We start from the raw sequence: 230,686 nt of genomic DNA on the forward strand, positions 1-230,686 counted from the left end.
CTACAATCAACAGACGACATGGCAGAATGTCTTTAATCCAACGCTGAATATTTCAAGCTTTGCAGGCACAACAATGCGTTTGGTATTTGAATGGAGAAACGATTCAAGCGGTGGTACACAGCCTCCGATTGCGATTGATAATATTAATTTACGTATCTGTAACAATGCGACGCCAACCGTTACATTAGGAACGCCTACCCACAACTCAATTGTGTTAACGTGGAACCAAGATATCGGTGGTGCTACTTATACGATAAGATACAGACCGGTTAATTCTTCAACTTGGCAGACGGTAAATGTGGCAGCAGCGGCTTATCCGGCAACTACGAATACGACGACACTGACCAACCTTTTATCAGCTACTCAGTACGAAGTGGAGGTTGCAGCGATATGTAATACGAATACGGGAGTATATTCCCACAGTACATTTACAACGCGATGTGATCCGACACCTCCGAATGTAACGGTAAGTAATATTACGACTACATCGGCATTGATTACATGGTCTCCGCTTGCAGCAAGCTCTCATTATTTCTTAAGATACAGAATCGTAGGAAGCGGTAATGCGGGATGGAGTGCAAATATTGCTTTACCACTTGCTCCTGCCAATACTTATCCGCTTACAGGACTAAGTGTATTTACAAAGTATGAAGTTCAGATCGCCAATATGTGTGACAATGAGAATACATTGAACCCATGGTCTAACCCTAAAGTATTTACAACGGAAAGAACTTGTGAAATTGCTCCTCCTGGATTAACCATTACGAATCTCACCACCACTACCGCACAGGTAACATGGGATCCGTTCCCAAGTGCCACTTATATCTTACGATACAGAAAAGTAGGTATTCCGAGCTGGACAACGGTAACTTCCAATACCAATACCATTACCTTAACCGGTCTGTTGGAATTGACACAATATGAAATGCAGGTAGCAAACGTTTGTAGCGGAACTCCTGGTAACTATACACTTCCGTATCTGTTTACAACACCAACGGTAGTATATTGCCAGATGCAGGCGACAACGGCAAGCACGAATTACATTTCAAAGGTTACTGTTACTCCTAATGGTAAACCGGTAAAGACGAACCCGTCGTTAGCATCAAACTATACCGATTACACCGGAGTGACGAATACATTTATCGAATTGATCCAGGGATCTTCGGATAATAAGATCAGCATCGATAAAACTGCTTCAGGAAATGCTGGGGTAGCTGTCTGGATTGACTTCAACAGAAACGGATACTTCGATATCAACGAAAGGATCCTTGTTTCCGGACCGAATACGGACCAAACGGTAAGCGGAACATTTACAGTGCCTGCGGATGCTTTTGTCAGCCTGACAGACTATAAATATGTAGTGATGAGAGTGGCGATGTCAAAAGATGCCATCCCTGTAAACTGTACCAACTTCCCGAATGGTGAGGTTGAGGATTACACAGTAAGAATTTCGAAACTTCCGGTACCTAATCCTGTAAATCAGACGGATATCTTAATCTATCCTAATCCGGTAAGAACTGTATTAAATGTGAAAAACATCAGTCCGAGAGCCAATTATAAAATCTATAATTCTACTGGGCAGCTTGTTTCATCAGGAATCATTCTGAATAACAAGATTGATGTTCATGTATTAATCAACGGAATTTATGTAATAGATATCGAAGACGTAAAAGGTACTGTACAGAAAAAGTTTATCAAAGAATAAAAATAAATTGATAATAATAAAGGATAAGCTCTCAGAAATGAGAGCTTATTTTTTTAACATTTTTTAAATGATTGTTTAGTTTTTTACATATTTATAAATTACTGCAAATCCCTATAAGATCAGATAGTTCCGCTTCTTATCATCAGTTAAACTATTTTTAATCTATAATAAAGTTATGTTAATTGATAAAATTTATGTTATGTATAGATGTATTTAAGATGAACATTTCATACATTTGCAGTCACTCATGTTTAATTTGAGTTTTCATGGTTATTAGTTTTTTAATCCCTGTAGCAATACGGGGATTTTTTTATTGTAAAAGTTTCCTTGAAAACCAGACGGAATCTTTTATCAGTTCTTGTTTTTTGGAAAAAGAAATACTCTGAATCTCGCATTGCTGCTATAGTTTTTACAGCTGTCATCCATAAAAAGAGAGGGATTCTTTTTAAATTCCTCCATATAATTCCTGCCTTCTTCTTCCAGTGCAGGAATTATAATATAATCATAAAGAGTCTTGGTAAACTCACTGGAATTTTTCAAAATATTTTTCTTCTGTTTAATTGCTTCGTTGAACGTCATGGTATGTAATTAGTTGATGCAAATTTAATCAATATTGTGTGAAAAATAAAATTTTTAATAGAGATTGTAATCATAAAATCGGAAAATAAGAAATCAATATATTTGCAGCGATTCTCATGTTTATTGAGTTTTCATGGTTATTAGTTTTTAATCCTCATAGAAATATGGGGATTTTTTCGTTGTGATTTTGATCATAAAATCTCTATATAATGATTTATATATTTACAGTAGCAATAACACAATATTTATTCTCAGTAAGTTTGCCTCTCGTTACGAGAGGTTTTTTTTATGACTTCAGTCATATCGTAAGCAGAATGTTTCGGAGTAGCTTTACCGAAATTAATTTCCATTCGTTTTTAAACAGTTTAAACTTCTCAGAATACTGGGAAGTTTTTTGATGAATATCGCCTTGTAATCTTTTATGAGATATTAAAAATCGCTTTCTTTGTGAAAAATTAATTAACAATGAAAGATAAAATTACAGCGGCACTTTTTGCTTTATTCCTGGGAGGATTCGGTATTCATAAATTTTATCTGAACAGGCCGGTTCAGGGAATCATCTATCTTTTGTTTTTCTGGACGTTTATTCCGGCACTGATCGCTTTTGTCGAAGGGATTATTTACTTAACCATGGATGAGACAACATTTAGCATAAAATATAACGACGGCCGTGTGAAACCAGTATCCTTTAATAGCTATACGAATGTCGATGAACTTGAGAAGCTGGCCAGACTCAGAAATACGGGTGCCATTTCTGAAGCCGAATACAATACTTTAAAGGAAAGGCTGTTTAATTTGTAAAGCAGTAAATGATATTACGATATAAAATAAAGTTTCATCAGGTTTAGATCATACCCGAAAAGTTATATTAGAAGATTGACGGCTTCCGCCATTTAAATAAAAAATTAAGATATATTGGTACGTTCTTTGAATCTACAAAATCATTTAATCACCACTATATCTTTCAAATTACTCCCTGGCTTCGGCCGGGGATGTTTTTTTTATCTTACTTTTCATCTTTTATATGTGGTTCTTTGTAAGATTGTAGTGATTTAATTATTAAGAATTTAGAATGTCGTTATAATTTAGTTGTAATTATTATAAACAAAAAACCCTAAAGCACTGTAAATAAGTGGATTAGGGCTTTTTAAGAGGTACCTAGCGGATTCGAACCGCTGTAGATGGTGTTGCAGACCACTGCCTAGCCGCTCGGCCAAAGTACCATTTACCATTTTTGAGGTGTGCAAATATACTAAAATTTAGTTTTCAACAAAAGTTTTTAGGCAAATTCTTTCGTGCCTATGCTTTCTATATCGCTTTTTGTCTGTCTTTCAGCTTCATAATTTTTAATTATTTTATATTCCGTCTAAAATCAATCGCAGAGTCGCGTTCGTATCAATAACAGCGGTAATACCGTACGGGTTCATAAGGATCTGGCCAGGCTTTAAGTTAAAGACTTTTCCGGTCATTTTTAATCCTTTGTAGTATTCTTTATTAAAAGCTTCTTCGATGCTTTTTTTCGAGCTGTTTTCCAATTCCTGTGTCGGGATTCCGTATTCGTCTTCGATCATCTTTACGATACGGCCTTTGAAAAGCAGGGTTGCCGTTTTTTGCAGGAAATTGGCGGTCCGCAGATTGAATTTGGTATTCGACAGCACGATTTTCTTTTTGGTCTCATCATAAACGGGAATTCCGGAAATAAAAGCTTTCCCTTTTACATAGCCTTCCGTTTCCGCTTCGATCATTACTCTATCGTCTACGCCGTACACTTTGATGTCTTTGATTTTTACGGAAGAACCTCTGAGGTCGTATTCTTTATTTAAAAACATGTTCCGTGCAATTTCCGTTGCTTCTGAAAATGGAATATTTGCCGTTGTCTGAAGCAGGAATTTATCAGTTAAGGCAGGAACGAAATTAAAATCAGCAGCCGTTTTTACAAGCGGGGAAGAAGGCGGCTTGTTTCCGGTAAAGGTTTCGGAATAGACGTCAATTCCCAGATTGGTATTGATCTGATTGCCGTAAAATTTCAAGGGCGTGATATTCACTTTAATTGGCGTAACCTTCAGCCAGGTATTGTATTGCTCCGAAATATTGAACGGATTTGAAAACGCATTCCAGGCCAATACCGCATATTGCTGGAAATTAAGCTGAGTGGCCAGCTGCTGGTCGATCGTTTTGCTGAATTTCTGCTGCTGCTCGATCAGGCTTTTTTCCACCAGGCCCGTAATCGGAATCTTGATCCTGCCGAAATCAAGGACGGGCTTTACCACCCACCGGAATCCATTGGGTTCGGTAGTGGTCTTTACGGTCCAGTTATTTTGGAAATTAATCGTTGTACTGAAAGACATTACCGTTTCAAACTCCGTATTCTGATAGGTGTAAATGCCTAATGTGCCGATGCCCTTTTCTGCCCATATTTTTAACGGGACCTCAATCAGGAGATTCTGGCTGGTTCCGCCGACAAGACGGATCGGGCGGGTCTTCCAGACTTTCACCTTAAACTGATCATTGTTGTTATCGGTATAAGAATCGTCCTGGTAAATAAGATCTTTCACCGAGGCATTGATCAGATTGCTGATTTCCGCTAATGGAATTGTTACAGGCATCGTAATGCTCGATTTTACTTTCGGGAAATTGTAATGCACCACCGGGTTATCAGCGACGGTCTGTGCCGATGCATTGATAAAAAGGATCAGAAGGAGTAGCTTGATGATTTTCAAAAGGGATAATTTTAAAGATGAAACGGAGGAAAGCTTAATTTTGAGGTTTAAAACTCTGTTCTAGTTCGATGCTCGCCCCACGCATTTCACCTTTCATCGGAGGAGCGGTTTTGGTGATCTTTAATTTGATATAATCGATCTGCGGAAATTTTTTGTGCAGGGCAGCAATAATTCTTCCTGCCACATGTTCCAGCAGTTTGGATTTAATCTTCATTTCGTCATGAATAATATCATTGATGTCCGCATAGCTGATGGTATCATTCAGGTCATCAGATTCGGCGGCTTTCCATAAGTCTGTATGAAGTTCCGTATTCAGAATATAATAGGTGCCGATGGTATTCTCTTCCGGCAAAACCCCGTGATAGGCGTATACTTTTATATCTTCAAGATAAATCTTGCTCATTGCTGTTTCGTTTTATTAAGCAAAAATCGTTTTAATTCTTCAAAATCAGACTGCATCTCAGTACTTTTTTTGTCTTTTTTCATTAATTCTTCCAGCGATTCCGGAATGTCGGTTTTGATTTTTACTGCTTTTTCGATGGCTTCAGGAAATTTCACAGGATGGGCTGTTCCCAGGATAAAACCTTTCCTGCCCGGATTTTCTTCTAAGTATTGTTCCAGGGCGGTATAGGCGACTGCACTATGTGGTTCGAGCAGGTAATGGTATTTTTCGTAGACTTCTTTTATGGTCTCCAAAGTTTTTTTGTCATCAACAGAATACCCAGAAACGGCACCTTTTATTTTTTCAAACCGGTTTTCAAAAAGTTCGGAGACCCTTACAAAGTTGCTCGGATTTCCCACGTCCATCGCATTGGAAAGCGTTGGTACCGTTTCTTTCTGAACCAGTTCCCGGATTTCTAAATACCTCGGAATACTGTCGTTTTTATTGCAGGCCGCGATAAAATGTTTGGCAGGCAAACCTCTTAAATGGGCAAGGATTCCGGCACAGATATTCCCGAAATTTCCACTGGGAACACAGATTACAGGCGGCTCCTTTTCTGTTCTCTGCCACTGTTTCAATGCGAGCAGATAATAAATTTGCTGAGGAAGCCACCTCGCCACATTAATGGAATTGGCAGAGGTCAGAAATACATTTGAAGTAATTTCCTGATCCGAAAAGGCCTGTTTTACCAGACTTTGACAGTCGTCGAAGCTGCCGTTGATTTCCAGTGCAGAAATATTTTCACCAAGCGCTGTGAGCTGCTTTTCCTGAACCGGGCTTACCTTGTTTTTCGGGTATAAAATCACGACATTTATTCCCGGTGTTTTATAGAACCCATGTGCCACTGCGCCTCCGGTATCTCCTGAAGTGGCTACCAGAACCGTAACTTTCTTATCCTGATCTTTCAGAAAATAAGATAGGCAGCCGCTCATGAATCTTGCACCGATGTCCTTAAAGGCTAATGTCGGCCCGTGAAATAGCTCCAAGGAATAGATATGTTCATTAATTTTTTTTAAAGGAATTTCAAAGCTGACGGTTTCTGAGACAATTGCTTTTAAAATATCCGCCGGAATTTCATCTCCTACAAAATCTTTCATGCATTGGAAGGCAATTTCTTCATCGGAAAGCTGGTGCAGGTTTTCGATCAGCTGCCGGTCTAACGGTGGAATAGATTCAGGGAAAAACAATCCTTTCTCTTTTCCCTGGCCTTTAACGGTTGCGGTACGGAAATCAACGATTTCCTCTTTATCTTTTAAATTATAGTAATTCATTCTGTTCGGTTTTAATCAATGACAGTAATTCCTGAAGGATTTATTTTTGAAACATAGACCAGGCTGTCGATTCCGGTTTCATTGTACACGGTCTGCATTATTTCTGCAATGTCCTTTGAAATCTTTTCGGTTTCAGACAGCATAAACAGGGAAGGGCCTGAGCCTGAAATGCCCCCGCCCAGGGCTCCTGCTTCCATGCTTTTTTCTTTTATTTCATTAAATTTCGGAATGAGAATGCTTCTGACGGGTTCGATGATTACATCTTTCAGGCTTCTGCCGATCAGTCCGGAATCGTTTTTCTGAATTCCGGCGACCAGTCCGGCAATATTTCCCCATTGTTCGATCGCATCTTTCAGGAGAATCTTATTCTTCAGGATCTGTCTTGCGTCCGATGTTTTTACCTCAATCTGCGGATGTACGGCCGTTACGAATAAATCCGGGGCATTCAGCGGAATGATATCTACAGGATCCGAGGATTTAACCAACGTAATTCCGCCATAAATGCACGGCGCAATATTATCTGCATGCTTTACCCCGGATGCGAGCTCTTCCCCAAACATGGCAAAATAAACGAGCTCTTCCCTAGTGAAGATATTTCCTAGAAGCTCATTAGCTCCTACGGCAGCTCCGGCGGCACTGGCAGCACTCGACCCAAGCCCGCTTCCCGGTTTTATTCTTTTATTGATGATTAACTCAAATCCATTTTTAAGGTTCAGGTGTTCCATGATCTTCAGCAGGACAACGCCTGCGACATTTCCGGAAGGCTCTTCCGGCAGTCCGAAACCGTCTGTATGCCGGATAATCACTTCAGGCGTTTCAAGCAGCTTCAGTTCCATTTCATCATAAGGTTCGTGGATGGCCATTCCCAGGATATCAAATCCGCAAACCAAATTGGCAACGGTGGCCGGTACTTTTAATCTTACATTTTTCATAGATAGTATTTTAAACGGAACGTACGATATCAGCAAAAATACCACTGGCCGTAACTTCTGCGCCGGCTCCTGCGCCTTTCACCACCAAAGGCTGCTCAGAATACCTCAGCGTTTTAAAGATAACGATGTTGTCTTTACCGTACAGATGAAAAAGATCGCTTTCCGGAGCCACATGTTGCAATCCTATTTTTGCCTTTCCCTCTTTAAATTCAGCAACATATTTTAAGATCTTTCCGTCGATTTTTGCATTTTCAAGTAATTGTTTAAAGTGATCTTCATATTTGAAAAGTGCTTTGTAAAAATCTTCTACACTTCCTTTCATGCATTCTTCAGGCAGGAAGCTTTCGTTTTCAATGGTATCGAACTCAAGCGGGTAGCCTGCTTCTCTGGCCAGGATCAGTATTTTCCGGGCAACATCTGTTCCTGCCAGATCAAGCCTTGGATCCGGTTCGGTGTAACCTTCCTGTTGGGCCTGCGCCACCACTTCTGAGAAAGGCTTGCTGCCATCATAATGATTGAATACGAAATTCAATGTTCCGCTCAACACAGCCTGAATAGAATTGATCCGGTCACCGCTTCTGATGAGGTCGTTAATGGTCCCGATGATGGGAAGTCCGGCTCCGACATTGGTTTCAAAGAAAAACCGGCAGTTGTGGTTCCGGGCCGTATTTTTTAAATTTTTATAATTCGCGAAGTCTGAAGAGGCTGCGATTTTATTGCACGCTACGATATTCACACTGCGTTTTAAAAGTTTTTCGTAGACAGGAGGGACTTCCGGGCTTGCTGTTACATCTACGAAAACGGAATTTCTCAGGTTTCTGGAAATAATTTCATCAGCAAAATTTTCCTCAGAAAATTCGTTCCCGTTTTCGTTTAGCTTTAAAAAATCATCTTCGGAAATTCCTTTATCGGAAAAAAGCATTTTGCGGCTGTTGCAAAGTCCTGCGATTCTTATATTGATCGAAAGGTTTTCCTTCAGGTATTCATTCTGATCATAGATCTGGCGGATTAATTTAGTACCTACATTTCCGGTTCCGCAGATGTACAGGTGAACCTGCTTGATTTCAGATTCAAAAACCTCTTCGTGCAGGATGTTAACCGCTTTCCGGATATCTTCCTGTGAAATAACGATGCTGATGTTCTTTTCCGAAGAACCCTGCGCGATCGCCCGGATATTGATGCCGTTGTTTCCGAGACAGCCAAACATTTTTGCGCTTACGCCGCTTCTGCTTTTCATATTGTCTCCTACGAGGGCAACGATGCCCAGACCGGTTTCAATTTTTACAGGCTCAACTCTTTTTAATTTCAGATCATCTTCAAAGGAGGTGCTGATCGCTCTGTTTGCAGTGGAAACATCTTTTTCATTAATGGCTACAGTGATGGAGTGCTCCGATGAACTTTGGGTAATCAGAATCACACTGATCTTTTCATTATTAAGACACTGGAATAATTTTGCGGAAAATCCCGGGATCCCGATCATCCCGCTTCCTTCAAGGGTGAGCAGCGCAATATGGTTCATATTTGAAATTCCCACTGCAATTTCCTGGTTTTCATTAGCTGATATCTTCGGCTGATGGGAAATTAAAGTTCCGTAAGCTTCAGGATCAAACGTATTCCTAATTCGTAAATCGATATTTTTTGCCATCACCGGCTGAATAGTAGGCGGATATAAAACATTTGCTCCAAAATGGGAAAGTTCCATCGCTTCAGCATAGGAGATTTCAGAAATCGGCTTTGCCCCGGATACTAACCTGGGATCTGCCGTCATCATTCCGCTTACATCCGTCCAGATCTCAAGTTCTTCCGCATCCGTTGCGGCGGCAATAATGGATGCCGTATAGTCGGAGCCGCCCCGCCCGAGCGTTGTACCGTTTCCGTCTTTATCTTTGGCAATAAAACCCGGAGCAATGATAATCCGGTTGTGGTTTTCCGCGAAGTATTTTCTGATGTTTTCTTCCGTGTGTTCAGCATCTACCTTTGCGTGGGTAAAATTACTGTCGGTGACGATTTGCTCGGCAGAATTCATCCACGAGGCATCCAAGCCTTCGGATTGAAGTTTTGCATGGATGATCCGGGAGGAAAGAAATTCTCCGTACGAAGTGATCCGGTCTTTAGTTTTTGCGGTAAATTCTCCCAAGACGAAAATTCCGTTGCAGATCTCTTCGATATCATTAAAATGCTTTTTGACGAAACTTAGCCATGCGCTCTGCGCCAGGATCGGCATGAGCTCTTTTACCAGATTCAGATGTTTGTTTTCGAGTTCTTTTAGGATTTCCGGATAAGACTCTTTTTGATCAGCGGCAGATTCTGCTGCATTGATCAATTGATCGGTTATCCCGTGAAGTGCTGAAACGACTACCACTATTTTACTTTCTGCAGATGCTTTTTTTATAATGTTTTCGACCTGCCGTATATTTTGAGCATTGGCAACGGAGGTGCCTCCAAATTTTAAAACTTTCATTGCGAATTGTTTTAAGTTATAGAAAAAATGAAATTTACTCTTTCAGAAAAGAGTACATGCCTGTGAATAATATGTGAAAATCGACCCCGTTATGGGGTAATAGTAGTCGTTGTTGTAATAATAGAAACAAAAGAAACCTCCGAAATTGAAAAATTTCGAGCTGAAAGATCAGATATGTTTCTTAAAAAATTCATCGTAACTGAAACAAATGTACTAATTATCTTTAGAAAAGCAAGAGAATTTTAGATTATTTGCATCTTTTTAAAACTAAATTTCAATGATCATGATTTCAGTATATCCAGTCAGGCCGGTATCTTACTCAAAGAAATATTGTACCAGATATAATTTTTCACATCAATAAGAAATATTTTCAGTCAAGTGTAGAAATTATGTGAAAAAATACTATATTTAAAACATCAAATAAAAATTATCACCTATGAAAAACCTGAAAAAATTAACAAGAAAGGATCTTTATCAAATTAATGGAGCCCTCAACTGCACCGGATGTCCGACAGGAGGATATGGTCCAGGAGGAGCATCCAACGGTTATAATTATTCCTGTGAAGATTATAATGTGTTGCCAAGCCGGTGTAAGTCGTGTGTATTGGTAAGTTCCGAATGCTTTAATTCTTAATGATTTATAAACTTTTTAAACTAAAAAAATATGAAAAATCTAAAAAAACTAAACAGAAGGGATCTAAGCACAATAAAGGGAAGTGCTGGAGATGAATGTTCTACAGATTTAGACTGTGCACCGGCCGGATGTGCAGCATGTACCGACTTCAAAGGGCGCAAAGTATGCTTATATTTTTATAAGCCTCTGGAATGTCCGGGTAATCCTTCATAACACACATTCGTATGAAAAAATTAACCAGATCAGCATTGAAGTCCATTAAAGGTTCCTTAAACTGTGCAGGATGTCCTGTCAATAATAATTACGGAACAGGACCCGAATATTCCAACACCTGTGCCCAGTACTTTGCACTTTCTCAAGATTGTCAGAGGTGCGTAGATGCAAGCGCGGATTGTTATGAACAATAACTGAAAATAAAAAAGCACTGTCTAAACAGTGCTTTTATTTATTTTATACTTTTCGAAAGATCAAGCATAGCTTCAATCGGCTTTAATGCTTTCAATCTCAATTCTTCATCCATCAGAATTTCTGGAAGCTCATATTTCATGCACAGATACAATTTTTCCATTGTATTTCTTTTCATATAGAAACATTCGGAGCAGTTACAGGTCTCATCAAAAACCAATGCAGGAATCAGTTCTTTATGGGGAGCACGCTTTTTCATTTCGTGCAGGATGCCCTCTTCCGTAGCGATGATGAATTTCTGGCAGTCGTCCTGTTCCACAAAATTCAGCAGGGCAGAAGTGGAGCCAATGAAATGAGCCAGCTTCAGAACCGCTTCTTCACTTTCCGGGTGGGCAATTAATTTGGCATCCGGGTTATCGGCCAGCTGTTTGGCAATTCTTTCCATGGAAAATGCTTCGTGGACGATGCAGCTTCCGTCCCAAAGGATCATGTCACGTCCCGTTTTCTGAGAAAGGTATCTTCCCAGGTTTTTATCCGGAGCGAAGATAATCGGCCGGTCTTTCGGCAGTGCTTCGATTACGGTTTCCGCATTGGAGCTGGTAACGATAATATCACTTTCCGCCTTTGTTTCCGCATTGCAGTTGATGTAAGTGGCAACCAAAGCATTCGGGTGCTGCTTGCGCATTTTTCTTAATCCTTCTCCCGAACATCCGTCTGCCAAAGAGCATCCCGCCATTGTATCAGGAAGAACAACTTTTTTGGTCGGATTCAAAATTTTTGCCGCTTCGGCCATAAAATGAACCCCGCAGAATACAATCATATCGGCATCGGTATCTTTCGCCTGTCTTGCCAGCTGAAGAGAATCCCCAAGGAAATCGGCAATATCCTGGATTTCTCCGGGTTGATAATAGTGCGCTAAAATTACCGCATTTTTTTCCTCTTTCAGTTTGAGAATTGCTTTTACCAATTCCTCGCCTTCAGGAATAATCAGGTCTTTGATATCTAAAAATCCCCTTACCGGAATCGCAGATTTAGCTTTTTCTAATGTTTCGGTACTCATGTCCACCTCAATGTTTTTGAATCAGAAATTAAACTCGGGTAAAAACCGGGAATAAAGGTACAATCTTTAGGTTCCCAAATCCGTCCTGTAATCCGGTTTAATTTTCGATAAAATGTTGTATTAAACTTTCTATTTCTTTTTTTGCTTCGTTTAAATCGGAATTAATCACGATCTTATCAAATTCTCCGGCATAAGACATTTCTTCTTCTGCCTTGGCAACACGGACTATGATAGTTTCCGCATCGTCTGTTCCTCTGGAGATCAATCTCCGTTCCAGTTCTTCAATGGAAGGCGGTTCGATAAAAATAGATAACGCCTGCGATCCAAAATATTTTTTTAAAGAAATCCCGCCTTTTACGTCTACGTCAAAGATTACTACCTTTCCCTGGCTCCAGATCTTTTCGACTTCGGATTTCAGGGTGCCGTAATATTTATCGGTATATACTTCTTCGAATTCCACAAAGGCGTCTTCTGCAATTTTCTGTCGGAATTCTTCCGGTGTTAAAAAGTGATAATCCACCGCATGGATTTCACTGCCCCTCGGTGCTCTTGTCGTGCATGAAATGGAAAACTGCAGCTGGCCGAAAACTTCCAGCGCGTGTTTTACCAATGTTGTTTTTCCGCTGCCCGACGGCGCCGAGAATATGATAACTTTACTGTTCAATGTTTTTAGTTTAGGGTTTAAAGTTAAATTCGTAGCATCTATTTTCAAAGTCTGTTAACCTTGAATTTTAAACATTAAACCTTAAATTAAAGTACATTTAAGGTCTGCTCCTTAATTTTTTCCAGATCGTCCTTCATCATCACCACTAATTTTTGAATGGCGGCGTGATTGGCTTTGGAACCCAATGTATTGATTTCACGACCGATTTCCTGAGAGATAAAGCCTAGTTTCTTCCCGTTGAAATCTTCATTGTCCATTACTTCCTTATAATATTTCAGGTGCTGGGCAAGCCTTACTTTTTCTTCTGAAATATCCAGTTTTTCTGTGAAGTAAGCCATTTCCTGGTAAAAACGGGTTTCATCTACGTTTTCGAATTCTTTCAGTGATTTTTGGTAACGCTCTTTTACGGCAACAATTCTTTCCTCTTCGAAAGGAACCACTTCTGCGAGGTTTTTTTCAATATTCTGAAGATTCCTTCCCAGTTCTTCGTGCAGGATATTTCCTTCCGTCTTTCTGAATTCTTCAAAACGGTCGATGGCTGCATGTACGATTTTAGCCAATGCTTCCCATTCTCCTTCAGACAGTTCATCGGGTCTCGAAGTGATGGCATCCGGCAGACGTACCGCCATTTTCAGGTATTCGAAATCAGGGCCGTCAGAGGCAATATTCTTAAGTTCATTGATGTAAGAGTCAATAAGGCTTTTATTAATCTTCACATCAGTCGATTCTTCCAGATTTTCCAGGTTGAGGTAGCAGTCTACTTTTCCACGGATAATACGGTCGTTAAGAATTTTTCGGATCTCGAATTCTTTCTCTTTATACCTCAAAGGAATTTTGATGTTTAAATCAAAACTTTTGCTGTTCAGCGATTTAATATCGATCGTGATCTTTTTCCCTTCAAAAACACCTTCGGCTCTACCAAAGCCGGTCATTGATAAAATCATAGTTTTTTATTGTCCTGCAAAGATAAACATTTAACTCTATAGTGTGTTAACCGAATAACTAAAGTCAGTGCCTGAAATAAGGGTAGTTGGCTTAAAGCTTTCCAATAGTAACCGATCTTACCTTTAATGATTTGAACTCATGAAAAGTCTACGTATCATTTGATCAACTTTAAATATCTAGGGAAAATCATTTGCTCCATTTACAGCAAATTAAAGTAAACGCATTTTTGTAAATTTGCCTTGTGAAAAAGAAAAATTTAATTTCTGTTGTAGGCCCCACGGGAATTGGGAAAACACGGTTGGCTATTGATCTGGCAAAATATTTCAGCACGGAAATCGTGTCCTGCGACTCGCGGCAGTTTTTCAGGGAAATGAAAATAGGAACCGCTTCTCCGTCGGCGGAAGAACTGGCAGAGGCACCCCATCATTTCATCGGTAATCTTTCGGTGAAAGATTATTATTCCATCGGGCAATATGAAGAAGATGCCTTAAAAAAGCTCAACGGACTTTTTGAAAATCACGACACCGTAATTCTGGTGGGCGGAAGCATGATGTATGAAAAAGCGGTGATCGAAGGACTGAACGACCTGCCGGAAGCCGATGAAGAAAACCAAAAAAAATTACAGGAAATTTTTGAAAACGGAGGGATTGAAAAACTTCAGGAGCTGTTAAAGGAACTCGATCCGGAATATTTCGCCGTCGTAGACTTTCACAACCACAGAAGACTGCTGCGGGCCATCGATGTAATCTGGCAGACCAATCAGAAATATTCAGAATTAATTGCTGTTTCACAGGATTCGCGGGATTTTAATACCCTACGAATCGGCATTGAAGCGCCGAGGGAAGATCTGTATGAAAGGATCAACAGAAGGGTAGACCTGATGATGGAAAAAGGGCTGCTTGAGGAAGCCAGAAGCCTGGAATCTTTCAGGCACCTGACCGCGTTAAACACCGTTGGATACTCAGAATTATTCAGATATTTTGATGGTGAATGGGATCTTGATTTTGCAGTTTCCGAAATCAAGAAGAACAGCCGGAGATACGCCAAGCGACAGTTAACCTGGTACCGGAAAGCGGATGACATTCACTATATGCCGTTGGGATATACGCAGGAGGATTTTGATCGGCTGATCGGATACATTGTTGAACAGATTCAGAAATAATTTTTAACCATGAAGTTTTTTATTAAGAAGTTAAGAATTATTAAGATAAGCTTCGCTTTCAGTTTTGATAGACCGCTTATGAATCGATCAGGTTCTTAATATAAATTATTTGATTAAATAAAGTTGAACTTACTTTAGCATTATGCTGAGTGAAAATTTTTCATAATGGTTCAGATAAATTTATGTAATGGTATTGGGCAAAATAAAAATGCAGCCCCGAAAGGCCGCATTTAAAACAAATATAATTTAATTTACTACTTCCAACCACCTCCTAACGCCCGGTACAGATCCACAATGCTGCTTAGCCTTTGTCTTTTGACGGACGCCAGATTCAGCTCAGCCTGCAGAGAATTTCCCTGGGCGGTTATCACTTCTAAATAATTTGCCATTCCGCCTTTGTACAGCATCTCGGCGCTTTTGATCCCGTTTTTTAACGTAGTTACCTGTTCGGCAGCTTTCTGTTCCTGAACCTTTAAACTTTCGTTGGAAACCAGGGCATCTGAAACTTCACCGACTGCATTTAAAACAGACTGGCGGAAGGCCAATACATTTCTTTCCCTCTGGATTTTAGCGACATTCAGATCCGTTTTCAGCTGTCTTTTCTGAAAAATAGGCTGGGTCAAACCTCCCAATACCGATCCGAACAACGATGCCGGAATCTGGAACCAGTTGTCGATCTTAAAAGAATTTACGCCACCATTAGCCGTAATCCGCAGTGCAGGGTACATACTTGCCTGGGCGATACCCACCCGTGCATTGGATTCCAGCAGCACCAATTCCTGCTGGCGAACATCCGGACGGCGGCTTACCATCGCTGCCGGAAGTCCTGCTGAAAGATCCTGGGGCAGGGAAGTCTCGGACATTTCGATCGTCCTGCTGATCTTACCGGGATTTTCACCGACCAGAATACTTAAAGCATTTTCCTGAACCGCGATATTCTGTTCCAGCTGGGTAATCAGAAGCTCGGTAGACTGCTTTTGAGCCGTTGCCTGCTGCACACCGAGCGACGTCGTATCTCCGCTCTGCCACATCTTTTCTGTAATGGCGAGGGTATTTGTGCTTAATTCTAAATTCGACTTGGCGATCTGCAACTGTTTGTCCAGCATCAGCAGATTGTAATAGCCTTGTGCAATTGCTGCAACAACCTGGGTTTGGATAGCTTTTGTGGCTTCATAAGTTTGCAGGTACTGCATTCTTGAAACTTCCTGCTGATTTTTAATTTTCCCCCAGATATCCGCTTCCCACGATAAATTAAATGCGGCGTTGTAATCTTCCACATGATTCTGGCCTAAAAACAAATTTAAGCTCTGCCCGTTCATGCTGTTTTTGGAAGGTTTTGAAATCTGTGCGGAAACGCCGAAACCGATGTCAGGATATTGAAGATATTTTGCCTGCTTCAGCTTTTCCTGGGATGCGGCAACCTGCTTCAGCGCAATCTGCAGGTCGTAATTGTTGTTAATTCCTTTTTCGATCAGGCTTTGTAAAATAGGATCGCTGAAAAACTGCTTCCATTCCAGATTGGCTACACTTGCCGTATCGGCAGTGGCGGTATACCGGAATGTTTCAGGAAGCTCCGGATCAGGTTCCGTGAATGCCAGTTTGGACACACACGAAACCGAACCTAAAGCCAAAATGAATGTTAGAAAAATATTTTTTACTCTTTTCATAGTTTTAAAATTTTAGTTGAACACCAACTTTGAGGGTTTATCTGCGCAGGCTGTCTTTAGTAGAAGAATGGCTTGCTTTATATATAGGTTTATAGTTTATGGTATTGATCGGTGCTATTTAATTTTAATCATTAAGAAAAAACTGATTGATTTTTAAGTATTAAACTAAAACGAAGCTCATCTTAATAACTTTTATCTTCTTAATCAGCACCTTAATGATTTAATTAAATGTAAACCGCTCAAAGATTGGTATTCATTTTAATTAATGCGTAGTTGCTAAAAGTTCTGCTTCCAGTTTCTGTCTCTGGATCCTTTTCTTTTTTCTGCTCGGCATTTTTTCGTGCAGGTACTGGAAGATCACAAACATCACCGGGATGATAAAGATTCCGAATACAACTCCCGTCAGCATTCCTCCCACCGTACTGAATCCGATGGAATGATTCCCTTTCGCAGAAGCACCCTGGGTGAAAACAAGCGGCAGCATTCCGACAATAAAGGCGAACGAGGTCATTAGAATAGGACGTAAACGCAGTCTCGATGCCTGAAGCGCAGATTCCAGCAACGTTCTTCCTGCATTTCTCCGCTGTACGGCAAATTCTACGATCAGGATCGCGTTTTTGGCCAACAATCCGACCAACATAATGAGGCCGACCTGAACATAAATATTATTATCAATTCCCGCCAGTCCCGTAAAGGCAAATACCCCGAAAATCCCTGTAGGAATGGTTAGGATAACCGCAAACGGAAGAATATAGCTTTCATATTGTGCGGCCAACAGGAAGTAGACGAACAGGATGCTCAGCATAAAGATGAAGGCAGTCTGTCCGCTGGTTTTAATCTCTTCCCGGGTAATTCCCGTCCATTCGTAGCCATAGCCTCTCGGCAGTGATTTCTGGGCAACTTCTTCTACCGCTTTGATCGCATCTCCGGTACTGTATCCTGGTTTCGGCGTTCCGTTAATAGTAACCGCGTTGAAGAGGTTGTTTCTGGTAACCGTTTCAGGTCCGAAAGCTCTTTTTAAAGTCACCAGCGTTTTTACGGGAACCATTTCGCCCGATTTGTTTTTAACGTAAATTCCTTCGAGAGAATTGGCATCGGTACGGTAAGGGATATCGGCCTGTGCCATCACCCGGTAGTATTTTCCGAACCGGTTGAAATCCGATACGAAGCTGCTTCCGTAATAGATCTGCATCGTCTGCATCAGTTCGGTAATGGAAACGCCTAACTGATTTGCCTTGTCATTATCAACTTCAATGGTAAACTGGGGATTTCCCGCGGCATACGTGGTAAAAGCAAAAGCGATTTCCGGGCGTTTCATTAACTCCCCGATAAAGGCCTGGGTCGTGGTTCCCAACTGTTCCAGCGAGCCGTTGGTCTTATCCTGGAGCATAAACTCAAAACCGGAAACATTCCCGAATCCCTGAACCGTAGGGAAGTTGAAAAAGAAAGCACTTGCATCTTTCACCTGGGAAACTTTACCGGTCAGCCCTGCTGCAATCTGATCCGGATCGGTAACTTCACCACGCTGGTCGTGATCTTTCAGCTTTATAAATCCGGCAGAATACGGAGACGCATTGGCATTGCTGATGAAATTCAAACCGTCGGAAACCCACAGGTGGTTCTTTGCCTTTTCCCCGTTGATGATCTTGTCGATCTCTTCGGTAGCACGGTGCGTTCGGTCCAGTGAACTTCCGGGAGGCGTGTTTACGGCATATAAAATAAACCCCTGGTCTTCGGTAGGAATAAATCCTGACGGTGCTTTTCTGATAAGGAAAACACTTGCGGCAGTAAGAAGAACCAGTCCGCCGACAGCCACCCATTTGTTTTTAATTAAAAATTTAAGGCTGTAAATATATTTTTTGGTCAGGTTATTAAAGCTCGTATTAAAAGCATTAAAAAATCTTGCTCCGAAACCTGTCTTTTTACCGTGTTCCCCATGATCGGCCTGAGGATCATTCAAAAGCAGCGCACATAAAGCCGGGCTTAACGTTAGGGCATTGATTGCTGAAATCAGGATCGCAATGGCCAGGGTAAAGGCAAACTGTCTGTAAAATACCCCTGCAGGGCCCTGCATAAAGCCTACCGGAATAAATACGGCACACATTACCAGGGTAATGGAAATAATGGCTCCGGAAATTTCACTCATCGAATTCATCGTTGCGTGTTCTACCGGCATTCCGGTGTGTTCCATTTTGGAGTGAACGGCTTCTACTACCACAATGGCGTCATCTACCACAATACCGATGGCAAGAACCAAAGCAAACAGCGTAAGCATATTAATGCTGAACCCGAATAAATTCAGGAAAAAGAAGGTCCCGATAATGGCAACCGGAACAGCGATGGCCGGAATCAGCGTCGATCTGAAATCCTGAAGGAAAATATACACCACAATGAATACGAGGATAAAGGCAATCACTAACGTTTCTACTACCTGATGAATGGAAGCATCCAGGAAATCTTTGGAGTTGTACATAATAATCGGCTCAACACCCTGGGGAAGGGTTGTTTTGAACTGATCGACCTGTTTCTCAATTTCCGTTAAGATCTCATTGGCGTTGGAACCGGCAGTCTGCATAATGGCAAATCCGGCTACCGGTTTCCCGTCAACCCTGTTGGCTGCGGTATAAGTATAAGATCCGAATTCTACCCGCGCCACATCCTTCAGCCGGAGGAAAGAGCCGTCGCTGTTGGCTTTGATGGCAATGTTTTCGTAGTCTTCATTTTTATTCAATTTCCCTTTGTATTTCAGGATATACTCGTAAGTCTCCTTGCTTCCCTGTCCGAGACGTCCAGGAGCTGCTTCCAGGTTATGGTCTTTTACTGCATTCAGCACTTCCTGCGGAGAAAGATTATTGGCTGCCAAACGGTCCGGCTTCAGCCAGAGACGCATCGAATAATCCCTTGTTCCGAAAACCTGTGCCTGAGCGACACCCGGAATACGCTGGATCTGTGGGATAATGTTGATTTTTAAATAATTCTGAAGAAAAAGCTCATCATATTCTTTGGAATTATTGCTGGTTAATCCCATAAACATAATCATACTGTTCTGTACTTTCTGAGTGGAGATTCCCGCCTGCACCACTTCCTGTGGAAGCTGGCTCATCGCTTTGGATACCCGGTTCTGAACGTTTACGGCAGCATTATCCGGATCGGAGCCCTGCTTAAAGAAAACACTCAGCGTCATGGTACCGTCGTTACTCGAGTTGGAAGTCATGTAGGTCATATTTTCCACACCGTTTACGGCTTCTTCAATAGGAGTGGCTACCGAACGGGCGACCACTTCCGCATTCGCCCCCGGATAAAAGGCAGTTACCTGAACACTCGGCGGCGCAATATCCGGAAAGAGGGCAATAGGTAAATTAAAGAGCGATAAAGCGCCCAGTAATAAGAGGATGATGGAAATGACCGTTGAAAGCACCGGCCTTTCTATAAATTGTTTTAACATAAGAAGTTTATTTTTTAATGTTGTTTAAATAATGTTCTTACCACCCAAGGCACAACAGTATTATGATAAACTCAGAATAAAAGCTGTTGTTTTTAACCTTTTGCGGTTAAAGAAATTTAAACGGTTATAAAGGTTTTGCTCTCAGCAAGCTGTCGGAAGAAATCGCTTTCGGCTTGATGGAAACTCCGTCTTTCAGGGTGCCAAGTCCTGTAAATACGATATGATCGCCGGCAGAAAGTCCTTCGGAGATAAAGTAGTAGCTGTCTGTTTTACCTGAAATTTTCACGGGTTTTCCTGTTACTTTTTTATCCTTTCCAACGACATACACATAGGTTTTATCCTGGATTTCATACGTTGATTCCTGTGGAATGACCAGCGTTTTGTTAAATAACTGCGGCATTCTTACCCTTCCGGTATTTCCGGTTCTTAAAATTCCTCCGGCATTCGGGAATACGGCGCGGACACTAATGGCTCCGGTCGTTTTATCGAACTGTCCGTCAACGATGCTCATCTTTCCTTTTTCAGGATAAATGGTGTTGTCTGCAATAACCAGTTCCACCATCGGCATATTTTTCAGTTTTTCATTTAAAGTGGCGCCGGGATATTTCTTCTGGAAGGCGATAAAATCCAGTTCACTTAATGAAAAATACGCATAGATTTCGCTGATATCCGATAATAGCGTCAATGGACTAGGGTCGGTTCTGGAAATAAGGCTTCCTTTTTTGTATGGGATCCTTCCGATATAACCGCTTACCGGAGCGGTAATGGTCGTAAATCCTACATTAATCCGTGCGCTTCCCACGGATGCCTTAGCCTGTGAAGCGGCGGCTACGGCAGCAGCATAATTTGCTTTGGCTGTTCTCAATTGGACATCAGAAACTACTTTTGCAGCAACCAGAGGCTCCAACCGGTCAACTTCTACTTTAGCCTTCTGGATATTCGCATTGGCTGCCTGAAGATTGGCGGATGCCATATTCATCTGCTCGCCGTAGCTTCTTGAATCGATTTTAAATAAAGGCTGTCCCGCTCGCACATAAGCGCCTTCTTCCACATAGATCCTGTCTAAATATCCATCTACCTGAGATCTGATTTCTACATTGTTTTTTCCTTCCAGGGCTGTCGGGAATTCCTGATAGACGGTCGCAGGAGAAGAGATTACCGTATAAACGGGAAGTTCGGGAGCAGGAGGAGCCGCACTGGAACTTTCTGCCGCCTGGGTACAGTTTTGTAGAAGGATAATACTGGCCATCAGTACAATAATCCTTGTTTTTGCGAATATTTTCATGTTGAGTTTAAATTTTTAATGAAATGTTAGATTTAATAATGATGTTTCTTAATGTAAATTCTGTTATATTTTCTAACGGTGTTAATAGTTGATTAAAAAATATAAAGAATTGGTATAGGCAATTTCAGATAGCTGTTTTCATAAGCGAATAAATTTAAGGTTGTTTGAAATAGGGCTTGGATAGGTGTACGATGTGTTATTTTTACTAACGGTGTTAAGTAACAAGCTGAAATTTTAATACATTTTTCTAATTTTTAGTAAAATAATTGAGTGTTAATAATCCTAACGGTGTTAATTTTAAGTTCAAAAAAAATTTACAAAGACTTAATAAAAGCCGAAACGGTTTCGTCCAGGGTCGTTTTATTCATGGTGGAAGGGATATCGTCATTACGCATCATCATAATGGAAATCAGCCCGTGTACTGCTGAAAACAAGGCATGAGACGAGTGGCAGGCATTATCAGGATTTGAACCTTTCTTCTTAATAATTTCCAGAGTTCCTTCATAAAGCATATCCTGGAATGAGGAAAATTCCTGTTTCATCATTCCTTTTCCGCTGCATTGCATTCCCAGCCCAAACATCAGCTGGTAATATTCTTTGTTCTTGAAAGCAAACTTCCAGTAAGCATCTACAATTGCCTTCAGTTTGTCTTCAGGAGTATCGTGAGCCTGCTGAGCTTTCAGAAGTTCGATGTGCAGACAATGAAAACCGTTTAATGAAATTTCGTAGAGGATAGCTTCCTTGTTTTCGAAATGATCATAGACTACCGGTGCGCTGTATTCAATGGCATCGGCGATCTTTCTCATGGAAAGTGAAGCCCACCCCTCGGTTTTAGCCAGAGAAAATGCCGCATCCAGAATACTGGTACGTATATTTTCTTTTTCTCTCTGACGGCGTTCATGTAAACCCATGATTTTTTATTTCTAACAGTGTTAGCAAAACTACAAACTTTTGGATATAAGTTCCAAATAAAATTTAAAGTTTAACTTTTAAATGAGCTGGAAGCTGGAAGAATGGATGCTGGGAGTTTTGTTAGTCATTAGTTTTTAAGCGGTTATAGAAATTAATTGAACATTTGCGGTTATATTTGATGTGAACTCAATCGTATCAATTTATTTTCAGTGGGTTAGTAGGACGAAAGCTTAGCAGCCAGATTGATGGGGGCAGGATTCTAAACAGATTTCCTACTAATAGTGATCAAACAATTATATATAACTTTTTGTAATGTTGCCGAATAAACTTCCAGCATTCAGCTTCCATCTTCCCTAGCCATATAACCAAAGAAATTTTTATCTTTGTGGTTAAATAGAAAAAGTTATGAACACGCCTTCAAATATGATCGATCTTGGTACAAAAGCACCGTTTTTTGAACTGCCAAACCCGTCTAAAAGCAACGAAATTCAGTCACTGGATGATCTGAAAGGAGAAAAGGGGACTTTGGTCATCTTTATGTGCAACCATTGCCCGTTTGTACTTCATGTTATTGATAAGCTTAACGAGCTTTATGAAGATTACAATGAAAGGGGAATTGAATTTATCGCGATCAATGCTAACGACGTAGAAAAGTATCCGGCAGACGCTCCGGAAAAGATGATTGAATTCCAGATTGAAAGAAACTTCGATTTTCCTTATCTGTATGATGAGAGCCAGGCCATCGCGAAAGCATATGACGCTGCCTGCACACCCGATTTCTTTTTCTTTGATGAAAAACTGGATCTGATCTACCGAGGACAGATGGATGATTCAAGACCCGGAAACCATAAGGAAGTAACCGGTGAGGACCTCATCATTGCTTTTGAAAATCTTTTACTGGGCGAACCGCAGGAAGAGATTCAGAAGCCGAGCATGGGATGTAATATCAAGTGGAAATAGTTCATGGTTATTAATGGATGGTTGTTGGTTTTTCGTCTGATGGACTTGCAATTTTAAAATATAAAAGCTGTTCTTTGCGGAGAACAGCTTTCTTTTTTTTCTTTATTCCGTTCTAAATAAGTTTTACTGTTAGTAAACGATTAGAGATATTAATGAGGCAGGTTAATTATTAAGATAAGGTGGTTTTTGCAATATTATAATTTTATTTTGATTTCAAATTTTCGATTTTATCTACAAAATCATACTCTTTTTTATGGATTTTTTTACTAGTCAAATCTATCTTTACAGTCTCAATAAAATCCTTAAAATCACTATTCATTGCTAATTTATTAATTGTTTCAAAATCTAAATCTTGTTTATATTTAGCAGGGATTACAATTTCTGATGAATCAGGATCATCAATATTTAGTTCAATTATGCCTATCCCAAATGATGTTGATAGTCTTGATAATTCTTCCATGAAATCATCATTTTCAGAAATTCTTGATGCCACTAAATAAGACTCATTCGCCCAAGAGGAATTAGAAACACATTGAAAAAAACTTTCACGTAAATTGGAAAATGATAATTCACGTTTAAGTTCGAAGGAGTAAATTACAATTCCTCTTACTCCAATTGAATTACTAAAATCATATACTTCTTTTTTCCAGTCTTCCATTCTAAAATAGCAGCCAACCATATCTGGATGTATCCATTCTCCAAATTCTTTTTTGCTTGAAATATTATGATTAATTGTCTTTGTATAACAATTTAAATGATAGTAGGCGAAATAGGAAAGATATCTATGTAAGTCTTTTTCTAAATATTCAAATTTTTTCTTTTTATTTACTATTATATCTTCAGGAAGTGTAGTGTCTTCTAAATCTATCTGGCTTGCCATTGATTTTAGATAAAACTTTTTTGGTCTCGAATCTGTTTTTGCAAAAATTGACTTTGAATCATCTTTTGAACTAACATATATTTGAGCTCCTAAAGTAGCCCAAGGTGTTTTTCCCTGTGAATTTAATTGTTTTTCATAACCTTTTTTAGTTGCTATATTCCATATTTCAATTGCTGTTAAAGGTTTCTTTTCTTCAATAAGAATTCTTTCTGCTAATTCTAAAAATGTCATTCTCGTAAAATTTTCGTTTATGGTTATATAATTTAGGTTTTAGAATCTCATTATCTTAAAAACGGGTTGTACTGCTTCTCAAAACCAATCGTGGTTGGATTTCCGTGTCCGGATAACACCTGGGTATCGTCTTCAAGGATGAAAAGTTTTGTTTTAATGCTTTCGATCAGCTGTTCATAGTTTCCTTTGTAAAGATCGGTTCTGCCGATGCTGCCTTCAAATAAAACATCGCCCGAAATCATGAATTTCTGGTTTTCATTATGGTACACCACGCTTCCCGGAGAATGCCCCGGAACATGATAGATTTTAAATTTTTCTCCGTCAAAATCCAGTTCGTCCCCCTCGTTCACATAATTAATTTCAACATCAATATGTTCCAGCTCGATCCCGAAACGCATCCCGCTTACCTGAAACATATCCAGAACTTCTTTGTCTTCCCGGTGCATCGTTACAGGAACTTTATAAGTGTCGAAAGCCCATTGCAAACCCAGGATATGATCGATATGCGCATGGGTCAAAAGGATCTTATCGATGGTTAATTCTTTTTCTGCAATAAAATTTTCCAGGGCTTTTGTTTCCTGCCCATTCCGGTTTCCCGGATCAAAAAGCCATGCTTTTTTATTTTCATTATAAAGGACATAGGTGTTCTCGCTCGCAAAATTGAATACGAAACCTTGAATCTGAAGCATACGCTGAATGTTTTTTAATAACAACAAAGGTAGGTACAAAAGTGCTGGATTGAAAATTTTAATAAACTTTTAATGAATAAAAACCCCTTCGTTTTACGGGGTAAGCGATTTTTCTTTATCTTCGTCATAATGAAAACATTGCGACTCTTTTTACTTTCTTTAAGCGGACTGGTCTTCGGACAGAACATCCAGAGCATCCAGTTATTCAACCCTCAGACCAATGATGAAACCCCGGTTATTAATTTTGGACAACAGTTGGTTTTGAGCTTCGACGACCTTACCAATGCAAGTGAAATTTACCGGTATACGATCAAACATTACAACCGCAACTGGGAAGATGACAATCTGTTTTTTACGGAGATCGCCAACGGAAGCATGAACGGCCTCCTGGATAAATTTCAGTATTCTTTCAATACGCTGCAATCGTATACGCATTATACGCTGACGTTTCCGAATGATAAGATCCAGCCGAAGATCTCCGGAAATTTCGAACTGATTGTTTATAAAGATTCTGCAGATAAACCCCTGTTCAGAAAAAGGTTTTACCTGGTGGAAAACGGAGCTGCTCTTGCTGTTAATGTTTCCAGGTTTGCCGACGCAAGAAATCCTGAAGCCCAGCAAAGGGTAGAGGTGAAGGCGGTTTCTAAAGCCGGAGATCTATCCTCCAATGTGAATTCCATCACGTTGAATGTGATGCAGAACAACAATCCCAATGAAACGGTGAAAAATCTGAAAGCGAGTACCACCTTGGGAAACCAGCTGCTTTTTCAGCAGATGTCGCTTGTCTTCCCCGGGAATAATGAGTTTTATTACTTCGACAATAAAAATATGAACATGGCTGCGGACATGGTTCGTGCAGCCGAGCAGATCGACGGGGTAAACCAGACTTATCTTCATCCGGTTTGGGCTTTTCCCTTGAACTACCAGTATCAGCCGGATGTAAACGGGGCCTGGTATTACCGGAGAAATGATTTGGGCCGTGAAAGGGATGCTGCAAGAGAAGCAGACTATTCGTGGGTGCATTTCTCACTGGATTCTGAACCGGTAGATAAAGAAATTTATGTGCTGGGCGGCTTTAATAATTTCATACCCAGCAAAGAAAACCAGATGCAGTATGACGAAGCCGCAAAAAAATATGTTGCCAGAATTTATCTGAAGCAGGGCTTTTACAACTATATCTTAGCGACCAAAAACCCTGACGGAAGCCTGAATTTCGGTGAGATCAACGGGAATTTCTGGCAGACGGAAAACCTGTACCAGGCCTTTTTATATTATGCTCCGTTCGGAAGGAATTATGATGGGCTGATGGGATATGGAGAATTCAGGACGCCGGTGAGATAGCGGTGATCATAGGAATTGCTCTTCTAAACTATAGAGGTTTAAACACAATTTTACTTTCTTATCATTTTATGACATAAAAACCTCACAGGAATTTCCTGTGAGGTTTGTAATATAATAATAGTCTGGAATTAGTTTTTAAGATTTAAAAATTGCAGTAATCAGCAGATTCTCTTCATCCTCGAAGATGTAGTGAATATTTACCGGAAAATCCGGCATGGTACTCACAAATATTTCTTTATGTTTTGTATGGCCTTTTGTCTGAAGAATTCCGTCAATCGATTCTTTCAGGCCTTCCAGGAAATCGTTTCCTTTACTTTCTTTTTCCGCATTGAAAACCCGCATAAGCAGCCTTATGTCGTTTTTGGCAATGGACGAGAGCAATACTTTCATGCTAGGCACAATATTGTTTCAGTTCCGAAAGATTTTCGTAAAAATCCAGCTTGGTAGTAGGATTTTCGTTGTGAAACTGAATTCTGTATAAAATTTCATCAAGATGAAACTGGGAGATCGCCATCGGCTTTTTTTCTTCAAAGCTTTCCATCATTTGTGCAAAAGCTTCTAACATTTCAGGATTGAAATTTTCAATTTTGTTTTTCAGAATTTCGGCAGTTGCATTCATCATTTTTAAATTTTAAGGTTGACGATGTTGTTTTGATGGGGTAAAGGTAAGGAAAATATTTAAATTTTATAATTTTATTTAAAAATATTAGGGGTTAAATTAAATATTTTGTTTTTTTTATCGATTTGATGTTGTTTTTTATGGGGGTGTCTGTGTGAAATTGTATAAATAAATGTTTTTGCACCTTAAAAACGATCCTAAGATTATATTTCAACAAATAATGAATTATAATGTCTGGCATAGCGAAAAAATATTTAATTAATAATGGTTGATTGGGTTTAAAATTTTAATTATAAAGATTGATTCGTTTGAAATTTTTAGAATTTAAAAACATTTTATTTAAAATCGTTATTATGATTAAAGTATTTTATTGTAAAATATGTTGAATTATATTCATTTATTTTATTAGTTTTATGTAAAGTTTTTGTTAATTTATTTTAAAACCAATCCATATTTATTATGAAAATGAAATTTATCTTACTATCAAGTGTTGCTGTATGCTCTTTTACTTTCGGGCAGTATATTCCATCCAGAATCGTTCCTGCTAAAGACGGGCTTCACGCAGAGTTTATCCGATTTGAAAAAGAGCGGCCCGTATTTCAGGGAAGTCCGGTTCTGTTTGATGAGGTTTCACAGAAATTGTCGTTGGCCAATGGCCGTAAGATGGCTTCTGAAAAAGATCAACTGGGATATGAAACCCACCGGTTTCAGCAGCTCATCAATAATATACCCGTAGAATATGGCATGATGGCTGTACAGACCCTGGATGGAAAAATTGCAGGAGAATCGGGAAGCTGGATTATTAAAGTGCCTAAAAATCTTGATAAGAGCGCTAAAATTTCCGAAAGCATCGCGTTACAGAATGCATTGGCATTTGTAGGTGCGGAATCGTACAAATGGCAAAATAAAGAAGAAGAATCTTTCCTTAAAAAAGAATCTGATAATCCACAGGCAACTTTTGCTCCCAAAGGTGAAATTGTTTATTATTCTGATCCTGCGGATGAAAACATAAATAATCTGAAGCTGGCTTATAAATTTGATATCTATGCTGAAAAACCGGTAAGCAGGCAATATGTTTTTGTAGATGCCAGAGACGGAAAAGTATTGGGAGTTGACGCGATTATCCATGAGGCGAATAGTCCGGGAACGGCTGTCACGGCTTACAGCGGAACCAGAAGCATCACGGCGGATTCTTATAACGGAAGTTACCGTTTAAGAGAAACCGGAAGAAACGGCGGTACAGCAGTGCAGACTTTTAATCTGCAGAAAGGGACCAACTATTCTTCTGCAGTGGATTTTACAGATGCGGATAACAGCTGGAACAACGTTAATTCCAATAAAGATCAATATGCTACCGATGCCCATTGGGGAGCGGAAATGACAGTGGATTATCTGTACACGAAATTCGGAAGAAAAAGTATCGATAACAATCATTTTGCTATAAAGTCATACGTTCATTATTCTACCAATTATTTTAATGCATTCTGGGATGGTTCCAGAATGACGTATGGTGACGGAAGTTCATCGACAAACGGAGGGAAACCATTGACAGCTCTTGATGTCTGCGGTCACGAGATTGCCCACGGAATGACCTCTAAAACAGCCAACCTTGCCTACCAGAGAGAATCTGGAGCATTGAATGAAGGATTTTCCGATATTTTTGGGAATTCAATAGAACGCTGGGCAAGACCCCAGCAGGCAAGCTGGAAATTAGGGGAAGATTTCAGCTATGTGATCCGGGATATGGCCAATCCTAATGCGTACGGCCAGCCGGATACCTATCTTGGAACTTACTGGAAAGCAACAACAACATCGGGTTGTGCCAGTCCTACACAATCAAACGACTATTGTGGAGTTCATACCAATTCAGGCGTTCTTAATTTCTGGTATTATTTATTGGTAACCGGAGGAAGCGGAACCAACGATAAGAGTTTTGCCTACAATGTGACAGGAATCGGCCTGGATAAAGCGGCAGCTATTGCGTACAGAACGCTTACCACTTATTTATCCTCTTCTTCTACCTATCAGAATGCCAGAACCTATTCTCTTCAGGCGGCAGCTGATCTGTATGGGGCAGGAAGTAATGAAGTTACACAGGTTGCCAATGCCTGGAACGCTGTAGGAGTAGGCGGCGGAACTTCTGCCGCAGGAAAAACTGCTGTTACCGATGCTTTGCTGTACACTATCAGTCCTAACCCGGCAACAGACAAATTCACCGTTTCATTTGAAGGGAAAGCAGGAAGCGGGAGTAGTGGAATTGGTGAGCCTGACCGGTAAAAAAGAAATTTCCGAAAAAGTAAAGTTAACGGATGGAGCAAACAGGGTGGAAATTCAGCTTTCAAACAATATGCTTCCGGGAATCTATATCGTCACTGTGAACGGACAAAAAGCTGGAAACTTAATTAAAAAGTAATACGATAACAACCTTAAAAAAATAAGACCACGGGAATTCCCGTGGTCTTATTTTTTTTAATATGTATTTTATTATACCAGATAAAACTCATGGAGCTTTTCTTCGCAAAGTGTTTTTACAACTTCGATCCAACGGTCTTCATCATTCAGGCAGGGTATATAATGGAAGCTTTCTCCTCCGGCGTGGGTAAACTGGTGCTTTCCTTCTACAGAAATCTCTTCCAGTGTTTCCAGGCAGTCTGAAACGAAGGCCGGACAGACAATGGCCAGGTTTTTTACTCCTTTTCCCGGGATCGTTTCCAACGTTTCGTCGGTATAAGGTTCAATCCATTTATCTTTTCCTAACCGTGACTGAAACGAAACAATCGTTTTCTCTTTCGGAATGTTGAGCTTTTCAATCACCTTGTTGGTGGTAGTAAAACACTGGTGACGGTAGCAGAACTTGTGGCTGGGATTGCTTTCCCTCGAACAGCAGTCGTTCAGGTTACAGGTTTTCGTAGGATCGGTTTTATAGATATGCCTCTCCGGAACCCCGTGATAGGAAAACTGTAAAGCGTCGAAGTTTTCAGGAAGCTTCTCCTTAATGCTTTCCGCAAGACAATTGATATAAATATCCCTGTCATAGAAAGGCTGGATGTAATTGATCTTTATTTTCGGAAACTTTTCCTTTCGTACTTCTTCTGCTTTTTCAATAACGGTCTCTGTAGTACTCATCGCATATTGCGGATAGAGCGGAAAAAGAACGATTTCCGAAACTCCCTGATCCACCAGCTTCTGAATTCCCGCTTCAATGCTCGGCTGGGCATACCTCATCCCGATTTCCACCGGAACATCCACCAGCTTCTGCAGCTTTTTCTGGATTTTTTCGGTAATAACAATGAGAGGGGAACCTTCGTCCGTCCATACCGTTTTATAGGCTTCAGCAGACTTTTTAGGCCTTGTATTAAGAATAATCCCCTGTACCAGCAGCGCACGGAAAAACCAACGGTAGTCGATTACCCGCTCGTCCATCAGGAATTCATCCAGATATTCTTTTACATCTTCTACTGCAGTTGACCTTGGTGATCCTAGGTTGACTAATAAAATTCCTTTCATAAAATATAAGTAATGAGCAATGGGTAATAAGTAATTGTCGATAATTGCTTATGACCCATCGCCTGTGTTTTTTATCCGTTTACGGCTTCCACTCTTTCTACAAGATCCGGTACAAATTGTTTTAAGATGTTTTCAATCCCGTTTTTAAGAGTAGCCGTAGAGCTCGGGCATCCGGAACAGGCACCTTGTAAAAGCATTCTTGCTGTTTTGCTGTCCTGATCATATTCCATTAATGAAATTTTTCCACCATCGTTTTCTACCGCCGGAGCCACATATTCATTTAAAATGTCGGAAATTTTCTGCTCATCGTCGGTATAATCCCTGTTGATGATCTTTTCCACCGGGTTTTCATGTTTTTGCGCTTCGATATTGGAAATTTCTCCGCCATTCTGAAGGTATTCTGCGATCAATGCACGAACCGACATCATTACCTGGTGCCACTCTACGGAGTTATCTCTCGTTACAGCAACGAAATTATCCGAAATAAAAACTTCCTTGGCAAAATCAAATTCTTTAAATATCGCCTGCGCCAGTGGAACACCCTCCGCACCTTCTGGAGATTTTACCTCTACGAAACCTTCAAGCAGTAATTTATTGGAAACAAATTTCATCACATTAGGATTCGGGGTCATTTCCGCATAGATCTGGTATAATTCTTTTTTCTTCTGAAGGTAAATTCTCGGATTGGCCAGCAGTTCGTCTTCAATGACGTTTTTCAGGCTTTCTGCTACATGTTCCCATTCTACCGTATCCTGCTTGGCAATGGCCACAAAATTGGCAGTAATGAAAATTCTTTCTACAAATGGATAATTGAAAAGTTCCTGTGCGATCGGAAGTTCCGAAATATCTGAATCTCTGTCCAACTCCAAAGATCCCGGGATCAGGTTGTAATCCGCTACAAATTTCATCACTTTCGGGTTTTCGGTTGGCTCTATAAGTATAGTACGCATTTTTTCTTTAAATTTGAGATACAAAAATACGCAATTAGAAATTAGGAGGCAGGCATCGGAAGTTAGATTTTTGCTATCGGCATCATTTGAAAGTCGGAAGGTAAACAGATTTCTGCCAAACTGATTTCAGGATAATACATTATCAAATTTTCAAATTAAATATATGGCACTGATCAAAGAACTTTTAGGAAAATCACCACAGATAGGGGAAAACACATTTTTAGCGGAAACCGCCACGATCATCGGGGACGTCACGATGGGAAGAGACTGCAGCATCTGGTATAATGCCGTGATCCGCGGTGATGTGCATTACATCAAAATGGGAGACAAAGTAAATGTTCAGGATAATGCCATGCTGCACTGCACTTACCAGAAACATCCGTTAAATATCGGGAACAATGTCTCCATCGGCCATAATGCCATTGTTCACGGCTGTACGATCAAAGATAATGTTCTCATCGGAATGGGCTCTATTGTTATGGATGACTGCCTGGTGGAAGAAAACTCAATCGTAGGTGCGGGTTCGGTCGTAACACAGGGAACGCACATCAAATCCGGAGAAGTCTGGGGTGGAGTGCCTGCAAGAAAAATCAAGGATATCAATTCCCAATTGCTGGAAGGAGAAGTGAACAGGATTGCAGACAATTATGTAAAATATTCTTCCTGGTATAAGGAAAATGCGGTGAATAAGGTTAATGGTGAATAGTCAATTTTGCTTTGCAAGTGAATTTTGAATAATAAAAGTTGACCATTGATTCACAGAAATTGACCATTGACTTTTACTGTAGCTTATTAATTTTGCTTTGCAAGTGAATTTTGAATAGTAGAAATTGACCATTGACTCGCAGAAATTGACCATTGACTTTTACTGTAGCTTATTAATTTTGCTTTGCAAGTGAATTTTGAATAGTAGAAATTGACCATTGACTCGCAGAAATTGACTTATTGACATTTAACTGGGGCTCATTAATTTTGTTTCGAAAGTGAGTTTTGTTGATTAGTATCGGATTGACCATTGACTTTCAGAAATTGACCACTGACTTTTACTGTGGCTCATTAATTTGCTTTGCAAGTGAATTTTCGTTTTGACTATTGATAAAAAATATTCCGTAGGAATAATATCTGTTTAGCCGAAAATCAAATGGATTAGATATCAGCACGCCGTAGGTGTGCTATCTGTAGCATGGTAAAAGATAAAACTCCTATGGAGTTCTGATAATGGTTTATACATGTAAACTACAGATATTGCTCCTTTGGAGCAAATGAATGCATTTATTAACAATATGTTTCTAAAATTAAAAATTGACAATAAAGGATTTGAATTTTGAATTTTGCTTTGCAAATGATTTTTTAATGTAATCAATTCACCATTCACTCGCAGAAATTCACCATTCACAAAAAGCATTGCCCTATCCGGCAATGCTTTTTTTCCTTAGCGAAAAATCCTGTAGGAATTTATATATAAAAATGTGTTAAGGGTTTATCAATTCAGCTTTTCCGCCGATGCATTTGATTCCGGTAGGCGGATTGACCATCATACAGTCGGAAATAACTCCATACTTTTGATTGAATGCTTTTACTTTTTCTGTATAATCATTAATTCTTTCCAGAATAACGGTTTCCATTTTCTTCGGATAAGCAATGTATAACTGAGGGCCGCCGCAGGCTTTGGCGCCCATCGGAGCAAATGCCCATGCGGACGCATTGGTACATTTTTCTTTCGTAACTTCAGATTCGATGGAAGCCCTCAACTGATCCAGCTGAGCCTGATCGTACTTTTGGCTGCTCTCATCAACCGGTCTTTCGGAGATATCTTTGGGAAGATTGGCATCCACATCTTTTGCAGAACCACAGGAAACAAATAAAGTTAAGCCCAACAGGACAGCCGAAATGCACGGAATCGTTTTTAACATAATAACATAATCTGTTTCAAAATTTTCAAAACTTATGCCAAGGTAAGGTTTTTAAGATTCATTTCCGTAATTTTGACTGCGATGAACAATCATTTTTTTGACTTAATAGAACACACCAACCGAAGCGTATTTTTAACGGGAAAAGCCGGAACGGGAAAGACGACTTTCCTTAATGATTTTGTAAAACGCACCAGAAAAAAACACATTGTCGTTGCTCCCACTGGGATTGCAGCCATCAATGCAGGTGGCGTTACCATTCACTCCATGTTCGGATTACCGCTGAGAACTTTCTTACCGACGACTGAAAGAATAGATACCAGTCTGGCAAATAATATTGCCGACCTGATGCCGCATTTCAAGTACCGTAAAGATAAATTAAAGCTTCTCCGGGAAGTAGAGATCATCATCATCGATGAGGTTTCGATGCTACGGGCTGATGTGCTGGATATGATGGATTTCTCCCTGAGATTCATCAGAAGGAACAACCAGCGTTTCGGGGGGGTACAGATGTTGTTCATCGGGGATCTGTACCAGCTGCCGCCGGTGGTGCGGGATGAGCATATTTTAAAAATGTATTATAATTCCCCATTCTTTTTCGATAGTCATGCGATCAAGGAAATTCCACTGATCACCATTGAGCTAACAAAAGTTTACCGACAGTCCGACGAGGATTTTCTGGCGATTTTAAATGCCATCCGTGACGGCGATATTGCCAATATCGATTTTGAAAAGCTGAATAAAAGATACGATCCGGATTTCAGTTCGGAGGATGAGCCTTATGTTTACCTGTGTTCGCACAATAAAATGGCAGATGATATCAACCAGGAAAAGCTGGATGAAATTAAAGTATCGGCCAAAACGTATGAAGCCAAACTTTTCGGAGAATTCAGGGAGAACCAGTTTCCAAACGAGCAGTTCCTGGACCTGAAAATTGGCGCGCAGATCATGTTTATCCGGAATGATGTGTCGGGGGAGAAGCGGTATTTCAACGGAAAGCTGGGGGAAATTTCTGCCCTTGATGAAAACGAAATTAAAGTGATCCTCGACGGAAGCGAAAGGGAAATTACGGTAAAAAGAGAGGTCTGGGAACAGAAAAAATATTTCCTGGACACCGATAAAAATATCAAGGAAGAAGTATTGGGAAGCTTCGAACAGTTTCCGATCAAGCTGGCCTGGGCAGTTACGATCCATAAAAGCCAGGGATTGACGTTTGACAGGGTCATCATCGATGCCGGAAAGAGTTTTACGGCCGGGCAGGTGTATGTGGCTTTGTCCCGTTGCCGCACGCTGGAAGGAATTGTTTTAAAATCCAGAATCACACCGGAAGTTATTTTCAAAGATAACAGGATCCTGTATTTCCATACCGATACGGTGGCCAATGATAAAGTGGAAGCCATCCTGAATAACGAAAAGTACGATTACAGCATCAAAAAAGTTCTCCGTACGGTCGACTGCTTGTGGTTTTTGAATGAAGTGGAAGAATGGAATAAACTGTCGGTGGCTACGAAAAGCATTGACCACGTAAAAACCAATCAGCTGTACGTGCAGCTGAAGCATGAGATTGTCAATCTTGGAAAAATCTACGAAAAGCTGCAACGGGTAATTTCGCAGAAGGTTAATAACTTCATCGAGCAGAAAGAAGAATGGTCGGAGATTGAAAGCAAAACGAAAGGCGCCGTTAATTTCTTTTTTACAGAGATCCGGTATAAGGTTTTTAATCCGCTGAAAGATTTTTATGCGGAGATCAAGGGAACCAAAGGCTTAAAACAATATAATGAAGAATTCCGGGTATGGCTTGAAGATGTGGAAGAATACCTGAACAGCCTGAAGGAAATCCATCTGTTGGAAACCAAGCTGCTGGACGAAAAAAACAATCAGGAAGTGAGCATGAAAATCGCCAAAGTCCCGTCCCAGGTTCTGACGTTCCAGTTATTTGAGCAGGGAAAAACCATTGCCGAAATCGCTTTGGAAAGAGGGTTGGTCAAAGAAACGGTATTCGGACACCTGGCAAAATTCGCAGAACAGGGTTTGCTTGATATTTCCAGGGTTATTACCTCCGATAAAATCAAAGCTTTCGAAGAACTTTTCTACAAAGACCGGAAAGAGACTTTAACGGAATGGAAGAATGCGCTGCCGAGCCATTTTGAATTCAATGAAATCAGGATTTTGATTAATCATTTTACGTATCTGAAGGAGAAGTCTCAGTCTTGATTAGAATAGAATGAGAAGCATTAGAATAAAAAAACAGTCAGCAATTTTATGAATTACTGATTTTTTTTATGATCGGTAGAAATAAAAATCCCCTGGTGATCGCTGATCAAGTCTTTCTCTACGACAATTCCGGTATCGAAAAACTGATTAGTAAAAGCTTCAGGAATCACGATATGATCAATATTATTCTGGATTTCCGAAGTAACATTTATTAATTTTAAATCAAGAAACAGCTCTTTTAAATCTGCCGTTGTTTTAGAACTGATGCATAGATTTTCTTCACCCTTTTTAAAAGAAGTATTGAAATCCCCAATAATAAACAGATTAGGGTTCTCCGCATGAATTCTTTTGCAATCTGAAATGGTATTGCGTAATTCGTTATCTGCAAAGGGCTGGCGGTTAAACCATGTCCCGATAATGGTACAGTAGAAAACGATGTTTCCGAATGCAGTTTCAAATTCTACAGCAAGATTTGTTTTATCATCCGTTACTGAATATTTTTTCGAATAAGGAATTTTAGAATATAAAATGGTTCGGAAAGCTTTTTCGCCTTTCAGATAATCCGTATAATTAAGATTTTCATACACTGTATTTTCAGGGATGGATGCGCAGAGATATTTATAAGGAAACCTGGTAAGATCGAGATCCACGGCTTCAGTCAGAATCAGAAAGTCAAAATCAAACCGGTTCAGGAATGCTGCCGTTTTTTGTGGGTTCTTTTTTCTGGCCCAGTCGATATTGAGGGTGGCGATTTTCAATCAGGATGTTTTAAGTCTGAAATTAGTTTTCTTCGATTGTTATCATAAAAAGAGGCAGCACGAGATCTATTTCGAAATAAAGTTTCTGCATTCTCCAATTCATTAAATCTTTCTTTATCAGTTTTATCAACCTCAACAAATTCAAAATGGTTTTCATCGAGAGCTGTAAAATCAACAAGCTTTAAATATTCCGAAATAGAATTTTTGTCAATCATAATTTTTCCGCTTCCAAACCGGTGTCTGTCCTGTCCGTTTTTCTTTACTCCAGAAATCCAATATTCTTCGCCGGTTTCAATATCAAAATAATTTCCCCAAATACCCGGGACTTTAAGTTTTTTCAACGCTTTATTGTTGAAATAAACTGTTTGCCCGGATTTTGAAAACTCCACAAATCCAATCCAGGCGTATCCGTGATGACCTGAAGACTTGTTTTCGATATACATTATTTTTGGCTTCATAAACTTGATATTTTTAACAACAATCCCAATAAAACCATGCTTTATCAAACTTTTTATTTGCAAGATCTTTTGGATTTATAAACAAATGCGCTACTCCTGAATCTCCGAACATAATTTCATCATCCGTATCGATTTGGAGAAGCAGAAGGTCATTCTCTTTATCTTCAGTATAATCCCGAGGATCACTTTGAGTAAAAAAAGCATATCCACCAATGTGGTGACCAGCCCCGTCAATTATTTTATCGATTTCCTCCTGTTCCGTGTGATTGAGTGTATCACGGAATTCCCAAAATTCTTTACCGTCAAACTGCATAGAAAACCTATGGTCTTCGCTACTGCCAAATTTCGTATCTTTTGTGAAGATTAAACGGTGTTCTTTGTAGATAGGAACTTCGTCATAAAGATCTTCAGTCAGGAAGGAAAAATCATCCTGAGCCTCCTCTGCAGTATCATCATGGAACATAATCTTATAATCGGTAGTGTCGTACCAATCATCTGAAGACATGTATAATTGTAGTATGCCTGAGTCTGGATATCCGTCAAGCTGGGGAACTTCACTGAAATTGATCTGTGCCCAGAGAATCATTGGCTTGTTATTCTGATCTTTGGGGTATTCCGTATTTTTAGGAAGGTAAGGCTTGCCTAAAAATTTGCTTCCTGTAATGGAGACAGGCTCTTGAGCAGAAACAGCAATTGCTTGAATTTCTACCATTTCCATTCGGAATCTTTCAAGATCGGCTTTGAATTTATTTAAAAATTCAGGTATCATAAGGTTAAAGTTTTTATGCTTTTAAATATACAAATAAACTTATTGCTAGCCTTTGTGATTTAACCTTAAATATTCTCAATAATAAAGATAAACGGGTTTTCCGAAATACATTAGGTTAGTTCATCAATTTTTCCAATAGCTTTTCCCTTTCCATCACCATCAATCCTATCAATTACAAAAAGTAACTAATGAATTTTATTAGCCTTATCTTTGTTCAGTTTTTAAAACTAAAATAAAAAGTATGAAAAATTTCGAAATATCAGTGTTGGATCTTGCGCCGGTAAAACAAGGGAAAACGGTTCATGATACGTTTCAGGACAGTCTGTCTCTGGCCAACCATGCTGAAAGTTTAGATTATAAAAGATTCTGGCTGGCGGAACATCACAATATGGAAAGTATAGCGAGTTCTGCAACCTCGGTCCTGATCGGTTTCATTGCCAACGGAACAAAAAAAATAAGAGTAGGATCGGGGGGAATTATGCTTCCGAACCACAGTTCGCTGGTAATTGCCGAGCAGTTCGGAACATTGGAATCCCTTTTCCCGGGGCGGATTGATCTTGGTTTGGGGAGAGCTCCTGGAACCGACGGACTTACGGCTAAGGCATTGGGAAGAAATCCGGCCATCATCAACGAGCAGTTTCCGAGACAGATCCTGGAATTGCAGAAATATTTCTCCAAGGAAAATTCAAACGCGCTGGTCCGGGCCATTCCGGGGGAAGGACTGGATATTCCGTTGTATATCCTTGGTTCCAGTACCGACAGTGCCTTTCTGGCTGCCGAATTGGGACTTCCGTATGCTTTTGCAGGGCATTTTGCCCCGGAGCAGATGGAAATGGCGTTCAACATTTATAGGGAACATTTTGAGCCTTCAAAATATTTGGATCAGCCTTATGTTATTGCCTGCGTAAATGGCGTTGCCGCAGAGACTTCAGAAGAAGCACATAAAATCTCCACGACGTTGTTCCAGGCATTTATCAATATCATCCGGAACGACAGAAAGCCTTTCGCGCCGCCGGTAGACAATATGGATGACATCTGGTCGCCGATGGAAAGATCGATGGTATTGCAGAAGCTGAGGTATACCTTTATCGGACATCAGTCTGAGATCGAGCAACAGCTGAAAACATTCCAGGAAAAATTCAATGTAGATGAGCTGATGATCAATTCCCACATCTACGATCATCAGAAAAGACTGGCGTCTTATCATATTTTCAGAAAAGCCAAAAACGCCGTATTCGGCGAATAATAAAGAATTTAGATTAATTGGAAGATGCCTGTTTTTATAAGTATCTTTGCATAAATTAAAAAGTAAAATGTCTGATATTAAGTTAAATACTATTCCTGAGGCTATCGAAGACCTTAAAAATGGTAAAATAATCATAGTAGTGGATGATGAGGACAGAGAAAACGAAGGTGATTTTCTTTGTGCAGCTGAACTTACGACCCCTGAAATTATCAACTTTATGGCGCTTCACGGAAGAGGGCTGATCTGTATGCCGCTTCCAGAAAAACGATGCGATGAGCTGGGCCTTGAAGTAATGGTAAGCAGAAGCAGCGACCCGAAAGAAACGGCTTTTACCGTTTCGGTTGACCTTTTGGGTAACGGAACATCTACCGGAATTTCAGCAGCGGACCGGGCAAAAACCATTCTTGCTTTGATGGATGAGAATTCCAAGCCGACCGATTTTATGAGACCGGGGCATATTTTCCCGCTACGTGCCAGAAAAGGAGGCGTTCTTAAAAGAGCAGGACATACGGAAGCAGCCATCGATTTGACTTGTCTTGCAGGTTTGAAAGAAGGTGGGGTAATCTGCGAGATCATGAATGAAGACGGATCCATGTCGCGTTTGCCGGAGCTGTATGCTTTTGCGCAGAAGCATGATATGAAAATCGTTTCTATCGAAGACCTGATCCATTATCAGCTTAAAAAAGGAAACCTGATTGAAAGACTTGAAGAAAGAAAGGTAAAAACCGCTTACGGCGATTTCGATTTCTATGCCTTCCGGGAAACTTCCAATGATCAGATCCATTTTGCTTTAACGAAAGGAAGCTGGACAGTAAACGAACCGGTATTGGTGAGGGTGCAGTCTTCAGATTCATATTTTGATGTACTGACAAGGTTAAACAACGGTGAAAAGCCTTTGCTTGAGAAAGTAACCAATATGGTGAATGAAGCGGGGAAAGGTGCTATTATTTTTATCAATAACGTTTCAAATGCTGAAAATACGCTGAAAAAATTACAGCAGTTCCTGAATTATCAGGATGGCCAACAGCAGCATCCGACCCTGGCGTTCAATTACAGAGATTACGGTATCGGAACACAGATCCTCAAAAATTTAGGAATCAATAAATTTAAAGTAATCACCCAAAATCCGAACATTAAGCCTCAGGTTGGAGGATATGATGTGGAGGTTACCGAAATGGTGCAGCTTTAGGGTAAATGGTGAATTATCAATTCGCTGCGTTTGTCAGTTTTTTGTAGGTTTTAAAAATTGACTATTGACTTGCGAAGCAAAATTCACTATTGACAATATATAAAAATGGCTTGAGAATTTCTCAAGCCATTTTTATGTGTTCAAAGCTTCTGAATCCGTTCAGGAAATCTTTGATGTTCATTCTTTTCTTTCCTTCCAATTGCAGTTCTAAAGGAAAATAAATTCCGTCTGCGGTATAGATTTTAAATTCGTTTTTAGAAATCTCCAGGCTTCCGGCCGGTTTCCCATGTTTTGAAATCTCAAATTTGCCACCGAAAATTTTTAATCCTTTTTCTTCCTCTCCAATCTTTAATGTGGTGAAAGCTGCCGGGTAAGGCGACATTCCGAGGATAAACTGATGGATCTCTTTTGAATCTCCGGCCCAGTTGATTCTTGTATCTTCCTTGAAAATTTTAAAAGCATTTTTCGGATGCTCCACCTGTGGCTGAGGTTTTTCGGTAATTGAATTTTCTGCCAGTCCGTCCAGGGTTTTTACCACCAGCCTGGCGCCCATTTCCATGAGCCGGTCGTGAAGGCTTCCCGCATTTTCATCGGGCAGAACCGTTAATTCTTCCTGTAACAGGATATTTCCTTCATCAATTTTTTCATTGATAAAGAAAGTGGTTGCTCCGGATTTTTCTTCACCATTGATAATCGCATAATTGATCGGAGCTGCACCTCTGTAATCGGGAAGCAGGGAAGCATGAAGGTTGAAAGTCCCCATTTTAGGCATTTCAAATAAAACTTTCGGCATCATCCGGAACGCAACTACTACAAAAACATCAGCGTCCAGCTTTCTCAGTTCTTCTAAAAATTCAGGATTTCTCAGTTTTTCAGGCTGAAAAACCGGAAGATTGTTTTCTACAGCGAAAACTTTTACGGGTGACTGGTTGATTTTTTGTCCACGCCCGCTTGCTTTATCAGCAACGGTAACGACACCGACAACTTCATGGTGAGACTGATGAATGGCTTCCAGAGAAGTTTTGGCGAACTCCGGAGTTCCTAAGAATACGACTTTCAATGATTTCATGCTGCAAAGATAAACCCTTTATCGAAGGATTAAAAATTAAAAAAATTATTATTAATGATTACTCATTACTCATGCAATGGCATAAGTTCTGAAATTAAGCATTTTTATTTTCCCGGTATCCAGAAGGAAAATGAGGTTTTCGAGGATATTCTCTTTCGAATGATAACTCAGCTGGATGGAGAGCTCTTCAATAGTCGCAGGTCTTTTGCTCAACAGATTAAGAATCTGGTTTGAAATGTTTTTTCCGAAAATAGACTGTTTGTTTTTTTCACAGACGGAGCACTGACCGCAATTTTTGGCATTTTTTTCACCGAAATAGCTTAGAATCAGTTTCATCTTACAATATTGGCTGTCTTCCAGGAAAAATTTCATTTCTTCCCACTTCTGGATTTTATTTTTCTGAATATGTTCAAAAAGTTTCCAGTAGACTGAACTGTTTAATCTTTCGTCCCTCGGCTTTAAGAATTTGATGCTTGATAAAGCCCCATCGACATATTCTACGTAGCCTTTCTGCTGAAGTTCTTTCAGTCTTTCTTTAATCAGTTCGATGCTCACCCCGATTTTTCCACTGACCTGCTGCTCGCTGAACATGACCTTATGCGTGGTAATTCCCGATATGGTACGGAGCATCAGTTCAATAAAGTAAGCATCTTTTTTGGGAAGCTGATCAATTTCATGGGCTTGCATCAAAAGCTGTAAGGATGAAAGACTTTTATGATCATTAAAATAAATGATTTCCTGATTGTGAAGAAAGTTCAGGACATTTCTGATTTTGGCATTCGACAGTTTCGTGAAATTCTGAGCTCCATTGATGTTTAAAGGAAAAACTTTTTCCGGCAGCTCAAATTCAGCCACCTGAAAAATAGAGTAGAGGTAGGTAATAATTTTCAGGAATTCCGCTTTATTGGGAATCTGGTTTTTTAGAATCTGGTCGAAATTTATGATTTCCTGTTTGTTCCACAACAGAAAAGCAAAACTTTCTTTACCGTCCCTTCCGGATCTTCCGATTTCCTGATAATAATTTTCAATCGACGGGGCCGGAGAATAGTGGAGAACAAAACGCACATTATCCTTATCGATTCCCATACCGAAAGCATTGGTGGAAATTAGAACATGGTTATCGCTGGTATTCCAGATGTGCTGACGGGTATTTTTTTCTTTGGTGGATAATCCTGCATGAAAGAAATCAACATTCGTTAGCTGGTTCTTCCGCAAAAACTCGCTGAGCTGTTCTGCTTCTCTTCTGGTTCTGACATATACAATCCCGGATTCATTGGTAAATTTTAAAATATCAAACACTTTCTGAAATTTATCTGAAATTTCCTCGGTGAAGATTTTAATATTATCTCTTTTAAAACTTTTCTGAAAAACGTTGGGATCATTCAGCCCAAGTTTTATTTTGATTTCATCCAGCACTTTCGGAGTTGCGGTTGCCGTTAAAGCCAGGCAATGAATTTCGGGATTATTTTTCCTGAATTCTTTTATGTTCTGATAACTGGGACGGAAATCCTGTCCCCATTCCGAAATACAGTGTGCTTCATCTACCGCAATGAAAGATAGGGTAATCTCTTCAATATGTTGGATAAACTGTTTGTTGGTAATTCGTTCAGGAGAAATGTATAGTATTTTTGTTAACCCTTCTTTGCATCGGTCATAAATGGTTTCTGCATCAAATTCATCCAGTTCGGACGATAAATATTCCGCTTCAATTCCCCGGGACTTCAGTTGGTTCACCTGATCTTTCATCAGGGCCAGCAATGGTGAAATCACCAGGCAGGTTCCTTCTCTGAGTAACGCGGGAAGCTGGTAACATAAAGACTTTCCGGCACCGGTAGGCAACAGGACAAGCGTATCCTTTGCATTGATTACAGAATCAATGATGGCTTCCTGGGCATCACGAAAATGATCGTAACCCCAAAAATGCTTCAATGTCTTACGCTTTAACTCCTGAAAATCTTGCTGGGAAATCATAGGATAAAAATACTAAAAGTAATATAATAAAAAAAGCCACGCATTGCATGGCTTTATATAATTTAATAATAAAATTATTATTTAGCTTCGAAGTAAACTCTTCTGTTTGCTCTGTTTTTCCATTCAGGACATTTAGTAGCAGGATCACACTCAGGGTATTTAAGGTCTTTTTCACCTCTACCTACCGCATCAAGTTTACCGGACTGAACTCCGTTTTTAATTAAATAATCTTTAACGTTGTTCGCTCTTCTTTCAGACAATCTTTGGTTGTATGCTTCAGAAGCTCTTGTATCGGTAGCACCAATTACGGTGTAAGTACCTGACGAAGAGTTGATGTAGTTAACAGCATTGTTAAGGATCGGCGTGTTAGAAGGTAAAATTCTGTCTGAGTTAAGATCGAATTCAATTCCTTCTAAAGTTCTCGTATCGTCAGTTACAGGTCCTATCGGTGTAGGAGCAGTAGTAGGACAACCTTGGTTTTCCACAGGTCCCGGAACAGTTACACATTTATCGTAAAGATCGATTACTCCGTCAAGATCAGTATCAAGAGCTACACCCGCACCGTCAACTCTTGCACCTGCAGGAGTATCAAGCTGTCTGTCCCAATCGTCGCAAACACCGTCATTATCAAGATCTCCTTTTTTACAAACTTCGATATCCTGGTTTTTGTTAGCCAATACATCAAGCTTGTAATAGATTTCCTGAAGCGGGTCATGCCACATTAGGTGAGACTCGTGTTTTCCAAGTTTCAAAGAGATCCCTAGCGTAGCGTTAACGAAGTTATCGGAAACCTGCTCTTCACGTTGATTGATTGCACTATATTTAGCACCTCCACCGTCAAATTGGTCATCACCGGTTACTACATACATTACTCTACCTTCGATGTCTAGTCTTCTGTTCACTTTAAACTTAAGACCAGCACCTGCCTGAGCAAACATAGTACCTAATTCAAATGCTTTTACTTCATTTGCGACTCTTTGTCCGTTTTCATCCTTTTGGTATGCTCTGTAAGATAAAACTCCCACACCAGCATATCCGTGAAGTGCCCATCTGAAAGGGGAGTGGTTATCTACTCTTCTCAAAAGATTTGAGAAGTTGATATCCCCTAATAATGAGATTGCATCATACTGAGTTCTTGCTCCTACCTGCTGCGTTACGGATGCATTGGCAGGGGCAGCATCTTTGGTATTGAAGAAACCTTGTCCTGGTTTCACCTCGGTCGTACTGTAAATTAAGACCAAAAGCATGCGTAATTGCTTTATCGATACTTATATATGCAGAATATCCGAAAAGGTTGTTACCGTTACCGTTTTTTATGGAGGTTAAGTCTGCAGATTGTACCAATGGTACACCAGCACCAATTGAAATTGCCCAATCGTTAAACCTTTTTGATTTATCTGTAAACGGGGCAACATTCGCAGAGCCCGAAGAGAAGGTATTCGGATACTGTCCTGATGAAGCCACTGCAGTTGAGTCTTGTGCAAAAGCAACTGTAGGAACAGTTAAAGCCAATGCAACAATTGCTAAACTTAATTTCATAGTGTATTTTTTATTTAGTTAATTAAATGATTTAGTTATTTTGTAGTTGTGGTAGGACAACCTTGGTTTTCTACCGGTCCCGGAACGGTTACACATTTATCGTATAAATCGATCACACCATCCAGGTCCATATCCAATGCAACTCCCGCGCCATCTACTCTTGCTCCTGCAGGAGTATCTTGCTGTCTGTCCCAATCGTCGCAAACTCCGTCGTTATCAAGGTCTCCTTTTTCACATACAACAAGCTCTGTGCTTTGGTTTTCCAATACATTCGTTTTGTAGTAAGCTTCCTGAAGAGGATCATGCCAAGCCAGGTGGCTTTCGTGTTTTCCAAGTTTGAAAGAGACTCCCAGGTTAACGGTCCATGCATTGTCGGATCTTCCTTTACTAATCATGTTGTACTTCGATACTTTTGAAGAAGGATCGTAATCAGCAGGACCAGCATATCCTCCACCATCGAACTCATCATCACCACTCATGATATACATGGTTCTGGCTTCGATATCGATTAGTTTGGAAACATTATATTTAACCCCTGCACCAAATTGGTAATATAGAGAGTTAAGTGCAAACTTCTGTTCAATAAACAAAGGAATTCGCTTAGGATCATTGCTCCATCTGAATTCATTGTTGTCGTACAAAGAAGTATCAAAATTCATGAATCCAGCACCTGCATAACCGTGTAGTGCCCATCTGTACGGAGAATGGTTATCAACTCTTCTTAAAAGGTTTGAGAAGTTGATGTCTCCCATCAAAGCAACCTGGTTATACTTGGTGTTTGCTGTCGCAACTCCGGCAGCAATACCTGCTGCACCTTCCAACTGAGCCTTTTGTGTTGTTTCACCTCTCTGGTAGATAAGGCTTAGTCCAAAAACGTGTGTAATCTGTTTGTCCAAACTTACATACGCGTTATACCCCCAATTGATCTTTTTATCATAGATGGATTTGAGGTCAGAATGCACCATAAAGGCAGCACCACCCCCCACTGATATAGACCAGTCGTTGAATCTTTTGGCTTTGTTGTTAAAAGGTTGAACATTGGCAGAACCTGAAGAGAATGTATTCGGATACTTATCATTTGAAGTAACGGCTATACTATCCTGTGCATACGTAGCAATAGGCAATGTGGCCAATAATAATAAACCTAATTTCATACAATATGTTTTATGTTTTATGTCAGATAAAATCTTTTAATAATATTCTGGAAAATTCTCTTTCAAAAAGATGCTTTTGATGAGGGATTTCCAATCTTTCTGAGCTAAATTTTAACCCGTTGAAGGTAACGATATCTATATCGATTACTCTGTCAGTATATCCGCCTGATACTTTAGAATCGTTTACTCTTCCCATTTCCATTTCAATGCTCTTGATCTGATCAAGCAGCCGAATAGGCGAAAGATCTGTAAATATTATCAATGCAATATTACAAAAAATATTGGAACTGGCAAATTCTACGGGCTCAGATGTTAAAAATTCACTAATTTTTAATATTTCATTTCCCCCTTCTTCCAATTTTTTTATTGCGGTTTCCAGATTTTTTTTTTGGTCCCCAAGATTACTTCCCAGTAACAAAACGACTTTATGTTGCGACATATTAAAAAATGATTGATATATGAAAAGTTTTTTTAAAAATGTACTGGCAAATATAGTGGCTATTGTCATCTTATGTGTCGTGTTTTTCTTCTTTTTTATCATAATGCTTGTGTTCAGCGCAATGGGAAGTGAGAAGTCGGTAGAGGTAAAAAAGAATTCTGTCCTTACCATTAACTTGAAAACCAATATTATAGACAGCCCTACCGAAGAGAAAAAAGGACTTTTTGACCTCAGCGACCAGAATAAAAATGTTTTGATCTACGATGCAATCGAGGCCATCAACAAGGCGAAGACCGATGATAACATCAAAGGAATAAGCATCGAGACCGATTATCTCAATGCGGGCATTACCCAGATCGATGATCTCCGAAATGCCATTCAGGATTTTAAGAAAAGTGGAAAATTTGTATATGCTTACGGAAATGCAGTTTCTCAGGCAGCGTATTATTTAGGATCCGTGGCAGATCAATATTATCTGAATCCGGCCGGGATGGTCGAGCTGAAAGGCTTAGCTACTGAAGTTGCATTTTTTAAAGAGTTTGCAGACAAGTACGGAATCGGAATTGAGGTGATCCGTCACGGAAAATTCAAGTCTGCGGTTGAACCTTTTTTGAGAAATGATATTTCCCCGGAAAACAAGGAGCAGTTGAGTACCCTTCTAAATGACATCTGGAAAAATACCTCTTCAAAAATAGCGGTTTCCAGAAAGATCGATACGGCACAATTCAGGACTGTCGTGGATAGCCTCTATGGGATGATCCCGGATTTGGGTCTGAAATACAAACTGGCGGACAAGCTGATCCAGAAAACGGAATATGACCAGATCATCCGCTCAAAATTAAATATAAAAGAAGATGACAAATTAAATAAGATTTCTTTGGGGAAATACATCGCTTCATATTCCGATGATGAAAATTCGGGAGATAGGGTAGCGGTTCTGTATGCTTCGGGTTCCATTAACGGAGGAGATGATTATAATGATATTCATTCGGAAAAGTATATCAAATATATCAAAGACCTGCAGGAAAACGATAAGGTAAAAGCCGTTGTTTTCAGGATCAATTCTCCCGGAGGAAGTGCCAATGCTTCTGATGAGATTTTATTTGAGCTGCAGCAGCTGAAAAAGAAAAAGCCGCTGGTTGTTTCGTTTGGAGATTATGCTGCGTCAGGAGGATATTATATCGCCATGGCTGCCGATAAGATCTATTCGGAACCGAATACCCTTACAGGATCGATCGGTGTTTTCGGGGTGATCCCTTACTTTAAGGAAATTGCCAATAAAAACGGGATCCGTTCAGACATTGTTTCTACAAATGCCAACTCTCAATATTATTCATCACTTAACGGAGTGACGCCTTACGGGGTAAATATGATTACCAGAAGTGTGGAAGGAACTTATAAAAGATTCGTACATTTCGTAACGCAGAACAGGAAAAAGAGTTTTGAGCAGATCGACAGCGTCGGTGGCGGAAGGGTATGGAGCGGAACACGGGCTAAACAGATTGGTTTGGTGGATGAATTGGGAACATTAAATGATGCGGTAAAATTTGCGGCTCAGAAGGCCGGGCTGAAATCCTACAGCGTAGCCTCTTATCCGAAAAGAATGACACCGTTCGAACAGATCTTCAAAGATCTTAATGAGGATGATATTTCGGCAAGGGTGGTTAAAAACAAAATAGGAAAGGCGAATTATGAACTGTTGGAACAGATCGTGGAAGAAAGAAAACTGCAGTCTGAAGTAAAAATGGAAATGCCTTACCAGATTAAGATCAACTAAGCTAAATTAACTATTGTATAAAGAAACGGCGGATTTGAATTTCAAATCCGCCGTTTTAATTTTTTTATTGGTTGCTTGTTAAGCTCTTCGCGTGAGCATTCCGTAAATCCACAGAACAATTAAAGCACCTCCGATGGCTAAGATCCAGCTTCTGAAGTTCCAGAAAGAATCTACATCTCCCCAATGAAGCAGGTAAACCCCGATTGATCCTCCGATGAAGGCTCCGATAATTCCCAGAATCATCGTGATAAGCATTCCACCTCCCTGTTTTCCAGGCATGATCGCTTTAGCAATTGCTCCGGCCAGTAGTCCGAAAATAATCCATGTTATAAATCCCATAGTCGCATTTTTTAATGTTAATATTTAATTTGGTTCATTATTAATGTGGGGAAAACATGATGAACATCATCTTTTCTTGAAAAATGAATCTACAAACTCTGTACCATTAAATAACTGCAAATCCTGCATCTTTTCTCCTACCCCGATATACTTCACCGGAATCTGGAATTGATCTGAGATACCTATAACAACGCCTCCTTTAGCGGTTCCGTCAAGTTTCGTTACGGCCAAGGCATTTACTTCTGTTGCGGCGGTAAACTGTTTGGCCTGCTCGAAAGCATTCTGGCCGGTAGAACCGTCAAGAACCAACAAAATCTCGTGAGGAGCGTCAGGAATCACCTTCTGCATTACCCTTTTGATTTTTGAAAGCTCATTCATCAGGTTGATTTTATTGTGAAGTCTTCCTGCCGTATCAATGATTACGACATCGGCATTCTGTGCCACGGCGCTCTGTACGGTATCAAAAGCAACGGATGCAGGGTCGGACCCCATTTCCTGTTTTACGATAGGAACGCCTACTCTCTGGCTCCAGATGACCAACTGGTCTACGGCTGCAGCTCTAAAGGTATCGGCAGCTCCAAGCACCACTTTTTTTCCTTCCGTTGTAAACTGGTGGGCCAGCTTTCCGATGGTGGTGGTTTTCCCAACACCGTTTACGCCAACAACCATAATCACGTATGGTTTTTTGGACGCATCGATATTTCCTGTTCCGGCATGAGGATTTTCAAGTAGCAATCCTGAAATTTCCTCCCGGAGAATTTTATCCAGTTCGCTTACACCGACGTATTTGTCGCGGGCAACGCGTTCCTCAATTCGTTCGATAATTTTGATGGTGGTGGAGGCACCGACGTCGGAGGCAATGAGGATTTCTTCCAGGTCATCCAGTACTTCATCATCTACTTTGCTTTTACCGACAACGGCTTTTGTCATTTTTTCAAAGAAACCCTGGCTGGATTTTTCCAATCCTTTGTCTAATGTTTCTTTTTCTTCTTTTTTAAAAATATTTTTAAACCAACTCATCTTATGAATTACGGAATTTAATTAATGAAGGAAGATGGGCAATGTAGACCTGATGTGCTTAATCTTTTTCTTATTTTCATGATTAAAACTTCAGACCTCCAGCCTCTGACTTCCAGCTAGATTAAAGCAAAGATAACAAAAAAACTACCCAAAAGATGAGTAGTTTTTTATATTGTAAATAAAGTGGAGATTATTTTTTCAAATAACCATCTACTTCGTCTGCATTCATTACTTTTTCTTCGAAAACGTAAGCTCCTGATTTAGAAGACTTCACCATTTTCACCACTTTAGTCATTTTTTTAGACTGTCCGCTTTGTAGCGTCGCTACTACTTTCTTTGCCATGGTAAATTATATTTTATAAATTACTTGATTTCTTTGTGTACGGTTACCTTTTTAAGAACAGGATTGTATTTTTTCAATTCCAATCTTTCGGTTGTGTTCTTTTTATTTTTAGTAGAAATGTATCTTGACATTCCTGGCATACCACTTTCTTTGTGCTCTGTACATTCAAGGATTACTTGAACTCTGTTTCCTTTTTTTGCCATGATTTAGTTCTTTTTAATCAATCCGTTTCTAGTCGCTCTTTCAATAGCTTCCTCGATTCCAATTTTGTTAATCACTCTCAATCCATGAGCTGATACTTTCAGTGTTACGTGCTTATCTTGCTCCGGAAGGTAAAATTTCTTCTCTAATAAGTTAATTTCAAAACGACGCTTCGTTTTGTTATTAGCGTGAGAAACGTTGTTACCAACCATTGCACGCTTTCCTGTTATTTGGCAAATTCTTGACATATCTCGATGTTCTTATTTGTACTATAATATTTGAGAGTGCAAAATAACGAAGAATTTTTCAGATAGACAAATCTTTTATAAAATTATTTATAAAAAACCTACTGACGGACAATCCGGATTTTAACCGTGGATCAGTCACAGTACGCATTGAGAATAAGAAAGATACATTCCGAATTTAATTTAAATAAATCTGAAAGTCGTCTTTAAATTTATCAATTTAAAAAGTTTCATCGGATATTAATTTCTTTTTGTCCTGTTCTGAAACCGTTTGATTAAGAAATAAAACAGCAGAAACCCTAATGCAAAAATTGAAAACCGGGAAAGCAGATCTCCGGCCTTGGTGTAAAACGTCATTCCGTCATACAGGTTTACTTTTGCATAAAGTGCGGTTTTATCACCGTAAAAAGTATCTTCTATGATTTCGCCTTTTACATTGATATGAGCGGAAATTCCGCTGTTGGCAGCACGTGCGATTTCCCTTCTGGTTTCAATAGCTCTTAATTTAGCATACGATAAAAGCTGCTTATGGCCTTCCGTAACACCCCACCACGAATCATTGGTCATGATGGCCAGGAAATTGGCTCCTTTCTTCACATAATCTCCTGTAAATTCACCGTAAATGCTTTCATAGCAGATAATCGGGGCCACTTTACCTTTGTTGAACGGGTTTGAAAATGCCGTACGTTCTTTATCGGTTCCCAGAGAAGCAACCGTTCCTCCGAGGTTGATCATCGCATTACCCAAAAGCGGTTTCAGATAGCTAATGTAAGGGAAAATTTCAACGCCCGGCACTAGTTTTCCTTTATGATAGACCTCAACCTTCTGATTCGGAATCACCTGGATCGCAGAATTGAAACGCTCTACCCAAAGTCCCGGGTTAAGCTGATAAGCTTCTTTCGGCAGGCCGTTTTCCGAAGTGTAAAAATGATGTGAAGAAATCCCCGTCGTAAAAACCGAACCCGGATGTTTTGAAAGAAAACCTTTAATATTATTTAAAATTAAACTTTTTTCAAAAGCGGTTTCGGAAATCGACCCATTTCCAGGAAGCGCGGTCTCGGGAGCGATGTAATAATCTATTTTTCCTTTTGAATTTCTTTCGGCCAGACTTAACAAATCGTTCTCGATCGTTAGGCTGTCCTGAGAATATTTTTCAGCGTAAGGATCAAGATCCGGCTGAAGCATCAGGACATTTACGCTGCCGATCGGTTTTTCGTCAAAGCTGTTATATTTTACAACAGAAATGATCATAGGCAGGATCACCAATGCGGCTACAATCGAGGTGTTTTTAATTAAATCTTTTCTTTTTCTTCCTGCCTGCCAGATTCTTACAGTATAGAAAATCAGAACGTTCGTCAGCAGAACCCAGAAGCTTCCTCCGGTAGCTCCTAATGTATCGTACCACTGGATCAGCTTAGGGTAATCCGAAAATACATTTCCTAAATTCAGCCACGGCCAGGTAAGTTCCCAGCCCAGATGGAATTTCTCAAAACTCATCCAGATGGCAATCAGAAAGGCCAGCCCCCAGTACGTTCCCTGTGCGTTTTTATACCAGTGGTAGCACTGAAAAACCAGGGCATACAAAAATGAATTTACGAGTACGGGAAATAAAACTGCCATCATCGAGTGGCTTCCATCAGGGTTTTTGGAGCCATACAGCCAGCCGGTCGTTACGGCATTCCAGATTACAAAGCATAAATAGGACAGCCCGAAAACCACCCAGCTTTTTCTGTCGTAATCGGAGAATTTGGAAACGCCGTGCTCCATCATCAGAAGCGGAACCAATGCAAAAAATATAAAAAACGGAACCCCGTAAGTAGGCCAGGAAATGGACAATAGCATCGCCGAAATCAGCGTAAGCAAAACGTATTTCATGAATTTGTTTTAATATACAAATTTAATGTTTTTGAAATGAATAAATTTGTAAACGATGGTAAAGAAATTTTATAAAATTATTATTGCTCCCTACACCCTTTTTCTGCTGTATCTTATGTTCTTTGGGATGGGTCGCAAGCAGATGGATGATCACCTTCTGACGGTAGCGCCTATCGTCTCTACCATAAACTTCATTAAAGGCTGTATTTCATGGAAAGATGCTTTCAAGATTGTCGTAGGAAACATTGTGATGTTTATGCCTTTCGGTTTCCTCGGATGGGTTTTTTCCAGGCTTCAAGATCTTAGAAATTTGCTGTTTGCTTTTGTCTCGGCCATTACCATCGTCGAAGCGCTCCAGTATTTTTCAAGGATGGGAATTTTTGAAGTGGATGATATTATCCTGAATACTTTCGGGGTGTTTTTAGGGTTTTTAATTAAAAAAATTATTGAAAAGAGATTGGGGTATTTTCAAAATGATGGAGCTGCGGATTGATGGAAGCTTTGACAAAGTTTTTCAGTAAAACCCATTATCCGTTCAGTTCCTTCGCTCGTTTTTCCGCATTCAGGATTCCGTTTTTAAGAATGTCCTTCAGACTATTATCGTTAAAGGTCTTCAGGGCTGCTTCGGTAGTTCCTCCTTTTGAAGCCACATCCTGAATGAGCTGTTCAAGGCTTTTGTCCGAATTGTTAATCAGGTGATAAGCCCCCAACATCGTCTGCTGTACAAAAAGCCGGGACAAATTTTCTTCAATTCCCATTTCCATCCCTGCTTTGATCATCGCGTCGACAATATAATAAAAATATGCCGGTCCGCTTCCGGAGAGGGCCGTAACGCTGTCCAGCAGCTCTTCATCTTCCAAGTATACCGATCTTCCCGTCGAATTCAAAAGTCTTTCGATATGGATGAGTTGGCTAAAAGAAATTCCTTCCGCTGCCGTATAGCCTGTAATTCCCATCCCGAGAAGAGTAGGGGAGTTCGGCATGGCTCTTACGACTAACGGATGGTTCAGCAGTTTCTGAATCTTCTCTATTTTAATTCCTGCCATGATCGATAAAACCATTTGCTTTTCTTTCAGCGGGAACCTGAGATTTTCGGCAGCATGGGTAAAATCCTGAGGTTTTACGGCAATGATGATCAGATCGGCATCGAGTGTTTCCACTTCCTCAAAAGTAGAAATCTCCGATTTTGGGAATTCTTCTGCTATTTTGGAAAATTTAGATTGGTTTCGGATAATAAGGTGTAGATTTTCCGGCTTGATCAACTCGTATTTTAAAAACGATTTCGAAAAAGAAAGGCCCATGTTTCCGGCGCCGAGAATAGCAATTTTCATAATGTGTTTGTTTTATGTTTGATGATCACTTTGTCAAAGTTCCGAACTTTGACAAAGTTTGTTAAACAATATTCACCTCCCTTTCCAGTTCGATCCCAAATTTTTCTTTGACAGAATTGATGATCTCCGTTGAAAGGTCATAAATTTCCTTTCCGGTGGCCTCTCCTGTAGCATTTACGATAACGAGGGCCTGTAAAGGGTGCGAGGCTACATTGCCGATCTGTTTTCCTTTCCAGCCGCATTGTTCGATCAGCCAGCCCGCAGGAACTTTTACAGCATCTCCGTTCGGATAGCCGGGTATATTTTCAAATTTCTGCTGCAGTGCTTCGAACTGTGTCAGAGGAATCGTGGGGTTCTTAAAAAAGCTGCCTGCGTTCCCTGTTTCTTTCGGATCGGGAAGCTTGCTCTGCCTGATGCTGATCACGACATTTGAGACATCGCGGATGGTCGGGCTTTCAATACCTGATTTTTCCAGTTCGGATTTTATCGCGCCGTATTCGGTTTTGATGTTATGGTTTTGTGCCGTCAGTTTAAAAGTGACTTCCAGAATGACGTATTTTCCTTTGCCTTCCTGTTTAAAAATGGAATCCCTGTACCCGAACCTGCATTTTTCGAGATCAAATATTTCGGTTTCCAGTGTCTCCAGATTCAGTACGCTGCAATTCACAAAAATATCTTTTATTTCGGTGCCGTAAGCGCCGATATTCTGCATGGGAGAGGTTCCTACATTTCCGGGAATAAGGGAAAGGTTTTCCAATCCGCCGAGATTCTTGTCGAGACAGAACATTACGAGTTCATGCCAGTTTTCTCCTGCTTTTGCTGTGACCAGCACTTCGTTTTCATTCAGAGGCTGTATGGAGATTCCCTTTAAGTTTAATTTGATCACCAATCCGTCGAAATCCCGCGTAAACAGAATATTGCTGCCTCCGCCCAGAAAAAGGAGAGGAAGTCTATTGTTATTGGAGAAGCGGAGTGCTTCCTGTAACGCTTCAATGGTGTTTATTTCCGTAAAATATCTTGCTTTTACATCTACCCCAAACGTATTGTAAGGTTTCAGTGAAAAATTTTCGTGCATGATTTAGTTGTATTCTGTTGGTAGAAGGGCCTGGATCTGGTCTTTCAGTTTCTTCAGCTGTTGGTAGTGGGCGGTGTCTGCAAACGCGTTTACATATGCATGGTATTTTTTCGGTGTGCGGATCTGGAAAGTTTCATCGAATCCATCTACAGACTGCTGGCTGGGCGAGCTTTTGATCCGGTCCAGGGTTTTTGCATCGATGGTAGAAGTCAACTTTTTCCAGGTTTGCGGGCTGATGGCCGACTTCCATTCTTTATGGGTTTTGGTTTTGGTAACGCCCTGCTCTGCATGAATGGAATCCTGGGTCACCTTTACGATTTTATAGTTCCCGAGATGTCCGCCGATATCCGAATAGCTAATCGAGATAATTTCAGAGGCACCCTGATGGCCTGTTCCGGAATCTTTCTGGCTGCAGGAAACAAAAGTCAGCAATAAAATACAGAGTAAGAATATTTTCAAACCGGAATATTTTATTGCTGACATCTATTGAATTTTAATAATTAAAGGCTGAATTCCGCTCTGTATTTTTCAAGAGCATCTTTAAGAATAGCTGCGCTTCTCTTTAAATCCTGCTCTTTTAAAACATAGGCAATTCGTACCTGCTTTTTGCCTAATTCAGGATTGCTGTAGAAGCCTCCTGCCGGTGCTACCATGATGGTTTCATTGTTGCTGGAATAGCTTTCCAGCAGCCATTGGGCAAACTTTTCAGTGTCATCTACCGGAAGCTCCGCCACACAGTAGAAAGCACCTTTGGGCTTCGGGCAGATCACACCCGGAATAGCGTTCAGCAGATCAACCAGAACGTTTCTTCGGTGCGTGTATTCTTCCCTTACGGATCTGATGTAGGCTCCGTCATTTTGATGGGCCGCCGTTGCTGCGATCTGCCCCAGTAAAACAGGGCTTAATCTTGCCTGTGCAAAAAGCATGGCTGCATCGTGGATTTTTTTGGAACGGGTAATCAAGCATCCGATTCTTACGCCGCACATGGAGTAACGTTTGGATTCCGAATCGATGATGATGCAGTTTTCCGCCAGTTCAGGGAAAGCGAGCATGGAAATCTGTTGTTTTCCGTCGTATACGTATTCTCTGTAAACCTCGTCGGAGATCACAACGATATCATATTTTAAAGCAATTTCTGCTAGTTTCTGAAGTTCTTCACGGGTGTAAAGATAACCGGTAGGGTTGCCTGGGTTGCAGATTACGATGGCTCTGGTTTTTGCCGTGATTTTTTTCTCGAATTCTTCAATTGGAGGAAGGGCAAAACCGGTATCGATGGTAGAAGGAACGGCTACTACATTTACATTGAATGTGCTGGTAAACCCGTTATAATTGGCATAATACGGTTCAGGAATAATAACTTCATCACCGTCGTCACATAAGGTTGAAATGGCAAAATTCAAAGCTTCCGAACCTCCGTTGGTTACAATAAAGTTATCCGGTGTAAGATCCGTGAAATCCAGGGAGTGATAATACTCCGTAAGTGCTTTTCTGTATTCGATATTACCTTCAGAAAGCGCGTATTCCAAGACTTTCAGATCAATATTCTTTAAAGCATTTAGTGCCGTTTCCGGAGTCTCAATATCCGGTTGCCCGATGTTGAGGTGATATACTTTTGTTCCTCTCTGTTTTGCTTTAAGGGCAAAAGGAACCAGTTTTCTTACCGGCGATGGCGGCATGTGTAGTGCTCTGTTTGAAATATTAGGCATTGTTCAAAAAATTTGATGACAAAAATAAGATTTAATTTTTCAATATTAAAATAAAGCTTTTAAATAAAGCTTTTTATATCAATTTTCAAATCCGTAATTATGACAGTGATTTTTTAAATAATATAGGTTTTTAACAGCTATATCTATTTAAGTATCTAATTCAAATAAATGTGATTAATTGTTATATTTTTAATGCTAATAAATTTTTTATATAAAATTATAGTTAAATTGGTTTTTGTGTTAGTTTTTTTATAATTTTACATGAACAATAGTTAGTAAATATGAAATTAAAACTACTTTTTGGAGCCGTCAATGTGATGGCTCTGTTTGCTGCTTCTTCTGTGGCAGCACAAAATTACCAACAGATGCCTGTTTCCTCAGGTTTTACTGCCGATGTAATCGCCAATGGTATAGGATCTTCCACTGTTTCTACAAATAATGATGTAGACGGTGCTAGTTATGCGTTTGTAGCCCGTGATTTTCAGTTGACGTCTTCCAGCGCGGCACTTACATACGGTATTCCTGTAAATGGACTTATCAGTTCTGCAGTAGCCGCAACGCCCGGCTTAACCTATCAGCTAGCAAGTTTGAGTGCTAATAACTCATTGAGATTGGTGGCTGTAAATGATGCCGGTACTTTAACCTTTACAACGCCAAAAGCAGCTACCAAACTATATATGCTCGCCGTTAGCGGTAGCGGTACTTCGACGGTAAGTGCAGTGGTAAATTTTTCTGATGGAACTTCCCAGACATTTACAGGCATCAGTATTTCAGACTGGTATGGTGGGTCAAATTTCGCCATTCAGGGGATAGGTAGGGTTAAAAAACCAGGAGCGACTCCCAATAGTGCGGATGATGTTCCGTCACCTGAAGGCGGTACAAATCCGAGATTATATCAGTTTGAGATGGCCATCAGTGCTGCCAACCAGACAAAAACAATACAGAGCGTAACAGTAACCAAGACTGCCGGCGCGGGTCTTCCGAATATTTTTGCTTTTTCAGCAGATGCCTATTCAGATTGCAACCCTCCTGTTCTTCAGGCTCCGGCAAGCATTACGGCCACTTCTGCCCTGGTTTCCTGGACGGCTCCTTCCAGCAGTATAGTAAGTTATGACGTATATCACAGTACTTCCAATACGGCACCTACCAGTGCAACAACACCTACTTATCCAGGTGTTACCGGTACGAGCACGACGATCGGAGGTCTTACTTCCAATACCAATTATTATTATTGGGTAAGAACCAATTGCAGCTCTTCAACGAGCCAGAGCGTATGGTCTTTCGGAGGTACATTCAAAACAGCATGTTCAACCTTCACCGTTCCATATACGGAGAATTTCGATACCACAAGCGCAGGTTCTTCAACAAATAATAATGCCCCTAGCTGCTGGGCTTATCTGGAAAGTTCCGGATTTGCAGGATACGGATACGTTATTGGATCAACTTCATATTCTTCCCCTAATGGTTATTATTTATATAATGCAGGGGCTACTACAGGGAGCCAGATGCTGGTATCTCCTCCTACCGTAAGCCTTTCAGATGGTACCAAGCGTGTAAGATTTTATGCAAGGGCATCATCCGGAACTTCTACGACTGTATCAGTAGGTACTTTGTCGAATCCTACAGATCCTGCATCATTTACACAGATCGGATCTCCTATTTCTTTAACTACTACTTATACATTATATACTGTGAATATTCCTTCAGGTTCGGACGTACAACTTGCTTTCAAGCATGGGATGAATGGCACTTTTCAGGCGGTATATATTGATAATATTACGGTACAGGCGATCCCTTCATGTTTAGAGCCTACAGCAATAACTTCTTCTAATGTAAATGCAAACTCTGCAGTGATCGGGTGGACAGCTCCTACTCCTGTACCTGCCGGTGGCTATGAAGTATATTACAACACAAGTAATACAGCCCCTACATCCACTACTGTTTTAAACTCTTCCAATTCTGTAGTGTCTTCATCAACTTCAGCAACACTTAGTGGTCTTACTCCTTCTACAACTTATTATGCCTGGGTACGATCAAGCTGCAGCGCTTCTGATAAGAGTATATGGAGTATGGCTAACGTGACATTTTCAACAACATGTATTCCTATAACAACTTTGCCTTGGAGTGAGAATTTTGATACTATTCCAAATATAGGATCGGGAATACTTCCAAATTGTTGGAAACAAAATCCGGGAGGAACAAGTTCTACTAATAATTTTACAACAGCAAATGCTTCTCAGCAAACTTATAATGACCCTAAATCTGCACCAAATTATATAACAATTTATTATCCTTATACTAACGCAGCCTACCTATGGACACCAACGTTTACCTTGAATGCAGGGACATCTTATACCTTCTCTTTCTATTGGGTAGGAGACGGAAAAACAGGATGGCAGAATGAAGTATTGGTAAATAATGGACAAACAGCAACCGGAGCTACGAGTTTGACGACCTTTATTACCCCTACCCAGACAGCAATTGGAGGAAATAATAGTACGAACTATACTCAGGTCAGTGTTTCCTATACTCCTACAACAACAGGAGACTATTCTTTCGGAATCAAAGCCTTCAATACAACCACGCTTCCTTACTATATGGGCTTTGATGATTTCTCTCTTACGCAGTCTGTTTTGGCAACGGCTGAAACTTCTGTGAAGAAAAATGAAATCAGGGTATATCCGAATCCATTCACTGATGTTCTGTATATCGCTGAAACCAAAGAAGTGAAATCAGTTTCCGTAGCAGACGTTTCGGGAAGAGTGGTAAAAACAATCGAAAATCCGGGTAACGAACTGCATTTAGGCGAGCTTAATTCAGGAGTATATCTGGTGACAGTAACTTATAAAGACGGTTCACGCTCAACAGCCAAAGCCATCAAGAAATAATTTTTACATATAAATAAATTGAATAAACAGCTGGACGATCGTTCAGCTGTTTTTTTTATCCTGATAAAAGCAAGGATTCATTTAAATTTTGTTAATTTGAAAATTATTAAAACTGAAAAAATATGCAGATCCAATCCGTTTCCGTAGAAGACTATATTTCCCAGATTCCCGAAGAAAGACAGGAGATCTTCAGGGAAATTTTTAATACCATCAACGACCACCTGCCGGAAGGCTTTTCCCAAGGTTCGAGCTATGGAATGATCGGCTGGGGCGTTCCTTTGAAAACCTATCCTGCGGGATATCACTGTGCGCCGGGTTCGCCGCTGCCATTTATCAGCATTGCTTCACAGAAAAATTTCATAGCGCTTTATCATATGGGAATGTATGCGAAGCCTGAATTGCTGGATTGGTTTGTAGCAGAATATCCGAAATATTCCAAAAGAAAGCTGGATATGGGAAAATCCTGCGTCCGTTTTAAAAAGATGGACGATATTCCGCTGGAATTATTGGCGGAATTAAGCAAAAAAATGACTGTTGAAGAGTGGATCGATATTTATGAGACCAATTTTAAAAAGAAATAATTTTGTGCTGCTTTTATCGGCAGCAATTTTTATTTTAAGCCTGATCACAAGCTGCAAGAGTACACCGGCTTCCGGACTGGAAAACGGAGACCTTCTTTTTGTAACGGCTAAGGAAACGGGGTTGTCGGGAGCAATAAATAATGTTACCCAAAAGCAGAAAAGTGCATCATTTGACCATATCGGTATTTTGGAGAAGAATAATACCGGTAGTTTTGTGCTTCATGCTGCCCCGAAAGGCGGCTCCCAGAAACAAAGCCTTAAAGATTTTCTGAAAGACCAGGCCGATGACGGGCAGCGGGTAGTGGTGTACCGACTGAAGCCTCAGTATAAAAATACCATTCCTGCTGCCATCAGTAAGGCAAATTCTATACTGGGCAAACCCTATAATTTCAATTATATTCTCGACGAAAGTTCATATTACTGTTCAGATTTTATCGAAAGGGCATTCAGGGAAAACCAGATCTTCAGGCTTGAGCCCATGAGCTTTATCGATCCGAAAACCGGGAAAACCAACCTTTTCTGGGAAGAATTCTATAGAAAGAAAAACCTGAAAGTTCCGGAAGGTAAACCTGGCTGCAACCCGAATGGCCTCGCAGCTTCTGATAAACTGAAACGCATAATGGAGCTGAAATAATCCTGATGGCTTATCAACTAGCGTATGGAATCAGTAAAGAGTACATGTAAATAAAGCTGTTTAAAGTTTATACTTATTTCTATTTTTTACTTTTACTCACTGGCTCAAATTACTACATAATCATCATAATCAAGGGAAATTATAAGTTTTATTTAATTTTAACGAACTCTCAAATGTTAAAATTAAAAATTATTATCCTACTGATTTGGTAGACTAATAATTTTTTATATTTTTGTCATAGCTAAGCAATGTGAGAAGAGGAAATTTCTTGCAAAAGCTTATGAGTTATGTTCAATCCTAAAATGTTAAATATGATAACGCCCAATCCCGGACTTCAGGTTTTACAGAATACGCTGAACCTGCCTAAAAAAGAATTGATACTGGAGATAGAACTAAATGGAAAGATGAAGTTCGAACATCTGATGAATGCTATTTACCATCAGTTCGGGATCTGCCACAAAGTGTTGTCGGCCAATGTAGAATATTTTAACGGAATGAGTTTCGGTACGGTTCAGCTGTACATCAATGTTTATCAGGAAGATTTTGAGCAGCTCGAATATTATCTTAATAAAAATAAGCTTTTGAATACCACGGTAGAATATACCTGCCGGAAATATTTATAAGTGATTTCATATGGTTTTGATTACAAGAAACGGCTGTCGGTTCATGGCAGCCGTTTTACTTTTATCTTCAGTAAAAATTAGTACAGAAGAGCTTTATAAACAAAAAACCGCCGAAAGGCGGTTTCTATATGATAAGTAAATTTAAATTCTCTCAATATCGGCACCGATGGCTTTAAGCCTGCCGTCGATGTTTTCATACCCCCGGTCGATCTGTTCGATGTTGTGGATAATCGATTTTCCTTCTGCGGAAAGAGCAGCGATTAAAAGAGCATTCCCGGCTCTGATATCCGGGGAAACCATGGTTGTGCCTCTTAAAGGTGTTTCCTGGTTTAGCCCGATTACCGTTGCCCTGTGCGGATCGCAAAGGATAATTTGTGCACCCATATCGATTAATTTATCTACAAAGAATAATCTCGATTCAAACATTTTCTGATGCACCAGAAGGCTTCCTTTAGCCTGGGTAGCAACAACCAGAATAATAGACAGCAGGTCCGGAGTGAATCCCGGCCATGGCGCATCGGAAATCGTTAAGATGGATCCGTCGATAAATTTCTGTATTTTATAATGTTCCTGAGCAGGAATAAAAATGTCATCATTGCTCTGTTCAAGCTCGATCCCCAATTTTCTGAACGTATTCGGGATAACACCCAGCTGGTTCCAGTTTACATTTTTGATGGTGATTTCAGATTTGGTCATTGCAGCAAGACCGATCCATGATCCGATTTCCACCATATCCGGAAGCATTGTGTGTTCCGTTCCGTGAAGATATTCTACGCCTTCGATGGTCAATAAATTAGAACCGATTCCGGAGATATTGGCACCCATTCTGTTCAGCATTTTGCACAGCTGCTGAAGATAAGGTTCGCACGCGGCATTGTAGATTCTTGTTTTTCCTTTTGCCAGCGCAGCAGCCATCACGATATTGGCAGTTCCCGTTACGGAAGCTTCTTCCAGAAGGATGAATTTTCCGTTGAGTTCCTTTGCTTTTAAAGAATAAAAGTATTCTTCCTCGTCATAATGAAATTCCGCACCAAGCTCTACCAATCCCTGAAAATGGGTATCGAGTCTTCTTCTCCCGATCTTGTCACCTCCGGGAGTCGGCATATAGGCCTCCCCGTATCTTGCAAGCATCGGACCCATCAGCATAATCGAACCTCTCAGCTTAGCGCCGTCTTTTTTAAACTCACTGGACTTTACATAATCAAAATTTACCTTGTCGGATTTGAAAGTATAATCCCCGTGACCATTTTTAGTAACCTTCACGCCGAAGTCACCAAGGATCTCAATTAATCGATTAACGTCGTGGATATCCGGAATATTTTTAATTCTTACTTCCTCATCGGTCAGCAAAACAGCACAAAGAATCTGAAGGGCTTCGTTTTTTGCCCCCTGTGGAGTGATTTCACCTTGCAGTCTCTTTCCTCCTCTTATCTGAAATGTTCCACTCATGTCTACTTTCTGTTTTTGTTATGATTGTTATTGTTGTTATTGTGCCGTCTTTTGTTGTTTTGGTTATTCCGGTTGTTGTTCCGGTTGTTGTTACTTTGGTTGTTCCGGTTGTTATTGTTGGTGCTGTAGTATATTTTACTCTTTTCAAGCGTGTCGATTCCGGTAAGGTCCAACCTGTTTTCCGAAAGTTCCTTCAGATGACGGAAAATCACATCATCGGTAACGTGTTCCTTATTATATACATTGTAAGACTTCTTCATGTTATTGGCAATCACTTCGATCAGCGCTTCCTTTTCGTCGCCCTGTTCCAGTTCGATTGCTTTTTCGATCAGCTGAAGAATACTTTTCCCGTAAAATTTAAAATCGCCCTGAAGTTTGGGATATTCCATTCTTTTAGGTTTCTCTTCAAGTTCTTCTTTGGTAGGAAAAGGGTAGGGTGCATCTACATCCAGGTCATAATTGGCTAAAATATAGAGGTGGTCCCAAAGTTTATGTTTATAATTTTCTTCGTCTCGCAGCTGCGGGTTTCTCTGACCCATAAAATCAATGATTCCCATTGCCATTTCACTTCTTTCTTCTTTTGAGGAAAGCTCTTTGCAACGTTCAACCAACTGTTGTATAATTCTGCCGTATTCAGGCAAATGAAGCTGAGTTTTTTGGGTGTTGTATTCCATAGTCTGCAAATATATGGATTAATAGAAAAAATGTACCGAAAATCTTAAAAGTTTATGATTTTTTAATGAATATTTTATGTAACGATTTGCTGAGGTTTTTTGGTAATAATAAAAAATATTTCTCTTCTGTTAGAATTTATATTAATAAAAATGTAATTTAGTTAACACTTCAATAATTAAAATTTATCATATGAAAAAAAGACATTACTTACTTTCAGTAGTCGGTTTGTTGCTGGTCAGCTCCTGTCAGAACAATGATGAAATAATCAGCGAAAACCATGAACAGTCTGAGGTTCATGCTAAAATTGTGAACGTTACCCATCATGACGGCCGGCCGTTCAGTACCGGAACATCTTCTTCCACCGGGAAATTTGTTGCGGGCCCGGGCGGCAGTGTGCTCATGCAGGGCTTTTACTGGGACGTCCCGGATGGCGGGAACTGGTGGAACACTGTAAAATCAAAGGTGACCGACTGGTCGAATGCGGGAATCGGGGCCATCTGGCTTCCGCCGGCTTCCAAAGCGCAGAATGGGGCTTATTCTATGGGATATGACCCTACCGATTATTACGATTTCGGAAACTACAACCAGAACGGAAGTGTGGAAACGCGTTTCGGTTCGAGAGCAGAGCTGGAATCCCTGATTACAAAAGCCCATACCGAAAATATGCAGGTATATGCCGACATCGTGATCAACCACAACAGCGGCGGGCAGTCGGAATACAATCCGTATGTAGGTTCAAATACATGGACTAATTTTTCGGGAGTTGCCTCAGGGAAATTTCCAAGAAACTATAACGATTTTTATAAGAATTCTTACGGAAATAATGATGAGGGGGCTTTCGGTGGATTTCCCGATTTATGCCATGCCAATCCGTATGTGCAGGACTGGCTTTGGGGAAGGGACGATTCGGTAGGAAAATATTATAAGAACGTGATGAAATTTGACGGCTGGCGGTTCGACTACGTTAAAGGCTTCGGGGCCTGGGTAGTAAATAACTGGAATTCCAATGTCGGCGGTTTCTCTGTCGGAGAATTGTGGGATTCCAACGTCAACACCTTAGAATCCTGGGCGAATAATGCCAACAGTTCCGTATTTGACTTCGCTGCCTATTACAAAATGGATGAAGCTTTCGATAACGGAAACCTGAATGTGCTGAATGATGATATGATGTGGAAAAGAAATCCTTTCAAAGCGGTAACCTTTGTAGCGAATCATGATACGGATATTATTTACAATAAAATGCCGGCATATGCGTATATTCTTACCCATGAAGGCTATCCCACAATCTTCTACAGGGATTACGAAGAATGGCTCAGCAAAGAAAGACTAAATAACCTGATCTGGATTCATAATAATAAGGCTACCGGAACGACTTCGATCCTGTATACGGATAATGACGAATATATTGCCCGCAGAAACGGCTACAACGGAAATCCGGGATTGGTAGTATATATCAACAGTTCTTCAAGCTGGCAGGAAAGATGGATCCAAACCAATTGGGCCAGCCAGCAGATCAAGGATTTTACCGGCAACTCGTCCTGGTATCCGACTACGCAGGGAGACAAATGGGTGAAGATCCAGTGTCCGCCGAATTCGTATTCTGTTTGGTCTTTAAATCAGTAAATACTGTTTAAAATCTTGAAGCACTGAAGGTTTTTTTAAATGATATTAGATAATAAAGTTCTCAGGAATAAAAATCTTTGATTTTGATTCTTATGTGTTCTAAAAATACGCGTAATGCTTTTAAACATTAAATCTAATGTGACTCATGTATTAAAAAATTTCGTTACTTCAAGGTTATATGGTCCACAACAACTAAAGACTGCTTCCAAGAGCAGTCTTTAGTCTTTTTTATACTGATAAATTACAATATCTTTTACCTGTATCTGAAAAACTTCCGGCATCAGGCTTCCACCTTCCAGCCTATCAAACCTGTATAAATTTTTTTCGCTCCTCAGGCGTAGGTAAATAACATTTTTGGTTAGCCAGTTTCATTCGGTTTTCGGAAATTTTATCATAAACCTTGTCACTAAGAAATTTCGGAACTAGTTTTCCGATGGCCGAGAGTTTGTAAACTCCACCCAGCAGATCCGCGATTTTCAGTACAGCCCTTGATTTTTCGAGATAATACCGGTTGGGTTTCCACAGGTACATGGTATTGAAAACCTTTGTATTTAAACCTCTTTCGGATAAAAATTTCTGCCCGAAATCCGATTGAAGAGAAGCAAACATAAACCGGTTCTTCTTATCTCTCTCCAAAATCCGCTGCACCCAAAAGTTGCAGACTCCGCAATCTCCGTCGAAGAATACAATGTGCTTGTCCTGCCAGTTCTCTTCCATACTCTTGTTTTTTAAAGCGACATTTTCCGTTCAGTTTCCTGTTTTTCTCTTTTGAAATAATCTGTAAGAATCTTTCTTTGCGCATCCGTAAGTTTAGCATCCTGATGACCGATAAAGTAAGATTCCAGAGGCATTTCCTTTTTCTCCACCATTTCTATACATTCCTGCAATTTGTGTGCCTGTGTTTTAGGCTCATAAACTGCAAAAGTAGAAAAATTCAGCTCTTTTCTGCCCTCATCGATGTGGTTTTTTAAAATCCACGAAGACGGGGCAATATTGGCATACCATGGATATCGCGTCTCATTGGAATGGCAGTCATAACACGAGCGGTTGATAATGGATGCCACTTCGGGAGGCGTATTTTTTATTCTTATAAAATCCATTCCCGGTGTTGGGGCCGGATTTTTCTTATCGATCGGAAAAAACTGGATGATAATGAAAGCTACGAGAATAACGGTGAATACTTTTTTCATAATGTATTGTTGAGGATTTGATGTTACAGTTTAAGCTAATATGTATCACAAACTTTAAAAAGCAACGGTGGATTTCTGTATATCAACTGTTAGATTTTATTTGTTTTTTTAAATAATTTATTAAGGTATATAGCAGTTTCCAAACTTATAAAATTAATTAAATTTTCAATAATAAAAAATAGAAAATGATAGGGCAACAGCAATTTTAGATTAAATTATTTCAAATATGAATATTTAACCTTTTGTTGTATTTCAATTAATGCAAAATTTACTAATTTAATTGCACGGATTGAATAACTTCAGGGAATGCTTACTTACGTTAATTTTTAATTATTGTTTTTAACTATTGTAAAAATATTTTTGATAGATTGTATTTATAGCGTAACAATTGTAAGTTTGCTTCATTCAAAATGACAAAACTGTTTATCAACATAAAAAAATTTACAACGATATGGAAAATACTTCAGGAGACATCAGCAAATGTCCTTTTCACAATGGAAGCATGAAGGAAGAAAAGAAAGAAAATGTTGCCGGCGGCGGTACTCAAAACAAAGACTGGTGGCCGGATCAGCTGCGTGTGGATATTCTTCGTCAGCATTCTCATCTTTCCAACCCAATGGATGAAGGTTTTAACTATGCGGAAGCGTTCAAAAGCCTTGATCTTGAAGCGGTAAAAAAAGACCTGCATGAACTGATGACGGATTCCCAGGACTGGTGGCCTGCTGACTTCGGGCATTACGGTCCGCTGTTTATTCGTATGGCCTGGCACAGTGCAGGAACTTACCGGGTAGGTGACGGAAGGGGAGGAGCCGGAGCAGGACAGCAGCGTTTTGCGCCGCTGAACAGTTGGCCGGATAACGTGAGCCTTGATAAAGCGCGTAGATTACTGTGGCCGATCAAACAGAAATACGGAAAGAAAATTTCATGGGCCGATTTGATGATCCTTACCGGAAATATAGCTTTGGAATCGATGGGCTTTAAAACCTTCGGTTTTGCAGGAGGACGTGAGGATGTCTGGGAACCGGATATGGATGTCTATTGGGGTACTGAAAAAACCTGGCTGGGTGGAGATCTAAGATATTCCCAGGGTTCCGAAGGAGTTGAAGGTCATGGTGTCCTTTCGGCGGATGATGATGCAGACGGGAAAATCCATACCCGGGATCTGGAAAAGCCATTAGCTGCCGTACAGATGGGACTGATCTATGTAAATCCTGAAGGACCGGACGGAAATCCTGATCCTGTAGCTGCTGCCAAAGACATCCGCGATACCTTCGGGAGAATGGCGATGAATGACGAAGAAACCGTTGCTTTGATCGCCGGAGGCCACACTTTCGGTAAAACCCACGGGGCAGGGCCGGCAGATCACGTTGGCAAAGAACCTGAAGCAGCCGGCATCGAAGCGCAGGGATTTGGATGGGACAACAGCTTTAAATCAGGCAAAGGTCCGGATACCATTACCAGCGGATTGGAAGTAACCTGGACGGAGACCCCTACCGAATGGAGCAATTATTTTTTTAAAAACCTTTTCGAAAACGAATGGGAACTTACCAAAAGCCCTGCCGGAGCGCACCAATGGGTGGCTAAAAATGCAGAAGCCATTATTCCTGATGCTTTCGACCCAACAAAAAAACACCAGCCAACGATGCTGACGACGGATCTTTCCCTAAGAATAGATCCTGAATATGAAAAAATTTCCAGACGGTTTTACGAAAATCCTGAAGAGTTTGCCGATGCTTTTGCCAGAGCCTGGTATAAGCTTACCCACAGGGATATGGGACCAAAAGCCCTTTATCTTGGCCCGGATGTTCCTTCAGAAGAACTGATCTGGCAGGACCCGATTCCGGAAGTGGATCACGCCCTGATTAATAATTCGGATATTGAAGCCTTAAAATCTAAAGTCCTGGATTCAGGATTAAGCGTTTCCGAATTGGTTTCTACGGCATGGTCATCAGCTTCTACATTCAGAGGAAGTGATAAAAGAGGAGGGGCTAACGGAGCACGGATCCGCCTGGCTCCTCAGAAAGACTGGGAAGTCAATAATCCGGCTCAGCTGCAGAAAGTGTTGGGCGTCTTAGAAAATATTCAGAGAGAATTCAATGAAGGCCAGACCGGAGGCAAGAAAGTATCACTGGCGGATCTTATCGTTCTTGCGGGAAGCGCAGCGGTCGAAAAAGCGGCAAAAGATGCCGGGCATAATGTGATCGTATCTTTCGTTCCCGGAAGAATGGATGCTTCGCAGGAGCAGACCGATGTAGAATCCATGAAATTCCTTGAGCCCGCAGCAGACGGATTCAGAAATTACCTGAAGAAAAAATTCTCGGTTTCTACGGAATCTTTATTGATTGATAAAGCCCAGCTATTAACCCTTACCGCTCCGGAACTCACGGTGCTGATTGGTGGAATGAGATCGTTAAATGCCAATTTCGACGGATCTTCCCATGGAATCTTTACACAAAATCCTGGTGTCCTGAGTAATGATTTCTTTGTTAATCTTCTGGATATGAGCACCCGATGGAAATCGGCTTCTGCTGATAACGAATTATACGTAGGAACCGACCGGAAAACGGGGGAGAAAAAATGGACGGCCACCCGCGCCGACCTGGTTTTCGGATCGAATTCCGAACTGAGGGCCATTGCCGAAGTTTACGCCAGCGCCGATGCCCAACAAAAATTCATCAATGATTTTGTGGCTGCCTGGGTAAAAGTAATGAACCTGGACCGTTTTGATATAAAGTAATTTTATATATAGTGTTTAAGTGATAAGGCAGCCTTTGGGCTGTCTTTTTTTGTCTCTTATGGTTTCCGTATTTTTTAGAAATTTTTGTAAACTAGTTTTGCGGTCTTATTATTTTAAAATTTGATTATGAAAAAATTAGTTTTGCTCGTTTTAGCAGCATTTACAGTTTATTCCTGTGGAGAAACAGGAAGCGGAGACGATAATGATTCAGAATATTGTAAATACAGTGGGCACCAGCGATGGGCGGTGGGGTAAAGTTTGCTGCCGGCGGCAGAGTTGGAAATCTTTCAAAACTTCCAACAGTTCAAAATAATATTAAGCAAACCATTGACATGTCGCTAATGTCGGAAATGATAAGTACAGCCGTTTTTGAAGGGTCAGCTAGTGGTACACAGATGGGAAGTCGTCAAGGGATAGCGAATTTAACAGAGAATAAAGAAATACAAAGAGGAGCTAATTTTTAGATATGAAGGAACAAATAAAGAGGTTTTGCGAAAGCCTCAAAAGGCAGGAAAAAATAAATTTAATTCGTGATACAAAAGCTATCGGAATAGGCGTAAAAAACTTTAATTTTGTAAATGAAAGCGCTGAGGCTCTGGCAAATGAAAGATTTTAAAAAAGTTGTCAGGGCTGCGAGTTCAACATTCTGGAACCAATCGATGAACTTCGGGTAAAAGATAGAAAAATTTCGGAATTGACTGACAGAACCTGCGGAGATTGTGGGTGTGTTTAGCGTATAAATTGAGACAATCGGTTAAAAAATGTAGTAGATGGGAACAGTGAGAGAGGCGGTGAATACAAACAGGGGGACTATTTTATAAATTAAACAAGTGCGGAATCAAAAACATTGAAACCGCACTTGATTATCTTTCAATTTACGAACAATACGAAAATCAGAAACATATTGAATCTAGCATGGAGCGCAAAAAAGTTGTTGCTGTGTTCTGCAAGGTAACGTTCGCACCGTTGAAATAGCTATTCAAACAATGAAGAGGGCTATTTAGTTACCAATCTTTTTTCTGCGCCTGCATTCCTGTGCTGTTTATGTAATCAGATAAGCTTTTTTGAAGATTATTAAAATAGTCCGGAATGTTTTGAAGATAATTTTTATATCCACCTTTTATGGAACCATCCTTTTTAAAAAAGCCGCTGGTTGAATTATCTGTCATTAACCCTCTCCATCCGCCTGAAGTATATTGTGAAGGTTTTACATATTCTTCAAGTTGTGCTATATCAAATTTGTATTTATTATCTTTAAATGATACTTCAATCTGATACCTTACATCAAAACACACAGGTAATCCGAGTGGAGAATAACAATACAAATCCGATTTAATTCCTTCTAATCGAACATAATCGTCTTTGATATTGGCTTTAATAACTTCTCGTGGGTTGTTATATGTTTTGTTTATCCATTCTATTGTTTTTTCATACAGCATAGAAGCGCTTTTTTGAGGAGCGTCAATTACCAGATAATCTGTAAAACCATCCTTATTTAGTACAAACTCTGTACTTTGTGAATAAGAATATATTGAAAAAAATAGAAATGCTGTGAGTATTACTTTCTTCATGACTTTAATTTTAACAAAGAAAAGCATTTTTTTTACATGGAAATTACGGGATGTCGTAAATATGTTTATCAATAATTTTTATTATTTTAGCGCTTTAGCAAACAACCATGGAAATACTCAGATTTGAAACATTTGATCAAGCAAAAGATTATTTTAGACCATTAGCTTATAATTACTTTGGAAGGTTTTTGTCAGTAAGCAGGGGTATTTTTTGGAATAATTTAACAGAAAAAAACTTACAAGAATTAAAAGATTTAGAGCAAAGACTTGTTGATTTAAAAAGTGAACGTGCGCTCATGTATCACCATACAAAGGCATTTTATAACAAATATGATTTTGAAATATTAGATCAAACAAGCACTCCTATCCCATTTTCTTTAGTAAACTTTATAGACGAACAGATAGAGAATATTAGAGATAAGATATACGATAAAGAGCAATTTTCAAAAGTAATGTCGATAAAAGAACTTATCAACAAGTTACAAGAAACTGACATCAAGGAAAAGCTTACGTTAGAAATTGAAGATCTTGAAGCTGCAAAGAGAGAACAGGAGCTTTCTAAACATTCTGATAAGGATAAGTTCCAGGAAGAAATTGAGTTAGGCAAGCATAGAGCAGAAATGTTTGCAAAACGAACGGACACTTTTCTAAAATTTTTGAATCGTGAATCAATTGCTTCAATTGTAGGTTCTCTTCTCCTATTTATAATGGGAATATGTCTACTTGTAATGATGTTCCTTCAAGAAGAGCCTATAAAAATAATAGAGAGCGCATTTCTCCTAATTTTGGGATACTTTTTTGGGCATTCTAAAAAGAATGATAACACATAATATTTATTTTATTGCATTTTTAATTTTCATTTCCAAATCCTCTTCCCTACTTCTCAAATCCCGGAACCCTTTTTTATCCATTGGTAATTCGCCGTGCAACTTGCAGAATTCCAAGTAATCATTATACAACTTATCATCCCTCATTTTCTCCCTGTGGGCATCAATATACGGGTTTGCAAAGCGTTGTTTATGCTGCTTCCTGCTACTTAAAATGATTGCCCGGACCATAAAAAAGAACCCGACTGCCAAAAAGTAAAATGCTAAAATCATATATAGTGCGAAATTAAATTTTCGTTACGGCTATAAACGACTGATAAACATTTGTTTAACATCATTTTAAACTGAATTATATTAATACAAATTTATATAAAAGAATCCGAATATTTGTATAAGGTAGAATGGATTTTAATGAAGTATGAAATAAATCTTTATGGCGATATTGCCAATGTGGTTTGGTCTGACGGAGAGTACAGGTATATTGATCTGGAATACGTAGACCGAGAACTATCAGCACTTACAGTAGCTGCAGGCGATGAGGTTGTTTTCAACATTCTATGTCGGGGAAAAAGGTGGCTGCTATTATTTATCTTCCGGAGGTAATAAAGAATACGTCTAAAGAATATGTCGATAAAAAATATTGTGCAAGTTGTAATTGAAAAAGCCATCCTGAAACAGGATGGCTTTCGTAGACCCACAGGGATTCGAACCCCAGATGACTGAACCAAAATCAGTAGTGTTACCGCTACACCATGGGTCTGTATTTCTGTACCGCGAAATTAGAAAAATAATTTTAAAAATAAAAGGGATGCAGCAAGATTAATTGATCAAAAATGGGTGTGGTGGCTTTTATTTATTGATAGTCAAAGAATTAATTTTATGATATTTTGTGATCAAAATTCTGACGCAGATGAAATTTGAGTGGGTTTGCAGGAGACAGCTTTGATGGTTAAATCATTTAAATTAAATAAAAATCCTATCTTTGCAAAAAAAAAATTGGGCTCCAAAAGTTGGAGAAACCCATTGATAATCTTGTCCTGAGCTTTGTCGAAGGATTATTAAACATTTTTTTATGTCGAATATTGTCGCAATCGTTGGGCGTCCCAACGTAGGAAAATCCACATTGTTTAACCGTTTACTGGAAAGGAGAGAAGCCATCGTAGATTCTACGGCAGGGGTAACCCGTGACCGTCACTATGGAAAATCCGACTGGAACGGGGTTGATTTTACGGTAATCGATACCGGAGGGTATGATGTGAATAATGACGATGTGTTCCAGGGGGAGATCTCAAAGCAGGTTCAGCTTGCTGTGGATGAAGCTACGTCGATTATCTTCATGCTGAATGTGGAAGAAGGCCTTACCGATACCGATTATGAGATTTATGAGATGCTTCGAAGATCGAATAAACCGGTTTACATTGTCGTAAATAAAGTAGATTCGTCTAAAGAAGAACTGGCCGCTACGGAATTTTACCAATTGGGAATCGAGAAATACTATACTTTATCTTCGGCTACCGGTTCGGGAACTGGTGATCTTTTGGATGATATTGTAAAAGATTTTCCCACTACAGAATATAAAGACCCGTTTGAAGGATTGCCGAAAATCACCATTGCCGGCCGTCCGAACGTAGGAAAATCTACACTAACCAATGCTTTGCTTGATACCGACCGGAATATTGTAACCGATGTGGCAGGAACCACGCGGGACAGTATCCAGACTCTATATAATAAATTCGGTCATGAATTCGTGCTGGTAGACACCGCCGGGATGAGAAGAAAATCAAAAGTTTCCGAGGATCTGGAATTTTATTCCGTGATGCGTTCCATCCGTTCTATTGAATTTTCCGATGTCGTAGTTATTATGGTGGATGCCACTTTAGGATGGGAATCCCAGGATATGAATATTTTCGGACTGGCACAAAAAAACAGAAAAGGAATCGTTATCGTGGTTAACAAATGGGATCTTGTTGAAAATAAGCAGACCAATACCACCCGTGATTTTGAAAAATCCATCAGGGATAAAATCGGACAGTTCAGCGACATTCCAATTCTATTTGTATCGGCACTGACGAAGCAGAGAATCCTAAAAGTAGTGGAAACCGCTATGACGGTATACGAAGACCGTAAAAAGAAAATCAAGACTTCCAAACTGAATGAGGTGATGCTTCCGATTTTTGAAGGAACGCCGCCGCCGGCCAATAAAGGAAAATATATTAAAATTAAATATTGTGTACAGCTTCCGACACCATCGCCGCAGTTTGTATTCTTCTGCAACCTGCCGCAGTATGTGAAGGAGCCTTACAAAAGATTTACGGAAAATCAGCTGAGAAAAGAATTCGGATTTACCGGAGTTCCGATCGAAGTTTATTTCAGACAAAAATAATTTTAGTCCCTTTCAGATTTTCTGAGAGGGATTTTATTCTGTATTAAATTTATATTTTTGATAAAAAGTTTCACAATAATGAATACAGTTGTATTATCAGAACAGTTTTCTCTGGTAAATTCCTGGATCAATGAACTAAGGAATGTTGAGGTGCAGCAGGACAGGATGCGTTTCAGACGAAATATGGAAAGAATCGGCGAGATCGCCGCATTCGAGATCAGCAAAACGCTCGAGTATAAGGAAGTGGATATTCAGACCCCTCTGGATAAGATCAGTGTTAAGGAAATTGCAGTTCAGCCCGTAATCACTACTATTTTAAGAGCCGGAGTTCCTTTATTCGAAGGTTTGCTGAATTATTTCGATAAGGCAGACTGTGGATTTGTGGCCGCCTACCGGAAACATGATGCCAATGATTATTTCTCGATCAAGCAAGATTACCTTACCTGCCCGGATATCGAAGGAAGACCTTTAATCGTCGGAGATCCGATGCTGGCCACCGGTGCGTCGCTGATCGAAGCCATTAAGGATCTGCTGACGAATGGAAAACCGTCATCGCTTCATATTGTAGCTGCCATTGCTTCGAAGCAAGGGGTTGAAACTATTGCCAAAGCTTATTCTGATGCGAAGATCTGGGTTGGGGCAATTGATGAAAATTTAACATCAAAAGGTTACATCACACCAGGATTAGGAGATGCGGGAGACCTGAGCTACGGAGAAAAATTGCAACGGTAATTCAGGAAAGTTTCCAGAAATCTTTCATCAGGTTTAACAATAACGCTGGCCGTACTTTGTCGATAGGATGTTTTGTATCGGGAAGTACGGCCAGACTTGCGGTGGGCAGGCTCCTGTATATTTCCATACTTTCTTCTAGCGTCACCATACTGTCTTTATCGCCTACCATGATCTGGACAGGAATATTGATGGTGGAAATGTTGCCTTTCAGCGGTGGATTTTTACCCAGGGCTATCATCATTTCAGCAACAGCAGGTAACAGTAGTTTCCATTCCGGGCCGTGCTGTTTTTCAAGTAATTCTGCATACTTCGGGACTTTTGTAGCAATAATTTCAGGATTCAGCATGCTGCTTTCTTTTGCAGCCTGTTCTTCCGTCCATTCGAACTTTGTTCCTAATGTCATGATCGAATTGATGTTTTCAGCATGTTGCATTGCGTAGCAGAGTGCCACGTAACCGCCCATGCTGTGCCCCAAAATATAGACGTCTTTCAGGTTTTCAGCAAGGATAAACCCGTGCAGTTCCTGTGCATATCTTTCAACGGTAATTCCGTTTTCAGGCAGCACTTTACTGCCATGTCCTGAAAACAATGGGGTATGCACGGTAAAATAAGTTGAAAGCTCTTCTTGAAAAGGCTCGAAAACCTCGCTGTGTCCTAAAGCGCCATGTAATAATATCAGATCAAGCATTTTATATTTTGTTTACCAGAAAAATACGGTTTTTTTCGCTTACAGTTTATGCTTTCAATTATAATGGATAACCTCAGCTCCAGAATTTTAAATCTTAAATCCTAAATTTTGAACCTTGAATTTAATCCTTCTACAAGTCAACAGCCATTACTAATACACTTACCTTATTATTTCCGGACTTCAGGATTTCCCACGCAATGGTGGCAAGGGTATTTCCGGTGGTAAAAACATCATCGATCAGCAAAACGTGCTTGTTTGAAATCTCTTTTATTACGGAAAACGTGTTTTTTGTTTCCAGCCGGTGCTGTTTGTCCTTTAAAGCCTGTGCTTTGGAATAGTAATTCCTTTTGACGGCTTCGTGATCAAATGGAATGCTGTAAAATGCAGAAAGGCTTTCGGTAAATAGATGCAGCTGGTTATATCCCCGTTCCTTCAGCTTTTTCGGATGAAGCGGCACCGGAACCAGCAGATCGGGTTTCTCATTTTGAAAGTCTAATCGTTCGGTCGTCCAGTTGGCGAGGATTTTTCCAATGTTCTTCCTGCTTCTGTATTTTAAATCGTGAATAATCTGGCGGCTGGCGTTCTCTTTTTCAAAGTTCATCAGGGCAAAAGCGTTTTCAACAGGGAATAGCAGTCTGCATTTCTGTTTCATAAAACTGTCTTCGAAATACCCGGTATGGGTAAAGTGAATCTGTTCCATGCAGAGGGAGCAGGCCAATAGATCTGCTTCAATAATCCGGCTACATGCAATACAGCGGTTAGGAAAGAAAATATCCAGAATCATTTGTGTAAGTAATTTTTTTGCTAATATAGCAACTTTCGGAATGAATGTTATTTAATTTTTAAGTTTTACATTTGAGTAAACATTAAGGAAGATGAGTCTGATTTTTGAAAAACAAATTACGGTTACGGAAAAACATATCGATGGTCTTAATCATGTGAACAATGTTCAGTATGTTCACTGGGTTGAAGAGATCGCAGGAGAACACTGGGATTTTGTGAAACACAGGACGGAATACCCGAAGGACATCTGGATGCTCCTGGACCATCATATTCAGTATAAAAAGCAGGTATTTTTAGGAGATATCATTACCATAAAAACCTATCCTAAGGCACCGGAAGGAATCCGGCAGCCCCGAAAAGTGGAATTCTATTGTAATGATCAGCTGGTGGTAGATTCCACGACCCTATGGGTCTTGGTCGATGCGGAAACACAGAGAATTAAAAGGCTGGAAAGAAACTGGTTTGATAATTTGCAATGATTAGAAAAACTAAACTGTCTAAAAGTTTTATCAGTAATTCCGTCGACTGATCATCAATTGATAAATTTTCCCGAGCCAACGATCAGCAATTAAGCAAACCGAAACTCAAACCAAATTCCTTATCTTTGCAGGATGATACGTATAACAAAAATTTTTACATTCGAAACCGCTCACGTACTGTACAATTACGACGGGAAATGTAAAAATATGCACGGGCATTCCTATAAGCTGTTTGTAACGGTAAAAGGAAAGCCGGTTAATGATTTGGAGAATCCCAAGAATGGGATGGTGGTGGATTTTGGAGATATCAAAAGTATCGTAAAGTCTGAGATTGTAGATGTCTGGGACCATGCTGTTCTGATCAACGGCCTTTCGCCACACCGCGAGCTGGGAGAAGACCTGGAAGAGAAAGGGCACAAAGTAATCTACTGTACTTTTCAGCCGACCTGTGAAAATATGCTGTATGCCATTGCAGCAAAAATAAAATCGAAGTTGCCGGAAGGCATCTCTCTCGCTTACCTGAAGCTTCATGAAACCGAAAACTCTTACGGAGAGTGGTTTGCAGAAGATAATCAGTAATTTATTCAACAAAAATTCAGAAGGTGTTAAAGACAACCATCAATCTAGAACCTGGAAAAAAAGTATATTTCGCTTCAGATCAGCATTTTGGTGCGCCTACTCCCAGGGAAAGCAAAATCCGGGAAGAGCATTTCATCCGTTGGATGGACGAGATCAAGCATGATGCACAGGTTCTTTTTTTAATGGGGGATTTGTTTGATTTCTGGCACGAATGGAAGCATGTGATCCCGAAAGGATACGTTCGTGTACTGGGAAAGATCGCCGAACTGAAGGACCGCGGAATCCACATTTATTTTTTTGTAGGAAATCATGACCTGTGGATGAAGGATTACCTGGAAGATGAAATCGGATGTACGGTTTTCTATAAAAAGCAGTACTTCGAGATGGGTGGGAAACAGTTTTTACTGGCCCATGGTGATGGGCTGGGGCCGGGTGATAAAGGATATAAGAGAATGAAAAAAGTCTTTACCAATCCGGTAGCGCAGTGGTTTTTCAAATGGCTGCATCCCGATATTGCAATGAAGATTGCCTTGTATATGTCCCAGAAAAATAAGATGATTTCGGGGGATGAAGATAAGGAGTTTCTAGGTGAGGACAGGGAATTTTTAATTATCTATTCCAAAGAAAAGCTCAAAACCCAACCGATCGATTATTTTATCTATGGGCACCGGCATCTTCCGATGGTTCTTGACCTGGAGGGAAAAGCAAAATACATCAACCTGGGCGACTGGATTACTTACTTTACGTACGGGGTTTTCGAACATGACTTCGAACTGAGGACCTTTGGCGAAAGCACAAAAAAATTACCCCTAAAAGAGGTAATTCTTGAATGAAAAATTCATTCTTGTTTTAATCCATATTCCGCCTATTTCAATACAATAAACCGACCAGGATTTAATTTAAATTATTAAAAAAATATTAAAATAAAAAGTCGTTTTATTAATCAGCTCATAATGAGATAATAAATTCAACAGCTCAGCAGTGGAAAATATATTCAGCATACAGACAGAACAGGAATTTTTAACGGCAGCCCTCGATACATTCCGTTACCAATATGAAAATATTGAGATATACAGGCGTTTTGTGGATTATCTGAACATCGATCCGGAAAGTGTAAACAGCCTGGCAAATATTCCGTTTCTGCCGATTGAAATGTTTAAAAATCATGAGATTTTAGATAGAAATGCGACAGCCGGCCTGTTTTTTCAGAGCTCGGGGACTACAAAGATGAACCTTTCAAAGCATTTTATCGCAGATGAAAGCAAATATGAAGAAAGCATTTACCGAAGTTTCGCGCAGTTTATAGGCCAGCCGGAAGATTTTATTTTCCTGGGGCTTTTGCCAAGTTACCTGGAAAAGCAGAATTCTTCACTTATTTATATGGTAGATTACCTGATGAAGAAATCCGGGCAACCGGAAAACGGCTATTTCCTGTACAATCATGAGGATTTGTTTAGCCTTCTGAATACCCTGAGCCACAAGAAAGTAATTCTTTTCGGGGTTTCTTTCGCCCTGCTGGATTTTATCGATTACTGCGGATCCCGGCAAAGTGAAGGTTCTCTGAATGCTTCGGAAAATCTGATCGTTATAGAAACCGGCGGAATGAAAGGAAGAAAAGAGGAAATGACCAAAGATGAGCTGCTGAAGATCATGCAGGAAGGTTTTAAAACGGATAAGATTTATTCGGAATACTCCATGACGGAACTGCTTTCACAGGCTTATTCACTTGGGAATAATGAATACGAATGTCCGAACTGGATGAAAATATTGATCCGAAATGCGGAAGATCCCTTTAATTACGAAAAAGAAGGGAGGACCGGTGCTATCAATATTATCGATCTGGCAAACATTCATTCCTGTTCCTTTATTGCTACACAGGATTTAGGAAAGACCGTTGGAGATAAGTTTCAGGTATTGGGAAGGATTGATCATTCGGATATCCGCGGCTGTAGTCTGCTGGTGAGTTGAGGTGTGGGTTTGGTTATGAGTTGGAGATTTTGAGGTGTTGGAGAGTTGGAGAGCTGGAGAGTTTGAGAGTAGAAGTGTTTGAGGGTTAAGGAGTGGTAAAAGTACTTTTGAGGAGAAGAGTACTGGGATGTGAAAGAAAATGACCGTTTCTCCGTTAAATAGTAAATCAATAAATTTTAATTAAAACAAAAGTGTTAAAAATAGAAGAATTGGTGCATGCGTTCATCCATTCTCAGTGTAATTTTGAGAAGGAGATGGTGCTCACTAATCATTTTCAGGCCGATTGGGAAGCCGATATTCTGGTAGTGGATTCGGAAGGCTTCAGTCATGAGATCGAAATCAAGCTTTCGAAAAGCGATTTTAAAAACGACTTTAAAAAATCGTACACCAATTCGAATACCGGCGAGAAGTTTTTAAAGCACGATAAGATTTCGTGTGGCGATTACATCTGCAATGCGTTCAGTTTCCTGTTGCCGATGGGAATGGTGGATCATAATCTTATTCCTGTACATTGCGGGATCATCGAATTTTATCATAACGTAGATACCTGGGATACGGAATTTTACCGCATTCGTGAGCCGAAGCGCGTTCATGAAGATTCTTACTGGAAACTGAACGACAAAGATATCTTCATCCGGAAAATGGCACTGAGCCTGCTTCAGAAAAAGCTGGAAATAAAAGGCAAGCACGAAGAACTTATTTTCAGAAGCCCTTTTGATATTAAAAGGCTGAGATAAAAAAAATCCTGTTGCAAAAACAGGATTTTTTTGTAGGAATTTTTATCTGCTGTTTATTGAATTTATCTTTTTTTCGAATCACATTAGAAAGCAACAGGATTTGGTTCTGTTATTTTTCAGGTCTTTCGATCAGTAAATTATAGGTAAAAGCCGCCGCAATGCCTCCCAGGATAGGAGCCGTAAGAAACAGCCATAGCTGATTCAGTGCCTCACCGCCTGCAAATACTGCAGGGCCGATACTTCTCGCCGGATTTACGGAAACTCCGGTCACTTTAATTCCCACAATATGAATCAGCACCAGGGAAAAACCAATCGCCAGACCGGCAAAACCGCCGTTGATATTTTTGCTGGAAGTTGCTCCCAAAATAACCATCAGGAAAATGAAGGTAAATACAAATTCTGCCAGAAATGCTGAAACGGTATTGTACTGATCCAGGTAACCTGTTCCCCAGCCGTTGGAACCTAGTGCCCAAGGTTTCATCTCTGCCCCCGGATGTCCCGTAAAAATAATATATAGAATTCCGGCTCCGATGATGCCCCCCAGGATCTGGGCAATAATGTACCGGACGGCTTCCCCCATTTTCATTCTTCCGGCTGCAACCATAGCAATCGAAATAGCCGGGTTGATGTGACAGCCTGAAATATGCCCGATCGCATAAGCCATGGCTACAACACTCAGTCCGAATGCAAAAGAAATTCCCAGAAACCCGACACCGGTAGTACCATCCGCACCGGCGATAACGGCGCTTCCGCAGCCCATGAAAACAAGCACCATCGTGCCAAGCATTTCTGCAACAAATTTGGATGTTTTTGAAATCATCATTGTAAATTTTTAGTTAGAGGTCTAATTTACAAAAAATTAATAATTCAAAATTATTTCCTGTTTTTAAATTTTAATAATGGTTATTAAGTGTATTTAGTAATTAATTTATTTTTAATTAACATTTTTTAACTTATTATTTGTATTGATAAAAATTTATGATTTTGATTTAAATTAATATATTTGGGTGAAATAAATTTCTGTATATATCAATTTTGCCTGATCTCTCAGATGAAAAAACTGTTATACATCCATATCCTGTTTTTAGGACCGTTTTTTTACACCCAGCAGGCCAGCAGGGATTTCCCCTGTTATGATCTGAAAGAAATTGTAAAAGTAGAACCTACTGCACTGTATAAGCCGCATCTGGATGCCGCGAAAAGTTTTGGCATCAAGCTCCTTAAAGATTCAAAGACGGTTCAGAAATACATTGATAACGGGAAACTTCACAAAATCAAAAAATCGGGAAAGGGATACCGTGTTCAAAAGCTCGATTACAGCAGGGCCTGGATGGTTTCCAAAGGCAAGTTCATGCTTGAAAAAATCGCATCACGGTTCAGCAAAGAAACCAAAGGCAATACCTTCACGGTTTCATCCCTTACCAGGACGCTGGAAGACCAGTGCCGTCTGAGACGGGTGAATTCCAATGCCGCTTTGGGGATCAGTTCTCATAATTACGGCAACTCTTTCGACATCTCTTATGTCCGCTTTAATGATGCCTTAAAATACAATCCTAAAATGGAAGCTGCCCTGGAGAAGGTGCTGAAGTTCTATTATGATGCGGGAAAGATTTATTACATCAAGGAGAGGCAACAAAGCTGTTTTCATATTACGGTAAGGAACTATTAACAAATTTTCAATTATTTGTGAGATACTTGCACAGATAAATTAGTTTATATAATTTTGACACATCAAAACCGTGAAAAAAATGAATACAATAAACTTAGAAGAGTCTAAAAGAGCTATTGAAGCATGGGAAAATTGCTGTGGTAATTATGAAGCGATCAAAAAGCTGATCCCAACCAACTATGTTTTTAATTTTGATGCTTCGGAAATCGATTGGATGAAGAAGGAAAATCAAAACAATGAATTCTGTACGCAAGTGGGTATTCATCAGGGGCAGCTGATTGCGATCCTGTATCCGATGAATACAGACGGACGTCAAATTGTTATCGACAATTACGTGTACAGTCCTTTACAGGAACTGCGACAGGACTTAACATTGAGAGAAAAGGCGGTATATACCATCGTTAAGAATGCCGTTCTTTCCAAAGATCTGGAAAAAGTGGACGATACTTCCGATACGTCATTCCCGGTTTCAGGTAAACCGGTGCTGGCCCAGGATAGAGCTGTAACAGCAATAGAATCGTGGAGAAACGAAGGAATGATGTGGTTCTACAGGGAATGTACGGAATTTGGCGGAGACAGGATTTTCAGGAGATTTTATGTACCGGCACAGGACATCCTTCATTCAGAGTTTAAGGAAGAGGAGTCAAAAGAGGCGCTTACCCATATTATCTGTTCATTCGGGTTGAAGTACTCTGATATTTATGGACGGGTATTGCCTACCCTTATTTTTATTTCCTTCTATGAAAACCTTGAAGGTAACGGAAGCATAAAAACCATATCGAATACCTATGATTGGTCTCATGCCTGTCCGCCCTCTTGTGGGATTATATAATTAAAAATTAGATTGTACTGTGGATATTTCCGGGGTAATACTTTATCTTAATAACATCTTACTTGTAATTTGTGTCTTAGTTGGAATTATAAAATACAGATCTTTTAAAAATACGGAAAAATGGTATGTTTATTATATCATTTTTCTTTTTTTAATAGAATGTGCCATTAAAACTGCTATTTATGGCTTCCACGCAAAAGAACTGAATCATATCTTTCCGTATTACGTCTCCGGGGAGCTGCTTATATTGGGCACTCTCTTTATCCGTAAACTGAATCTTTCGGCTTACTTACACATTCCGCTGGTTTTAATGGCAGGTTTCTTTCTTTTCAGTACCGATATTATCGTCAACGAAACAAAAAAGGTGATTTCCAGTATCGTGATTATCTGTTTTGCAGGATATGCGCTGCTGATGGAAATTAACAACCCGAAGATCAACGCACGCTTTATCATTGCAGACAGTCTTATTTTCCTGTATTATGGCATGTCGGTATTTATGTTTTTTGTTCTCGGGCAGCTGGCTTATTTTAAATCGGAAGATGCCAACATGATCTGGAATGTGAATAACCTCCTCTGCAGTCTTTTATATGTTTCACTTATTTATACTTTTTTAAAATTAAAGAAATAACGCTAAATATTACCTTCTTTATTGCGCTGCTTGCCGTTATGGCAATCATCATGTCTTTTATTCTGCTGGCTTACCGAAGTTTTATCCGCAGAATTGTTAAAGAAAAGAATGCGCAGTACGAAGCGGAAGTACAGTATCAGAAAACATTGGTTTTAGAAAATATAAAAGCTCAGGAATCGGAGCGGAAGAGGATTGCCGTCATGATCCACGACGATATCGGAAACCGTCTTAACATTCTTTCGCTATGGCTGAATAACCTCGATACAAAAGGTGATGAACTTATCCGGAAGAATATTACGACCCAGATGTCTTCGCTGATCGATTCCGCCAGAAGCATTTCCCACTCCCTTTATCCGGTAAACCTGGAATCTGTTGGGCTGGTGCTTTATATTGAAGAGTTGATTGCCAACTTGGCAGGAAGAATTAATATTTCACTGAATGTAAGCCCGAAATTTCAGAAAAAAGAAATTTTTATAGAAGTCCAGTTATACAGGATCATTCAGGAGTTTACCACCAATGTTCTTAAACATTCGGAAGCCACCCGGGTCTGGATCTATATTAAAGACAATACCACCAGCCTTGCGGTTGTCATCTCGGACAACGGCAAGAGTTTTGAATATGAAGAGGTGAAAAAGGGGATGGGAATCAAGAATATCGAATCCCGAATAAAATCGATGAATGCGGCGCATAAATGGAAAAATATTTTAGGCCATGGCAGCCGGTTAATTATTAAAATTCCGTATAACAATGAATTCCCAGATCAAATTAGCGTTAATTGATGATGAGCAACTGATCCTTGAAGCGGTAAAGATGCTGTTGTCTTCCGAGCAGAATATTTCCGTAGTGGCAATGTCCAACAACGGACCTTACTTTTTGGAAACCCTGGAAAAAACTTCTGCGGAAGATTTTCCCGATATTGCTTTGGTTGATGTACAGATGCTGCCGATGAACGGGTTTCAGCTCGTGGAAATCCTGAAAGAGAAATATCCCAACCTCAAAATCATTATCCTATCTTCGCATTACAAGACTACGATTTTAGGATATATGGTAAAACTGGGAGTCTCTGCTTTTCTGCCTAAAAATTCCAACCGCAGTGCTTTTATTGAAGCCATCACCATGGTTTATAAGAACGGGATATTCTTTACCCCGGAAGACCACCAGATGATTCTGTCTTACATGAACAGCCCCACAAAAAAGAGAACTCTTTTTGAAATGGACGATGAGCTTTCCGAACGGGAAAAGGAAGTCGTAAAGCTGATCTGCCAGGAATGCACCAACAATGAGATTGCTGAAAAACTCTTCATCAGCCCCAGGACCGTAGAAAGCCACCGGCAGAGAATTGTCGAAAAGATCGGCGCAAAAAATACGGTTGGTATTGTGATTTATGCCATCATCAACAACATCCATCCTTTAGAAAGAATATGATTCCGTAGAAATACGGAATTTTTTATTTGGTATTTTATACGCTATCATTCCATTTTTTTTCATCGTTACTTTGGAGAATTCATATAATGAAGCACTTCATTATCCGTAATGAAGATAAGATAAAACCACAAAGTGAATGAATGATAAAATTATCTCGGTCGGAATCTTTTTCGACGGAACCGGAAACAACGGATCGAATGCAGCTTCCCAGCAGAAGCCTGAGAAAAATAATGAAAGCTATCATGGTGAGAGTACCAATATCTATAAATTATTCAGTCTTTTTAACGGTGATGAAAAAATTTATATTGAAGGAATAGGAACGGTTACCGGAGCGGAGGATCTTGATTTTGCGATGGCCACCTGCAAAAACCCTTCGGGAGTTTCCGGGTATTCTTCAGATGATAAACTGGAGAAAGCATTCTCATTTACCAGAACCCTTCTTTCGGATGGGCCGGCAGAATATCACTTCTATGTTTACGGATTCAGCCGCGGAGCCATGTTGGCAAGACATTTCTGCTATGAGCTGCTGAAAGAGTATTCCGAATTTTCAGGTTATTCTTTGAAAGTGAAATTTTTGGGAGTCTTTGATACGGTGGAATCTGCAGCTTTCAGCAATTATAAAATAGCCGTGCTCCCGGAAACCGAACGGGCGCTGCACATCTGCGCACTGAATGAATGCCGGTTTTTTTTCCCGCTGAGCGGTCTGCTGGAAGATTCAAGAGAAAGAACCGATTCACAATACATAACGGAACATTCGGTATGGAAAGAGATTTTCGTTCCGGGCGCTCACGCCGATGTGGGAGGAGGATATTTAGAGGGCTCGCAATCGGTATATGTTTCTCCGAATTATACAGAGCATGAGGATCTTTTCTCTTATATGGAAAACATCACAGCCCTGGCGCAGGATGAAGGCATACCTAAAATCTGGGATTATCTGCTGAGCGATTATGGTGTGGAGTATGATGGAATCACGTCACAGGCGTATGTCGCTAAAGAATGGGTGTATAATGAACTGCCGAAAGTCTATGGCCAGCTGATGATCGCAGAAACCAATTTGGAAAAGCAGGTGTTCAGAACCGATTTCAGCGCTTCAGATTTTCAGATTGAAGCCTGTGAGCATCCTTACCTGATCGAATTATCGGAAGCCCTGCAGCAATATGTGCAGACCTTTTCGCCGGATGCAAAACCGGATTATCATTACGAGATGCTGGCAGATTATACCCATATCTCGGCAAATTTCGGGCTGTATCATGCTGCCCTGCTTCAGCATCCGAAATGTACTGCTCATGCAGAATTTATCAACAACGGATTGAATGTTCCGGGCCATTCGGAAGATCAGCAGGAAAAAAACGGGGCCAGGTTACAGTCGGAGATCCATCACATCGAAGATTCCTTTGTGGATTATGCATACGGAACCAATATTCCGAACAATGACCATTGGAACCGTACTATTTTGATGAAAGAAAGTCTTTACAATAAATGTTAGTACTTTTTCAGTTTTAAATTTAGGTGTAGGGCTGCCATGGTTTGGCAGCTCTTTTTTGTCATTATGGAATTTCTCTATCCGTAGAAATACGGTATCGGAATTTTGGTTATTTCTACGGTACCGTATCCTCTTTATTTTTCAGAATTTTGTCTTATTCAAACTTATAAGCGTATAAGTTTTTCCCCATTAGAGCCGCTTTTTTAAGTGGCTCTTTTTCTTTATCTTGAATTGCTTTATTTTCCGTATTTTTGCACCCGAAAATTCATTATTCACATTAATCATTATTTAACACATGCTTTCGGTTCAAGGTTTAGGATTACATCATTCGGGAAATTATCTGTTTCAAAACGTAAATTTTACGATTAAAAAAGATGATAAAATTGGTTTGGTCGGTAAAAACGGAGCGGGAAAATCCACTTTACTGAAAATGCTTTCCGGGGAAATTACTTTCTATGAAGGAAATGTAGTTCCGGAAGGGAACATTACCATCGGGTTCCTAAAACAGGATCTTGATTTCGTAAAAGGAAGAACCGTATGGGCAGAAACCATGCAGGCCTTCGAACAGATCAATGCCTGGAAAAACGAGCTTGAAGAGGTAAACCACCAGATGACGGTGAGGACCGATTATGAAAGTGATTCGTACACGGATCTGATTAATAAAATGACTGAGCTGAATGATCTTCTGATGAACCACGACGCCTACAACCTGGAAGGCGATATGGAAAAAGTGCTTTTCGGTTTAGGTTTCAAAGCCGACGATTTCCAGAAGATCACCGATGAATTTTCCGGGGGCTGGAGAATGAGAATTGAACTGGCCAAGCTTCTGCTTCAAAAGAACGACATCATGCTTCTCGATGAGCCTACCAACCACCTCGATATGGAATCGATCATGTGGCTGGAAAACTTCCTGAAAGACTATCCGGGGGCCATTGTTCTTGTGAGCCACGATAAGCAGTTTATGACCGCGGTATGCAACCGTACTTTTGATGTGAATAACAGAAAAGTAGACGATTATAAAGCCAATTATTCCAAATACCTCATCATGCGTGAAGACCGCCGCGAAAAACTGATTCAGGCTAAAAAGAATCAGGATGCGGAGATCAAGCAGATGGAAGACAACATCAACAAGTTCCGGGCGAGTGCAACCAAAGCCTCTTTTGCACAGTCATTGATCAAAAAGCTGGATAAAATCGAACGGATTGAAGTAGATAACGAAGACGTTTCCAAATTCAACATCCGTTTCGTTCAGTCGGTAGTTCCTGGAAAAGTGATCTTTGAAGCTGAAAAATTAGGAAAATCCTACGGTGAAAAGCAGATTTTTGATGATGTGGATTTCATTGTTCAACGGGGTGACCGGATTGCGTTGCTGGGACAGAACGGACAGGGAAAAACAACATTGGCAAAAATCCTTGCCGGCGATATTAAAGACTATTCCGGAAACTGGAATCTGGGTCATAACGTGAATATCGGGTACTTTGCCCAGAACCAGGAAGAAGTTTTAACACCGAATAAAACCGTTCAGGAAGAAGCGGAAGATGCTGCAACGGAAGAAACAAGACCGAGAGTGCGTGACCTGTTAGGATCTTTCCTGTTCCAGGGAGAAGCGGTTAATAAAAAGACGAAAGTACTTTCCGGAGGGGAGAGAAACCGTCTGGCACTTTGTAAGCTGCTGTTGCGCCCGTTTAACACCCTGATCATGGACGAACCTACGAACCACCTTGATATCCAGTCTAAAGAGATCATCAAACTGGCTTTGCAGAAGTTCGAAGGTACGCTGATTGTGATTTCGCACGACCGGGAGTTCCTTCAGGGGCTTTGTGACAAGATCTACGAATTCCGCGACGGAAAAATGAAAGAATTCCTGGGCGATATCAACGAGTATCTTGAGTTCAGACAGAAAGAATCGATCCGTGAAATCTCCGCAGAAAAAGCAAAACTTCATAGTGAAGCTCCTAAAGCTGAGGTGAAAAAAGCAGAAGAAAAACCTGAAGCAGCCGCTCAGTCTGCTGTGATCGTAAGCAAAGAACAGAAAAATATTCAGAATAAAATTAAAAAAGTAGAAGAGAAAATTTCCGAGCTTGAAACAAAAGTAGAGGAATTTGAAGCTTCTTTTACCAAAGAAAACCCTTCCGAAGAAACACTGGAAAAATACAACAGTACGAAAGAAGAGCTGGAATTGGCGCTTCAGGAATGGGAATACTTGGGAACTCAGCTAGATTAATTTAAAAAAATACAAAACGTAAACCTTTTCAGTTAGTTCTATAAGACTATAGTTGGATTCTCTGCGGGAAATCGTAGATTCATTCGGCATAGTCATGACAAAAACAGGGGTTAGATTTTCAATAGGTTAAGAAAATAGCAAACGGTATTTAAAAACGATTGGAAGCTTTGTAACAAAGCTGAGATCTTTCCTACCTATCATTTAAAACATTTTAAGAAAACTTTAATCCGGGTTTTTTAAAATATTTTTATAATTTTGAAGCATGATTTTTAAAGAAAGCAGAACTCTGAAGAATTTCATTTCCAAATTGTTGTTTGGGATCTACTTTCTTGCGCTGTTTTCCCAGAACTTCCACAGCCACAGTTCGGAGGAGGTTTTTAAGAATTTCAGCTTTAAAAAATCAGAAAATACCCTGACCAAAAATACGGCAAAAGAAAAAGCAGCCGACTGTCTGGCCTGTCACTTCTTGGCAACAGGACATACTTTGGTTCCTGAAGAATTCAACATTTCCTTTGAAAATTTTACCCACACAGTAAAACAACGTATCGCTGTTCAGGAAAAAATATGGTCTCAGACTAAATTTACCTTTCAGCTCCGCGGTCCGCCCGCCCTTTCATAATTCATAAATTCTTTACGGCTTTAATTGGGTTTAAAGTTCAGCATTGGGGCATCATGTTCAAGATTTAATGTTCAAGATTTTTGAAGATTAACAGATTTTGATATCAATTCCTGTCCATCTGGCTTTACTCTGATTAATCAGTCGTCATTCCAACATTTTTTCGAAAAAGTGCTTTTAAAAAAGTACGCAATCAATCTATTTAATAATGAAATTAATCTATAGTTTTATGCTGATCCTTTGCGGATTTGCATTATCGAACGCACAGCAGACCTATGCGGTGGAAGGAACAGTACAGGATTTTCACGATAAGACCCGACTGGAAAATGCGGTGGTGAAAATCGGAAATTTCTCTGCACAAACAGATAAAAACGGTACGTTCTCATTCAGCAGGATTCCTGCAGGAAAATATACGCTTACTGCCAAACATCCGGATTGTGATGATTATACTGAAAATATAGAAGTTACGAGGGATCTGCATTTGGCGATCACGCTGGAGCATCACATCCAGGATATCGAAACCGTAACGGTACACGGAAGCCACAAGAACAACGGAAGCATGGTGGTGAAGACCATCGACAAAGCGATGATCTCCCGCAATGCTTCTGAAAATCTCGGTAACCTGCTGACCAATATTTCCGGGGTGAATGCTCTTAAAACAGGTAATAACATTACAAAACCCATTATTCACGGGCTATACGGAAGCCGCGTTGCCATACTTAACGATGGGGTAAAGCTTGCCGAGCAGGAGTGGGGCGTAGAACATGCTCCCAACGTGGATGTTAACAATTTTGAGCACATCGATGTCGTAAAAGGGGCATCTGCTTTAAAGTACGGAAGCGGTGCTGTGGGCGGTGTTGTGGTGTTGCAGCCTCAGGTTTTACCGAAGAAAGATACCCTGATGGGCAATGTATCGCTTTCAGGAATATCCAACGGGAGAGGGGGGAACCTTAATGTGAAGCTGGCAAAAACCTGGTCAGACGGCTGGGCCATCAAGACCAACGGCAGCTACAAAAAGCTGGGCGATCTTGAAGCGCCGGATTATGGCCTGATGAACACCGGGCTGGAAAGTTCCGGATTCAATTTTGGGGTTCAGAAAATGACTTTCAATAAAGGTTTTTCTTTTGACTATTACCTGACGAAAAGTTCGATAGGCATTCTCCGGAGTTCCCATGTAGGAAATTCTGAGGATCTGTTGCTGGCTCTTACCGCACCGGAACCCATTTATCAAAGGGATTTCAGCTATACCATTGATAATCCCCGACAGGATATTGAGCATCATATCGCTAAAATCTCTGCCTATCAAAGGTTTGAAAATTTCGGAAAGATTACGGCAACATACAGTTTCCAGTACAATCATCGAAAAGAATATGATATCAGACGTACGGAAGAGCTTAGCAAAAAGCCGGCACTCGATTTGGAACTGATAACCCATGATTTAAATGTTAATCATCTCATCGAAAGAGGGAGTTGGAATCTTGAAACCGGGATCAATGCCGGTTACCAGAACAACTATTCCAGCACGCAGACGGAAGCAAGGCGCCTTGTGCCGAATTATGACCGGTATTATGCAGGAATTTATTCGGTACTTAAATATAAAATTGCCCCTGAGGTTGAGCTGGAAGCAGGAGGAAGATACGATTTTGATCATTATGAAGTAACGAAATGGTATGACCTGAGCGACTGGAACAGGCTTTATGCTTCAGATTACAAAGACTTCGTGGTACGGGTGAACCAAAACAGGATACTTACCAAGCCGTCATTAAGCTATAATAATATTTCGGCAAATGTGGGGGTTGTTTACCACCCGTCCGCCTATTTTGATCTGAAGTTTAATTATGCCAGAGTATCAAGGTCTCCGAATATTGCCGAACTTTTCGCTGACGGGCTTCACCACTCGGCAGCGATTATCGAAAGAGGGAATATGAGGATGAAAAATGAAACCGGAAATCAGTTCAACCTGGTTGCCGACGTAAAGGCGAATGTTTTAAAAGGACTGAATATCTCGGTAAATCCTTATTTCTTCTATACCAAAAATTTCATCAACGAAATTCCTACTGGCTATCAGAATACACAGTGGGGAGGAGCTTTCGTCGTGTATAACTATGAGCAGGTGGATGCCAGAATGTACGGAATCGATCTGGATGTACAGCTTAAAATATCAGATAACCTCGGATATAAAGGAAGCGGATCCTATGTCTATGGTCAGGATCTTACCCACAATGTCCCTCTGATCCTGATGATGCCGCCGAATTTCAACAACTCATTGGAATTCAATAAAAAAGAATGGAAAAACTTTTATTTCAATGTGAGCAACAACACCTACCTGAAACAAACAAGATTTCCTGTTTACAATGTTCCGATCAGATTATTTGATTCTGACGGAAACCCTTACAACAAAGAAGTGGATATTTCCACTCCGCCAAACGGATATTCCCTTTGGAACCTTCAGACGGGGGTGAATCTGTCTAAAAATTTCGGGGTTGACTTTTCAGTCCGGAATGTATTCAATAAGTCGTACAGGGATTACCTGAACAGGCTTCGTTTCTTTTCCAATGAAATGGGAAGAAACTTTATTCTAACTCTTAAATATCAATTTTAATCACTTTAAAAATTTAAAAAAATGAAAAATACCCTTAAAAGTACGACCTTTATCTTAGGCCTTTTGTTCTTAGCGCTTTCTTTTAGCCTTACCTCATGTCACAGAACCGATGACGAATCGGATGACCTTCCGCAGGAAGAACTGTCGGATGTTCTTTTGAAAGTAACGGACCAGGCTACGGGAACTCCTGTGGTTTATGATTACCAGGTAAACAGTACAACCAACCCGAACATTAAATTAATTAACGGGCATACCTATAACGTGGAAGTAATGTTCAAAAATGGAAATGAAGATGCTACCGGGGAAATTAAAGCTGCGGTAAACGAGCATTTCCTGGTATATAATTTCCCGAATTCCGATATTACCCTTACCCGTACGGATGATCAGGATTTCGTAAGACAGGATGGAAATCATGTAGGTATAAAAACAAAATGGGTAGTAAACACGGCAGTTAAAAATTCATCGGCACCTGCTCAGTTGGTCCTAACCTTATATCATAAGCCGGTAACGGTTTCCGAAGCATCTTCGGTAAGCGGAAACGGAGTGGTGTACGGAACACATACCGGCGGGGAAACCGATGCGCAGGCAAACTATAATATTACCAATTAACAGATCCTTAATCTTGTTAGCTGAAAACCGCCGGAATCTTCCGGTGGTTTTTTATTTAACAGTATTTGGCTTTTTAAGTTGACTTTAATTGATAGATTTTCATAAAATTTTCATATTTTTGCAACCTAAAATTTTAATCAATAATGAAGGTTACTGCAAAAAACCATGATGATGTAAGTGCATTGCTTACAGTGACATTGGAAAAATCTGACTATAAGGAAAAAGTTGAGAAACAATTGATTAATTATGCTAAAAATGCACAAGTTCCTGGTTTCAGAAAAGGGAAAGTGCCTTTGAGTATGGTTAGAAAACAATATGAAGCGGGTATTGCTTTTGAAGAAATCAACAAGCAGGTTTCTGATGCTCTAAATAGCTACGTAAACGAAAACAAACTAAGATTGGTTGGCCAGCCTGTTCCACAGCCGGTAAACGAGTTCGATTACAATGCGGATCAGTTGGAAGTTGCTTTCGAAATTGGATTTGAGCCGGAATTCACTATCGATTTAGCTAAATATGAAGCGCCTCACTATAAAGTAGAAGCTTCTGAAAAAGAAATCAACAAGAGTATTGAGAACATGCAGAAGCGTTTCGCAGAGCAGGCTCCTCAAGACAAAATTAATAAAGACTCATACATCGCGCTGGAAGTTTCCCAGGTTGTGGAAGAGGGCGCTGAAGGAGAGCACCACCACCAGCCGAAGAACGTTACCATTACTGCTGAAAACAAAGAAGCTTTCAAATTGGTAAAGTCTCTTAAAATGGACGGTTCTGTAAAAGTTTCTAAAGAAACGCTTGCCGAAAACGAAGAGCTTGCTAAAGAATTAGGATTCTCTAAAGAAGAAGCAGAGCACCTTCACCACAATGAGGTAGAAGTAAAAGTAAAAGATTTCTACGGTCTTAACCTTGCTGAACTTAATCAGGAATTATTCGATAAAGTATACGGAGAAGGAAACATCAAGTCTGAAGAAGAACTGAAGGAAAAAGTAAAATCCGAATTAGACGAGTATTTCCAGCAGAATGCTGATGTTCACTTTGTGAATAAAGTATTGGAGCAGGTTTCTGAAAAAGAAGAAGTAAAGCTTCCTGAAGAATTTTTGGTAAAATGGTTATTGTTCTCCAACCAGAACATCCAGTCTGCAGAACAGGCAAAAGAAATCCTTGAATCTGAGAAAAACCAGTTGAAATACCAGATCATCGAAGGAAAACTGATGACAGAAAACGAAATCCAGTTGGATTATGCAGATATTTTGGCACAGGCTGAACAATTGGTAAGAAACCAATTAGCTATCTACGGAATCCACCACTTAGGGGATGAAGAGATCCAGAAGTATGCGGTTGAAATGCTTAAAGACCAGGAGCAGGTAAGACAGATCTCTTCTGAAGTAGCCATGACGAAGCTGAAAGATGTTATTCTTGAGAAAGCAACGAAAAAAGAAACAGCTATTTCTCACGATGAGTTTTTAGAAGAGCTTAAAAAATAATTTATTTATACAATAAATATTTGAAAACCACCGTTGAAGCGGTGGTTTTTTTATTGGTGACGTTCAGCTCTTGTTCACTTAATATCCATATATTTACAATCTAAACTTAATTTATGAAAAAGATCATCATTCCGTTTTTTTGCGCTATACTCTTCTCTACCTCCGTAGCGGCACAAACTACTACTACGGCAACCGCTAAGACGGAAGCTGTAAAATCGAAACTTACACCGAAAGAAGTGATAGACAACTACCTGAAAGCATTGGGTGGAAAAGATAAATTGGAAGCTGTCCGTACCGTAATAGTTGAAAATACGATTACCGGCAGTGCCGTACCGGGCGAAATCAAAATGACAGCAAAGAAAATGGGTAATAAATTCAAATCTGAACAGTCTTTTATGGGCCAGGTCGCTGCTTCCCAGCTTTTTGACGGTGAGAAAGGCTACTTTCAGCAAATGGGTCAAAAAACCGAAATTTCTGCGGATAGACTTGCGGAACTGAAAAAAGGAAAGGCCATCGATGCATTGGCTTATGATGCGGCGAACTATTCAACAGTAACCGTTGAAAAGCTGGACGGTAAAGATTATAACGTTCTGAGTTCTGACAAAGGTAAATTTTACTTTGATACTGCTACAGGCTTATTATATAAATCAATATCGAAAGAAGGAAATGCGATTATAAAAAGTTATATGACTGTAGACGGGATTAAGTTCCCAGAAGAAATCAACGCAGAAGGAAACGGACAGCAAGTTACTATTAAAACAACGAAAGTAATTCTTAATTCAGGAGTTTCTGATGCTGATTTTAAATAAAAAAATATAGATTTAACATAATATAACCGGGTTTATCCCGGTTTTTTTATTGAGTTTATTATATTAACTTAATTTTAACTAAATATTTATATTTTGTTTTTGGAAATCATCTATTTTTGTCGAGATAAAAACACACAAAATAATACAAATGATGAAAAAAAATAATTACCGAATGAAAAAGTCCAATTTCTTTTGGTTTCATTGATACCTATTTAATCAGTCTGTTTATTTTAATGATAATTTATAAAATATTAACTGATAATAACATGTCTTTTATTTCATTATTAAGTGAATAATTTATACTTTTGAACAAAATTAATAATCAAAAAACAAGCTATGAAAAAAATGTTTTCGTCATTTGCCGTGGTCTTCCTGATGTCTGCAAATGTTTTTGCTCAGAATATTCCTACGGATGCTTCTGTACGAACCGGTACGCTTTCCAATGGAATGAAGTATTATATCAAAAAAAACACATTACCCGAAAAGAAGGTGGATTTTCGTCTGGCTATCAATGCCGGATCCATCCTCGAAGATGAAAACCAGCGCGGGCTGGCTCACTTCATGGAACACATGAATTTCAACGGTACCAAGAATTTTCCCGACAACAAATTGGTGGATTTCTTACAGTCGATCGGTGTAAAATTCGGACAGCACTTAAATGCATATACCAGTTTCGACGAAACGGTTTATATGCTTCCTGTGCCGCTGGATAAGCCTGGTAATCTGGATGCCGGACTTAAAGTAATGGAGGACTGGGCTTTTAATGCTACCCTTTCAGACGAACAGATCAATAAGGAAAGAGGAGTCGTACTGGAAGAACTCAGGCTCGGTCTGGGAGCGGATAAAAGAATGTCAGATAAATACCTTCCGAAATTGTTGTATAATTCTCAGTATGCCAACCGGCTGCCGATCGGTAAAAAAGAAGTGCTGGAAAACTTCAGCCCTGATGTGATCAGACAGTTCCACAAAGATTGGTACAGACCGGATCTTATGGCCATCGTTGTAGTAGGGGACATCAATGTGGACGAAGTAGAAAAGAAAATCAAAGACAATTTCGGCAAATACAAAAATCCTGCAACGCCGAAGGAAAGAAAAGTATTCGATCTTCCGAACCATAAGGAAACATTGGTAGCTATTGAAACGGATCCCGATGCGACGAGATCGATGGTACAGTTTATTATGAAAGATGCTGATGCCTATCAGCCGGACGTTACCGTGGAGCAGTATAACCAAAGCCTTATAGAGCAGATTACCTCTACGATGCTGAACAATAGGCTGGGTGAACTTGTCAACTCCAACAATCCTCCCTTTACTTACGGATCGGTTTACCACGGCGGAACCTATGCCAGAAGCAAAGAAGCATTCCAAGGATTTGCGATGGTAAAAGACGGAAACCAGCTGAGTGCCCTGAAGGTCCTTTTAGAGGAAGTGGAAAGAGCAAAAAGATTCGGATTTACCCAAACGGAACTGGATCGCGCTAAAGCGCAGGTAATGTCCAATATCGAAAGAACCTATAACAACCGTGACAAAACGGAAAGCGATGAGCTGGTAGATGAATATGTAAGGAATTTCCTCGAACATGAGCCGATGCCGGGAATTGCCTGGGAATATGAAGATACCAAAAAATTTCTTCCTTCGGTAACCCTTGCGCAGACCAATGAAGTCATCAAAAAATTTGTAAAAGACGACAGCAGGGTAGTGGTAATCACCGGTCCTAAAAAAGACAATGTGCAGATGCCGACCGAAGCCATGGTCATGAATACTTTTGATGCGGTAAAAATCGCTGACCTAAAACCGTATCAGGAAAAAGCCACTATTAAAAACCTGGTGAAGCCCTTTAAATCGGAAGGTAAAATCGCTAAAACCGAGACGGATGCAAAATTAGGAACAACAACCTGGACCTTAGGCAACGGAGCAAAAGTGACCTTTAAGAAAACAGACTTCAAAGATGACGAAATTGTATTCTCAGCAAGAAGTATGGGTGGAAGTTCCCTAATCAATGATGTGGATTTCAATAAAACACAGTTTGCCTTCCCCGCATTGCCCGAAGCAGGGGTAAATGGCTTCACAAAAGCTGATCTTACCAATTACCTGGCAGGAAAGCAGGCAAATGTAAACGCAATGATAGGTCCATATTATGAAGGAATTTCAGGAAGAACGAACCAGAAAGATTTGGGAACGGCCATGGAGCTGATGTATGCTTACTTCACAGGATTGAACTACAATCAGGATGCTTTCAATGCTTATAAAACAAAACAGTCTGCGATGCTGGACAATCTGCTTTCAAACCCGCAATTTTATTTTTCCAGTGAGCATGCCAAATTCATGAATCAGAAGAACCCGAGGTTCATCGGTGTTATCCCGATGCAAAAAGACTGGGCCAATACGGATTATAAAAAAGCTTACGACATCTATAAGGAAAAATTTGCCAACGCCGGAAACTTCCATTTCTACTTTATCGGAAACATTGATGAAGCCAAACTTAAGAATGAAGTATTGCAATATATCGCAAGCCTTCCGTCCACTGGAAAAACCACTAATTTCAAGGATACCGGATACAGGCAGATGACCGGTGATTATACAAAGGTTTACAAAAAAGGAAAAGATCCTAAAAGCATGGTTACCATTTCCTACAGCGGAGAAGCACCTTATAATGAGAAAGAAGCTCTGGCTATGGAAGCATTAGGCGAAGTAGCCACCATTAAGGTAATTGAAAAGTTGAGAGAAGATGAGAGCGGGATCTATGGCGGAGGTGCCCGGGGAGGAATGTACAAAGTACCTTTCGGAAGCTATAATTTCAGCATCAATTTTCCTTGCGGACCGGAAAATGTGGATAAACTGACCAAAAGTGCGATTGCGGAACTTCAGAAATTAATTGATAAAGGCCCGGAACAGAAAGATCTGGATAAGTATAAAGAAGGAGAAATGAACGATTACAATACCCAGATCAAAGACAATATGTTCTGGATGAGCAATCTTACCAAAAACCAGTTCGACGGTACCGATAAGTACGAAATCCTAAACTATCAGGAAAAAGTGAAGGCACTTACGGTAAAAGACCTTCAGGACGTTGCCAAAAAATACCTTACCAAAGGCAGGATCGTTGCAACACTGATGCCGGAAGACGGCTGGGAAAATACCAAGAAACCGGAAACAAAAGCAGAAACTGCAGTAATAAAAACCGGCGCAGCGAATTAATTTAAATAATTGATATCCGATATAAATTCAAAGAAAAACCGTCCTGTAATTTTACGGGACGGTTTTGTTTTATATAATGCCGTCTGTATTAGAATCCGGGCAGCACTTAAATAATACTAGCAAATACTCTAAACGCTCCAACTCCAAACCCCTCAAACTCAACTAAGCTCCATACTCCTTCTTCCACTCCTCAGCTACTTCGCTTAAAGTATCGTAAAAATCTTCTCCGTATTTACGGATCAACGGGGTTTTCAGGAATTTGTAAACGGGAACCTGCAATTCTTTGCCCAGCGCACAGGCATCGCTGCAGATCTTCCATACATCATAATTCAATGCTTTAAAAGTGGAGTATTCCGTTACCCGGATCGGGTAGAGGTGGCAGGAAATCGGCTTTTGCCAGTCTACCGCGCCGTCTTCATACGCTTTTTCAATCCCGCATTTCGTAATTCCGTTTTCATCGAAAGTTACGTAGGCGCACTCCCGGTTTTCAACCATGGGGGTCACGTACATTCCGTCCATCGGATCGGTGGTCCAGGTTCCGATCTGTTCGATGGATCTGATGCCTTCCTGGGTAAGGTAAGGTTTGATTTTATCAAAAATGTTGTCTAAAATTTCCAGTTCACTTTTATCTAAAGGAGCACCTACATCTCCTTCCACACAACATGCCCCTTTACATTTCGAAAGGTTGCAAACAAACTCTTCGGAAAAAATATCCTCGGAGATCAATTTATCGTCTATCTGAATCATAATCTTTTAAAATAAGTTAAAATACGTTCCGGCTTTAAAACCGGATAAGCTGAAAATTATTAGCCACAGGCTCACTTCCTGCATCCAGTATTTCGGCAGGAACCTCAGCATCCGGCTAATGATAATCGTCGAGGGGAAAGCCAGAAGCAGTAAATATTCGTAACTTTTATTCATATAAAGAACAATCGTGATCAGCTGTGCTACGGAGAATACCAGGAGGAAGGTATATTTGTAGCGGCTTATCGGGCTCTTTTTGTTGTAATTTCTAAAGTGGTCGTAGATCGCGTAGATCAGCATCAGCATCACTGGGATCAGAGGGATCAGCTCTTTGTAGTCTTCAGCCGGTTTCAGCTTTCCGAAAGGGAAATAATCGATATTCCAGCTTGTGAAACCAAAGAAGAACATCACCGAGAAATAGCTGAATACAATTAGGATAATCCCCAGCAGGAAGCGGAAGATATTTAATCCGATCCTTTCCGAAGTGGCAATCACGTGAATGATCACAAAAACCGCCATAGGCCAGGTTGTCGGAAGGAAAATAAAATTGAGGGCAACGATCGAACCTACCAGCACGTATGATCTCTTTCTGATATCTTCGTTTGTGCTTGTGAGCAGCAGGAGAAGAAAAGAGTTGGTAAGCAGGGAAACGGCAATCCCGATGTCCAGATGTCCGGGATACAGACCGGAAATAAAGAAAGTATATAAAAACAGAGGCAGGTGGGTCTGGTAATTCAGGGCAATGCTGTGGAAACAGAAATATCCTAAAGCAATTCCCAGAAAAGTAATCCCGGCAATAATCGCCTCATAGGTGTTGAAATTCAATAAATTAAAAGTTATTACGATTAAAAGAAGAAACCCGATGTACACAGGAATTGAAAAAATATTGCTTTCTTTTGAAAGTAATTTAAACATTTTTTATAAATTTGTACAAAGTTAATTTAAAAAAGGAAAATAATGACGTCTTTCTTTCTATTCTTAAGCAAAGTTTTCAAATGGTCTTTCGGTTTCTTTGATGCTTTCGGTAATGTTCTGAACTGGATTCTGTTTATCGTTTGCTGCGTAATGTTCACGTACTGGTGCTACGTTTTAGTATCCACGTTAGGGAACAATAAAGATAAAGACTACTATTCTCCAACGGAAGGTAAGCATCCTTACTACGATCCGACGATCTACAAAAATGAAGGTTAATTAATTGGTTATATAGTAAAAAGCCGATCGGATTTTATATCTGATCGGCTTTTTTATTAACGATTAAAATTTAATTTTCACTTTTTTCATGGATTGGAAGTACCAACACCGGGATATCGGAATCCTTTGTAATGCCTTTTGTCAGGCTTCCCACAAAAACATCATAGATGCCGCTTCTTCCATGTGACCCCATCACAATAAAATCGGCCATCTTATCCTTAGCGTGTTCCAGAATAATATCTTTTGCCAAGCCCTGCTTCAGAATATGTTCGCAGTCTACGCCATGAGCCAGGATTTTCTGCTGAAGTTTGTTCAGCTGCACCAGCTCTTCACGGATTTCATTTTCTTCCACTTCCGGAAAGTACTGGAAGCCCATATCGCCGATGGCAAAACCGATATCGGAAGGCGCCACGTGAATAAGATAAATCCTGCCGTTGATCTGCTTAGCAAATCGTACGGCTCCTTCTAAAAGCTGATCGGTCTTTTCCCCAAAATCTACGGGTAATACTATATTTACCATGATCTTTAATTTTGTCTATTAAAGATAGGAAAATTATGCCAAACGACCCCACAAAATGCCTACAATATTCGGATGTCGAGCACTTTTTCGTTTTCAAGATACGCTTCCAGAATATCATTTTCCTCCACTTTACCTACCCCTTTCGGCGTTCCCGTGAAGATAAGATCTCCCACCCTCAGGGTAAAATACTGGGAAACAAACGCAATAATATCATCGATGGTAAACATCATGTCTTTCGTATTACCGTCCTGCACCTTCTCCTTATTCTTGAGTAATGAAAACGATAAAGCTTCGAGGCTGAAATTCTCTTTCTTAAAAAAGTTTCCTACCACGGCAGATCCGTCAAACCCTTTGGCCAGTTCCCACGGCAGCCCTTTCGATTTCAGGTCGCTCTGAAGATCCCTTGCCGTAAAATCGATTCCCAGACCGATTTCGTCATAATGCTTGTGAGCGGTTTCCTTCTGGATGTATTTTCCGCCTTTTGAAATTTTCACGACAACTTCCAGTTCGTAATGGACATCTTCCGAAAACTCGGGAATATAAAAATCGTTTCCTTTCAGCACTGCAGTGTCCGGCTTGATAAAGATCACGGGCCTTTCCGGGATCTCATTGCCCAGTTCTTTGGCATGTTCGCTGTAATTTCTTCCTATGCAGATGATTTTCATAATTTATTTAATATTAAATGTTGTATCGATGGATAATTTTTCGTTGCCCATATACCGGATATGTAAAAATTGGTGGTCTTGTTTGAATGTTATACTATCAAGATATTTTTTATCCGGAATAGAGAACAATTCTTCTTTCTCTTCAAATGGAAATTTTTTCCGTACAAAATAAATATCCTGGGCTTTCGTCATTCCGGACGAATGATATTCGCTTTCAATTCTGTAATTTTCCTTTTCTCTGATCACGGATGGGATATGATAAGCTTTTATTCCTAACAATCCGATAATGATTAAAATAAACTGGTGTATAACCGGGATATTAAAGACAAAAGAAAATAGATTGATGATCAGCAATCCCGGATTTCTGATGCCGAATTTCATGGCCAGCAACAGGCAGCTCAGAGAGAACCCGTATAAAAAATTCTGGGTCCAGACTCCGTAAAAATGTGCAATTCCTAGAAATTCAATCATATAAAAAGAATACAGGATAAGCCCTGAAATCAAAAATAGCCTGGCTGCTTTATAATGAGGCTGCTTAGGAATTCTTTTTATAAAAAAAGCAAAAATGCCCGTGACAAATACCAATAGTGAAAAGTTGAAAAGCTCGTTCATCGTCAGTGCGTAAACTCATTCCCGCAGTAATAGCATACAAACTTATGGCTCGTCAGGATTGAAATCCCGAAAAAGCTGGTGGCACTGTCGTCCCGGTAAATATGGTTGGAACCGCATTTCGGGCATACAAAATCAAAAGGCGGGTTTTCGATGGTATGCTCTACTTCCAGCGGAAATTCTTCATTTTCTTTATAGTCCAGCAAAGCCTGATGGGCTTTTTCAAGGTCTTCCTCAAATACCTGCAGCTGGATACCCCCAACCGCCTGAGACAGGAGCCAGTCCGACTGGATCAGCTGCTCGTTCGCAATAAAACTGTTGATGCCGCTTTCCGCCAGGATCTGTTTGTCACGGTTCGCCTGAAGCGCCGTTTCGTAGAATTTGAATTTTACAAGCTCGCTCATTTTAGAATCTGCTGGATAACTGAATTTTAGTAAATACCTTCTTCGTATACAATGGGAATTCGGCATTCTGAAGCCACCCGAAATATCCAAGATCTTTCTTGAAGACAACTTTTACACATTGCCCTTTATACTTCCCGAAGTTGAATACTTCCTCCAGTTTTTCGTTGTACCCGATAAATCCGGCAAGGTCTGCGTGTTTGTTGTGGAAGGTAAATTCACTAAGCGGACCGATTTCATTCGGGATATCGTCATATTTTCCGACCTGCGCGTCCAATACTTCAAAAGTAGCCATCACATCGGCTTCCGCAGAGTGTGCGTTTTCCAATGTTTTTCCGCAATAGAACTGGTACGCGGCACTCAGGTTTCTCGGTTCTTTTTTATGGAAAATCGTCTGGGCATCCACCAGTCTGAATTTGCTCAGATCAAAATCGATTCCTACCCGCAGCAGTTCTTCAGCCAATAGAGGAACATCGAAACGGTTGGAGTTAAAGCCGCCAAGATCACTTCCGGCAAGCATCTCCATAATTTTCGGAGCGATTTCTTTGAAGGTTGGCGCATCTTTTACATCCTCGTCGTAAATCCCGTGGATTTCACTGCATTCTTTCGGGATCGGCGTTTCAGGATTTACCCTCCAGGTCTTGCTCTCCCTGGAAGCGTCAGGATTTACTTTTAGGATACAGATTTCCACGATCCGGTCTCTCCCGATGTTGGTTCCTGTCGTTTCTAAGTCGAATATGCAAAGCGGTTTATGTAATTTTAAATTCATTTTAATTTGCTTTTAGCTAATGGCGGGTTGCTTTCGCGCCTATGTTTATTTTTTAATTTTAGAATATTTCAATTTGAGAACAGAATTTCTGTCTTCTATCATTTTACTTTAATTGTTTCTGAAAGATCAGAGAAATCAGGATATAATAAATGATGACTAAAGGAATTCCGACCGTTTTAAAGATAAGTAAAATAAGAACAGCTCCGACCAATAGAGCTATCTTCGGATAATTATCCTCCAACTTCATCGATTTGAATTTCATGGCGATCATTTTCAAAGGCGAAATTAAAAGCCATGATGAAAAGACGGTTGAAATAATAAGAAACAATTCATTGTTCAATAGAAAAGGAAAGCTCTGATTTTCTTTAAAAGCATAATACAGCCCGAAAATCAAAATCGTATTGCTCGGCGTATTCAATCCTTTAAAATAATATTTCTGTTCTTCATCCAGATTGAAAATAGCCAGCCTCAAACAGGAAAACAGGGTAATTAACAATCCGAAATATTTTATCTCAAAAGGCAATGAGAAGCCAAGTACATCGGTACTGAAAGGTTCAAGCATTTTAAACATCGTCAAACCCGGAACCAGCCCGAAGCTCACCATATCCGCCAGAGAATCCAGCTGTGTTCCCAGATTGGAATTGGCCTTCAGAGCCCGTGCTACAAAACCGTCAAAAAAATCAAGAACCAATGAAAACAGGATGCAGATGGCTGTGGTCTGATAATCGCCCAGGATAAGATGGATCGCGCCTACACATCCGGAAAACAGATTCCCTAGAGTAATGGCGTTGGCCAGATTGTTTTTGATAAAATTCATAAATACAAAATTAAAACAATTAATTAATTTATCAGCGGAACAAGAGCACAATGTATCAGTCTAACCATGTAACAATATAACCATCTTTTGATCTAACGGCAGTACAGTAATCTGATAATGTATTAATTATTGAAGTCAGCAGGTATTTCGTTACATTATAACATTGCTACACTATTATATTGCTACACTGCTACATTATTAAATTGTTTCATTATTTGATGTAAATTTGCACCATGAAATTTTTTAAAGAATTTAGAAAACAGGAGGTTCTGGTGCTGTTGTACAGAATCTTTCTGGCTTATTTCTTCTACCAGATGGCGAGATTCCTTTTTTGGTTTTTCAACAGAGGACTGATCAAAATAGATTCCGTTTCAGAATATTTCAGCCTGGCGTATCACGGGATTGCTTTTGATACGACGGCCATTTTATATGTTAATGCTCTTTTTATCTTTCTCAGCCTCATTCCGATTGTTGTTAATACAAAAAAAGGATATCAGAAATTCCTGTTTTGGCTGTATTTTATCACCAACGGAATTACCTATGCCATGAATTTCGGGGATTTTGTGTATTTCAAATTTTCCCAGATGAGGCTGACTTCGGCGGCCATGCAGGTAGCGAAACATGAAGACAATATGTTCCGGGTTTTTACGGCCTCCATTATTCAGAACCCTTTTATCCTGTTGTGGTTTGTGTTGTTAATGGCGTTATGGGTTTTTCTGTATAAAAAAGTAAGAGTCAATGAGCGGAAGCCCGTTAAGCTTGTGCCGTACTTTATCTGGTCGGTTTTGGTGCTCTGTCTCACGGCGGTTCTGGCTGTTGGCGGAATCCGGGGAGATTTCAAGCACAGTACAAGGCCCATCAATCTGGTGGATGCCAACCGGTTTGTCAGGCTGCCTTCGCAGGGAAATGTCGTTTTAAACAGTACCTTTTCATTTTTCCGGACTTTAAATACGAATAATTTTAAAGAAGTTCATTTCGTAGATCAGAAATTCATAGATGAAAATATACATCCTTACAAAGTATACCAGCGGAACGTCGTTTCCAAACCCAATATTGTTATTTTTATCGTGGAATCCTTCGGAAGGGAATATTCAGGAGCGTTTAATAAAGATAAAAATATAAAAGATTACGTTTCTTATACCCCGTTTATCGACAGTCTGGCCAGCGAAAGCCTTATTTTCCCAAATACTTTTGCCAACGGAAGACAGTCGATCCACGGCATGAGCTCCGTGCTGGCCGGGATACCAAGCCTTACCGATGCGTTTACCAGCTCACCGTATTCCAACCAGAAAATCCAGTCGATTGTTTCGGTGTGCAACGATATGGGCTACGATACGTCTTTCTATCATGGGGCTCCGAATGGTTCCATGGGCTTCCTGGGCTTCGGGAATATCCTGGGGTTTAAGCATTATTTCGGAAAAACGGAATACAACAACGACCAGGATTTCGATGGGATCTGGGCGATCTGGGATGAGCCGTTCCTGCAGTATTTTGCCAGAAATGTCGGGAAAAAACAGCCTTTTATGGCAACGGTATTTACTGCTTCTTCCCATCATCCTTTTAAAATCCCTGAAAAATACAAAGGGAAATTTAAAAAAGGGAAAATTGTAATGCACGAGCCGATCGAGTACACCGACTATGCGATTAAAAAATATTTCGAAACGGCAAAAAAACAGCCGTGGTATCATAACACGATTTTTGTATTTACCGGCGACCATACCAATGAAATGTATTATCCGGAATATGAAAAAGCCATGAACCGCTTTGCCGTTCCCCTTATTTTGTATTCTCCGAATCCTGAATATCATTTAAAAGGTGTAAATCCTGAACTGGCGCAACAGATCGATATTTATCCGACACTGGCCGATTTAATCGGCTACAATAAGAAAATCAGAAGCTGGGGAAGAAGCCTGGTGAGCGAGAAGCAGTATCAGCCAATTATTGCCAATTCCGACGGAACGGTAGAACAGTTCATTATCGGAAATTACATTTACCGTTTTGACGGAAAGGAAATTGTAGGCATTTTTGATAAGAATGACCTCGGACTGGAAAAAAATCTGATGTCCTCATCGAAAGAAAATGAAGAGGTAGCAAGAGGTAAGAAAATAGCAAAAGCCTGGTTCCAGGATTATATGGACCGGGTAATCAACAGAAAACTAAATTAAATAAATAATAGAGGTATTCTTATTTTTTTGGAATATCCTTTGTAATATATGCTGGGTATAATAAAATTTTTTGCGGTTTTAAAATTAATTTATATTTTTAGCAATATATAAAAGTAAAAAATTACTGTACTAAAATTTAAAAGATAAGAATATGAAAAAATTGTTGTTAACCTTCGTACTGTCGCTATTCGGCGTAATGACCTTTGCACAGATCGAGGGAAAATGGAAAACCATAGATGACGAAACAAAACAGGCAAAATCGATTGTGGAAATCTATAAAAGAGGAGATCAGTATTACGGGAAAGTGTACCAGCTTCTGATCAAGCCGGCCAATCCGAACTGTACGGAATGTAAAGATGACCGTAAAAACAAGCCGATTCTGGGACTGGAGATCATCAGAGGACTGAAAAAAGACGGTAACGAATTTACAGACGGAACCATTACCGATCCTAAAACCGGTAAAACCTATAAGTGTACCATCAAAAGAGAAGGCGATAAGCTAAACGTACGAGGGTATTTGGGGATCTCTGCTTTTGGCAGAACGCAGACTTGGCAGAAAGTGAATTAACCTGATCAGGATTAATTAAAATTAATAGACGGCATTTCAACAAATGAAATGTCGTTTTTTTTATGTAAATAATAAAAAAACACTACTTTTGTACTCTAAATTTTTCAAATAAATATGGCAGAATATACTTTTCGTGAGGTAATTGCACAGGCAATGAGCGAGGAAATGCGTAAAGACGAATCTATCTTTTTAATGGGGGAGGAAGTTGCAGAATACAACGGTGCATATAAAGCTTCAAAAGGAATGCTTGATGAATTTGGTCCTAAAAGAGTAATCGATACCCCTATCGCTGAGCTTGGTTTTACAGGGATTGCTGTAGGTGCTGCGATGAACGGTAACAGACCAATTGTAGAGTATATGACCTTCAACTTCTCGCTGGTGGGTATTGATCAGATTATCAATAACGCCGCAAAGATCCGTCAGATGAGCGGCGGACAGTGGAATTGTCCTATCGTTTTCCGTGGTCCTACGGCATCTGCAGGTCAGTTGGGAGCTACCCATTCCCAGGCTTTCGAAAACTGGTTTGCAAATATTCCGGGACTTAAAGTTGTGGTTCCTTCAAACCCTTACGATGCGAAAGGATTATTGAAAACTGCGATCCAGGATAACGATCCGGTGATTTTCATGGAATCTGAGCAGATGTACGGAGACAAAATGGAAATTCCTGAAGAAGAATATTACCTACCGATCGGAAAGGCAGACATCAAGAAAGAAGGTACCGATGTAACGTTGGTTTCTTTCGGGAAAATCATGAAACTGGCAATTCAGGCAGCTGAAGATATGGAGAAAGAAGGGATTTCTGTAGAAGTAATCGATCTTAGAACCGTTCGTCCTCTGGATTACGATACGGTTTTAGCTTCCGTTAAAAAGACAAACAGACTGGTTGTTCTTGAAGAAGCATGGCCATTCGGTTCCGTAGCTTCTGAAATTACCTACATGGTGCAGCAGAAAGCATTCGATTACCTGGATGCTCCGATCAAGAGAATTACAACTCCTGACGCTCCGGCTCCTTACTCTTCCGCATTATTTGCAGAATGGTTCCCAAAACTTGAAAAAGTAAAAGAGGAGATCAAAAAAGCAATGTATGTAAAGTAACGAAACGATTATAGAGAAAAACTTCCGAAAGGAAGTTTTTTCATTTATTATATTCATGAAGAAAAATTCATGGGGTTGTAAATTTCACTTAAATTTGCGCTTTTAAAAATTAAATTAGCTGGTATGGCAGAAGTTGCAGAAAGCGGTCATCATTTTGACATTAAGAAGCTTTCTTTCATTGGAATCTTAGTCTCTCTTGGAATTGTTTTCGGAGATATCGGTACTTCACCGCTTTACGTAATGAAAGCCATTGTAAACGCTAGAGAAAGCGGAAGCTCAATGCCTTTCAATGAATATATCGAGGGAGCGCTGTCCTGTATTATTTGGACGCTTACCCTTCAGACCACCATCAAATATGTGATCATTGCTTTACGAGCAGACAACAAAGGAGAAGGGGGGATCCTTGCCTTATTTTCCCTTGTAAAAAATCTGAAAAAAGGCTGGCTGTACCTGATTGCTATCATTGGAGCGGCAGCCCTTATTGCAGACGGGGTAATCACGCCTTCCCTTACGGTAATGTCCGCCATCGAAGGTCTGGAAATCTACAATCCGCACACGCCGGTTGTGCCTATCACTATCGGGATCTTAATTGTGATCTTCGTGGTTCAGCAGTTCGGGACAAGCTTTATCGGTAAGTTCTTCGGACCTGTCATGGTGATCTGGTTTCTGGTATTAGGTGGTCTGGGACTGTCGCATCTAAGCGAGAATATTGAAATTTTAAGATCTTTTAATCCTTATTACGCCTATAAACTGATTGTCAACTCACCGAGCGCGATCGTGATTTTGGGGGCGGTTTTCCTTTGTACAACAGGTGCGGAAGCTCTTTATTCCGACTTGGGACACTGCGGGGCAAAGAATATCAGGGTAAGCTGGGGATTTGTAAAAATTATGCTGATTCTGAACTATCTTGGACAGGGAGCGTGGCTTTTAACCAATTATAATAAACCCGGTTTTTCTGTCGTAAATCCTTTCTTCGGGATTATGGAAGAATGGATGGTAGTTCCGGGAGTAATTCTGGCAACGGCAGCTGCGATTATTGCCAGCCAAGCCTTGATTACAGGATCATTCACCATTTTCTCAGAAGCAATGTCTCTGAATTTGTGGCCAAACCAAAAAATCGATTATCCTTCAGGGGTAAAAGGCCAGATGTATATTCCGAGAATCAACTGGGGGCTTTTACTTTTCTGTATCGTCGTGGTACTCCACTTCAGGGAATCCGGAAAAATGGAAGCGGCTTACGGATTATCTATTACCGTAACCATGCTGATGACCACGGTACTTCTGGTGTACTGGCTGTTGAAGCGAAGAGTAAACAAGCTTTTCATTTTAGTCTTTGCCTTGGTTTATATGGCTATCGAACTTGGTTTCTTCAGTGCAAACGTTATCAAATTCCTGGAAGGAGGCTGGATTACCGTTGTACTTGCCGGTTCTATCGGGATCTGTATGTATGCGTGGTATAACGGAAGACAGATCAAGACCAAATTCATCAAGTTCATTAAATTGGAAAAATACATTCCGATTATTAAAGATATGAAGCTGGATGAAACCATTCCGAAATACGCGACGAACTTAGCCTACCTGAGCCGTGCCAAAAGAAATGATGAAATTGAATCCAAGATTATTTACTCCATCATCAAAAAGCAACCGAAAAGGGCAGACCATTATTTTATCCTGAATATCACCAACCAGGAAGATCCGTATACATTTAAATACATTGTAGATGAAGTATTGCCGGGTACGATTTATAAAATCAATTTCATGCTGGGCTTTAAGATCGACAGAAGAATCAACGATTATTTCGATATGGTGCTGAGAGACCTGATGGCAGACGGAACGATTCCTTCCCGAAGCAGCCATCCTTCCCTGAGAGCACATAATATTCCGCCTGATCTTAAGTATGTGATCATAGATAATACCTATATCAACGATATACTTCTTACAGTAAAAGAGAAAATTATCTTAAATATCTATAATTTTGTTAAATATATCGGAAGCGACGACTTCAAAGCATGGGGGGTAACTTCCCATAATGTAGTGGTGGAATCTGCGCCTATGACGGAAGACTGTGTAGGAAATTCAAAAATCCAGCAATGCGATTTTATCCGTCACAACAGTTAAATTCTTTAACACTGGCCGACCATAAGTATTTAAATAAAAATCAATAAATTTGTAGATAAATTTTTTGATGGATACGATACAGAAAGAAAAAAATATCGCACTTATAAAGGACGTTCTTAGAAACTATTTACTGGAAAAAGGTTTCCGGAACACCCCTGAAAGATATACAATATTAGAGGAAATTTACAGTATGGATCATCACTTCAATGTGGATGATCTGTACCTTTTGATGCTGCAGAAAAAATACCATGTTTCAAAAGCAACCATTTACAATACGATTGAAATTTTCCTGGATGCAGGACTGATCCGTAAGCACCAGTTCGGGGAAAAAACGCTCACTTCTTCATCTTACGAGAAATCTTATTTCGATAAACAGCACGATCACCTCGTGATTTATAAGAAAGATTCCGATAAGGAAATTGAGGAAATCATTGAATTTTGTGACCCGAGAATCCAGGGGATTAAAGAAGCTATTGAAGAAGCATTTGGTGTAAAAATTGATTCCCATTCGCTGTATTTTTATGGCACTAAGAATGACTAATATGTCCCTGCCGCTAAGACTGCTGTTTTTGGTAGTGGTCTTTATTTCAACGTTTGCCTTTTCACAGGAACAGCCTAAGCCTTTCCAGAAAGATCCGTATTTTACCCCCGCTACTCCGCAGAAAAATGCTCCGCCCGCAGAAAAGGTAAAGCATATCCACTCCGACGAGCTGCGGAAGGACGAAAAATACGACGGGAATAATTACTTCGTAGGAAATGTGCAGTTTTCCCATCAGGGATCTCTGCTGAATGCCGATCTGGTGATTGTTTATGAAGAACAGAACTTCATTAAAGCTATCGGGAACGTAAAGCTTCAGAATGCAGACGGCTCCGTAATTACCGCCAATGAAATGGAGTATGACGGAAATACGCAGAAAGGGATCGCCCGTAAAAATGTCGTGCTTACCGATCCTAAAGGCACCGTCATCAGAACCGAAACCATGTATTACGACAGGGTTTCCAATCAGGCCTATTACAATACCGGAGGTACAATCAATGACGGTAAAAGTACGACGTACTCAAAATCTGCAACCTATTATCTTACGACCAGGACGATCGATCTTACCGGAAGGGTGAAGATTGAGGATAACCAATATGTTCTGGAAGGCGATAATGTTGTCCAGAACCAGAATACCAATATCGTCAACATTAATGGTCCGACGACAATCGTCAATAAAAAGAATCCTAAGAACCGGATCGTAACCGACAAAGGGAATTACAATACAAATACGAAAGAAGCTTTCCTTTATAAAAATTCAAAGGTGTATTACAATGATAAAATCCTTACCGGGGATGAAATGTACTACAACCAGCTGACCGGTTTCGGAAAGGCAACGGGAAATGTTACCCTGGATGATCCTAACGAAAGAAGATGGATAAAAGGAGGCTACGGGGAAATTTTCGAAAAGAAAGATTCTGCTATGATGACTAAAAATCCGTATGCGGTAAAGGCATTGGAAAAAGATTCCATGTACTTCGCTGCAGAAAAAATCATTTCTTTCCAGCGTCCGGATTCTGCAGATATCAAAGTTAAAAAAAGCTTTCTGCGGGCTTTCCGTAAAGGAAGGTTCTACAAATCGAATGCACAGGGAAGGGCAGACTCTATTGCCTTTAACGAAACGGATGGGGTGCTTCATATGTACACGGATCCTATTCTCTGGAGCAACGGTAAGCAGGTAACAGGAGACAAGGTAGAAGCTTATTTCAATACCCAAACCGAAAGCATCGACTCTTTAAAAGTAATCGGAAATGCTTTTGCCATCAGCAAAGTGGATTCTCTGAACCTGAAAGATGAATTCAACCAGGTAAAAGGAAAGCTGATGACGGTATACTATGGCGAAGATAATAACATTAAGGAAGCCAAGGTGATCGGAAATGCACAGGCCATATCTTATTCTGATGACGAAAACAAGCAGACCAAAGAAAAGGAAAGAATAGGGATTTCTCTCACCTCATGCGGAATCATCGATGCCATATTCGAGGAAAAGCTGCTTTATGTGGTGGAATGTAATATCGGTGCCACTTCAGACACTTATCCGATGAGTATGATCGAGCCTGAAAAACGGAAATTTCCGGATTTCAATTGGAATACCAAAGACCGTATTCTCAAATGGCAGGATATCCTGGTCGATACGCCGAATTATGAAGAAATCAAGTACGAATCCGACAATACCTTATACAATAAAGCTCAGGAGGCAGTAGAAAAAGAGAAAGCGAAAGAAGAAGCCAAGAAGCCTAAGCGGGTAAGAAGATAACCGTTTTTTACCGGTCAACTAAGAAAAAATACATCAGCTCACCATTTTCTATAGCGGAAATGGTGAGTTATCGTTATAAAAACTCTGTGTACATAGCCTTTTCAGGGCTTTTTTTTGCTTTAATGTTAAAAAAATTCAATCCATTTATTCAAAAACCAGTGAACGTAAAAACCCCGCTGCCAGAGCCTTCTGGGATTAATTAATTTTCATGATATGTTGAATTGAAGTAGCAGATCAGTATAAAAGTAAAATATTTTTTATTGAATGTGTATTTTTATTCAAATTTTTCTATATATTTATCATAGAAAATATATGAAACTATATTAATATTTTGTGATTTGGTGGTATCGCTTACAGAATTTACTGTAAGCGATTTTTTTATTCTATCGGGATTATTTCTGCATATCGCGAATGTTTTTTAGCTTTGCTGAAATTTTTCAGGAAAATGGAAATGCAAAAAGATTTTTTTACCTATCAGGCCCAGACGACACCATTTGCCGCAGGTTTTGAAGTTGAGAGAGCGGAAGGAAGCTATATTTACGGTAAAGACGGAAGAAAATACCTGGATTTTGTAGCCGGGGTCTCTGCAAATACACTGGGGCATTCGCATCCGAAAATCGTCGAAGCTATCAAGCAGCAGGCGGAAAAATATCTTCACGTTATGGTTTATGGAGAATATGCTCAGGAAAAACCGGTTGCGTTGTGTAGGCTGTTGGCCGAAGCTACCCCTGATCCCCTGGAAATTACCTATCTGGTGAACAGTGGGGCAGAAGCGATCGACGGAAGCCTGAAGCTGGCCAAAAGATATACCGGAAGGGAAGAGATCGTTTCCTTTAAAAACTCTTATCACGGGAATACGCACGGCGCCCTGAGTGTTTCGGGAAATGAATTTCATAAAAGGGAATTCCGGCCTTTACTGCCGATGGTTTCTTTTATTGAATTCAATAATGAAAACGATTTTGATAAGATCACGGAAAAGACGGCCTGTGTAATAATGGAAACGATTCAGGGAGCCGCAGGTTTTCTGGTTCCTGATAAAAACTATTTAGTCAATTTAAAGAAAAGATGTGAAGAAGTCGGTGCTTTGCTGATCCTGGATGAAATACAGCCGGGGTTCGGGAGAACCGGAAAACTGTTTTCCTTTGAGCATTTCGGAATTGTTCCGGATATTCTGGTGATGGGAAAAGGAATGGGTGGAGGCGTTCCGGTAGGCGCTTTTATGAGTTCAAAAAAGATAATGGAAACTTTATCCCATTCTCCGAAACTGGGCCATATTACAACCTTCGGAGGCAATCCGCTGATTGCTGCTTCCAGCCATGCCACTTTAGAGGAAGTGCTGGAAAGCGGACTGATGGGCGAAGTGGATGAAAAAGAGCAGCTATACAGAACCCTGCTGGTTCATCCCAAAATTAAAAATATCAACGGGAAAGGCCTGATGCTGGCAGTAAATCTGGGATCGCCGGAATATACGCTTGAAGTAGCCAAGAAATGTATGGATAAAGGGCTGATTGTCTTCTGGCAGCTATACAGGAATGAATATCTGCGGATTTCACCGCCGCTCACCATTTCAAAAAAAGAGATCGAAGAAGGCTGTAACATTATCATTGATGTACTGAACGAAAATTAAAATAGAAAACTCTTCATCCGAAGGGTTTTTTCGTGTAAACAGGCCGCAGTATCAGCAGGAAATTAGAACTAAACGCTTATTTAAAATTCTCTGACAAATATCATGAAGATTATATAAAAAAATAAATACATTTTTGTGTAATAAAAAAATTAATTTATATATTGCGGGACGATTAAAACAAAGATATATGGCGAAACATAAAGTCCATTACGAATTCCCAATGCACTGTCTATCAGAGATTTTATATGAATATCTGGCGACTGCGGAGGGGTTGTCTGAATGGTTTGCGGATGAGGTAACAGAGAAAGGCGATGACTTCTTTTTCAGCTGGGGCGGAGGACCTTCTGAGAAGGCGACTTTAATCAGATATAAGCCTGAAGGTTTTGTGCGTTTCCGATGGGAAGAAGATGAAGGAACGAAAAACTTCTTTGAAATGACGATCACTATTGATGATATTACCGAAGATCTATCCCTCAATATTACAGATTTCTGCGAAGAAGGCGATGAAAATGAAAATGCCATGTATTGGGAAAACCTTATAGAAAACCTTAGAATTAAATTAGGTGCTGCCTAAACGTAGGCCGCGCTGCATGATAAAACTGATGAACGATTTATCGTTCATTATTTTTTTATAAACAAATCAGAGACAAGTGGAAAATCAATATTTTACATCAGACGAAATAGCGGTACGGAACAGGGCTTTTCTTTCAGGAGATACGGTGAAGGTTTCCTTTTTTATCAGGAACGGTAATCTGATCATGGATGAGGAATGTTATTTCTTCCTGATGGCTTCCATGAGAAAAATGAGGCTGAACATTCCTTTAACCTATACCCTTGAGTTTTTCCAGTCGCTTTTCCAGAAAGAACTGATCGATGGGAAAGGGATCAAAAACGGAATTATCAATTTCCAGGTATTTAGAAATCTGGATGGGATGACCCTTTCGAAATCTTCGGTTTCTTACTTTTATGAAGTAACGGAAATGTCCGATGTGCTGGCAGTTCATGAAAGAGCTTTAGAACTGGATTTAATAAAGGAAATTAACGTTAATAATAACCTTTTAAGCAATATCCGTGTTCATAGCCCGGAAAACATTTACGGGGAGATTTATGCCCAGGAAAATGACCTGGATGATGTAATTCTCCTGAATCCTAATAAAAGGATTGCCCGTACGACTTTTGGAAATCTACTCTTTCTGGAAGGAAACGTTATTAAAATCCCTAAACAGACCGAAGGGGCTTACATTTCGCCTTTGATGGAAAATTTTGTCACCTTCCTGCATAAGAACAACCTTGCCGATATCCAGGAGCATGAGATCATTGCTTTTGAATCCCAGAAAGCTGAAGAAATCCTGTTGATTTCCGATGAAAAAGGAATTTTCACTGTGGGCAAAATCAGGAATAAAACCTTTGGAAATACCCGTCTTAAAGAACTGACGGAAAACTGGAGAAACAGTTTTTTATAATGAATATTTCATAAATTTTATATAAATGAAACCCGGCAATAATGCCGGGTTTTTTGATGCGATGAAAAATGTTAGTAGAAATAAATTAAGCCAATTCTGTAAACATCCCTGCGAGCATGATAGTAAGTTAACACCAGATCATCATACTGTTTGGTAAACCCTTTTGAAAAGCTTCCTTCCAAAATAAAATGATTTGATATTTTATAGTTTAATCCTATATCTCCGCTGATGCCGAATCTTCTTCTGAAGTAATAAGGCTGACTTTCTTCACTGTCAGGAATATAATTTAGTTTTGGACCTGCTACTAAAGAGAATCTTTTGTAAAAATTGTATTTATAATACACGGGAAGTTCTAAAAATGTAACCCGATCAGTAAAAGAAATTAATAAGTTTGATTGAATGTAAGATTTCTCGGAAATTTGCTTTTCCACCACAAACCCTGTATAAGCTTCATCAATAATATCGCTTAGATAGCCTGACGGCTCACCGTTTTCATCTATTGCATTTATATTAGAGTAGTTCCAGCCTGCTTTTATACCGTACTTTAATGGATATTTTTGCGAATAGGTTAAAATTGTTAATAGCAAAAACAAAACATTGAGGAACTTGTCCCCAATGTTTTCATTTATTTTAATACACTTCATTCTGATAAGAATTTCCTTCTTGTTTATGTACGCTGAAAAATACATTTTGTTTTACGGATACATCACCGAGTATCTTTGCTCTTTCCTTAATTTTTTTTCTCCTTTTTTCTCTACCGGTTAATGGTTCATCACCATAGTCATTACACTGATAAGCTGTAGCTGTTTTACCATAAAAACCAGTGTAAATAGTTGCTTTGAATTTCTTCCATTTCCCTTTTTTCTTTCTATATGATCTTGTATAAGTTTTCATTAGTGTCTGCCCCGGAAAATTAGGAAAATGAGCATCTTTAAATTTATGTTTCCAAACTATTTTTCTTTCTGAACTGAATAAATGTTCACCTTTATCCTTAATCTCGCTGTGGCAGTAACCGCCCTGTGAAGGAGGAACAGTGGCAACAACAGTTACCCCTGAATCTTTATAAGGTTCAACTGCTTGGGATACCTGCCCTTGAGTAGCTCCGCCAATATTGATCGGTTGTTGTGTAGGGTTTGTAATGTTGTTTAAGGCAGTCAGAATATCAGTTGCTGTTCCGATATCATTGATAGGAAAACTTGCGTATCCCCAATCATATCTTTTATAAAGCGTATAACCGTTTTTACAGTCACCAACAATAAATTCTGAACCTAAGCTTAATAATGCTCTTTCTGTTTCATCGTCTATATAATATTCATCAGGAGCGGTATTTAAATCCCACGCTCCGTCACCTTGTTGATCCAGCCACGCATCATCCAGTTCGGCTAGGTATTGCCTTAGGGAGCAAAAATGCAGATCTTTTTCAAAATCAATTAGTGGCTGATTTTCATCAAAGCCTACTGATTCAGCATAATCATCTGCTTCTTCATCTGTCATACCGGCAGTTTGTTGATCAAAAGCATCATTGTAATCTTCAATCTGCTGATCTAATTTTACAATAGCTGTTTCATAATCCTGCAATGTAGGAAATACTAAGATGTTGTTTTGGCATGAAGTAGCGAGACTGTTATCTAAATTGACAGCTTTTATGCCCGGAATAATACTACTTGCGGTAGAATTTTCAAAGAAATCACAAACGGATTCACGTCCTTTAGCTGATATTTTTGCATTTGAATTAGAATTTGCTTCAGTGTCAAATTCTCTTTCCGAAGAACAAGAAGAAAATAATGAGCCGACAACCAAGCTCATGATTAGAGTTTTTTTCATTGTAATTAATTTTTTGACAGAGCAAAAATATGTGAAATTTTGTGGTACCACAAAATTATTTATGAACAAATTATTAATTTTTTTAATCCCATGCTATTCTAAAAGTGGAGTTATTATTTGTGACAGATATTTTGTAAGATCCTTTCTATACAGCAACAAAGTTCTAAATCAATAATATATATCACTCTAAATTGACAAACCCGGTAAACAACGTATCACAGTCCTTTACCGGGTTTTATTCTGAACAGGTCAGAATTTGTTTATCTTAATATTCTTTGAAGACTTCTGTTAATTTCCGGGCAATTTCCTTCTGGCCTGCTTCGCTGCTCATATAGGTTTCATCTTTTGGACTATTGATAAATCCCAATTCCATAATGACCGCAGGAACTTCGGATTCCCTTAAAATATGAAGGTTTCTCTCTTCGATCTTCTAAACATTGAACTTTCTGGAAATTCTTTCGGCCAGTTTTTTTGAATTTTCTGTATTCTGTGTGTATATTTCCGGGCCTTCCTGTGTAGAATGACGATCGGCACTGCTGTTGATGTGCAAAGAAATAACCAGTTCAGGATGAAGCTGATTAATAAATGTGGTGCGCCCGCTCAGCGGGAGGTCGGTATCGTTATCGCGGGTCAAGATAACTTCATATTTACTTTGGGTAGTATTGAATTTCTGGATTTCTTTTCCGATGCTGAGGACAATATCTTTTTCATAGATCCCGTTTCGACTGGCTCCCATATCATTTCCGCCATGACCGGCGTCGATTACGATCAGCTTTTTAGTTTCAGGGGTAAAAGATAAAAATGCTGCTGAAAAAGCGGCTAAAGCCAATAGTTTTATTCCTTTCATATGGCTGAGATTTGGTTTAACAAATAACGGCAATTCCAGGCTTAAACTTAGTTAATGGATTCTTAAAATTTGTTAAATTTTTATTCAGCTTGTAAGATAAATTTTAATTTAGTGAAATATCTTCAGGAGAATTGGCCCACAGCAGGTATTCACCGCCGAGATTCTGCATGATCGATTTCCATAAGGTCTGGTCATTCGGCAGGGTGTAATCAAGATTGTAGACATCCACTACGGTCCACACTTTCCGCTGGATCTCGCCGTCGAGCTGCAACGCTGTCCATCCGGAATATCCGGAAAATATCTTTACATCGTTAATATCCAGCTCGCCGTTTAGAACGGCACTGATGATGTTTTCGATATCTTCTGTCAGATAAAACTCAGAAGTTATTTCAGTGTAAATTTCGGTAACTTTCTTGCCTTTTACTATAAAGAAAACTTTGTCGTTTTCCACCGGTCCTCCATCATACACTTCGATTTTAAAATCAAAAAAATCTTTGAACTTACTGCTCATCTGGCTGTTCTTTTTATTCAATATTAAACCGAAAGCACCATTTTCATTGTGCTCAACAACAAGCACTACCGATCGGGAAAAAATATCGCCGGAAATGTCAGGTGTGGAAATTAATATTTTACCTTTGTAAGAGTAATTCATACTCAAATTTAATAAAAAATATTTATGGAAAACCTGCACGACAAAAGAAAAGTGTATGATAAATCCCAACTTATTGAAAGTGAGATAAAACAAAACCCCATTGAGCAATTTCGGGATTGGTTTATGGAAGCCGGTGAAAATCCGAATATTTCAGAGGCCAATGCAATGGCGGTTTCTACCGTAGAGGAAGACGGCTGTCCGCGTACCCGGATGGTTCTGCTGAAAGCATATACATTCGAAGGATTTATTTTTTACACCAATTATGACAGTAAAAAAGGACGTGCTATTGAGAAAACCCATAAAGCCTGCCTCCATTTTTTCTGGCCCAGCCTGGAGCGGCAGATTATTATTAAAGCCAGCCTGGAGCGGGTGGCTGAAAATCTGAGTGACGGCTATTTCCATTCCCGGCCGAAGGGAAGCCAGCTTGGTGCGGTAGTCTCTCCACAGAGCCGTGAGATTCCGAACCGTGAATTTCTGGAAAGTAAGCTGAAGGAGCTGGAAAAGGAATATGAAGACATGGAAGTTCCGAGACCTGAAAACTGGGGCGGTTATATCGCAAAACCCTACGAAATAGAATTCTGGCAGGGAAGGCCGAACAGACTCCACGACCGGATTGTGTATGAATTGCAGGAAGATTTTGACTGGAAAATCTCAAGATTGGCACCTTAGACTTTGGATAAGCATAAAAAAACCTCATCAACTGATGAGGTTTATTTTTGTAATCTTGAATGATTATTTTTTCTTTTTTCCGGCAGCAGGAGCGTTTGCTGAAGCCACAGCAGCTGAAAGATCAGCACCTGCCTTGAATTTAGCAACAGTTTTTGCTTCGATGTTGATCGGCTTTTTAGTAGCAGGGTTAATTCCTTGTCTTGCTGCTCTCTCAGCTACTGAGAAAGTTCCGAATCCTACCAAAGAAACTTTTCCGTCTTTCTTCTTTAGAGTAGTCATTACATTGTTGATGAATGATTCTAAAGCAGCTTTGGCTGCAACTTTAGTGATCCCTGCGTCTTTTGCGATTGCGTCGATTAATTCAGACTTGTTCATAATTGTTATTATTAAAGTTAGTTCGTTATTAAAGCAAATATAATACTATTTTGTAAATGTGCAATTTTATTGCTGAAAAATAAATAATTTTTTTGATTTTAAGTAAAATTAATTAAAATATCATAATTTGTAATTTTGCGGAAAATCTACGTTACACGTTACTAAAATCATGCCAATTGCTTATCTGTATTGACTTTAGTAAATTTGAAAATTTATTTTTAACATTTATTAAATCCTAAATTTAATATCAAGAATTAATGGTTTTCAGGATATGGTTGTAAATTCTGTAAGTAAAATCTTCAAAAATTATGTTTATAGAAAATAATGCGCTGTGTATCTGATAGTTTTAAATTCAGTATAAAAGGCGGTTTTATAAATTATTATTAATAAATTTGCACCATGTTAATAGAAGTTTTCAAGTCTAAAATTCACAGGGTGAGAGTTACGGCTTCTGACCTTAATTATATTGGAAGTATTACCATAGATGAAGAGCTTATTGAAGCGGCAGGACTGGTAGTGGGAGAGCGGGTTTATATCGTAAATGTAAACAACGGAGAACGTTTTGATACGTATGTGATAAAAGGAAAAAGAAAATCCGGCGAAGTCTGCCTTAACGGGCCGGCCGCAAGAAAAGTACAGCGGGACGACATCATCATTATCATTGCTTATGCACAGATGACCCCTGAAGAAGCACAGGCGTTCCAGCCGAAAATTGTTTTCCCGGACGAAAAAACCAATCTTTTGACGTAACCGGATGGAAAACAAATCAAAAAAGCCTTTAAAAACAATCCTTACCATTGTAATCTCGCTTGCTTTTGCAGGCTTTTTTTTATGGTTTGCTCTAAAGGGACTGGATTTTAAGGTTATTCAAAAATCTTTAGCCAAGGCAAATTACTGGTGGGTTCTGTTTGCAGCCTGTTTTGGGATTGCTGCTTACTGGTTCCGGGCCATCCGCTGGAACCTGATGCTGGAACCGATGGGACACAATATTTCAAACTCCAATTCGCTGTGGTCTATTTCTTTCGGCTACCTGATGAACCTTACCATTCCGAGAAGCGGAGAAATAGCAAGAGCTACTGCTTTGTACGGGGTTGAAAAAGTGCCGGTAGATAAATCTATAGGAACAATTATTTTGGAAAGAGTTGTAGATTTAGCATGTATGTTTATTGTTTTGGGACTAACTCTAGTTTTTAAGTTTGATACTATTATTTCTTTTTGGAAATATATTGAAAAGGAATTTTTTAAGAAGATCGAAAATTTTATTTTTTACGGCTATATATTTATTGCCTTCTTTATAATTTTCTTAATTATTTTCATTGTATTTAGAAATAAATTAAAAAATAATAACCTTTATAAAAAAGTCATAGGAGTTATACTGGGAATTATTGAAGGTTTAAAAACAATTTTTAAATTAAAACAGAAAGGAAAGTTTATCCTTTATACCATAGGCATCTGGGTTTCCTATTATTTTGCAGCTTACCTGGTCTGCTTTGCTTTACCGGAAACTTCCGGTTTTACCTTTGATGACGGGTTTTTGATCCTGGTCGTAGGGACTTTCGGAATGATTATTCCGGCAAGTGGCGGGATCGGAGCTTTCAACCTGGCGATGAAGTACGGTTTTATGGCTTTGTTTATCTCCATGGGAAAAAGCGGTGAGCTGGGTGGCGAAGTGGGATTAACCTATTCTTTTATTTCCCTGCCTTTACAGATTGTAATTATGCTGGTAATGGGGCTTATTTCCATTCCGATGCTGGCCCGGGCCAGAAACCGGTTGACCGAACATTCAGTATCAGAATCATCATATTAAATAGAGATTAAAAGGCTGGAAGAGGGAAGAAGGATGCTGGATGTTCACTTGATGAACGTATGACTAACGGTCTTATCTATCAAATGTCTGATTACCTTCTTTTGTTAATTTAGATGTCTTTTAAGTTGTTTAAAATCAATTAAATATTGTAAAATTTACCACAATATAAAATCCGGCATTTGCGCCGGATTTTTTTAGATCTGACGATAAAAGGTTTTGACCTGTTCCTTCCATAGGTCCACACTTTCCGCAGTGGCCCGGTCTGCCCGGTCAAAAAAGAGATGCTGGATAACATCGAAACCGCAGTATGAAAAAATACCGTCATCTGAGGTCAGCTGGAGTGCTTTATCCATACCGGTCTGTGTATATTCCTCATGGGATTTGCCGTGGGTGTTGATGATAGCAGCCTTCTTTCCTTTCAAAAGTCCCTTCTGAATTCCCTGATCGTACCGGTAGGCAAAACCGTAGGTAAAAACCCGGTCGATATATCCTTTCATTACGGCCGGCATTCCGGTCCACCAGATCGGATAGATAAAAGTAATGCATTCTGCCCGGGAAATATATTCCTGTTCTTTCTTAATGTCCTCCGCAAGAGTTCCTGCACGCTGATCCTGAAGATCTTTTAAAGAGAGAACGGGATTAAATTGCATCGTGTTGAGATCCCGGATGATGAGTTCATGATTTCCGTCTTCCTTTATCGTATCGGTAACCGTTTTTAAAATCTGATGATTAAGGCTTTTCTCATTAGGATGGGCATAAATAATTAAATGTCTCATTGTTTTTGTTTAAATTAATAAGACAAAATTACCCTCTGCCGGAATGAAAAAATTGTATGAAAACGAAATCAGTTTATCCTGAAACGGGATTACAGATGCTCTTCTGAAACTTTACATAGCACGAAGGCGTCATCCCGAGAAAGTGCTTAAAATCACGGATGAGCTGGCTCTGGTCGTAATAGCCACATGAATCGATTATATAAAACCAATCGGTTTTCCGTTCGTTATCTGCTTCTTTTTCAATTATTTTAATCGCTTTGAGAAAACGCTGATAGCGGTGAATCTCCTTTGCCGAATATCCTAGCCTGTTTTTATAATGTAGCTGAACGTTTCTTTCCGTCTGTCCTGTAATTCCGGCAGCTGTTTTAACGGGGTCGAAAGCTCCTTGTGAAAGGTCACCCAAAAGAGCATCCAGTGTATTTTGGTCCTGTAAATAAGGTTTACAGAATTCAAGCAGGTAACGGGATTTTTCGTCAGTAGAAGAAAGCTGGGAAAGTTTTTGCCAGACGTCTGTGAAACAGTTGTCAGGAACAAGACCATCAGGATCGGAACCAGTAGCATGCGATCCTGCCAGCGATTTTCCAAAAAAACGATAGAAAGCATCTCCTTTGAAATTCACTGCCAAAAAAGAAGTTCCGGGAGGAAGGGAATAGTCAAAGGCTTTTTTTACGGGGCCGATAACAAGGCACTGCCGGATTTTTACCGATGCTTGCGGCGTTGTCATGGTGATTTCTCCTCCGAAACAGAAAAGCAGGATCATCCGGTAATGGGGAAGCAGTATTTTTACAACCGGAAATGACGATCGGTTTTCGGCATAGTAAAAATGGGAAAACACCTCTTCAAACTCCAAAGGAACCTGAATAGTATACTGATTATATTCCGGATCTGAATTTTTCAAAACATTTATTTTAAAAATCTGCGAAAGGCAAATGCCGTTTTAAAGCCGATTAAACGCAATAGTTATGCTTTTACAATGTCAGCTTTTTAATTATGTGCCCAATATTTTGCAATTTACATAATAATTTATGAGGATTTCATTTGGAAAATTCCCGAATGAGTTTTAATTTAGAGAGAACAACACATCATTATTATGGCAATTAATTTACAGAAAGGTCAGCGGATCGAATTAGGATTTACCAAAATGACGATCGGTCTTGGGTGGGATCCGAATGAAGGGATGGGATATGATTTCGACCTGGATGCTTCAGCAATTATGATCGATGCCGACCGGAAACTGGTCAGTGAGGAATACTTCATTTTTTATAATAACCTGAATTCGCCCGACGGCGCTCTTACGCACACCGGCGACGATCCGAGCGGGAAAAACAGTGACGGTGATGATGATGAAGCCATTGTCGTGGATCTGGAAAAAGTAGATCCCAGGGTAGAAGAGATCCTTTTTGTAGTAACGATTGAGGATTTTGAAAGAAGAAAGCAGAATTTCGGGCAGGTAAGGAATTCCTATATCCGCATTATCGACAATATGACGCATCAGGAAATTGCAAAATATGAGCTGGACGAAGATTTCTCCATAGAAACGGGAATTGAGTTCGGAAGGTTGTACAAGCGCAGCGGAAGCTGGAAATTTGAAGCGTCAGGAATCGGCTACCGTGCAGATCTCGGCTTTTTCCTGGAAAAATATTACAAAGGACAAATCATAAAATAGTATGGCGATCAATTTACAAAAAGGACAGACCATCAATCTCCGCAAGAGCGAAAGCGGGAATGAAATGTACGATCTTTCATCCGTAACCATCGGCCTTGGCTGGGACGTACGCAAATGCGGTGGTTTCTTCAGCCGTTTGTTTGGCATCAATAACGGACCGGAATATGATCTGGATGCCATTGCCTTTCTTCTGGATGCCAACGGAAAGGTTGCCAACATGGGGAAAACCTGTCCTGCAGGCAATGGAAAAGAAATTGTTTTATATAAAGGCGATGTGGTTTATTTTAACTCCATGCGTCATCCGAGCGGAAAGATCTGGCTTACCGGCGACAACAGAACCGGAGCAGGAGATGGGGATGATGAGCAGATTGTCGTAAAACTTGACGAACTCGACGAGCGGTATCAGAAAATCCTTTTCGTTGTTTCCATTTACCAGGGACTTGTTCACCGGCAGCATTTCGGAATGATCGAAAATGCTTTCATCCGGGCAGTAGATGCCAGAGGAAAGGAAATTACCAAATTCAGCCTTTCCGGTGACGACAGCATGAACGGCATGTGTTCCATGGTTTTTGCAGAAGCCTACCGCCACAACGGCGACTGGAAATTCCGCGCCATCGGTGAACCACACCGGACGGATAACTTTATCGATGTACTGGTACCGTATACTTATTAAAAAGTATGCTGGTAAAGCATTTATACTTTGTTTATTATAATGCTAAAATTAAAACAAGAGATATTATTAAAATTGTAATTACAACCAGACTTGTACCTCCTTTTTTAGCGACATAACTATTCTGGTTTTCAAAATCAGGATACTTTTTTTTGGCTTTACCGATTGTTCTTATTGCTTTTTTCAGATATAAAATATTTCCTGAAAATCCTGTGGTAATTAAAAACAGTACAGTAATACAAAAACTAAAAATAACAGTTCTTTCCTCACCAATCAGTCTTTTAAGAAGTAAATTTTCAAATAAACTCTCTAAGGAAATAAATGAATAAATAATTATAACTTCAATATACATTTTTCTGTAAAGAAACCAGAATATTCCAAAGATTAATGTGGCATAATTAAAAGTAAACTTTTTGCCTTGGTTGTATTTGTCTAGTGTCTCAAGATAATAATCATCTCTTTTCTGAAAGAAGCTTTTATAAAGTTCAATATCGTTTTTCATAGTTATTGTTTAAATAGTAAATTACTTCAGCGCGATTTTCAGTCCCATTTCGTTTTTCATCTGCAATAAAACTTCCGCATTTCCACGTGCGTCATCTACCGGATGATGGGTGTGCGCCGTTTTTCTCAAATGCTTCCATTGGGCAAAAGTATCTTTTTCCAGTCCGCAATACAGGTCGGCCAGCCTTCGTGATGAAAACCCGAATGGATTTCTTCCGATGAAGTGATGGAAATACCAGCAGATGAACATCCAGTCAAAGCCATTGTTGTCGCTGATGAAAACAGGTCTTCCTTTTGAATTCTCCTTAATCCATTCCTCGAATCTCAGCATAACTTCTTCAGGGTCTTCAAAACTTAGGGTTTCTTCCCTTGTAAAGCCTGAAACCGCCAGTGCATCGGCATTGAAGCTTCCGTATATCGGCTTTAGCTTTCCGTAGAATGTTTTGTCGAGATTTTCATCTACCAGTACCGCTCCGAAACAGATCATTGAAAAATCCCCGGGAATCGGACCGTCCGATTCTATATCGACCATGATGTAGCTCATATTTTGTGTTTTTAATTTTTAACCTGACGAATATATCAAAAAATTACTTGTAAAGTCCGGTATTTACAAAAGTTCAAAAAAACTTCTTTTTCCGATTTTTATTTTCTTTCCCACTATCAATTCAATTTCTTCATCAGGATCGGTTAATTTTTCATTATTCACCTGAACGCCGCCGTTTAGGATCAGTCTCCGGATAAAAGATTTGCTCTCATTATTTTTGAGCTGATGACATAGTACCGCTAAAGTCATGGGGCGGTGATGATGAAGTGAACTGATAAGGACCGGTTCGAAAACCTTTTCGTCAAAATTCTTATTCTGGAACTGATTCATAAAAAACTGCTCGGCCTGCTCCGCCGATTCTTCATTATGGTATTGTGCAATTATATTCCGGGCAATCCGTTTTTTGATGTTCATGGGATTCTCTCCGTTTTGGGCCGAAAGCTTTATGTTTTCTTTTTCTATAGGGGGAAAATCGGTCGTTAAATCAATGAATTCATCAATTAAAGAATCCGGGATAGACATTGTTTTTCCAAACATTTCGTGAGGTCCGTCCGTCAGTCCAATTGTGTTGTTTAACGATTTGCTCATTTTTTCTTTTCCTTCCAGCCCCTTCAGCAATGGCATGCACATGACGATCTGTGGCGGATTTCCGTGGCTTTCCTGCAGCTGTCTTCCCATCGTGCAGTTGAAAAGCTGGTCGGTTCCGCCCATTTCGATGTCGCTTCCGATCTGTACCGAATCGAATCCCTGTAAAATCGGGTATACCAGCTCATGCATAGCGATCGGCGTATTTTCGGTAAATCTTTTATTGAAATCATTCCGGTGCATCAGCTGGGCAACCGTTACTTTAGACATCAGCTGGATGACCTCCGAAAACGGCAGCGCATCCAGCCAGTCGGAATTAAAAACAATTTTTGATTTTTCTACATCGATCACTTTGGAAAGCTGTCGGATGTAGGTTTCTGCATTGTGCTTTACTTCTTCGGCAGTGAGGGGTTTCCGGGCTTTGTTTTTACCGGTCGGATCACCGATTCTTGCGGTAAAGCTTCCCACGACGATCACCACCTGGTGCCCCAGTTCCTGAAACTGCCTCAGTTTTTTCAGGACAACGGCGTGACCTAAGTGCAGGTCGGGAGCTGTGGGATCAAAGCCAAGTTTGATAATGAGCTTTCTGTTTTCTTTCTCGGCCTGTCGCAGTTTTTCTTCCAGACCGTTTTTCGGCAGAATAATTTCTGCATTTTCTTGTAATGTACGAATCATTTTTTTTGAATTTTAAACATGAAGAAACCCGGACGAAAAGGTCCGGGTTCTCTATTATTTTAGTTGAATTTTTTACTGAAATAAATCTACAGAAGCTTTCCCGAACAATAATAGGCCGGGTAATAATAATTGCTGAAAAAAGGCAATCGTAAGATGTAGTTAAGTTGCTTCATTGCTGCAAATATAGAAATTTTATCTCTAGCTTTCAGGTTAATTGCTGTGAAGCCTTAAAATATTTCCTTTGTAAAATTTTGTACAGTCATACAGCTCGGAGAAATGCTGGTGTACTTTTGGCGCTTGCGTTACGGCAGAGGTTTTTTCCTGAAGTACGGTTTCCGCAAGGGAATAAAGATTCCTGTTGCCTGCTTTCAGATAATCAAAATGAAAGTTGGTGCTGTCTTTTTCATTCATTATTCCTGAAAAAAAGATTCCGTAGATCAGAAACTGATTAAAAGTGTCTGCATCTGTTTTGTACCCGAGGCTGATCTCCGAATGTTTTTCATAATCCGACTGGATCTGATGAAAGATTTCCGTTTCCGAAGAATCTGAAATTTCATGGAAAATATCGATCCCGTGAATAAATAGCTGGGCTTTCAGCTCTTCCGGATCAGCACTGCATCTGGCATTGAACCATTTAAGAATACCTTCCAGCTCTTCTTTTGAAATATCGTCAATATGATGAAGTGTTTTTTTCTTGATAAGCTCCAGGCTTGTTTTTCTGTCTTCTTCTAAAAATTGGAGAACATGCTCTTCTTCACGGCAGAGTTTGTTGTATAAATTGATTTTTGCTACAACCGGATTGGTCTTTATGAAGTAAAGTTTTTCTGCCATAATCTTATGTGATGCTTTGTTTCTGAGCCAATTTCATAACTAAGGTAATGAAAAAAAACACATAAAATCAGAGGACTTTACGATTTATCAGATTTTTAATGTTTTTCGATTATCTATATGATTTTTTTAACTGTATAATTAACGGGACTCAGGATCGAAATGCGCTTTAAAAGTCAGCGGATCTTCCTGCTTGTCTTCGGCTGTTTCCAGGTATTCGTGGTATTCTTCAGGATGTTTTCCCATATACGTCATGACAATGGCAAGGTTGATGAACAGGTTTTTATCAACGGAACCTAAGTTTAATGCTTTGTGAAGATATTCCAGAGCGAGATCATCTTCTCCCATATCCGAATACACTGCCCCGATACTGATTAATGCAGCTGTATTCTGAGGTTCTTCAGATAAAATATCATCCAGCTCCTGAATCAGAAGATCATTGATTTGGTCCCAGTGATCTTCATTTTCCCAACGCTTGGCCTGAAGTTTTTTTACGTTTTCCAGTCTTTTGATTATGATATTCATGATTTAAATGAGAAATGTAAAATGCTTAAATTAAATGTTTTTCCATTTTGATATCTGCTCTTTCATAAAGTCCGGGTTCGAGCGGGATTTCTCGGAACCCGTATTTTTGATAAAGATGTATGGCTGACTGTAACTTCGTATTGGAGTACAGGATCAGTTTTTCTGCGGATTGTTCCCTGGCAAAGCCGATGCAGTACTCAAGCAAAGCCGTTCCGATCCCGTAACCTTGTGCTTTTTCGGAGACGGCCATTTTCCCGAGTTCGAAAACAGATCCGGATTTTTTCAGCAGGGAGGCCGTTCCCACAATTTCACCCTCCCGTTTTGCATAGAAGATGAACCCGCCTTTATCAATAATCTCCTTTTTAGGATTAGATAATGAAATCCGGTCGCCCTCTTCAATCCTGAAATATTTTTCCAGCCATTCGTAGTTAAGGATTCTAACAGGATCCTGAAGATCGTCGGAAAAGGGGATGATTTCAATTGAATGAAGAGATTTCATAAGGGTTTTTTAATGTGTTCAACTAAAATTTTATCCCGTTAATTTTCATTTTCTTTAATCTGAAGTTTTAATTGGGATTTGGTATTTCTAAATTTTGTTTTGGTAACAGGACTTGAACTTGTATCCTCTTGGATGAAGATCAGAGGTATTCTGCTCATGAGTGATCCTAAAAAATAGACAGGTGCAGGGCTCGAACCTGCGTCGATCCGGAAGAAGAGCCGGACATTCTACCACTGAATTAACCTGTCTTTATTTATTAATCTTTCCTGAGAAAAATTTATTTTTTTTAAGTATTGTTGCCATAAATGGATTTGAAACCATTACTCCGTGCACAAGTTCGGGAGTCGGTTTATATTTTGCAATCGTGTGAGTTCTTGGGGCAATCCACCCGGACTTTTCCGGATCTATTCTCACCTCTTTGCAAATATCTGCAATTAATTTTTTATTACAAAAAGCTTTTCCTTCAAAAACTTCCCAAGGTAGTGGAAGTTTATTCCAGACTTCCGTATCCGGATCAATTTTACCTCCTGTTGCATAATGCCAGGCAACGACATCGGCCGCCATTAGCCTCATGACTTTTCCAAAGCAGAGATCATCCAGAATAACTTCCATTCCTAAGGAATAGACCAGATTCATCCAGCTATCCCTGGCTTTATTCCAGGCTCCTGCCGTATTATTCCATGTAGATGAATCATTTCCTTTTTTTACTGCCATGGTCTTTCTATTAATGTCATTGTTTTTCCATAAATCGCTCATAAATTCTGCAATCTCCTGGATAATTGAGGTCCATTTTCCCAAGAGTATCCCTTTTTGTTCCTCCGTTAAATGAGATAACGTTTCATCACTTGCGTAGATGTGAGAGACGGCCCACCAGTTAGTGTTTGCTTCGTTACTCCTACATCTGTTGAATAACATTTCACAGATTTCATCAAAAGGCCTTTCCTGGCTATGATTAGTAAATGCACTTCTTACATTGCAGCGTGCATTATAGTAAGCAATGAAACAAGCGGTGTTTATATCTGCACTAAAATCCCCGAAATTAATCGTGTGGCTTAACCCATGTTTTGAAATTTTCTGGAATTCCAGCTTTTTACTTTCAATAATAAATTTCTGCAGTCTTTTTTCTATCCTTTTTAAAAGTCGCCATTTTTTGTTATAACTCCTCTTGGAAATATCAAGGCCCACTTCTTTTCGTTCTGTTTTATTCAACCGGTCCGTTTTGAAATTATTCTGACCTACCGGTTTTGAAATTAGAGGAGAAATATCATATAAAAACTGTTCAATCCCTTCGGTCTTACTGTAATCCGAATCTGAAAGATTTTGAACCCTGAAGATTTTAAGAGCTTTGTTAATCTGCCTGTCGGCTCCGATGACTTCACCGAAACTTTCCAGCATGGATGTGTATCCAAAAAAACTTCTGTTTAAGGCACCTTGTGCAGCTTTTTCGAGGACTTCATTTTCAGCAGTAGTAAGTTTGTCCTGAATTATACCAGCAATGATTTCTGCAACATCTTCCGGACGTTTGCGCTCGTTCAGGGTTTCATAAAGATTCTGAATATTATACATTGTTTTCTAAATATTAATTGGCTGATATCTTTCTTTAAAATCAGTCCCGCTATCATATTCTGCGGGATTCACAAAAGTAATAACTCCGATGTTGGAATTTAATTTCTGTTTTAAATCATGTAAATAAATTTCAGCTAGTGCAATGGTACCGTCAATCGTCAGGCTGAATATGGTTTTGTTATCATCCGTTATGTTGACACAAAAGAAATTCTATCAGGGTTGTCAATATTTTGATTCCAGTAAAATGTCTGCTGAACATAATCCGTATCTATAAAATAATCAATCATTTATTTATTGCTTTCAAACTCTTTCTCACTATCCGGTCTGTAGGTATAATCTAAATTTAAATGTTCGTGTTTTGGTAGGTCTAAATTTAAAAGGTTAAATATTTTTTCGGATGACTTTCCGTCAAAATATACCTGGCAGACAATATCCTGTATAAATTCAATAAGTCAAATTTAAAATAAAAAACCATTAAGCTGATTCACTTAATGGTTTAAAAATATTTTTACCCAAACGCCCTTTTCAATAGACTCTCCACTTTCGGTTCGCTTCCTCTGAAGCTTTTGTACAATTCCATCGGATCTTTGGTACCGCCGGAAGAAAGCAGGACTTTATATTTGGCGGCGATTTCCGGATTGAATATCCCGTTTTCCTTGAAGTACTGGAAAGCGTCGGCATCGAGGACTTCTGCCCACTTGTAAGAATAATATCCTGCCGAATAACCACCCTGGAAAATATGCGAGAAGCTCGGGCTCATTGCCATTTCCGGATTGGCTGGATATAATTGGGTAGCTTTCGTATATTTATCCTCAAACTCCTTTACACTTTTATTCTCCAACTCTCCAACCTTGGTATGATAATTCATATCCAGCAGTCCGAAACCAAGCTGTCTGAGGGTTTGGTAGCCTTCCATGAAGTTTTTCGACTGGGCGATCTTTTCTATTTTTTCATCCGGCAATACTTCACCGGTTTTGTAATGTTTGGCGAATGTTTTTAAAAATTCCGGCTCGTAGCAGAAATTTTCAAGGAACTGGGACGGCAATTCCACAAAATCCCATTTCACAGAAGTCCCAGAAAGATTTGGATATTGGGTATTGGCCAGCATTCCGTGCAGGGCATGACCGAATTCATGGAACAAGGTAGTTACTTCTTGGAAGGTCAGTAAACTTGGCGTATCCTTTGTCGGTTTGCTGAAATTGCAGACGATGGAGATGTGCGGACGGGAATTTTCACCGTCTTTCTTATACTGGTTTTTATAGCTCGTCATCCAGGCTCCGGCTCTTTTGCCTTTTCGTGGGAAATAGTCTGCATATAATAGAGATTTGTATTCCCCATTTTCTTTAACTTCATACACTTTTACATCTTCATGGTATTTCGGGACATCGTTTCTTTCCTCGAAAGTAAGTCCGAAAAGCTGGTTGGCTAATCCGAAAACGGCATCCTGAACCTGATTCAGAGGGAAATAAGGTTTCAGTTCCTCATCATTCAGATCGTATTTGGCTTTACGGAGTTTTTCCGCGTAGAAAGCGTGGTCATAAGCCTGCATTTCTTCAATACCGTCAGCTTTAGCCAATGCTTTCAATTCTTCGATTTCTTTTCCGGCGTACGGTTTTGCTTTGGTTAAAAGTTCGTTCAGGAAGTCGATTACTTTCGCAGGGGATTTCGCCATTCTTTCTTCCAGTACATATTCCGCATAGTTTTTATAGCCGAGCAGTTCTGCTTTCTGCTGTTTAAGTGAAAGAAGTTCTTTAACAAGATGCTGGTTATCAAATTCTCCACCGTCAAAAGACCTTTTACCGTTAGCCAAGGCCAGCTCCTTTCTCAGGTCGCGGTTTTCGGCGTACGTCATAAACGGGATATAGCTCGGGTACTGTAATGTTACGACCCAGCCTTCCAGGTTTCTCTCTTTTGCTTCCTCGGCATATTGTTCAAGAATAGCGTCGGGAATTCCTGCTAGATCTTCTTTGCTGGTGATGTGCTTGAAATAATTGTTCGTTGAGGCCAGAACATTCTGCCCGAACTGAAGCGACTTTAAAGATAAATCCATATTGATTTTCTTTAGTTTTTCCTTGTCTTCTTCGTTCAGCAAAGCACCGCTTCTTACAAAACCTTTGTAGGTTTCATTGAGAAGCATCTGCTGTTCTTCGTTGAGGTTGTATTTTTCCTTTTCGTCGTAGACTTTTTTAATTTTGTTAAACAAAGCTTCGTTCTGGGAGATTTTCGAGGAATATTCTGTCAGGATCGGGGAAACTTCCTGCGCAATCTGCTGCAGCTCGTCGCTGGTTTCGGCAGAATTTAAATTAAAGAATATATTGGAAGCCACATCCAGCTGCTCTCCGGAATAGGCCAGTGCTTCGATTACATTTTCGAAAGTAGGCTCTTCGGGGCTATTGACGATCGCATGGATCTCCTCTTCCGATTTCCGGATCAGTTCCTTAAAAGCCGGAAGGTAATCGGCATTGCTGATCTGATCAAAAGGCGCTGAATGATATGGGGTATTAAATTTTTCTGTTAAAATATTCATAGTCTGATTTTAATATTTGTAAATGTAACGATTCCTGCGAACCGACAGCGAAATTGCGCAAAAATAATGCCTGAGTAAAGCGGTGTGACAAAATTGACGGTATTGCATAATCTTGTCATATGCAAAGCCGGAATGTGCCGGAAATAATTAATTTTGACAGCAGTCGAATCCTGACTTTATTAAAAAATAACCTTAAAATACGGTGACTATGAAAACCTTCTTAAAAATTATCGGTATCCTTATTCTTTTGCTTATTGTTTATGCTGTTGTAGCCATGCTGGCGTTCGGTAACAATTATCATTATGAAAAATCAATGGTAATCAATGCTCCGAAAGAGAAAGTCTGGCAACAGGTCAGTTCGATGAAAGCTTTCAACCAATGGAACCCGTGGATGAAGCTGGATCCGTCGATGAAAATTGCCTACTCCGGAAATGCTGGTGAAGTAGGAGACAAGTACTGCTGGGACAGCAAAGATGATCACGCAGGAGCTGGGTGTCAGGAAATCAAAGAATTGGTTCCGGAGCAGAAGCAGAAAACAGAAATGATTTTTATAAGACCATTTGCGGGTGAGGCGACTTCCGAAATTATGCTGTCTCCAGAAGGAAATGCAACGAAGGTAACCTGGACGATGGATACGGAACAGGATGCCATGATGAAGGTCATGAGACCGATGATGGATTACCAGATGGGAAAATCTTACGAAGAAGGACTGAACAACCTGAAAAAATTAGCTGAAAAATAAAATGAAAGCCTTGTCGACGGACAAGGCTTTATTATTTAATATTCTTTTTTACCAATTTCGTTAATTGAATTATAATTCCCTTGTCCTTTCGGGTTCGGACCGTATTCGTTGGGTCCGTGATCACTGTCGGCAAACAACATCCACAGGCCATAAAAAGGAATGATCTGGAACCATCCGGAGTTGCCGCGGTCATGGCATCTCTTTGCCCCTTGTGCCAACATAAACCAAATTAAAGGAATAGCCAAAAGTAAAAAGATGATAAGAACGGTTCCTGAAGGTTCATCATTATTAAAAGTGAAAAGATTAAAAGGAACAGAAAATGCTAAATAAATAAGATAAGACAATCCGTACTCTGTTCTTCTGATTCTGCCGTTGAAGGAAAACGGTGCTTTAAACATGATATTAGTTTTAAAATTAAGACCGTAAAAATAGAAATAATTTTTAAAAATTGAAAAAATAAATCAAACTGTTATTTTATGTTAAGCTGAATAGAGATTATTTAAAAAATATTATCTTTATATAAAGATTCGATACATGGAGAAGATAGTATTTGAAAAGAACAACATCAGGAATTATGTAAAAGACGTAATTGCCGGAAAAATAGAGAAACTGAAAAATTTTATAGAATTTACCCTTGAAGCAAGCCGCGAAATAAAAAAGACCCCGAAATATGACAGCATGAGAGAAGAAATGCAGGAAGAAATCTACCAGATGCAACGTCAGCTGGGAGCGTTGCATGATCTTCGAAGAAACATGGGCAAAGTTCTGAACAATTCTACCGACAGGGTGCAGCTGGGTTCATTGGTGATTACTAATAAAGCCCGGTTTTATATTTCGGTCTCTCTGGGGGAATTTTTCTTTGAAGGCGACCGCTTTTATGCGATTTCCTCAGAAAGTCCCATGGCTAAAAAAATGATGGGCATGAAGCCCGGCGATGAATTTACCTTAAATAAAATCCATCAGAAGATTGTCGAGGTTTTGTAAGTAAAAAGTAAAAAGTAAAAAGTAAAAAGTAAAAAGTAGTTTTGATAAACAACCATTACTAATTACCCATTGTTTATCATCCATTAAGAATCCACTCCAAACATTACATCCTTCATCCTGCTTCCGGCTTTCATCTTTTTCGTAATTTTGTTTCATGAATAAAGCAGAAGTCTTAAAAGAAATTATAGAAAAAAGAAGAAGTATTTTTCCTAAAGATTACACCGACGCGGAACTTCCTCAGGAAACTCTTGATGAAATTTTACATTCGGCAACACTGGCTCCTAACCATAAGCGGACCAAACCATGGCGTTTCAAAACGTTCAGAGGGGAAGAAAAGGCTAAGCTTGCTTCTGAAATGCAGGCTATTTACAAAGCTACCCAACCCGAACAGATGTTTCTGGAGAAAAAGTACAACGATATCGGCTTCAAAATCAATAAAGCAGATGCTGTAATTTCCATTGTGGTGAATTTCAGCGGGCTGGTTCCGGAGTGGGAAGAAATTGCTGCGGTTTCGATGGCTGTCCAGAATATGTACCTTACCTGTACGGCCAATGAGATTGGTTGCTACTGGAGCTCTCCGAAACTGGTCGATCACCTGAAAGAATCCCTCACCATCGAAGAAAACCAGAAATGCTTGGGATTGTTTTACTTAGGAAATCTAGAATAAAATAGCCCTGATCGAACGGCCTGTCTGAGCTCTTTTTCTTTGCAGAAGAAAAAAGCAAGTAGTGAGAACAGGTTCCCGGCTCCTGAAATAAATAGCGGAATTTGTAAAACTTTTTACCTGGGTCTTTTTACTTTAAACTTTTTTACTATCTTTGCACTCTTAAATATTTAACTGGGACGAGTTCCCGTAAAATTCAAACATTATGTCAGTAAAAATCAGATTACAAAGACACGGTAAAAAAGGAAAACCTTTCTTCCACATCGTGGTTGCAGATTCTAGAGCTAGAAGAGATGGTAAATTCATCGAGAAACTAGGAACTTACAACCCAATTACGAACCCTGCAACTATCGATTTGAACGTTGATTCTGCTGTGAAGTGGTTAAACAACGGTGCTCAGCCAACTGATACTGCAAGAGCAATCCTTTCTTACAAAGGTGCCCTTTACAAAAAACACTTACAAGGTGGTGTAGCTAAAGGTGCTTTTGATGAAGCTGAAGCTGAAAAAAGATTTGCTGCTTGGGTAGATGCTAAAGAAGCTAAAGTACAAGGTAAAGTAGAAGGTTTGGCAACTGCTAAATCCGATGCTAAAAAAGCTGCGTTAGAAGCTGAAGCTAAAGTAAACGAAGCAAGAATCGCTGCTGCTGCACAAGCTGAAGCTGATGCTAAGGCTGCTGAAGAAGCGGCAAACGCACCTGCTGAGGAAACTGCTGAAGGAGAAGCTCCTGCTGCTGAATCTACAGAAGAAAATACTGAAGCTTAAGAAAAATCCGGGATGCGTAAAGAAGATTGCTATTTATTAGGAAAAATCACACGCAGACACGGACTTGCGGGAAACGTTATCCTTAAACTGGATACCGATCAACCCGAGCTTTACAATAAACTGGAATCAATATTCGTTGAAATCAACGGATTATTGGTTCCTTTTTTTATTGCAAAATCATCCTGGAGCAAAAACGATGCTCTGAATATTGCTTTTAAAAATTCTACGGAAGCCCTGGTAGACCAGTCTTTAGGCAAAGATGTCTATCTGCCGCTATCTACACTGCCAAAACTCTCCGGCAAGCAGTTTTATTATCACGAAATCATCGGATTTACTATTTTCGATGAAAACGACAATGATTGCGGCGTCATCCGATCAGTCAACGATCAGACGGCACAGGTGTATTTCGTTACGAATCTGGACGGAAAAGAAGTCGTGATCCCAATGATCAAGGACTGGATTATTGAAGTAAACCGTGAAGAACGCTTCATCAAAATGCAGCTTCCTGAAGGGCTCATCGATGTTTTTCTGGTACCTTCCAAGAAAGACGAATAATCGCCATAAGCACTGGTTTAGCTTAATTTCTCTCCCAAACTTTCAATCTGTTTATACATTTTATTGAAAAATATTTTCCGGTCCCTGTTTCCGGAAGTATTCATCGACTTTGAGTTTTTGATCTGATGCTCAAAATAATTCTGCGTTTCCGTGCAGGTTTTATCATCTGTAATCAGGATATAGCCGAACATATTCGTGGGAATGGCAAAAAGAGACTGCTGCGGATGGTGGAAAAAAATATCATTTGAAAGATGCATCAGTTCATTTTCGTACAACCGGAATCTCGGGCTGTTCTCCGTTTTCCCTTCAATATATTCTATGAGTTCCGTCAGTTCCTGGAGAATAATCCGGGCTTCATTCTTTTTCAGCAATCCGGTTTCGAAATAAAATAAGATTTGCTGCAAGATACTGGAAACCGTATGATCATTCCATAATTCCACCACATTCTGTTCTTCATATTTTTTCCTTAATTCTTTCGTGTCTAAATTAAAATCGGGTGGCAAAAATTCCAGGAATGGAATAAACACCTGTTTTGCATTCAGCAGATTCATCCAGACATAAATTTTAAACCGCGAGAGCAGGGTGTCCGACAGCGTATAAAAAAACGGGATGTCTTTCGCCGAATAGTAGATCGTCATTCCGTCCGAAAGGGGAAGGTTTTCAAAGATAGCGAGGTTATGCTTAAAAAAGGACTGCAAATCCCCGGTCTCAGTAACGGCTTTTGTTTTCTGTACTAAGATCTGGTGATCCGAAGTCAGAAGCTGATCCAATGAAATCTGATAGTATTTTGCCAGCTCCAGCGCCTCTTCAAAACTGAATTTCGCTTTCAGGGAAGTTCTTCGGTGCGCGGCATCATAACTGATGTTAAGGATGTTGGCGATTTCGTCATTCAATGATTTATCACCTATTTTCCGACGGATCTGTTTAAGTAGAATTTCCTGATGCATGGTTTTTGCGATTTTCACAAAAGTAGGTATTTATTTTAATTTTTTTCCGCATTTGCTTCTGCGTTTTCTGTTGATAATTTTGAGTCAATAATTTTAAAATAATGAATTATGGAAACACGAACTGTATTAATAATGAGTTTTTTACTGATTAATTTTTGTCACGCACAGGATCATGGACAGGTGAAAACTTCCAGAACAAAAGTCTTCGGTTTTTCTCCTTCTAAGAATGTAAAAAATGTTGACGGAATTTTAGTGAAATATTTTGATCAGGAAGGTGAGGGCTTTAAACCTAAAAAGGTAAACGGTTTAGGAATGGGGCTGAATATCATCGGCATTTTTGTACCCGCCCTGCTGCTTTTTAACGTAACGGAGGCGGAGCATTGGAATTTGAAAAGCGATGAAACTGTGGAGAAAAATAAAATGAACAAAATCAATGGAATGCAGCTGTCGTTGATTAATATGGAACCAACAATTACAAACGGTTTAGAGATCAATGTTTCAAGTAATATGGGAAGCAGTGCGGTTACGAACGGAGTTGCTGTATCCCCTTTTTTTAATATTCATCATGAGATGAAAGGTTTTTCGATAGCCCCTTTAGCAAATGTCGGTAAAAAATGCCGGGGTCTACAGATCGGAATTTTCAATAAATGCGAAGATTTCAGAGGGATACAGCTGGGATGGTGGAATGAAAATGAGAAAAGAAAGCTGCCTTTCGTTAATTGGAATTTTAAAGCGAAAATAAAAAAGCCATGAAAACCATACCCTATTTATTAATTGCTGCAAGATTTATTTTAGCACCTGTCATCCTTTTATTAGCCTATTTTAAAGGTGCAGAAGCCAGATTTTTAATTTTGGCATTCATGTATTTCGGATTATTTACCGATATTTTCGATGGGATTATTGCCCGGAAGGCCGGTGTTTCTTCGGAAAAATTAAGAAGGCTGGACAGCCAGACCGATCTGGTTTTCTGGCTCTCTCTGGGATTTGCCGCTTACTTGTTGAATCCGGGATTGATAAAAAGCGAATGGAAGGGCGTTGTTCTAATCTTTGTCATGGAAGCTCTCTGTTATGTGATCAGCTGGCTCAAATTCGGTAAAGAAACCTGTACTCATGCGTGGCTTTCAAAATTATGGGGATTAAGCCTTCTTCTGGCATTAACTTATGTAATCGGTTTTCAGAAAACAGGCTGGCCTTTTAGCTTAACGGTAATCCTGGGTTTTATTTCGCATGTCGACGTAATTTTGATTATTCTACTGCTTCCGAAGTGGCAGTATGATGTTCCGAGCTCCTACCATGCATGGAAAATCAGGAAAGGGAAAAAACGTAAGAAAACGGTTTTGTTTAACTAAACCTAATTCAGATAAAAGATAAAAATAGGAAAATTTTAAAGTGAAAGTAATTTTCTCTTATGTATTGAAGAAAATTAAACAACGATAAATATTTAAGTCTTAAAACGTTTTTTGTACCTTTGCGGACATTAATTTTTACACAAAAATTTTAATCAACAAATGAAAAAGCAGACCATTAAGGAAATCCTACAGGATTACAAGAAAGTATTACATCATGACATTACGGTTTACGGCTGGGTAAGAACGTTTCGTGCCAATCGCTTTATTGCGCTAAATGATGGTTCTACAATTAATAATTTGCAGATTGTTGTTGATTTCGAAAATTTCGATGAAGAGCTTATCGGTAAAATCAGTACGGCAGCTTCTCTGAAGATCGTAGGTGAAGTGGTGGAGAGCCAGGGAGCCGGACAGGCCGTGGAGATCGTGGCAAAGAAAATTACCATTTTAGGCGATAACTTTACGGAAGACAGAGATAAAACCATTCTTCAGCCGAAAAAGCACTCCTTGGAAACATTGAGAGAACAGGCGCACCTGAGATTCCGGACAAACCTTTTCGGAGCGGTTTTCAGAGTACGTCACGCCGTAAGTTTTGCGGTGCATTCTTTCTTTAACCAAAACCAGTTCTTTTACATCAATACACCGGTAATCACGGGTGCTGATGCGGAAGGAGCAGGGGAAATGTTCGGGGTGACAAACTTTGACCTGAATGCTATCCCGAGAGACGAGCAGGGCGATATTGATTTTTCTCAGGATTTTTTCGGAAGAAAAACCAACCTTACGGTTTCCGGACAGCTTGAAGGGGAAACGGCAGCCATGGGATTAGGGAGAATTTATACTTTCGGACCGACATTCCGTGCAGAAAATTCCAATACGACACGACACCTGGCGGAATTCTGGATGATCGAGCCGGAAGTGGCTTTCAATAACCTTGAAGACAACATCGATCTGGCGGAAGATTTCCTGAAATACGTCATTCAATATGTACTGGATAACTGCAAAGATGATCTTGAGTTCCTGGATAATCGTTTTGCAGAAGAGCAAAAATCCAAGCCGGAAAAAGAGAGAGCTAAAGAAGGGTTGATCGAGAAGCTTGAAAATGTAGTGGCTAAGCGGTTTAAAAGAGTCTCTTATACCGAAGCTATTGAGATCCTGTTAAATTCAAAAGAAAATAAAAAAGGCAAGTTCCAGTATCCGGTAGAAAACTGGGGAACGGATCTTCAGTCCGAGCACGAAAGATACCTGGTAGAAAAACATTTCGAAAGCCCGGTAGTGTTGTTCGATTATCCGAAAGAGATTAAAGCTTTTTATATGAAGCTTAATGACGATAACAAAACCGTTGCGGCAATGGACGTTCTTTTCCCGGGAATCGGCGAGATTATCGGAGGTTCTGAGAGAGAAGCTAGGCTGGATGTATTGAAGCAGAAAATGGCTGATATGCACGTTGACGAACATGAGCTTTGGTGGTATCTGGATACCAGAAAATTCGGCTCCGTACCGCACGCCGGTTTCGGATTAGGATTGGAAAGACTTGTTCTTTTCGTAACGGGAATGACAAACATCCGGGACGTAATCCCTTTCCCAAGAACACCGAAAAATGCAGAGTTCTAAAAAATTGGCTAAATAATATTGAAATCCTTCTGATTTTTCAGAAGGATTTTTTTTATAACTTTACTAATTAACAGGGGACTTGGTGGAATGGTCAGAGAAAAGAGCTAGAAGGAATCGTGCAGGCAGACCGTGGAGATTTTGTTACTGAAAATGAGGTTAAAGAAACGCTAGATCAAGGCTTCAAATAAAATGGACCAGAAAAGCGCTTTGTTCTTTTGCTGATACTTTAAAGTATTGGAATGTTCATAATTCTTCCGAAAAATATTCGAAAAAATTAAGGAAGTCGAAAAGATGCAAAAGCTGATCGCTGAAAATCCGGATATGGGTTCGGTCTCTGAGATAAAAGGCATAAGATTTATCTTAATTGATAAAAATTTTTCACTTTATTACAGATTCAATAAAGATGCGGTAGAAATTCTTGCTTTCTTGGATAACCGTAGAAATCCTGAAAATCTGGATGTATAAAAAGAGCAGGCTTTATTTTTCTTCCGGAATTCTCCATTTTTTTATTCCTGTTATCATTTTAACAATAAACGCAAAAAAGCCCTGATAGTCATACTTCAGGGCTTTTTCTGTTTATTTTAAATAGCTTATTATGTGGCATTGAGTACAAAAATCGTGCTAAAAACTATTTTTCTCAAAATATTTTATTAAATTCGTAGAATATGTTATGTTAAAACACCATCCAGTAATATGCTAAAACAACACTTACAACTCAAATTAGGGCAAAAGCTGGCACCCCAGCAAATCCAGTTGATGAAGCTGATCCAGCTGCACACATTAGAATTTGAGGAGGAACTTGAAAGAGAATTAGAAGAAAACCCGGCATTAGAAATTGCAAAAGAAGAATCTAAAGAAGATGAATATGCCACCCTTGAAGATTCATATGAAACTGAAGGAACGGAAAGCATTGAAACTGATTTTGATGTCGACCAGTATCTGTACGACGATGAACCAAGCTATAAAACTGCATCCAGCAACTATTCTTCAGACGATGAAGAATTCGATAACGAAAGCCTTTTAACGGAAGGTCAGTCATTATACGATTATCTGCTCGAGCAGATCCACCTTGTAAACATCAGTGAAGAAGACGAGAAAATTGCAGAATATATCATCGGAAATCTTGATACCGACGGTTATTTAAGAAGAGAGATCAAATCCCTCGTCGATGACCTGGCTTTCTCGCAGGGAATTTATACCACAAAGGAAAATGTAGAGGATATCCTTGAAAACTATGTGCAGAAGCTGGATCCGCCGGGAGTAGGCGCGAGAGGACTTCAGGAATGCCTTCTCTTACAGATCGAGAAGAAAGTAAGCTCTGATAAAGCGGTCTCTCTGGCTGCAAATATATTGAGACATCAATTTGATGCTTTAACCAACAAGCATTACAATAAAATCATTCAGAAATACGATATCGAAGAAGAAGACCTCCGTGATGCTTTGGACGAAATTTCAAAGTTGTCTCCGAAAGTAGGCGGAAACTTCGATACCCAGACCATTACAATCAACCAGGAAATCATTCCGGATTTTGTCATTCAGGTGAAAGACGGGCAGGTTGTTCCGATGCTGAACAGCAAGAACGCTCCTACATTAAGGGTTTCCGAAGAGTACAAAGATATTTTATCAACGTATTCTCATGATAAAAACTCTTCAGAGCATAAGCAGGCAGCTTTATTTATCAAGCAGAAGCTGGATGCTGCCAAATGGTATATCGATGCCATCAATCAGCGTCAGAATACGTTATTACAGACGATAACAGCCATTGTGAAATTCCAGAAAGATTATTTTCTTACCGGTGATGAAAAATCCCTGAGACCAATGATCTTAAAAGATGTGGCGGATATTACCGGTTTTGATATTTCAACGATTTCCAGAGTGGTAAAAAGCAAGTACGCCGATACGCCGAACGGAATTATCTATCTTAAAGATCTGTTCTCAGACAGTCTCACCAATGATGACGGTGAAGAAGTTTCCACGAAAGAGATCAAAACCCATCTTCAGGAAGTCATCAGCAAAGAGAATAAGAGAAAGCCATTGACCGATGATGCTTTGGTCGTAATCTTAAAAGAGCAGGGCTATAATATTGCAAGAAGAACGATCGCCAAATATCGCGAACAGCTGAATATTCCGGTAGCACGGTTAAGAAAAGAACTTTAAAATAAAACGAAAAAAGCATTTCAAATTGAAATGCTTTTTTTCGTTTTTATGATACAGTAAAGTTTCAGGCTTTTATATTTTCCAAGCCGAGTTCCTTTATCGAGACCTCTCTCATTTCCACTTTCCTGATTTTTCCTGAGATCGTCATGGGAAAATCCTCCACAAATTTCCAGTATTTCGGAACTTTATAGTGGGCAATTTTTCCCTTACAATAGTCCAGTAGCTCATCTTCGGTAACATTAAAGCCTTTCCGTATTTTTACCCAGGCCATCACTTCTTCCCCGAACCTTTCACTTGGTACTCCAATGATCTGAACATCCAGAATATTAGGGTACGTATACAGGAAATCTTCAATTTCTTTAGGCGAAATATTCTCTCCGCCGCGAATGATGAGGTCTTTTATTCTTCCGGAAATAGTAATATAGCCTTCTTCATCCATTACCGCCAGATCACCGGTGTGCATCCAGCGTCCGTCGTCAATTACTTTTCGGGTGTTTTCGGGATCGTTCCAGTATTTCAGCATTACCGAATATCCACGGGTACAAAGTTCGCCATGTTCGCCGCGTGTTACAATTTTCCCGTCATTATCGATGATCTTTATTTCCAGGTGATCATGAACTGTTCCTACGGTATTAACCTGCTTTTCGAATGGCGTTCCGATCAGCGTTTGCGTAGAAACGGGTGAGGTTTCCGTCATTCCATAACAGATGCTCATTTCTTTAATGTTCATCAGGCTTTCTACCTTTTTCATAATTTCCGGAGGGCAAACGGAGCCTGCCATAACCCCGGTCCTCAGATTTGAAAAATCAAAAGTATCGAAATTTTTTACAGCCAGCTCGGCGATAAACATCGTCGGAACTCCATATAAAGAGGTGCATTTTTCAGTAGAAACTACTTGTAAAGTAATTTCAGGATCAAAGCTGTCATTCGGAATCACCATGCACGCGCCGTGAGCGGTACAGCAGAGGTTCCCGATTACCATACCAAAACAGTGGTAAAACGGAACAGGAATACAAACCCGGTCCTTCTCGGTGTACTTCAGACGGATTCCGATAAAATAACCATTATTTAAAATATTGTGATGTGAAAGCGTAACTCCTTTCGGAAAGCCTGTCGTTCCCGAAGTATACTGAATATTTACCGGGTCGTCAAACTGAACGTGCTCTTCAAAACTGTGCAATGTATCATCGGAAATTTCCTGTCCGTTGTTCAGGAAGTCCTCCCAGTTGTCATCAAAGAAAATCTCTGATTTTAACGTGGTACAGAATTCACGGGCATCGGCAATCATTTTTTTATAATTGCTGGATTTAAAAGCCAAAGAAGAAAAAAGATGGGATATTTCCGATTGGTTAATTACGAAAATCAGTTCGCTGGTTCGGTAGGCCGGGTTGATATTCACTAAAATGACCCCGATTCTGGCAGTGGCATATTGCAGCAGAACCCATTCGTAACGGTTGGCCGCCCAGATTCCGACCCGGTCGCCGGATTTAGCTCCCAGAAAAATGAGGGCTTTTGCTACGGCTGTCGTCTGGTTATAAAATTCCTGATAGGTGGCCCGGTAATTTTGGTGAACACAGATTAATGCTTCGTGATTCGGAAATTTTTCAACGGTGTGCTTTAAGCTGTTTCCGATCGTTTCCCCTAACAAAGGAATATCGGAAGCCCCGTGAACATAAGATAGTTGCATAGAATGAAAGATTTGGTGAAATAAAATTAACAATAAAATCTCACATTCCTGCCTGATCTACTAAATTTCCTGCGAATCGATCTCTTTAAGCTGGGTAAGATTACGGTCTAATTTTTTAATAATAATCCCGTACACCACTCTGTAATAAAGCCATACCATCAGTACGGTAAAAACGGTGCTGATAACGGTACCTGCTATAAAGCCGATGATCGTGGAATTGGTGATTTCGATATTCTGGGTATTGAGAATATAGAACACAAACACCGTGAAAATAGAAGTAAAAGTAACCAGCAGAGCAATATTAATTATAATAAAAGCATTGACCGTTTTTTTAAACTGAATGATTTTAAGGATGAATTTTTTCAGGTTTTCTTCTACCTTAATGCCTCTGTAATTCTGGTAAAACCGATAGACAAAGTAAGCGGTAACCGAAAGGCTTGCTATTTTAAGAATAAGATAAATATTGTCGAAGGTAAGCTCCAGCTCCGAAGTTTTCTGTACGCCGAGCCTGTCGAGAATATTAAGGAATGAGTTTGCTTCTTTTCCTTGGATTATATAAAACAGACCGATTAATGTAAAAAAGAGAAATTCCGCTGCACTGATCCAGAAAATATACTTCACATAGTTTCGTGACTTCCTGTTGAGCATCTGAAGGATTTCATTGCTGCCGTATTTCTGCTGAACAGGTTGTTCCTGCCATGTTTTCTTGAAACTGTCTAAATCGAATTCAGGCATATTTTTCCATCTGTTCTTTAAGGGTTTTCTTTAATCTGTTCATTTTCACACGCGCATTCACTTCGGTAATTCCGAGGTTTTCTGCAATATCCTTGTAAGGCAAATCGTCAAGATACATCATAACAATCGCACGTTCCACATTGGGAAGCGTTTTGATTACCGTATACAAAAGTGATACCTGCTGCTGCTTTTCATCATCATCTTCGATAAAATCGGCATGGTTGATGTCCAGCTCATTGGTGGGCAGGCTCTTGCTTTTTTTTCTGAAAAGGGTAATGGCTGTATTCAGGGCAACCCGGTACATCCACGTAGAAATCTTGGAATTTCCCTTAAAAGAATCGTAGCTTCTCCACAACTGTAAAACAATTTCCTGGAAAAGATCTTCTTCGTCCTCCAAAGAATTGGTATAAAGCCGCGAAACCTTGATAATCAAACCCTGATTATCCTTAATAAGCTGCGCAAATTCTTTTTCTTTTGAAGCCAAGGCAGATGTAATAAATGGTTGCACGAAGATAATAATTATTAGTCAATTGTCAATTTTACTTCGTAAAGGAATAGTGAATTTTAAGTTGATAAATAATTGACAATTCACAATCCGCAAAACGCGGATTTAATTCACATTTTGTTATCTTTGCACCCACGAGAAAGTCGGCCTGTTGATTTCCCGTTTTTTCGGGAGGTAGGAAAGTCCGGACACCGTAGAGCAGCAAAGCGGATAACATCCGTCACCCGCGAGGGTAGGACCAGTGCAACAGAAAGGATGTACAGTTCGGCTGTAGTGAAATCAGGTAAACTCTTTGTGGTGCAATGATAAGTATATCGGTTCTTTTCAGCAATGAAAATAGGAGTTACTCGCTCTGAAAGCCGAGGGGTAATCAGCTCAAGTTTTGCAGCAATGTAAGACGTAGATAAATAACAGGCATCCCGTTCCTGTAACGGGATACAAAATCCGGCTTATAGATTTTCTCGTGATTTATCTGAAATTCAGATATAAAAAATGCGGAGACCAGTCTCCGCATTTTTTATATAGGATATATTTAAGAAAACAATCACTGAATTTCATAATAACTTTAAAATAATAAATCTTTATTCGTTTTCCAGTATTTTCTTTGAATCTTCCAAACTCTGTTTCTCCTCTTCCGAAAGTTCAGGATATTTCAGGTTCATCTTTTCAAGTGCATCTATAATAATCTGTATGGCTGCCACCCGGGCAAACCATTTGTTGTCTGCGGGAAGTACATACCAGGGAGCATTATCTTTGGAGGTCTCGTTTATGGCGGTCTCATAACATTCCATGTACTTGTCAAAAAGCGCACGTTCCGGGAGGTCGGCAGAAGAGAATTTCCAGTTTTTATCAGGTTCATTGATCCGGTCCAGAAGCCGTTTCTTCTGCTCTTCTTTGGATACGTGAAGGAATATTTTTACAATCGTCGTTCCGTTTTGTGCGAGGTGCTTTTCAAAATTCCGGATGCTTTCATATCGGTTTTCCCAGAATTTTTCATCAAAATCTTTCACCGATGTCCATGTTTTTTCACTGAGGTTATATTCTGGATGCACTTTACAAACAAGTACACTTTCATAATGCGAACGGTTGAAAATCCCGATCATTCCTTTTTGGGGCAATGCCAGGTAATGCCTCCACAGGAAATCATGCGCGTATTCCCGGGAACTCGGGGTTTTAAAGCTCGTTACATTACATCCCTGCGGATTTACCCCGCCGAAAACGTGCTCGATCATGCTGTCTTTTCCCGCTGCATCCATCGCCTGAAGTACGACCAAAAGCGACTGGCTTCCGTCTGAGTATAGCCGTTCCTGGAGTTCACGAAGTTTTTCTTTTTCCTTAATGAGTAATTGTGCGCCTTCTTCTTTAGTTAGATTGCCTTTATATTCCGTTGCCGCTTTTTTGATCGAAAATTTCCCTTTGATTAAGAAGTCGTCTGAAAAGTTGGTATTCATATTTTATTTAAAGATTAAGATTAGTGTAAACTCAGGTTTGTAGAGCTGGAAGAGGGAAGCTTGATGCTGGAAGTTTCTTCAGTTAATGAATCGTTAATACTTTTAAATATCAAATCATCTTGATAAAGTCAAAATTACTGATAGAGAAGTAAATCCTATCAAATTTTGTTAAGATTGTTATTAAAATCAGAATTTTAGTAAGTTCATATTTTGTCAAAAACTTATTACATTCATTAACGGTTTCTCTCAACGTCCAGCTTCCATCCTCCAGCATCCAACTTCAATCCCCACATAAATATACTAAAAAAACCGCCTCTTTTGGAGACGGTTTCTTTATTTTGAGTAGAGATATACTATTTTGCAGCAGTTTTAGCCGCTTTTTTAGCTGCTTTAGCCGCAGCCTTTGCTTCAGCTTTCTCTGCTTTTTCTTTCGCTTTAAGCTCTTCCGGAGTCAATGGCTTCGGCTCAGGAGCATTAGGATCTACGTTTCCTTTGATGTAGATCACGCTTCTGCTGTTCACAGGGTCATTGGAGAATACCTCGATCATCTTGTTGAAACCGCCGTTGATAGCAGTATTATATCCCACCTTGATTTTAGCAGATTTTCCCGGCATAATAGGATCCTGGCTGAATTCAGGCGTCGTACATCCGCAAGATGCTTTTACATTGGAAAGGATAAGAGGCTTATCACCAGTATTGGTTACAGTGAAAAATCGGATACCGTCTGAACTAGGCTTTACAGTACCGTAGTCGAAAGTAGTTTTGTCAAACGTAATCGTTTGTGCAGATGCAAGAGCGAATGTTCCGAATAATGCAATTCCTGCGATTAATTTTTTCATATTCTTGAATGTTAAATATGTTGTTAGATAAATTTCGAGAACAAAGTTAAAAATTATTTTAATTCATACTTAAAATTTTTTTTCTTTAGACTATTTTTGCAAATTGTAAAGTAAAGAAACAGAATTTATGCAGATTTCAGAAAAGTACAATCCACAGGAAACAGAACAAAAGTGGTACAATTACTGGTTGGAAAACAAATACTTCCACTCAGAACCGAATGATAAGCCGCCGTACACTGTTGTAATTCCTCCGCCTAACGTAACGGGGATTTTGCACATGGGGCACATGCTTAACAATACCATTCAGGATGTTCTGGTCCGTCGTGCGAGAATGCAGGGCTTCAATGCCTGCTGGGTGCCGGGAACAGATCACGCTTCCATTGCTACGGAGGCGAAAGTAGTTGCCAAACTGAAATCCGAAGGGGTCAGCAAGTCTGATATCACCCGCGAAGAATTCCTGAAACATGCTTGGGACTGGACCGATAAATACGGCGGAACCATCCTTGAGCAGCTGAAAAAACTGGGATGTTCCTGCGATTGGGACAGAACCCGATTTACGATGGAACCGAAGCTTTCCCAGCAGGTTACTAAATCTTTTGTTGATTTGTACAACAAAGGATTGATCTACCGTGGATACCGGATGGTAAACTGGGATCCGGAAGCCAAGACCAACATTTCCGATGAAGAAGTAATCTTCAAAGAACAGAACGGAAAATTATATTTCCTTAAATACAACGTTGAAGGTTCGGAAGAATTCCTTTCGGTAGCGACGACCCGTCCTGAAACTATTTTCGGGGATACGGCGATCTGCATCAACCCGAATGACGAGCGATATGCTCACCTGAAAGGAAAAAAAGTAATCGTACCGATCGTAAACAGGGTAATTCCGGTTATCGAAGACGAATATGTGGATATCGAATTCGGAACAGGAGCGCTAAAGATCACGCCAGCGCACGACGTGAACGATTATGAAATCGGCCAGAAGCATAACCTGCAGATGATCGATGCCCTGGATGACGACGGAAATCTGAACGATCACGGATTGCATTACTCCGGAAAAAACAGGTTCGACGTAAGAAAGCAGATCGCGAAAGAATTGGAAGAAAAAGGTCTTTTGCTGAAAGCAGAAGACTATGTAAATAAAGTAGGAACTTCAGAAAGAACCGGAGCGGTTATTGAACCAAAGGTTTCGGTTCAGTGGTTCCTGAAAATGTCTGAGATTGCAAAACCGGCCCTGGGTGTTGTCATGGACGATGAGGTAAAATTCTATCCTGAAAAGTTTAAGAATACCTATAAATACTGGATGGAAAACATCCGCGACTGGAATATTTCCCGCCAGCTTTGGTGGGGACAGCAGATTCCTGCCTACTATTACGGAGACGGCGAAAACGATTTCGTAGTTGCAGAAACCATTGAAGAGGCGCTGGAACTGGCCAGACAAAAAACAGGTAATGATCAGCTAACTGCCGGAAACCTGAAGCAGGATGAAGATGCGCTGGATACCTGGTTCTCATCTTGGCTGTGGCCGATGTCAGTATTCGACGGGCTGATTGATCCTGAAAATAAAGACATCAATTATTATTACCCGACTTCAGACCTGGTAACTGGTCCGGATATTATTTTCTTCTGGGTAGCCCGGATGATCATGGCCGGATTGGAATACAGAAAAGAGGTTCCTTTTAAAAATGTTTATTTTACAGGCATTGTAAGGGATAAGCAGAGAAGAAAGATGTCCAAGTCTTTAGGAAATTCACCAGATCCGTTAGAGTTGATAGAGAAATATGGAGCTGATGGCGTACGTGTTGGAATTTTACTGAGTTCCGCAGCTGGAAACGATCTGCTTTTTGATGAAGAACTGATGCTGCAGGGAAGAAACTTCATGACGAAAATCTGGAACGCCTTCCGTCTCATCAATATGTGGAACCATGAAGATAAGCCTGCAAATGATACAGAAAACCAAACGATTGAGTGGTTTGAAAATAAGCTAAGCAAGACCATTGCTGAAATCGATGATCAGTTTGAAAAATTTAGAATCTCTGATGCTCTGCATTTGATCTATAAATTAATTTGGGACGATTTCTGCGGTTGGTATCTGGAAGCCATTAAACCAAATTACGGAGAAGGAATTTCCAAAGAAGTTTACCATAAAACTGTAAAGCTTTTTGAGGAATTAATAAAACTGCTTCATCCATTCATGCCTTTCTTAACGGAAGAATTATGGCAGACGATTTCTGAAAGAAGTCATGAAGATGCCTTGATTATTGCCCAGCAGAAAAAAGCGGAAGCATTTGATGAAACCATTATTAAAAACTTCGAAACAGCGTCAGACGTAATTTCCGGGGTAAGAAATTACCGTCAGACCAAAGGGATTTCTCCAAGAGAAGCAGCTGAAGTTTATACCAATGCTACAGAATTTGCTAATGAAGCCGTTATCAGAAAACTGGCGAATGTTTCAGAAATTCATTTTGCAACAAAAACGGACAAGCCGAGCTTCACCTTCCTGGTAGGAGCAACCGAAATTTCAATTCCACTAAGTGAAAATTTAGACCTGGAAGAAGAAAAGAAAAAAACCGAAGAAGAGCTTAAATATTTAAAAGGCTTCCTGATTTCGGTAGACAAAAAGCTGTCTAACGAAAAGTTTGTGGCGAATGCCAAGCCGGAAATTGTAGAGGTTGAGCGTAAAAAACAAAAAGATGCGCTGGACAAAATTGCGATTCTGGAAGAAAAGCTGAAAAGCCTATAACTTTAAAATAATAATATCAATGAAAGACGATAGAGGTATTTTCACGCTGGATAGTGATACCGTGGCTTCTAATCCGGCAAGGGTAAGGGTAATGCCTTTCGTACTGATGAGGTATATGCCCAAATCTGTTCTGCTGCTGATCCCTCTATTGGCTTCATTGGTTTTTACTTTTGAGGTCTCCCTGCTGTGGGGATTTCTGCCTTCTGCCTTCTTTTTTGTAATAAATTATTTTTACTGGAGGAGGAAAAGTGAACACTTTGCTTATGGAGATTCCAACGGCGGAATTGTGGTTTCTGAAAATCCCAAACTGATTGCCGTTACAACCGATCTGTCAAAAGGATTTGCCGGAGGAAGCTATCCGGTGGTTAAAATAATACCTTACAAAGGAAAAGGAAAACTGAACGACAGGATCGGGACAGTGGCGCTTTACGAAGGTACTTCAAGCTGTACTCCTCACTGGAGCGATTTTTTTCCGGTTCCGGTAGAATATGTCAATAACAATAAGGCGGAATTGAATGCCGTTTTACGTTCGTATTCCGAAGAAAGCTGGGAAGTTCTTGAAAGCAGGATCAAACAGATTAGCCAGCCTTACAAAGAAGGGCTATTCAAACTTTCTGCGGAAGACAGCAGCTGGTAGATTGATCAGGCTAAAAATAATCAGATACTTTATCTGAATACCATCATTTCGGATGATGGAGATTAATTAATATTAAATGACACATATAGAAAACATAAAAAAACTATTTTCCAAAAACTTTGTAGAAAGTCCTTTGCTGGAAAGCTTCGAAGTCGGGAAAATCTATCTTTCCAGCGGGAAGCTTGTTGCCTGTGATCCAGTAATCACCAGCGATATGAACCCGTTCACTACAAAATTTCCGAAAGGAGATTTTTCTGTTTTACTGCATAAGGAAAGGGAAAGCAATTGTGTGGCTTACGCTGAAATTATCTTCGGTGATGCAGAAGTGGCAGACTGGAAACTGGCTGTAACGGAAGGGCAGCATGTAAAAGACCTTGCAGAAGGGGAAGTATTCGGATATCCTGTAGAAAGCGGGATGGGCTGCTTCATGGATGCCGATACCCAAAATGGCCTTAATGATCTCGAACAGAGGCTGTACCGGAGCAAAGGGGTAGACTTTATGGGGATTTATGAAGAATTTTTCCATGAATACTTCTTCGATGAAAACGGAGCTATTGACCAGTATGCATTCTTAAAGCCGTCGGAAGCACATCCTGGAACCATTTTTGCCTTTGAAACCGGATACGGTGAAGGTTTCTATGCAAGCTATATTGCCTATGATAAAAGCGGCGCGCCGGTAAAGATTGTTACTGAATTTATCGAAATTAGTTAATTAAAGTTAATTGTTTTTGAAACACAGCCGCGAGATGATAAATTTGTCCGAATCACAAAATAATAAAAAGCCAATATAAAACACAATGAATTTTTCCTCAGACCAGCCGAAAATCATCGTTGTAGGAAGCTCTTCGATAGATCTTGTTTTAGAAACTGAAAAAGTTCCCTGTCAGAATGAGACCGTTATTGCCTATAATTCCGAAAGCTATTTTGGAGGAAAGGGAGCCAATCAGGCAGTTGGCGCTGCCAGACTTGGGGCAAGCGTTTATTTCATAGGCTGTGTGGGTATGGATCCTCTCGGCCAGCAGATCATGAGAAATATGGTGAATGAAAACGTAAACGTGGGTTTTGTTTTTGAAACCGATCAGGAAGCAACCGGAACAGCTTATGTGACCACTTCAGAGGGAAATGCAGCCATTGTTGTCGTTCCTGCGGCCAATAATTATTTGAGCATCGAGCATGTAGAAGCAGCAGATAAATATTTCCATACCACAGAGCTTGTTCTTCTCCAACTTGAAGTTCCCATGAAAGTTGTGGAATATACCGTAAGAAAAGCCAAAAAGTACCGTAAAAAAGTCGGCTTGTATGCTTCTCCTGCACAACGTTTAAGCAATGAAGTCATTGATAATGTAGATTTCATTATTGTAAAAAGCAGTGAGCTGCACATTGTTTTCGGCGAAGAACAACGGGAAGAAATCCTTAAAAAATATTTTAACAAAGTTTTCGTGAGGGATGATATCAATTCCACCGTTTATTTTGATGGTACGGAAATGAAATACTGCAGGAATGATAAAGATAAAACCGTACACAAAATGGGAATGGGCGATGCGTTTACCGCCGGATTTTCGGTAGCGTTATGCCATGAAAATCCGATTGAAGAATGTGTAAAATTCGGGAATGAAGTTTCTGCAAGGGTTTCCGGTAAAAAAGGTTCGCAGACGGGTCTTCCGAGAGTTTCGGATTTTCTTTAAACTATTTGCTGCATATCGAAAATACGAACAAAGCATTATAATAAAATGTAAAATTTCCACTTTTATAGTGGATTTTTTTCTTTTAGATATGAAAGAGCTCAAGCTTACAACCCCGGATCAGCTGTCCATTACTGCCCATCTTTTTCTGCCGGAGATTAGTAACGGTAAATTATTGCTCATCAATTCGGCAACGGGAGTAAAGCAGCAACTTTATTTTTCATTTGCCAGTTATTTTTCGGAAAAAGGATTTACTGTGATCACCTATGATTACCGCGGGATCGGTCTTTCCAAACCTGTCCGTATGAAAGGGTTCAAAGCCTCGATGAGGGTTTGGGGATCAGTGGATTATAAAGTATTGACGGATTATATTCAGCTCCATTTTAAACAGTATAAAAAATATTGCCTTGGCCATTCGGTAGGCGCTTTAATTCTGGGCATGAATGAGGGTTCTCTGATATTCGATGAATTTGTTTTTGTAGGCACACAGAATGCCTTCATCGGAAACCTGAAGTTCAGGACCAGGATAGAAGCTCTTTTAGGATTCGGAATTGTCCAGCCCTTAACAACCGGATTACTGGGATATTTTCCCGCTAATTGGTTCGGGCTTGGAGAAAGTCTCCCGAAAAATTGCGCATCTGACTGGAGAACCTTAATTTTAAACAGAAAATCAACCAACCGGTTGCTGGAAAAAACGGAGAGCTATGCCAGGGAGCTGAAACAGCGTGTATTGGTGATCCGGGCAGAAGATGATGGATGGCTGACGGAAAAAGGAGTAAAAAGCCTGCTGGAAGATACATATCCAAACCTTAAGCCGGCGTATAGATTTGTTGAAACCTCAGAATCAAAACACGGCGAAATAGGTCACGTCAATTTTTTCAGGAGCTACAATAAAAACCTTTGGGACATTATTTTAAATGAAATTGATAATACATGAGTAATCTGATCGAAAATACGGTAAAATTTGTAAAGGGAAAACTGGAAGGCGCGGAAGCCGGGCACGACTGGTTTCACATCGAAAGAGTTTGGAAACTGTCTAAAAAGATCGCTGAAACCGAAAACTGCAATCAGGAAGTGGTAGAGCTTGCGGCCTTGCTACATGATATCGCCGATCCGAAATTTCATAACGGGGATGAAACCCTTGCACTTAAAGTCTCAAGAGAATTTCTCGAAGGTCAGCAGGCTTCGGAGGAAGTGATCGGACAGGTTTTATTTATCATTAAAAACATTTCCTTTAAGAACAGGGGTGATGTTCCGCAGTATCTTCCTATTGAGCTTAAAATCGTACAGGATGCCGACAGGGTGGATGCCATCGGAGCCATCGGGGTAGCCAGAACCTTTAATTTCGGAGGCTTTAAAAACAATCCGATGTATGATCCTAATGTAAAGCCAAAGTTGAATATGTCTAAGGAAGAATACAAAAAATCCAACGGCACGACCATCAATCACTTTTATGAAAAACTACTCCTGCTGAAAGATCTGATGAATACGGAAAAAGGAAAAGAGATTGCAGCTGAAAGGCACGATTTTATGCTGAATTTCCTAGATCAGTTCTACAAAGAATGGAATGTAGACGAGTATTCCCGATAAACCCTTTTAAATAAGTATCTTTGCAGTATGGTATTTATGGTTTTGCTTATTTTCTGGGCACTGGTTTTCTCTCTGATCCTTTTTAAGGTGAAGAAGGGAAGGGGCGCGGAATGGGCCAAGATCTTCCGGATCCTTACACTGGTTTTTTCCATTTCTTTTTTTACCTATTGGTTTATTAAAAGGAGTTCCGTTGGAATCGTCCAGGATTCTGTTGCCTTGCAGGTAATCAACAAGCTTCCGCAGCCGATCGATTTTTATGTGATCAATCTGAATGATCCCGAGGCCGGAAAAGCAATTGAAACAAAGCATATCGGAAACGTCCGTTCCGAATACTACAGGATCGAATACCTGAGGATGGACAAGTCTGATGAATACTGGATTGTTGGTTACCTCGGTAAAAAAAATCTGGTATATTTCTCCCAGCACTCCGTTCCGAATAAAAATATTGATCAGATCATCGAAGTCAATAATTACATCAACCAGAGTGTAAAACTTTCAGAGATTGCTAAAAAGCAGGTGGAGGCGTACAATTATGAAAATACAAAGGTCGGCATCTGGGTAACACTGGATTTCCTGCTACTATTCTTGAATCTGGTCCTACTGACGAGAAAACGTAAATAATAAATCCCGGTACTCTTTAAATGAGCCGGGTTTATGTTTTTAGATGATGAAACTTTGGCCGTCTAAGGATAGTCCAGGATCAGCATAACAGTCTCCTTGAATTCTTCGGGGCAATTCTTGACCAGCTTATCCTTATTCTGCTTACTGATCTGTTTCGGTTCCAGCCATTCCGTTTTGTCAGAACTCAGGCTGTTATTATCATACGTCCTTTTTATTTTATTGTTTTCGTAGAAAGTATAGGCATCTCCCAGCCAGTTATTGGTAATGCTTATGGTGCAGATTTCCTTTTCCATTGCTTTTTAATAAATAGTTCAACATTCATTTTAGTTTGTCACACTTCCTAATGTACTAAATATAAGGACGCAAATGCAGGATTGCACGGAATTTTTTTTACGGCTAAAAAAGTGAATTATTTTCGTTAAAATTATGTTTTTTAATATAATTTATTTCACTATTTAGCGAATAATATTAAAAAAGTCCTAATCTTTAAAATAGGGTTCCAAGATTTTCAGTCGCCATTTTGGGGACGTGGAGGTCGGTTTTCCAGGTTTCGTTCATTTTTTTGATCAGATAGGCCGAAAGGAGAGGGCTATCTTTATCAAGCCCCTGATGCACAAAAAAATATATATTGCGTATGCCTTCCTTCTTCCATTGGGTAAGACGCTGGACCCATTCATCCAGCCGCGCATAGTCGATTTCTGTCCCGGCCGCCACATAACGGATAAAGGTATTTGGAGTGGTGAGCCGCATATGCAGCATATCCCTTCTTCCGGGCGTATCTACAATGATATTGGTAATATGATGCTTTTCAAAAAGCTCACAGGTGGTATTGAAAATCTCTTCATCGGCAAACCATTCCGCATTCCGCAACTCGATGGCCAGCGGAACTTCTTTTGGCCATTCTTTTACAAACTTTTCAAGCCTGCTGTAATCTTTAGGCTGGTAATTATCATGAAGCTGGAGAAACGCCATTCCCAGCTTTTCTTCGAAATTCAGGATCGAAGTGGCAAACTGGGTAACGTGGTCGGTTATATCAATCAGCCGTCGGTAATGGGAAATGGTGCTGGTGAGTTTTGGAAAAAACTTAAAATTTGCGGGCGTTTTATCTTTCCAGGTAATAATCTGTTCCGGAGCCGGCATTCCGTAGAATGTCCCGTTCAGCTCAATGGAATTGAACTGGGTAGAGTAGTAGGTAAGTTCATCCTTCGTACCGCGTGGGTAAAATCCTTTCATATCGGTCTTATTCCATTTGGCTGCTCCTACTGAAATATTCTCAAGCCCTTTTTTGTTCTGGCTTAAAATTTCCTTAGTCTGTGAATGGTCTTTAGGCAATGCAAAATCGATCTTTGAAGGATCCTCTACTTTTCCGAATTTCATATTTGAATGTTTTTAGTCTTGTAACAAATATAAGACAAAACCCACAGAAATTGTTTTCCATGAGATTGAATACAGCAGTTTCCTACCACAAAAAAGCACGCTAAAAAGCGTGCCGAAGTGAATATGTATTGTTTATTATTTGGGAGTCTTATGCTTCACAAGCCGTGCAGGTAACAAAATTTACCATCATTTCTTTAGAAACAGAAGAACTTCTTTGATAATAAAGGGTTTTTACACCTTTCTTCCATGCTTCGATGTAAAGGTAGTTCACATCTTTCACAGGCATTGTTGAAGGGATCTGCAAGTTCAGAGACTGCGCCTGGTCAATGTACTGTTGTCTTTGGGCAGCCTGGGAAATAATCTCCATTGGAGAGATTTCCTTGAATGTTTTGAACACTGCTTTCTCTTCATCGGTTAGTTCCTTCAAATGTTGTACCGAACCGTGATTCAACATGATCGTTCTCCATGTTTCTTCATTATCCAACCCTTTTGCTTCCAGTAATTTGGCCAGATATTTATTTTTACGCATAAAGTTTCCTTTCGCAAGTCCGGCTTTATAATAGTTGGACGCAAATGGCTCGATTCCCGGAGAAGTCTGCCCTAGAATTGCAGAACTTGAGGTTGTAGGAGCGATTGCCATCGTCGTGGTATTTCTCAAACCGTATCCTTTTAGCAATTCAGGTTCTCCGTAGATATTGGCCAGTTCTCTTGATGCCTGTTCTGCCTGCTCTTTGATTCGTCTGAAAGCCCTCGCGTTGAACTGGGTTGCTTCAAAACTTTCAAACGGGATCATATTCTTTTGCAGATAAGAATGGTATCCTAAAACACCTAATCCTAATGCTCGGTGACGCATCGCGAAGTTTCTCGCGCCCTGCAGGTAATAGTTTCCTTCCGTTTTATCGATGAATTCGGATAATACGGCATCTAAGAAATAAATTGCCAGTTTTACGGCATCGGTATCTTTCCACTCGTCATACAGCTCCAGGTTCATGGAAGACAGACAGCAGATGAAAGATTCTTCTCTGGTGGAAGGAAGCATGATTTCGGAACATAGGTTACTGGCGTTTACCGTTAATCCAAGATCTTTATATACCTGAGGTTTGTTACGGTTTACATTATCCGTAAAGAAGATATAAGGTAGACCTTTCTGCTGACGGCTTTCCAATACCCTTGCCCAGATTTTACGCTTATCCATATCCCCGTCGATCATATCCTGCATCCAGTAGTCCGGCACACAGATTCCCGTAAACAGGTTCTGAATCGGGCTTCCGATATCTTTAATCGATAAAAATTCTTCAATATCCCCGTGGTCAATGTCAAGGTAAGCGGCAAAAGCTCCTCTTCTTACCCCACCCTGGGAAACAACATCCATTGCGGTATCAAACAATTTCATGAAAGAAACCGCTCCTGAAGATTTTCCGTTGTCCGTTACCGCTGTTCCACGGTTACGGAGCTCCCCGAAATACCCTGAAGTTCCGCCTCCGATTTTCGTCTGCATGATCACTTCCCCCATTTTGTGGGTGATGCCTTCAATGCTGTCCGGAATGTGGACGTTGAAACACGAGATAGGAAGCCCTCTCTGGGTTCCCATGTTGGCCCAAACCGGCGATGAGAAACTGATCCATCCTTTGGTGATCATTTCCTTGAACGCAGGCTGAAGTTCCGGCTTATATAATCTTTTTGCTGCCGCAGTGGTAATCCGGTCGATCGCACCATCTACCGTTTCCCCTTTCAGCAAATAGCCTCTGTTCAGCATTTGCTCAGACTCTTCATTGAGCCACCATATGTTGTTGTTCTGTTCGTCCATAGTTGTTATATTTTCGAATTCCCGAGCGGTTTTAAGGCTCAGGAATTTTGTTTCTTATGTTATTAAAAATTGGATTACAAATGCTTCGACAGGCTCAGCATGACATTGCTAGTACTATCTGTTTTGACGCTCGCTAAATGATAATTATGTTAACTAACTATTGGCTGAGCTATTGTTTTTGGGCGGAGGCGGAGGCGGGTTATGCATTGTAGGTACTTGTCCGTTCTTCACTATTCCACCTTGAGGATTAGAATTAATTTTTACTTCCGAAATATTTATTTTTTTACTCATGTCTTGTTAATTTTTGTGAATAAATGTTTACTTCGCTTTCTGCTTTTTTATTTAGATTTTTTATACTTTTTATATTAATGGATGAGTCAATATCTTCAATTTTTTTACTACCATCCATAATTTTGTATAACCTTCCTTTAGCCTTAGTTTCATTAATATGATTTTCTTCAAAATCAATCCATAATTTTTCTAATTCTAAAGTTCTTTCATAATATAGTAATCGTAGTTTCTTTATTTCATCAAGATCTTTATCAGAACTAATTATAAAGTTTTCAATACTTTGCAGTAATTGGATTGATCCAATTACAATAAAAGATATTACAGTAGGAATTTCAAAATTTTTAAATGCTGTAAAAATTCCAGATGCAGAAAAAAGTATTGTTATTATCTTAAACCATTTTCTCCATTTTCTTTGATTTGAAATGTAAGAAACTAAATAAATATCTCCTTTTTTAGTATCTAATAAATCATTCCATATTTTTGTCCTTACTGTCACAAAAATTTAATCAAATTTAAAACAAGTCATTAGCCGTAATACTCTTATCGTGCTTAGTATAATCTACCGGTCTTTTTGCAAAGAAATCATCCATGGAATTGGCAAAAACCTCTTCCTCGAACCAAACCATCGGTCTGTACTGCTCAGCAGTGATGTTATATCTCGGCGTCATGTTGATTTTCTTTAAACTGTCATCAACACGGTATTTCATGAAATTTAAAAGGTCTTCTTTGGAAACGTGGTCGATTTCACCCAATTCGAAGATCCAGCTCAGGATGTCGCCTTCTCTTTCAATTGATTCATCCACCAATGTATAAATGTCTTCGATATCGCTGTCAGTTAAAAGATCCGGCTGCTCCTCTCTGATTTTGTTGATTAAATAAATTCCGGCATTCGCGTGGATCTGCTCATCTACGGAAGTCCAGGCAATAATGTTGGAAACATTTTTCATAAATCCTTTAAATCTTGTGAAAGAAAGGATGATGGCAAACTGAGAGAAAAGAGATACGTTTTCTACCAGGATACTGAACAGCAATAAAGCCGAAACATATTCTTTAGGCGTTGCGGAATTGGCATGTCTCAGGGCATTTCCTAAAAACTCGATTCTGCTTTTCACAGCAGGAATTTCCACCACGTTAAGGAACTCATCGTTGTATCCCAACACCTCAAGAAGACGCGAATACGCTTCCGAGTGACGGAATTCACACTCTGCAAAGGTAGAACCCAACCCGTTGAATTCAGGTTTCGGAAGGTGCGTGTATAGATTTCCCCAGAAGGTCTTTACAGACACCTCAATCTGTGCAATCGCTAAAAGCGCATTTTTCACAGCATGTTTTTCATGCGGCTCCAGCTGCGAATGAAAATCCTGAACATCTGCAGTAAAATCCACTTCGGAATGTACCCAGAACGATTTGTTGATCGCCTCTACGAACTGAAGAACTTCAGGGTATTCAAATGGCTTGTAACTTACTCTCTTATCAAAAACTCCCATGTTAAAATGTCTTTAAATTTAATTAATCGGATCAGTGTGGAAAAGTCCGGTGTGATAAGCAAGTTGCTGATTGATAATGATTTATTGCTAAAAGTTATTCACAATCAAAACTGCTGCATATTCCCGGCCGTCTAAGTACAAAGTTAGAAAACAAGAACTGTAAATGAAAGGGGCAAACACTAATTCGTTGAGTTTTAACAGTAAAAGTTTTCCACATTTGCACGGAAAGCCTTTAAATATTGACTTACAAACCTTTATCGTGGAAAAATACGGGATATTGCCGGTTTTGAATTAAACAAAAAATTGTAAACCCTTATAAATAAAGGATTAATTTATTAAACATGAATTTATGTAAAGAAATTTCCATTCTCCGTAACAAATTAAAAATTGTACCTACTTATTGGGTATAAAACATAACATCACTTCATGTTACTAATTCAGGATTTACATAAATCGTACGATACGGGAAAAAGCAAGCTGCACGTACTCAAGGGGATCAATCTCAGCATTTCCGAGGGCGAGTTTGTTTCGATCATGGGAAGTTCCGGTTCCGGGAAGTCTACGCTTCTGAACATCATCGGTATTCTTGATGAAAAAGATTCCGGCGTCTACGAACTGGATAATGTGCCGATCGAGCATCTGTCTGAGGTAAAAGCTGCGGAATACAGAAGCCGCTTTTTGGGATTTATTTTCCAGTCCTTCAACCTGATTGGATATAAAACCGCCCTGGATAATGTAGCACTTCCTCTGTATTACCAGAATGTCCCGAGAAAAGAACGTAACCAGAAAGCGATGGAGTACCTGGAAAAAGTAGGATTGGCGCAGTGGGCAAACCACTTGCCGAATGAACTTTCCGGAGGGCAGAAACAGAGGGTCGCCATTGCCAGAGCATTGATCACTGATCCGAAAGTGGTATTGGCAGATGAACCTACCGGAGCATTGGACTCCAAAACCACGCACGACATCATGAAGCTGTTACAGGATATTAACAACGAAGGGAAAACCATCATCGTCGTTACCCACGAACCTGACGTTGCCGCCCAGACCAAAAGAAACGTCGTGCTCCGAGACGGAATCATTGAAAGCGATGAGTTTATTAAGCAGCATGTGCTGTGAGGTAGTGTCTAGGTATTGAAAGAAAAGGGTGTTATAATAAAAGTAATTAAATCAGCGGATAGATGAGACTTCCCTCATCCAGCTTCCCGCTTCAAGCTTAAAAATATGTTTGATCTAGATCGTTGGCAGGAAATATTCAGTTCGATCCGCAGTAATGTATTACGGACAGTACTTTCCGGTTTTACCGTGGCGTTGGGATTGTTTATTTTCATTGTTCTTTTCGGAATAGGTTCGGGATTGCAGAATGCCTTTACGCAGGGGTTTGCGCGGGATGCCCAAAACCTGATCTCGATTGTAACAGGAAAAACAACCATTGCTTACAACGGACTTCAGTCTGACCGCCAGGTGACAATGAACAACGAAGATTACGATTTCCTGGTGAATATCGATAAAGAAAAAGTGGGAAGCTCCACGCCGAGATATACCTCGAATTTATTGGTAAAATATGGAAAAGAAAGCGGAAACTACCAGATCAATGGGGCAAAACCTGAAGAGCAGGTAATCGAAAACCGGAAGATACTGGAAGGCCGTTACCTGACACCCACGGATCTCGACCGGAAACAGAATGTGGCTGTGATCGGAAGAATGGTTCAGCGTGACCTCATTAAAAACGGAAGTCCTGTCGGTAAAGAATTGAGCATCAACGGAACCATGTTTAAAGTGGTGGGGGTTTTCTCGGATGACGGCGGCGACTGGGACGAAAGGCATATTACGGTTCCGATTACCACCCTGCAGCAGATGAAAAAAGGTTCAGATACGGTAAGCATCAACTATATTGCCTACAATGATAAGATGACACCGGAACAGGCCATCAAATATGGTGACGAACTGAAAGAACGGTTAAAAGCCCGGAAAAATGTAGCGCCCGATGATGAAAACGGAGTACGGGTCTGGAACAACGCCCAGAACATGAACGATACGTTCGCCTTCATGGCCGTTCTTACCGGAATTGTAGGATTTATCGGAATGGGGACATTGCTGGCGGGAATTATCGGGATCAGTAACATCATGGTTTACATCGTAAAAGAAAGGACCAAAGAAATCGGGGTGAGAAAAGCCATCGGTGCCAAACCGCGGAGTATTGTCGCCCTGATCGTTCAGGAAAGCGTCGTGATTACCGTCGTTTCCGGATTGGTAGGTGTGGGGCTTGGCGTATTGGCCTTGTATTTAATAGGTGATAACCTCGAAGAATATTTTATAAAAGACCCAAGTGTAGGATGGGGGCATATTATTGCAGCCTTTATCGCGCTGGTTTTTTCAGGACTGATCGCAGGATTTGTTCCGGCATACCGGGCATCGAAAATCAAGCCGATCGAAGCTTTAAGAACGGAATGATAAAAGTGAATGGTGAATTTTGCTTCGCAAGTGAATAGTGAATTTATAAGTAAACTGAAATTGACAAGCACAGCGAATTGACCCAAAGGAATTGACCATTGACTCGCAGAAATTGACCATTGACAGTATTAAAAAGATTGACAATTAAAAATGAACATAATATTTAAAAAAGATACCTGGCAGGAAATTTATTATTCGTTGCGGAATAATAAGCTCCGGACGTTCCTTACCATGATTGGGGTGGGCTGGGGTATGTTTTTGTATGTAAGTTTGCTGGGGGCGGCAAAAGGGATGGAAAACGGTTTCGACAAATTGTTTTCCGGTTTTGCGACCAACTCTATTTTCCTTTGGGCACAGAACACCTCCATTCCGTATGAAGGTTTTCCAAAAGGAAGACAGGTGCACCTTCACCTCCCGGATATCGAAATGCTGAAAAGAAAAATCCCGGATATCGATTATATTTCCCCACAGAATTCACGCGGGAGCTTTACCGGAACACCGGGGGAAGCCATGTCCAGAAACGGGAAAACCGGGACCTATTCTTTAACCGGGGATTATCCGGTAGGAAATAAAATTTCCGAGAAAAAACTAATCTTTGGAAGATACATCAATGATGCCGATGTTTCAGGAAATAAAAATGTAGCCGTAATCGGGGAAGAGATCTACAAAAACTTTTTCGATGCCAAAAAGAACGAGAACCCGCTGGGGAAATCCATCAACATCAAAGGGATCTTTTTCAATGTGATCGGGGTTTTCAGGGTGAAGAAAGGCGGTGGTTTTGAAAATGACCAGACTGTTTTTGTTCCGCTTTCTACCTATACGAAGATGTACAATGCCGCAGACCAGATCGATATGTTTGCCATCGTAAGCAAGCCGAATGTAGATGTAAACTCGGTGGAGGAGAAAGTAAAGCTGGAACTGAAGTCCAAAAACAAAGTCTCTCCGGAAGATACCAATGCCTTCGGAAGCTTCAACTTGGGAAAAGAATTTAAGAAGCTTACCGGATTTTTAACGGGCATGCAGCTGTTAACCATTATCGTGGGAACTTTAACCATCCTGGCAGGGGTCATTGCGATTTCTAATATCCTGCTGATTACGGTAAAGGAAAGAACGAAAGAAATCGGGATCAGGAGAGCACTGGGCGCCAAACCTTCCGAGGTACGGAACCAGATCCTGCTGGAAAGTGTAGTGATTACGCTGTCATCAGGGCTGCTCGGTTTTATCTTTGGTATTTTCGTCCTGATGATTCTGGATATTGCTACCAAAGGACAGGACTCCTTTCCGTTTTACAATCCGACCGTCAACTACGGGAATGTTTTCGCCGCGATGGCAGTGATGGTGATCCTGGGGCTGATTATCGGATTGATCCCGGCGCAGAGAGCCGTGAAAATCCGACCGATCGAAGCACTGCGGACAGAATAGTTCCTAAACTTTAATTTTAATAGAATTTAAAAAATAAACTATACATATGAAAAAGAAATCCACCTGGAAAAAAGCCGTTTATATAGTCTTGGGCCTTTTGTTTGCCGTGGCGCTTTTTGCAGTAATTGGATACGTTGTAAAATCCAATTCCAAAGAAAGCGAGGCTTTCCTTACCAGAAAACCTACTGTCCAGAATATGGATGATAAAGTAATGGCTACGGGAAAAATCGTTCCGAAAGAAGAGATCGAGATCAAGCCGAACATCGCCGGGATTATCGATAAAATCTTAGTTGATGAAGGCGACAGGGTAGAAGTAGGCCAGCTGATCGCTACGGTAAGGATTGTTCCTAATCTTTCCGAGGTGAACAATGCCCAGCAGAATGTAAACAACCAGCAGCTTCAGATCAGCAATGCCAAGCTGAATGTCGACAATATGCGCAAGCAGTATGAAATGCAGGAAAAGCTTTACAAGCAGGGGGTGGCTTCCAAACAGGAATACTTAAATGCGCAGCAGCAGTTGTACTCTACCCAGCAGGCACTCAGAAATGCCCAGCAGCAATTGGTAACCGCACAGAAATCATTGCAGATCGCAAGAACGGGTTCTACGCCGGAACTGCAGGGGCTGGCAACCACCCAGATCCGCTCTAAGGCATCAGGGACGGTGCTTGAAGTGCCGGTAAAAGTAGGAAGCCAGGTGATCGAAGCCAATTCATTCAATGCGGGGACAACCATCTGTTCGATTGCGGACCTTAATTCCCTGATCTTCCAGGGGGAAATTGATGAAGCCCAGGCCGGAAAACTGAAGCAGGGAATGGACATGAACATCGTGATCGGTGCCCTTCAGAACAAAACGTTCCCGGGAAGGCTGACGATGATTGCTCCGAAAGGAAAAGACAATAATGGAACCATCAAATTTCCGGTGGAAGGTGATGTTTTCAACCCGAATAATGAATATATCAGAGCCGGTTTTTCGGCCAACGGAGAAATCGTGCTGAATTCCCAGAAAAATGCATTGCTGCTGGATGAATCTTTAATCCAGTACGAAAAGCGAAACGGAAAAGACGTTCCCTTTGTTGAGGTAAAACAGAAAGACGGCAAATTTAAAAAAGCATACGTAAAATTAGGCGCCAGCGACGGAATCAATGTTCAGATCCTTGAGGGGCTCGATAAAAATGCCGAAGTAAAAGTCTGGAATCCTTCCGATAAAGACAAGGAAGAGTTGAAAGACAAATCAAAAAAATAGTAAACAATCACTATACATTTCTTTAAACTGTATCCCGGGGCTTATCCCCGGGATTTTTTGTTTCACCTGGATGTGTCCCGCTTAATTTTTCAGGAGCTGTTTCCTGCTTTCCACTGTATCTTTTTTGTCACGCCCTCCGCGCTGTTCCGGCCGCAACAAAAAAGGATGCCGTTCCAATCAGGGCTAGGGCGGAGGTCGTTTCTTCAACGATCTAAGTGAATGAGATTTCCGGGATTATTTGCGGTTTTCAGTTGGTTTAATTCATCGAAAACAAGCTGAGGAAACGTAAATTCCATTGCACTTATTTAATTTTTAACTAATTAACGAGAAAGATCGGATTAATAAAATAAGCAGAATTCCTATTAAGAGACTCACAAATAATATCATCCGATACTTAAAATCATTGGCTATGATCTTAAAATAGGGAAACTTCCAGCATCCAGCCTACCTCTTCCAGCCGATTAAACATAATTTTATTATTGAAACATTGTTGCGTTAATGATTTTTATTTTATCTTTGTAATCAACAAACGGTGCAGTACTTGTACTCAGTAGCACTAAATAACAGCTTATGGAAAATAACTTTGATGTGATCATTATCGGGGGAAGCTATGCAGGACTATCGGCAGGGATGTCTTTAGGAAGATCGCTGAGAAAAGTTTTAATCATCGACGGCGGAAAGCCATGCAACAGCCATACTCCTTATTCTCATAATTTTCTTACCCACGACGGGAAAACCCCAAAAGAAATTTCCGATCTTGCTAAAGAACAGGTATCGAAGTATAAAACCGTTCAGTTTCATGAAGGATTGGTAAACAGAATGGCCCGGAATCCCGAAAATTTCGAAGTACATACGGCAAGCGGAGATCTGTTCAGTGCTAAAAAAATAATTCTGGCTTCCGGAGTGAAGGATAGCTTACCTGATATTCCCGGGTTTGCAGAATGCTGGGGGATCTCGGTGATTCACTGTCCGTATTGTCATGGGTATGAAGTTCATGGGAAAACTACCGGGATTATGTCTAACGGCGAGCTGGGTTTCGAGTTTTCTAAAATTGTTTATAACCTCACTAAAGATCTGAAACTCTTTACCAACGGCAGCTCAACACTAAATGAAGAACAGACTGAAATATTCGGAAGAAATAAAATCGGCATCACAGAAACTGAAATAGAAAGAATCGAACATGAAAACGGGCAGATCCATAAAGTGATTCTCAAAGACGGAGAAGAAGTGCCTTTGGATGCACTGTATGCAAAAATCCCTTTTGAGCAGAATGTTAATACCGAAGATCTGGGACTGGAACTTACGGAACATGGCTACATCAAAATAGACCATTTCCATAAAACCAATGTGAAAGGCGTTTTTGCCTGCGGAGACAATACCACAATGATGCGTGCTGTAGCAAATGCGGTAGCTCAGGGAAATCTAACTGGGGCTCTTGTAAATAAAGAGCTGGCTGATGAGAGTTTTTAACTTCATATATAAATTATTTTGTAGCCTTCCGGTTTCCGGGAGGTTTTTTTTAAAACCTATTGGTTACTAGAAATATTTATCGTAATATTGCGATATAGTTTTCGATATGGGTGCTACCAAAACAGATTTTTTCACCGAACAGCAGAACAGGATCGCTACCATTGCCAAAGCATTGGGACATCCGGCACGGATCGCCATCATCGAATACCTGCTGAAAGTAAATGAATGTATATGCGGTGATATCGTGAATGAACTTCCTCTGGCACAGCCTACCGTTTCCCAGCACCTTAAAGAATTAAAAAATGCAGGTCTGATCAAAGGAAATATCGAAGGCAATTCCGTTTGCTATTGTATCGATGAAAAAGCTTTTGAAGTACTGAATGTATTTTTCTCAACGGTAATTACAGCCGTTAAAAAGCAGAATTGCTGTTAAAATTTTTTAAAATAGATTATCGTAATATTGCGATATTGCAATTAAAATAAAAATAAGATGACTCTTGAACAAATTAAAAAAATCCTTCCTGGACTCAGTAATGTGGAGTTTCAGTTGGAGAACGGAACTTTTGTTCCGGAACATTTTCACGTAACTGAAATCGGAAAGGTAAGCAAACATTTTATCGATTGCGGCGGAACCGTCAGAAAGGAGGAAAAAGTAAATTTTCAGCTCTGGAATGCCGACGATACCGAACATCGCCTGAAGCCGGGAAAACTCCTCGATATTATCCGGCTCTCCGAAGAACAGCTGAGAATAGAAGATCTCGAAATCGAAGTGGAATACCAGGAAACGACCATCGGAAAATACGATCTCGATTTCAATGGGAAGCATTTTATCCTGAAAAACAAAGCAACAGCCTGCCTGGCTCAGGATGCGTGTGAAATAACGCCGCAAAAGCAAAAGGTAAGATTAAGTGAATTAGCAAAACAGGGTTCCGGATGCCGTCCTGATTCCGGATGTTGCTGATAGGATGAAAGATCTTTTATTTAAATACAAAAAGCCTGTTATTATAACGGCTTCGGTTGTTTTCCTGCAGCTTGTTTTCGGCTTCGACCCGAAATTCTGTATCATCAATATTATTTGGTTACTAGTTTAAATATGAAAAAGAAAATCCTTGTTCTCTGCACCGGAAACAGCTGCAGAAGCCAGATGGCAGAAGGCTACCTGCATTATTTTGCCCAAGAAAGAGCTGAAATTTACAGTGCCGGAATTGAAACCCACGGTCTGAATCCAAAGGCCGTGGCCACCATGAAAGAGGACGGTATTGATATTTCCGGGCATACTTCCAACCACATCGACGAATACAGGAACCTCAATTTTGATTTTGTGATTACCGTTTGTGACCACGCTAAAGAAAGCTGTCCTTATTTTCCTTCAAACGCAGAAATTTTTCATCATAATTTCCCGGATCCTGCAAAAGCGGTGGGAACCGGAGATGAGATCGCGCTGGCCTTTAGAAATGTTCGGGAAGAAATTAAAAAATATAGTGAACATTTCGTTAAAGAAAACCTGTTATAAGCTGATCTGATAATTTTTAAGACTAAAAATCATATTTTCATATGCTTCAATCTCGCCGGAAATTTCGTACTTTTGGCATGAAAAATTTCTAAAATAAAAAGTAAAATGGACATTATTTTCGACCTGATTGAAAAAGAAAGACAAAGACAGACTCATGGTATTGAGATGATTGCGTCAGAAAACTTTGTTTCTGATAATGTAATGAAAGCGGTGGGAAGTGTATTGACGAACAAATATGCTGAAGGATATCCCGGAAAAAGATATTATGGAGGATGTGAAGTCGTAGATGAGGTCGAAACCCTGGCGATCAACAGAGCCAAAGAGCTTTTCGGAATCGAGTACGCGAATGTTCAGCCTCATTCCGGATCTCAGGCCAATGCTGCTATTTATCTGGCAGTTCTGAAACCGGGAGATAAAATTATGGGGATGGACCTTTCTATGGGAGGACACCTTACCCACGGTTCATCGGTCAACTTTTCCGGGCTCCAGTACGATGTGGTTTCTTATGGCGTTCAGCAGGAGACCGGTCTTATCGATTATGATCAGATGAGAGAAGTGGCCTTAAGAGAAAAGCCGAAAATGCTTATCGCCGGTTTCTCAGCCTATTCCAGAGATCTTGATTATGCAAAATTCAGAGAAGTGGCAGACGAAATCGGAGCTACGCTTTGGGCGGATATCGCACACCCGGCAGGTCTTGTAGCCAAAGGTCTTTTGAACAACCCGTTCGAGCACTGTCATCTTGTAACGACGACGACTCACAAAACATTGAGAGGCCCGAGGGGAGGAATGATCATGATGGGGAAAGATTTTGAAAATACTTACGGACACAAAACACCGAAAGGCGAGATCAAAATGATGAGCCAGGTTCTTGACGGAGCTGTTTTCCCGGGAATCCAGGGCGGCCCGCTGGAGCACGTTATTGCAGGAAAAGCAGTAGCTTTCGGCGAAGCATTGGACGATAAGTTCATGACGTATGCCAAGCAGGTTCAGTCCAACGCGCAGGCTTTAGCCAAAGCCATGATCGACAGAGGATTCGATATTGTGAGCGGAGGAACAGATAACCACCTGATGCTGGTAGACCTTCGAAATAAAAATGTGAACGGGAAAGAAACCGAGAAGGCATTGGTATTGGCCGATATTACCTGCAACAAAAATATGGTTCCGTTCGACGATAAGTCGCCGTTTACGACTTCGGGAATCCGATTGGGTACTGCAGCCATCACGACAAGAGGATTGAAAGAAAATGATATGGATACGATCGCTGGATTTATCTCCGAAGTGGTAGACAACATCAAAAATGAAGAGGTAATCACTTCCGTAAGAAAGAAGGTAAACGAATTAATGGAAGGTAAAGCTTTATTTAACTATTAAAGATTGCTTTCGACTTTCAATATACAAAACAAAGAGAGGCGCAAAGTATTTTGCGCCTCTCTTTTGTAAACGGTAATTTGAATGACCAAATATCAACACCAAAGTTAAAAGATGAATTCCGACAAAAAATTATATACATTCGAAGAAATAAAACAAAAACTGGTCAATTACTGTGTGTATCAGGACCGTTGCCATGCTGAGGTAGAGCAGAAAATGCGGGAATTCGTTTTGATTCCGGAAGCGCGTGAAGAAATCCTTTTGTATTTGATGAAAGAAAACTATCTCAATGAGGAACGGTTTACAAGAAGCTACATCCGTGGAAAGTTTTATTTGAAAAATTGGGGAAAAACAAAAATTAAGATTCATTTAAAACAAAAAGGAATTAATAATAAACTAATTCTTTCCTGTTTTGATGAAATTGATGATAATGATTATTTAATGATAATTCGTAAAGTATACGAAAATTATGAGAGTAAATTAAAAGGCTTGAACGATTATCAAAAAAAGATGAAAACTGTTAAATATCTTTTAACAAGAGGTTTTGAGTATGATGCGATTTTGCAGGTAAGTGATTGAAAATTAACGTATACGTAATTTTAATATTCATTAATATTATTTAGATTTGTCAAATGAAAATAATAATTATATGAATTTAAAATTACACATGACATCAAAGATACTTTATGCGTTTTTGATGACTCTGTTCTCGATTTGGGGATGGGGGCAGACGATCATTTTTTCTGAGAATATGGGAACATCCCTTGCAGGAAATCCTATACCAGGAAATTATTCTGGATTTCAAAATTCAGGAACATACACTTTTTCAGGAACTGGTGATTTAAGAAATACCTCGGTTTCATCGGGATATACTGGAGCGTCTGGTTCAAATAATGTGATGCTGAATGCTAACAATGAAAGTCTTATCATTGGAGGCTTTAATTTATCCTCGTATACTAATTTGGTTTTGTCTTTTGGAATCAGAAAAGGAACGGGTACAGAAAATGGTTCGGGACTCATTGTTGAGTACAGTATCGACGGTTCTAGCTTTACTCCTATATCTAAGGATGCTTTACCTACAGGAGAAACCGGATGGTATTATCGAAGTTCTACATCATCCATCCCAAATACTACAACTGTAATAAGATTTCGTAGTACGAATACCGTTGAATGGAGAATTGATGATGTAAAATTGGTGGGGGTACTAGCTCCTGTAAATCCACCGTCGGTTACAAGTAACAATAACTTGTCCGGAATATATAATACAGCCTTTAATTATCAAATAGTTGCTACTGAAATTCCTACTGATTACTCAGTTTCTTCAGGATCTTTGCCTTTAGGGTTGTCATTAAATTCTACAACTGGAATTATTTCCGGGACACCACAGGAAACAGGAACATTTAATTTTAGTATTACTGCAACTAATTCTAATGGATCGGGTATTGGTAATTTTGTTATTAACTTAGCTAAAGGAACGCAAACCACAACTAATAATGCATCTTATAATCTATTTACTGGAAGTACTGGTGTCACATTAAATGCTACAACCAATGCCAATAAAAATATATCTTACGTAAGCAACAACCCATCAGTAGTTGCTATTGTAAATAATAATCAACTTAGTGTAGCTGGAGTTGGTTCTGCAACAATAACGGCAAATGCTTCCGGAGACACTAATTGGAACGCATATAGTGCAACGATAAATGTGGTTGTGACGTCTGCAATTATATATCAAAAGATCACTTCTACGTCTGATCTTGTAGACGGATATTATATTATTACCAATGAAAGTAGTGAACTTGCAGTTGGAGCTCCTTCTTCCGGAGCATACAATGCAATTTCTATTACTCTATCAGGAGTAGCAATACCGAATCCAAGTGATAATATTATTGTAAAAATAGTTTCACTTGGAAATAATGTATATACGTTGCAACGTGTTCAGACCGGAAATTTTATAGGCTGGAGTTCAAGTACTACATTAACAGCTCCTTCTGCTGTAACAACAGATTCTCAGAAATGGACAATAGTTTATGATAATACCAATCAGTATTTTACTATTAAGAATAATGGTGATACCTCAACTTCAGGAAGGTTTTTGAGATATAATTCTTCAACCGGAGATTTTAGAGCTTACGGATCCTCTTCTATTTTAACAAATAGTTATTCACAGTTATATAAAAAATTACCTTCAACTTGGGATGGTTCTACTTGGAGTAATGGTGCCCCAAATTCCACAACGGATGTAATCATTACGACAAATTATTCAACAACCTCACAATCTGCTTTCACGGCAAGAAATATCACCATTAAAAACGGCGGCGTTCTGGAAGTAAATGGAACAAACACAATCAATGCTGCAGATGTAACAGTAGAAGACGGAGGAAACCTCATTATTAAAGATTCAGGAGTTCTGAATCAGACAGGATCATTTAAAGTGCTTAAAAATTCAACAAGCGTGCAGAACAAATACGTCTTCTGGTCTTCACCGGTTGCTAACCAAAACCTGTTTACGGCGTATTCCAACGGCTCTTCATCTACAGCTCCACTTTATGTGATGACTTATGATCCGGCAACGAATTTGTACCCAATGGTTGCGAATGACAATGCTAACTTCACAAATAATGCAGGAAAAGGCTATTCGGTAAAAGTTCCGGCTGCTAATGCAAGTCTGGTTTTTGGAGGAGCGTCTCAAGTTCCTAACAACGGAACGATCAACGTCGCATTGAGTAATGCTGGAAGTGGGTATAATTTAATTGGTAATCCTTATCCTTCAAATATCAGTCTAACAGACTTCTATACCACTAACAATTCATCCATTGAACCGACATTATGGTTCTGGGATAACACAACAGGAAATGTTACGACCCAGACCGGTAATACCTCTATAAATGTAGGTTTTGCTACCTTTAATGTGCAATCCGGAACCTGGACAGAAGCTCCAAATACACAGTCTTATGCTTCTGCATCGCTTAATTCTTTAGGCAGTTTTGCTAAAATTGGTCAAGGTTTTATTGTAAAATCCATCAATGCAGGATCTGCAACATTTACGAATGCCATGCGTGCATCAGCGGCGGCAGTTACAATGAATAAAAATGTAAATACGGCAGAAGGTAAATATTGGATTAAGCTTACAACATCTTACGGAAACACTTTTACTCAGGCAGTCACTTACAATCAAGGTGCTTCTGACGCTTACGATGGGTATGATTCAAAAGCAATGGGAATGGGCTCTGACGCGTTCTATAGTTTAGCCGGAGCTGAAAAATTGGTCATTCAGGGTAGGGCACCTTTCCAGATTACTGATGTTGTGCCGTTGGGCAACAAGCATTTTGAAAACGGAGATTTTACAATTTCCCTTTCTCATAAAGAAGGATTGTTTACAAACGGTCAACCCATTTATCTGCACGATAAGCAAAATGGAACCTATACCAATCTACAATCAGGAAATTATACTTTTGCAGCAAACGCAGGAGACTTTACAAACAGATTTGAAATCGTATATAAATTAAATGTTTTATCTACAAACGAGACGGAAAAGGTAACTTTTGAAGTGTACAGAGATGGTGAAGATTTCGTAGTCAGAAATGATAATACTATTCAATCGGTTGAAGTCTTTGATGCCGCCGGAAGAAAAATTCAGCAGATCTCACCTAATTCAAAATCAGTACAGGTAAAAATTCAGACAAATGGGGTGTATATTCTGAAAGCTGTTTCTGAAGGAAAACAATTTACTCAAAAAATAATTAAATAAAAATGAAAAAGATAATAATAGCACTTTCACTGGCAGTTTCTGGTTTCTCGCTGGCTCAATCTGATAACCCATATGTTTATGATCAAGATCAAACGTCTGCAATGCAGGAAAGAGATACTCCTGCAGGACCGGGAGATCCTGGTGCCGCTCCAATAGATGAGTATCTTCCTTTTCTTTTTATGGTGGCAGTTGTTCTGGTATTTACCGCTTCAAATAAGGCAAAGTCAATCGAAAAAAATTAAATTTCATGTGATATTATATTCCCGAAGTATTTGCTTCGGGAATTTTTTATAATACTTTAAATAGTCTATACAGAGTCATTTTTCGACTCTATATAGAAATATAATGCCTCTGTTTGTACAGATTTATTTTAGTTGTTTTTAGATTAATCTCTTGATAATGATCGGGATGTATTTTTAGAATAACATAACTTTAATATTTAATTTTTTTATAGTAATAATATTATTAGATTTGTACAATTAAATTAAACACCAAAAATGCGGGATGAAAAAGCTAAATGATGCTTTTAATGCTCTTTACAAGGGAGATAATATTGTTAAGCTCACTGAACTTAGATATATACCCAGATGGTCTGTCATTCTTATTGATATCTCAATAGTAGTGCTTTCCATATTTTTTTCTCACTTTTTTCTTGAAAAGCTTCATGTAAGAATTAATTTCCCCCAATATATTTTACAACAAAAAATCTTATTGATAGGAATTAATATCTTGTTTATGTTTGTTTTTAAAACATATGCAGGAATCATAAGGCATTCTACCTTTTTTGATTTTTTCAAAATTATTTTATCTTCAGGAAGCACATTAATAACTTTACTTGCAGTCAATTTTATAATTGAAAGCTGGCTGGGGAAATCTTTGTTTTTATATCCATATCTGTTTTTATATTTTTTTATCTCGGTAACGGTGATGTTCTTTTTCAGGATGTTTACCAAACAGTTCTTTAATGTCCTGATCGATTTCAAAGGTTCCGCATCCAAAATGAGAGTTGCAGTAGTAGGTGTTGGAGATGCCTCTGTATCTTTAGCAAGAGCTATTTTACATAATCCCAATTATCCTTATCGCCTCGAAGGTTTTCTTACACGACGATCAGATTCTCATAAAGCATTGTTACTGGGGCATAAAATCTATAATATTGACAGATTTTGTGGAAATAAACCTATAATTAATCAATTTGACGCTGTTTTAATTATTAAAGAGATAATGACAAAACAAGAGCTTGAAGAATGGATGACCTGCGCACTGGATAATGGACTGAAAGTTCTGAAAGCCCCTACTTTGAGCAAGATGCGTGATTCTGATTTGGTGGGTGGGATTCGTCAGTTACAGATCGAGGATCTTTTAAACCGCAGACCTATAAAAATTGAAAATGAAGAAGTAAGAAAAAGACATTTTGAAAAGAATGTACTGGTAACAGGCGGTGCAGGTTCGATTGGTAGTGAAATTGTAAGGCAGGTTGCTCAATTTAATCCTTCTTTAATTGTAGTCTTAGATCAGGCAGAATCTCCTTTGTATGAATTGGAACTGGAATTATTGGAAAAATTTCCGCAACAGGAGTTTAAGTTTGTGTTGGCGGATATTTCAAACAGCTACAGATTAGAAAAGATATTTGAAGTATATCAGTTTTCAATGGTGTATCATGCTGCAGCTTATAAGCATGTGCCTTTAATTGAAGAAAACCCGCATGAAGCAATTTTCGTTAATGTCTTAGGCACAAAGAACTTGGCTGTTCTTTCTAAAAAATATAAAGTAAACCGTTTTGTGATGGTTTCTACGGATAAGGCAGTAAACCCAACCAATGTCATGGGTGCTTCGAAAAGAACTGCAGAACTTTTTGTACAATCTCTACAAAATTCTGAAGGTAACGTTACAAAATTTATTACCACCCGTTTTGGTAATGTTTTGGGATCAAATGGCTCTGTCATTCCACATTTCAGAAAACAGATTGAAAAAGGAGGCCCGGTAACCATTACCCATCCTGATATTATCCGGTATTTTATGACGATTTCTGAAGCGTGTGAACTGGTACTTCAAGCGGGAACAATGGGGGGAGGTGGAGAAATCTATGTTTTTGATATGGGAGAACCTGTGAAAATTTTAGATTTGGCGAGAAGAATGATTAAACTTTCCGGATATACACCGGATGAAGACATTAAGATCAAGTTTATCGGCCTAAGACCTGGCGAAAAGCTTTATGAAGAATTGTTAAGCAACAATGCAACTACAATTCCCACCCATCACGAGAAAATTATGATTTCAAAGGATCCATGTGTTGTATTTGAGGAAATAGATCTTTTATGCAAAGAAATTATTACATCAGCAGTTAAAAGAGATAAAATACAGGTGGTGACCCTTTTAAAGGTTATTGTTCCTGAATTTATAAGCAATAATTCTCAATTTGAAGCTTTAGATAAAAAAAGTGATTCTTTAGAACAGAAAGAATTACTATTGGGAGAACCGGATGCTACTTTATAACTATAGATTTTAATATAATCAAAAACAAATTTTATTTAGAAAATAATAATCCTATTTTTGTGAAAAAAAATATCACACATGAATTTTAAGAAATATCTTATATGTGGCACCTTAGGTTTGGTAGTGTTCTCTTGTGCGCCTCGACAGGAAATTAATTACATGAAAGATATCGAGAATGTTGTTCTTGATAATTCAATTAAAAACAGCAGAAGTACTTTTCAGCCGGGAGACCAATTGATTATAACGGTTACCGCAAAGGACATGGATGTGGTTAAACCTTTCAATCAGTCATATTCATCGAGTACAACAGTAACCCAATATTCACAACCAAATTCAAATAGTCTGCCTCAGCAGCTTCCTGTTTCTGGGTCTACTTATATTGTAGATACTGATGGAAATATTACTTTTCCGCAAATCGGAACGGTAAGTACTAAGGGTGAGAATGTAGAGACCCTGCGTTCAAAGTTGGTTGATCTTATTTCTGCTTATGTAAAAAATCCCGTTGTAGATTTAAAACTGATTAACTTTAAAATTTCTGTATTGGGCGAAGTAAATAAACCTGGTCAGTATGTGATTCCTGATGGAGGTACCACTTTATTGGGAGCATTGGGATTGGCGGGAGATTTAACTCCATTTGGAATTAGAACAAATGTGTTAGTTGTTAGAAATATTGACGGACAAATTACAAAAGAAAGAGTAGATTTAACAAGTGCTCAGTTCATCAATTCTCCTTATTATTATTTGAAACAGAATGATGTCATTTACGTTCAGCCGAATGCCAACAGGGAGAAATCAGCAAGAGTGGATCCTAATACAGGATTGTATATTTCTGTGGCATCAGTAATTGCTTCATTAGTAATTGGAGTTCTAGCGTTGACAAAAAATTAATATTTAACTATTTACACCAAATCGATAGTGGATTACAGCAATAATCAAAATGAGTTTCAGGAAGAAAATCTTAACATTAGAGAAATAATTAAGCCTTATATATACCGTTGGTACTGGTTTGTAATTGGTATAGTCGCTGCGATTATCATTGCGTGGTTTTTTTTGAGATATAGTATACCCATTTACAGTACCGAATCTACTTTATTAATTAAAGAAGTTAAAAAATCAACATCCGGTCAGCCGGAGATGTCCGTTATTTCAGAGCTTGGCGGAATCGGTGGTATGGGAACAAATTCGGTTGATAATGAAATAGAGATATTAAAGTCGAAAAAGCTGATGCTTTCTGTTGTTCGTGAGTTATCATTAGAAACCAATGTCTATTCCAAAGGAAAGATAAGAGAAACTGAAATTTACAAAGATGGCACGCCTTTTCTTATCAGAATTATTAATGAAAAAAATAAAACCATTTATCCTTCAAAAGAGGTAACTGCAAAGATTGTCGGCAATACTGTTGTTCTTGAATCTGAAAGTTTTAAGCATCCGATTAAGGCTCCTTTTAATAAAGCTGTATCACTACCGTTTGGTGTTGTCTTATTTCAAAGAAATCCGATTTATAAGGTATCAAAACCGGAAGATATTTTCAGGCTTCAGTTTATGTCTGCTATGGATAGGACGAGATATTATCTATCCAAATTAAATGTAAGTCTGGTACAGAAAGAAGCTACTGTATTAAAAATCGCCATTACAGATCCTGTTTCAGAAAAATCTGAAGATATTCTCAATCGCTTGGCTGTAAACTATAACAGGGAAGCCAATCTGGATAAGAATTCAGAGGCTCAAAAGACTGCGAACTTTATTGACGAAAGAATTAGGCTGATCAGTAAGGAGTTGGGAGATGTCGAATCCCAGAAGCAAAGCTTTAAAGTACAAAATAATATTGCAGATATTCAGACAGAAGCAGAACTTTCTTTGCAAACTGCTGTATCAGGAAGAGAAAAACAGATAGAAAATGAATCGCAGCTTGAATTGGTTAACAGTTTGTTAAACTCAATCAACAAGCAGGGAAACTACCAGGTTTTACCTTTAAATGTCGGGCTTTCAGATACTGATACTTCATCCGATATCGGAAGTTATAATCAGCTGATCATCGAAAGGAACCGTTTGCTGGAAAATTCAACAACTGCAAACCCACTTGTTCAGAACATCACTTCGCAAATAAGCAGTATGAGAAGCTCCATTATTCAGAGTTTACAAAAAAGCAGATCTGCTCTTCAAATTGCACGTAACAATATTGTAAATGAACAAAACCGTTTATCAGGAAGAATTTCGAAGATTCCCGTTCAGGAAAAATTATTCAGAAGTATTGAGAGACAACAGAATATAAAAGAGCAGCTTTATTTATTGTTATTGCAAAAAAGAGAAGAAGCAGCGATATCATTAGCAATTGCCGCTCCTAAAGCCAGGATTGTAGATGATGCTTTGACAAATCCGTCTCCGGTTTCTCCTAAACGAATGATGATTTACTTAGCATCATTAATTATAGGTTTGTTAGTTCCCTTCGGGATTATTTATCTGATAGAATTATTTAATAATAAGATTAAATCTAAAAATGATCTTGAAAAATTGGTAAAGGGGGCTACCATTATTGGTGAATTACCTTCTTTGCAGAAAGGAGAGCAGGAAATCGTGCAGGTTAACGATTTATCGCCTTTGGCGGAAGCATTCAGGATACTTATCACCAATGTTAATTTTATGCTTCCAAAGGGCAAAAAAGGTAATGTGGTTTTCGTGACCTCAACTGTAAAAGGTGAAGGGAAAACATTTACCTCAGTAAACTTAGCATTAACTCTTGCAACTCCACGAAAAAAAGTTATCATCATCGGTTCTGATATACGAAATCCACAATTGCAAAGATATAATGAAAGCAGAAGGGGGCTTATCGGTTTATCTGAATTCATGTATGATAACGAAATGAAAGTTGGTGAAATTATTCATCCTACCTCATTTAATCCGCATTGCGATGTGATTTACTCGGGGGCTATTACTCCAAACCCTACAGAATTATTATCAAATGGAAGGTATCATGAGCTTATAGAAAGTTTAAAAGCCGATTATGATTATATTCTTCTAGATACAGCACCTTTAATGTTGGTTACAGATTCCTTTCTTATTGCAGATACTGCAGATGTAACTGTTTATGTGACCCGTTCCGGCTATACTGAAAAAGAATTGGTTTCTTTTATCAATAAGCAAATCAAAGATAAAAAAATTAAGAATGTAGGCTTAGTACTTAACGATGTAGATAAGATGCATAGTGGCTATGGCTATGGCTATAAATATGGTTATGGATATTCAGCTGATGCTAATCAATCGTTCTGGAAAAAACTATTCAGAAAATAAATTTTAAGTATTTTAATTTCTGCTTAAATCATAGGTGAAAAAAAATAATGGATAGAAAATATAAAATTGCAGTTATTGGCTTGGGTTATGTGGGGTTACCATTAGCCCGACTTTTTGCAACTCAATATTCGGTTGTGGGCTTCGATATCAATCAAAAAAGAATTGAAGACCTTCAGAAAGGTATTGATACGACTTTTGAGGTAGAAGACAAAGTACTACAATCTGTTCTATTAGAGAGTAATCCGTTTTTAACAGAAAGCAACAATGGGTTATTTTGTTCAGCGTCTATACATGATATTCAAGATGCCGATATTTATATTATAACGGTTCCAACACCTGTAGATAAACATAACCGACCGGATCTGACTCCTCTTTACAAATCAAGTGAAACGGTGGGGCATGTATTATCCGAGGGAGATATCGTTATTTACGAGTCAACAGTTTATCCGGGGGTTACCGAAGAGGAATGTGTTCCTGTATTGGAAAGAATATCAGGGTTAACATTTAATGAAGATTTTTTCGTAGGCTATTCACCTGAAAGAATTAATCCGGGAGATAAAGAACATACGGTTGATAAAATATTGAAGGTCACTTCCGGTTCTACCCCTGAAATAGGAAAAGTGGTAGACAATTTATATAGATCTGTGATCACGGCTGGAACTCATTTGGCACCCACCATAAAAGTTGCCGAAGCATCGAAGGTGATTGAAAATTCTCAAAGGGATCTGAATATCGCTTTTATGAATGAGCTTGCCAAAATTTTTTCTCTGATGGATATCGATACCCACGATGTATTGGAAGCAGCCGCTACAAAATGGAATTTCCTGAAGTTTAAGCCTGGTTTAGTAGGTGGCCACTGTATTGGTGTTGATCCTTTCTATTTAGCTCAGAAAGCACAGGAAATTGGCTATTATTCCGAATTGATTTTAGCAGCCCGGAGATTAAATGATTCAATGGGAGCTTTTGTAGCATCGCAGGTGGTTAAATTAATGATCAAGAATGATATTAGAATTAAAGGGTCGAGAATTCTGAATTTAGGAATTACGTTCAAAGAGAACTGTCCGGATATCAGAAACTCGAAAGCGATTGATGTGATTACGAATTTAGAAGAATATGGCGCCGAAGTGATAACTTTTGATCCATGGGCAAATTGCCAGGAAGTGGCCGATGAATATGGAATTAACTGTTATTCTGAAATATCACTAAATGATCTGGAAGAGGATGAAAAATATGATGCGGTCATTCTGACCGTTGCTCATGACCAGTTTCTTAATCTTAATTTAGATCAGTTAATGAAAGAAAAAGGCGTGAGTTATGATGTCAAAGGAGTTCTTTCAAAGGAGAGTATTGATAAGAGATTATAATTAAAATGTATTAACAATAATTCCTGTGGAAATTGTAGCAGATCTGCAGGGTACACATAAACAAAAAATGTTGGAACACGATATAAGACCCTGGGGAGAATACTGGGTTTTAGAAGATGCTGAAACGCATAAAGTAAAGAGAATTCTGGTTAATCCGGGAGGAAGGCTTTCCTTACAATATCATCATCACAGGGCTGAAGTCTGGACTATGGTATCAGGAATAGGAACGATCACCATAAATGATGAAATTAAAAATTATAAAGCGAGAGAGGTTGCACAGATCCCTTTAGTAACGCATCACCGTATGGATAACAAAACTAAGGATCCGGTTATTTTTATAGAAGTACAATACGGAACTTACTTCGGTGAGGACGATATTGTAAGAGTGGAAGATGATTACAACAGAGTATGAAAATATACAACGTCATTTTATCGGGAGGGGTAGGAAGCCGTCTTTGGCCTCTTTCCCGTAAGCAACACCCGAAACAGTTTCTGAAATTATTTTCAGGTAAAGCTTTATTTGAATTAACGGCGGAACGCAATCAGAAGGTGGTGGATCAAATCATGGTAGTAGGTAATACGGATCATATCGAATGGAGCAAGCAACTGTTAAATGAGATTTCCATCCCTAAAACTTTCATCACCGAAACGGCTGCCCGGAATACAGCGGCGGCAATTGCTTTTGCAGCATTGGCGGTTGAACCGGACGATATATTGATTATCACACCGTCTGATCACCTGATTCAAAATCAGGATGCTTATGAAAAAGCTATAAGAGAAGCAGTTGAATTAGCTAAGAAAGATTTTCTGGTCACTTTCGGAATTGTGCCTTCAAAACCGGAAACCGGCTACGGTTATATTGAATATGAAAGTAAGGATGTCCTTTCGTTCAGGGAAAAGCCCAATACGGAAACGGCTCAGGAATTTTTAGAAAGAGGTACTTTTCTCTGGAATTCAGGGATGTTCTGTTTTAAAGCAGGTGTACTTTTAGACGAGCTAAAAAATTATCAGTCTGAAGTATTTGAAAAATGTCATGACGCATGGCAGACCTCGCAAAATAGGTGTTTAAATCTTGAAGCTTCCCTTCAGATTCCTTCTATAAGTATTGATTATGCGGTGATGGAAAGATCAAAAAGAATAAAAGTAGTCCCTGCCCATTTCAGATGGAATGATCTGGGATCTTTCGAGTCTTTATACGATTACTTACGTTCTACCGGCCATCCTGTAGATGAAAATGGAAATATGGTGATCGGAACGGAAATATTTACCGCTTTTGTAGGATTGAAAGACTCTATTTTGGTTCATACTCCGGATGCCTTATTGATCCTTCATAAAGAGAAATCACAGGATGTAAAGAAAGTGTATAACCAGCTTGAAAAATATAAGTCTACCTTAAGATAATTAAATCGAAAAAAAATGATTTCAAAAGAATCCAAAATATATATTGCAGGACATCGAGGTATGGTAGGATCTGCAATCTGGAGACAGTTAACGGAGAAAGGATATACTCATTTGATTGGCTTAACCAGTCGTGAACTAGACCTTAAAGATCAAAAAGCAGTAGCCAAGTTTTTTGAAACTGAAAAACCGGATGTGGTGATTGATGCAGCAGCAAAAGTTGGTGGAATATTGGCTAATAACTCTTATCCTTATCAGTTTTTGATGGAAAATATGCAGATTCAGAATAACCTGATTGATTCTTCACTGAAAAATGATATTGAAAAATTTATTTTTTTGGGTTCATCCTGTATCTATCCTAAATTGGCACCGCAACCGTTAAAAGAAGAATATTTGCTTACAGATTCTCTGGAACCCACCAACGAATGGTACGCCGTAGCTAAAATTACAGGAATCAAAGCAGTTGAATCCATCAGGAAACAGTTTGACAAAGACTATGTTTCCCTGATGCCTACCAACCTGTATGGCACGCATGATAATTTCGATTTGAATACCTCACATGTGTTACCTGCTATGATCAGAAAATTTCATGAAGCGAAGGAAAACGATCATGCACCTGTAACATTGTGGGGATCAGGAACGCCTATGAGAGAATTTCTGTTTGTCGACGATATGGCCGGTTCTGTTATCTTTGCTTTAGAAAATAAACTTCCGGAACATTTATATAATGTAGGAACAGGAGTTGATTTAACAATTAAAGATTTAGCAGAACTTATTCAAAAAGTTACCGGGCATACAGGGGAAATTCTGTGGGATTCAGAAAAACCTGATGGTACTCCGAGAAAATTAATGGATGTATCAAAAATGCACGAATTAGGTTGGAAACATAAAGTAGAACTTGAAGATGGAATTACAAAAACGTATCATTGGTTCTTAGACAATATCAACAGCTTTAAGCAGGTAAAAATGTCTTGATACATTTGGTATCAAACATCGCCCCATCAATCATCAATTATAAAAGATACATCACGAAGATGAAGACAGCATTAATCACAGGAGTTACCGGACAGGACGGTTCATATTTGTCAGAATTATTATTAGAAAAAGGATATAAAGTTCATGGTATTAAAAGAAGAGCATCTTCGTTCAATACACAGAGAATCGACCATTTATACCAGGATCAGCATGAGCAGAATGTAAACTTTACTTTGCATTATGGGGATTTGACGGATTCTATGAACGTCATCAGAATCATTCAGGAAGTACAACCGGATGAAATTTATAATCTGGGAGCAATGTCCCATGTAAAGGTATCGTTTGATTCACCGGAATATGTTGCCAATGTTGATGGTATCGGTACTTTAAGAATTCTTGAAGCTGTTCGTATTTTAGGATTGGAAAAAAAGACCAGGATTTATCAGGCTTCTACCTCTGAACTCTATGGCGGCCTACCGGAAAATAAAAATGAAAAAGGTTTTTATGATGAAAATTCTCCTTTTTATCCACGTTCACCATATGGTGCTGCAAAAATTTATGGTTTCTGGATTACCAAAAACTACCGTGAGGCTTACGGAATGTTTGCCTGCAACGGTATTCTGTTCAACCACGAATCGCCGAGAAGAGGGGAAACATTCGTAACCCGTAAAATCACCATGGCTACAGCAGCTATTGCCAAAGGAAAGCAGGAATGTCTGTACTTAGGAAATCTGAATGCATTGCGTGACTGGGGACATGCCAAAGACTATGTAGAAGCTATGTGGAGAATCCTTCAGCAGGACAAACCTGAAGATTTCGTCATCGCTATGGGAGAAACTACTTCGGTAAGAGATTTTGTAAGAATGGCATTTTCTGAAATAGGTGTTGAACTGGCTTTTGAAGGAGAGAATGAATCTGAAGTGGCTAAAGTAGTATCATGCAGCAATCCTTTATATCAGTTGGAACTTGGCAAAACTGTAGTTTCCGTAGACCCTGAATATTACAGACCTACAGAAGTAGATCTTTTGATTGGTGATCCTACAAAGTCTAAAACACAGTTGGGCTGGGTGCCTCAATATGACTTGGCTGGGTTGGTGAGAGAGATGGTGGAGAGTGATTTGAAATTGTATTAGAAAAAAGATAGAATCTTCTTAAGATTTCGTACAAAATATGAATAGATGTTTTTAAGTATGCTTATAAATTTCTTTTTAAAATTTTTAACCTCTATTTTTTGTGTAAAAGTATTAAACGTAAGTAAATAATTTTAAGTGTCATTAAAAGAACAAGCCATTAAGGGAGCTATTTGGACTTACATCCAACAATTTGGCACACAAATAGTAAATTTTGTCGTTTCAATCTTTTTAGCTCGTATGTTGATACCAGAGGAATTTGGTCTGATAGGTATGATTGCTATTTTTATGGGTATAGGAAATACACTGTTCGATGGAGGTATGACGAGCTCTCTGATTCGTAGTGATAACTTAGAAAACTCTGATTACTCAACTGTATTTATTTTTAACTTAGTAGTAAGCATAGGTGTATACTGTATAGTATTTTTTTCAGCACCTTTGATTGCAGAATTTTATAAACAACCATCTTTAACAAAAATTACACGTTTTTATTGTTTATCTTTTATATTTTCTTCATTTGGTTCTGTACAAAATACAATGTTAACAAAAACGATGAATTTTAAAAAACAAGCATTATTAAGTGTGCCAGCAATTGTATTAGGGAGTACCGTAGCATTAGTGATGGCTAAGCAAGGCTATGGTGTTTGGAGTTTAGTTGGTTTAACATTAGTAAACACTTTTGTATTAAGTTGCTTTTTATGGATTACATCATCTTGGAAACCAACCCTAGTATTTTCCTTAGTTAAGTTTAAAAAACACTTTAAGTACGGTTATAAACTAACTTTGTCGGGAATCTTGGATATTGTGTTTACAAATATATATCAAATTGTGATTGGTCGTTTTTTTACACCTACTACCGTTGGATATTATACAAGAGCTAATCAATTAATGATGATGCCTATTGGTAATATTTCGACTGCTTTAAATAAAGTTGCATTTCCCATATTTGCTCAGTTACAGAATGATGAAATGAGATTGCGAGATGCTTATAAAAGAATCATGCTATTAGTTCTATATATAATTAATCCAATAACTGTATTAATGCTTGTTTTGGCTGAACCAATAACAGTTTTACTATTTACCAAAAAATGGTTGCCGATGGTTCCAATATTTCAAGTAATTTGTTTATCGGGTTTATTGTATCCATTACATCTGTATAATTTGTTAATTTTACAGGTAAAAGGAAGAAGTGATTTGTTTTTAAGACTTGAAATTATTAAAAAAGTATTGTTAACCATTATTATTATTATAAGTTTCTATTACGGATTATATGGTCTGCTGTGGGGACAACTATTTTTTTCTATAATTGCTTTGTTTATCAATACATATTTTGCAGGTAAAATGATTGGGTATAGTACACAAAACCAATTATTGGATATGTTACCTTTATATATATTGATTACGTTTGTGGGGTCTACTATTTATCTAATAGATACTTATATTTTTAATAATTTTACAGATATTATACGTCTTGCATTAAGTTTAGTTAGTGGTCTCACTTTATATGTAGGACTGTCATATCTATTTAAAGTATCTTGTTTATCAGAATTAAAAAATATTGTTTTAAGAAAATGATTCCAGTAACAAAACCTTTTTTACCTCCTATGGAGGAATATACCAAACTTTTAGAAGGAGTTTGGAAACGCCAGTGGTTAACAAACATGGGACCGTTAGCTAGTGATTTAGAAATAAGATTAAAAGAATATCTAAATATCAATCATTTAATCTTTGTTACAAATGGGACAATTGCATTACAAATGGCAATAAAGGCGTTAGATTTAACCGGTGAAATAATTACGACACCATTTTCATTTGTTGCTACAACAAGTACTATAGTTTGGGAAGGATGTACTCCAGTATTTGTAGATATTGATAAAGATTCTTTATGTATTGATCCAACAAAAATTGAAGAGGCTATTACAGACAAAACGCAAGCTATTTTAGCAACCCATGTATATGGAAATCCATGTGATGTAGATGCTATTGATAAGATTGCTAAAAAATATAACTTAAAAGTAATTTATGATGGGGCGCATGCTTTTGGAGTGAAAATTAATGGAAAGTCAGTTTTTGAATTTGGTGATATTACAACTTGCTCCTTACATGCAACCAAATTATTTCATACTGTTGAAGGAGGCTTCGCTACAACAAATGATCCTGAACTATTAAAAAAAATGGCATCTATAAGAAATTTTGGAATATCAGGTCCAGAATCATTTGATAATTTGGGGATTAATGGTAAAAATTCTGAATTTCATGCTGCTATGGGGTTAGTAAATTTAAGACATATTGATTATATCTTAGAGAGAAGAAAAGATTTAGCTACTTATTACGACAAGAAATTAATAAACGTCAAAGCTGTAAAGCCTAAATGGAATAATTCTGCTACTGAAAACTACCCTTATTATGTCATACTTTTGGAGAGTGAAGAATTACTACTGAAAATAAAAAAGGGTTTAGATGATAACGAGATATTCACAAGACGTTATTTTTATCCATCTTTAGCAAATACGTTACCATACTTAAAAACTGTAGATTTGCAAGTGACAGATTCTATTGCTAAAAGAGCTTTATGCTTACCATTCTATGTTGATTTAACTGAAGAAGAAATAGATTTAATAGCTCGTTTAATCTTAAGATATCAAAATAATTAAATATGAAAAAAATTGCTATCATGCAACCTTATTTTGTTCCGTATATAGGTTATTTTCAGATGATTAAGGCTGTGGATGTGTTTGTTTTTTATGACGATGTAAATTTCATGAAAAGTGGTTGGGTTAATAGAAATAGAGTCTTGGTAAATAATGAGGCAAAATATTTGACAGTGCCTTTAATTGGTTCAAGTTCTAACAAATTGATTAACGATATTGAGGTTCGAAAAGATTCAAAAGAATTTTTGAATTTACATAAAATCTTGTATCAAAACTATTCAAAAGCTCCGTATTTCGAAAATGTTTTGCCAATTATTAATTTAATTTTACAAGATAATCCTGAGACTATTTCACAATTAGCTATTAAAAGCATAATATCCATTTGTGAATATTTAAAAATTAAGACTCAATTCAAAGTTTCTTCAGTAGATTTTATAAATTCCAAAGGATTAAAAAGAACAGAAAGATTACTAGATATCTGTGAAAAATCACAAGCAGATCAGTACATTAATGCTATAGGTGGTGTTGAATTATATGATAAGAAAGATTTTTCAGACAGAAAAATTACTTTGAGTTTTATCAAATCTCAATCTATTACTTACAAGCAGTTTAGTAATGACTTTATACCTTGGCTTTCTATTATTGATGTCTTAGTTTTTAATAGTATTGAAGAAATTAATGTAATGGTTGATCAATATGAATTAATTTAAATGGGACAAGAAATAGGAGGATATTTTGAATTACAAGTAGATTCTAAAAATAATTATTTATATCCAAATTTATTTCACTTAAATTCTGGTAGAAATTGTCTTGAGTATATCTTGACAAAAAGAATGTATTCAAAAGTTTATTTGCCATATTTTACGTGTGATGCTATTCTTCAACCTATTTTAAAACTGGGTTTAGAATATGAATTTTTTGATGTAAATGATAAATTAGAGGCTATTTTTGATTATTCGAGATTACAATTAAATGAAGTGGTTATTTTAACAAATTATTTTGGTTTAAAAGATAAATATATTCAATCCATTTGTGAAAAAATCAAGAATGTTATAGTCGACAATGCACAAGCGTTATTTGCCAAACCAATTGATGGTATTGATACATTTTATTCGCCGAGAAAGTTCGTTGGTGTTGCTGATGGAGGAATATTGAGCACTGAATTGGATTTGAACGATAATTTTGAACAATCAACAAGTTATAACAGAATGTTTCATCTTCTAAAAAGAATTGATCTAAGCGCTCAGGAAGCATATATTGATTTTCAGAGGGCAGAAAAAATTGTTGGAACTGAAACAATAATGAAAATGTCTAATCTTACTAAAAGAATTTTATACAATATTGATTATAAATCGATAGAGATACGAAGAATTGAAAACTTTAATTTTTTACATAAACATTTGAAAAGTTCTAATCAATTAGAACTAATCAATTGCAGTGAAGAAGTTCCATTAATATATCCATATAAAGTTAAAGAAAGTGTAATAATAAGAGATATTTTGTTAAAAAATAAAATTTTCTGTGCGAAATATTGGCCAAATGTTTTAGAGTGGTGTAACGATAGCCAAAATTCGTATTTTTTAACTGATGGGATTCTAGCATTACCAATTGATCAAAGGTATAATATTGAAAACATGTTGAAAATCTTAAAGATAATTACAAAGTGGATATAATTTCTATTAGAGCTCTAAAAGAGAGTGATGCTTTGACTTCCTACAAATGGAGAAATGATCCTGAAATTTGGAAGTATACAGGATCAAAACCTAATTCTATTATAACAGAAGATATTGAGTTAAGTTGGATTAGAAAAGTACTAATTGATGAGACGAGTAGACGATTTGCAATTTTATATAATAATAAATATGTTGGGAATGTACAGTTAACAGATATAAATTCTATAGATGCAGAATTTCATATATTTATAGGAGAAAAAGAAAATTGGGGGAAAGGTATTTCTAACGAGGCTACTAAGCAAATTCTTTTTTATGCAAAAGAAGAATTAAAGTTATCGCGAGTTTATCTAAAAGTTAATAAGAATAATTTAGGTGCTGTAAAATCCTATGAAAGAAATGGATTTTATCTTGTTCGGAATGAATTAGATACCCTTTTTATGGAAAAGGAATTATAATATATTGTCACTCAGTCAGTTTATGTAGTTTAATCTTAAGTGTGTATTTGAAAAGTTAAATTGCTAATATTTTTCTCTTAAATACTTTAAACCTTAATTATTAATACAGATTTTTTAAAAAGTAAAAAAAATGATTTATCATATATTACCAGCTCATACATATCATATTACCCCTCAAGTGATTACCAGCATCATAAAAAAAACGCCTAATAATCATTTTTTTATTATATTAGGATCATCTGGAAGTAATATTAATTGGACAATATACGATGATTTATTTAATGAATTAAATTATACGCAGAAGGCTTTTTTCAATACGTCTGAAAGTTTTTTTAAGAATAACTTAATTAAAAAATCTGCATTTGTTGTAATCCACAGTGATTCTTATAACTGGAAAATTTTTTTCCACAGAAATAATTTTGAAAACGTTCATTGGATATGTTGGGGAAGTGGAGTAGACTTGAGGATAAATTTGAAATCCTTGATAAGTTATTCATTTAAGATTTTATTGTATAGTAGATTAAAAAGTATTATTACACTTTCGATAAAAGATAAAGAGAAATTGCAAAAAAAATTTTTTGTAAAAAATGTTCACAATATTCCATACTTTGAAAGTGTCAATGATATATTCAATTTTACTGAAGAAAATCTTAGATTAGAATATAGGGATAATGTATCTGTTTTTATAGGGAATAATTCTTCAGCAATATCTACATATCTACCTTTATTGCATACACTAAAAATTTTTAGGGAGGGCATTCTAATAACAGCAATGTTAAATTATGATTTAGTAAAAAATGATACATATTTTAATTTATTAAAAGCTGGTTCAAATATTTATGGTTCAAATTTTAATACCGATGAAAAACTTTATCCTTTAAAGGATTTTCCATCATATATAGACAAATGTGATATTTATATATGTTCGGTTGAAGAGCAGACCGGACTTGGCGCTATCTACGCAGCATTGAAGCTTGGGAAAAAAATTTTTTTAAATGGAAATAATTTTGATTATATAACTTCTCTTGGTTGTAAAGTTTATCATGTTAATGAGTTACAATCATTAGATATAGATAGCTTTAAAGCGCCATTGAAATTAGAAGAACAATCAAATAACTTTAAAATCATTATGAATGTATTAAGTGATGATAAATTAATAGAAAAATGGAATTCATTCTATAAACAATATGATTAAATAGTTTTATAGTTGATTAAATCGTGTAGTAATATGAAGTATTTTTATTTTTTTTCATCATTGTTTTTCGCATTAATTCCTATTAGCCAAAATATTAGAGGTTTTCATCTAGGAGTTGATATTTCTTACTGTATTATTGTTTGCTGGAGTTTGTTAGCGATATTTTTTAGTGATAGACCTTCTTTTAGCATGTACAAAATCTACTACACATTTGTTTTATTCTTTTTTGGTATAGCACCCTACATACAATATTCAAATGCGGTAAAAATGTGGGGCGGCTTGGTAACTTTTAGGAGTGAAGACTATTTTTTTACAAACGTTGTCATTTTATTTATTATGACACTTTTCGAATTTTTTTATAAGGGTTTATCAAAAACCAAACAAAAGTTGATAAAAGGTCATGCAAATTTACCTGAGTTTAAAAGTTATCAAATTAAGTTGAAAACCAAATTATTATTACTAATATTTTCGGTAGCTTCATTCGCTTTTACTTTGATACTATTTAATGGAAACATTGCTGCAATGTTTTACAGAGGAGGTATGTTAGATGAACAGATAGAATTCAACCCATTAAGTCAAATAGTATTCAATATCTGTAGACCATTCTCACTTATTGTTTTTATGGTATACTATAACAATGTAAAAAGACTTGACATTTTTTCGATTATTTTTTTGGCAATAGGTCTGCTTGCTAATTTTCCAACAGGTTTTGCTAGATACAATGCTGCTGCACTTTACATACCTTTCACACTAGTTGTTTTTCCCTTTTTTAGGAAAGGAGCACGTTTCAACATATTGATGATATTTGGATTGCTAATTGTTTTTCCATTTTTAGATAACTTCCGATATGCGATTGATGAAGATTTTGGTGGTTTTAATTTAAGTTATGCTATGTTCGAAGAAGGGCATTTTGATACATACTCAAGCCTTATGCGAGTGATGAAGTTTGATATAATAACTTATGGTCGTCAATTACTAGGCGTTATTTTCGTGTGGGTTCCAAGATCTTTGTGGTCAAATAAGCCAATTGGTTCTGGAGCATTTATGTCTAAACAATTAGATTTGAATTTAGATAATATTTCAATGAATTTCTTTGCTGAAGGGTATATTAATTTTGGATTTTTTGGAATATTGCTTTTCGTATTATTTCTATCTTATTTCTGTGCTAAGCTAGACAACATTTATTCTACTTATTCAAGAGCTGGACGTTTTTATAATAAACATTTCGAGGTTTTCTATTTTATTTTTACAGGATTTTTAATCTTTATCTTAAGGGGTGATCTATTGTCGGCTTTTGCTTATGTTTGCGGTTATTCTGTTTCATTTTATATTGTATATAAAATTATTATGAGAAATGAGCATAAGGTAAGAAGAGTCAAAAAATTGGTAATTTGGTAGATTTAAGCTCATGAGCTACTATTATTCTCCCATAGATTTACTTCCATATATTTTTATTGTAATTTTATTGTTGGTTATGCTGACCACATGTACAATTACCGAAAAAAAGAAAAGTTTAATCATCTTTTCAGCATTTTTCCTGTTTACATCTTTAAGATATGGTGTAGGTTGGGATTATTTTGAATATAAAGATTTTATAACGAGTGGTGAAACGGAAAAATTTGAGTTTCTTAGTAGATTAGTTCTTAATATAGGGTACTATGCTGATTTTTATCCGCTACCTTTTGCCATCTTTTCTTTTTTGATTTTGATATATACAAAAATTGTAATTGATAGATATTCGGAAAATATAACGATATCTTGGATTGCTTTTTTTTCAATACCTTTTCTTTTTTCGGCATCTCTTTCAACAATTAGACAAGCTTTAGCCTCTAGTCTTCTATTATATAGTTTTACTTTTGCGTACACGAAAAAATATCTCAAATTTCTTCTTGTAATTTTAACTGCTTATCTTTTTCATTCCTCTGGGATTTTTGGATTATTAATATATCCAATAGTTCGTTGGAAAGCTACTCGCAATTTCTTATTACTCTTATTTATATCGTCTTTTATGATGTCAAGTATATTACAACATGTAATTTTTTCATTCTCTTTCTACAATAACTTTGATACAAGGATTTTAATCTATCTAAGAAATTCTGATGATGCAAAGCAGGGTATATATATGCCTTTTTTATTTTACTTTTTAACTCTATTCAATATATATTTTTACAAAGATCTCGTTCGGTTCAAGCCAATAAACTCAATTTTTATATCATTATCAACATTTGGAGTGTTTTTATATAATATTTTAGAATTTGAACCACATTCAGCATTTAGAATTGGTGGAATGTTTATGTCTTTTTGGATACTAATTTTTCCATCTTATCCAAAGATTTCTAAGCTCCTTGTATTTCATAAGTTTATGGTTAGTTCAGCATTATTACTTATCTTTGCATTTTTAATAAACTCTCATATAAAAGCATACTTAAGCGGGACACTTGAGAAAATTTCTTTTATACCGTATGATTTTTGGTTATTACACCTCAACGATTAACCTTCTTTTTTAATGAATAACTACGACATTATTATTTTAAATAACTGCCCTTCGTTTTACAAAATAAACCTGTATAATGAGATTAATAAATCAATAAAGATTTATGTGATATTTTTAGGTTTGTCAGATCAGGTTGTTATAGATGATAATTTTAAAAAAAATATAGATTTTGATTTTAAGATACTGAATGAGTTTCAAGTAGAAAAAAGATTTTTTTTAAATACTTTTGCTAAGCTTTTGCACATAGTAAAAAATCTAAAATGTAAAAAAATTATTTACGGCGGATATATAGAAAAAGAATTTATTTTATTATCTTTTTTAATAAGTAAAAACAAAAATATCATTCAATCTGAGTCGGCTATAGAATCAGTTGTGAAAGGTTGGAAGAAATGGATAAAAAGGGTAATACTCACTCGTTACTATTCTGCTATTGTTTCAGGTATTTCTCATCGAAAAGCACTAAAATCACTTGGTTTTAAAGGAAATATTATGATTACTAAAGGTGTTGGCATACTTCGTAAAAAACAGGTAGATGAGCAAATTTTAAAGGAAGAAAGAGAAATGAAAAAACTTAAATTTCTTTATGTAGGGAGGCTTATAGAGAAAAAGAACGTAGAGTTTATCATTAGAATATTTAATCATCTGAACCTACCGTTAACAATTGTAGGTGATGGTCCATTATTAGGCTCTCTAAAAAGTATATCAAATAATAATATAATTTTTAGAGGACATTGTTCCAATGATGAAATTTATAAGATTTATCAAGAACATCATGTTTTTGTATTACCGTCGACAGTTGAGCCATGGGGACTAGTTGTAGAAGAAGCATTGTATAATAATTGTGTACTATTATTAAGTGAGAATGTTGGAAGTCTTAATGAGATGTTAATTGAACCGGGTACTGGTGAATTTTTCAATCCTTTAGATTCTAGTTCCTTTTCTTCTGCTTTAAATAATGTTATTAATAATTATAAAGAATTACTAGAAAACGTAAAGCATTATGATCTAAATAAAAAAGATTTAAATCAAGTAAATACTTATATCCAAATATTAAATGACTAACTTAGTATATCTGATTCCTGCTATGTATAATCCTGGTGGAATGGAAAGAATTTTAACTGAAAAAATAAATTATTTGGTTAACAACTATAAATATAATATTTTTCTAATAACAACTGATCAGGGTGATTCTAAATTTTTTTTTAAACTTAGTGATAAAGTCACTGTTCTGAACTGGGATATTGGTTTCGATCAAAGCTATGGGTTACCATTAATAACAAAATTTCGGGAAATTAGAAAAAAACTCAAAAATTATAAATGCAGATTAAATCAGTTTCTACAGGACGAGAATATAGATATTTGTATATCGACCGGAGGAAAAGAATTGGAATTTTTGCATAAGCTAAAAGTCACGTGTAAATTTATATTTGAATGTCATTTTTCCAAAGATTATAGAAGACAATTTCTTATGTCACGCAATCCTAGCCTAAAATCATCTCTTATAGGCTGGTTCAGGAATCAACAAATGAAAAGTCAAACAAAGAGATTGGACAAAGTAGTAGTGTTAACAAATAATGATTTACATGATTGGAAGAAATCCCACACAAACATACAAAGAATACCCAATTTTTGCTCGTTTACATCAGAACAATTACCTATTTATAAAAGAAAGAGAGCAATAGCGGTGGGTAAGCTTGATGCACAAAAGGGATTTGACATGCTAATAGATTCATGGGCCATTAATAAAAGACAATTGAAAGAGTGGACATTAGATATATTTGGCCAAGGAGAATGGAGAGATTTTTTGGCACAGAAAATTATTGATTATAAACTTGAAAAAAATATTTATTTGAGAGGAGTTACGAATGATATAAGAACAGAACTTCAAAACAGTTCGATGTTTTTGTTTTCATCAAGATATGAAGGTTTCGGTTTAGCCGTTGTGGAGGCGATGACAGTAGGTCTGCCAGTTATTTCTTTCGATTGTCCGCAAGGTCCCTCTGAAATGGTAAACTCAGATAATGGCTTTTTAGTCCCGTTGGGAAATATAGAAGAATTTTCAAATAGAATCGTCGAACTGAGTAGAAACTCGGAAATTAGAGAAAATTTGGGTTTACAAAGTATTGTTAAATCTACGCAGTATTCTAAAGAATATATAATGGAAGATTGGAATAAATTATTTTTAAATGTCATTAAAGCTTAATCTAAAAATGAAGAATTCTGTTCTTTTTTTCGGACCTTACCCTAAACCTGTTACAGGTCAATCTATGGCATTTAAAGAAGTATTTGACCATTTTGATTCTCCAAAACTTCTCTGTAACATTACAAAATTTGAGGAAAACAAGATTTTGAATACACTTTACGTATTTATTTGTATTCCCAAATTATTTTTGTTTAACAAAATCAATGTTGTATATTTCACTTGCTCACGGTCAAATTTAGGTTTCATAAAAGACCTGTATGTTATTTTATTTGCTTATTTAGCTAAAGCAAGAATTATTAATCATTTACATGGTGCAGATTTTAATAGTTTTTTTGAAAATTCATCTTCATTTTTAAAAAATCTGATTAAATGGGCATACAATAAGGTTCAAACTTCTATTGTTCTTACAGATGGAATGGAAAAAGAATTCCAACATTTTGATAAAATGACGGTGAAAGTAATTCCAAATTCATATCCAAAAGCATTTAATGAAATACCATTTGAACATTTAAAAAACATAAAAAAATCTGAAGGATTTAATATTATCTTTTTATCTAATATTATGTATTCTAAAGGGATTGTTTTTTTTCTAGAATCATTGCCATTTTTACTAACAAAGCACATCAATTTAACTGTAAGCATTGCTGGTGTACCAATGGGAGATTATCTGAAAAATAAATCGGAAATTTCCAATATCTTTTTTGATGGTCTAGAAAAGCTCAAAGATAAATTTCCAAATCGGATTAATTATTACGGATTGGCAAGTGGAAAGTTTAAAGAAAAAATACTACAGAAAAGTTCGATTTTCATTCTGCCAACTATATATAAAACTGAAGCTTTCCCACTTACAATTATAGAGGCGATGTACTATGGTAACGTAATTGTAACAACAAATCATAATTATCTGCCGGGGATTGTAAAAGAGAAAAATGGCATATTAATAGGTTGTGGTAGTGTTGATGATATTCAAAATTCAATCGACTGCCTTTTAGAAAATCCAGAATCTTTAAATTTGATGCAGAAAAAAAATTATAATGAATCAAGAGAGATTTATAATCCTAATAGATTTTGTAACTCTGTGTATAATTTAATATTGAAAATAGCTTAATGAAAATCTCCATAATAACAGTTTGCTATAATAGTGAGACAACATTAGAAGATACGATAAAGTCGGTAGCAGCACAAACTTATCAGGATATTGAATACATCATTGTTGATGGGAACTCAAAAGATGAAACTTTAAACATTATAAAAAAATATACTGATACCGTGACAAAATGGATATCAGAAAAGGATAGAGGTTTGTATGATGCCATGAATAAAGGCATCCATATGGCGACAGGTGATTATATAGGAATTCTTAATTCTGATGATACTTTCTATGAACCTCAGACTTTAGAAAAAGTGGCAGCATTTTTGAAAAATAATAACATTGATGCATGTACGGGGGATATCGTTCAGCATAAAAATGGAAGAATAATTAGACGCTATTCTTCTAAAAAGTGGACTCCTGAAAAGCTAAAAATTGGATTCATGGCTCCCCATCCTTCAATATTTTTCAAGAGGGGTTTGTTTGAGATGTACGGAGACTATACATTGGGTTATAAAATAGCATCCGATTATGAATTGATTATCCGCTATTTTCTTAAAAAAGAAATCTCCTGGAAATATTCAAATTTAATTACAACATCAATGGCCGTTGGAGGAGCAAGTAGTTCAGGAATGTCAAGTTATCATATTATAACGGAAGAAGTAGACAAGGCTTTTAAGGCGAATGATATTAAATATTCACCTTTTAAAGTAAAATACAGAATGGTATGGAAGCTTTTAGATCTTTTAAAAAAATAATTGATCAATAATTTTAATAAAATTGTATTGTGAAAATAATCATCACAGGTTCGTCCGGTTTTGTTGGTAATAATCTTTCAGATTTTTTACAAAATAAAGGATGTACAGTAAACAATCTTTCTTTAAGAAATAAAGACTGGAAAACCCATCTTCCAAAATCCGCTGATGCCATCATTCACCTAGCCGGCAAAGCTCATGATACAAAAAATATTTCAGATCCGGATGAGTACTACAAAATAAACCGGGATTTAACTGTAGCGCTTTTTAATGAATTCTTAAATTCAGAGATAAAAGAATTTTTTTATTTCAGTTCTGTTAAAGCTGCTGCGGATTCTGTGAAAGGTACTTTAACTGAGAACGAAAATGCCAATCCGATGACGCATTATGGAAAATCGAAAATTGAAGCTGAAGAATATATTTTGAGTCAGAATTTACCTGCAGCAAAAAAAGTGTATATCATTCGTCCCTGTATGATTCATGGCCCGGGAAATAAAGGTAATTTGAATCTTTTATATAAAATCGTTGACAAAGGTTTGCCTTGGCCGCTTGCCGCATTTCATAATCAGAGATCTTTTTTAGGAATTGATAATTTAAATTATCTTATCCACCAAATGCTTTTAAAAGAAGATCTGCCGTCAGGAATTTATAATTTTGCAGATGACGGTGCACTTTCAACAAACCAGTTGATAGAAACAATAAATAAAGCTTTAGATAAAAAAGCCAAACTTTGGAATATTTCGAAAAGCTTGCTGGAAAAAACTGCTTCTTTAGGAGATAAATTAAAATTACCTTTAAATTCTGAAAGATTGAAAAAATTGACAGAATCTTATGTGGTTTCCAATCAAAAAATAAAGACAGCATTAGGAATTGAAAAACTTCCTTTTTCAGCCGAGGAAGGTTTAATTAAAACCATTAAAAGCTTTCAAAAAGAAAAGTAACATTCACTTATATAATTCAGTACAATATGATACGCATATTCGACTTTCTTTTTTCATTTTTCGGACTATTGTTTTTATGGCCCATCCTGCTTATATTGTATATTGTCGGTCTGTTCGATACGGGTTCTCCAATTTTTGTGCAGGAAAGGGTAGGACGCAATAAAAAGCCTTTTAAACTGATAAAATTTCGTACGATGCCGGTTAATACAAAATCAGTAGCCACCCATCTTACTCAGAATGTGCAGATAACTAAATTCGGTTCTTTCTTACGTAAATCAAAATTGGACGAACTTCCGCAATTAATTAATGTTTTAACAGGGGATATGAGTTTAGTAGGGCCAAGGCCTAACTTGTTCAATCAGACAGAATTAATTGAAGAACGGGATAAAAGAGGGGTTTATAGTGCTGTTCCAGGAATTACAGGTTTAGCGCAAATTAACGAGATTGATATGTCAACGCCTGTAAAGCTAGCTGAAAAAGATGCAGAAATGCTTAAGAGCTTAACGATTTCCGATTACTTTAGATATATTTTTTCTACTGTTGGCGGAAAAGGACAAGGTGACAGAATTCAAAAGTAATTTTTCCGATTATCGAAAAACCTTATATTTACTTTTTTGAACACAACACAATGAAGCACAAAATTTGGCTTTCACCACCACATCTTTCAGGCAAAGAAATAGAATTTGTTAAAGATGCCTTTGATCAGAATTGGGTAACGTCATTGGGTGAAAATATAAGTGAATTCGAAAATGGTCTTCAAGAATTTCTCAAAGATGATGTTAATGTATGCGTTTTAAATTCTGCTACATCTGCCATTCATTTAGCATTGATAATATTAGGAATTTCATTAAATGACGAAGTAATTACTTCTACATTTTCCTTTGTAGCCTCAGCCAATCCCATCGCTTATTGCGGAGCCACTCCAATTTTCATAGACTCTGAAAAAGAAACATGGAATATGTGTCCTGTTGCTTTAAAAGAAGCGATTGAAGAAAGAATTTCTAATGGCAAGAAACCAAAAGCAATTATTGTCGTTCACCTATACGGAATGCCTGCAAAGATGGATAAAATCTTAAAAATTGCAGAAGAGTATAATATTCCTGTTATTGAGGATGCTGCCGAAGCTTTAGGCTCAAAGTATAAAGGAAAAGCCTGTGGAACCTTTGGTCGTTTCGGTATTCTGTCTTTCAACGGAAACAAAATTATTACGACTTCAGGAGGAGGAGCTTTGGTCTGCCATAATCAGGAAGATAAAGATAAAACGGTTTTTCTTTCAACTCAGGCACGAGACAATGCGCCTCATTATCAGCATTCTCATATTGGGTATAACTATCGCATGAGCAATATTGTAGCTGGGATCGGCCGGGGGCAGATGGAAGTTCTAAATGATAGGGTAGAAGCGCGCAGAAAAATGCATGATTTTTATGTTGAACTTTTTAAAGATATTGAAGGCGTTGAGGTTTTTTCCGAGCCCTCTGAAGATTATTTTTCTAATCACTGGTTGTCTACTATCATTATAAATCCTGAAATTAACGGAAAGACAAGGGAAGACTTAAGGTTGGCTTTCCTAGAAGAGAATATTGAATCAAGGCCTTTATGGAAACCCATGCATTTGCAGCCAGTCTTTTCTGATGCGCTGTACTATGGAACAAATGTAGCAGAAGAGTTATTTGACAACGGCCTGTGTCTGCCTTCAGGTTCCAACCTTTCTGATGAAGATCGATTAAGAATACAAATCGTTATAAAAAAAGTTTTTTCATAAATTACCTTGTAAGTCGTTTATATTAAATGAAGAATTAAGGTTCAATTTGATGAGTCAGGATTGATGCAGAGTTTCTGTAGATAAATAACAAATGATTTAATTGATCGTAATGTTTAACAAGAGAAACTTCCGGCATCGGCTTCCAGCTTCCAGCCTTTTAATTTACATTCATAAGAATTCTGGTATAAATACAACAGATTGCTTTTCATGAAGTAAGCTGTTTTTTATTTTGAAGATTTTATAAAATTGTTCAATCTGTTTATGCGAAATCGACAGCTTTCGTTATCTTTACCAAGCAATTTTTTGAAGTGAAAAAATATCCTTGGTGGAAGGCAATGATGGATTATGGTATCGTTTTACCGGCAATCCTCGTATTGCTCCCTGTTCTTTTAATTCTTTTTTTGGCCGCATCTTTAGATACCGGTTTTCCCTGCATTTTCAGGCAGGAAAGAATTGGGAGATACGGTAAGGTTTTTATAATTTATAAATTCAGAACGTACCACTCGGTAACTCATACAAAATCACGGGTAGGGAATTGGATGAGAAAGAATAAGCTTGATGAATTGCCACAATTGTTCAATATCCTTAAAGGGGATATGTCTTTGGTTGGACCCCGACCGGATATCTCAGGATATTATGATTTCTTAAAAGGGGATGACAGGTTAATTCTTGAATTAAAACCAGGATTGACCAGCGAGGCCGGAATTAAATACAAGAATGAAGAAAAGATATTGAGTCAGCAAACCAATGCCTTAGAATATAATGACGAAGTTCTGTTTCCTGAAAAGGTAAAAATGAATCTCGACTATTACCATAATCTAACATTTAAAAATGACCTTAGGATATTGCTTAAAACGTTATCCGTTCTACGTTGATGCTAGTTTTAAACATAATAAGCACATTATAATGAAATTAATTGGAATAAAATGAGCTGCTTATTTCCACAAGAGAAAGGAAATAGCTTTACCTATAAAGTGGATGATAATACTTATTTAAGAATATTTTCGTTAATACATTGAAATCTTTCAGGGCAACTGTAAATGAATATTCCATTTCAAAAGAAACAAAAAGTTTTTTAAGATACCATTATAATGAGTAAATAAGTATTCTAGTTTATAAATTATAAATATATTTGCAGGGTTTAAATAGAAAAGTAAAAGAATCTAAATTCAATATAATCCAAAAAATGGATAACAAAAAAAACAAAGAAATTAGTCTTAGAGAACTACTGAGTCCTTATCTTAATAAATGGAAATATTTTGTTGTCATGATAATCATTATGACATTGTTGGGCATTTATTATATAAAATCCAGTTCGCAAATTTACAAAGCCCAAACATCCGTACTCATAAAAGATGCAAAGAAAATGTCTGCAAATGCCGGGGATGTTAATGTTCTTCAGAATTTTGGGAATTTTAATGGGATGGGTACCAATAGTATTGAGAATGAAATCGGTGTTTTTAAATCAAAAACTATTGTAGAAGATGTATTGAAACAGCACAACTTTCAGACTCCTATTTATGCTAAGCAGACATTTAACAGCATAGAACTTTACGGGACGACTTCACCTTTCCTTATCAATGTAATTCAGGAGAAAAACGAGGCGGAACTTCCGAAGAAACCTATATCGGTAAAAATTAACGGAGATAAAATTATTCTTTCTTCTGAAGAATGGGATAAAGATATACAAACTACTTACGCAAAAACGACCAGTCTGCCTTTTGCTATCGTCATGTTTGTGAAAAACCCAGCGTATAAGGCTCCTCCAAAAGTAAAATTAGATAATATTTATTTCACCTATAATGATTTTGCAAGTACTGTAAATCAGTATCAGGAATCTTTGGTTGTAGATTTACTAGATAAAGAGGGTACGATTATTAATCTTTCGGTAGATTTTGAAAATAGAGAAAAAGCTAAAAATTTTCTTAATAATCTGGTTAAGCAGTATAACGAATATGCTATTAACGATAAAAATATAGAGTCAAAAAAAACAAAAGATTTTATAGATCAAAGAATCGTCTTGATCTCAAAAGAGCTGGGAAATGTTGAAACACAGAAAGAAGGTTTTAAATCCGGAAATAATATTGTTGACTTACCAACAGAAGCAGGAATCAATCTTCAATTGAAAGAGCAGACAAAAAATCAGCTTTTAGAATTAGGAACTCAGCTTGAGATTCATAGAATGCTGAAAAATTCACTTTCTCAAAAAGGAACTTCGGATGTATTGCCATTAAATATAGGACTTGAAAACGAAGCCGCTCTGAATGCAATTAAAGAGTACAATGCATTAGTTATTCAGAGAAATAAATATCTTGACGAGGCTACTCCCGACAACCCGATTGTAAAAGAGGCCAATAAACAGATACAGCAAATAAAATCATCGCTTACGGAGTCTCTGCAAAGAAATATTACCAATTTAGAATTTGCAAGAAGAAAAGCAGCCATCCAGCTGGGGGGATCGGAATCTATGATCAGCAAAATCCCTTCTCAGGAAAAGCTTTTCAGAAGTATAGAAAGACAGCAGCAGATCAAAGAAAATCTCTACCTATTGCTGTTGCAAAAAAGGGAAGAAGCAGCAATCAGTATGGAGATTACTTCCGAAAAGGCGAGAGTTATAGACCGTGCTTTCACCTTTAAAAAACCGGTAGCCCCTAAAAAACTTGTTATTCTTAGTATTGCAGTTTTCTTAGGGATTCTTATTCCGTTTTTAATGATCTATCTGAAGCAACTACTACAAAGTACTTTAGTGACCCGAAACGATATTACAAAACTTACACAGTTGCCGGTGATTGCAGAAATCCCTAGACTTAAAAATAAGCAGAATAACCTGATAACTTTTAATGATGTATCTCCAATGGCGGAGGCATTCAGGATCCTGGTGACAAACCTTAAGTTTTTATTACCGAAAAAAGATGCTCCTCATATCATTATGGTTTCATCATCTGTAAAAGGGGAAGGTAAAACATTTATATCAACTAATTTGTCTATGATTTTAGGATCTTCGCGTGATAAAGTTTTGGTTGTAGGAGCTGATGTAAGAAACCCGCAGCTGCAGAGGTACAACCCGATGATGAAATCGGCTAAAGGTCTTACCGAATATTTAAGTGATGAAGAAACAAGGATTGAAGAGATAATTCATCCTAGCGGTTATAATAATGATTGTGATTTTATCTATTCAGGATCTATACCGCCTAATCCTACTGATCTTTTACAAAGCCAAAGGTTCGATGAGCTATTATCAACAATTAAAGGTCTCAATAAATACAAATACATTGTATTGGACACAGCTCCTCTTTTATTGGTAACAGATTCTTTCCTGATCGCAAACAAGAGCGATGTAATTATTTATGTTACAAGATCTGAGGTTACGGAAATGAAATATATTGAATTCTTAAATCATTCAGTAGAAGACGGTAAATTAAAAAATATAGGAATCATCCTGAATGGAGTAGAAGAATCTAATTTCGGATATGGTAATAAGTTTGGATACGGCTATCAGGCAGAAGAAAAGAAGTGGTGGCAATTTTTTAAATAATTCCTTTTATTAAAGCATGAAATCAGGTGAGGGAAAGTTGGTCAGTATAAAGTTGAACTTTGTATTACATGCTTTAAGGGTATTTTCAACCGCTTTAATAACTCTTTTTACAATGCCCTATCTTAATCGGGTGTTGGAAGCTGAAAATGTAGGAAAGGTAGAATATGCTTACACGATAATCAATTATTTTGTTCTTTTTTCATCGATCGGAATACCCATGTACGGTATCAGAGAAGTGTCTAAAGCCAGAAACGATTCAAAAAAACTCTATACATTAGTTTCAGAGCTGATGGTCATTCTTTCCGTCACGACGATTGCTTCGTATATTATTATCTTTGGAATTATCATCCACTTGGATTTTTTGAGTTCGTACAAGAATCTTCTTTATATTATGTCATTTCTTGTGATTTTGAATAATATAGGAGCAGATTGGTACTTTCAGGGTATTGAAAATCAAAAATTTATAACCATCAGAAATGTCGTGGTCCGTTCTCTGATTTTTGGATTACTCTTTATATTGGTTAAAAAGAAGTCAGACTATGAAGTGTATGCCCTATTGTTTGTCCTTATGCTTTTTGGAGCTAACGTGATTAATTTTATCGTAATCCTGAAAAGGATCATTTCAAATAAAATAAAATTTCAGGATCTTAATCTGAAAAAACATTTAAAGCCGGTTTTTGCCATTTTTGTGGCCACTATATCCGTTAACATTTATCTTCAATTAGACAATTTTCTGATTGGCAGTATTTCCGGGGACCGCTACGTTGCCTATTATGGTATTGCAAATAAATTGATAAGATTTGTGATTACATTTATTACCATTATTGGTTCGGTAATGCTTCCCAGGTTGTCTTATCTTCACCACAATGACAAAGTGCAGTATGCAGCTCTTTTGAAAAAAGGATTCCATATAATGATGTTGTTGGCGATTCCCAGCACAGTCTATTTTTTAATATTTTCAAAAGAAATTATTCTATTCATGGGAGGAAAAGAATTCATTGTTGCCGATCTTACCATGAAGATTCTGTCACCACTTTGCATTATCGTGAGTTTTGCTTACTTTTTTGGTTTTTTAATCCTTTATCCGCAGGGAAAAGAAAAAATTTATACTTTCGCAACAATTGTCTCTGCGTTGCTTAGTGTCTTATTGAATTATTTTGCCATAAAGAACTTTCAGCAGAACGGAGCTGCAGCAGTAGCAATATTGGTGGAAAGTGTTGCCATTTGTATTATGTTTTATTACATTCGGAAAGAAAATGACTTTTCAGAATTCTTTGATAAGAATTTTTTCAATGTAGTATTTGTAAATGGAATTGTAATGGTGGTTGTGCTTGCGGGAAAATATTTTTTAGAAAACGACAGTTATTTCGAATGGATTGCTATGTCTTTACTTTTTGTATTAACTTACGCAACGATTTTAGTGCTTATAAAAGAAAAAAATACTCTTGAGATCCTTCATCAGGTTAAACTTAAACTAGGATATAGAAAGCAGAGCAATATCTAAAAACGATAAAAATGATGGATATTTCAGTCATTATAGTTAACTATAATACATTAGAACTTACTAAAAAATCAATTGATTCCATTTTTGAATTTAAGCCGAAAGACCTTAAATTTGAAGTTTTTGTTGTCGATAATGCTTCTGCTGACGGAAGTAAAAGCTATTTTGAAAAAGATAATCGCATTACTTACATCTATTCCGAAAAAAATTTAGGCTTTGGAAGAGCAAATAATTTGGCAATTGAACAAGCAAAAGGGAAATATGTATTTTTACTGAACTCTGATGCCTACCTAATTGAAGATTCTATGAGTGTGTTTTATGACTTCATGGAAAAGCCTGAAAATAAAGATGTAGCTTGCTGCGGAGCCAATATGATTGATGCATCAGGAAATAATGTGACTGTTGGCGGCCACTTACCCACAGTAAAAGAGTCAATTGCAAGATTAGGATTTGCTGTGTTTTTTCTTTCGTACTACAGGAGGCATCTGGCAGGCGGAATGAAACATTATCCGGAAAAAGGGACTCAGTATGAAATAGATTATATTTTAGGAGCAGACATGTTTTTAAGAAAATCGGTTTTGGATGAGTCCGGCGCTTTTGATCCTGACTTTTTTTTGTATTATGAAGAATCTGAAATGACTTTCCGTTTTAAAAAGCGCGGCTACAAAAGTTATATTCTAGCCAATACAACGTTGGTTCATCTGGAGGGCAGTTCCTCTAAAACGCCTGAGCTTAGAATCAAAAAGGAGAAAGTTTTTTCCGAATGCAGATATTTATATTTTGAAAAATGTCATGGAAAGGCTTCTGCAAGGTTTGTGACATTATTATTTGGATTACAATCTGTTTTTCTGGGAATTCTTAAATTCGATAAAAGCAGTTTTACCAAGGCAAAGATTATTTTTAACACGATACGGTAATTTATTAAGAAATAATGAATATAATTATCAATAATTCTATATTACGAAAATTAGACTCAAGGTTATTATTTGCAATAGGATTTCTAATTTGCGTTTTTATAGCATTTTTTAAAGAATCTATATTTCCGGAAAAATATTTTTTCGATTCATTTAGAATACAGGAGCTGATCGAACATCCTTACAAAGATGAAGGGGATACGGGGTTTACCAATACGTCAATTTTTTATCGTTATCTACACATTGATAGATTTTTTTTAGCTCCTCTTTTAGCGGTAATATCATATTTTTCGGTAATAGTTTTTGTTTTCAGAAAATATAATATAAAGACTGTCTCTTTTTTTAATCTATTGCTTATGGTTACTTATAGTGCGATGGCAATGGTATATATGTCTACTTACAGCAAAGAATTTGTTTTGTTTCTATGCGTTATTGTTTCTTTTGTACTTTTTGAAAAGAAATACCTTTTGATCTGGACATTATTTGTAATATTCTATGCTACTTTTTTCAGAAGTTACTGGTTTATTATTATTTTAATGTTTTGGGGGATGAAATACTTCGTGGTAAAAAAACCTAAGATGTTATTAATCTTCATTCCGGTATTTTATTTTTTAATATCCTTTGTTTATAATTATATTTTTGGGGTTCCTCTATCAATGATTCGTTATTTAACGAATCTTGATCGGGATGCAGAATCTGCACAAACTGCCATCGCAATTTTCATAGAAGGAAGTAATTTTGCCGTTGAAGCTATAAACTTTATTGTTACATTGGTTTTCCTGATTATTCCCATTCCCTTAATTTTACTAGGAAAACCTTTCTATATAATATTGGCTCTTCTTATAGTAATGTTCTTTTTTAATTTTATAAAACTTTACTGGAAGGAAAATAATAATAAAGAGTATACAAACATATTTTCATTTGTTATTTCATTTATGTTGGTACAAAGTTTATTCGAACCCGATTATGGTAGCTTTGTTAAACACTTGTCGCCATTATTTCCTATAATATTTATTTGTATTGCACGGAATACAAAAATTTTAGAAGTTGAAGAATAGTTTACGATCAAAATCTAAAATCTTTGATTTTTTATTAGTAGTTTTCCATAAATAAGAAATTATAAAATTATTTATGATAATGCTTCTCAATAAAAAGAATTCCATTTCTTAATGTTCTGTTTGCACATTTTAAATTTAGAGTAAAAATGAAAATTCTTCAAGTAATTAATTCTTTAGAAACTGCAGGGGCAGAAAAGTTAATTTTAGATACAATTCCGCTTTATGTAAAAGAAGGAATCGAAATGGATATTCTTTTGCTTTGGGATAATGATTTTCCTTTTACAAACGCACTGAGAAAATTAAATTGCTGTAATATCTATATACTGAAAAAATCAGAAAATAGAAAGGATGTGTATAACCCATCAGCAGTATTGGGTATCAAAAAAATTCTAAGTAACTATGATATCGCTCATTTGCATGTTTTTCCTTCACAGTATTTTGCGGTATTTGCCAATTTATTAAATGGTGAAAAAACCAAACTCATTCTTACAGAACACAATACTTCAAATAGCAGGATAAAAAATAGAGTTTTTAAGCCAATAGAGCGTTTTGTCTATGATAAGTACGATAAAGTAATCTGTATTACGGATGAAATAAAAGATATATACCAAAATTATTTAGGTTTACCCAATAAACTTGTAACGATTAATAATGGTGTTGATATCAAGAAAATAAATACCTCCCAGGCTTATACAAAATCAGATTTAGGCTATGCCGAGGATGAGAAACTATTGATTATGGTTGCAAGATTCGAGGATCAGAAAGATCAAGATACCTTAATAAAATCACTGGTACACCTCCCGACACAATATAAATTACTTTTAGTAGGTACTGGAAAGAGGAGAAAAGAATTAGAAGATTTGGTTTCAAAACTTAATTTATTGGAAAGGGTTAATTTCCTAGGGCAAAGAATGGATGTTTATAAGCTAATAAAAAGTGCTGATTTTGTAGTGCTTTCTTCTCATTTTGAAGGGCTTTCCTTATCTTCTGTTGAAGGGTTGTCTTCAGGAAAGCCTTTTATCGCATCTGATGTTCCAGGATTAACAGAAATAGTAAAAGATGCGGGAATTTTGTTTAAAAGAGGTGATGAAAAGCAACTGGCAAACATTATTTTATCTTTTGAAAATGACAAAGAGTTTTACGATAGTATTGTTGTAAAGTGTCTTGAAAGGGCAAGTAAATATGATATCTCAAAAATGGTGAATAAATATATAGAATTGTATCACTCAATCTTACCTAATTAAGTTTAGTAAAAAGTTAAATTAGTACTTCAGTATGATGCCTGAATTTGGCTAAAATTTTATAACATTAATGAAAACAAAAGTTGTTCATATTACACAGGGATTTGGCGGACTTTTTACATATATTAAACAGATCGTAACAAAAATAGATTACGAAAAGTTTGAATTGGAAATTATCGCACCGGAAAACCAGGAGTGCAGAATTTTTTGCGAAGAGCATTCAATTCCTTATACCGTTATTAATTTGGAAAGAGGGTTTAATCCTTTTAAAGATTTCATAGGATTATTAAAATTATATAATTTTCTGAAGAAAAATAAGCCTGATTTAGTGCATGTTCATAGTGCCAAAGCTGGATTTTTAGGTAGAATAGCGGCAAAAATCGCCGGTACGAAATCTATATATACTCCTCACGGAATTTCTTATTTAGGCTTTACAGGAATCAAGAGAACAATTTTCTTTTCCCTTGAAGTTTTCGCAAAAAAATATACATCGAACGTGTTGGCTTGTTCAGAATCTGAAAAAATAAGATGTAGATATGAAGTTGGAATTCCTGAAGAAAAAATTAAAGTACTTCCTAACTCTATTGAAGTTAATAATATATTGCCTCAGATAAAAGACTCATCTACAAAGCTTCATATTGGTACCGTAGCCAGACTTACTTATGCCAAAAATCCTGTCCTGTTTGTTGAAATTGCAAATCAGATCAAACAAATTTATCCCTTCGCAGAATTTTCTGTATTAGGGGCGGGTTTTACGGATGATTTAAAGCCGGAATTTTTAGCTGCAATTTCAAAATATAATCTTGAAAAGTCTTTTACAATTCATGAATGGGGTTCATTTCCATCGGTAGAGCATTATTTAAAGTCTTTGGATATTTTTTTAATGCCGTCTATTTTTGAAGGTCTTCCATTTGCTTTATTAGAAGCTATAAATGAGAATATTCTCTGTGTAACCAGTAAGTGTGATGGTTGTTGTGCCGTTATCAACAATAATGAAAACGGTTTTTCTTGTATGGAATTAGATGATTATGTAGAATCCATAAAGAAAGCAGTGAGTTATCCACAACTAAATTACGACCTAAGATTGCAGGCAAAAAAGGATTTACAGAGGAAATATAATTTAGATCACTTTATCATTAATTTACAAAATTATTATTTGTCAGTAAAAAAATAAATGGAAGTCTACAAATCCTTTAGAAGAAGAGATTCATTTCATTATATTTGTGGTTAAATTAATACAGTGATTTATTGATGAAAATAAAATCTACCCCCCTTAAAGACTGCTATATTATTGAACCGACTGTTTTTGAAGATGACAGAGGTTATTTTTACGAAAAATTCAATGAACAGAAGTTTGAAGAACTAACAGGTATGAATGGTCATTTCGTACAGGATAATATTTCAAAATCAAGTTATGGCGTTCTTAGAGGGCTTCATTTACAAAAAGGAGATCAAGCGCAGGCAAAATTGGTATCCTGTCTGGAAGGTAAAGTTCTTGATGTTGCAGTAGACCTTCGTGAAGATTCTCCTACATTCGGAAAATCGTTTTCGATAGAGCTTACAGAGGAAAACAAATTACAGCTTTATGTTCCAAGAGGTTTTGGTCATGGTTTTTCTGTGCTGAGTGAGATTGCAGTATTTTCTTATAAGTGCGATAATTTTTATGATAAAGCTTCAGAAGGTGGAGTGTTATGGAACGATACAGATTTGAATATTGATTGGAAATTACCGGCTAAAGATATTATTCTCTCAGAAAAAGATAAAGTTTTACCACCATTTGCTTCAAAAAACTTTTAATATATTAGGATTTAATAAAATAAAATGTACTGATTATTAGTCTACGCTTGCGGAAAATAATAATCAATCTGCGAATTGTGTGTTTTTATGTTAGCTTATCTTTTTAAACATCTGCCTAGGATTTTTTTGATAATTGATTACATCACGATCAATTGTCTTTTTATTTTTGGTAAATTATATTTTTTTGAGTTTGATTACAAAGATTTTGCTCAGGAATTCAGAACGCAATTAATTCTTATTAATATTTCCTGGTTTGTTATTACACTGATTACAAAACCATATAAAAGTTTAAAAGTTAAAGAATCATCGCTTCATTTTAATGCTTTAAGTAAAGCTTTTATTCTGTTTATCTTTGCTTCAGCAATCTTTCCCAGCCTGATTTTTTCTGTTAAGATTAATTATAGAAATGTTATTGTTTATTTTCTATTACTCGGGTTTTTTATAACCTTTACAAGATTCCTGCTTTTTTTATATAGAAAAAGAAACAGAGTAAGGCTAGGACGAAAGCTTTATTCATTTCATACCGTTCTTGTCGGAGAAAATAAACTGTCTACTTCACTAATATCAAATAATGATTTAAGGAGAGCTATTGGAATAAGGGGAACATATACTCCTCTAAGTAAGGAGACTAAAAATAAATATTTGGGTGGTATTGATCAGCTATTTCATGATCTGGAAAATACCAAAATAAACAATATCATATTTTGTGATGATAATATTGAAGTAGATATTTATAAAAAAATAGTAGATATTGCAGAACACAAAATGATCAGGATTTATATGGTTCCGGATTTTAAATATGCCAATTTAGGACCTAATTATTTTGATGTCATAAACGAAATCCCTTTTATTAAACTGATAAGAGAACCTCTTTCAAATCCTAAAAAACAGTTTTTAAAAAGATCATTTGATATAGCCTTCTCCCTATTTGCAATTATATTCTTATTATCCTGGCTGGTACCATTGGTGGCTTTAATTGTGAAAATTGAAAGCAATGAATCTGTTTTTGTTTATACAAAAGAGATCAGGTCTAAATAATGTACCTTTTAATTGTCTGAAATTCAGAAGTATGAAAAGCAACAGAAATGCTGATCTTCAAGTTGCAAAAAAAAATGATGCAAGAATAACAAAATTTGGAGCATTCATGCGTAAAACAAGTATTGATGAATTACCGCAATTTATCAATGTTTTTTTAGGTGATATGTCGGTTGTAGGTCCGAGACCGCACATGCTCTCACAAACCGAAATGTATTCCAAAATCACAAAAAAATATATGACTAGGCACATCGTGAAACCAGGCATCACTGGTTGGGCACAGGTTATGGGGTCCAGAGGTGAAATATTTTCATTAAAGGATATGGAAAAAAGAATAGAAAAGGATATCTGGTATATTCAAAACTGGTCTTTCTTTTTAGATATGAAAATTATTTTTCTGACATTATATAATATTGTAAAAGGAGACGATCAAGCTTACTAATATTATTTATAATAGCTCTAAATAAAGAACCGAATCTTCCGGTTCTTTTTTTATGCGTAAATTTGCACCCACAAAAATTGCTGATTACTAATTACTTATTATTCAATATAAAATGCGCACAAAATCTGTAGGTAAAAAGAAAATTAATGTAGTAACGCTTGGATGCTCCAAAAACGTCTATGATTCCGAAGTGTTAATGAGCCAGCTTAAAGCCAATGGCAAAGAGGTGGTGCATGAAGACAGAGGAGATATTGTGGTGATCAACACCTGCGGATTTATCGATAACGCAAAGGAGGAATCCATCAATACGATTCTTGATTATGTGGAGGCTAAAAACAGGGGTGAGGTAGAAAAGGTTTTCGTTACCGGCTGTCTTTCCGAGAGATACAAGCCGGACCTGATCCGCGAAATCCCGGACGTGGACCAATATTTCGGGACAAGGGATCTTCCGATATTATTGAAGCATTTGGGAGCCGACTACAAGCATGAGCTGGTAGGAGAGCGTTTAACCACCACCCCGAAACACTACGCTTATCTTAAGATTTCCGAAGGCTGCGATAGGCCTTGTTCGTTTTGCGCGATTCCGCTGATGAGAGGTGGGCACGTTTCTACGCCAATTGAAAAATTGGTAACCGAAGCGCAGAAATTGGCAAAAAAAGGAACAAAAGAACTGATTCTTATTGCACAGGACCTTACCTATTACGGACTTGATATTTATAAAAAACGTGCACTGGGAGATCTGTTAAAAGAATTAGTGAAAGTAGAAGGGATTGAATGGATCCGTCTTCATTACGCTTTCCCAAGCGGATTCCCGGAAGATGTTCTGGATATCATCAGAGAAGAACCGAAAGTTTGTAACTATATTGATATTCCGCTTCAGCACATCAATTCAGAATTGCTGAAATCCATGAAAAGAGGAACCACTCATGAAAAAACGGATACGCTTTTAGCCAAATTCAGGGAGAAAGTTCCGGATATGGCCATCAGAACCACACTCATCGTAGGATACCCAGGGGAAACGGAAGAAATCTTTCAGGAACTGAAAGACTGGGTAAGAACGCAGAAATTCGACAGGCTGGGCTGCTTTACCTATTCCCATGAAGAAAATACAGGCGCCTACGTTTTGGAAGATAATATTCCGCAGGAAATAAAAGAAGCAAGAGTAGAGGAGATCATGGAGATCCAGTCTCAGGTTTCCTGGGAAAAGAACCAGGAGAAGATCGGGCACATATACAAATGTATATTCGATAGAAAAGAAGGGAACTATTTTATAGGAAGAACGGAATACGATTCTCCGGATGTAGACAACACCGTTCTTGTCTCTGCGGAAAATACCTATATCTCTATCGGAGAATTTGCCAACGTAAAAATTACCTCTGCTGAAGAATTCGATTTATATGGGGAATTGGTATAAAGCCATAACCTCAATAGAAATTGCAGATTAGCAATAATAAAAAAACCGGTGAAATTTTCACCGGTTTTTATTTTACAGTTCAAAGCCTGGATAAAGCCTGTGGATATGGGTCTCTCCGGCGTTTTTGAAAAAGCTACCAAAGGATTTTAAGCTTTGTGAAAATATTTAACATATTGATTATCAAACCTAAGTAAGTGTTAAATTTATGTTAATTTCAATAGTTTAGTTAAATTTATTAACGTTTTGGTTGTTTTTTTAACATATTTTAACAATAGGTCCTAAAGTAGCTGATATGAGAAGGTTACAGAGTAAATTAAGATATTTTTTGGTTTTTGTTAACATCTGTTAACAATTAAAATAGGCTCGTTGAAAGAATCCTTATAGATTTGCCCCTGTCAAAACCAATAAAAGTTCAACATGATGAAAAGATTCATTCTCGTAATCATAATGATGATTTCAACCCTTGGTATTTATTCGTTCAAAATGAATGCCATAGATGCGAAAAAAACAAGTTATGCATCGTACTACCACGATAAATTTAACGGTAGAAAAACAGCCAGCGGAGAGATCTTTGATAATGCAAAGTTCACTGCGGCAAACAGAACGCTTCCATTTGGAACAAGTATTAAGGTAACAAACCTTAACAATGGTAAAGAGGTAATAGTGAAAGTAAATGACAGAGGGCCTTACCATTCAACAAGAGCTTTAGATATGTCTAAAGCGGCGTTCGATGAAATCGGGGATACCGGCAACGGTACCATTCCGGTGGAATATGAAATTGTCGATTAAATTTTATGATTTAAATTAAAAAGCCAACTGAAAAGTTGGCTTTTTGCATTATTTTAAAGGCTCAGTTCCACCAAAGCTGGGCAATGATCAGAGTGCACCGCTTCTTTAAGAATAACGGCTCTTGTAAGCTTGTCTTTTAGGCTGTAAGACGCAAAATTATAGTCCAGCCTCCAGCCTTTGTTTTTTCCTCGCGCACCTTGCCTGTAACTCCACCAGGTGTAATGATCAGGTTCATTATTAAAAAACCGGAAACTGTCGATCAGTTCACATTCATTGATGAAATCCGTCATCCATTCCCGTTCCATCGGTAAAAATCCGGAAACATTTTTCAGGCGCACCGGATCATGAATGTCAATCGCTTCATGGCAGATGTTGAAATCTCCCGAAATAATAAGATTGGGAATTTCCTTCTTCAGGTTTTTAATATAATCTAAAAAATCATGGCAGAACTGCATCTTGAATTCCAGCCTCTCAATATTGGACGCGGAAGGTACATAGACCGAAATGGCAGAAAAGCCGTCAAAGTCTGCACGGATAATTCTTCCCTCGCTGTCATAGCTCTCGATACCGCAGCCATATTCTACATGGTTAGGTTTGATTTTTGAGGCGATTCCAACGCCGCTGTAGCCTTTTCTTATGGCCGAATGCCAATAACTGTGATAGCCCAGCTTTTCCAGGCTTTCAATATCGATCTGGTCGTTTCCTGCCTTACTCTCCTGAATGCAGATAATATCGGGATCTGCTGTTTTCAGCCAGCCCAAGAAATCTTTGGTGAAAGCTGCTCGGATTCCGTTTACGTTGTAAGTGATTAATTTCATGCTCCAAAAATATTAATAAAAAAGAAGCGGAAAAAATCAAAGATTTTTTCCGCTTCTTTTTTATTCTAGGTCAGAAATTATTTAGGTTCCAGAACACTGATCGGAATAATACATTCTTCCAGTGAAATCCCACCATGCTGGTAGGTTTCCTTGTAGTAATTCACAAAGTGATTGTAATTCTTAGGATACGCCAGGAAAATATTGTTCTTTGCAAAAATATATTTCGAACTTAGATTCCCTTTTGGTAAAAACAGTTTCTCAGGGTTTGTAATTGCCCATACGTCGCTGTCATCGTATGTTAAACTTTTTCCGGTCTTGTAGCGAATGTTGGTTGAGGTTTCCCTGTCCCCGACTACCTTGCTTGGTTTTTTCACATATACTGTTCCGTGATCGGTCGTAATAACCAGTTTGAAACCGCTCTCTGCTGCTACTTTAATAATTTTTAACAACGAAGAATTTTCGAACCAATTCAATGTTAGAGACCTGAATGTTTTATCATCACGGATCAGCTGGTCCACAATATGATTATCTGTTTTTGCGTGGGAAAGAATATCAATAAAATTATAAACGATCACCAACAGGTCATTGTTTTTATGCTGGTTGAAATCATCGTAGATCTTTCTCTCAAAATCCGCATTCAGAACCTTCAGGTATTTCATGGATTTCGAGCCTAAGCCGATTCTCTTCATCTGATCTTCCAGAAAGTCCCTTTCAAACTCGTTTTTATTCCCTTCTTCGTTGTCATTAAACCATTTGTCCGGGAAACGCTTTTCAATTTCAGAAGGCATTAAACCGGCAAAGAACGAGTTTCTCGCATACTGTGTGGCGGTAGGAAGTATACTATAATAATAATCTTCAGAAACCTTATTGTAATATTTCGTAAATAAAGGCTCTATTACTTTCCATTGGTCATAACGAAGGTTATCTACCATTAGCAGCAAAACTTTTTCTTTTTCTACTTCCGGCTTTACCTTTTCTTTGAAAAGCGTATGGCTCATCATCGGCTTATCCGAATCATGCAGCCAGTCTTCGTAATTTTTCTCAATAAATTTTGCAAACTGGATATTTGCCTCTTCCTTCTGCGATTGCAAAAGGTCTGCAAATTCATTATCTGTCACTTTATCGAACTTAATTTCCCAGTTAAGGATCTTTTTATAGTATTCTGCCCATTCCTGATACGTTCTTAGGTAAGAAAGCTCCATAGAAAGATTCCTAAACTCCTGTTGGTACTGAAGAATTGTTTTCTGCTCGACCAGATTATCTTCCTGAAGATTTTTCTTGAGTGAAAGTAAAATCTGGTTAGGATTCACAGGCTTTAAAATATAATCGGCAATCTGTGAGCCGATCGCTTCTTCCATAATATGTTCCTCTTCACTTTTCGTTACCATCACGATTTTCAGGGAATTGTCTTTATCCTTAATCATTGGGATGGCTTCCAATCCGGAAATTCCGGGCATATTTTCATCGATCAGGGTCAATGCAAACTTTTCCGAGTCCATAAGCTCAAGGGCTTCGTTTACATTATTCACGGGGGTTACCTGGTACCCTTTTTTTTCAAGAAAAACGATGTGAGGTTTAAGTAAATCTATTTCATCATCTATCCATAATATCTTTTCCGACATAACTAATTTTTTACACGGTTATTGTATCAAATTGCTGACCATTTATTGGTAAAATCTGCCAAAATGCGCAGACGTAAAGTTAAATATAAGTTAATGAAATAAACCCAATATTTCTGTTATTTTTAAGCATTTCTGTAAAAGAAGAATTTTAGTTGGAATAGCAATTCACATTTTAAATAAAAGCAAGAATTCCTTATGGAAATTACCAGCTGTAATGTTATCATTTCGGTTTATTATTCTCATATACCAGATAGCAAAACTTTTACCTCCAAGCTGGAAGATTATAGAACGTCTATCCCAAGAAGATCAGGGTGTTTTAATAAAATTTAATTGAATCTAAAATTAAAAATTCCTAAATTTGTGATAAATACGGACGTTTCCAATGCAGAATAAGCTAAAAATCATCAATGATCCCGTTCACGGATTCATCAAAATTCCCCACGAAATTTTATTTGACATCATCGAGCATCCTTACTTCCAAAGGTTGAGAAGAATAGGGCAGACCGGATTGTTGAACCTCATTTTTCCGGGAGCTACGCATACCAGGTTTCATCATGCCCTGGGTGCCATGCATCTGATGTTTACGGCTTTGGAAACATTGAAACAGAAAGGCATAAGCATATCGCCCGAAGAAGAAAAAGGCGCAATGCTGGCCATCTTGATGCATGACATCGGCCATGGCCCCTTTTCCCATGCACTCGAATGTATGCTCATGGACGACTGGCATCACGAAAAACTTTCTCTGCTGCTGATGAACCGCCTGAACGATCAGTTTAACGGCGAGCTTTCCTATGCTATTGAAATGTTTCAGGGGAAATACCACCGGAAATTTTTCAACCAGCTGATTTCTTCCCAACTGGACGTCGACCGTCTGGATTATCTGAAACGGGATAGTTTTTTCACCGGGGTTTCCGAGGGGAATATCAATACCCAGCGCATTATTTCGATGATGAATGTCTGTGACGAGGGCGAATTGGTAATTGATGCCAAAGGGATTTATTCTATCGAAAATTTCCTTACAGCCCGGATGTTCATGTACTGGCAGGTGTATTATCACAAAACGTCTGCGCTGGCAGAATTTATTTTGGTTAAAATCCTGGAAAGAGCAAAATACCTGGTTTCCCAAGGCGTTGATCTGCCGGCTACGGATAACCTGAAGTATTTCCTGTACCGTGAAAAAAGCGCTGCTACGGATGAAGATGTAGAACGGTTTACCCAGCTGGATGACAACGACATTATTCAGGCTATGAAGAACTGGCAGAATGCGGATGATATGATCTTATCCTACTGGTGTACCTGTGTAATCCGGAGAAATCTTCCGAAGACCATTATCTCATCCCATGCTTTCGATCCGGAATTTATTGAAGAAAAAATAAAAAATGTAAATGAATTTTTCGGAATTGATAACGGGAACGAATTGGTTCATGAAATCGAAAGAAAACTCCTTCCTTATGATACCGAAAAACAGCCCATTTACCTGCTTCAGAAAAACGGAGAAAAAATAAGGCTGGACGAATCCGAAGACCAGCTTCTGTCGGGACTCATGACCCATAAGACCAAACGGTATATCCTCACTTTTCCCAGGGATCTTGAAGGTCTGATTTCTTAAAGAATAATAAAATTCAAAATCAGAAAATTAAAAAATGTTTGCGAATTACAGAATTTCTTATCTTTGCAGAATATGGAATTTACAGCTTCGCAAATTGCAAGTTTTATCGACGGAAAAATAATAGGTGACGAAAATGCGCTTATTACTGGAGTTTCGCCTATTGAGAGCGGAGAAACCGGACACCTTTCTTTTATAGCACAGGAGCGGTTTTCCCATTATCTGGAAAATTCAAAATGCTCTGTTATCATCGTTTCGGAGAATCTTTTGTCAAAAGATACCTATGCGCCTACTGTTATTGCTGTAAAGGACGCTTATCTTTCATTTCAGATTTTAATGAACCTGTATCAGGAAATGCAGGGACGGAAAAGCGGTATCGAAGATGGTGCTTCCATCCATGAAACGGCAGTAATTGGAGAAAACGTTTATATCGGTACATTTACCTATGTTTCCGAAAAAGCAAAAATTGGTGAAGGAACCCAGATTTATCCGCAGGTATACATCGGAAAAGGGGTGAAGGTCGGTAAAAACTGTAAAATAGACAGTGGAGCAAGAATCTATGATTACTGCATCATCGGCGACAACTGTGTGGTCCACTCCAACACTGTAATCGGTGGCGACGGATTCGGATTCCAGCCGACACCGGATGGCTTCAAAAAAATCCCGCAGCTCGGAAATGTCATTATTGAAGATAACGTGGAGATCGGCTCAAACTGCAGCATCGACCGGGCGACTATCGGTTCTACCGTGATTGGTAAAGGAACCAAGATCGATAATCTCATCCAGATTGCCCACAACGTAAAGATCGGTAAGAACAACGTTATTGCCGCGCAGGCGGGGATTGCAGGTTCTACGACCATCGGCGACTGGAACCAGATCGGCGGACAGGTAGGAATCGTAGGCCATATTAAAATAGGAAGTCAGGTGAAAATCCAGGCCCAGAGCGGGGTAAACACCCATGTAAATGATAAAGATACCATTTACGGATCACCGGCCATCAGCTACAACGATTATCTCAGAAGCTACGTCCATTTCAGAAATCTTCCTGAAATCGTAAAAAGAATAAACAATCTTGAGAATAACTCAAAAGATAAAACTAATGAGTGATATGCAAAAAACACTTCAGCAGGAAGTGACACTTTCCGGAATCGGACTTCATACAGGTAAAGAAGTAAAATTAACCATGAAACCTGCCAAGGAAAACACAGGTTTTGTTTTTGTAAGAACCGATCTAGAAGGTCATCCCCAGGTCGAAGCAGATGTAAACTATGTTGTAGCGACAGAAAGAGGGACAACATTAGAAAAATTAGGCGTTAAAATCAATACTTGCGAGCACCTTCTGGCCGCTTTGGTAGGATGTGATGTAGATAATGCCATTCTGGAAATGGATGCCTCCGAACCTCCGATCTTGGACGGATCCTCAAAATTCTTTGTAGAAGCTATCGAAAGTGTAGGAATTGTAGAGCAGAATACCGCCAGAGAATACTTGGTTGTAAAAGAAGTGCTTACGTACAGCGATCCGGCTACAGGATCCGAGATCACCATCATTCCTTCCGATACGTACGAAGTAACGACTATGGTAGATTTTGGCACCAAAGTATTGGGAACCCAAAACGCTACCTTAAAAAATATTTCAGAATTTAAAGAAGAAATTTCATCGGCGAGAACATTCAGCTTTTTACACGAGCTGGAAATGCTGTTGGATCACGGATTGATCAAAGGTGGGGATATTTCCAATGCGATCGTGTACGTGGATAAAGATCTTACCCCTGAAACAACAGAAAAACTGAAAAAAGCCTTCGGTAAAGACAATGTGTCGATAAGACCGAACGGAATTCTTGATAACCTTAACCTAAACTATCCTAACGAAGCTGCAAGACACAAATTACTGGATGTAATCGGTGATTTGGCTTTGGCAGGCGTTAAAATAAAAGGCAAGGTAATCGCCAATAAGCCGGGACACTTTGTGAATACTCAGTTTGCTAAAAAACTGAACCGTCAGTGGAAACTGCAGAAAAAGAAGAACGTTCCGGATTTCGACTTAACGAAAGAACCGGTTTTCGATATCAACGGGATCATGAGGCTGATGCCGCACCGACCGCCGTTCTTATTGATTGATAAAATTCTTGAGCTGTCGGATTCTCATGTAGTGGGACTGAAAAATGTAACGATGAACGAGCCGTTCTTCGTGGGGCATTTCCCGAAAGAACCTGTAATGCCAGGGGTTTTACAGGTGGAAGCTTTGGCACAGACAGGAGGAATCCTGGTGCTGGCAAGTGTTCCGGATCCTGAAAATTATTCTACTTATTTTATTAAAATAGATAAAGTAAAATTCAAAAGAAAAGTTATTCCTGGAGATACGCTTATCTTTAAGATTGAATTGATCGAGCCTATCAGAAGAGGAATTGTTCATATGCAGGGATACGGTTACGTGGGAGATACGGTAGCAGTAGAAGCAGAACTAATGGCCCAAGTTGCAAAAAATAAAGTTGATTAAATGATTCATCAGTTAGCAGCCGTAGACAAGCGTGCAAAAATCAGCAAAAATGTAATCGTAGAACCATTTACTACCATTGCAGGGGATGTGGAGATCGGGGAAGGCACCTGGATCGGTCCGAATGTTACCATTATGGACGGAGCGCGGATCGGTAAAAACTGCAGGATTTTTCCGGGAACGGTAATTTCTGCGATCCCTCAGGACCTGAAATTTGACGGTGAAGATACCCAGGTAATCATCGGTGATGAAACCACCATCCGGGAATGTGTAACGGTAAACCGGGGAACAAAAGCGCTTGGCTTTACCAAAATCGGCAAAAACTGCCTGATCATGGCTACTTCCCATATCGCACACGACTGTGTAATCGGGGATCATGTGATCATCGTTAACGGTTGCGGTATTGCAGGGCACGTAGAAATCGGCGACTATACGGTGATGGGAGGTTTATCTGCGGTTCACCAGTTCGGAAAAATCGGAAAGCATGTGATGATCTCCGGAGGAACTCTGGTACGGAAAGATATCCCGCCTTATGTAAAAGTAGCGAGAGAGCCGATGTCTTATGCGGGAATCAACTCCGTAGGTTTAAGGAGAAGAGGATTTACGAATGAGAAAATCTTTGAAATCCAAAAGATCTACAGAGCGATCTTCCAGCTGAAAATGAACGTTTCCCAGGCATTGCTGTATATTGAAAAAGAAATGCTTCCGACGGCTGAAAGAGATGAAATCCTTCAGTTTATCCAGAATTCTCCAAGAGGTATCGTAAAAGGATACGGAACGGGCAAGGAAAGGGAATAATTAAATTTTTAGCAGCATACCTGATGAGAATTTTAGCATTATTTACAGTGATCTCTGCCACATCTTTTCTCTCTGCGCAACAGACGGAAGGGTTAAAGACGGAGAAAACGGCTAGAACCTCAATCCTGGAAAGGAAAATTCCCGGAAAATCAGGAGACAGTTTGGCTAAGAATAATTTAAACAACATTCTGAAACAGAATAATTCGGGCAACTCGGTTTTAGGAACCGCCAGTCCCTACCATTCCGAGATCCAGACAAATGTGAATCAGCTGAATAATAATGTGAATACATTCAATAATAATGTTTTCAATAGAATGCAGACTCAGGGTCAGGGAATCCAATTGAATAAAAGAAAATAATTATATACAAAAGTAATGGCAACAAGTAACGATATCAGAAAAGGCCTGTGCATCGAGTACAGCAATGATATTTATAAAGTAATCGAGTTCCTTCACGTAAAACCTGGTAAAGGACCGGCTTTCGTAAGAACAAAATTGAAGTCGGTAACTAATGGAAAAGTAATCGACAACACGTTCTCTGCAGGTCACAAGATCGAAGAGGTAAAAGTGATCACCAGAAAATACCAGTATCTTTATGATGATGAGAACGGGTTTCACTTCATGAACAACGACGATTTCTCTCAGCTTTACCTTAATAAGGAAATGATCGAAAACTCCAACCTGATGAAAGCAGGAGAAGAAGTGACCATCATTCTTAAAGAAGCTGACGAAACCCCTCTTTCCGCAGAATTGCCGCAGTCGGTTTACCTTGAAGTGGTGGAAGCAGATCCGGGAGTAAAAGGAAACACCGCAACCAACGCCCTTAAAAACTCAATCGTAGAAACAGGAGCTCGAGTAATGGTTCCTCTGTTCATCGAGCCGGGAGACAAAATCAAAGTGAGCACTGAAGACGGTTCTTACCTGGAAAGAGTAAAAGAATAATTTTAAATAAAATTCACATCAATTCGGTTTGCCTCTGCATTCCGAATTTTGTTTTATAAGAAAATCAATTGTTATGAGATTCCATTCTCCACAAAAACTGAATACCATCGCCGGGCTTATCGGGGCAAAGTTTGTAGGTCCCGAAGATTTCGAAGTCCTGGGCACCAATGAAATCCACATGGTGAAACCCGGAGACATCGTTTTCGTGAACCATCCGAAATATTACGACAAAGCATTAAACTCTGCCGCCACCATTATTCTGATCGATAAAGAAGTGGATTGCCCGGAAGGGAAGGCATTATTGGTTTCAGATGATCCGTTCAGAGACTTTAACAGGATCAATACCCATTTTACAAGAATCTACAATTTCACCGAAGAACTTCATGATGTGGAGATAGGCGAAGGAACCCATGTCCATCATTCCGCGGTGATCGGCAACAATGTGAAAATCGGAAAAAATACCCTTATTTTCCCGAATGTGGTAATCGGTGACAGAACGGTGATCGGCGATCATGTGGTGATCCAGGCCAACACGGTATTGGGTGGCGATGCTTTCTATTACCGGAAGCTAAACGGCAATTTCGACCGTCTGATTTCGGTGGGAAATGTGGTGATTGAAAATAATGTTGAAATCGGAAACGGATGTACCATCGACAGAGGGGTAACTGATTCTACGGTGATCGGGGAAGGTTCCGTGCTGGATAACCAGATCCAGATCGGTCATGACACGGTGATCGGAAAAAAATGCCTGATTGCTTCTCAGGTCGGTATCGCAGGCTGCTGTGTAATCGGCGACGAAGTAACGATTTGGGGGCAGGTGGGCATTGCCTCCGGAAATAAAATCGAGAGCGGATCTGTACTGCTGGGAAAAACAGGAGTCAACCGGGATCTTGAAAAAGGAACCTACATCGGGATGTTTGCAGAAGATTTCAAAACCTACCTGAAAAAAGAGGTGAAACTGAGAAATCTCAAATAAACAAATTGTTTAGATTTATCTTTAATCAAAGAAATTTAATTAAATTTGTCTGCATTTAAAAAGTAATAAATAAATTAAATAAATAATAAAATGTCAATTTTAGTAAACAAAGATTCTAAAGTAATTGTACAAGGATTTACCGGGAATGAAGGTACTTTCCACGCGAGCCAGATGATCGAATACGGAACCAACGTAGTAGGTGGGGTTACTCCGGGAAAAGGAGGAAGCGAGCACCTTGGGAAGCCAGTATTCAACACGGTAGCGGATGCTGTGGAAAAAGCCGGAGCAAACGTAAGTATCATTTTCGTACCGCCTGCATTTGCTGCTGACGCTATTATGGAAGCTGCTGAAGCCGGGATCAAAGTGATTGTATGTATTACGGAAGGTATTCCTGTAGCGGATATGGTAAAAGTAAAATCTTACATCGCTGACAGAGACTGCAGATTAATCGGCCCGAACTGTCCTGGAATCATTACTTCTGAAGAAGCTAAAATTGGAATCATGCCAGGTTTCGTTTTCAAAAAAGGAAAAGTAGGGATCGTATCAAAATCAGGTACCCTTACGTATGAAGCTGCTGATCAGGTAGTAAGAGCCGGTTACGGTATCTCTACGGCAATCGGTATCGGTGGAGACCCGATCATCGGGACTACAACCAGAGAAGCTTTGGAATTATTCATCAACGATCCTGAGACGGAAGCGGTGGTCATGATCGGAGAAATCGGTGGTGGTCTTGAGGCAGAAGCGGCAAGATGGTACAAAGCCAGCGGTTCTACAAAACCGGTGGTAGGTTTCATCGCAGGGCAAACGGCTCCTAAAGGAAGAACAATGGGCCACGCAGGGGCAATCGTAGGAGGTGCAGAAGATACGGCACAGGCTAAAATGGAGATCATGAGAGAAAATGGAATCAATGTAGTAGATTCTCCTGCTGATATCGGTGCTACCGTAGCAAAAATTCTAGGATAATTTAAAAACATAACCATATGAAAAAATTTTTATTAGCCTCCGCATTGGCCTTTTCTGCAATGTCTTTCGCACAGATCGATTTCAGCAGTACAAGATTCGGTATTATTGCCGGGGGCAACTATTCCGGGGTGAAAAATGCACATAACCCGTCAGGTCCGAGATTCGGATTCCAGGGCGGTGTATTGGCTTTAGTTCCGATCGGTTCCGAGAATCAGTTTTTCTTACAGCCAGAAGTTACTTACTACGGTGCGGGAGAAACAGGAAAGGATAAAGACGCAAAAGGAGTAGACGGTTATAACGCTGTGTATGCCAATAACTACCTGAGCGTTCCGATTTATTTTAAAGCCTATTTTTCTGAAGCAGAATCAGAATTCTTTGGAATGATCGGTCCGAGATTCAACTTTCTGATGAGCCAGAATGTAAAGAACGTACCGGTATTAAGACCTTATTACGACCCGAATTTTGTTGATCCCGCCTATCCGGACGTAAACGGAAAAGCGAGCAAATTTAATTTTGGCGTAGGAATAGGAGTAGGATACAGCTACAAAAGGCAGCTTGAACTTGCCGCAAAATATGATTTCGGATTAAGCAATACCTATCCAGGGCTTGATAAAGAGCCGAAAGGTACTACCAAATCAAAATCTGAGCAGGTTCTTAGTGTAACCTTAAGCTATATCTTCAACTAAAAATTTATTTCAGGTTGAAAAATAAAAAATCCCGGAACTTTTGGTTTCGGGATTTTTGTTTATAAATAATTTTAAAATTCTCACGTATTAATCTGAGATTTAACGATGCAGTAATCTGATCCGATGTTTTTAAAATCTCGGAGATTCAGATGAAAATTATCCTTTAATCCATTTCCAGATTTCTTTTAACGTTGCTTTATTTCCATACATTAAAATTCCGACCCTGTAAATTTTCCCGGCCAGGAAGATCATGAAAATTGTTGTTCCCAAAAGCAGTACAATCGATAGGATAATCTGCCAAGCGGGTACCCCGTAAGGAATTCTCGCAATCATCGCAACCGGTGAAGTAAATGGGATAATAGAAAGCCAGAAGCCAAGTGGGCCATCCGGATTGTTCATAAATGTAAAACTTCCGTACATCCCCACCATTAAAGGCAAAATAGCAAATAAGGTAAACTGCTGCGTTTCGGTCTCATTATCTACTGCAGAGCCGATCGCTGCATAAATAGAGCTGTAAAAAATATATCCCAACAGGAAAAATACAATGAATACGAAAATAATCAACGGGAAATTAAGCTCCAGCAGGCTGTGGGAAATCTGGGTTCCCATCTGCAGGATATCAAATTTACTCATCATTTCCTCATTACCGCCAGGAATATTTTTCGGAATTGTTGAGAACCCTGTATTCAGAACCAATGCTCCGATAACGGACATTGTAATCCAAACCAAAAACTGCGTCAGTGCAACCATCGTCACGCCAAGGATTTTTCCCATCATCAGCTCGAAAGGCTTTACAGAAGAGATAATAATTTCCACCACCCGGTTGTTTTTTTCCTCCAATACGCTTCTCATCACCCGGACTCCGTAGATAATAATGAACATAAAAGTAACATACATCAGAAGCATGCTCAGAACACTTTTTACCCCAAAAGCAAGATCTGAGTCTTCCTTATTATTTTCGGAAACATTAATGGTTTTTAAACTAAAACCTTTATCGAGATTATCCAGTTGGATTTCAGCAATACCCAGTTTTTTAATCTTTTCCTTTTTAATGACCTCATTGATGTCCGAAGCGATTTTCTGCTTCGTATCAAAGCCTATTTTATTGTTGATCACCAGCCTTGTATTCTGCAAAAGCCCATCATAGTTTTGGTCTCTTAATTCCGGCAGAATCAATATCCCGTCCAATGATTCATTGCTTTTCAGGTTATTCATTTTAGCCTTCTCATCTGCCATGGAAACGAAAACGTATTCAAGCTTATCGGTAGATTTTAGTTGATTTTTAAATAGTCCGCTTTTATCTACTACCTCAATGATATTGTGTGACTCATTCGCTTTGAACATCAGCCCGATCACACTGGCAAAACCGATTAAAAGGATAGGAGCCAGCAAAGTAAGTATAATGAAGGATTTTTTCTTAACCTGCGTAAGAAACTCCCTTTTTGTAATTAAAAAAATATTATTCATGATTAAGAATCGGTGCTTACCGCATTAATAAAAACTTCATTCATGCTCGGAATTTTTTCATCGAATGATCTTACCTTTCCTACGTTGATCAGGTCCAAGAGAATGTGGTTCTGATCGGCTGCATTTTTCAGGTCAAAAGAAAGAAGACTGTTCTCATGATTCATATTGAAAATCTCGTATTTGCTCCTGAAAGCTTCCAGCTGGGAATCATTTACGTCAGAAAGGGTAATCCCGAAAATATTTTTTTTGAATTTTTCCCGAACATCGAAAACCCGCCCGTCGATAATCTTTTTGGAATGATTGATCAGAGCAACATAATCACACATTTCTTCCACACTTTCCATCCGGTGGGTCGATAGGATGATGGTCGTTCCGTTGTTTTTCAGGTCGATGATTTGGTCTTTGATCAGATTGGCATTTACAGGATCAAAACCCGAAAACGGCTCATCAAGGATCAGGAGATGCGGACGGTGGAGAATGGTTACTACAAACTGGATTTTTTGAGCCATCCCTTTAGAAAGTTCAGACAGTTTTTTCTTCCACCACTGGTCGATATGAAGTTTGTCGAACCATTTTTTGGCTTCCTGAAGCGCATCGCTCTTTTTCATACCTTTCAGCTCACCGAAATAAAGAAGCTGGTCGCCGACCGTCATGTTTTTATACAATCCGCGTTCTTCAGGCATGTAGCCGATGTCTTTGATATGGTCTGGATTGAGATTTTGTCCGTTGATCTGGATGTTTCCGGAATCAGCCTGCGTAATCTGATTGATGATGCGGATGAAAGAGGTTTTCCCGGCTCCGTTCGGACCCAGAAGACCATATACGCTGCCTTTCGGAACATGGATGCTGAAATCATCCAAAGCCACCTTTTTGCCTGCATTGTAGGTCTTTCTTATATGTTCGGCTTTTAGCATTAATCTGTTTTTATAATTAGTATAAAAATGTTCCGAAAGTTACGGAATAATTAAGCTAAAAGAAAAAATCCTGATGATTATCAGGATTTAATTTATTGTTTTACAATTTGCGTGACCTTCATGGTGTTGTCACTCAAAATATACCGGATCAGGTATTTACCGGGCTTTAATTTTTCAATATTGATCTCCCCTGAATTCATGTTTACCGAATAGCTGGCGACCTGTGTACCTAAAATAGAATAAAAAATTACGCTTTTTATTTTTAGGTTCTGATCTTTTGCTTTAACGATAAGAAAGTCCTTAGCAGGATTTGGATAAGCAACAAGTACCCCATCATCAGACTTCTGAGAGAAGGCAGCCGGCTCCTTAATTTGCGCCTTTACATTGTTGGAAAATCCAACAAAACCGGCTAAAAAGATTAACAAAAGTAAAAGTTTTCTCATCAAATTATAATTTCTTAGGAATATTTAAACAAAACTAATTAATTCTATAATGCTACGCAATAGTTTTTTATAATACTTGTAGTAAATTTGTATTAAATTTTGTTCAAAAAGTATTCCAAAATGATACATTCAAGAAATAGAAGGCTAAGGGTAAACGAATCCATGAGAAGTCTGGTAAGAGAATGCACCCTTACCACCAACGATTTTGTAATGCCGATCTTCGTAATGGAGGGCGAAAATAAAGAAGAACCGATCCCGTCGATGCCGGGAATTTTCAGGAGAAGTATTGATCTGACGGTGAAGGAATGTAAGGAGCTGTTTTCTTTAGGCGTAAAAGCGGTAAATCTGTATATGAAAGTGTCGGATGACCTTAAAGACAATACCGGTAAAGAGGCATGGAATAAAAACGGACTGATGCAGAACACCATCAGAGCCATTAAAGATGCTGTTCCGGAAATGATCATTATGCCCGATGTCGCGCTGGACCCGTATTCAATCTATGGCCACGACGGAATCATCGAAAACGGGAAAATTGTAAATGATGCCACCAATGACGCGTTGGCCAGAATGTCGGTGTCACATGCAGAAGCAGGGGCTGACATTGTAGCACCCAGCGACATGATGGACGGAAGGGTTCAGGTAATCCGTGAGGCATTGGAAGAAAACGGATTTACAGATGTGGGGATTTTGAGCTATGCAGCAAAATATGCAAGTTCGTTCTACGGACCCTTCAGAAGTGCTTTAGACAGTGCTCCGAAAGATAATATGGAGATTCCGAAAGATAAAAAGACTTATCAGATGGATTTTCATAATTCCCGCGAAGCACTTAATGAAGTCTTTAAAGATATTGAAGAGGGAGCAGACATCATTATGATCAAGCCGGGGCTTCCATATTTGGATATTGTCACTAAAGTTCGTGAAGCGATCGATCTTCCGGTTGCAGTGTATAATGTAAGCGGAGAATATGCCATGGTAAAAGCTGCTGCACAGAACGGTTGGCTGGATAACGATAAAACGATCATTGAAAGCTTGACCTGCATCAAAAGAGCCGGAGCAGATATGATCTTTACGTATTTTTCCAAAGAAGCGGCAATGCTTTTAAACGGATAATATTATTTGCTTTAAATAAAATGAGAGGCTGTTCTGATCATATGGACAGCCTCTCATTTTGTTGTATGATAGTGAAACCTCACAGGTTTCAAAAACCTGTGAGGTTTGATTGAGCAGATATCTTCATATTAACCAAAGCATGCATTGTAATGGGGGCTTCCCGGAACAATAGGGCTCTGGCCGCCGTTATCATAAACACAGATATTGGACGGACACAGGTACCATCCTGCAGGACAGTTTCCGTTGGCATCCGGCGGACGGATATTTCCACCGTTGATTTTCATTAAATCTTTTTTCGTTAACTTTTTCATGATAAATATTTTATTGGATTAGAAACCTAAGGTAATAAAAATTATCACACAGTTTGGAAATAATTTAATTACATGATATTAAAATCTTTCCCTTTGGTAAATTTAGCGGCGAAAGGTGCCTGGTTTCCGGTATATTTTAAGGTAAAATTCTTTTTGGTATCGGTGTTTACATTTGCCTGTACCTCAACATGCTGGGTCTCAAAGCTGACATCCAGGTTTACCCCTGCTTCTTTTTCCAGGTTGATTTCCACACTCTCTGCATAGAAAAGGGAAGTGCTCAAAAAATTGAACTTGATATTTTTCCTATACGATCGTGATTCATTCTGGGTGAATTCGGAATATTTTCTCAGAATTTCGATGCCTGGGGAATCGATATTTGTAATCCTGGATTTCGTGACGCCGTTTACTTTGATTGAAAAATTTTTGGCCTTATCAATATCTCCCCGAATTCCGATATTGAATAGAGAAGGCAGGGAAAGTCCAAACTCTATCATGCTTTCTTTCGTAAATTCAAAATCAGGAATCAGGGCAGGAAACTTCTGTACATTCATCAGCTGGTTTTTAACAGTGCCTAACTGATCGCCTGAAAATAGATAGCCGATCAGGTTATTATTCGTCGTTCTCCAGTTTCTTCCGTTCCACTCATAAATTTCGCAAAGCAGGGTATCGGTGGAAGAATGCGGAAGAAGATCCATATCCTGCCATTTGAAAACCTCCTTGGCATAAGGTCTCCTGTTGATGATATTCACGCCGAGATCCAGGGCCAGAAGCTCAGTCAGTTGCTTGTTATTTTCCATAGTAATAGCAGTGTTAGTTTTGAGTTTAAATTTAATTAAAATTGTTGGGTTTTAAGACAGAAAGCTTCTGCAAAGTGAGATAAAAAAGCAGTATTAAAATATCATAAACTTTATGTTCTGGTTTTTAAACGTTAATATCCAATTCAAAAAAACTTTATCTTTGCCTTTATGATTTTACGCGGAGAAAACTTAATCAAAGAATACGGTCCTAAAAAAGTGGTAAAGGGCGTTTCTGTACAGGTTCAGCAAGGGGAGATTGTGGGATTGCTCGGTCCGAACGGGGCGGGGAAAACCACTTCGTTTTATATGATTGTTGGGTTGGTTAAGCCGACTTCCGGGAAAATTTTTCTGGACAAACAGGAAATTACGAGAGATGCCATGTACCGCAGGGCCCAGAAGGGCATCGGCTACCTTGCCCAGGAAGCTTCCGTGTTCAGGAAACTTTCGGTGGAAGAGAACATCATGGGTGTATTGCAGCTTACCAAGCTTTCAAAGCGCGAGCAGCAGATCAAATGTGATGAGCTGATTGAAGAATTTTCTTTGCAGCACGTCCGTAAAAACCGTGGGGACCTTTTGTCAGGAGGGGAAAGAAGGAGAACGGAAATTGCCCGTTGTCTTGCTACCGACCCCAGTTTTATTCTTCTCGATGAGCCTTTCGCAGGGGTAGACCCGATTGCCGTGGAAGACATCCAGAAAATCGTAAGAAGCCTTACCGATAAAAATATCGGGATCTTGATCACCGACCACAACGTTCAGCAAACGCTGGCGATTACCAACAAAACCTACATCATGTTTGAAGGAAGAATCCTGAAAGAGGGTCTTCCGGAAGAGCTGGCGAACGATCCTCAGGTACGGGAAGCCTATCTAGGAGAAAATTTCGTATACCAGAGTATTTTCGATAAATCGAATAAGAAAAGCTATGCCTACAATATCTGGGCAGGGAATTTTGAATCCAGAGCTCAATTGCAGAGCTTTGTAGATGAAAATTTTGCACAGTATGATGGCCTGAGACTGATGTACGGATTCAAAGATATCAGTTTTACCTCTATGGGAAATCCTGAAATCCAGCATATTTTTAATGAAGTGGTGGATAAAAATGCCAACAATGCTTTTGTTTTCCAGAAGAAGGAAATCAATTCCCTCTATTCGCTGGAGCAGGCCGAAGCCGAATCCAGAGCAGCGGGCACACCGGAGCTGCATTATCTCACCACTTACCTGTTTGAAAACTAAAATTACGGGCAGAATCATTGCTTAAAAATAGAATAAAACGTACCTTTTCTCTGCGAAACGGTACGTTTTTCCTTTAAAATCATTTCCTATGGCAAAACCTTTCAACCGAACCCTTACTTTATTCGGCATTTATAAGCAACTGGTTCCTTTTATCAGACCCTACCGGCTGATGATCTACGGAACGCTGTTCCTTACTTTCTTAGGAGCCCTTGCCGCACAGGTAAACCCATTGGTGCTGAAATATACGGTAGATGAAGTAACGAAACTCACCCATCTCCCTCATCCGATGTCGGAAGGCATTCATGTATTGGTTGTAATCTCTGTCATTTTACTGGGAAAGGAATTACTGAACATTTTCATCAATTTCGGTCAGAAATTTTACGGTGAGAAAATCAGAATCAATGTCAGTTCCGTACTTGCGCAATCGGCAATTGATAAGATATTGACGTATCGAGTGGCTTATTTTAATGATGAAAACCACGAATCGGGAAAACTGCAGATCCGGATTGACCGAGGAATTGAAAGTCTGACGCGGCTGGTACAGAATTTTTTCATTGATATGCTGCCGCTGTTCTCCAATTCTATCATCGCACTGATTATCATGTATCTGCAAAACGTTTATGTTGGTCTTGTTTCTACGATCATTGTCCCAATTTACTTTTATGTGAGTTCCCTGCAGGCAAAAAAGCTTAGCGGGGTAAGAAGGACTTTAAGAAATCAGCGTGAACAAAAGACTTCCGGTTTATTAAACCTGATCAATTCCATTATGGTGATTAAAAGCTTTGTCCGCGAAAAGTTTGAAGGCAAAAAACAATACGACTTACAGATGCAGCTTATGGAAAGCCAGATGTTTACCCGGAAAACGAATTTTATTTATGATGGGCTGAAAACCTTTATCGAGCAGTTTGGTGTCGTATTAATCATTCTGCTGACGGTCTACCTGGTGCTGGATCAGCAGATGACCATCGGAGCAATAATGCTGCACATTATGCTGTTTAACAATGTTTCAGCACCGATCCGCCAATTGCATCGGATTTATGACGATATGAACGATGCGATGATCTATGCGGAAGGCTATTTTGATATCCTGAATGCAGATGATGAGAAGGAACCGGACGGAAATTTCGTGGAAAAAGAGATCAAAGGGAATTTTGAATTGAAAAATATCAATTTTACTTATCCGAATGGAACCCAGGCATTGCATGACGTCTCGATGAAAATAGAGAACGGAAAAACAACAGCTCTTGTAGGACTGAGCGGCGCGGGGAAATCGACCATCATCAATCTGCTGTGTAAATTTTACCTGCCGGATTCCGGGGAAATTCTGCTGGATCATGTGGGGCTTAATGAATATGATAATACTTTTCTCCGTAACGACCTTGGACTGGTGCTTCAGAAAAACCATATTTTCCAGGGAAGTATAGAAGACAACATCCGATATGGAAACATGAATGCCTCTTTTGAAGAAATTGAGCAAGCCGCCAAAAAAGCGTATCTTCACGAGCAGATCCTGGATTTGCCGGACGGATACAGGCATGATGCCACACAGCTTTCGGGAGGCCAGCAGCAGAGAATTGCCATTGCACGGTTATTTCTAAAAGATCCGCCGATTATTTTCCTGGACGAACCTACGGCAAGTCTCGACGCCATCGCCACCGAACAGATCAAAAATTCTCTGGATGCGATCAAAGCGGGCCGAACGGTGATCATCATTTCCCATTCGCTGTCGCAGATTCTGGATTCGGATAAAATTTATGTGATGAAAAAAGGCCGAGTCGTGGAAAGCGGAACCCATGACGAACTGGTGCAGATCAACGGAACCTACCGGGAAATCTTCGATGCCTCAGCAAGAAGCCTGAATCTGGATAAACTGGTAAACAGTCTTAAAATGTAACAAGGTAACAATGTAACAATTTATCAATGTAACAATAAAAAATAGATCATCTATCACCATAACCATAACCCATCATTTATCAATCATAAAAAATGAACGACCATTATCTCAAAAAACTCGACCGGGTAACCGCTATTCTCACACAGCTGCAATCTAAACCTTTGGTGAGAGCACAGGACCTGGCTAAA

General features: G+C 38.7%; 222 protein-coding genes, 3 tRNA genes, 1 other RNA gene and 3 pseudogenes (2 of these 229 only partly in view). 137 read left to right on the forward strand and 92 right to left on the reverse strand.

Annotated elements, in window-relative coordinates; translation table 11 throughout:
- Nucleotides 1-1,705 carry the 3' end of a fibronectin type III domain-containing protein gene (locus QE422_RS05935; protein ID WP_307455893.1) on the forward strand. It extends 2,063 nt beyond the left edge of the window, so the window shows 1,705 of its 3,768 coding nt (coding positions 2,064-3,768); its start codon lies beyond the left edge, outside the window; it ends in the stop codon at nucleotides 1,703-1,705.
- 351 nt (nucleotides 1,706-2,056) lie between these two features.
- On the opposite strand, the gene QE422_RS05940 is transcribed toward QE422_RS05935, so the two are convergent.
- Entirely contained in the window at nucleotides 2,057-2,284 is a 228-nt protein-coding gene (locus QE422_RS05940) for a hypothetical protein (RefSeq protein WP_307455894.1), read from the reverse strand.
- Between the two features lie 465 nt (nucleotides 2,285-2,749).
- Between QE422_RS05940 and QE422_RS05945 the strand changes: the two genes are divergently transcribed.
- Nucleotides 2,750-3,085: an NINE protein gene (locus QE422_RS05945; protein ID WP_307455896.1), complete on the forward strand. Its 336-nt coding sequence runs from the start codon at nucleotides 2,750-2,752 to the stop codon at nucleotides 3,083-3,085.
- 351 nt (nucleotides 3,086-3,436) lie between these two features.
- On the opposite strand, the gene QE422_RS05950 is transcribed toward QE422_RS05945, so the two are convergent.
- The 6 genes from QE422_RS05950 to thrA all read right to left on the reverse strand — a co-directional run bounded on the left by QE422_RS05950 (nucleotide 3,437) and on the right by thrA (nucleotide 10,110).
- A tRNA-Cys gene (locus tag QE422_RS05950) sits at nucleotides 3,437-3,507 on the reverse strand.
- 132 nt (nucleotides 3,508-3,639) lie between these two features.
- On the reverse strand, nucleotides 3,640-5,004 hold the full coding sequence (locus QE422_RS05955) for a DUF4403 family protein (protein WP_307455898.1): 1,365 nt from the start codon (nucleotides 5,002-5,004) through the stop codon (nucleotides 3,640-3,642).
- A 34-nt stretch (nucleotides 5,005-5,038) separates the two neighbouring features.
- The gene (gene folB / locus QE422_RS05960) at nucleotides 5,039-5,407 is read right to left on the reverse strand and encodes a dihydroneopterin aldolase (RefSeq protein ID WP_307455900.1); all 369 of its coding nucleotides are present in this window, start codon (nucleotides 5,405-5,407) and stop codon (nucleotides 5,039-5,041) included.
- Nucleotides 5,404-6,717: a threonine synthase gene (thrC, locus tag QE422_RS05965; RefSeq protein WP_307455901.1), complete on the reverse strand. Its 1,314-nt coding sequence runs from the start codon at nucleotides 6,715-6,717 to the stop codon at nucleotides 5,404-5,406. Before thrC ends, folB begins: the two co-directional genes overlap by 4 nt.
- Nucleotides 6,718-6,728: 11 nt before the next feature.
- Nucleotides 6,729-7,649 (reverse strand): homoserine kinase, encoded by a 921-nt coding sequence (locus QE422_RS05970; protein ID WP_307455903.1) that lies wholly within the window; start codon nucleotides 7,647-7,649, stop codon nucleotides 6,729-6,731.
- A gap of 10 nt (nucleotides 7,650-7,659) precedes the next feature.
- On the reverse strand, nucleotides 7,660-10,110 hold the full coding sequence (gene thrA, locus QE422_RS05975; protein ID WP_307455904.1) for a bifunctional aspartate kinase/homoserine dehydrogenase I: 2,451 nt from the start codon (nucleotides 10,108-10,110) through the stop codon (nucleotides 7,660-7,662).
- A gap of 436 nt (nucleotides 10,111-10,546) precedes the next feature.
- On the opposite strand from thrA, the gene QE422_RS05980 reads away from it, so the two are divergent.
- A complete protein-coding gene (locus tag QE422_RS05980; RefSeq protein WP_307455906.1) occupies nucleotides 10,547-10,744 on the forward strand; it encodes a hypothetical protein in 198 nt (65 codons plus the stop codon).
- A 445-nt stretch (nucleotides 10,745-11,189) separates the two neighbouring features.
- On the opposite strand, the gene nadA is transcribed toward QE422_RS05980, so the two are convergent.
- The 3 genes from nadA to QE422_RS05995 all read right to left on the reverse strand — a co-directional run bounded on the left by nadA (nucleotide 11,190) and on the right by QE422_RS05995 (nucleotide 13,817).
- A complete protein-coding gene (gene nadA, locus QE422_RS05985) occupies nucleotides 11,190-12,209 on the reverse strand; it encodes a quinolinate synthase NadA (RefSeq protein ID WP_307455908.1) in 1,020 nt (339 codons plus the stop codon).
- A gap of 97 nt (nucleotides 12,210-12,306) precedes the next feature.
- Nucleotides 12,307-12,873: a guanylate kinase gene (gene gmk, locus QE422_RS05990; RefSeq protein ID WP_307455910.1), complete on the reverse strand. Its 567-nt coding sequence runs from the start codon at nucleotides 12,871-12,873 to the stop codon at nucleotides 12,307-12,309.
- 86 nt (nucleotides 12,874-12,959) lie between these two features.
- Complete coding sequence (locus QE422_RS05995) at nucleotides 12,960-13,817, reverse strand: YicC family protein (RefSeq protein ID WP_307455912.1); 858 nt, start codon at nucleotides 13,815-13,817, stop codon at nucleotides 12,960-12,962.
- Nucleotides 13,818-14,059: 242 nt separating this feature from the next.
- Between QE422_RS05995 and miaA the strand changes: the two genes are divergently transcribed.
- On the forward strand, nucleotides 14,060-14,980 hold the full coding sequence (gene miaA, locus QE422_RS06000; protein ID WP_307455914.1) for a tRNA (adenosine(37)-N6)-dimethylallyltransferase MiaA: 921 nt from the start codon (nucleotides 14,060-14,062) through the stop codon (nucleotides 14,978-14,980).
- A 254-nt stretch (nucleotides 14,981-15,234) separates the two neighbouring features.
- On the opposite strand, the gene QE422_RS06005 is transcribed toward miaA, so the two are convergent.
- The 4 genes from QE422_RS06005 to QE422_RS06020 form a co-directional block, all read right to left on the reverse strand.
- Nucleotides 15,235-16,647 (reverse strand): efflux transporter outer membrane subunit, encoded by a 1,413-nt coding sequence (locus QE422_RS06005; RefSeq protein WP_307455916.1) that lies wholly within the window; start codon nucleotides 16,645-16,647, stop codon nucleotides 15,235-15,237.
- Nucleotides 16,648-16,909: 262 nt separating this feature from the next.
- A complete protein-coding gene (locus QE422_RS06010; RefSeq protein ID WP_307455918.1) occupies nucleotides 16,910-20,092 on the reverse strand; it encodes an efflux RND transporter permease subunit in 3,183 nt (1,060 codons plus the stop codon).
- Nucleotides 20,093-20,216: 124 nt separating this feature from the next.
- Nucleotides 20,217-21,377 (reverse strand): efflux RND transporter periplasmic adaptor subunit, encoded by a 1,161-nt coding sequence (locus QE422_RS06015; RefSeq protein ID WP_307455920.1) that lies wholly within the window; start codon nucleotides 21,375-21,377, stop codon nucleotides 20,217-20,219.
- 314 nt (nucleotides 21,378-21,691) lie between these two features.
- On the reverse strand, nucleotides 21,692-22,288 hold the full coding sequence (locus QE422_RS06020) for a TetR/AcrR family transcriptional regulator (protein ID WP_307455922.1): 597 nt from the start codon (nucleotides 22,286-22,288) through the stop codon (nucleotides 21,692-21,694).
- 406 nt (nucleotides 22,289-22,694) lie between these two features.
- Here QE422_RS06020 and QE422_RS06025 point away from each other — a divergent pair, with 406 nt between their 5' ends.
- Entirely contained in the window at nucleotides 22,695-23,249 is a 555-nt protein-coding gene (locus tag QE422_RS06025) for a thioredoxin family protein (protein WP_294297885.1), read from the forward strand.
- 202 nt (nucleotides 23,250-23,451) lie between these two features.
- On the opposite strand, the gene QE422_RS06030 is transcribed toward QE422_RS06025, so the two are convergent.
- Both QE422_RS06030 and QE422_RS06035 read right to left on the reverse strand, forming a co-directional pair.
- Entirely contained in the window at nucleotides 23,452-24,360 is a 909-nt protein-coding gene (locus QE422_RS06030; protein WP_307455924.1) for a COG2958 family protein, read from the reverse strand.
- A 50-nt stretch (nucleotides 24,361-24,410) separates the two neighbouring features.
- Nucleotides 24,411-25,049, reverse strand: coding sequence for an MBL fold metallo-hydrolase (locus QE422_RS06035; RefSeq protein ID WP_307455926.1), 639 nt, complete (start codon nucleotides 25,047-25,049; stop codon nucleotides 24,411-24,413).
- 129 nt (nucleotides 25,050-25,178) lie between these two features.
- On the opposite strand from QE422_RS06035, the gene QE422_RS06040 reads away from it, so the two are divergent.
- The gene (locus QE422_RS06040; protein ID WP_307455928.1) at nucleotides 25,179-26,390 is read left to right on the forward strand and encodes a type IX secretion system plug protein domain-containing protein; all 1,212 of its coding nucleotides are present in this window, start codon (nucleotides 25,179-25,181) and stop codon (nucleotides 26,388-26,390) included.
- 135 nt (nucleotides 26,391-26,525) lie between these two features.
- On the opposite strand, the gene QE422_RS06045 is transcribed toward QE422_RS06040, so the two are convergent.
- A complete protein-coding gene (locus QE422_RS06045) occupies nucleotides 26,526-26,780 on the reverse strand; it encodes a hypothetical protein (protein WP_307455930.1) in 255 nt (84 codons plus the stop codon).
- Between the two features lies 1 nt (nucleotide 26,781).
- Nucleotides 26,782-27,012 (reverse strand): hypothetical protein, encoded by a 231-nt coding sequence (locus QE422_RS06050; RefSeq protein WP_307455931.1) that lies wholly within the window; start codon nucleotides 27,010-27,012, stop codon nucleotides 26,782-26,784.
- 462 nt (nucleotides 27,013-27,474) lie between these two features.
- Here QE422_RS06050 and QE422_RS06055 point away from each other — a divergent pair, with 462 nt between their 5' ends.
- Both QE422_RS06055 and QE422_RS06060 read left to right on the forward strand, forming a co-directional pair.
- Nucleotides 27,475-29,286 (forward strand): M4 family metallopeptidase, encoded by a 1,812-nt coding sequence (locus tag QE422_RS06055; protein ID WP_307455933.1) that lies wholly within the window; start codon nucleotides 27,475-27,477, stop codon nucleotides 29,284-29,286.
- Nucleotides 29,234-29,422, forward strand: coding sequence for a T9SS type A sorting domain-containing protein (locus QE422_RS06060; protein WP_307455934.1), 189 nt, complete (start codon nucleotides 29,234-29,236; stop codon nucleotides 29,420-29,422). The genes QE422_RS06055 and QE422_RS06060 overlap by 53 nt, the downstream gene beginning before the upstream one ends.
- 71 nt (nucleotides 29,423-29,493) lie before the next feature.
- Here the strand turns inward: QE422_RS06060 and hemH are convergent, their stop codons facing one another.
- Both hemH and QE422_RS06070 read right to left on the reverse strand, forming a co-directional pair.
- Nucleotides 29,494-30,516, reverse strand: coding sequence for a ferrochelatase (gene hemH / locus QE422_RS06065; protein WP_307455936.1), 1,023 nt, complete (start codon nucleotides 30,514-30,516; stop codon nucleotides 29,494-29,496).
- A 71-nt stretch (nucleotides 30,517-30,587) separates the two neighbouring features.
- A complete protein-coding gene (locus QE422_RS06070; protein ID WP_307455938.1) occupies nucleotides 30,588-31,466 on the reverse strand; it encodes a NifU family protein in 879 nt (292 codons plus the stop codon).
- A gap of 163 nt (nucleotides 31,467-31,629) precedes the next feature.
- Here QE422_RS06070 and QE422_RS06075 point away from each other — a divergent pair, with 163 nt between their 5' ends.
- The gene (locus QE422_RS06075; RefSeq protein WP_307455940.1) at nucleotides 31,630-32,172 is read left to right on the forward strand and encodes a gamma carbonic anhydrase family protein; all 543 of its coding nucleotides are present in this window, start codon (nucleotides 31,630-31,632) and stop codon (nucleotides 32,170-32,172) included.
- 766 nt (nucleotides 32,173-32,938) lie between these two features.
- On the opposite strand, the gene QE422_RS06080 is transcribed toward QE422_RS06075, so the two are convergent.
- Nucleotides 32,939-33,379, reverse strand: a complete 441-nt coding sequence (locus tag QE422_RS06080; RefSeq protein WP_307455943.1) for a hypothetical protein — start codon at nucleotides 33,377-33,379, stop codon at nucleotides 32,939-32,941.
- Nucleotides 33,380-33,460: 81 nt separating this feature from the next.
- Between QE422_RS06080 and QE422_RS06085 the strand changes: the two genes are divergently transcribed.
- Nucleotides 33,461-35,590 carry a helix-turn-helix domain-containing protein gene (locus QE422_RS06085; RefSeq protein WP_307455944.1) on the forward strand — a complete coding sequence of 710 codons (2,130 nt, stop codon included), beginning with the start codon at nucleotides 33,461-33,463 and terminating at the stop codon, nucleotides 35,588-35,590.
- Nucleotides 35,591-35,643: 53 nt separating this feature from the next.
- Here the strand turns inward: QE422_RS06085 and QE422_RS06090 are convergent, their stop codons facing one another.
- The 3 genes from QE422_RS06090 to QE422_RS06100 are packed head-to-tail and all read right to left on the reverse strand — an operon-like array spanning nucleotide 35,644 to nucleotide 37,575.
- Entirely contained in the window at nucleotides 35,644-36,348 is a 705-nt protein-coding gene (locus QE422_RS06090) for an endonuclease/exonuclease/phosphatase family protein (protein ID WP_307455946.1), read from the reverse strand.
- Nucleotides 36,345-36,806 (reverse strand): hypothetical protein, encoded by a 462-nt coding sequence (locus QE422_RS06095; RefSeq protein WP_307455947.1) that lies wholly within the window; start codon nucleotides 36,804-36,806, stop codon nucleotides 36,345-36,347. The genes QE422_RS06090 and QE422_RS06095 overlap by 4 nt, the downstream gene beginning before the upstream one ends.
- Nucleotides 36,807-36,819: 13 nt before the next feature.
- Nucleotides 36,820-37,575 (reverse strand): YwqG family protein, encoded by a 756-nt coding sequence (locus QE422_RS06100; RefSeq protein WP_307455950.1) that lies wholly within the window; start codon nucleotides 37,573-37,575, stop codon nucleotides 36,820-36,822.
- A 241-nt stretch (nucleotides 37,576-37,816) separates the two neighbouring features.
- Between QE422_RS06100 and QE422_RS06105 the strand changes: the two genes are divergently transcribed.
- Both QE422_RS06105 and ribB read left to right on the forward strand, forming a co-directional pair.
- Complete coding sequence (locus QE422_RS06105) at nucleotides 37,817-38,821, forward strand: LLM class flavin-dependent oxidoreductase (RefSeq protein ID WP_307455951.1); 1,005 nt, start codon at nucleotides 37,817-37,819, stop codon at nucleotides 38,819-38,821.
- A 67-nt stretch (nucleotides 38,822-38,888) separates the two neighbouring features.
- Nucleotides 38,889-40,010 carry a 3,4-dihydroxy-2-butanone-4-phosphate synthase gene (gene ribB, locus QE422_RS06110; RefSeq protein WP_307455952.1) on the forward strand — a complete coding sequence of 374 codons (1,122 nt, stop codon included), beginning with the start codon at nucleotides 38,889-38,891 and terminating at the stop codon, nucleotides 40,008-40,010.
- Nucleotides 40,011-40,131: 121 nt separating this feature from the next.
- On the opposite strand, the gene fmt is transcribed toward ribB, so the two are convergent.
- The 5 genes and pseudogenes from fmt to folK form a co-directional block, all read right to left on the reverse strand.
- The gene (gene fmt, locus QE422_RS06115) at nucleotides 40,132-41,079 is read right to left on the reverse strand and encodes a methionyl-tRNA formyltransferase (protein ID WP_307455954.1); all 948 of its coding nucleotides are present in this window, start codon (nucleotides 41,077-41,079) and stop codon (nucleotides 40,132-40,134) included.
- Between the two features lie 69 nt (nucleotides 41,080-41,148).
- Nucleotides 41,149-43,050, reverse strand: coding sequence for an ATP-dependent DNA helicase RecQ (locus QE422_RS06120; protein ID WP_307455956.1), 1,902 nt, complete (start codon nucleotides 43,048-43,050; stop codon nucleotides 41,149-41,151).
- Nucleotides 43,051-43,127: 77 nt separating this feature from the next.
- Nucleotides 43,128-44,589: pseudogene (locus QE422_RS06125) on the reverse strand (OmpA family protein).
- A 35-nt stretch (nucleotides 44,590-44,624) separates the two neighbouring features.
- Entirely contained in the window at nucleotides 44,625-45,743 is a 1,119-nt protein-coding gene (locus tag QE422_RS06130; RefSeq protein ID WP_307455957.1) for an OmpA family protein, read from the reverse strand.
- 22 nt (nucleotides 45,744-45,765) lie between these two features.
- Complete coding sequence (gene folK, locus QE422_RS06135) at nucleotides 45,766-46,182, reverse strand: 2-amino-4-hydroxy-6-hydroxymethyldihydropteridine diphosphokinase (RefSeq protein ID WP_307462293.1); 417 nt, start codon at nucleotides 46,180-46,182, stop codon at nucleotides 45,766-45,768.
- Between the two features lie 19 nt (nucleotides 46,183-46,201).
- On the opposite strand from folK, the gene sppA reads away from it, so the two are divergent.
- The gene (gene sppA / locus QE422_RS06140; protein ID WP_307455959.1) at nucleotides 46,202-47,959 is read left to right on the forward strand and encodes a signal peptide peptidase SppA; all 1,758 of its coding nucleotides are present in this window, start codon (nucleotides 46,202-46,204) and stop codon (nucleotides 47,957-47,959) included.
- A gap of 78 nt (nucleotides 47,960-48,037) precedes the next feature.
- On the opposite strand, the gene QE422_RS06145 is transcribed toward sppA, so the two are convergent.
- From QE422_RS06145 to lnt, 6 genes are all read right to left on the reverse strand, one after another.
- Nucleotides 48,038-48,298 (reverse strand): GlsB/YeaQ/YmgE family stress response membrane protein, encoded by a 261-nt coding sequence (locus QE422_RS06145; protein WP_294297794.1) that lies wholly within the window; start codon nucleotides 48,296-48,298, stop codon nucleotides 48,038-48,040.
- A 66-nt stretch (nucleotides 48,299-48,364) separates the two neighbouring features.
- Nucleotides 48,365-49,318: a signal recognition particle-docking protein FtsY gene (ftsY, locus tag QE422_RS06150; RefSeq protein ID WP_116547960.1), complete on the reverse strand. Its 954-nt coding sequence runs from the start codon at nucleotides 49,316-49,318 to the stop codon at nucleotides 48,365-48,367.
- 190 nt (nucleotides 49,319-49,508) lie between these two features.
- Nucleotides 49,509-49,661 carry a DUF4295 domain-containing protein gene (locus QE422_RS06155; RefSeq protein ID WP_002976755.1) on the reverse strand — a complete coding sequence of 51 codons (153 nt, stop codon included), beginning with the start codon at nucleotides 49,659-49,661 and terminating at the stop codon, nucleotides 49,509-49,511.
- A gap of 20 nt (nucleotides 49,662-49,681) precedes the next feature.
- On the reverse strand, nucleotides 49,682-49,864 hold the full coding sequence (gene rpmG / locus QE422_RS06160) for a 50S ribosomal protein L33 (protein WP_027379950.1): 183 nt from the start codon (nucleotides 49,862-49,864) through the stop codon (nucleotides 49,682-49,684).
- 3 nt (nucleotides 49,865-49,867) lie between these two features.
- A complete protein-coding gene (gene rpmB / locus QE422_RS06165) occupies nucleotides 49,868-50,110 on the reverse strand; it encodes a 50S ribosomal protein L28 (protein ID WP_002976757.1) in 243 nt (80 codons plus the stop codon).
- A gap of 237 nt (nucleotides 50,111-50,347) precedes the next feature.
- Nucleotides 50,348-51,982, reverse strand: coding sequence for an apolipoprotein N-acyltransferase (gene lnt, locus QE422_RS06170; protein WP_307455963.1), 1,635 nt, complete (start codon nucleotides 51,980-51,982; stop codon nucleotides 50,348-50,350).
- A 55-nt stretch (nucleotides 51,983-52,037) separates the two neighbouring features.
- Here lnt and QE422_RS06175 point away from each other — a divergent pair, with 55 nt between their 5' ends.
- Nucleotides 52,038-52,475: a VanZ family protein gene (locus QE422_RS06175; protein ID WP_307455964.1), complete on the forward strand. Its 438-nt coding sequence runs from the start codon at nucleotides 52,038-52,040 to the stop codon at nucleotides 52,473-52,475.
- Nucleotides 52,476-52,509: 34 nt separating this feature from the next.
- Here QE422_RS06175 and proC read toward each other — a convergent pair whose 3' ends face one another.
- The 4 genes from proC to QE422_RS06195 all read right to left on the reverse strand — a co-directional run bounded on the left by proC (nucleotide 52,510) and on the right by QE422_RS06195 (nucleotide 56,094).
- Nucleotides 52,510-53,313: a pyrroline-5-carboxylate reductase gene (proC, locus tag QE422_RS06180; RefSeq protein ID WP_307455965.1), complete on the reverse strand. Its 804-nt coding sequence runs from the start codon at nucleotides 53,311-53,313 to the stop codon at nucleotides 52,510-52,512.
- Nucleotides 53,314-53,374: 61 nt separating this feature from the next.
- The gene (gene murB, locus QE422_RS06185) at nucleotides 53,375-54,388 is read right to left on the reverse strand and encodes a UDP-N-acetylmuramate dehydrogenase (protein WP_307455966.1); all 1,014 of its coding nucleotides are present in this window, start codon (nucleotides 54,386-54,388) and stop codon (nucleotides 53,375-53,377) included.
- A gap of 3 nt (nucleotides 54,389-54,391) precedes the next feature.
- Entirely contained in the window at nucleotides 54,392-54,871 is a 480-nt protein-coding gene (locus tag QE422_RS06190; protein ID WP_307455968.1) for a hypothetical protein, read from the reverse strand.
- A gap of 17 nt (nucleotides 54,872-54,888) precedes the next feature.
- Nucleotides 54,889-56,094, reverse strand: coding sequence for a pyridoxal phosphate-dependent aminotransferase (locus QE422_RS06195; RefSeq protein ID WP_307455970.1), 1,206 nt, complete (start codon nucleotides 56,092-56,094; stop codon nucleotides 54,889-54,891).
- Between the two features lie 281 nt (nucleotides 56,095-56,375).
- Between QE422_RS06195 and QE422_RS06200 the strand changes: the two genes are divergently transcribed.
- The 4 genes from QE422_RS06200 to QE422_RS06215 all read left to right on the forward strand — a co-directional run bounded on the left by QE422_RS06200 (nucleotide 56,376) and on the right by QE422_RS06215 (nucleotide 60,820).
- Nucleotides 56,376-58,982 carry a T9SS-dependent choice-of-anchor J family protein gene (locus QE422_RS06200; RefSeq protein ID WP_307455972.1) on the forward strand — a complete coding sequence of 869 codons (2,607 nt, stop codon included), beginning with the start codon at nucleotides 56,376-56,378 and terminating at the stop codon, nucleotides 58,980-58,982.
- A gap of 122 nt (nucleotides 58,983-59,104) precedes the next feature.
- Nucleotides 59,105-59,563 carry a DUF1801 domain-containing protein gene (locus QE422_RS06205; RefSeq protein WP_307455974.1) on the forward strand — a complete coding sequence of 153 codons (459 nt, stop codon included), beginning with the start codon at nucleotides 59,105-59,107 and terminating at the stop codon, nucleotides 59,561-59,563.
- Nucleotides 59,538-60,197 (forward strand): YiiX/YebB-like N1pC/P60 family cysteine hydrolase, encoded by a 660-nt coding sequence (locus QE422_RS06210; protein ID WP_307455976.1) that lies wholly within the window; start codon nucleotides 59,538-59,540, stop codon nucleotides 60,195-60,197. The genes QE422_RS06205 and QE422_RS06210 overlap by 26 nt, the downstream gene beginning before the upstream one ends.
- A 311-nt stretch (nucleotides 60,198-60,508) precedes the next feature.
- On the forward strand, nucleotides 60,509-60,820 hold the full coding sequence (locus QE422_RS06215) for an NIL domain-containing protein (protein ID WP_307455978.1): 312 nt from the start codon (nucleotides 60,509-60,511) through the stop codon (nucleotides 60,818-60,820).
- Nucleotides 60,821-60,961: 141 nt separating this feature from the next.
- On the opposite strand, the gene murA is transcribed toward QE422_RS06215, so the two are convergent.
- Nucleotides 60,962-62,269: a UDP-N-acetylglucosamine 1-carboxyvinyltransferase gene (gene murA / locus QE422_RS06220; protein ID WP_307455979.1), complete on the reverse strand. Its 1,308-nt coding sequence runs from the start codon at nucleotides 62,267-62,269 to the stop codon at nucleotides 60,962-60,964.
- Between the two features lie 2 nt (nucleotides 62,270-62,271).
- The gene (locus tag QE422_RS06225; RefSeq protein ID WP_307455982.1) at nucleotides 62,272-62,943 is read right to left on the reverse strand and encodes a DUF4290 domain-containing protein; all 672 of its coding nucleotides are present in this window, start codon (nucleotides 62,941-62,943) and stop codon (nucleotides 62,272-62,274) included.
- A 190-nt stretch (nucleotides 62,944-63,133) separates the two neighbouring features.
- On the opposite strand from QE422_RS06225, the gene QE422_RS06230 reads away from it, so the two are divergent.
- Nucleotides 63,134-64,567 (forward strand): alpha-amylase, encoded by a 1,434-nt coding sequence (locus tag QE422_RS06230; RefSeq protein WP_307455983.1) that lies wholly within the window; start codon nucleotides 63,134-63,136, stop codon nucleotides 64,565-64,567.
- A 303-nt stretch (nucleotides 64,568-64,870) separates the two neighbouring features.
- On the opposite strand, the gene QE422_RS06235 is transcribed toward QE422_RS06230, so the two are convergent.
- Nucleotides 64,871-65,284 (reverse strand): thiol-disulfide oxidoreductase DCC family protein, encoded by a 414-nt coding sequence (locus QE422_RS06235; protein WP_307455984.1) that lies wholly within the window; start codon nucleotides 65,282-65,284, stop codon nucleotides 64,871-64,873.
- 11 nt (nucleotides 65,285-65,295) lie between these two features.
- Nucleotides 65,296-65,757: a heme-binding domain-containing protein gene (locus QE422_RS06240; RefSeq protein WP_307455986.1), complete on the reverse strand. Its 462-nt coding sequence runs from the start codon at nucleotides 65,755-65,757 to the stop codon at nucleotides 65,296-65,298.
- Between the two features lie 451 nt (nucleotides 65,758-66,208).
- Between QE422_RS06240 and katG the strand changes: the two genes are divergently transcribed.
- The 3 genes from katG to QE422_RS06255 all read left to right on the forward strand — a co-directional run bounded on the left by katG (nucleotide 66,209) and on the right by QE422_RS06255 (nucleotide 69,110).
- Complete coding sequence (gene katG, locus QE422_RS06245; protein ID WP_307455988.1) at nucleotides 66,209-68,494, forward strand: catalase/peroxidase HPI; 2,286 nt, start codon at nucleotides 66,209-66,211, stop codon at nucleotides 68,492-68,494.
- A 126-nt stretch (nucleotides 68,495-68,620) separates the two neighbouring features.
- Entirely contained in the window at nucleotides 68,621-68,749 is a 129-nt protein-coding gene (locus QE422_RS06250; RefSeq protein WP_307455989.1) for a hypothetical protein, read from the forward strand.
- 211 nt (nucleotides 68,750-68,960) lie between these two features.
- Entirely contained in the window at nucleotides 68,961-69,110 is a 150-nt protein-coding gene (locus QE422_RS06255) for a hypothetical protein (protein ID WP_307455991.1), read from the forward strand.
- Nucleotides 69,111-69,498: 388 nt separating this feature from the next.
- Here the strand turns inward: QE422_RS06255 and QE422_RS06260 are convergent, their stop codons facing one another.
- Nucleotides 69,499-70,065 carry a DUF4468 domain-containing protein gene (locus tag QE422_RS06260; RefSeq protein ID WP_307455993.1) on the reverse strand — a complete coding sequence of 189 codons (567 nt, stop codon included), beginning with the start codon at nucleotides 70,063-70,065 and terminating at the stop codon, nucleotides 69,499-69,501.
- A gap of 107 nt (nucleotides 70,066-70,172) precedes the next feature.
- On the opposite strand from QE422_RS06260, the gene QE422_RS06265 reads away from it, so the two are divergent.
- A complete protein-coding gene (locus tag QE422_RS06265) occupies nucleotides 70,173-70,895 on the forward strand; it encodes a hypothetical protein (protein ID WP_307455995.1) in 723 nt (240 codons plus the stop codon).
- Between the two features lie 3 nt (nucleotides 70,896-70,898).
- On the opposite strand, the gene QE422_RS06270 is transcribed toward QE422_RS06265, so the two are convergent.
- Entirely contained in the window at nucleotides 70,899-71,165 is a 267-nt protein-coding gene (locus tag QE422_RS06270) for a hypothetical protein (protein ID WP_307455997.1), read from the reverse strand.
- A 138-nt stretch (nucleotides 71,166-71,303) separates the two neighbouring features.
- Between QE422_RS06270 and QE422_RS06275 the strand changes: the two genes are divergently transcribed.
- A complete protein-coding gene (locus QE422_RS06275; protein WP_307455999.1) occupies nucleotides 71,304-71,495 on the forward strand; it encodes a hypothetical protein in 192 nt (63 codons plus the stop codon).
- Nucleotides 71,496-71,581: 86 nt separating this feature from the next.
- Here the strand turns inward: QE422_RS06275 and QE422_RS06280 are convergent.
- A tRNA-Gln gene (locus QE422_RS06280) sits at nucleotides 71,582-71,652 on the reverse strand.
- Nucleotides 71,653-71,964: 312 nt separating this feature from the next.
- On the opposite strand from QE422_RS06280, the gene der reads away from it, so the two are divergent.
- Nucleotides 71,965-73,275 (forward strand): ribosome biogenesis GTPase Der, encoded by a 1,311-nt coding sequence (gene der, locus QE422_RS06285; RefSeq protein WP_307456001.1) that lies wholly within the window; start codon nucleotides 71,965-71,967, stop codon nucleotides 73,273-73,275.
- Between the two features lie 78 nt (nucleotides 73,276-73,353).
- Entirely contained in the window at nucleotides 73,354-74,007 is a 654-nt protein-coding gene (gene upp, locus QE422_RS06290; RefSeq protein ID WP_307456002.1) for a uracil phosphoribosyltransferase, read from the forward strand.
- Between the two features lies 1 nt (nucleotide 74,008).
- On the opposite strand, the gene QE422_RS06295 is transcribed toward upp, so the two are convergent.
- Together QE422_RS06295 and QE422_RS06300 are read right to left on the reverse strand one after the other, a co-directional pair.
- Nucleotides 74,009-74,695 (reverse strand): alpha/beta fold hydrolase, encoded by a 687-nt coding sequence (locus tag QE422_RS06295; protein ID WP_307456004.1) that lies wholly within the window; start codon nucleotides 74,693-74,695, stop codon nucleotides 74,009-74,011.
- A gap of 130 nt (nucleotides 74,696-74,825) precedes the next feature.
- Nucleotides 74,826-75,479 (reverse strand): ComF family protein, encoded by a 654-nt coding sequence (locus QE422_RS06300; RefSeq protein ID WP_307456006.1) that lies wholly within the window; start codon nucleotides 75,477-75,479, stop codon nucleotides 74,826-74,828.
- 91 nt (nucleotides 75,480-75,570) lie between these two features.
- Here QE422_RS06300 and QE422_RS06305 point away from each other — a divergent pair, with 91 nt between their 5' ends.
- The 5 genes from QE422_RS06305 to QE422_RS06325 all read left to right on the forward strand — a co-directional run bounded on the left by QE422_RS06305 (nucleotide 75,571) and on the right by QE422_RS06325 (nucleotide 79,241).
- Complete coding sequence (locus tag QE422_RS06305) at nucleotides 75,571-75,957, forward strand: thioesterase family protein (RefSeq protein ID WP_307456008.1); 387 nt, start codon at nucleotides 75,571-75,573, stop codon at nucleotides 75,955-75,957.
- A 132-nt stretch (nucleotides 75,958-76,089) separates the two neighbouring features.
- Nucleotides 76,090-76,536 carry a 6-carboxytetrahydropterin synthase gene (locus QE422_RS06310; RefSeq protein ID WP_087706037.1) on the forward strand — a complete coding sequence of 149 codons (447 nt, stop codon included), beginning with the start codon at nucleotides 76,090-76,092 and terminating at the stop codon, nucleotides 76,534-76,536.
- 23 nt (nucleotides 76,537-76,559) lie between these two features.
- Nucleotides 76,560-77,369: a UDP-2,3-diacylglucosamine diphosphatase gene (locus tag QE422_RS06315; RefSeq protein WP_307456012.1), complete on the forward strand. Its 810-nt coding sequence runs from the start codon at nucleotides 76,560-76,562 to the stop codon at nucleotides 77,367-77,369.
- A 148-nt stretch (nucleotides 77,370-77,517) separates the two neighbouring features.
- A complete protein-coding gene (locus QE422_RS06320; RefSeq protein WP_307456014.1) occupies nucleotides 77,518-78,504 on the forward strand; it encodes an acyl transferase in 987 nt (328 codons plus the stop codon).
- Between the two features lie 191 nt (nucleotides 78,505-78,695).
- Entirely contained in the window at nucleotides 78,696-79,241 is a 546-nt protein-coding gene (locus tag QE422_RS06325; protein WP_307456015.1) for a hypothetical protein, read from the forward strand.
- Nucleotides 79,242-79,350: 109 nt separating this feature from the next.
- On the opposite strand, the gene aqpZ is transcribed toward QE422_RS06325, so the two are convergent.
- A complete protein-coding gene (gene aqpZ, locus QE422_RS06330; RefSeq protein WP_307456017.1) occupies nucleotides 79,351-80,064 on the reverse strand; it encodes an aquaporin Z in 714 nt (237 codons plus the stop codon).
- Nucleotides 80,065-80,292: 228 nt separating this feature from the next.
- Here aqpZ and QE422_RS06335 point away from each other — a divergent pair, with 228 nt between their 5' ends.
- The 13 genes from QE422_RS06335 to QE422_RS06395 all read left to right on the forward strand — a co-directional run bounded on the left by QE422_RS06335 (nucleotide 80,293) and on the right by QE422_RS06395 (nucleotide 96,814).
- Complete coding sequence (locus tag QE422_RS06335) at nucleotides 80,293-80,910, forward strand: DUF5715 family protein (RefSeq protein WP_307456019.1); 618 nt, start codon at nucleotides 80,293-80,295, stop codon at nucleotides 80,908-80,910.
- Between the two features lie 79 nt (nucleotides 80,911-80,989).
- Entirely contained in the window at nucleotides 80,990-81,742 is a 753-nt protein-coding gene (locus tag QE422_RS06340; RefSeq protein ID WP_307456021.1) for a hypothetical protein, read from the forward strand.
- A 310-nt stretch (nucleotides 81,743-82,052) separates the two neighbouring features.
- The gene (locus QE422_RS06345; protein WP_307456023.1) at nucleotides 82,053-82,370 is read left to right on the forward strand and encodes a hypothetical protein; all 318 of its coding nucleotides are present in this window, start codon (nucleotides 82,053-82,055) and stop codon (nucleotides 82,368-82,370) included.
- Between the two features lie 50 nt (nucleotides 82,371-82,420).
- Complete coding sequence (locus QE422_RS06350; protein WP_307456024.1) at nucleotides 82,421-83,149, forward strand: sensor histidine kinase; 729 nt, start codon at nucleotides 82,421-82,423, stop codon at nucleotides 83,147-83,149.
- The gene (locus tag QE422_RS06355; protein ID WP_307456025.1) at nucleotides 83,118-83,795 is read left to right on the forward strand and encodes a response regulator; all 678 of its coding nucleotides are present in this window, start codon (nucleotides 83,118-83,120) and stop codon (nucleotides 83,793-83,795) included. The genes QE422_RS06350 and QE422_RS06355 overlap by 32 nt, the downstream gene beginning before the upstream one ends.
- Before the next feature lie 136 nt (nucleotides 83,796-83,931).
- Nucleotides 83,932-85,281 (forward strand): DUF2235 domain-containing protein, encoded by a 1,350-nt coding sequence (locus QE422_RS06360; RefSeq protein WP_307456027.1) that lies wholly within the window; start codon nucleotides 83,932-83,934, stop codon nucleotides 85,279-85,281.
- A gap of 292 nt (nucleotides 85,282-85,573) precedes the next feature.
- On the forward strand, nucleotides 85,574-87,502 hold the full coding sequence (locus QE422_RS06365; protein ID WP_307456029.1) for an ABC-F family ATP-binding cassette domain-containing protein: 1,929 nt from the start codon (nucleotides 85,574-85,576) through the stop codon (nucleotides 87,500-87,502).
- A 262-nt stretch (nucleotides 87,503-87,764) separates the two neighbouring features.
- Complete coding sequence (locus QE422_RS06370) at nucleotides 87,765-88,121, forward strand: hypothetical protein (RefSeq protein ID WP_307456031.1); 357 nt, start codon at nucleotides 87,765-87,767, stop codon at nucleotides 88,119-88,121.
- A 205-nt stretch (nucleotides 88,122-88,326) separates the two neighbouring features.
- Nucleotides 88,327-90,720, forward strand: a complete 2,394-nt coding sequence (locus QE422_RS06375; protein WP_307456032.1) for a TonB-dependent receptor — start codon at nucleotides 88,327-88,329, stop codon at nucleotides 90,718-90,720.
- 21 nt (nucleotides 90,721-90,741) lie between these two features.
- Entirely contained in the window at nucleotides 90,742-91,329 is a 588-nt protein-coding gene (locus QE422_RS06380; protein ID WP_307456034.1) for a hypothetical protein, read from the forward strand.
- Between the two features lie 143 nt (nucleotides 91,330-91,472).
- Nucleotides 91,473-92,807, forward strand: coding sequence for a trigger factor (locus QE422_RS06385; RefSeq protein WP_307456035.1), 1,335 nt, complete (start codon nucleotides 91,473-91,475; stop codon nucleotides 92,805-92,807).
- A 113-nt stretch (nucleotides 92,808-92,920) separates the two neighbouring features.
- Complete coding sequence (locus QE422_RS06390; protein ID WP_307456036.1) at nucleotides 92,921-93,616, forward strand: hypothetical protein; 696 nt, start codon at nucleotides 92,921-92,923, stop codon at nucleotides 93,614-93,616.
- Between the two features lie 336 nt (nucleotides 93,617-93,952).
- Nucleotides 93,953-96,814, forward strand: a complete 2,862-nt coding sequence (locus tag QE422_RS06395) for a pitrilysin family protein (RefSeq protein ID WP_307456038.1) — start codon at nucleotides 93,953-93,955, stop codon at nucleotides 96,812-96,814.
- 162 nt (nucleotides 96,815-96,976) lie between these two features.
- Here QE422_RS06395 and QE422_RS06400 read toward each other — a convergent pair whose 3' ends face one another.
- Nucleotides 96,977-97,561, reverse strand: coding sequence for a DUF3109 family protein (locus QE422_RS06400; RefSeq protein WP_307456040.1), 585 nt, complete (start codon nucleotides 97,559-97,561; stop codon nucleotides 96,977-96,979).
- A gap of 6 nt (nucleotides 97,562-97,567) precedes the next feature.
- On the reverse strand, nucleotides 97,568-98,473 hold the full coding sequence (locus QE422_RS06405; protein ID WP_307456042.1) for a DUF6427 family protein: 906 nt from the start codon (nucleotides 98,471-98,473) through the stop codon (nucleotides 97,568-97,570).
- Nucleotides 98,474-98,515: 42 nt separating this feature from the next.
- On the opposite strand from QE422_RS06405, the gene QE422_RS06410 reads away from it, so the two are divergent.
- Entirely contained in the window at nucleotides 98,516-98,749 is a 234-nt protein-coding gene (locus QE422_RS06410) for a hypothetical protein (RefSeq protein WP_294287079.1), read from the forward strand.
- Nucleotides 98,750-98,819: 70 nt separating this feature from the next.
- Here QE422_RS06410 and QE422_RS06415 read toward each other — a convergent pair whose 3' ends face one another.
- The 6 genes from QE422_RS06415 to QE422_RS06440 form a co-directional block, all read right to left on the reverse strand.
- Nucleotides 98,820-99,269, reverse strand: coding sequence for a universal stress protein (locus QE422_RS06415; RefSeq protein WP_307456045.1), 450 nt, complete (start codon nucleotides 99,267-99,269; stop codon nucleotides 98,820-98,822).
- Nucleotides 99,270-99,328: 59 nt separating this feature from the next.
- On the reverse strand, nucleotides 99,329-99,934 hold the full coding sequence (locus QE422_RS06420; RefSeq protein ID WP_307456047.1) for a fumarylacetoacetate hydrolase family protein: 606 nt from the start codon (nucleotides 99,932-99,934) through the stop codon (nucleotides 99,329-99,331).
- A gap of 3 nt (nucleotides 99,935-99,937) precedes the next feature.
- Nucleotides 99,938-100,405, reverse strand: coding sequence for a hypothetical protein (locus QE422_RS06425; protein ID WP_307456049.1), 468 nt, complete (start codon nucleotides 100,403-100,405; stop codon nucleotides 99,938-99,940).
- A gap of 143 nt (nucleotides 100,406-100,548) precedes the next feature.
- The gene (locus tag QE422_RS06430; protein ID WP_294300140.1) at nucleotides 100,549-100,947 is read right to left on the reverse strand and encodes a hypothetical protein; all 399 of its coding nucleotides are present in this window, start codon (nucleotides 100,945-100,947) and stop codon (nucleotides 100,549-100,551) included.
- A 1-nt stretch (nucleotide 100,948) separates the two neighbouring features.
- The gene (locus QE422_RS06435; RefSeq protein WP_307456050.1) at nucleotides 100,949-101,713 is read right to left on the reverse strand and encodes a 3'-5' exonuclease; all 765 of its coding nucleotides are present in this window, start codon (nucleotides 101,711-101,713) and stop codon (nucleotides 100,949-100,951) included.
- Nucleotides 101,714-101,816: 103 nt separating this feature from the next.
- Nucleotides 101,817-102,530 carry a phosphatidylcholine/phosphatidylserine synthase gene (locus QE422_RS06440; RefSeq protein WP_307456052.1) on the reverse strand — a complete coding sequence of 238 codons (714 nt, stop codon included), beginning with the start codon at nucleotides 102,528-102,530 and terminating at the stop codon, nucleotides 101,817-101,819.
- 233 nt (nucleotides 102,531-102,763) lie between these two features.
- Between QE422_RS06440 and QE422_RS06445 the strand changes: the two genes are divergently transcribed.
- From QE422_RS06445 to QE422_RS06485, 9 genes are all read left to right on the forward strand, one after another.
- Nucleotides 102,764-104,695, forward strand: coding sequence for an LTA synthase family protein (locus tag QE422_RS06445; protein WP_307456054.1), 1,932 nt, complete (start codon nucleotides 102,764-102,766; stop codon nucleotides 104,693-104,695).
- A 151-nt stretch (nucleotides 104,696-104,846) separates the two neighbouring features.
- Entirely contained in the window at nucleotides 104,847-105,263 is a 417-nt protein-coding gene (locus QE422_RS06450; RefSeq protein WP_307456055.1) for a DUF2147 domain-containing protein, read from the forward strand.
- A gap of 114 nt (nucleotides 105,264-105,377) precedes the next feature.
- Nucleotides 105,378-106,358 carry a pyruvate dehydrogenase complex E1 component subunit beta gene (locus tag QE422_RS06455; RefSeq protein ID WP_307456057.1) on the forward strand — a complete coding sequence of 327 codons (981 nt, stop codon included), beginning with the start codon at nucleotides 105,378-105,380 and terminating at the stop codon, nucleotides 106,356-106,358.
- Between the two features lie 123 nt (nucleotides 106,359-106,481).
- Nucleotides 106,482-108,476 carry a KUP/HAK/KT family potassium transporter gene (locus QE422_RS06460; RefSeq protein WP_307456059.1) on the forward strand — a complete coding sequence of 665 codons (1,995 nt, stop codon included), beginning with the start codon at nucleotides 106,482-106,484 and terminating at the stop codon, nucleotides 108,474-108,476.
- A 67-nt stretch (nucleotides 108,477-108,543) separates the two neighbouring features.
- On the forward strand, nucleotides 108,544-109,017 hold the full coding sequence (locus QE422_RS06465; RefSeq protein ID WP_029294631.1) for a Fur family transcriptional regulator: 474 nt from the start codon (nucleotides 108,544-108,546) through the stop codon (nucleotides 109,015-109,017).
- A gap of 1 nt (nucleotide 109,018) precedes the next feature.
- Nucleotides 109,019-110,770, forward strand: a complete 1,752-nt coding sequence (locus QE422_RS06470; protein ID WP_307456064.1) for an OstA-like protein — start codon at nucleotides 109,019-109,021, stop codon at nucleotides 110,768-110,770.
- A 451-nt stretch (nucleotides 110,771-111,221) separates the two neighbouring features.
- Nucleotides 111,222-112,397 (forward strand): aspartate aminotransferase family protein, encoded by a 1,176-nt coding sequence (locus tag QE422_RS06475; RefSeq protein ID WP_307456066.1) that lies wholly within the window; start codon nucleotides 111,222-111,224, stop codon nucleotides 112,395-112,397.
- A 187-nt stretch (nucleotides 112,398-112,584) separates the two neighbouring features.
- Nucleotides 112,585-112,971: an START-like domain-containing protein gene (locus tag QE422_RS06480; RefSeq protein ID WP_307456068.1), complete on the forward strand. Its 387-nt coding sequence runs from the start codon at nucleotides 112,585-112,587 to the stop codon at nucleotides 112,969-112,971.
- 76 nt (nucleotides 112,972-113,047) lie between these two features.
- Entirely contained in the window at nucleotides 113,048-113,860 is an 813-nt protein-coding gene (locus QE422_RS06485) for an aminotransferase class IV (RefSeq protein ID WP_307456070.1), read from the forward strand.
- A gap of 71 nt (nucleotides 113,861-113,931) precedes the next feature.
- On the opposite strand, the gene QE422_RS06490 is transcribed toward QE422_RS06485, so the two are convergent.
- The 4 genes and pseudogenes from QE422_RS06490 to QE422_RS06505 form a co-directional block, all read right to left on the reverse strand.
- Entirely contained in the window at nucleotides 113,932-114,504 is a 573-nt protein-coding gene (locus QE422_RS06490; protein WP_307456072.1) for an outer membrane beta-barrel protein, read from the reverse strand.
- Nucleotides 114,491-115,684, reverse strand: coding sequence for a hypothetical protein (locus QE422_RS06495; protein WP_307456075.1), 1,194 nt, complete (start codon nucleotides 115,682-115,684; stop codon nucleotides 114,491-114,493). Before QE422_RS06495 ends, QE422_RS06490 begins: the two co-directional genes overlap by 14 nt.
- A 265-nt stretch (nucleotides 115,685-115,949) precedes the next feature.
- A pseudogene (locus QE422_RS06500) lies at nucleotides 115,950-116,531 on the reverse strand (N-acetylmuramoyl-L-alanine amidase).
- 103 nt (nucleotides 116,532-116,634) lie between these two features.
- Nucleotides 116,635-117,183 carry a YqgE/AlgH family protein gene (locus tag QE422_RS06505; RefSeq protein ID WP_294199831.1) on the reverse strand — a complete coding sequence of 183 codons (549 nt, stop codon included), beginning with the start codon at nucleotides 117,181-117,183 and terminating at the stop codon, nucleotides 116,635-116,637.
- Between the two features lie 24 nt (nucleotides 117,184-117,207).
- Between QE422_RS06505 and pdxH the strand changes: the two genes are divergently transcribed.
- On the forward strand, nucleotides 117,208-117,852 hold the full coding sequence (pdxH, locus tag QE422_RS06510; protein WP_307456078.1) for a pyridoxamine 5'-phosphate oxidase: 645 nt from the start codon (nucleotides 117,208-117,210) through the stop codon (nucleotides 117,850-117,852).
- Nucleotides 117,853-117,915: 63 nt separating this feature from the next.
- Here pdxH and QE422_RS06515 read toward each other — a convergent pair whose 3' ends face one another.
- Entirely contained in the window at nucleotides 117,916-118,227 is a 312-nt protein-coding gene (locus QE422_RS06515) for an HU family DNA-binding protein (RefSeq protein WP_307456080.1), read from the reverse strand.
- Nucleotides 118,228-118,626: 399 nt separating this feature from the next.
- Between QE422_RS06515 and panD the strand changes: the two genes are divergently transcribed.
- Together panD and QE422_RS06525 are read left to right on the forward strand one after the other, a co-directional pair.
- Nucleotides 118,627-118,977, forward strand: coding sequence for an aspartate 1-decarboxylase (gene panD, locus QE422_RS06520; protein ID WP_100075378.1), 351 nt, complete (start codon nucleotides 118,627-118,629; stop codon nucleotides 118,975-118,977).
- Between the two features lie 4 nt (nucleotides 118,978-118,981).
- The gene (locus tag QE422_RS06525; protein ID WP_307456082.1) at nucleotides 118,982-120,034 is read left to right on the forward strand and encodes a lysylphosphatidylglycerol synthase transmembrane domain-containing protein; all 1,053 of its coding nucleotides are present in this window, start codon (nucleotides 118,982-118,984) and stop codon (nucleotides 120,032-120,034) included.
- 194 nt (nucleotides 120,035-120,228) lie between these two features.
- Here the strand turns inward: QE422_RS06525 and QE422_RS06530 are convergent, their stop codons facing one another.
- Both QE422_RS06530 and QE422_RS06535 read right to left on the reverse strand, forming a co-directional pair.
- Nucleotides 120,229-120,810: an NAD(P)H-dependent oxidoreductase gene (locus tag QE422_RS06530; RefSeq protein WP_307456084.1), complete on the reverse strand. Its 582-nt coding sequence runs from the start codon at nucleotides 120,808-120,810 to the stop codon at nucleotides 120,229-120,231.
- 73 nt (nucleotides 120,811-120,883) lie between these two features.
- A complete protein-coding gene (locus QE422_RS06535; protein ID WP_307456087.1) occupies nucleotides 120,884-121,708 on the reverse strand; it encodes an AraC family transcriptional regulator in 825 nt (274 codons plus the stop codon).
- Between the two features lie 192 nt (nucleotides 121,709-121,900).
- Between QE422_RS06535 and QE422_RS06540 the strand changes: the two genes are divergently transcribed.
- Together QE422_RS06540 and QE422_RS06545 are read left to right on the forward strand one after the other, a co-directional pair.
- Nucleotides 121,901-122,476, forward strand: a complete 576-nt coding sequence (locus tag QE422_RS06540; RefSeq protein WP_307456089.1) for a TerD family protein — start codon at nucleotides 121,901-121,903, stop codon at nucleotides 122,474-122,476.
- Between the two features lies 1 nt (nucleotide 122,477).
- Complete coding sequence (locus QE422_RS06545) at nucleotides 122,478-123,149, forward strand: TerD family protein (protein WP_307456091.1); 672 nt, start codon at nucleotides 122,478-122,480, stop codon at nucleotides 123,147-123,149.
- A 34-nt stretch (nucleotides 123,150-123,183) separates the two neighbouring features.
- On the opposite strand, the gene QE422_RS06550 is transcribed toward QE422_RS06545, so the two are convergent.
- From QE422_RS06550 to QE422_RS06590, 9 genes are all read right to left on the reverse strand, one after another.
- Nucleotides 123,184-123,648: a DUF2628 domain-containing protein gene (locus QE422_RS06550; protein WP_307456093.1), complete on the reverse strand. Its 465-nt coding sequence runs from the start codon at nucleotides 123,646-123,648 to the stop codon at nucleotides 123,184-123,186.
- Between the two features lie 21 nt (nucleotides 123,649-123,669).
- Nucleotides 123,670-124,191 (reverse strand): 3'-5' exoribonuclease, encoded by a 522-nt coding sequence (locus QE422_RS06555; RefSeq protein ID WP_307456094.1) that lies wholly within the window; start codon nucleotides 124,189-124,191, stop codon nucleotides 123,670-123,672.
- Between the two features lie 63 nt (nucleotides 124,192-124,254).
- Entirely contained in the window at nucleotides 124,255-125,451 is a 1,197-nt protein-coding gene (gene tyrS, locus QE422_RS06560) for a tyrosine--tRNA ligase (protein ID WP_307456096.1), read from the reverse strand.
- A 210-nt stretch (nucleotides 125,452-125,661) separates the two neighbouring features.
- The gene (locus tag QE422_RS06565; RefSeq protein WP_307456098.1) at nucleotides 125,662-126,282 is read right to left on the reverse strand and encodes a hypothetical protein; all 621 of its coding nucleotides are present in this window, start codon (nucleotides 126,280-126,282) and stop codon (nucleotides 125,662-125,664) included.
- Nucleotides 126,283-126,420: 138 nt separating this feature from the next.
- Nucleotides 126,421-126,804 carry a M48 family metallopeptidase gene (locus QE422_RS06570; protein ID WP_307456100.1) on the reverse strand — a complete coding sequence of 128 codons (384 nt, stop codon included), beginning with the start codon at nucleotides 126,802-126,804 and terminating at the stop codon, nucleotides 126,421-126,423.
- A 25-nt stretch (nucleotides 126,805-126,829) separates the two neighbouring features.
- Nucleotides 126,830-127,303 carry a GNAT family N-acetyltransferase gene (locus tag QE422_RS06575; RefSeq protein ID WP_307456102.1) on the reverse strand — a complete coding sequence of 158 codons (474 nt, stop codon included), beginning with the start codon at nucleotides 127,301-127,303 and terminating at the stop codon, nucleotides 126,830-126,832.
- A gap of 175 nt (nucleotides 127,304-127,478) precedes the next feature.
- Nucleotides 127,479-127,551 (reverse strand) — tRNA-OTHER (locus QE422_RS06580).
- Nucleotide 127,552: 1 nt separating this feature from the next.
- Complete coding sequence (locus QE422_RS06585; RefSeq protein ID WP_307456103.1) at nucleotides 127,553-128,869, reverse strand: hypothetical protein; 1,317 nt, start codon at nucleotides 128,867-128,869, stop codon at nucleotides 127,553-127,555.
- A gap of 508 nt (nucleotides 128,870-129,377) precedes the next feature.
- The gene (locus QE422_RS06590; RefSeq protein ID WP_307456104.1) at nucleotides 129,378-131,396 is read right to left on the reverse strand and encodes a M3 family metallopeptidase; all 2,019 of its coding nucleotides are present in this window, start codon (nucleotides 131,394-131,396) and stop codon (nucleotides 129,378-129,380) included.
- Nucleotides 131,397-131,604: 208 nt separating this feature from the next.
- Between QE422_RS06590 and QE422_RS06595 the strand changes: the two genes are divergently transcribed.
- Entirely contained in the window at nucleotides 131,605-132,138 is a 534-nt protein-coding gene (locus tag QE422_RS06595; protein ID WP_307456106.1) for an SRPBCC family protein, read from the forward strand.
- A 35-nt stretch (nucleotides 132,139-132,173) separates the two neighbouring features.
- Here QE422_RS06595 and QE422_RS06600 read toward each other — a convergent pair whose 3' ends face one another.
- Nucleotides 132,174-132,536, reverse strand: a complete 363-nt coding sequence (locus tag QE422_RS06600; RefSeq protein ID WP_307456108.1) for a DUF805 domain-containing protein — start codon at nucleotides 132,534-132,536, stop codon at nucleotides 132,174-132,176.
- A 136-nt stretch (nucleotides 132,537-132,672) separates the two neighbouring features.
- Between QE422_RS06600 and QE422_RS06605 the strand changes: the two genes are divergently transcribed.
- The 4 genes from QE422_RS06605 to rimM all read left to right on the forward strand — a co-directional run bounded on the left by QE422_RS06605 (nucleotide 132,673) and on the right by rimM (nucleotide 135,104).
- Nucleotides 132,673-133,122: a hypothetical protein gene (locus QE422_RS06605; protein ID WP_307456109.1), complete on the forward strand. Its 450-nt coding sequence runs from the start codon at nucleotides 132,673-132,675 to the stop codon at nucleotides 133,120-133,122.
- Nucleotides 133,123-133,276: 154 nt separating this feature from the next.
- Nucleotides 133,277-133,789 carry a nitroreductase gene (locus QE422_RS06610; protein ID WP_307456111.1) on the forward strand — a complete coding sequence of 171 codons (513 nt, stop codon included), beginning with the start codon at nucleotides 133,277-133,279 and terminating at the stop codon, nucleotides 133,787-133,789.
- Between the two features lie 202 nt (nucleotides 133,790-133,991).
- Complete coding sequence (locus tag QE422_RS06615; protein ID WP_307456113.1) at nucleotides 133,992-134,549, forward strand: 30S ribosomal protein S16; 558 nt, start codon at nucleotides 133,992-133,994, stop codon at nucleotides 134,547-134,549.
- A 12-nt stretch (nucleotides 134,550-134,561) separates the two neighbouring features.
- Nucleotides 134,562-135,104 carry a ribosome maturation factor RimM gene (gene rimM, locus QE422_RS06620; RefSeq protein WP_307456115.1) on the forward strand — a complete coding sequence of 181 codons (543 nt, stop codon included), beginning with the start codon at nucleotides 134,562-134,564 and terminating at the stop codon, nucleotides 135,102-135,104.
- 17 nt (nucleotides 135,105-135,121) lie between these two features.
- Here rimM and QE422_RS06625 read toward each other — a convergent pair whose 3' ends face one another.
- The gene (locus QE422_RS06625; protein WP_307456116.1) at nucleotides 135,122-136,069 is read right to left on the reverse strand and encodes a helix-turn-helix domain-containing protein; all 948 of its coding nucleotides are present in this window, start codon (nucleotides 136,067-136,069) and stop codon (nucleotides 135,122-135,124) included.
- Nucleotides 136,070-136,159: 90 nt separating this feature from the next.
- Between QE422_RS06625 and QE422_RS06630 the strand changes: the two genes are divergently transcribed.
- From QE422_RS06630 to rpoN, 5 genes are all read left to right on the forward strand, one after another.
- Nucleotides 136,160-136,804: a hypothetical protein gene (locus tag QE422_RS06630; RefSeq protein WP_307456118.1), complete on the forward strand. Its 645-nt coding sequence runs from the start codon at nucleotides 136,160-136,162 to the stop codon at nucleotides 136,802-136,804.
- Entirely contained in the window at nucleotides 136,801-137,400 is a 600-nt protein-coding gene (locus QE422_RS06635; RefSeq protein ID WP_307456119.1) for a CDP-alcohol phosphatidyltransferase family protein, read from the forward strand. The genes QE422_RS06630 and QE422_RS06635 overlap by 4 nt, the downstream gene beginning before the upstream one ends.
- Before the next feature lie 159 nt (nucleotides 137,401-137,559).
- Nucleotides 137,560-139,008: an asparagine--tRNA ligase gene (gene asnS / locus QE422_RS06640; protein ID WP_307456121.1), complete on the forward strand. Its 1,449-nt coding sequence runs from the start codon at nucleotides 137,560-137,562 to the stop codon at nucleotides 139,006-139,008.
- Between the two features lie 291 nt (nucleotides 139,009-139,299).
- Entirely contained in the window at nucleotides 139,300-139,473 is a 174-nt protein-coding gene (locus QE422_RS06645) for a type II toxin-antitoxin system RelE/ParE family toxin (RefSeq protein WP_307456122.1), read from the forward strand.
- A 228-nt stretch (nucleotides 139,474-139,701) separates the two neighbouring features.
- Nucleotides 139,702-141,165 carry an RNA polymerase factor sigma-54 gene (gene rpoN, locus QE422_RS06650; RefSeq protein WP_307456124.1) on the forward strand — a complete coding sequence of 488 codons (1,464 nt, stop codon included), beginning with the start codon at nucleotides 139,702-139,704 and terminating at the stop codon, nucleotides 141,163-141,165.
- A 64-nt stretch (nucleotides 141,166-141,229) separates the two neighbouring features.
- Here rpoN and QE422_RS06655 read toward each other — a convergent pair whose 3' ends face one another.
- The 3 genes from QE422_RS06655 to QE422_RS06665 are packed head-to-tail and all read right to left on the reverse strand — an operon-like array spanning nucleotide 141,230 to nucleotide 144,071.
- A complete protein-coding gene (locus tag QE422_RS06655) occupies nucleotides 141,230-142,852 on the reverse strand; it encodes an AMP-binding protein (protein WP_307456125.1) in 1,623 nt (540 codons plus the stop codon).
- Nucleotides 142,853-142,912: 60 nt separating this feature from the next.
- Complete coding sequence (locus QE422_RS06660) at nucleotides 142,913-143,587, reverse strand: beta-carotene 15,15'-monooxygenase (RefSeq protein ID WP_307456127.1); 675 nt, start codon at nucleotides 143,585-143,587, stop codon at nucleotides 142,913-142,915.
- Nucleotides 143,580-144,071, reverse strand: a complete 492-nt coding sequence (locus QE422_RS06665) for an RNA polymerase sigma factor (RefSeq protein WP_072954385.1) — start codon at nucleotides 144,069-144,071, stop codon at nucleotides 143,580-143,582. Before QE422_RS06665 ends, QE422_RS06660 begins: the two co-directional genes overlap by 8 nt.
- 156 nt (nucleotides 144,072-144,227) lie before the next feature.
- Between QE422_RS06665 and rnpB the strand changes: the two genes are divergently transcribed.
- Nucleotides 144,228-144,560: RNase P RNA component class A (rnpB, locus tag QE422_RS06670), an RNA gene on the forward strand.
- A 113-nt stretch (nucleotides 144,561-144,673) separates the two neighbouring features.
- Here the strand turns inward: rnpB and QE422_RS06675 are convergent.
- Nucleotides 144,674-145,543 (reverse strand): polyphosphate kinase 2 family protein, encoded by an 870-nt coding sequence (locus QE422_RS06675; RefSeq protein WP_307456128.1) that lies wholly within the window; start codon nucleotides 145,541-145,543, stop codon nucleotides 144,674-144,676.
- Nucleotides 145,544-145,896: 353 nt separating this feature from the next.
- Nucleotides 145,897-146,382, reverse strand: a complete 486-nt coding sequence (locus QE422_RS06680) for a DUF1573 domain-containing protein (RefSeq protein WP_294283333.1) — start codon at nucleotides 146,380-146,382, stop codon at nucleotides 145,897-145,899.
- 127 nt (nucleotides 146,383-146,509) lie between these two features.
- Here QE422_RS06680 and QE422_RS06685 point away from each other — a divergent pair, with 127 nt between their 5' ends.
- The 7 genes from QE422_RS06685 to QE422_RS06715 all read left to right on the forward strand — a co-directional run bounded on the left by QE422_RS06685 (nucleotide 146,510) and on the right by QE422_RS06715 (nucleotide 153,655).
- Entirely contained in the window at nucleotides 146,510-149,125 is a 2,616-nt protein-coding gene (locus QE422_RS06685) for a valine--tRNA ligase (RefSeq protein ID WP_307456129.1), read from the forward strand.
- A 19-nt stretch (nucleotides 149,126-149,144) separates the two neighbouring features.
- The gene (locus tag QE422_RS06690; protein ID WP_307456131.1) at nucleotides 149,145-149,762 is read left to right on the forward strand and encodes a DUF3239 domain-containing protein; all 618 of its coding nucleotides are present in this window, start codon (nucleotides 149,145-149,147) and stop codon (nucleotides 149,760-149,762) included.
- A gap of 76 nt (nucleotides 149,763-149,838) precedes the next feature.
- A complete protein-coding gene (locus tag QE422_RS06695; RefSeq protein ID WP_307456133.1) occupies nucleotides 149,839-150,474 on the forward strand; it encodes a DUF4241 domain-containing protein in 636 nt (211 codons plus the stop codon).
- Nucleotides 150,475-150,559: 85 nt separating this feature from the next.
- Nucleotides 150,560-151,447, forward strand: a complete 888-nt coding sequence (locus QE422_RS06700) for a ribokinase (protein WP_307456135.1) — start codon at nucleotides 150,560-150,562, stop codon at nucleotides 151,445-151,447.
- An 88-nt stretch (nucleotides 151,448-151,535) separates the two neighbouring features.
- Nucleotides 151,536-152,381: an alpha/beta fold hydrolase gene (locus QE422_RS06705; protein ID WP_307456137.1), complete on the forward strand. Its 846-nt coding sequence runs from the start codon at nucleotides 151,536-151,538 to the stop codon at nucleotides 152,379-152,381.
- A complete protein-coding gene (locus QE422_RS06710; protein ID WP_307456139.1) occupies nucleotides 152,378-153,034 on the forward strand; it encodes an HD domain-containing protein in 657 nt (218 codons plus the stop codon). Before QE422_RS06705 ends, QE422_RS06710 begins: the two co-directional genes overlap by 4 nt.
- A gap of 36 nt (nucleotides 153,035-153,070) precedes the next feature.
- Nucleotides 153,071-153,655 carry a hypothetical protein gene (locus QE422_RS06715; protein ID WP_307456141.1) on the forward strand — a complete coding sequence of 195 codons (585 nt, stop codon included), beginning with the start codon at nucleotides 153,071-153,073 and terminating at the stop codon, nucleotides 153,653-153,655.
- 62 nt (nucleotides 153,656-153,717) lie between these two features.
- Here the strand turns inward: QE422_RS06715 and QE422_RS06720 are convergent, their stop codons facing one another.
- The 5 genes from QE422_RS06720 to QE422_RS06740 form a co-directional block, all read right to left on the reverse strand.
- Nucleotides 153,718-153,948 (reverse strand): hypothetical protein, encoded by a 231-nt coding sequence (locus QE422_RS06720; RefSeq protein ID WP_307456143.1) that lies wholly within the window; start codon nucleotides 153,946-153,948, stop codon nucleotides 153,718-153,720.
- 193 nt (nucleotides 153,949-154,141) lie between these two features.
- Nucleotides 154,142-155,032 (reverse strand): DUF72 domain-containing protein, encoded by an 891-nt coding sequence (locus QE422_RS06725; protein WP_307456145.1) that lies wholly within the window; start codon nucleotides 155,030-155,032, stop codon nucleotides 154,142-154,144.
- Between the two features lie 148 nt (nucleotides 155,033-155,180).
- The gene (locus QE422_RS06730; protein ID WP_307462297.1) at nucleotides 155,181-156,848 is read right to left on the reverse strand and encodes a ribonucleoside-diphosphate reductase subunit alpha; all 1,668 of its coding nucleotides are present in this window, start codon (nucleotides 156,846-156,848) and stop codon (nucleotides 155,181-155,183) included.
- 274 nt (nucleotides 156,849-157,122) lie between these two features.
- The gene (locus QE422_RS06735) at nucleotides 157,123-157,626 is read right to left on the reverse strand and encodes a hypothetical protein (protein WP_307456146.1); all 504 of its coding nucleotides are present in this window, start codon (nucleotides 157,624-157,626) and stop codon (nucleotides 157,123-157,125) included.
- Nucleotides 157,627-157,642: 16 nt separating this feature from the next.
- Nucleotides 157,643-158,617: a ribonucleotide-diphosphate reductase subunit beta gene (locus QE422_RS06740; protein ID WP_307456148.1), complete on the reverse strand. Its 975-nt coding sequence runs from the start codon at nucleotides 158,615-158,617 to the stop codon at nucleotides 157,643-157,645.
- Between the two features lie 426 nt (nucleotides 158,618-159,043).
- Here QE422_RS06740 and QE422_RS06745 point away from each other — a divergent pair, with 426 nt between their 5' ends.
- The 47 genes from QE422_RS06745 to QE422_RS06975 all read left to right on the forward strand — a co-directional run bounded on the left by QE422_RS06745 (nucleotide 159,044) and on the right by QE422_RS06975 (nucleotide 211,428).
- Complete coding sequence (locus QE422_RS06745) at nucleotides 159,044-159,733, forward strand: ABC transporter ATP-binding protein (protein ID WP_307456149.1); 690 nt, start codon at nucleotides 159,044-159,046, stop codon at nucleotides 159,731-159,733.
- A gap of 105 nt (nucleotides 159,734-159,838) precedes the next feature.
- Nucleotides 159,839-161,068, forward strand: coding sequence for an ABC transporter permease (locus QE422_RS06750; protein WP_307456151.1), 1,230 nt, complete (start codon nucleotides 159,839-159,841; stop codon nucleotides 161,066-161,068).
- A gap of 150 nt (nucleotides 161,069-161,218) precedes the next feature.
- On the forward strand, nucleotides 161,219-162,490 hold the full coding sequence (locus QE422_RS06755) for an ABC transporter permease (protein WP_307456153.1): 1,272 nt from the start codon (nucleotides 161,219-161,221) through the stop codon (nucleotides 162,488-162,490).
- Nucleotides 162,491-162,536: 46 nt separating this feature from the next.
- Nucleotides 162,537-163,733, forward strand: coding sequence for an efflux RND transporter periplasmic adaptor subunit (locus tag QE422_RS06760; protein ID WP_307456154.1), 1,197 nt, complete (start codon nucleotides 162,537-162,539; stop codon nucleotides 163,731-163,733).
- A gap of 570 nt (nucleotides 163,734-164,303) precedes the next feature.
- Nucleotides 164,304-165,203, forward strand: a complete 900-nt coding sequence (locus tag QE422_RS06765) for an NAD(P)/FAD-dependent oxidoreductase (RefSeq protein ID WP_307456156.1) — start codon at nucleotides 164,304-164,306, stop codon at nucleotides 165,201-165,203.
- Nucleotides 165,204-165,309: 106 nt separating this feature from the next.
- The gene (locus QE422_RS06770) at nucleotides 165,310-165,636 is read left to right on the forward strand and encodes a helix-turn-helix transcriptional regulator (RefSeq protein ID WP_307456158.1); all 327 of its coding nucleotides are present in this window, start codon (nucleotides 165,310-165,312) and stop codon (nucleotides 165,634-165,636) included.
- Between the two features lie 57 nt (nucleotides 165,637-165,693).
- Nucleotides 165,694-166,164 carry a DUF6428 family protein gene (locus QE422_RS06775; protein ID WP_307456159.1) on the forward strand — a complete coding sequence of 157 codons (471 nt, stop codon included), beginning with the start codon at nucleotides 165,694-165,696 and terminating at the stop codon, nucleotides 166,162-166,164.
- A 132-nt stretch (nucleotides 166,165-166,296) separates the two neighbouring features.
- The gene (locus QE422_RS06780) at nucleotides 166,297-166,716 is read left to right on the forward strand and encodes an arsenate reductase ArsC (protein ID WP_307456161.1); all 420 of its coding nucleotides are present in this window, start codon (nucleotides 166,297-166,299) and stop codon (nucleotides 166,714-166,716) included.
- Nucleotides 166,717-166,821: 105 nt separating this feature from the next.
- Nucleotides 166,822-168,087: a serine hydroxymethyltransferase gene (gene glyA / locus QE422_RS06785; protein WP_307456163.1), complete on the forward strand. Its 1,266-nt coding sequence runs from the start codon at nucleotides 166,822-166,824 to the stop codon at nucleotides 168,085-168,087.
- Nucleotides 168,088-168,198: 111 nt separating this feature from the next.
- On the forward strand, nucleotides 168,199-168,663 hold the full coding sequence (locus QE422_RS06790) for a regulatory protein RecX (RefSeq protein WP_307456165.1): 465 nt from the start codon (nucleotides 168,199-168,201) through the stop codon (nucleotides 168,661-168,663).
- Nucleotides 168,664-168,733: 70 nt separating this feature from the next.
- On the forward strand, nucleotides 168,734-171,835 hold the full coding sequence (locus QE422_RS06795) for a putative Ig domain-containing protein (protein WP_307456167.1): 3,102 nt from the start codon (nucleotides 168,734-168,736) through the stop codon (nucleotides 171,833-171,835).
- A gap of 2 nt (nucleotides 171,836-171,837) precedes the next feature.
- Nucleotides 171,838-172,077: a hypothetical protein gene (locus tag QE422_RS06800; RefSeq protein ID WP_307456168.1), complete on the forward strand. Its 240-nt coding sequence runs from the start codon at nucleotides 171,838-171,840 to the stop codon at nucleotides 172,075-172,077.
- Between the two features lie 262 nt (nucleotides 172,078-172,339).
- A complete protein-coding gene (locus QE422_RS06805) occupies nucleotides 172,340-174,328 on the forward strand; it encodes a nucleoside-diphosphate sugar epimerase/dehydratase (RefSeq protein WP_307456170.1) in 1,989 nt (662 codons plus the stop codon).
- Nucleotides 174,329-174,487: 159 nt separating this feature from the next.
- Entirely contained in the window at nucleotides 174,488-175,216 is a 729-nt protein-coding gene (locus QE422_RS06810; protein ID WP_307456171.1) for a polysaccharide biosynthesis/export family protein, read from the forward strand.
- A gap of 27 nt (nucleotides 175,217-175,243) precedes the next feature.
- Nucleotides 175,244-177,616 carry a tyrosine-protein kinase gene (locus QE422_RS06815; RefSeq protein WP_307456173.1) on the forward strand — a complete coding sequence of 791 codons (2,373 nt, stop codon included), beginning with the start codon at nucleotides 175,244-175,246 and terminating at the stop codon, nucleotides 177,614-177,616.
- A gap of 47 nt (nucleotides 177,617-177,663) precedes the next feature.
- Nucleotides 177,664-178,980, forward strand: coding sequence for a nucleotide sugar dehydrogenase (locus tag QE422_RS06820; RefSeq protein WP_307456175.1), 1,317 nt, complete (start codon nucleotides 177,664-177,666; stop codon nucleotides 178,978-178,980).
- 70 nt (nucleotides 178,981-179,050) lie between these two features.
- A complete protein-coding gene (locus QE422_RS06825) occupies nucleotides 179,051-179,392 on the forward strand; it encodes a phosphomannose isomerase type II C-terminal cupin domain (RefSeq protein WP_373463435.1) in 342 nt (113 codons plus the stop codon).
- On the forward strand, nucleotides 179,389-180,381 hold the full coding sequence (locus tag QE422_RS06830) for a mannose-1-phosphate guanylyltransferase (RefSeq protein ID WP_307456176.1): 993 nt from the start codon (nucleotides 179,389-179,391) through the stop codon (nucleotides 180,379-180,381). Before QE422_RS06825 ends, QE422_RS06830 begins: the two co-directional genes overlap by 4 nt.
- Before the next feature lie 18 nt (nucleotides 180,382-180,399).
- Complete coding sequence (locus QE422_RS06835) at nucleotides 180,400-181,353, forward strand: GDP-L-fucose synthase (RefSeq protein ID WP_307462302.1); 954 nt, start codon at nucleotides 180,400-180,402, stop codon at nucleotides 181,351-181,353.
- Between the two features lie 59 nt (nucleotides 181,354-181,412).
- Complete coding sequence (gene gmd, locus QE422_RS06840; protein WP_307456178.1) at nucleotides 181,413-182,486, forward strand: GDP-mannose 4,6-dehydratase; 1,074 nt, start codon at nucleotides 181,413-181,415, stop codon at nucleotides 182,484-182,486.
- A gap of 135 nt (nucleotides 182,487-182,621) precedes the next feature.
- Nucleotides 182,622-184,058, forward strand: a complete 1,437-nt coding sequence (locus tag QE422_RS06845; RefSeq protein ID WP_307456180.1) for a lipopolysaccharide biosynthesis protein — start codon at nucleotides 182,622-182,624, stop codon at nucleotides 184,056-184,058.
- The gene (locus tag QE422_RS06850; RefSeq protein WP_307456182.1) at nucleotides 184,055-185,137 is read left to right on the forward strand and encodes a DegT/DnrJ/EryC1/StrS aminotransferase family protein; all 1,083 of its coding nucleotides are present in this window, start codon (nucleotides 184,055-184,057) and stop codon (nucleotides 185,135-185,137) included. Before QE422_RS06845 ends, QE422_RS06850 begins: the two co-directional genes overlap by 4 nt.
- Nucleotides 185,138-185,139: 2 nt before the next feature.
- Complete coding sequence (locus QE422_RS06855) at nucleotides 185,140-185,844, forward strand: WbqC family protein (RefSeq protein WP_307456183.1); 705 nt, start codon at nucleotides 185,140-185,142, stop codon at nucleotides 185,842-185,844.
- Nucleotides 185,845-186,807 carry a hypothetical protein gene (locus QE422_RS06860; protein ID WP_307456185.1) on the forward strand — a complete coding sequence of 321 codons (963 nt, stop codon included), beginning with the start codon at nucleotides 185,845-185,847 and terminating at the stop codon, nucleotides 186,805-186,807.
- Entirely contained in the window at nucleotides 186,798-187,262 is a 465-nt protein-coding gene (locus QE422_RS06865; RefSeq protein ID WP_307456187.1) for a GNAT family N-acetyltransferase, read from the forward strand. The genes QE422_RS06860 and QE422_RS06865 overlap by 10 nt, the downstream gene beginning before the upstream one ends.
- Before the next feature lie 130 nt (nucleotides 187,263-187,392).
- Entirely contained in the window at nucleotides 187,393-188,457 is a 1,065-nt protein-coding gene (locus QE422_RS06870; protein WP_307456188.1) for a hypothetical protein, read from the forward strand.
- A gap of 33 nt (nucleotides 188,458-188,490) precedes the next feature.
- Nucleotides 188,491-189,855, forward strand: a complete 1,365-nt coding sequence (locus QE422_RS06875) for an O-antigen polymerase (RefSeq protein WP_307456189.1) — start codon at nucleotides 188,491-188,493, stop codon at nucleotides 189,853-189,855.
- Between the two features lie 76 nt (nucleotides 189,856-189,931).
- Nucleotides 189,932-190,951, forward strand: coding sequence for an EpsG family protein (locus QE422_RS20005; RefSeq protein WP_373463436.1), 1,020 nt, complete (start codon nucleotides 189,932-189,934; stop codon nucleotides 190,949-190,951).
- Nucleotides 190,952-190,963: 12 nt separating this feature from the next.
- The gene (locus QE422_RS06885) at nucleotides 190,964-192,013 is read left to right on the forward strand and encodes a glycosyltransferase family 4 protein (RefSeq protein ID WP_307456193.1); all 1,050 of its coding nucleotides are present in this window, start codon (nucleotides 190,964-190,966) and stop codon (nucleotides 192,011-192,013) included.
- The gene (locus QE422_RS06890) at nucleotides 192,006-193,154 is read left to right on the forward strand and encodes a glycosyltransferase family 4 protein (protein WP_307456195.1); all 1,149 of its coding nucleotides are present in this window, start codon (nucleotides 192,006-192,008) and stop codon (nucleotides 193,152-193,154) included. The genes QE422_RS06885 and QE422_RS06890 overlap by 8 nt, the downstream gene beginning before the upstream one ends.
- A 7-nt stretch (nucleotides 193,155-193,161) precedes the next feature.
- A complete protein-coding gene (locus QE422_RS06895; RefSeq protein ID WP_307456197.1) occupies nucleotides 193,162-194,262 on the forward strand; it encodes a glycosyltransferase family 4 protein in 1,101 nt (366 codons plus the stop codon).
- Nucleotides 194,262-195,002, forward strand: a complete 741-nt coding sequence (locus tag QE422_RS06900) for a glycosyltransferase family 2 protein (RefSeq protein WP_307456199.1) — start codon at nucleotides 194,262-194,264, stop codon at nucleotides 195,000-195,002. Before QE422_RS06895 ends, QE422_RS06900 begins: the two co-directional genes overlap by 1 nt.
- A 29-nt stretch (nucleotides 195,003-195,031) precedes the next feature.
- Nucleotides 195,032-195,940, forward strand: a complete 909-nt coding sequence (locus QE422_RS06905) for an NAD-dependent epimerase/dehydratase family protein (protein ID WP_307456201.1) — start codon at nucleotides 195,032-195,034, stop codon at nucleotides 195,938-195,940.
- Between the two features lie 26 nt (nucleotides 195,941-195,966).
- Complete coding sequence (locus QE422_RS06910; RefSeq protein WP_307456203.1) at nucleotides 195,967-196,518, forward strand: sugar transferase; 552 nt, start codon at nucleotides 195,967-195,969, stop codon at nucleotides 196,516-196,518.
- A 50-nt stretch (nucleotides 196,519-196,568) separates the two neighbouring features.
- Nucleotides 196,569-197,702 (forward strand): aminotransferase class I/II-fold pyridoxal phosphate-dependent enzyme, encoded by a 1,134-nt coding sequence (locus QE422_RS06915; RefSeq protein WP_307456205.1) that lies wholly within the window; start codon nucleotides 196,569-196,571, stop codon nucleotides 197,700-197,702.
- Between the two features lie 308 nt (nucleotides 197,703-198,010).
- Nucleotides 198,011-198,577: a sugar transferase gene (locus tag QE422_RS06920; RefSeq protein ID WP_307456206.1), complete on the forward strand. Its 567-nt coding sequence runs from the start codon at nucleotides 198,011-198,013 to the stop codon at nucleotides 198,575-198,577.
- Between the two features lie 311 nt (nucleotides 198,578-198,888).
- On the forward strand, nucleotides 198,889-201,237 hold the full coding sequence (locus tag QE422_RS06925) for a polysaccharide biosynthesis tyrosine autokinase (protein ID WP_307456208.1): 2,349 nt from the start codon (nucleotides 198,889-198,891) through the stop codon (nucleotides 201,235-201,237).
- Nucleotides 201,238-201,253: 16 nt separating this feature from the next.
- Nucleotides 201,254-202,741 (forward strand): flippase, encoded by a 1,488-nt coding sequence (locus tag QE422_RS06930; RefSeq protein ID WP_307456209.1) that lies wholly within the window; start codon nucleotides 201,254-201,256, stop codon nucleotides 202,739-202,741.
- Between the two features lie 11 nt (nucleotides 202,742-202,752).
- A complete protein-coding gene (locus QE422_RS06935; protein ID WP_307456210.1) occupies nucleotides 202,753-203,655 on the forward strand; it encodes a glycosyltransferase family 2 protein in 903 nt (300 codons plus the stop codon).
- A 14-nt stretch (nucleotides 203,656-203,669) separates the two neighbouring features.
- Entirely contained in the window at nucleotides 203,670-204,710 is a 1,041-nt protein-coding gene (locus QE422_RS06940; protein WP_307456212.1) for a hypothetical protein, read from the forward strand.
- A 146-nt stretch (nucleotides 204,711-204,856) separates the two neighbouring features.
- Nucleotides 204,857-205,954, forward strand: coding sequence for a glycosyltransferase (locus QE422_RS06945; RefSeq protein WP_307456213.1), 1,098 nt, complete (start codon nucleotides 204,857-204,859; stop codon nucleotides 205,952-205,954).
- Between the two features lie 67 nt (nucleotides 205,955-206,021).
- Nucleotides 206,022-207,125, forward strand: a complete 1,104-nt coding sequence (locus QE422_RS06950; protein WP_307456215.1) for a glycosyltransferase — start codon at nucleotides 206,022-206,024, stop codon at nucleotides 207,123-207,125.
- Between the two features lie 77 nt (nucleotides 207,126-207,202).
- A complete protein-coding gene (gene rfbC, locus QE422_RS06955) occupies nucleotides 207,203-207,748 on the forward strand; it encodes a dTDP-4-dehydrorhamnose 3,5-epimerase (RefSeq protein WP_307456217.1) in 546 nt (181 codons plus the stop codon).
- Nucleotides 207,749-207,835: 87 nt separating this feature from the next.
- Nucleotides 207,836-208,786, forward strand: a complete 951-nt coding sequence (locus QE422_RS06960) for a hypothetical protein (RefSeq protein ID WP_307456218.1) — start codon at nucleotides 207,836-207,838, stop codon at nucleotides 208,784-208,786.
- Nucleotides 208,743-209,225 (forward strand): sugar transferase, encoded by a 483-nt coding sequence (locus QE422_RS06965; protein WP_307456220.1) that lies wholly within the window; start codon nucleotides 208,743-208,745, stop codon nucleotides 209,223-209,225. The genes QE422_RS06960 and QE422_RS06965 overlap by 44 nt, the downstream gene beginning before the upstream one ends.
- Nucleotides 209,226-209,337: 112 nt before the next feature.
- Nucleotides 209,338-210,639 carry a 30S ribosomal protein S12 methylthiotransferase RimO gene (gene rimO / locus QE422_RS06970; RefSeq protein ID WP_307456222.1) on the forward strand — a complete coding sequence of 434 codons (1,302 nt, stop codon included), beginning with the start codon at nucleotides 209,338-209,340 and terminating at the stop codon, nucleotides 210,637-210,639.
- Nucleotides 210,640-211,056: 417 nt separating this feature from the next.
- Nucleotides 211,057-211,428, forward strand: a complete 372-nt coding sequence (locus QE422_RS06975; protein WP_294285670.1) for a septal ring lytic transglycosylase RlpA family protein — start codon at nucleotides 211,057-211,059, stop codon at nucleotides 211,426-211,428.
- Nucleotides 211,429-211,481: 53 nt separating this feature from the next.
- On the opposite strand, the gene QE422_RS06980 is transcribed toward QE422_RS06975, so the two are convergent.
- Both QE422_RS06980 and QE422_RS06985 read right to left on the reverse strand, forming a co-directional pair.
- The gene (locus tag QE422_RS06980) at nucleotides 211,482-212,246 is read right to left on the reverse strand and encodes an exodeoxyribonuclease III (protein WP_307456225.1); all 765 of its coding nucleotides are present in this window, start codon (nucleotides 212,244-212,246) and stop codon (nucleotides 211,482-211,484) included.
- A gap of 77 nt (nucleotides 212,247-212,323) precedes the next feature.
- The gene (locus tag QE422_RS06985) at nucleotides 212,324-213,868 is read right to left on the reverse strand and encodes a bifunctional response regulator/alkaline phosphatase family protein (RefSeq protein ID WP_307456226.1); all 1,545 of its coding nucleotides are present in this window, start codon (nucleotides 213,866-213,868) and stop codon (nucleotides 212,324-212,326) included.
- Between the two features lie 382 nt (nucleotides 213,869-214,250).
- Between QE422_RS06985 and QE422_RS06990 the strand changes: the two genes are divergently transcribed.
- The 9 genes from QE422_RS06990 to QE422_RS07030 all read left to right on the forward strand — a co-directional run bounded on the left by QE422_RS06990 (nucleotide 214,251) and on the right by QE422_RS07030 (nucleotide 222,332).
- Nucleotides 214,251-215,477, forward strand: coding sequence for an HD domain-containing protein (locus tag QE422_RS06990; RefSeq protein WP_307456228.1), 1,227 nt, complete (start codon nucleotides 214,251-214,253; stop codon nucleotides 215,475-215,477).
- 72 nt (nucleotides 215,478-215,549) lie between these two features.
- On the forward strand, nucleotides 215,550-216,581 hold the full coding sequence (lpxD, locus tag QE422_RS06995) for a UDP-3-O-(3-hydroxymyristoyl)glucosamine N-acyltransferase (protein ID WP_307456230.1): 1,032 nt from the start codon (nucleotides 215,550-215,552) through the stop codon (nucleotides 216,579-216,581).
- Complete coding sequence (locus tag QE422_RS07000) at nucleotides 216,574-217,971, forward strand: bifunctional UDP-3-O-[3-hydroxymyristoyl] N-acetylglucosamine deacetylase/3-hydroxyacyl-ACP dehydratase (RefSeq protein WP_307456232.1); 1,398 nt, start codon at nucleotides 216,574-216,576, stop codon at nucleotides 217,969-217,971. The genes lpxD and QE422_RS07000 overlap by 8 nt, the downstream gene beginning before the upstream one ends.
- Nucleotides 217,972-218,766 carry an acyl-ACP--UDP-N-acetylglucosamine O-acyltransferase gene (lpxA, locus tag QE422_RS07005; RefSeq protein WP_294201971.1) on the forward strand — a complete coding sequence of 265 codons (795 nt, stop codon included), beginning with the start codon at nucleotides 217,972-217,974 and terminating at the stop codon, nucleotides 218,764-218,766.
- 23 nt (nucleotides 218,767-218,789) lie between these two features.
- Nucleotides 218,790-219,125 (forward strand): hypothetical protein, encoded by a 336-nt coding sequence (locus QE422_RS07010; RefSeq protein ID WP_307456234.1) that lies wholly within the window; start codon nucleotides 218,790-218,792, stop codon nucleotides 219,123-219,125.
- A gap of 15 nt (nucleotides 219,126-219,140) precedes the next feature.
- Nucleotides 219,141-219,707 carry an elongation factor P gene (gene efp, locus QE422_RS07015; protein WP_307456236.1) on the forward strand — a complete coding sequence of 189 codons (567 nt, stop codon included), beginning with the start codon at nucleotides 219,141-219,143 and terminating at the stop codon, nucleotides 219,705-219,707.
- Nucleotides 219,708-219,780: 73 nt separating this feature from the next.
- Nucleotides 219,781-220,683, forward strand: a complete 903-nt coding sequence (locus tag QE422_RS07020; protein WP_307456238.1) for an LpxD N-terminal domain-containing protein — start codon at nucleotides 219,781-219,783, stop codon at nucleotides 220,681-220,683.
- 90 nt (nucleotides 220,684-220,773) lie between these two features.
- Nucleotides 220,774-221,646 carry a succinate--CoA ligase subunit alpha gene (gene sucD / locus QE422_RS07025; RefSeq protein ID WP_047488432.1) on the forward strand — a complete coding sequence of 291 codons (873 nt, stop codon included), beginning with the start codon at nucleotides 220,774-220,776 and terminating at the stop codon, nucleotides 221,644-221,646.
- A 17-nt stretch (nucleotides 221,647-221,663) separates the two neighbouring features.
- On the forward strand, nucleotides 221,664-222,332 hold the full coding sequence (locus QE422_RS07030; protein ID WP_307456245.1) for a porin family protein: 669 nt from the start codon (nucleotides 221,664-221,666) through the stop codon (nucleotides 222,330-222,332).
- 156 nt (nucleotides 222,333-222,488) lie between these two features.
- On the opposite strand, the gene QE422_RS07035 is transcribed toward QE422_RS07030, so the two are convergent.
- From QE422_RS07035 to QE422_RS07045, 3 genes are all read right to left on the reverse strand, one after another.
- Nucleotides 222,489-223,799, reverse strand: coding sequence for an ABC transporter permease (locus tag QE422_RS07035; protein WP_307456247.1), 1,311 nt, complete (start codon nucleotides 223,797-223,799; stop codon nucleotides 222,489-222,491).
- A 2-nt stretch (nucleotides 223,800-223,801) separates the two neighbouring features.
- On the reverse strand, nucleotides 223,802-224,713 hold the full coding sequence (locus tag QE422_RS07040; protein WP_307456249.1) for an ABC transporter ATP-binding protein: 912 nt from the start codon (nucleotides 224,711-224,713) through the stop codon (nucleotides 223,802-223,804).
- Nucleotides 224,714-224,805: 92 nt separating this feature from the next.
- Nucleotides 224,806-225,156 (reverse strand): T9SS type A sorting domain-containing protein, encoded by a 351-nt coding sequence (locus QE422_RS07045; protein ID WP_149247971.1) that lies wholly within the window; start codon nucleotides 225,154-225,156, stop codon nucleotides 224,806-224,808.
- Between the two features lie 120 nt (nucleotides 225,157-225,276).
- On the opposite strand from QE422_RS07045, the gene hemB reads away from it, so the two are divergent.
- Entirely contained in the window at nucleotides 225,277-226,266 is a 990-nt protein-coding gene (gene hemB / locus QE422_RS07050; protein ID WP_307456251.1) for a porphobilinogen synthase, read from the forward strand.
- 128 nt (nucleotides 226,267-226,394) lie between these two features.
- Here hemB and QE422_RS07055 read toward each other — a convergent pair whose 3' ends face one another.
- Both QE422_RS07055 and QE422_RS07060 read right to left on the reverse strand, forming a co-directional pair.
- Nucleotides 226,395-226,577 (reverse strand): bacteriocin, encoded by a 183-nt coding sequence (locus QE422_RS07055; protein WP_307456253.1) that lies wholly within the window; start codon nucleotides 226,575-226,577, stop codon nucleotides 226,395-226,397.
- A gap of 68 nt (nucleotides 226,578-226,645) precedes the next feature.
- Nucleotides 226,646-227,374 carry a hypothetical protein gene (locus tag QE422_RS07060; RefSeq protein ID WP_307456255.1) on the reverse strand — a complete coding sequence of 243 codons (729 nt, stop codon included), beginning with the start codon at nucleotides 227,372-227,374 and terminating at the stop codon, nucleotides 226,646-226,648.
- A gap of 168 nt (nucleotides 227,375-227,542) precedes the next feature.
- Between QE422_RS07060 and lptB the strand changes: the two are divergent.
- The 3 genes and pseudogenes from lptB to QE422_RS07075 form a co-directional block, all read left to right on the forward strand.
- Nucleotides 227,543-228,268 (forward strand): annotated as a pseudogene (lptB, locus tag QE422_RS07065) (LPS export ABC transporter ATP-binding protein); the annotation flags it as partial.
- A gap of 505 nt (nucleotides 228,269-228,773) precedes the next feature.
- Entirely contained in the window at nucleotides 228,774-230,498 is a 1,725-nt protein-coding gene (locus QE422_RS07070) for an ABC transporter ATP-binding protein (RefSeq protein WP_307462306.1), read from the forward strand.
- A 92-nt stretch (nucleotides 230,499-230,590) separates the two neighbouring features.
- On the forward strand, nucleotides 230,591-230,686 hold the 5' end (the start) of the coding sequence (locus QE422_RS07075; protein WP_307456257.1) for a YafY family protein. 855 nt of this gene lie beyond the right edge of the window; 96 of the gene's 951 nt are visible here — the first part of the coding sequence; the start codon lies at nucleotides 230,591-230,593; its stop codon lies off the right edge, out of view.

The organism is Chryseobacterium sp. SORGH_AS_0447, from assembly GCF_030818695.1.
Lineage (GTDB): Bacteria > Bacteroidota > Bacteroidia > Flavobacteriales > Weeksellaceae > Chryseobacterium.

Excerpts from the sequence above, each read along its gene's own strand:
- QE422_RS06410 (WP_294287079.1), top strand. The coding sequence starts at position 98,516 with ATGACGTCTTTCTTTCTATTCTTAAGCAAAGTTTTCAAATGGTCTTTC.
- QE422_RS05995 (WP_307455912.1), bottom strand. The coding sequence starts at position 13,817 with ATGATTTTATCAATGACCGGCTTTGGTAGAGCCGAAGGTGTTTTTGAA.
- QE422_RS06900 (WP_307456199.1), top strand. The coding sequence starts at position 194,262 with ATGAAAATCTCCATAATAACAGTTTGCTATAATAGTGAGACAACATTA.
- QE422_RS06645 (WP_307456122.1), top strand. The coding sequence starts at position 139,300 with ATGCAAAAGCTGATCGCTGAAAATCCGGATATGGGTTCGGTCTCTGAG.
- QE422_RS06030 (WP_307455924.1), bottom strand. The coding sequence starts at position 24,360 with ATGACATTTTTAGAATTAGCAGAAAGAATTCTTATTGAAGAAAAGAAA.
- QE422_RS06985 (WP_307456226.1), bottom strand. The coding sequence starts at position 213,868 with ATGTCGGAAAAGATATTATGGATAGATGATGAAATAGATTTACTTAAA.
- QE422_RS06260 (WP_307455993.1), bottom strand. The coding sequence starts at position 70,065 with ATGAAGAAAGTAATACTCACAGCATTTCTATTTTTTTCAATATATTCT.
- QE422_RS07000 (WP_307456232.1), top strand. The coding sequence starts at position 216,574 with ATGAGTGATATGCAAAAAACACTTCAGCAGGAAGTGACACTTTCCGGA.
- QE422_RS06205 (WP_307455974.1), top strand. The coding sequence starts at position 59,105 with ATGCAGATCCAATCCGTTTCCGTAGAAGACTATATTTCCCAGATTCCC.
- QE422_RS06305 (WP_307456008.1), top strand. The coding sequence starts at position 75,571 with ATGAGTCTGATTTTTGAAAAACAAATTACGGTTACGGAAAAACATATC.
- QE422_RS06680 (WP_294283333.1), bottom strand. The coding sequence starts at position 146,382 with ATGAAAAAATTAATCGCAGGAATTGCATTATTCGGAACATTCGCTCTT.
- tyrS (WP_307456096.1), bottom strand. The coding sequence starts at position 125,451 with ATGATTCGTACATTACAAGAAAATGCAGAAATTATTCTGCCGAAAAAC.
- QE422_RS06370 (WP_307456031.1), top strand. The coding sequence starts at position 87,765 with ATGATTTTTAAAGAAAGCAGAACTCTGAAGAATTTCATTTCCAAATTG.
- QE422_RS05945 (WP_307455896.1), top strand. The coding sequence starts at position 2,750 with ATGAAAGATAAAATTACAGCGGCACTTTTTGCTTTATTCCTGGGAGGA.
- nadA (WP_307455908.1), bottom strand. The coding sequence starts at position 12,209 with ATGAGTACCGAAACATTAGAAAAAGCTAAATCTGCGATTCCGGTAAGG.
- QE422_RS06850 (WP_307456182.1), top strand. The coding sequence starts at position 184,055 with ATGATTCCAGTAACAAAACCTTTTTTACCTCCTATGGAGGAATATACC.
- QE422_RS06820 (WP_307456175.1), top strand. The coding sequence starts at position 177,664 with ATGGATAGAAAATATAAAATTGCAGTTATTGGCTTGGGTTATGTGGGG.
- QE422_RS06780 (WP_307456161.1), top strand. The coding sequence starts at position 166,297 with ATGAAAAAGAAAATCCTTGTTCTCTGCACCGGAAACAGCTGCAGAAGC.
- QE422_RS06440 (WP_307456052.1), bottom strand. The coding sequence starts at position 102,530 with ATGAATTTTATCAAAAACAATCTGGCCAACGCCATTACTCTAGGGAAT.
- QE422_RS06590 (WP_307456104.1), bottom strand. The coding sequence starts at position 131,396 with ATGAATATTTTAACAGAAAAATTTAATACCCCATATCATTCAGCGCCT.
- QE422_RS05970 (WP_307455903.1), bottom strand. The coding sequence starts at position 7,649 with ATGAAAAATGTAAGATTAAAAGTACCGGCCACCGTTGCCAATTTGGTT.
- QE422_RS06040 (WP_307455928.1), top strand. The coding sequence starts at position 25,179 with ATGAAAACATTGCGACTCTTTTTACTTTCTTTAAGCGGACTGGTCTTC.
- sppA (WP_307455959.1), top strand. The coding sequence starts at position 46,202 with ATGAAAAGTTTTTTTAAAAATGTACTGGCAAATATAGTGGCTATTGTC.
- efp (WP_307456236.1), top strand. The coding sequence starts at position 219,141 with ATGGCAACAAGTAACGATATCAGAAAAGGCCTGTGCATCGAGTACAGC.
- QE422_RS06255 (WP_307455991.1), top strand. The coding sequence starts at position 68,961 with ATGAAGGAACAAATAAAGAGGTTTTGCGAAAGCCTCAAAAGGCAGGAA.
- proC (WP_307455965.1), bottom strand. The coding sequence starts at position 53,313 with ATGAAAATTGCTATTCTCGGCGCCGGAAACATGGGCCTTTCTTTTTCG.
- QE422_RS07055 (WP_307456253.1), bottom strand. The coding sequence starts at position 226,577 with ATGAAAAAGTTAACGAAAAAAGATTTAATGAAAATCAACGGTGGAAAT.
- QE422_RS06380 (WP_307456034.1), top strand. The coding sequence starts at position 90,742 with ATGAAAAATACCCTTAAAAGTACGACCTTTATCTTAGGCCTTTTGTTC.
- QE422_RS06120 (WP_307455956.1), bottom strand. The coding sequence starts at position 43,050 with ATGATTTCCCAGCAAGATTTTCAGGAGTTAAAGCGTAAGACATTGAAG.
- QE422_RS06545 (WP_307456091.1), top strand. The coding sequence starts at position 122,478 with ATGGCGATCAATTTACAAAAAGGACAGACCATCAATCTCCGCAAGAGC.
- QE422_RS06755 (WP_307456153.1), top strand. The coding sequence starts at position 161,219 with ATGAACATAATATTTAAAAAAGATACCTGGCAGGAAATTTATTATTCG.
- QE422_RS06405 (WP_307456042.1), bottom strand. The coding sequence starts at position 98,473 with ATGTTTAAATTACTTTCAAAAGAAAGCAATATTTTTTCAATTCCTGTG.
- QE422_RS06760 (WP_307456154.1), top strand. The coding sequence starts at position 162,537 with ATGAAAAAGAAATCCACCTGGAAAAAAGCCGTTTATATAGTCTTGGGC.
- QE422_RS06695 (WP_307456133.1), top strand. The coding sequence starts at position 149,839 with ATGACACATATAGAAAACATAAAAAAACTATTTTCCAAAAACTTTGTA.
- QE422_RS06990 (WP_307456228.1), top strand. The coding sequence starts at position 214,251 with ATGCAGAATAAGCTAAAAATCATCAATGATCCCGTTCACGGATTCATC.
- QE422_RS06930 (WP_307456209.1), top strand. The coding sequence starts at position 201,254 with ATGAAATCAGGTGAGGGAAAGTTGGTCAGTATAAAGTTGAACTTTGTA.
- QE422_RS06425 (WP_307456049.1), bottom strand. The coding sequence starts at position 100,405 with ATGATTGAATTTCTAGGAATTGCACATTTTTACGGAGTCTGGACCCAG.
- QE422_RS06830 (WP_307456176.1), top strand. The coding sequence starts at position 179,389 with ATGAAAATATACAACGTCATTTTATCGGGAGGGGTAGGAAGCCGTCTT.
- QE422_RS06450 (WP_307456055.1), top strand. The coding sequence starts at position 104,847 with ATGAAAAAATTGTTGTTAACCTTCGTACTGTCGCTATTCGGCGTAATG.
- QE422_RS06360 (WP_307456027.1), top strand. The coding sequence starts at position 83,932 with ATGAATGATAAAATTATCTCGGTCGGAATCTTTTTCGACGGAACCGGA.
- QE422_RS06190 (WP_307455968.1), bottom strand. The coding sequence starts at position 54,871 with ATGTCAGCAATAAAATATTCCGGTTTGAAAATATTCTTACTCTGTATT.
- murA (WP_307455979.1), bottom strand. The coding sequence starts at position 62,269 with ATGAGTGGAACATTTCAGATAAGAGGAGGAAAGAGACTGCAAGGTGAA.
- QE422_RS05940 (WP_307455894.1), bottom strand. The coding sequence starts at position 2,284 with ATGACGTTCAACGAAGCAATTAAACAGAAGAAAAATATTTTGAAAAAT.
- QE422_RS06095 (WP_307455947.1), bottom strand. The coding sequence starts at position 36,806 with ATGAAGCCAAAAATAATGTATATCGAAAACAAGTCTTCAGGTCATCAC.
- fmt (WP_307455954.1), bottom strand. The coding sequence starts at position 41,079 with ATGAAATCATTGAAAGTCGTATTCTTAGGAACTCCGGAGTTCGCCAAA.
- QE422_RS06435 (WP_307456050.1), bottom strand. The coding sequence starts at position 101,713 with ATGAATTTAAAATTACATAAACCGCTTTGCATATTCGACTTAGAAACG.
- QE422_RS06145 (WP_294297794.1), bottom strand. The coding sequence starts at position 48,298 with ATGGGATTTATAACATGGATTATTTTCGGACTACTGGCCGGAGCAATT.
- hemH (WP_307455936.1), bottom strand. The coding sequence starts at position 30,516 with ATGAAAGGAATTTTATTAGTCAACCTAGGATCACCAAGGTCAACTGCA.
- glyA (WP_307456163.1), top strand. The coding sequence starts at position 166,822 with ATGGACATTATTTTCGACCTGATTGAAAAAGAAAGACAAAGACAGACT.
- QE422_RS06805 (WP_307456170.1), top strand. The coding sequence starts at position 172,340 with ATGAAAAAGCTAAATGATGCTTTTAATGCTCTTTACAAGGGAGATAAT.
- QE422_RS06395 (WP_307456038.1), top strand. The coding sequence starts at position 93,953 with ATGAAAAAAATGTTTTCGTCATTTGCCGTGGTCTTCCTGATGTCTGCA.
- rimM (WP_307456115.1), top strand. The coding sequence starts at position 134,562 with ATGCGTAAAGAAGATTGCTATTTATTAGGAAAAATCACACGCAGACAC.
- QE422_RS06565 (WP_307456098.1), bottom strand. The coding sequence starts at position 126,282 with ATGGCAGAAAAACTTTACTTCATAAAGACCAATCCGGTTGTAGCAAAA.
- QE422_RS06075 (WP_307455940.1), top strand. The coding sequence starts at position 31,630 with ATGGCACTGATCAAAGAACTTTTAGGAAAATCACCACAGATAGGGGAA.
- ribB (WP_307455952.1), top strand. The coding sequence starts at position 38,889 with ATGTCTGATATTAAGTTAAATACTATTCCTGAGGCTATCGAAGACCTT.
- QE422_RS06530 (WP_307456084.1), bottom strand. The coding sequence starts at position 120,810 with ATGAGACATTTAATTATTTATGCCCATCCTAATGAGAAAAGCCTTAAT.
- QE422_RS06770 (WP_307456158.1), top strand. The coding sequence starts at position 165,310 with ATGGGTGCTACCAAAACAGATTTTTTCACCGAACAGCAGAACAGGATC.
- QE422_RS06340 (WP_307456021.1), top strand. The coding sequence starts at position 80,990 with ATGAATACAATAAACTTAGAAGAGTCTAAAAGAGCTATTGAAGCATGG.
- QE422_RS06705 (WP_307456137.1), top strand. The coding sequence starts at position 151,536 with ATGAAAGAGCTCAAGCTTACAACCCCGGATCAGCTGTCCATTACTGCC.
- folB (WP_307455900.1), bottom strand. The coding sequence starts at position 5,407 with ATGAGCAAGATTTATCTTGAAGATATAAAAGTATACGCCTATCACGGG.
- ftsY (WP_116547960.1), bottom strand. The coding sequence starts at position 49,318 with ATGAGTTGGTTTAAAAATATTTTTAAAAAAGAAGAAAAAGAAACATTA.
- QE422_RS06700 (WP_307456135.1), top strand. The coding sequence starts at position 150,560 with ATGAATTTTTCCTCAGACCAGCCGAAAATCATCGTTGTAGGAAGCTCT.
- QE422_RS06550 (WP_307456093.1), bottom strand. The coding sequence starts at position 123,648 with ATGAAAAACGATATTGAACTTTATAAAAGCTTCTTTCAGAAAAGAGAT.
- QE422_RS06950 (WP_307456215.1), top strand. The coding sequence starts at position 206,022 with ATGAAAACAAAAGTTGTTCATATTACACAGGGATTTGGCGGACTTTTT.
- QE422_RS07035 (WP_307456247.1), bottom strand. The coding sequence starts at position 223,799 with ATGAATAATATTTTTTTAATTACAAAAAGGGAGTTTCTTACGCAGGTT.
- QE422_RS05980 (WP_307455906.1), top strand. The coding sequence starts at position 10,547 with ATGAAAAACCTGAAAAAATTAACAAGAAAGGATCTTTATCAAATTAAT.
- QE422_RS06460 (WP_307456059.1), top strand. The coding sequence starts at position 106,482 with ATGGCAGAAGTTGCAGAAAGCGGTCATCATTTTGACATTAAGAAGCTT.
- QE422_RS06215 (WP_307455978.1), top strand. The coding sequence starts at position 60,509 with ATGATAACGCCCAATCCCGGACTTCAGGTTTTACAGAATACGCTGAAC.
- rpoN (WP_307456124.1), top strand. The coding sequence starts at position 139,702 with ATGCTAAAACAACACTTACAACTCAAATTAGGGCAAAAGCTGGCACCC.
- QE422_RS06660 (WP_307456127.1), bottom strand. The coding sequence starts at position 143,587 with ATGCCTGAATTCGATTTAGACAGTTTCAAGAAAACATGGCAGGAACAA.
- lpxA (WP_294201971.1), top strand. The coding sequence starts at position 217,972 with ATGATTCATCAGTTAGCAGCCGTAGACAAGCGTGCAAAAATCAGCAAA.
- QE422_RS06610 (WP_307456111.1), top strand. The coding sequence starts at position 133,277 with ATGAATAAAGCAGAAGTCTTAAAAGAAATTATAGAAAAAAGAAGAAGT.
- QE422_RS06605 (WP_307456109.1), top strand. The coding sequence starts at position 132,673 with ATGGAGAAGATAGTATTTGAAAAGAACAACATCAGGAATTATGTAAAA.
- QE422_RS06455 (WP_307456057.1), top strand. The coding sequence starts at position 105,378 with ATGGCAGAATATACTTTTCGTGAGGTAATTGCACAGGCAATGAGCGAG.
- QE422_RS06555 (WP_307456094.1), bottom strand. The coding sequence starts at position 124,191 with ATGAGCTACATCATGGTCGATATAGAATCGGACGGTCCGATTCCCGGG.
- rfbC (WP_307456217.1), top strand. The coding sequence starts at position 207,203 with ATGAAAATAAAATCTACCCCCCTTAAAGACTGCTATATTATTGAACCG.
- QE422_RS06070 (WP_307455938.1), bottom strand. The coding sequence starts at position 31,466 with ATGCGTACTATACTTATAGAGCCAACCGAAAACCCGAAAGTGATGAAA.
- QE422_RS07010 (WP_307456234.1), top strand. The coding sequence starts at position 218,790 with ATGAGAATTTTAGCATTATTTACAGTGATCTCTGCCACATCTTTTCTC.
- panD (WP_100075378.1), top strand. The coding sequence starts at position 118,627 with ATGTTAATAGAAGTTTTCAAGTCTAAAATTCACAGGGTGAGAGTTACG.
- QE422_RS06100 (WP_307455950.1), bottom strand. The coding sequence starts at position 37,575 with ATGATACCTGAATTTTTAAATAAATTCAAAGCCGATCTTGAAAGATTC.
- QE422_RS06960 (WP_307456218.1), top strand. The coding sequence starts at position 207,836 with ATGTTAGCTTATCTTTTTAAACATCTGCCTAGGATTTTTTTGATAATT.
- QE422_RS06085 (WP_307455944.1), top strand. The coding sequence starts at position 33,461 with ATGAACAATCATTTTTTTGACTTAATAGAACACACCAACCGAAGCGTA.
- QE422_RS06715 (WP_307456141.1), top strand. The coding sequence starts at position 153,071 with ATGGTTTTGCTTATTTTCTGGGCACTGGTTTTCTCTCTGATCCTTTTT.
- QE422_RS06355 (WP_307456025.1), top strand. The coding sequence starts at position 83,118 with ATGAATTCCCAGATCAAATTAGCGTTAATTGATGATGAGCAACTGATC.
- QE422_RS06055 (WP_307455933.1), top strand. The coding sequence starts at position 27,475 with ATGAAATTTATCTTACTATCAAGTGTTGCTGTATGCTCTTTTACTTTC.
- QE422_RS06400 (WP_307456040.1), bottom strand. The coding sequence starts at position 97,561 with ATGATTCAGATAGACGATAAATTGATCTCCGAGGATATTTTTTCCGAA.
- folK (WP_307462293.1), bottom strand. The coding sequence starts at position 46,182 with ATGTCGCAACATAAAGTCGTTTTGTTACTGGGAAGTAATCTTGGGGAC.
- QE422_RS06515 (WP_307456080.1), bottom strand. The coding sequence starts at position 118,227 with ATGAACAAGTCTGAATTAATCGACGCAATCGCAAAAGACGCAGGGATC.
- QE422_RS06010 (WP_307455918.1), bottom strand. The coding sequence starts at position 20,092 with ATGTTAAAACAATTTATAGAAAGGCCGGTGCTTTCAACGGTCATTTCC.
- QE422_RS07060 (WP_307456255.1), bottom strand. The coding sequence starts at position 227,374 with ATGGAAAATAACAAGCAACTGACTGAGCTTCTGGCCCTGGATCTCGGC.
- QE422_RS06155 (WP_002976755.1), bottom strand. The coding sequence starts at position 49,661 with ATGGCAAAGAAAGTAGTAGCGACGCTACAAAGCGGACAGTCTAAAAAA.
- QE422_RS06870 (WP_307456188.1), top strand. The coding sequence starts at position 187,393 with ATGATTTATCATATATTACCAGCTCATACATATCATATTACCCCTCAA.
- der (WP_307456001.1), top strand. The coding sequence starts at position 71,965 with ATGTCGAATATTGTCGCAATCGTTGGGCGTCCCAACGTAGGAAAATCC.
- QE422_RS06350 (WP_307456024.1), top strand. The coding sequence starts at position 82,421 with ATGTCTTTTATTCTGCTGGCTTACCGAAGTTTTATCCGCAGAATTGTT.
- gmd (WP_307456178.1), top strand. The coding sequence starts at position 181,413 with ATGAAGACAGCATTAATCACAGGAGTTACCGGACAGGACGGTTCATAT.
- QE422_RS06615 (WP_307456113.1), top strand. The coding sequence starts at position 133,992 with ATGTCAGTAAAAATCAGATTACAAAGACACGGTAAAAAAGGAAAACCT.
- QE422_RS06525 (WP_307456082.1), top strand. The coding sequence starts at position 118,982 with ATGGAAAACAAATCAAAAAAGCCTTTAAAAACAATCCTTACCATTGTA.
- QE422_RS06570 (WP_307456100.1), bottom strand. The coding sequence starts at position 126,804 with ATGAATATCATAATCAAAAGACTGGAAAACGTAAAAAAACTTCAGGCC.
- QE422_RS06265 (WP_307455995.1), top strand. The coding sequence starts at position 70,173 with ATGGAAATACTCAGATTTGAAACATTTGATCAAGCAAAAGATTATTTT.
- aqpZ (WP_307456017.1), bottom strand. The coding sequence starts at position 80,064 with ATGATGATTTCAAAAACATCCAAATTTGTTGCAGAAATGCTTGGCACG.
- QE422_RS06465 (WP_029294631.1), top strand. The coding sequence starts at position 108,544 with ATGGATACGATACAGAAAGAAAAAAATATCGCACTTATAAAGGACGTT.
- QE422_RS06600 (WP_307456108.1), bottom strand. The coding sequence starts at position 132,536 with ATGTTTAAAGCACCGTTTTCCTTCAACGGCAGAATCAGAAGAACAGAG.
- katG (WP_307455988.1), top strand. The coding sequence starts at position 66,209 with ATGGAAAATACTTCAGGAGACATCAGCAAATGTCCTTTTCACAATGGA.
- QE422_RS06710 (WP_307456139.1), top strand. The coding sequence starts at position 152,378 with ATGAGTAATCTGATCGAAAATACGGTAAAATTTGTAAAGGGAAAACTG.
- QE422_RS06300 (WP_307456006.1), bottom strand. The coding sequence starts at position 75,479 with ATGATTCTGGATATTTTCTTTCCTAACCGCTGTATTGCATGTAGCCGG.
- QE422_RS06855 (WP_307456183.1), top strand. The coding sequence starts at position 185,140 with ATGAAAAAAATTGCTATCATGCAACCTTATTTTGTTCCGTATATAGGT.
- lpxD (WP_307456230.1), top strand. The coding sequence starts at position 215,550 with ATGGAATTTACAGCTTCGCAAATTGCAAGTTTTATCGACGGAAAAATA.
- QE422_RS07030 (WP_307456245.1), top strand. The coding sequence starts at position 221,664 with ATGAAAAAATTTTTATTAGCCTCCGCATTGGCCTTTTCTGCAATGTCT.
- QE422_RS06200 (WP_307455972.1), top strand. The coding sequence starts at position 56,376 with ATGAAATTAAAACTACTTTTTGGAGCCGTCAATGTGATGGCTCTGTTT.
- pdxH (WP_307456078.1), top strand. The coding sequence starts at position 117,208 with ATGGAAAACCTGCACGACAAAAGAAAAGTGTATGATAAATCCCAACTT.
- QE422_RS06505 (WP_294199831.1), bottom strand. The coding sequence starts at position 117,183 with ATGAATTACTCTTACAAAGGTAAAATATTAATTTCCACACCTGACATT.
- QE422_RS06175 (WP_307455964.1), top strand. The coding sequence starts at position 52,038 with ATGGTAAAGAAATTTTATAAAATTATTATTGCTCCCTACACCCTTTTT.
- QE422_RS06630 (WP_307456118.1), top strand. The coding sequence starts at position 136,160 with ATGGAAACACGAACTGTATTAATAATGAGTTTTTTACTGATTAATTTT.
- QE422_RS06685 (WP_307456129.1), top strand. The coding sequence starts at position 146,510 with ATGCAGATTTCAGAAAAGTACAATCCACAGGAAACAGAACAAAAGTGG.
- QE422_RS06975 (WP_294285670.1), top strand. The coding sequence starts at position 211,057 with ATGATGAAAAGATTCATTCTCGTAATCATAATGATGATTTCAACCCTT.
- QE422_RS06980 (WP_307456225.1), bottom strand. The coding sequence starts at position 212,246 with ATGAAATTAATCACTTACAACGTAAACGGAATCCGAGCAGCTTTCACC.
- QE422_RS06740 (WP_307456148.1), bottom strand. The coding sequence starts at position 158,617 with ATGGGAGTTTTTGATAAGAGAGTAAGTTACAAGCCATTTGAATACCCT.
- QE422_RS06005 (WP_307455916.1), bottom strand. The coding sequence starts at position 16,647 with ATGAAAAGAGTAAAAAATATTTTTCTAACATTCATTTTGGCTTTAGGT.
- QE422_RS06720 (WP_307456143.1), bottom strand. The coding sequence starts at position 153,948 with ATGGAAAAGGAAATCTGCACCATAAGCATTACCAATAACTGGCTGGGA.
- QE422_RS06860 (WP_307456185.1), top strand. The coding sequence starts at position 185,845 with ATGGGACAAGAAATAGGAGGATATTTTGAATTACAAGTAGATTCTAAA.
- QE422_RS06810 (WP_307456171.1), top strand. The coding sequence starts at position 174,488 with ATGAAAGATATCGAGAATGTTGTTCTTGATAATTCAATTAAAAACAGC.
- QE422_RS06595 (WP_307456106.1), top strand. The coding sequence starts at position 131,605 with ATGAAAACCTTCTTAAAAATTATCGGTATCCTTATTCTTTTGCTTATT.
- rimO (WP_307456222.1), top strand. The coding sequence starts at position 209,338 with ATGCGCACAAAATCTGTAGGTAAAAAGAAAATTAATGTAGTAACGCTT.
- QE422_RS06375 (WP_307456032.1), top strand. The coding sequence starts at position 88,327 with ATGAAATTAATCTATAGTTTTATGCTGATCCTTTGCGGATTTGCATTA.
- QE422_RS06800 (WP_307456168.1), top strand. The coding sequence starts at position 171,838 with ATGAAAAAGATAATAATAGCACTTTCACTGGCAGTTTCTGGTTTCTCG.
- QE422_RS06415 (WP_307456045.1), bottom strand. The coding sequence starts at position 99,269 with ATGGTAAATATAGTATTACCCGTAGATTTTGGGGAAAAGACCGATCAG.
- QE422_RS06035 (WP_307455926.1), bottom strand. The coding sequence starts at position 25,049 with ATGCTTCAGATTCAAGGTTTCGTATTCAATTTTGCGAGCGAGAACACC.
- QE422_RS06875 (WP_307456189.1), top strand. The coding sequence starts at position 188,491 with ATGAAGTATTTTTATTTTTTTTCATCATTGTTTTTCGCATTAATTCCT.
- QE422_RS06495 (WP_307456075.1), bottom strand. The coding sequence starts at position 115,684 with ATGAAAAAAACTCTAATCATGAGCTTGGTTGTCGGCTCATTATTTTCT.
- QE422_RS06775 (WP_307456159.1), top strand. The coding sequence starts at position 165,694 with ATGACTCTTGAACAAATTAAAAAAATCCTTCCTGGACTCAGTAATGTG.
- QE422_RS06750 (WP_307456151.1), top strand. The coding sequence starts at position 159,839 with ATGTTTGATCTAGATCGTTGGCAGGAAATATTCAGTTCGATCCGCAGT.
- thrC (WP_307455901.1), bottom strand. The coding sequence starts at position 6,717 with ATGAATTACTATAATTTAAAAGATAAAGAGGAAATCGTTGATTTCCGT.
- QE422_RS06480 (WP_307456068.1), top strand. The coding sequence starts at position 112,585 with ATGGCGAAACATAAAGTCCATTACGAATTCCCAATGCACTGTCTATCA.
- QE422_RS06080 (WP_307455943.1), bottom strand. The coding sequence starts at position 33,379 with ATGTTAAAAACGATTCCGTGCATTTCGGCTGTCCTGTTGGGCTTAACT.
- QE422_RS06210 (WP_307455976.1), top strand. The coding sequence starts at position 59,538 with ATGAGACCAATTTTAAAAAGAAATAATTTTGTGCTGCTTTTATCGGCA.
- QE422_RS06020 (WP_307455922.1), bottom strand. The coding sequence starts at position 22,288 with ATGGGTTTACATGAACGCCGTCAGAGAGAAAAAGAAAATATACGTACC.
- QE422_RS06585 (WP_307456103.1), bottom strand. The coding sequence starts at position 128,869 with ATGTATAATATTCAGAATCTTTATGAAACCCTGAACGAGCGCAAACGT.
- lnt (WP_307455963.1), bottom strand. The coding sequence starts at position 51,982 with ATGAAATACGTTTTGCTTACGCTGATTTCGGCGATGCTATTGTCCATT.
- QE422_RS06385 (WP_307456035.1), top strand. The coding sequence starts at position 91,473 with ATGAAGGTTACTGCAAAAAACCATGATGATGTAAGTGCATTGCTTACA.
- QE422_RS06885 (WP_307456193.1), top strand. The coding sequence starts at position 190,964 with ATGAATAACTACGACATTATTATTTTAAATAACTGCCCTTCGTTTTAC.
- QE422_RS06475 (WP_307456066.1), top strand. The coding sequence starts at position 111,222 with ATGCAAAAAGATTTTTTTACCTATCAGGCCCAGACGACACCATTTGCC.
- QE422_RS06015 (WP_307455920.1), bottom strand. The coding sequence starts at position 21,377 with ATGAAAATATTCGCAAAAACAAGGATTATTGTACTGATGGCCAGTATT.
- QE422_RS06195 (WP_307455970.1), bottom strand. The coding sequence starts at position 56,094 with ATGCCTAATATTTCAAACAGAGCACTACACATGCCGCCATCGCCGGTA.
- QE422_RS06275 (WP_307455999.1), top strand. The coding sequence starts at position 71,304 with ATGAAGTATGAAATAAATCTTTATGGCGATATTGCCAATGTGGTTTGG.
- QE422_RS07070 (WP_307462306.1), top strand. The coding sequence starts at position 228,774 with ATGATCTACGGAACGCTGTTCCTTACTTTCTTAGGAGCCCTTGCCGCA.
- QE422_RS06910 (WP_307456203.1), top strand. The coding sequence starts at position 195,967 with ATGATACGCATATTCGACTTTCTTTTTTCATTTTTCGGACTATTGTTT.
- QE422_RS06725 (WP_307456145.1), bottom strand. The coding sequence starts at position 155,032 with ATGAAATTCGGAAAAGTAGAGGATCCTTCAAAGATCGATTTTGCATTG.
- QE422_RS06050 (WP_307455931.1), bottom strand. The coding sequence starts at position 27,012 with ATGATGAATGCAACTGCCGAAATTCTGAAAAACAAAATTGAAAATTTC.
- QE422_RS06915 (WP_307456205.1), top strand. The coding sequence starts at position 196,569 with ATGAAGCACAAAATTTGGCTTTCACCACCACATCTTTCAGGCAAAGAA.
- QE422_RS06690 (WP_307456131.1), top strand. The coding sequence starts at position 149,145 with ATGAAAGACGATAGAGGTATTTTCACGCTGGATAGTGATACCGTGGCT.
- QE422_RS06895 (WP_307456197.1), top strand. The coding sequence starts at position 193,162 with ATGAAGAATTCTGTTCTTTTTTTCGGACCTTACCCTAAACCTGTTACA.
- rpmB (WP_002976757.1), bottom strand. The coding sequence starts at position 50,110 with ATGTCAAGAATTTGCCAAATAACAGGAAAGCGTGCAATGGTTGGTAAC.
- hemB (WP_307456251.1), top strand. The coding sequence starts at position 225,277 with ATGATACATTCAAGAAATAGAAGGCTAAGGGTAAACGAATCCATGAGA.
- QE422_RS06635 (WP_307456119.1), top strand. The coding sequence starts at position 136,801 with ATGAAAACCATACCCTATTTATTAATTGCTGCAAGATTTATTTTAGCA.
- QE422_RS06130 (WP_307455957.1), bottom strand. The coding sequence starts at position 45,743 with ATGAAATTAGGTTTATTATTATTGGCCACATTGCCTATTGCTACGTAT.
- QE422_RS06430 (WP_294300140.1), bottom strand. The coding sequence starts at position 100,947 with ATGAGCGAGCTTGTAAAATTCAAATTCTACGAAACGGCGCTTCAGGCG.
- murB (WP_307455966.1), bottom strand. The coding sequence starts at position 54,388 with ATGCACGAAAATTTTTCACTGAAACCTTACAATACGTTTGGGGTAGAT.
- QE422_RS06965 (WP_307456220.1), top strand. The coding sequence starts at position 208,743 with ATGAATCTGTTTTTGTTTATACAAAAGAGATCAGGTCTAAATAATGTA.
- upp (WP_307456002.1), top strand. The coding sequence starts at position 73,354 with ATGAATACAGTTGTATTATCAGAACAGTTTTCTCTGGTAAATTCCTGG.
- asnS (WP_307456121.1), top strand. The coding sequence starts at position 137,560 with ATGAAAAAGCAGACCATTAAGGAAATCCTACAGGATTACAAGAAAGTA.
- QE422_RS06575 (WP_307456102.1), bottom strand. The coding sequence starts at position 127,303 with ATGAAATCTCTTCATTCAATTGAAATCATCCCCTTTTCCGACGATCTT.
- QE422_RS06945 (WP_307456213.1), top strand. The coding sequence starts at position 204,857 with ATGAAAATTCTTCAAGTAATTAATTCTTTAGAAACTGCAGGGGCAGAA.
- QE422_RS06745 (WP_307456149.1), top strand. The coding sequence starts at position 159,044 with ATGTTACTAATTCAGGATTTACATAAATCGTACGATACGGGAAAAAGC.
- QE422_RS06250 (WP_307455989.1), top strand. The coding sequence starts at position 68,621 with ATGAAAAAATTAGTTTTGCTCGTTTTAGCAGCATTTACAGTTTATTCC.
- QE422_RS07040 (WP_307456249.1), bottom strand. The coding sequence starts at position 224,713 with ATGCTAAAAGCCGAACATATAAGAAAGACCTACAATGCAGGCAAAAAG.
- QE422_RS06445 (WP_307456054.1), top strand. The coding sequence starts at position 102,764 with ATGAAATTTTTTAAAGAATTTAGAAAACAGGAGGTTCTGGTGCTGTTG.
- QE422_RS06795 (WP_307456167.1), top strand. The coding sequence starts at position 168,734 with ATGAATTTAAAATTACACATGACATCAAAGATACTTTATGCGTTTTTG.
- QE422_RS06390 (WP_307456036.1), top strand. The coding sequence starts at position 92,921 with ATGAAAAAGATCATCATTCCGTTTTTTTGCGCTATACTCTTCTCTACC.
- QE422_RS06890 (WP_307456195.1), top strand. The coding sequence starts at position 192,006 with ATGACTAACTTAGTATATCTGATTCCTGCTATGTATAATCCTGGTGGA.
- QE422_RS06335 (WP_307456019.1), top strand. The coding sequence starts at position 80,293 with ATGAAAAAACTGTTATACATCCATATCCTGTTTTTAGGACCGTTTTTT.
- QE422_RS06790 (WP_307456165.1), top strand. The coding sequence starts at position 168,199 with ATGAATTCCGACAAAAAATTATATACATTCGAAGAAATAAAACAAAAA.
- QE422_RS06420 (WP_307456047.1), bottom strand. The coding sequence starts at position 99,934 with ATGAAAATCATCTGCATAGGAAGAAATTACAGCGAACATGCCAAAGAA.
- rpmG (WP_027379950.1), bottom strand. The coding sequence starts at position 49,864 with ATGGCAAAAAAAGGAAACAGAGTTCAAGTAATCCTTGAATGTACAGAG.
- QE422_RS06940 (WP_307456212.1), top strand. The coding sequence starts at position 203,670 with ATGAATATAATTATCAATAATTCTATATTACGAAAATTAGACTCAAGG.
- QE422_RS06230 (WP_307455983.1), top strand. The coding sequence starts at position 63,134 with ATGAAAAAAAGACATTACTTACTTTCAGTAGTCGGTTTGTTGCTGGTC.
- QE422_RS20005 (WP_373463436.1), top strand. The coding sequence starts at position 189,932 with ATGCTGACCACATGTACAATTACCGAAAAAAAGAAAAGTTTAATCATC.
- QE422_RS06540 (WP_307456089.1), top strand. The coding sequence starts at position 121,901 with ATGGCAATTAATTTACAGAAAGGTCAGCGGATCGAATTAGGATTTACC.
- QE422_RS07020 (WP_307456238.1), top strand. The coding sequence starts at position 219,781 with ATGAGATTCCATTCTCCACAAAAACTGAATACCATCGCCGGGCTTATC.
- QE422_RS06925 (WP_307456208.1), top strand. The coding sequence starts at position 198,889 with ATGGATAACAAAAAAAACAAAGAAATTAGTCTTAGAGAACTACTGAGT.
- QE422_RS06270 (WP_307455997.1), bottom strand. The coding sequence starts at position 71,165 with ATGATTTTAGCATTTTACTTTTTGGCAGTCGGGTTCTTTTTTATGGTC.
- QE422_RS06365 (WP_307456029.1), top strand. The coding sequence starts at position 85,574 with ATGCTTTCGGTTCAAGGTTTAGGATTACATCATTCGGGAAATTATCTG.
- thrA (WP_307455904.1), bottom strand. The coding sequence starts at position 10,110 with ATGAAAGTTTTAAAATTTGGAGGCACCTCCGTTGCCAATGCTCAAAAT.
- QE422_RS06025 (WP_294297885.1), top strand. The coding sequence starts at position 22,695 with ATGAACACGCCTTCAAATATGATCGATCTTGGTACAAAAGCACCGTTT.
- QE422_RS06225 (WP_307455982.1), bottom strand. The coding sequence starts at position 62,943 with ATGGAATACAACACCCAAAAAACTCAGCTTCATTTGCCTGAATACGGC.
- QE422_RS06675 (WP_307456128.1), bottom strand. The coding sequence starts at position 145,543 with ATGAATACCAACTTTTCAGACGACTTCTTAATCAAAGGGAAATTTTCG.
- sucD (WP_047488432.1), top strand. The coding sequence starts at position 220,774 with ATGTCAATTTTAGTAAACAAAGATTCTAAAGTAATTGTACAAGGATTT.
- QE422_RS06310 (WP_087706037.1), top strand. The coding sequence starts at position 76,090 with ATGATACGTATAACAAAAATTTTTACATTCGAAACCGCTCACGTACTG.
- QE422_RS06470 (WP_307456064.1), top strand. The coding sequence starts at position 109,019 with ATGTCCCTGCCGCTAAGACTGCTGTTTTTGGTAGTGGTCTTTATTTCA.
- QE422_RS06655 (WP_307456125.1), bottom strand. The coding sequence starts at position 142,852 with ATGCAACTATCTTATGTTCACGGGGCTTCCGATATTCCTTTGTTAGGG.
- QE422_RS06345 (WP_307456023.1), top strand. The coding sequence starts at position 82,053 with ATGGCAGGTTTCTTTCTTTTCAGTACCGATATTATCGTCAACGAAACA.
- QE422_RS07045 (WP_149247971.1), bottom strand. The coding sequence starts at position 225,156 with ATGAGAAAACTTTTACTTTTGTTAATCTTTTTAGCCGGTTTTGTTGGA.
- QE422_RS06490 (WP_307456072.1), bottom strand. The coding sequence starts at position 114,504 with ATGAAGTGTATTAAAATAAATGAAAACATTGGGGACAAGTTCCTCAAT.
- QE422_RS06105 (WP_307455951.1), top strand. The coding sequence starts at position 37,817 with ATGAAAAATTTCGAAATATCAGTGTTGGATCTTGCGCCGGTAAAACAA.
- QE422_RS06295 (WP_307456004.1), bottom strand. The coding sequence starts at position 74,695 with ATGCTTGATCTGATATTATTACATGGCGCTTTAGGACACAGCGAGGTT.
- QE422_RS06240 (WP_307455986.1), bottom strand. The coding sequence starts at position 65,757 with ATGAAAAAAGTATTCACCGTTATTCTCGTAGCTTTCATTATCATCCAG.
- QE422_RS06045 (WP_307455930.1), bottom strand. The coding sequence starts at position 26,780 with ATGAAAGTATTGCTCTCGTCCATTGCCAAAAACGACATAAGGCTGCTT.
- QE422_RS06935 (WP_307456210.1), top strand. The coding sequence starts at position 202,753 with ATGATGGATATTTCAGTCATTATAGTTAACTATAATACATTAGAACTT.
- QE422_RS06235 (WP_307455984.1), bottom strand. The coding sequence starts at position 65,284 with ATGGAAGAGAACTGGCAGGACAAGCACATTGTATTCTTCGACGGAGAT.
- QE422_RS06765 (WP_307456156.1), top strand. The coding sequence starts at position 164,304 with ATGGAAAATAACTTTGATGTGATCATTATCGGGGGAAGCTATGCAGGA.